We start from the raw sequence: 219,634 nt of genomic DNA on the forward strand, positions 1-219,634 counted from the left end.
ACGGGGGGGGGGGGGGGGGGGGGGGGGGGGGGGGGGGGGGGGGGGGGTGGGGGGGGGGGGGGGGGGGGGGGGGGGGGGGGGGGGGGGGGGGGGGCGGCCCCCCCCCCCCCCCCGACCTGTTTCCAGTCCTCGGTCCGGGGCAGTGCCGGCCGGCCACCCAGGGGAGGGGTGCACAGATCACCCCGCGCCGGGCCCGGGTCAGCCGATGCCGTCGACCGCGGCCCTGAGTGCGGCGATCGACGGATCCCAACTGAAGTTCAGCACGGGGAGGCCGGACGCGGCGGCGTTGCTGTCGCCGCCGAGGACCACGGCTCGCGGCTTTCCGGTGCCCTGGGGGACGATGAGATACCAGCTGCCCTTGACATTCGCGATGAACATGTCATCGACCTCCTGGTCCGGCGGGTTCGGGTGGGCGACGTCTCCGACGTGGTCCTCGAAATCCACCGTCGCGCGGAAATCGGTCGGGCTGCCGGTGTTGAGCCAGAGACTCGTGTGCACGTGCGGTCCGACACCGTAGTCACTGCCGTTCGCCGAGGAGCCGGAGTATGCGATCGTCTGGCCCCGCGACACGCGTTGACCGGTGGCGACGGCGATCGACGACAGGTGCAGGTGCCGGGTGTAGTTGCCATCGTCGTGGGCCATCCCCACGACGCGTCCGGTCGCGGTGGAGGTGTCGGTCTTCACGAGGCGGATGGTGCCGTTCGCCGCGGCCACGACGGGAGTGCCGGTGCCCACCGCATAGTCGGTGCCCGGCTCACCCGAGGGCGGCGTCCGGTTCCGGTGATCCTGCCAGGAGCTCGAGATCCGGACGGCTCCGCACGGCCGCTGATAGCTGCCGGCGGCCCGGGCGGAGGCGGGCAGCAGAGCGAAGGCGGCCGACGCCCCGGATGCCGCCAACGCGGCGCTGGTGAGGAACCCCCGTCGCGAGAGCCCTCGCAGATAGGCGATGCCACCGAGGTCCTCGGGCCGCGGCGTGCCGTGGCTGACCTTCCGAGGAGGGTCGGGGCGAGGCTCCCCACTCAGGATCATCAATGCAACCTAAGGCTGCTCTCGTTTTCGGGCAAGGGTTCGCTGCGATCACCTCCGGCAGTCGCGTGAGCCCTCGCCGCGAAGCGGCTGCTCAGCCCGGGCCGCGTCCGCATACCGAGATCAGCGGCGCGAGGGTGAGGTCGAGTTCGCCGCCGGCATCGACGGCGGTCGGGTGAGCGTCGACCACCGGGACCGACATCGTCGAGGCAGGCCAGCCGCTTCGTGGCGGGGCGTCCGATGCCGAGTGCCTGTCGTCGTTCGTCGAGCGACGCACGACCGAACTGCCACCGAGCCGCCCACCCGTCCGGCCGGCATGCGACGCTCAGGTTCCGCGACCCAGGGGCCACGTCCCGGGGCCCCGGGACCGACCGCAACAGCCGCACAATTCCTGGCATGACAGCGCAGGACCACCCGACCCGACATCCCTGATGCCCGGAGGAACGCAGACCATGGACCACGCATCTCAGCTCATCCAGGAGCGGAGTGCCCCGCCGGCCACGCTGGTGATCTTCGGCGCCTCCGGTGATCTGACCCGACGTAAGCTGCTGCCCGCAGTCGAGAGCCTGGCCCGGCACGAGCGGCTCCCGGACCAGTTCGCGCTGGTCGGGGTCGCGCGCACGCCGATGACCGACGAGCAGTTCGCCGAGAGCGCCCTCGGCGGGCGCACCCTCGCCAGCAAGCGCCAGCTCCGAGGCGGCGTACGGTACGTGGCCGGCGGCTACGACGACCCGGAGACCTACAAGCGGCTCGTGGAGACGCTCGACGAGCTGGACGCGCAGCGGGGCACGTCCGGCAACCGGCTGTTCTACCTGTCGACCCCGGCCGGCGCCTTCGAGCCGGTGATCAACGGGCTGGCCGGCGTCGGGCTCAACCAGCCGCGCGAGGGTTCCTTCTCCCGCCTGGTCATCGAGAAGCCGTACGGGCGCGACCTGGTCACGGCCCGCGAGCTCGACGGTGTCGTGCACAGCGCGTTCGACGAGCACCAGGTCTTCCGTATCGATCACTACCTGGGCAAGGACACCGTCCAGAACGTGCTGGCGCTGCGCTTCGCGAACTCGATCTTCCAGCCGATCTGGGACCGCTCCTGGGTCGACCACGTGCAGATCACCGTCGCGGAGACCCTCGGCGTCGGTACCCGCGGCGGCTTCTACGAGGACGCCGGCGCCATGCGGGACATCGTGCAGAACCACGTGCTCCAGGTCCTCGCGCTGGCCCTGATGGAGCCGCCGGCCTCGTTCGAGGCCGAGGGCCTGCGCAACGAGAAGGTGAAGCTGCTCCAGGCCATTCGGCTTCCCACCGACCGGGACATCGCCGAGGCCGCGGTCCGGGGGCAGTACACCCGGGGCGGCACCCGTGAGGAGCTGATGGCCGGCTACCGGGAGGAGGCCGGCGTCGACCCGCTGTCGCGGACCGAGACCTACGCCGCGATGCGGCTCAACGTGGACAACTGGCGGTGGGCCGGGGTGCCGTTCTACGTGCGCACCGGCAAGCGGCTGCCGGCCCGGCTCACCGAGGTGGCGTTGCAGTTCCAGCGGCCGCCGCACCTGCCGATCCCGACCGACCAGCTCACCGGCCTCGAGGCGGACGCGTTGATCCTGCGGATCCAGCCGAACGAGGGCATTTCGCTGCGCTTCGGCGCCAAGGTGCCGGGTCACTCCTTCCGGGTCCGCACCGCCACGATGGAGTTCTCGTACGACCAGACGTTCGTCGAGGAGTCGCCGGAGGCGTACGAGCGTCTGCTCCTGGACGCGCTGATCGGCGACGCGTCGCTCTTCATCCGGAGCGACGAGGTGCAGCAGTGCTGGCGGATCGTCGACCCGATCATCGAGAACTGGAAGAAGGACAACTCGCCGATCCCTACCTACGAGGCCGCCTCCTGGGGTCCGACCGACGCCGAGCGGCTCATCGGCCGGCACGGCCGCAAGTGGCGCAACTCCGCGTGACCCTGCCGTGAGGGGTGCGGCCGCGCGCCCCGTACCGGTTCGGAAGGACGCCCGAACCGGTACGGGGGCGGGTGGTCCGCGTCGGCGGCGTCAGCTCTCTCCGCGACGGCCCAGTCGATGACGGCAGCAGCGGCCACGGGCAGGACCACGAACCCGGCGGTGCGCAGGGCCTGTCGGCCGGGCTCAGGTCGTCTACCGCACGCGACGCGGCGCCCCACCCATCCCGCCGCCCACGCCTGACGCGGTGCGCGACGCCGGGCCCCGGCCCTGACCCGGGTGGGCCGGGCCCGCGCGAGCGAGCGCCCGGTCGGTCATGCGGCGAGCTGCCGCAGCACGGTGGGGTCGGTGATCGTGTCGTCGGCGGCGAGCATGATCGCCTTGGACAGGATCATCGACAGCATCGGGTCGTCCTCGAACGGCAGGTGCAGCCGCCCGGCGCCGCCGCGTGCGGGGACGATGCACAGGTAGGTGTCGTTGGGCTCCATCATGATGTTGCCCGAGCCGAGGTGGATCCGGTAGCCGCGCAGGTTGCCGCGGACGTGCAGGTATCGGTCCGCCAGGGCGACCCGGCCGGCGATGGCCATGCGGGGGAGCAGCCGGGACAGGGCGTCGCGGCGTACCTCCGCCGCCGGGGTCAGCGGCCCGACGACCGTGCGGTGCCAGTAGTCCCGGAACCGGTCCTCGCCGCGGTCGGCCCACTGCGGGTCGGAGGCGATCGAGGTGACGCCGACGAACAGGTCCACGTCCCGCATCGCCTCGGTGAACACCAGCGGCGGCACGTCCGCGACCGGTGCGGGCTGCCAGGTCGCGCCGTCCTGCCGGGCGAAGCGCACCTGGTCCGTGGAGCAGTACTGGACGTCGTAACGGTGTGGCTCCTCCGTGTCGACCAGCTCGTGGTGGAAGGACGCCCGCCACGCGCCACCGCCGAACACCTTCGTGGCCTCGCTGTCGTACCCGCCGTCCCACGTGCCGAGGTAGCCGGCCTGCCAACCGCGGGCGCGCATGAGCGCGTTGGCCTGGCGGTAGCGCAGGATGTGCGCGGCGAACCGGTTGGAGTAGGTGCTCGTCCGCTCCTCGGCCGGCGTGAGCAGGTAGACCTCCCGGAACGCCTGCTTGAACGGCTGCGTCAGGCCGGTGGCGAGCACCCGCGCACGCCAGGCGAGGGTCTCACCCACGCGAGCGCGGACGGGATGCCACAGCCGGACCCGGTCACCGCGCGCCGGCCGCCCGTCGGGACCGGCGACCACCCACCCGTCGCCGTCCTCGCGGGGCAGGCCCGCCGACCAGTCGCGCCCGTCGGCGCTGGTCTCCCAGATCAGCCGCCGCCCGTACGCCCCGGTGATCGGGTGGTCCAGGAAGCGGGACACCCAGTCCGGGTACGCCCAGGTGCGCTCCTCGGACAGCAGCGCCTCCACCCGCTGCCGTTCGGCGGTCAGCGTCGCGTTGATGCCCTTCACCAGGGCCCGTAGCTGCCTCAGCTCGTCGGCGTGCGTCTCCTTGACCGCGGCCGGGACGCCCTTGAGCCCGGTGCCGCCACGGGCGAAGGTCAGCCGCGCCTTCTCGCCCACGACCCGCACCGTCGCCTCGTACGGGCCGACCCTGGTCAGCCGGCTCCCGGTGGAGTCCAGCCCGTGGTCGTCGACGGCGAGTTCCATCACCTCGCTGAGTGACCACCCCCGCAGCGCGCCGAGGCGGGCCAGCGCGGACTGCACCCGACCGCGTACCGCCTTGTTCTTCACGGTCACCGCCAGCCGGGCCAGGGTTCGCACCGGCGCCTCACCGTCGCGCCCCGCGAGCAGGTGCACGGCCGCGATCGCGGTGCGCTGGGCATGGGGGAAACCGGACGCCTGCCGGGGCGCGGCCGAGGCGGCGTCGGTGACCCTCGCCAGCAGGTCCGTTGCCGCCTCGTCCGACTCCCGCGACAGCGCCCACACCAGGCCACGCAGGAGGCGGTCCGAGCCTTCGTGCACGGACCGCCGGTGGGCGGCGAACGCCGCCAGGACCGCGCGGACCGCCGTCCTCCCGTCGGTCGCGGTCCGGAGCTGCTCGTCGAGGACACGGAGCCATTTCGCCGGTGCCGCCGGCTTGTCCAGCGAGGCGCAGTGCACCAGCAGCTCGGGCACACCCGGCGCGGCGAGGACGTCGCCCAGGCCGGCGCGGACGAGCGGACCGAACTCGTCCCCGTGGTGCAGCAACCAGGACGGCACGCGGCGACCGGTGGCGCGGTCGAGCGCCTCCCCGATCAGCGTGACGACCCGCCGCCGAGGGCCGGCCGCGAGGAAGTGGTCCGCCGCGAGTTCGTCGAACAGGGCCGAGAGCGCCGGCACCAGGTCGGCCAGGTCCGCGGGGGACAGGCACCCGGCAATGGTCGCCGGCAACTCCAGGTGGGCGGCGTTCTGGTAGCCCCAGGCCCGTCCGGCGACGTCCAGGCACCACACCAGATCGGCCCGGGTCCAGTCGTGCCCGCCGTCGGCGAGACTCCGCACGACGTCGTTGAGCGCGGTCGGCACCGAACTGGTCGCCGCCGCCAGGTGCACGGCCAGCGCGGCACGGCGGCGAAGCTCCGCCGGCCAGGACCCGGTGGCGGCCCACTCCGGCGTGCCGGTCACCGCCGCCGCCCAGAAATAGGTGGTCGTCTCCTGGAACAGGGGCCGAACCCGGGCATCGGCTTCGGAGAGCCCGGCCTCCACCCGTTGACGCTCCGACGCGGTCAGCGCGGGCAGCAACGACGTCCAGTCGCCCACGTCAGCCACCCACCAGGGGGACGAGCCGCACGAAGGCCACCTCGGGGTCCGCGAGCAGGTCGATCTCCTCGTCCAGGTCTTCGACCTGGCGGTCACCGACCAGCAGCACGAAGCCGTTACGGGCGAAGGCGGCACAGGCCGCGTCCGCCTGACGCTCCCAGTCGAGCCGCCGGCCCCGACCGACCCGGTAGCCGTTCAACGTCGCCTCCGCGTCGGCCGGCCGCACCAGGCCCCGGAAGACCTCGGCCCGGTCGGCGTTGAACCGCGCGACCTCCTCGCGTACGCGCAACCGGACCAGCTCGCGTGCGGAGATGTGCTCCGGCAGCCCGGTCAACGGCCACTGATCGATCGCCCTGCCCGTCGCTGTCTCGTCCCGAACCGTCACCGTGGCCATCCGCCGTGCTCCCTGCCTTGAGGTGAGCAGCATCGTGGCACGACGGTCCGACGGAACCGCTCGGTCAGCGGGTGTCGCCGCCGCGGCGATCCACGCTCAGCCCGGGCGGCGTCCCCAGGCCGAGATCAGCGGCGCGAGGGTGAGGTCGAGTGCGCCGGCGTCGACGGCGGTCAGGTGGGCGTCGATCTCGACGTCGTCGGTCAGCCCGGCGGCGAGCAACTCGGCACGGACCATGCGCACCGTCGCCGTCTCCAGCCGGTCGCAGGCCGGCCCACCGATCGGGAAGTAGCCGGCCGCCGTCACCTCGACCAGGCCCGCCGCGCGCAACGCCTGCGGCAGCGTACGGCCGTAGCGCAGGTCGGCGCCGCGACGGGTCATCAACTCCCGGACGGCGCGTCGCAGCCGGTTGGCACGCTGCTGCGCCGGACCGACCTCGTCGAGGCAGGCCAGCGGCTGTAGCTCGGTGTCGGCATCCTCCAGCAACAACCAGCCGCCCGGTCGCAGCGCCGCCACCATCGTCGCCAACGCCCGGGCCCGGTCGGGTACGTGGACGAGGACGAGCCGCGCGTGCACCAGGTCGAACGTGCCGGGCTGCGGCGGTGGGTCCGCGACGATGTCGTGTCGGCGCACCTCGTACCCGCCGTGCGGGTCCAACCAGGCCGGATCGATGTCCGTGGCCAGCACGTGCCCGGTTGGTCCGACGGCCGTGGCGAGGGCCCCGGGAATGCCGGGGCCGCCGGCGCCGACCTCCCAGCAGCGCCAGCCCGGCCCCACCCCGAGCCGGTCGAAGTGTCCACGCGTGACACCGTCGAACAGCTCGGCCAGCCAGGTGAACCGCTCACCCGCCTCGACCCGGGCGTTGTCGAGCAGGTAGCGGTGATCCGGGGACGGCTCGGCGGAGCCCGGCGAACTCATGCCCCTATCCTCACGCCCGACCGGGTGCGCTGTCACCGCTACCCGGGCGGAGACCGGACGCGGTTGACGCCGAGCGCAGCTCCGGATCGATGCGGTCGGTGTTCAGCCGGGCGGGGGGACGGTCAGCACCGATCGGACCAGTTCGTCGAGCCCGGCCTCCCAGCGCTCGTCGGACCAGTCGCGCAGGTGCTCCACGAGGTCGCTGCGGACGGCCGCCAACAGGGCGTGTGCGAGGTACTCCGCCGAGCCCGGGCCCCGGGCGTCAACCACGAGCACGGTCAGCCGGGCGTGCCAGTCCTCGTACGACCCTGCGCGGTAGGGGCTGCCGTTGCCGGAGTTCTCCAGCGCCAGGGCGAGCACCCGGTTGTCCCGCTTGAACCGAACCAACTCGCGGAGCAGCATCGAGGCCTGGTCGGCCGGCGAACTGCCCGACCGGTCGGTGGCCAGTGTCGCCCGCAGTCGCTCGCTGCGTCTGTCGTACAGGGCCCGGACGAGTCCCACCCGATCGCCGAAGTGGCGGAACAGGGTGCCCTTTCCCACACCGGCAGCCGATGCGACGTCGTCCATCGAGATCTGGTCAGGGTCGGTAGCGGCCGCGAACAGCCGATCCGCCGCGGCCAGCACCGCTTCCCGGTTTCGTGCCGCGTCAGCGCGCACACCTGCTCCCCTCGCAAACGGACCGTCGGTCCGCTATGGTTAAGCGGACCGGCCGTCCGCTTATCGTAGATCACGGCGGAACGGCCATCCACGAAGAAGGGGCGACCCGTGCCAAACGCCGCAACCGACCTGTTCCACCAGGCCCTGGACCTGCTGCTCGCCAAGGACATGGCGGGATTCGTCGCGCTGTTCACCGACGACGGCGTGATGGAGTTCCCGTTCGCGCCACCGTGGCAGCCGGACCGGGTGACCGGCCGCGCCGCGCTGCACGACTATCTGATCGGCTACCCGGAGATGCTCGACATCCGCGAGATCGCTGAGGTCACCGTGCACGAGACGGCGGATCCGGCGGTGATCGTCACCGAGTTCACCGCCTCCGGCGTCGTCGTCGCCACCGGGAAGCCGTACCGGATGCGGTACATCGCCGTCCTGACCGTCCGCGACGGGCACCTGGCTCACTACCGCGACTACTGGAACCCGCAGGCCGCCCAGGAACTGCTCGGCGAAGGACTGGTGCGCTCATGATCCTCGTCATCGGCGGCACCGGAACGACCGGCCGGCTCGTCACCGCGAAACTCGCCGCCACCGCGCACCCGACCCGCGTCGCCAGCCGGCGGGCGGCCGCCGCGGACGTCCGTTTCGACTGGTACGACCGCGACACCCACGCCGCGGCGCTGGACGACGTGACGGGCCTGTACCTCATCCCACCGGTCGGTGACGCCGACCCGGCACCGATCATGCTGCCGTTCCTGGACCTGGCCCGGCGGGCCAGGGTCCGGCGGGCCGTCCTGCTCAGCTCCTCGGCGATCGCCCCCGGCAGCCCTGGCCTGGGCGAGGTGCAGGCCCAGCTCGGCGCGATGATCCCGGAGTGGGCGGTGCTGCGACCGTCCTGGTTCATGGAGAACTTCGTCGGAGACAGCCCGCACGCGACCAGCGCCCGGGAACGAGGCGAGATCATCAGCGCCACCGGCGACGCCCGGGTCGGGTTCGTCGACCCGGCCGACATCGCCGAGGTGGCGGTCCGCGCCCTCACCGACCCGACGTCCCACGACACCGACCACATCATCACCGGCCCCGAGCGGCTGAGCTACGCCGATGTCGCCGCCACCCTCACCGACATCGGCGGTCGCCCGGTCCGGCACCGTGCCGTCGACGAGGATGCGTTGGCGGCGTACCACGAGGGGCACGGCCTCGCGCCCGACTACGCCCGCTTCCTCGCCGGCCTCGACACGGTGGTCGCCGCTGGCGCGGAGGACCGGGTGACCACCACCGTCACCGACGTGACCGGCCGCCCGCCCCGGTCGTTCGCGGACTTCTGCCGCGCCCGGCTGCCCGTCGACCGCCCGGTCGCGGACGGCTGACCCCCGACCTGACCTGGACGGGATCCGTCACCGCGCCGGTGCCGGACCGGTGCCGCCCGCCCGGATCCTCGCCAGGCTCAGTCTGCGCGACCGGGTCCAGGCGGTGGTGGTCGCCTACGAGACGGGAGTGGTCAGTCCCGGTTCGACGGAGGAACGATCTCGAAGCGGGCCGGTCGACGGGCACGGCGGCACCGCCGGATCGGGAGAATGTCCGCATGGTGACCCTGTTGGACGGAATCCTGGCCGACCTGGGGCTGACGGGCCTTGCCGGGCCCCGGCTCGTCGGGGACCCGCAGCCGGCGGCACTGGCCTCGCCCCTTGCCGTCGCCGAGTGCGCGATCGCGTCCGTGGCCGCCTGTCTCACGGTGGCCGCTGATCTGGCGTCCGTACGCACCGGCCGGCGGCCTGACGTCGCCCTCGACACGGAACACGTGGCGGCCGCGATGCGTAGCGAGGTCTGGCTCCGCGATGCGGACGGGCGGGGGATCGACGGCTTCGCTCCACTGTCCCGACTGTGGCGGGCGGCGGACGGTTGGGTGCGCACCCATGCGAACTACCCGTGGCACCGGGCGGCTCTGCTGGCGTCCCTCGGTGTGGACGACGGCCGGGACGACGAGGTGCAGGCGCAGGTGGCTGACGTGATCGCCGTCCGCCCGGCGTCGGAGGTCGAGCGCGCGGCGTACGCCGCGGGCGGGCTGGCCGTGGCGGCGCGGACACGGGCCCACTGGGAGGCGGACAGCGGGTACGCCCCGGCGGGGACGTCGCCGCTCGTGCACCTGGCGCCGCTCAGCCGCGGCCCGCTACCGGCGCCGCTGGCCGAACCGGGCCGGCTGCCGGCGTCCGGCGTGAAGGTGCTCGACCTGACCCGGGTCATCGCCGGTCCGGTCGGCACCCGGATGCTGGGTGCGCTCGGCGCCGACGTGCTGCGCGTCGACGATCCGCATCGTCCGGAGCTGGCGCTGCACGCCGTTGACGGCGTGATCGGCAAGGCCAGTACGGCCCTGGATGCCGGCACGACGGACGGCCGTCGAGCGCTGCACCGACTGCTCGACCGCGCCGACGTTCTCGTGACCGGCTACCGGCCCGGGGCACTGCGCCGGCTCGGTCTGGACCCGGACCAGGTTGCGGACCGGCACCCCGGCACCATCGTCGTCACACTGTCGGCCTGGGGGACGGCCGGCGTCTGGGGCACCCGGCGCGGCTTCGACAGCCTGGTGCAGATCGCCACCGGTATCGGCTGGGCCACCAGCCCGGACGGTGCCCGACCGGGCGCGCTGCCCTGCCAACTGCTCGACCATGCCACCGGTTACCTCATCGCCGCCGGTGCGCTGGCCGCGCTGGGGCGACGGGCCCGCACCGGCGACGCCACCCACGTCTCGGTGTCCCTCGCCCGGACGGCACGGTGGCTGCTCGACCAGGGCGTCGCGCCGGTCGGGCAGAGCGCGGGCGAGAACGCGGACGCCCGGGGGGTGGACGCCTACCGGACCGCGTTGGGAAACGGGTGGAGCACGATCCGGCCACCGGGTCGTCTCGACGGCCGCTCGTTGGGCTGGCCGCACCTGCCGCCCGCCTACGCCGAGGCGCCGCCCGACTGGAGTTGACCGCCGCGCTCGCGCCCGGTCAGCCGCTGACGGAGAAGGAGTTGGTGGTGAACGTCCAGCCCCCGGACGACGAGGTGATCTCGTAGCCGAACTGCATGTCCCCGATGGTCACGTCACCGAACCGGCGCTGGCCGCGGATCCACCGGGCGACCGCCGCGACGTTCACCGTGCCCGAGCTGGTGTTGCCGGCGTCAAGAACGGGCCACCCGTCAGGGGCGGGGGAAGATCGGCACCGGCTGGTCCTCCGGGTCGAGGTCGAGCCCGGCCGGCCCGATGATGCGCGGGTCCGGCGTGCCGACCACGGACCGGTCCTTGTCGGCGTAGTCGAAGCGATCGAGCACGTGGCGCATCGCCTCCAGCCGGGCCCGCTTCTTGTCGTTGCTCTTCACCACCGTCCACGGCGCGTCCGCGGTGTCGGTCCAGAAGAACATCGCCTCCTTGGCCTCGGTGTAGTCGTCCCAGCGGTCGAGTGAGGCGAGGTCCATCGGCGAGAGCTTCCACTGGCGCACCGGATCGACCTTCCGGATGACGAATCGGGTGCGCTGCTCGTTGCGGGACACCGAGAACCAGAACTTGACCAGGCGGATGCCGGAGCGGACCAGCATCCGCTCCAGGTCCGGGACCTGCCGCAGGAACTCCAGGTACTCCTTGCGGGAACAGAAACCCATCACCCGCTCGACGCCGGCCCGGTTGTACCAGGACCGGTCGAACAGCACGATCTCACCGGCCGCCGGCAGATGCGCCAGCCAGCGCTGGAAGTACCACTGCCCGGCCTCGCGATCGTCCGGCTTCTCCAGCGCGACGACGCTCGCGCCGCGCGGGTTGAGATGCTCCATGAAGCGCTTGATCGTGCCGCCCTTGCCGGCGGCGTCGCGGCCCTCGAAGAGGATCACCAGCCGCTCGCCGGTGTCCTTGACCCAGTCCTGCAGCTTGAGCAGCTCGATCTGGAGCAACCGCTTCTGGTGGTCGTACTCCTCCCGGTCGAGACGCGCGTCGTACGGGTAGCCGTCGCGCCAGGTCTCCACCGGGCTGCCGTCGGGCAGCAGCAGCACCGGGTCGTCGTCGTATCCGTCACGTACCTGGTAGTCGGCGGCGAGATCCAGCAGCGCGGTGTCGGCCATACCGGGGGTACCTACCCCGTCCCGCCGCACTCGATGCGGCCGGACAGCAACTGCCAGGTGACGTTCAGGTTGCCGCAGGGGCCGGTGACCTGCGATGTTTCGGCCCCCGTGCGGGGGGCATCTTCCGGCCGCGACCGACCCCGGTCGCCGAGCCATCGGATGGGAGTGCGCGATGACTGTCGGCCGTCACCCGACGCGGGCGGGCAGGCCCTCTCCCGTGGCGGAACGCCGATGACGACCACGGGCGGCGAGCCCGCGGCTACCGCGTTCCGATCGGCCGTGCTCGGGGGGCGTCTCGACCTGCCGTTGCCCGGTGGCGGACGGACGGACGAGCGATTTCGGCGCCTCGTCGAACTCGGCCGCGCCGACCCGGTGTTGGCCCGGCTGGGGGAGGGGCACGCCGACGCGCTGGCGATCCTCGCCGAACTGGGGGTGGCGATCGATCCGGCGTGGCGCCGCGAGCCGTGGGGTGTCTGGGCCGCCGCGCCGGCCTCGGTCACCGCGACCCGGGACGGCGGCCGGTGGCGGCTGACCGGGGACCGGCCCTGGTGCTCCGGGGCCGGTCTGCTGTCCCGGGCCCTGGTGACCGCGACCGCTGACGACGGCGTACGACTGTTCTCGATCGAGGTCGGCGCGGCCGGGGTCACCCCGTTGGCCGACACCTGGCCCGCCGTCGGCATGGCCGCCAGTGACAGCCGCACCGTCCGCTTGGACGGTGTGACCGCCGACGGTGTGGGCGGACCCGGCTGCTACACCGCGCGACCGGGCTTCTGGCACGGCGGGGTGGGTGTGGCGGCATGCTGGTACGGCGGTGCGGTCGGGATCGCCGACGCCCTGCACGGGGCGGCGCGGCGTCGCCGCCTCGGCCCGCACGCCCTGGCGCACCTCGGGGCGGTCGACGCGGCCCTGACCGCCGCCCGCGCCGTCCTGTTCGCCGCCGCCGACGAGATCGACGCGAACCCCACCGGCGACGCGGACCGGCTGGCCCACCGGGTACGCGCCACCGTCGAGGCGAGCGCCACCACAGTCGTCGACCGGGTCGGCCGGGCGCTGGGGGCGGGCCCGTTGTGCCAGGACGCCGACCACGCCAGGCGGGTCGCCGACCTGACGGTGTACCTGCGCCAGAGCCACGCGGAGGCGGACCTGGCTCATCTGGGTGAGCTGGTGACGGCGGTCGGAGATCCCGGATGGTGAGGCCGATCGTCGGCGCCGGCACGGACGAGACGACGTGGCGTGCCTGGCCCGCACCGGCCGCGTGGCCCGTGCTGGCCCTGGACGGTCCGGCGCGCACCGCGCCACCGTTGGTGGTCGCTCCCCATCCCGACGACGAGGTGCTCGGCGTCGGCGGCCTGGTCGCCATGCTCGCCGGCGGTGCCGGAGCCGAGATCGCCGTCGTCACGGACGGCGAGGCGTCCCATCCCGGTTCGACGGTCCATTCCCCGGCGGAGCTGGCCGCGATCCGACGGGCCGAGACGGTCACCGCGTGCGGTCTGCTCGGGGTCGCCCCCGCCGCCATCGCGCATCTCGGGCATCCCGACGGCGCTGTCGACGAGACGGCGCTCACCGACGCGCTGACCGCCCGGCTGGCGCCCGGCCGCTGGTGCGTCACGACGTGGCGCGGCGACGGCCACCCGGACCACGAGGCGGTCGGACGCGCCGCTGCGGCCGCCTGCCTGCGCACCGGCGCGACGCTGCTGGAGTTCCCCGTCTGGACCTGGCACTGGGCCGAGCCGGACGATCCCGACGTGCCGTGGCACCGTGCGCGCCGGATCGACCTGACCGCGGCGGCCAGCTCGGCGAAGCAGCAGGCGATCGACGCCTTCGCCAGCCAGGTCCGGCCCCTCGGGCCCGCGCCCGCCGACGCCGCGATCCTTCCCTCGAACGTGCTGGCACGCTTCGCGCGTCCCTACGAAACGGTGTTCGTGCCATGAGCTCACGCGGTACCCCGGCCGAGTACTTCGACGAGATGTATGCCGGGGCCGAGGATCCGTGGAGTTTCGAGACCCGCTGGTACGACCGGCGTAAGCACGAGCTGACAGTGGCCAGTCTGCCTCGGCGGCGATACCGGTCGGCCTTCGAACCGGGGTGTTCGACCGGCCTGCTCACCCGTCGCCTCGCGCAGCGGTGCGACCGGCTGCTGGCGGTCGACATCGCCGCCGCGCCCGTGGCGACCGCCCGGCAGCGGCTCGCGGACCAGGCACACGTACGGGTGGAGCGGATGCGCGTGCCCGACGAGTGGCCGGCCGGGGCGGACGCGCGTTTCGACCTGGTCGTGCTCTCCGAGCTCGGCTACTACCTCGACGACGCCGGACTGGACCTGCTGGTCACCCGGACGGTGGACTCGCTCGAACCGGGCGGCACGCTGGTCGCCGTGCACTGGCGGCCGGCGGTGGCCGAGCACGCACGTGGCGGGGACGACGTGCACCGGCTGCTCGACGAGGTGGACGGGCTGACGCGGACGGCACGCCACGCGGAGGCGGACTTCCTCCTCGACGTCTTCCTCCGGGTGCCGCCGCCGGCCCGCTCCGTGGCGCAGGCCGAAGGTCTGTGGTGAACCGGATGGCGGTCGTGGTGCCCGCCCACGACGAGCAGGCGCTGTTACCCGGTTGCCTGACCTCGGTCCTCGGCGCGCTCCGTGGCCTGCCGGTGCCCTCGGAGGTGATCGTGGTGGCCGACGACTGCCGGGACGGGACGGTCGCCGTCGCCGAGCGCCTCGGCGCCGTCGTGCTGACGGTGCGGGCCCGCAACGTCGGCCGGGCCCGCGCCGCCGGCATGGCGCACGCGCTGCGGCACGGCCCGCAGGACCTGTGGCTCGCCACCACCGACGCGGACAGCCGCGTGCCCCGGCGGTGGGGCGGCTGGCAGCTGCACCATGCCCGCGCCGGCACCGACCTGCTGGTCGGCACCGTGCGGGTGGCCGACTGGGCATCCCGCTCGGAGCGGGTCCGGGAACGTTTCGAGACCCGGTATCGACGAGGTCTGACCGACGCCGGCCACCGGCACGTGCACGGCGCGAACCTGGGCTGCGCCGCCACCGCGTACGAGCGGCTCGGCGGATTCTCCGACCTGCCGCACGGCGAGGACCACGACCTCGTCGAGCGTGGTCGCCGGCGTGCCATGCGGGTCGTCGCGGACGCTGGCTGCGCGGTCCGGACCAGTGCCCGGCGACACGGCCGGGCCCCGCACGGCTTCGCCGGCTACCTCGACGCCCTCGACGACCGGCCGCCGACCCCGAGGGCCGAGCCGGAGCGAGCGTCGCCGGGCGGGTGAACCGTGGCGGTGGGGAATTGCCTTGCGCCGGCGTCGGGTGGCGGGCGATAGTCGTTCCATGATCTCGTATCGGAAGGGCGGCGACGCCCTGGCGCGGTGAGCGCCCCCACGCGGCACGACACCGCCGCGAACCCGCACGACCGGTGGCAGCAGGCAATCCGGATCCGCCAGGAATGGCTCGACCACGCCCTGTCCACGCAGCCCGCTGACCGGGCGACCGCCGAGCGGTGCCTGACCACCATCTACGCCCGGGCGTCCCGGCCGCGACCCCGGTTCGAGTGGGTCGACTCGCCGGAGGCGGCACGCCCCCTGATCACCGGCTGGCCCACCCTCGATCAGCTCCACGACCGGATCCGCGACCCCCGGCCTCGCGGCACACCGCCGCTGGCGAGCGATCTGGCCATGATCGCCTCCCGGCTGCGCGGCGCGCTGGGCGCGGGCGTCACCCACTCCGACCCCGAACTCTCCCCCGGCCGCACGGGCAAGACCAAACAGCCCTGGCCCGAACTGGCGCCGTCGCGTGCGCTCGACAGCGGCGTGCCCCTGGCCGTCGTGCTGCACCAGGGCATCCGTACGGCGTTGCACCGGAGCCTCGCGCACGGGTACTACCTACCCGTGCGTGCGGCGTTGGGCCGCGGCGCTCCGCTGCCCGTGTGCTGGTACGGGCAGCAGGACGCGTCCTGGATCGCCTACTACGACGTGCTGCGTCGACTCGGCCTCGCCAGCCACGCGCCGGACGAGGCCGAACACTTCGACGCCTGGGCCGACCTGGCCCGCTCCTGCGGCTGGTGGTGGCCCGGCGAGGACGTCTGCGTCGTGGTGGACCGCCCCCGGGAGGTACGAACCGAGCCGGTCGCCGGCACCGCGCACGACCAGATCCGACTGCAACCGCGCGGCGTGCGCTACCGCGACGGCTGGCAACCGCTCCTGAGCAGGTGAGGTGAGTCGATCGCCGGCCGGGCCGGGCACCGAGCGGCCCGGCCGGCGCGACCGTCGTCCGCACGCGGCACGGTTCGGCGGAGACCCCTGCGACGCAGGGGAGGGCCGGTGGCGGATGTGCGGTCGATAGGGGTCTCCCCCCGACGGATTTACCGGCATCATCGTGCCTGCGTCGACCGCCCGGTCCAGCGGCGGCTGCCGGAACCTCTCGCGCACCTTCTGGGGAAGGAACTGCCTTGTCCACTCGTCGTCAACTGCTGCGCCTCGGCGCGGCGTCGGGCATCGTCGGGGCGACCGGTGGCCTGGCCGGTCTGGCCGGACAGTGGGGTGCCGCGCCCGCCACCGCCCGGACCGCCGCACCCGTGGCCACGCCCGTGGCGCCGTTCACCGTCCCGCTGACCGTGCCGCAGACCCTGCGCCCGGTGCTGCGGACCGCCACCACCGACTACTACTCGGTGACCATGCACCGGCGGCGGCTGGAGATCGTGCCGGGCACCCGGACCGAGGTGTACACCTACAACGGCGACCTGCCCGGGCCGACGATCCGCGCCACCTCGGGCCGACGGGTGGTGGTCCGCCAGCGCAACCGGCTGGACATGCCCACGGCGGTGCACCTGCACGGCGGCGCGACCGCCCCGGGCGACGACGGCTCGGGCGACGCCACGATTCCGCCCGGCGGCGAGCGGGTCTACACCTACCCGAACCGGCAGCCGCACGCCACGCTCTGGATGCACGACCACACCCATCACATGGAGGCCGAGCACCTCTACCGTGGCCTGTCCAGCCTCTACCTGCTCACCGACCGCACCGAGGCGGCGTTGCCGCTGCCCCGGGGGCGGTTCGACGTCCCGCTGGTGCTGCGCGACGCGCACCTGGACGACAACGCGCAGTTGGTCTGGACCATGGACGACGCCGACAACCGCACCACCCTGCTGGTGAACGGGCGGCCGTGGCCGCGCTTCGAGGTGCAGGCCCGCCGCTATCGCCTGCGCCTGGTCAACGCCAGCAACCTGCGGTTCTATCTGCTGCGGCTCGCCGACGGCGGGGACATCACGGTGATCGGCTCCGACGGCGGCCTGCTGGAGGCGCCGGTCACCATGCCGTACGTGCTGCTCTCGCCGGGTGAGCGGCTCGACGTGGTGGTCGACTTCGCCCGCTACCAGCCGGGCACCTCGGTGGTGCTGCAGAACCTGATGGGGCCCGGCCCGGCCGAGCAGGTGGGCCAGGTGATGCGCTTCGACGTCGTGCCCGCGAGGGGACCGGACCGCACGTCGGTGCCGCAGCGGCTGCGGACGCTGCCGCCGCTGCCCACGCCGACCGTGCGCCGCAGCATCGAGCTGCGGATGGACGAGCCGGGCACCGGGGGCCACCAGGCGTTCATCGACGGGAAGGTCTTCGACCCGGCCCGGATCGACACCACCATCGCCTGGGGCAGCACCGAGGAGTGGACGGTGACCAACGCCAACGTCGTCATGCCGCACAACTTCCACATGCACCTGGTGCAGTTCCGGGTGCTCGACCGCAACGGCGGGCCGGCCGATCCCACCGAGTCCGGGCTGAAGGACACCGTGATCGTCTGGCCCGGGCAGAGCGTGCGGTTGCAGGCGACGTTCGACACCTGGCGCGGCGTCTACCCCTATCACTGCCACATGGTCGACCACAGCGCGATGGGCATGATGGCCAACCTCAAGATCGTCTGAGGCGGTCCGAGGTCAGGGCGCGTAGCCGGGGTCGGCGACCGTCTCGGCGATGCGGGTGAGCCAGTGCAGGTCGTTGGCGCGGGACTCCGCGCCGGCCCCGGGGTCGAGGATGCCGGCGAGGAACGCGGCGACGTCGTCGAGGTGCCGCTCGGCGCGGTAGTAGCTGAGCCGGGACCGGTCCGGTTCCCACGGCCCGTAGCCCCGACGGAACAGCGCCGCGCGGTGCGCGTCGACCGGGTGGTCGCCGAAGTCCCCGCTGAGGACGAACATCAGGTCCCGTTCGCGCGGCGCGAGGATCGGCGCGTCCCAGTCGACGACGTGCAGGGGCCCGTCGCCGTCGGCGATCAGGTTGCCGGGGTGGATGTCGGCGTGGCAGATGACGTGTCGAGCGGGCGTCACCCGGGCGGCCAGCTCGTCGACAGTCGCCGACAACCGGCGCAGCGCGTCGCCGTACCGGGCCCAGAACGCGCCGAGGGTCTCGCTCGCCGCCGCCTGCCGGCCCAGCGTGCGCAGCCGTTCGCCGGCGCTCGACCGGTAGCTCTCGACCGGCAGGACACCGGCGATCCCGGTGGTCGGCGGGACCGCGTGCAGGTGGCCCAGGAACTCGCCGTACTCGATCCACTGGCGGTCGGTGAGACCGCGGCCCCACCGGCTCCCGCCGTCGTGGAACGGGTAGAGCAGCAGGTGGTGATTCCCGAATTCCTGACCGGTGCCGCCGTCGGGCCTGTCGATCGGCGCGACCACCTGCCGGATGCCCCGGGCCCGGAGGAAGCCGGGCAGCAGGACGGCCGCCGGCGTGAACCCGCCGCGCCGGATCTTGAGGAACCAGCGCCCGCCGTCGGCGGTGTCCACCTGGTAGGCCCAGGCGTTCCCGTCCAGGCCGACCGGCAGGAACCCGAGAGCGGAGACGTCCAGCGCCCAGGCGGCGGCCACCTGCGCGGCCAGCGACCGCTCGTCGATGTCGGGCCGATCGATCACCGACGCAGCCTGGCAGGCCGCCGTCCGACTGGCAAGCGCATTCACCGGTACGGCGGCCGGCCCGGGGACCGGACGTCGGGTCACGTCCGGTCCCCGGGTACGTCGGAGCCCGACCGTCAGGCCGAGGGGCTACGCCGGGATGCCGGTCGCGGCCCGCGGCCGTGGCTCGCCGAACCAACGGGCGAGGTGTGCGTCCAGGTCCCGCTGGTCGTCGCCGATCCAGGCGACGTGACCGTCCGGGCGGAGCAGGACGCACGGTGCGTCCAGCGCCGCGGTGGGATCCGCGAGGTGGTCGACGCGGTCCGACCAGCCGTCGACGGTCAACCGTCCGGTGCGGTCCAGCAGCAGGCCGCGACCGTGGTGCAGCAGATCGTAGAGGCGGCCCCGGTGCACGTCGAGGTCGGGCAGGCGGCGGCCGAGCAGGTCGGGTCCCTCGCCGAGGTCGTAGCGGACGCCGATCGCGGTGATCTTCTCGACCAGGCGGCGGTTCACCTCGTCGATGTCCATCAGCTCGGTGAGCAGCCGGCGTACGGCCCGTGGGCCCGGCTCGGTGGACAGCAGTTCCGTCTGGGCCCGCGTGTTGTCCAGCACGTCCTCGGCGACCGGACGGCGTTCGGCCTGGTAGGTGTCGAGCAGGGTGTCCGGCGCCCAACCCCGGACCTGGGCGGCCAGCTTCCAGCCGAGGTTGACCACGTCCTGGATGCCCAGGTTGAGACCCTGCCCGCCGATGGGCGGGTGGATGTGGGCCGCGTCGCCGGCCAGCAGCACCCGGCCGACCCGGTAGCGTTCGGCCAGCCGGGTGGCGTCCCCGAAGCGGGACAGCCAACGCGGGGAGTGCACGCCGAAGTCGGTGCCGGCGACGACACGTAGCTGTCGTCGGAAGTCCTCCAGCGTGGGCGGCGTCGTGCGATCGGTGACGCCGGCGACGGGGACGATGACGCGGTGGACCCCGACGCCGACGGGCGCCACGAGGAACCGCTTGTCGGTCTCCCGGAGTTCGGCCACCCTGGCCGCGATCTCTTCCGGCGGCACGCCCACGGCCATCTCGCCCATCAGCGTCTCGGACCGCGCCGGCTCACCGGGGAAGCCGACGCCGAGCAGCTTGCGCACCGTGCTGCGCCCACCGTCGCAGCCGACGAGGTGGCGTGCGCGCAGCCGTTGCCCGTCGGCCAGCTCGACTGTCACCCCGTCGTCGTCCTGCGCGAGACCGGTCACCGCGCACCCGCGCCGGACCTGCGCGCCCCGGGCGATCGCGTGCTCTTCCAGCAGCCGGACGACGACCGGCTGCGGGATGCCCAGCAGATAGGCGTACGCGGAATCCAGGCCCGCGGGCGCGGGCTTGTCGATGGCGGCGAAGAAGCCGCGGACCGGACGCCGTCGCCCGTGTTCGAGCACCCGCGCCAGCAGCCCGCGCATGGCCAGCAGCTCGATGCTGCGGATGTGCAGACCGACGATGCGGGCGTACGACACGGGCTCGGTCTCCTTCTCCAGGACGAGAACCCGTACGTCGTGCAGCCGTAGCTCGGCGGCCAGCATCGCGCCGGCCGGCCCGCAGCCGGCGATGATCACATCGAATGAATGCATGGGTGTTGCCTTTCGGGAAGCGCCATGGTGGCGAGGCGCTCCCGGCGACACCTACGTCGATCGCCCGACCGGGACCGGAAGGGGAGCACCCACATCGATACGGTTCATGGGTCTCACCTCCTCGGGCCGCGTCACGGTCAGCCGCAAACTATCGGCCCGGGCAGCACCCCGTCCACTGCTTTCCGCCGGCCGGTCCCGGATGGCACCGCCGTACTAGAGTGGGTGGCCCTGGCGAGGAGCGGAGCGGACGTGACGTGGACGCCGGATGACTGCTGAACCGACGGCCCGGTTGGTGGCTGCCGCGCTCCGCGCGCTGCCCCGGGCCGACGAGAGTCCGGTGCCGGTCGGGGAGCTGTGCCGCGCGGCCGGTTTCGCCCCCGAGACCGCGACCGACGCGGCGCTCCTCCTGACGACCTTCCTCAGGCTGTTCGGCGTGGTGTCCGTCGACGACCGGCAGGCCGTCAAGGCCGCGTCACCCACGGCGTCGCTCCTCGTGCGGAGCCTCGCCCAGCACCTCGACGACGACCATGCCCTGCTCGACAACTGGTCGCGGGTGGCGATGACCGACGCTCCCTACGCGGAGCAGGACGTGCTCGCCGGGCCGTTGTTCCTCTACCTGCTGGAGCGCCGACGGCTCGCGCGGGACGACCACGCGGTCCCGCTCGGCCGCGCGTCCGTCGCGCAGGTCGTCATCAGCCGGCGCCGGCGTGGTGACACCCCGGCCTTCCTGCTGTTGTACGACGCCAAGGCGCGACGGTTCCAGCTACCCGGCGGCCACCTCCGGGCGGATGATCCGTCGTCCCGGGAAGCGGCGGTCCGGGAACTGGAGGAGGAGCTGCCGGATTTCCGGTTCGACCCGCGGCGGGACCGGCTCGAGGAGTTGGGGACGGTGACGGTGACCGAGGTGTCCCGCACCAACGGCGTCATCACCGCCTACGAGATGACGTTCTTCCACCTGCGGTCCGCCCGGACCAGCCTGGAGGGGGGCCCGCAGGCGCAGTGGGCGGCGGCGCGGCTCCTGCTGACCGCGGACGCGCAGGTGGCCGGTCGACGGCTGAACACCGCCGGGCTGCGGATGCTCGACCCGCTGCTGCCCGGCGGTCTGGTCGGGCTGCAACCCAGCTTCGTACCGGCGAAGGGCAGGTGGGTCACCGAGACGGCGATGACCAGGCCGCTGGAGTTCTGGGGTCTGGTCACCGGCGTGGTCGGCCTGGTCACCTCCGTCGTCTTCTTCCTGCTGTCCTGACTACGCCGGTGGCTCGTCCGGGCGTCGGATGAGGTGCTTGTCCGGCTCGGGTTCCGTGACCACCCAGCCGTACTCGGTGACCAGGATGCGCAGCGGTTTGGGCAGCTTCGTCTCGCGCCCCTCGGCCAGCAGCGCGGTCCGCAGCCGGTTGCCCACTGTCGTCAGGTACGACGGTCGCCCCGACTCGTCCAACTCCGCCACGATCCGCTCCAGCAGGACGCCGTAACCCGCCGGATCGGCCGGTGGGCGCGGCGCCGGTGGCGTCGGCGCGGCCGGAGCCGGGGTGGCGGCCGGCGGTGGGGTGGGCAGCGCCGGCGCGGACGTGCCGGTGGGGCTGAGCACGTGCACGCCCGGGCGCGCCTCGGTGACCGTCCACGTCGGCACCTTGCCGATCCGCGCCTTCAGCGACTTGCCCACCGCAGCCGTGTACGCGTCGCCGCCCAGCGCGGCGCGTAGCGCCGACGCCATGTGGTGCAGGGTCGGCTCCTCGCCGCGACCCACCACGTCCCGGTAGGCCGACGCCAGCATGTCCTCGAAGGACCGGGCGGCGGGTTCGACCCGCCAGTTGGTCACCTGCCAGTCGGGCATCTGCTGCAGACGGGACAGCAGCGAGTTGCCGACCACTGTGTCGTACCGGTCGCCGAGCTTGCGCTTCACCCCGGCCTGGACCTTCTTGACGGACGGCCATTTCCCGTTCGCCGCCCGCAGGGACTCGACCACCTCGGCGACGGCGGCGGCCAGCTCCGCGTGGAGGTTCTTCTTCGCCCGGCCCGGTGCGGGCGCGGTGGTGGGACGTTCGTCGCCGGCCGGCACCCGGCCGAACGCGACCGCCGAGCGGAGCCGCAGCCGTTGCTGGCCACCGGATCCGGAGCGCTGGAGCCAGGAGTATCGGCCCCACAGCTCGTCCAGTGACGACACACCGAGACGCCGGGCGAGGGGCGCCGCGCCGACGAACCGCGCCTCGGCCCAGTCGCGGAGCGTCTTGGTAGGCACGGCGTCCTGGTCGTCGGCCAGCAGCCGTTCCAGCTCGATGCGCAGATCCGACTCGAACCGCGCGGGCAGGTCCGCTACCTCGATCGTCTCGCCGCCGACCCAACTCGTCGTGTCGGGGAAGAGGGTGACGTCCCGGGCATCGGCACCGCGCGCGCCGAGCGTGAGGAAGAAGCGGACCACCTGGCCCCGACGCGGCGGCCCGTAGAGGTCCAGATTGACGACGCGGTCGAACGCGAAGCTCAACCGCAGGTCGTCGACCGCCTGGATGATGCCGGTGCGGTTCTGCTCGCTGACGTACAGGATGCGTCCGAGACGTTCGCCCTCGGCCCGGGTCAGTGCCGCCGGGCGGGCGCCCGAGGGACGGCCCGCGGCCAGCACGTACACGGTCGGGTCGTCGTCGTCGGTGACGGAGAACCGGTCCGCCTCGCGGATCACCGACGCGACGTCGGTGGTCTGGTCCTGGAACACCGCGCGCAACCGTTCCTCGAGGAAGGAGAGCGGTGTGTCACCGACCGACGCCCGGGCCTCCAGCAACGCCGCCGCGAACGCGACGATCCGGTCCCGGTGCAACTCGTCGGCGCGTTCGGCCTGCCGCTGCGGGGGCACCGCGCGGGACTGTCGCGGCGCCAGCGGGGTGCGCTCGACGTTCCGGTCGGCCTCGCGGGCGTGCCGGGCGTCGGGGGAGTGCCCGGGCTGCACGTCCCACGCCCGCAGGCCCTCCGGGCTGAAACCGAGGAAGAAGTTGACCTCGTCGTTCTCGTTGCTGTCGCGTTGGAAGCCACCGATGATCGGTACGAAGAACGCGGTGACCCCCTCGGCGAGTTCGATGCGGCCGGCCTGCGGCCCGTCGATGTAGTCGATGATCCCGTTCACCCGTTGCAGGGGCTCGGTGTTGCTCCAGAAGCCGGTGCGCCGGTTCCAGCTCCCGAGGTCGGTGTCGGCCACCAGGGGACACCACTGCGGGGAGCTGGCCAGCCAGAGGAAGGCCCGACGGGTCCGGCCGTGCATCGTGGTGTGGGCCCGTTGCTGCGGCACCAGGAACCGCTCCCGGTCGTGCATGCGCCCGTCGAACCACAGATAGAACAGCAGGCAGTACTGATAGTAGTGGGACCGCCAGGACGGGAACCGGTCCGACCAGCCCTGCAGCTTGCCCAGCACCTCGTCGAAGTCGAAGTCGGGAAGCAGCTTGTACGCCTCGAACCAGAGCCGGTAGTCCTCCTCCTTGCGGCTGCTCAACGACAGGTTGTGGTTGGCGAGCTGGACGATGCGGAGCAGCTCGGACTCGTCGAGCTCCCGCCAGCTCCGCTTGCCCCGGACGTAGTAGGCCTGCGCGAGCGCGCGACGCAGGGCCGGACTGCTGCGGGTGCCCGCGACGGCGACCTCCCAGAGCTCGACCACCGAGTCGAGGTCGTCGTAGAGGCGAAGGATGTCGCTCTGGCAGGTGACCAGGTAGTGGTCCGGCCGGTCCAGCGTGCCGTAGAGCTGCGCCGCGGCGTCCAGCAGCTCGTTGGCCACGGTGAGGTTCTCGCTGATCCACTCGCTGGCGTCGCTGTCGAGGTCGGCGACCGAGCGTACGCCCTGGGCGCTCTTGAGCGTCTTGGCGACGTCGATGATCGCCTGCACGTGGGTGATGTAGCCGTAGATGCTGTCCGGGCTCAGTTGCCGAGCCGTGGTGAAGCACTCGGCGGTGCGGGCGAACCACGCGTCGGTGGCGGTCAGCACCGCCGACAGCCCGTAGTGCCGGGCCCGGCGGATCTCCTGCCGCATCCGGCTGCGCCGGACCAGACCGAGCGTGTGGTGGTGCAGCGCGTCGTGCGGGGCCAGCTCGACGGCCCGGCTGACGTAGTCCTCCGCCTTGTCGAGCTCGCGGTCGATGATGTACATCTGGTGGCGACCGAGATGGTTCCAGAAGTGTGGCTCCTCGGGCACGTGCTCGGTGAGGCTGCGCAGCACCTGGTGGCCGAAGTCCTGGTTGATCTCGTCCAGGCGGGCGATCAGCGGCGCGAACTTCCCCCGGTCCTCCACGTCCTCCGACGTGCCCTGCCGGTCGACGAACATCTGCCGCAGCAGCACCCGCACCGGCTCCGACGCCGGGTCCGTGTGGTCCGCCAGGGCCCGGATGAAGTCGATCGACAGATCCTTGAGCTGCTGTTCCCACCGCTCGTCGTTGAGCAGTTCCACGAGCACCTGCTCGGCCAGCAACTGGTGCAGCAGCCGGAGCCGGCCGGCCCGGACCGTGACCAGCCGGGCCGCCTCGGCGCCGAGCAGGTCGGCCGTGGTCAGCTCCGCGGTGGGGACCGACACCCGCATCAGCTTCTGCACCAACTCGACCTGGAGACCCGAGTTGGAGAAGATCGTGGTCAACGCCAGGAACTCCAGGATCTCCCGGGCCTTGCCGCGAACCTGGCCGAGGTGCGTCCGGACGTACCCCTCGAGCTTGTTGAACTCCCGCTCGTAGGTGATCAGGCCGTAGAAGAACGGGGTGCGGTAGACCGCGTAGCCGGGGGTGCGCAGCAGGCCCAGCTCGCTGAGCCGGCGCGGGTCCCGGGTGAGTTCGGAGTAGCGGCGGTGGAACCACTCGCTCTCGGCGTCGTCCAGCGGCTCGGAGAGGCTCAGCGCGTTCGGGTTGATCGACGAGCCGACCATGCGCCGCACGTAGAGGATCGTCACTCGGGCGTTGCGGTTGTTGAGCTCCCGGTAGAGGAGTTCCCGGTAGGGCTCGGAGAGGTCACCGCCGTCGGCGACCAGCAGCACCGGGCGCTGGGTCAGCACGAAGATGCGCTGCAGCCGGTCGGCGATCAGGCTGACCCGGCTCGCGTCGATGGTCACCCCCATCCGCAGCACCGCGACCGGATGATCCAGGTGCAGGTCCCACGCGGCACGCATCGCGGTCGTCGTGCCGCCGGCGCCCGCGTGGTGCTCCAGCACCACCGTCCGGGTCCGGTGGCTCTCCAGGCTCTTGCTCAGCGTCGTCACCAGGGCGTCGTTGACGCTGCGCGGCACGTCCACCTCGGCGTCCAGGTCGGCCCAGGTGATCAGGCCGCCGCGCCAGAACGCCTCGTCGCCGCTGCGGGTCTCGGTCTTCTCGATGTCTCCGTGCAGGACCGTCATGTGTTCCTGGAGGATCCGCATGGTCTCGTTCGACACGTCGACGAGGAGGCCGTCCATCGCGGGCAGGCTGTGGGTGCGCTGCTGCGGAGTGGTGCTGACGGTCCGGGCGAGTCGGCTCAGGAACGCCGGCACGGCGAGCGGGACGTTGGTGATCGGCACCGAGGACCGCAGGTCGGTCATCCCCAGATGGACGAACGTGGCCGCGCCCTGGGTGACCTCGTCGATCGCGTCGACCACCCGCAGCAGCCGGTCCCGCCCGGAGTTCGCGACGTCCTGCGTGCCGCCTTCGAGCAGCAGCACGGTGATCGGAAGCTCGCCGGTGGCGGTGCGGAAGGACGCGATGAGCTGGCGGATCGTGTCCAGTCGGCGGTGCACCCAGGTGCGGAACTCCATCGGCGCCTCGCGGCGCAGGGTCGAGCCGGCCGCGAGCATCCACACCGTGCCGCGGTCGTAGGCCGCCTGCGGCCGGTCGGTGGTGAACAGGTGCACCGACCGCTGGGCGCGCACCAGCGGGGACGCCGCCGCGTACAGGCCGTCGTCGTCGGACGTCGGGTCCAGGTCGATGATCACCGACCAGGGCAGCTGCCCGATCGCCGCCAGCTCCTCGGTGCGAGGCAACTGCTCGGCGACCAGCACGTACCGGGCCGCTCGGGGCGAGAACCGGGACATGGCCTGCCAGCTCTGTTCCCAGAGCGAATCCTCCTGCGCCGGTGGGGGCGCCGTCACGGTCCTGACCTCCTGCTCGCCGAACATGCGCCGGTAGCGCAGCGTGTACCAGCCCGCGTAGGCCAGGCAGGTCCGTGCCTCGTCGGTGCCGGGAAAGCGGCGCGCCCACTGGACGGCCGCGACCACCCGGGCCAGCATCATCTGCTGGCGTAGCTGATCCGCGCGCCCGGGTTGGGTGGCGATCCAGTCCTCGACGCCCGCCCGGCCGCTCCGCAGGAAGTCGACCAGCCACTGGTGCCCGTCCGGCACCACCCGGACGGTCGGCGCCTCACCCGCGTCCAGGCAGGACGACAGGATCGGCAGCGAGATGTCCGGGTAGAAATTGATCAACACGCTGACTTCGAGGTACGCCAGGTCGATGCCGGCGACGGCCTCGCGCGCCTGGTCCACGTCGATGACCCAGAAGCTGTCGTCACCGGCGCCGTCGATCTCGGAACGCTCGACCAGCAGGTTGCCGATGTGCAGGTCGCCGTGGGCGAGCCCGGCCATCACCGGCAGGGTGCTCTCGCCGCGCGGATTCAGCAGCAGGTTCGGGTTGGCGAAGACCCGCCCGTCGTCCTCCCGCACGTCCTGCCCGTCGAAGAGCTCGACCGCTACCGACCGGCACTCCTGGGCCCTGGCCTCGCCGACCACCTCGGCCAGGACCTGGTACGGGGTCAGCAGCCGGACCGACGTCGGGTCGGACCACGCCGTCATCACCTCGCCGCTGAGCGCCCGCACGACGCGGAGCAGGCTCGTCGACTCCCGTGCCGGTGGCGCGAACCTCGCCAGGCTGTTGCCGGCCAGCTCGTGCAGCGAGGCGACCAGGCGGTCCGGTCCCTCACCGCGCTTGTAGACCTCCAACAGGCGGGGCAGGTGCCGCTCGGCGAACCCGTCGTCGCGCTGCCTGATCAGCCGGTGCGCGGCCCGCTCGTTCGGCTGGACGAGATTGTCCGACGCCGGGCCCACGCGGAGCACATAGGAGCCGGGCGTACGGTCGGCGGTGTCGCCGCTGATGTCGACGCGGACGAGTTCCACGCCGGACCGGCCGGGTGACATCGGCGCATAGAGAATCGTCGCCGCCGGAAACCACTCGCGTAGTGCGTCATCCGCCAGTTCCTGGTGTCGGGAATCGCGAAGGCGAAGATTCTCTTTCATGCAGTCTCTCCCGCGGACGACGCATTCAGCCCGTCATCGAGCCTACCGATCGGCCTGTCGTCGAGTTGGCCCCGGAAGGGAGAGCAAATCCTGGCCGTACAGGTGATCCCGATCAGTTGCGTCCGGAAGCGGCGCCACGCGTCAGCCACCATTCCGCGACGAGCAGATCCGGTGGGCGCTGGCACCACGTCGGGGCTACTGATCACCCCCGCGCACCGCGTGCCGGCGACGCCCGGACCAGCCGCTCACGGACCCGCTCGACGTCCGGGTGGCCGAGAGCGTCGAGGATGACCAGGGCCCGGCGCCAGGTGCGCAGGGCGCCGGCCCGATCACCGCAGGAGTGCCGGCAGTCACCGAGCCGGGTCAGCGTGTCCGCCTCGTCGTAGCGGTCGCCGATCCGCTGGTACAACGTCAGCGCCCGGCCGTAGCACCGGGCCGCCCGGCGATGGTGACCGAGCCGGTCGTGGATGAAACCGAGGCTGTCCCAGGTGTTCGCCTCGCCGTGCCGGTCGTCGGTCCGGCGCAGCAACACCAGCGCCTGCTCGCAGTGCCCGCGCGCGGTGGCGTACCGGCCGAGGCGGGCGTGCGCCCAACCCATCGCGTTGCGGGCGCTCGCCTGCCCCGCCGGGTGACCGGTGCGCTCGTAGAGCGCCAGCGCCCGCGTCGCCTGGTGCAGCGACTCCTCGTACCGGCCCAGCGCGTCCAGCATCGCGCCGAACGCCCGGTGGGTACGGGCCTGGCCGCTGTCGTCGCCCAGCTCCGCGAAGAGCGCCAGCGCACGGCGGTAGTGGCCGGCGGCCTCCTCCTTCCGGTCCAGCCGGACCAGCGCACGGGCGAGGTCGCGGTGGGCGTTCGCCTGCCCGGCGTGCTCGCCCACCCGCCGCGCGGCGGTCAGGGCGGCCCGCTGGGCGTCGGCCAGGTCCGACCAGCGTCCCTGGCGTTGCAGGAAGTCCACCAGGGTCCGGGCCAGCCGCCAGGCGTGACCGTCGCACCGGGTACGCCCGGCGTGCGCCACCGCCGCCAGCAGCACGCGGTGCTCGGCGGTGAACCACGCCAGCGCCGACCCCTGGTCGGTGATCTCCTCGGGCACCACGCCCGGCAGCGCGTCGGTCAGCGCGACCGGATCCCAGCCCGGCTGCAACAACACCGCGGCGGCGTGCGCGGAGTGCAGGTAGTGGTCGAGCCCTCGGCGGATCGCCGCCTGCCGCTCGTCGTCCGGGTCGAGCCGCTCGGTCAGCTCGGCCGCGTACGCGCGCAGCAGGTCGTGCGCGCCGAACCGGCCGGGGGCGTGCTCGGTGACCAGGTGCGCGTGGGCCAGCTCGGCCAGCAGCCGGGGCAACTGCTCCCGGGGCAGGCCGGCCAGGCTGGCGGCCGCCGGGATCCCGAACTCCGGGCCCGGATGGCAGCCGAGCAGCCGGAACAGCCGCGCCGCCGGCGGGGTCAGGCGCTGGTACGACCAGGAGAAGACCGCCTGCACGTCGGTGCCGGCGTCGCCGGTGTCGAACGCGTCCAGCAGCCGTGCCGTCTCGCGCAGTTCGGCGGCGAGCGTGGCCAGGGGAAAGGCCGGGTTCGCCGCGCCCCGGGCGGCGAGCACCGCCAACGCCAGCGGCAGCCGCGCGCATCGCTCCACCATCTCGTCCACGACCTGCGGCTCGACCGCCAGCCGGTCCGTGCCGAGGCGCCGGGCCAGCAACTGCCAGGACTCGGCGGTGCTGAGCAGCCCGACGGTGATCGACCGGGCGCCCTCGGCGGCGATCAGGCCGGCGAGCCGGTTGCGGCTGGTGACCAGCACCAGGCAGCCGGGGCTGCCGGGCAGCAGGGGCCGGACCTGCTCGACGTCGCGGGCGTTGTCCAGCAGCACCAGGATCCGGCGGTCGGCGAGCAGGCTGCGGTAGAGGCCGACCTGCGCGGACAGGTGGTGGGGCATCCGCTCCGGTGGCACCTCCAGCGCCTCCAGGAAGCCGCGCACCGCGTCCGCCGGTGTCACCACCGCGCCGGTGGCGTCGAAGCCCCGCAGGTCCACATAGAGCTGGCCGTCCGGGAACCGGTCCGCAGCGCGGTGCGCCCAGTGCACCGCCAGCGTCGTCTTGCCCACCCCGGCGGTACCGGACAGCACCACGATCGTCGAGGCGGGGTCGCCGGTCGCCGGCCCGCCGTGGCCACCCGCGTCGTCCAGCTGCGCCAACTGCGCGTGCCGGCCGACGAAGCCGGGCAGCGCCGGGGGAAGCTGACGCGGTACGGGCAGCCGGGCCGCCCGGGTACGGGCCCGCCCGCCACCGGGCCGGACGGTGGGTGTCTCGTCCGGGCCGGGCTGCCGTCGGGCCTCCTCCACCCGGTCCCGCGCGGTGGCCAGCGCGCCCTGCTCGACGACGGTGGCCCCGAGCAGCCGGATCAGGATGTCGAAGCGCTCCGTCGGCGGCAGGACGTTCCCCGCGAAGTACTCCCCGATCACGCCTCGCGACCAGCCGGTCTTCGCGGCGAGCTGCCGGTAGGTCAACGGCGTCTCGCCCTGCTGCCGGGCCTCCCGGCGGCGCAGCTGACGCAGCAGGCCGGCCAGCTCCGGCACGGTCCGGGCCGCGTCGGCGGCACGGATCAACGGGTGCGCGGAGCGGTCGGCCGTGACGCCCGGCACCGTTCTCCGGGCACCACGATGCTCCACCTGGTCGGACATCCGGCCTCCCCCTGGGCCCCGCCCCCGGCCGCCCAGGGGGAGGTTAGGGCCGCGCTCGCGGACGTTCATAGATCCGTGCTGATGTACGACAGTTCGCCTCCCGAGGAGCGGGATTCCGGCCGGCGGTTGGGGGTGGTGCGGGGCCGAGAGCGCCCGGCCCGGCCCGGCTATTCGCCCCAGACGAGCGTGTCGCTGCTGACCGGCGCGATCGGCGAGCTGGGAGTGAGCCCGGTGACGTCGACGGTGTAGGCGCCGTACACGCCCGCCCGGCCCGCCCGGACCCACGCGACGACCTGGTTCACCTCGGCCGTGCGACGTGGCGATCCTGCGCGTACCTGCCGACGCCTATGCCAACTAATCGGGCCACCCGGTTGACGCTCCTCTTCCGACACGCGTGACGAGTGCGCCCGACCGTACCCAGAAAAGGCTCGGACAACGTGACGGATTTTTGACATTCATGACCTCGGAAAACCGCCACGCTCCGCCGAGGAAACGACGCGGAAATGCTGCTCGAGTGGCGGCGTTCCGGGCCGGTACGCGAACCGCGTACCGGCCCGGATCCGTGGCCGTGACCTTATGCCTTGATCGCGGCGTCCAGTGCCTTGGCCAGATCGTCGTGACCGGTCAGGTTGGGGTGCGGGCACCCGCCGATCAGCGTCTTCTGGATCTTGTCGGAGGTGAGGGCCGGCGCCGGTTGGAAGCGGACGATCGGGTCGGCCGGCAGAATGCTCGCCCGGATGGCGTTGTTGATGTCCTTCGTCCAGGTCTGGACCTGTGTCTTCCACGCCTGGTGCGCCACCAGGTCCACCTCGACGGCGGGGATGTTCGGCAGCGCGCCCTTGACCGGGTCGGGCAGCTTCGTGTTCTGCACGTACGTCTGGGCGAACGCCCCGAGTGCCACCTTCGCCGGCGTGATGTCGTAGTAGCCCATCCAGACCACCTTGTCCGCCCCGGCACGGACCATCCGGGTCGTGATCGCGTTCGCGTCCGCGGTGATCTTCGCGTAGTTGGCGGGACCGTCGAAGGCGGGCACCGCGAACCGGAGCCGGTCGACGGTCACCTCCCTCTCGTTGCCGGCGTTGACGTTCTCCTGCAACACCACCTGGCAGGCCCCGCCCTTGATCACGTCGTCCCGGGCGATCTGCCTGCCCGTCGTGTCGTACCAGCGGATCACCGCGTTGAACGGCAGGTTGTTCCGGATGAAGTACCGGACCATCTCGGTGCGCATCAGCTCGGCCATGCCGCACATCGCGATGCCCTGGGCCACCTGGGTCCAGTTGGTGTTGTTGATCCCACCGGTGGTGACGAAGTATGCCTTGCGCCGGTCCTGTTTGGCCTTGGCCACGGCCGCCTCGGCCAGCGCTATCGGCGCCGCCGCGCGTGCCCAGAGGTTCTCGCAGGCGTCCGGGTAGGTCGCCGGTGCGCCGAGGATGTCACCCGTGCCCATGCCGGTACGCGCGAAGTTGTAGTACTCCACCACGTCGCGGTTCAGGTCGGTCACGTACTTGCCCGCGTAGCTCGACGTCATGTCGTTGCCGGGCAGTCCCCGCTGGTCCGCCTTGGTGTTCTGGTTGACGGCGCACTTCTTGGGCTCGTGGTGGTTCTTCACCTGGATGTGCGCCGAGGTGACGGAGTCGCCGGTCGCCACCAGCACGGCCGGCGCGGTGGGAGTCCGGTTGGGCGGGCAGAGCCGGTCCTTCTCCGCCTCGGTGAGCCGGCTGTCGGTCGGTGCGGTGGTCCCGGACGCCGCGCACCCGCCGGCGGGCGGTGACGGACTCCCCGACGGCGGCACCGTGGCGGTGGGCGGGACCGTGGCGGTGGGCGGGACGGTGGTGGGTGGAGCGGTGGTGGTGGGTGGAGCGGTGGTGGTGGGTGGAGCGGTGGTGGTGGGCGGAGCGGTGGTGGTGGGCGGCGCGGTGGTGGTGGGCGGCACCGTGGCGCTGGGCGACACCGTCGGGGTGGTGGGACTCGGCGTGACCGGGCACGGGTTCGGCGGCACCGAGGCGGACGGGCCGGCCGACCCGCTGGGACTCGCACTCGCGCTGCCGGTGGATGTCGGGACGACGGTCGGGGCGGCGGTGACCGTCGACGGCGCCGAGGGCGTCGCCGTCGCGGTCGCGACGACCGGGACCGGCGTCACCGAGGGCGACCCGGTCGGCCCGCACCGGGCCTGCCGGTCCTCCTCGATGCCGGTCAGCACGTCGGGTGGCAGCGGCTCGTCCGGTGCGACGCACGGATCGAAGAACCAGTCCACCCCCTCGATGTGGCGGATGCACGTGCCCGCGTCGGCGGTGTCGACGGGCGTGCGGTCCGAGGCCGGCCGGGCCGCGGCGGGCAGCAGACCCATGAACAGGGTGACCACCACGGTTGCGGCCGGCAGCAGGAGCCTCCGGTGTCTGCGCATGGAACCTCCGATCGTTCCCAGGCGCACCGCCTGGGACCACGCCTCTACCCACTTTCAAAGATCTAGATGCATGAATATTAGGGGCGGCTGCGGCATCCGGAAGCCGGTCAACCGCCCGGGCAGCGGGTGTCGCCCCCGCGGTGTTCCACGCAGTGTCCGGGCGGGTCGGCCGTGGCCGGCGCCGGGGTCGGATCGAGGTCCCGGCGACCGCCACCAGCACGAAGGTCAGCAGGGCCAGGGACGCCCGGCGGCGCAGGTCGGCGTACCCACCGGGGGCGTCGCCGTAGCTGGCCGACCACTGGTGCAGGCCGATGCCCACCCACCAGGTGGCCGTCGCGACCAGCCCGCAGACCCAGAGCACGACCAGCAGTCCGACGATCGGGTCGCCCCGGCGACCGGGGCCGGTGGTGTCAGGCGCCTTCTCGACCGGTCACCGGGGCTGGGCGAGGAAGCGCAGGTATTCCACCCGGTCGAACGGGTTGCCGTCGGTGCGGGGCCGACTCGGCGGGTCACCGGCCACCGGCCGGTCCCCGTCGGGCGCCGACGACCACAACCCCTCGCCGCGGGACAGGTCCGGCAGTCGCCGCTGCGCCTCCGTTTCCAGCCGGGTCGGCAGGAGGCCGCCGATCCGCCAGCCGGCCGCGATCTCGTCGGTGCTGTCGATCCGGGCACCGAGCCGGACCAGGTACGCCGTGACCGGGCCGAGCCGGTCGGCCGGCACCTCCGCCTCGAACCGGCGGCACGGCTCGAAGACGCGGGTGCCGGCCTCCGCGAGCGCTCGCATGAGGACGTACGGCGCGAGGTCCCGGAAGTGCCCGGCGGTGGTGATCGGCGACCAGTAGCCGCTGTGGGTGAGCGTGACCCGGATGTCGGTGACCGGCCAGCCGTGGCGTCCCTGGTCGAGCGCGGCGCGGGTGGCCTCCTCGATGGCCCGGTGGAACGCCAGCGGCAGCGCGCCCAGCTCGACGTCGAGCCGGTAGTCCACACCGGAACCGGGCTCGACCCGGAACCCGACCGTGCCGAAGAAGCCGTGCCCGATGATCTCCACCGCGGCGCCGGTGCCGACCGGCCGTTCGACGTGCATGAGTCGGCCCGGCTCGAAGTCCGCCTCGATCCCGTACGTCTCGGCCAGCGTGGCGGCCAGCACCTCGCGCTGCACCTCGCCGTAGAGCAGCACGCTCGTGCCGCCGTCCGGGGCCACCCTGGTCCGGATGAACGGGTCGGCGTCCGCGAGGTCCAGCAGCGCCGCGTGCAGCGCCAGTGCCCGGTCCGGATCGCGGGGGCGCACCACCGCCTCCAGGGTCGGTGCCGGGAAGTGCGCACGCCCGTCGAGGCCGGCCGGGCTGCCGAGCTGGTCGCCGAGGCGTACCCCGGTCAGGCCGGTGACCCGCGCGATGGACCCGGCGGTCAGCGGGGCCGGCTGCGGGCGGTCGGTGGCCGCGCCGACCACGTCGAGCCGGGTGATCCGGGCGCGGGTCGCGGTGATCCGGCCGTCCGGCTCCCGGCGGTACGCGGTGACCCGCTGCCGCGCGCGGAGCTGCCCGCCGTACGCCCGCAGGTATGCCACCCGCTCGCCGGCCGGGTCGCGTTCCAGGGCGAAGACGCGGGCCCGCGGCTCGGGCTCGGCCGGCGGCGACGCCGGGAGCAGGGTCGCGACGGCGTCCAGCAGTTCCGGAATGCCGGCCCCGGACATCGCCGAGCCGAACAGCAGTGGGTGGACCTGCCCGGCGGCGGTCTGCGCGCGCAGCGCCCGGTCGATCCGGTCCGGCTCGGGCGGCAGGTCGTCGACCAGCGCGGCCAGCAGGTCGTCGTCGTGCTCGGCGAGGACCTCGGCGAGCCGGTGGGCGGCGTCGCGGTCGTACCGTGGCCGGTGCGGCCGGAAGGTGGCCCCGGCGGTGCCGGGCGCGCGGACCGTGCCCAGCGGGGCGACGGCCGGGGTGAGCAGTCGACGCACGTCCGCGACCAGCTCGTCGACCCGGGCGCCCATCCGGTCGATCTTGTTGACGAAGATCAGGGTGGGCAGCCGCAGCGACCGGAGGATCCGCATGAGCCGCCGGCTGTGCGGCTGGACGCCCTCGACCGCGGACAGCACCAGGACGGCCGCGTCGAGCACCCCGAGCGCGCGTTCGACCTCGGCCACGAAGTCGCTGTGCCCGGGGGTGTCGAGCAGGTTGACCTGGCGGTCGCGGACGACGAACGCGGCGACGGCGCTGCGGATGGTGATGCCCCGCCGGCGCTCGATCTCGCCGCTGTCGGTGCGGGTGGTGCCCGCGTCGACGCTGCCGAGCCGGTCGATGACGCCGGTGGCGTGCAGCAGGCGTTCGGTCAGGCTGGTCTTACCGGCGTCGACGTGGGCGACGATGCCGAGGTTGACGGTCTGCATGGGTTGACGGGTCCTCGAAAGCTCGCGTCCGGATGGGCGGGAAGGTTTCGAGTCCTCGCATCGCCGTGCTCCCGTCGATCGGTTCGGCCCGTCTCCGGGTCAGGTTGGCACAACCGGCGCGGCCGGTCCACCCGAATAGCGCCCGTGGTCAGCGGTCGTGGGCCGGAGGGTCGTCCAGCAGCGCCTCGCCGGACCTCGCCGGCCGGGACGACGTCGGACGCCGCCTCCGGCACCAGCCTCGCCGCCTCCCGATCACCCCCGGCCCGCTCCGGGGCGGCCCTCCGGACCGGTCGGGCACTCGGTCTCCTGCACCAGATAGTGCGGCCGGCGCTTGGTCTCGTAGTAGATCCGGCCGATGTACTCCCCGATCACCCCGAGGAGCATCATCTGGATGCCGCCGAGCCCGATCACGCTGACGATGATGGTGGTGTAACCGGGGACGTCGATGCCCTTCTCGACGGCGTCCGCGACCACCCAGGCCATGTAGGCGACCGCGATCAGGGTGAGGAACAGTCCGCCGTAGATCGCCAGACGCAGTGGCCGGTTGTTGAACGACAGCAGCCCGTCGAACGCGTAGTTGAAGAGCTTGCCGAACGTCCACCGGCTCCGCCCCGCCTGGCGGGTCTCGTTGCGGTGGGCCACCACCGCGGTCCGGAAGCCGATCCAGGAGAACAGGCCCTTGGAGAACCGGTTGTACTCCGGCATGGTCAGGATCGCGTCCACCGCGAGCCGGGACAGCAGGCGGAAGTCGCCCGCCCCGTCCAGCAGGCGTACGTCGATCCACCGGTTGATGGCGCGGTAGAACGACCGGGAGGCGATGGTCCGTACGAAGCGGTCACCACGCCGGTCCCGGCGGGCGATCACCTGGTCGAAGCCCTGACGGTAGAGCGCCACCATCTCGGGCAGCAGCCGCGGCGGGTGTTGCAGGTCGGCGTCCATGATCACGACGGCGTCGCCGGTCGCCCGCCGCAGCCCGGCGAGCATCGCCGCCTCCTTGCCGAAGTTCCGGCTCAGCGACGTGTAGCGGACGTCGGCGTCGGCGGCGGCGAGCCGGCGCAGCGCCGCGAGGGTGCCGTCGGTGCTGCCGTCGTCGACGTAGACCACCTCGACGTCCACGTCGGCCAGCTCGGCGAGCGCGGCGCGCACGGTCTCGTGCAACCGCTCCACCGACGCTTCCTCGTTGAAGCAGGGCACCACCAGTGACAGCCGCACGCGTGTCACCTCGCCCCGCCCCGGTCAGAGGTGGTAGACCAGCGTGCCATCGAGATCCTCCCGGGTGATGCCGAGCCCGTCGACCGGCCGGGCCTCGATGCCCTCCCACGGCGTGCCGGCGGCACGGCTCGGGACGGCCACGACCGACCGCACGCCGATCCCGCGCAGGTAGGCCACGCTGCCCGGGTCGGGGAAGGACGCGACCGCGGCCTTGGTCTGCGCCTGGCTGACCGGCTCGAAGCCCGCCAGCCCGTTGGTCACCCGCGGGAAGCCGTCGGTCGTCCAGAGCATGTACGTCAGGTCGCCCACCCCGCCGGCCGGCAGCACCAGGATCGGATCCGGCGCCGCCCGCAGCGCCGCCGGTGGTCGGGGCACCTCCGGGTGGGGCGTGGTGTTGACGCCCTCCACGACGACCAGGGCGAGCGGCACCAGCAGGAGCAGCGGCATGAGGAGCCGCGTCCAACGTCGGTCGGTGGGTCGTCGCCCCGGCGACTCGGCCAACGCGGTCACCAGCCCGGCGGCCAGCAGCGCCAGCAGCAGACTGGTCCAGTGCATCATCCGGCCGGGCGTGCGCAACGCGTCCCAGCCCGGCAGGTGCGTGGACAACGTCAGGTAGCCGGGATCGCCGTCCCCGCCGAGCGTGGCGCCCAACCCCAGCAGCACCGTGCCGAGCACGCCCGCTCCCAGCGCGACCCGGCGCCGCAGCGGGTACGCCGAGACGATCAGCCCCGCCGCGGCCAGCCCGATCAGCGTCATGCCCGGCAGCAGCGCCATCTCCGGCGGCCAGCTGAGCTGCTCGCGTGCGGCGGCGTGGCGCTCGCCCCACAGCCACGAGTCCCCGGGCGCGGTGAGGAACCCCATCAGCGGTGGGGAGAACATCTTCGTCCAGTCCAACGTCCGTTGGGCCTGCGGGTTGAGGTCGACGACGCGCAGGAAGACCAGGCCGAGCAGCAGCGTCACCGCGCCGAACACGGCGCCGCCGGCCAGGTCCGCGAGCAGCAGCCGTCGGCCGAACGGTGGGCGTTCCCGCCGCCGCCACCAGGACCAGCCGTAGCAGCCGGCCGCCACCAGCACGGCGGCGAGCAGGAAGTAGACCAGTGGCAGCCCGATGCCGAAGCCGAGGCTGACCTGCCAGGCGGCGACGAGCCACCCGGCGAACGCCCAGCCGGGTCGTCGCCGCTCCGGCCGGTAGCCGTGGCGCAGCGACCACCCGTGACCTCGGGCCAGCATCGCCAGGGACAGCGCGATGCCGCCGCTGGAGAGGATGTTCAGGTGCCCGGAGTGCGCCAGCCGCCACGGCGCGAACGCCCAGGCGACCCCGGCGACCGCCCCGCCCCACCGGTTCGCGCCGAGCTGCCGGGCCAGCGCGTACGCCCCGAGGCAGGCCAGCGCGTGCAGCAGCACGTAGAGCACGTTGTAGCGGATCACGGCCGCCTCGAAACCGGTGCCGAGCATCCCCGCCGGGGCGTAGCCGAGCAGCGTGTCGCTGTAGGCGTACGTGTACCGCTCGGGGTAGAACGTGTTCGAGTGCCAGAGGTCGAGGGGGCTGTTCAGCAACGCGTGCCCCGACCAGGCCACCTGCCACGCCTGCAACGTCGGGTCGCCGAGGTCGCCGGGGATCGTGCTGGCCGGGTGTCGCAGCGTCGGCCAGGTGAGCGCCACCGACACCAGCAGGCTGGCCAGCGTCGCCAGGACCCATTCGGGACGGACGCGGCGCCAGCGGTCCCGCCCGCGCGGGGGCGGGTCGGTGGGGATCTCTTCGGGATCCGCGCTGTCGATGGTGTCCTGGGTGTCGGTGGGCGGGGCTTCCATGGGATAGATGATGTGCGATGTGGTGACCGCTGTCGATCAGCTGTCCGGACGGTGGGCCGCCACCGCTTGATTGAATAGGAATCTGTCAATAGATTGAGGGGTGGGCGCCGCCGAGGCCCCGGAGGACCGGGCCGTCGGCGGCTGACAGCTCCACCCCGAGCCGGGCACGTCGGCCGTACGCGCCGACCAGTCGCCGTGGCGCACCGTCGCGCCACACCCAGGGCACGTTGCCGCGCCGCGTCCGTCCGGGACGCGCGCCGCCGCGCCGCCTCCGCTCCGCTCGATGGCAGAAGGACCCCTCCATGACGATTCTCCGCGCCCGCCCCGCCCCGACCCTGGCGGCCGTCGCCGCGCTGGCCGCCGCCGTGGCCGCGACCGGGACGGCCGTGCTCGCCGGCCCGGCCGCCGCCGCCCAGGGCTGCCGGGTCGACTACACGCCCAACCAGTGGTCCGGCGGGTTCACCGCCGCGGTCAAGGTCTCTCCGGGCGACACCGCCGTCTCCGGTTGGACCGTCACCTGGACGTACGCCGGTGACCAGCGCGTCACGAACGGCTGGAACGCCACCGTCACCCAGTCCGGGTCGACGGTGACCGCCCGCAACGTGTCGTACAACGGCAGCATCCCGGCCGGCGGCTCCACCGAGTTCGGCGTGCAGGGCACGTTCGCCACCGGCGGCGGCGCGCCGACCGGGTTCAGCCTGAACGGCTTACCCTGCAACGGCGCCGGACCGACCGGCGTGCCCACCACGACGGTGCCGACCACCGCGCCGCCGACCTCGACGCCGCCCACCACCGCGCCGCCGCCCACCACCCCGCCGCCGGCCGGGTGCGCCGGGGCGGTGCTCTGCGACGGCTTCGAGAACCAGACCGGCTCCACGCCGTCCGGCGACTGGACCGTGGTGAACCCGGACTGCTCCGGCGCGGGCACGGCCACCATCGACACGACCACCACGCACAGCGGCGGCCGGGCGGTCCGGATCAACGGCGCCGCCGGCTACTGCAACCACGTGTTCATCCGGTCCACGAAGAACCTCGGCAGCCTGGGCAGCGTCCGGTACGGCCGGATCTGGGTGCGGCACACCACCGCCCAGCCCACCGACCACACCACGATGATGGCGATGACCGACGCCGCCGACGGCAACAAGGACCTGCGGATGGGCGGCCAGAACGGCGCCATGCAGTGGAACCGCGCCTCGGACGACGCCACGCTGCCCGAGCAGAGCCCGGCCGGGGTGGCGCAGAGCCTGCCGCTGCCCACCAACCGGTGGGCCTGCCTGGAGTTCATGGTGGACGGCTCCGCCGGTCAACTCCGTACCTGGCTGGACGGCACCGCCGTGGCCGGGCTGACGGCGGATGGCGTACCGACGCACGACATCGACGGTCAGTGGTACAACCGCACCTGGCGGCCGCAGCTCACCGACCTGAAGCTGGGCTGGGAGAGCTACGGCGGCGGGTCCGACACGCTCTGGTACGACGACGTCGCGGTCGGGTCCAGCCGGATCGGCTGCTGACCCGTCGAGAACGCGGACGGGTCCGGGGTGTGGTCCGGTCGAGCGACCACGCCCCGGACGGTCCGGCCGCCGTGCCAGGCGTGCGACGCCGGAAGGGTTAGCGGGCCGGACTGCCGTCGACGTCGGCACGGCTGTCGCCGAACCACCGGGCCAGCGCCCCGTCGAGCGTCCGCTGGTCGTCGCCGACCCATGCCACGTGCCCGTCCGGGCGGAGCAGGAGCGCCGGCACGTCCAGGTCGGCGTCGGCGTCGGCGACGTGGCCGACCCGGTCGGCCCAGCCGGCCACTGACAGCCGTCCCGTCCGGTCGAGCAGCAGCCCTCGGCCGGTGCGCATCACCTCGAACAGGCGCCCGGGCCGGAGCGGGACGTCGCGCAGCCGCCGCCCGAGCAGGTCGTGGCCCGGACCGAGGTCGTACCGGACGCCGATCGCGGTGATCTTCTCGATGAGGAACCGGTTGACGTCGTCGATGTCCATCAGCCGCGCCACCAGCCGCCGGACCGCCTGCGGCCCGGGCTCGGTGCTGGTCAGCTGCATCTGCGCGCGGGTGTTGTCCAGCACGTCGGCGGCCACCGGATGCCGTTCGGAGTGGTAGGTGTCCAGCAGGTCGTCCGGCGCCCGGCCGGTGACGGCCGCCGCCAGCTTCCAACCCAGGTTGAACGCGTCCTGGAGGCCGAGGTTGAGCCCCTGCCCACCCATCGGCGGGTGGACGTGCGCGGCGTCCCCGGCCAGGAACACCCGCCCGACCCGGTAGCGGTCGGCCTGGCGGGTCGCGTCGCCGAAGCGCGACAGCCAGCGGGGGGAGTGCACGCCGAAGTCGGTGTCGGCGTACCGGCGGAGCTGCTGGCGGAACTCCTCGATCGTCGGCGGCGTCGCCCGGTCCTCGGCCACGCCCGCCGCCGGCACGACCACCCGGAACACGCCCGGCCGGCCGGCCGGCCCCAGCCCGAACCGCTTCTCCGTCCGGCGGACCTCGGTCATCACCTCGGTGATGTGCTCCGGTGACGCGGTCACCTCCATCTCGCCCAGCAACGTGTCGACAGTCGAGGGCTCACCGGGGAACCCGACCCCGAGCAGTTTCCGGACCGTGCTGCGCCCGCCGTCGCAGCCGACGACGAACCGCGCCCGCAACGGCGTCGCGGTCGCACCGTCGAGGCCGACGGTCACGCCGTCGTCGTCCTGTTCCAGCGCGACCACTGTCGCGCCGCGCCGGATCTCGGCACCCGCCTCGGCCGCGTGGTCGGCGAGCAACCGGTCGGTGAGCGTCTGCGGAATGCCGAGCACATATCCGTGCGCGGTGTCCAACCCGGCGGGCGCGGGCTTCTCGATTCCCGCGAAGAATCCCCGGATCTCGCCGGGACGGATCGGATATGCCCTGCCGTGGTCGAGGAAACGCTCCAGCAGGCCCCGTTGGTCCAGGATCTCGATGCTGCGGACGTGCAGCCCGAGCGACCGCACGAACGGCGGCGGCTCGGTCTCCTTCTCCAGCACCAGCACGTCGACGCCGGACAGGCGCAGTTCGCCCGCCAGCATCATGCCGGTCGGGCCGCCGCCGACGATGATCACATCGAACATGAATTCCCCCATGGTGGGCCGATTTCTGCGCTCGGCGGACGATTGTGCGCCACGATCGGGGTCTTGCCGCAAGCCCGGGGGTGCGGTATACGTTAATAGTGGCAAGGAGTTCTGCTCCTTGCCTTTCGTTTTCCCGGGACGCTTTCGTTTTCCGGAACGGCGCGGCTCAGTCGCCGACGAGCGCGTCGAAGCGTTCACCTCGGCGGAGCCGATCGACGAGGTCGAGCACGGCGGCCCGCCCGCCGTGTGCCGCCACCCACCGGTGGACCCGGCAGGCGGCCCTGGCGTACACCTGCTCGTCCGCGCCGGCGGCGCGCAGCCAGGCATCCAGCGTCTCCGGCAGTGGCCCCGACGCGGCGTCCCGGCAGCGGTCCGGGGCGGTGGGCGGCGCGAGATACCGCCGGTCGTCCGAGACCAGGACGGCGAGCCCCTCGTCGAACCACTGGGGAACCTCGTCACGCCGGGAACCGAGGCGGGCGTGCAGTTCGACGTGCGAGAGTTCGTGTGCCGCGATCACCGCGGAGATGCCCCGGGGCGAGAGCATCAGCGCCCGGTCGCGGATCGCGATCCCCCGCTCGCCGCCGCCCCCGATCCGCCGGTAACAGCGAGACGTGAGGCAGGCGAGCACGGTGGGGTCGCTCTCGCGCCCCTGGTAGAAGTCGTCGACCCGCTGGCTCGCGTCGCGGTACACCTCGATCAGCCGCTGCCGGTCGGCGTCCGGCAGGTCGGGTTCGGCGTAGAGGCCGTCGCGCACCGGCGTCAGCCCGTAGCAGCGGGGGCAGGTGGTGGCGGCGACCGACGGGTACGCCAGGACCAGCGCGACCGTCGCGGTCACCGTCAGGACGACCACGCCGGCCACCACCAGGCGCCAGCGCCGCCACCGGCCCGGTCGAGCGGACATGCGAACTCCTCGCCCGGCCGGCTCAGCCGATCTGGCTGCTGTCCTTGAGCGCGCCCCACCCGTGCCAGCGGTCGATCTCGATCGACGCGCTGACCCGGCCGCGTTCCCGGCGCGGGTACGGCTGCCCGGTGTAGTGCCGGGCGAGCCGGTCGATGTCCGCCAGGCCCTCGTCGTCGCGCAGCTCCACGACGTGGCCGATGATGCTGACGTGGGTGTACCAGCCCTGTTCGTCCAGCACGGTGAGGGTGACCCGGGGGTCGTTGCGCAGGTGGCCCAGCCGGCGCCGCCCCTCGTCCATGTTCACCAGGATCCGGCCGTCGTCCCACAGGTACCAGGTGGCCGCGGAGACCGGCTGCCCGTCGGGGCGCAGGGTGGCGATCACGGCGGGGTTCGGCTTGCGCAGCATGGCGACGGCGGGCTCGGGCAGCGGCGGCTTCGACATGGTTCTCCTCTTCACGACGGCGCTTTCCCGCACTGTACGTACCGGCGGGGTCCGCCGCCGGTCGTACCGCTCGCTGCGGGGGGGGGGGGGGGGGGGGGGGGGGGGGGGGGGGGGGGGGGGGCGGGGGGGGGGCGGGGGGGGGGGGGGGGGGGGGGGGGGGGGGGCCGCCCCCCGCCCCCGCCGTTGCTCAGGGACTGGTGCAGGTGAGGTTGCCGGGCGAGGCGGTGCCGTCGCCGGTGGCGGTGAACCCGAAGGTGGTCGACGCGTTCGCGCCCAGCGTGCCGTTGTAGGGGGCGTTCCGGACGGTGACGGTGCCGGTGGTGCCCGTGTTGACGCCGCTCCAGAGGCTGCTGATGGCCTGGCCGCCGGCCAGGGTCAGGCGTACGGTCCAGCCGTTGAGCATGCCGGCGGTGCTGTTGGCCACGGTGACCTCACCCTGGAAGCCGCCGGGCCACGTGTTGACGGTGCGGTAGGTCGCCGCGCAGGCGCCCGTGCCGCCGGTCGGCGGAGGCGTCGTCGGCGGCGCGGTGGTGGGGGGCGTGCTGGTCGGCGGCGGCGTGGTGGTGGGCGGGGTGGTGGTCGGCGGGGTGGTGGACTGGAACTGGCTGAAGAACCGCCAGATCTCCCCCGAGGTCCAGGTCCGGGAGTCGTTCGGGCTGCCCGATCCGTCCACCGGGCTCGGCGTGTGGTCGCCGTCGAAGGCGGCCCACTGCACCGGGTAGCCGGCGCGGCAGCCGGAGTAGACGGTGGTGATGTGGCTGAAGCTGTTCAAAGCCGGTTCGCGCGGGGTCTGGGCGGTGCAGCCGTTGTTCCGCACGAACGTGTCGCGCAGCGACCGGCCCATGGAGATGTTCAGCACGCTGTCGTGGGTGCCGTGGATGCCGAAGTAGGGCACCGGCTGGGTGCCGCCGTTGCAGCCGCTGAGGTTCGCGCCGGACAGCACGGCGACCGCACGGATGACGCTGGATCGGGCGCAGGCCACCGCGTAGCTCATGGCCCCGCCGTAGCTCCAGCCGAGCGCGAAGCGTTGGGTGGTGTCGACGCAGAGGTCGTTCTCGACCTGCCGGGAGATGTCGTCGAAGAGCGTCAGGTCCCGGCCGTTGGTGTTGGCCCAGCCGTTGTCGATGCCCTGCGGCGCGACGAAGATCGTGCTGTTGTTCGACAGCGGGAGAAGACCGTAGTAGCCGGCCGAGGCGACGTTGTTCGCCGAGCCGTTCAGCCAGTGGAAGCCGAAGACGAGCCGGTAGGGGTGGTTCCGGTCGTACCCGTCCGGGATCCGCAGGATGTAGCTGCGGTTCTGGCCGCTGCTGGAGATGGTGCGGGTCCCGTTGGTGAGCGTGGGGGCCTTGCCGCAGCCGGCGGTCGCCGCCAGCGTGCCGGTCGTCGCGGCCTGCGCCGCGGGGCCGAGGCCGCCGCTCAGCACGCCGCCCGCGGCCGCCGCGAGGAACACGGCCGCCGCGGCGAGGGATGGGAGAAGCGGGGTACGTTTCACGATTGCTTGCCTCCGTGCCGTTGATGGTGGTGCCGGTGGGGTGCGCGTGGGTGCCCGGCGACCGCCGACGTGCCGCCGGAGCGCGAGCCGTGCCGGGGGCGCCTGCGAGGTGGCGTGGGGGAGCGGTGCGCCGGGCCGGAACGGTGTCCGGCAGCGACCTCCGGTCGGCTGGCGTCGGCGGAACGGCCCGGACCGGTCACCGGCCGGTCTGCCCTGTGGCGCCGCGCCGGTCGACGGGTGACGGGAACGTGCCCTGCGCTCCCAGGCCGAAAGATAGCAGGTTATCGATAACAGCTTCAACCGCAAGCGTTACGGAAAACTCGTCGGCAGGACTTTTCAGCGGCGGTTGCCGGCTCGTGCCCTGTCGGTCGAAGTCGCACCTGAAAGCCGTCTTCGCCTCATCGGAACTCTCGGTGTGCTCGCCGAAAAATTCGGACCCGACGGTCACGTGACGACTGTGAGCGATCACAACTCGTGCCCGCCGCCCGGCGTCCCCGCGGTGCGCGGTGCCGAACGATCGATCACGTTCGGCCGACGGTTGATCGCCTTGGGTGGCTGGTCCGTTAGGACTGGAGGAGGCGCGGGTGCGCCTGCCTCGAACGGAGGGTTCGCATGCTCAGTACGACTCGTTCCCGGGCCCGGGCGCTCTCGGCCGTCGGCGTGGCCGGTGTCCTGGCGGCGACCGGCGCGTCGACCCGCCCGGCGTCGGCCGCCGAGGCGCCGGCGCCGGCCGCCGTCGGCGCCCACCGGCTCCACGTCCCGCGCATCGCCCCGGCGATCCGGCCGCCGGCGGGATCCCGCCCGGTCGGCGCGTACGTGGTCACGAGCGGAACGCAGACCTACACGTGCGCCGGCGGCGTGTTCACCGGCGCGTCCGTGCCGGAGGCCGAGCTGATCGGCACGGGCGGCCGGGTCCACCACTTCAAGGGCCCGAGCTGGCAGTCGGAACGTGACGGCTCGCTGATCACGGCGAAGAAGACCGCGGAGAGCCCGCGCCCGGGGACGATCCCCGAGTTGCTGCTCACGGTCGACTCCCACGCCGGCGCCGGCATCCTCGACCATGTCGCGTACGTCAACCGGCTTCTGACGTCGGGCGGCGTCGCCCCGTCCGGCGCCTGCGCGTACGGTACGACGGCGGCCGTGCCGTACGGCGCGGTCTACGTCTTCTGGTCCGCGCCGCGGTAGCCGCCCCGCCCGCCGCGTCCGTCCCCGGCCTTCCGGTGAGTGCCGGGGACGGACGCGGCCACTAGGGTGCGAGGCGTGCACATCCGTTTCGACGTACCGGCCGATCCCGCCTACCCGGGCCGGGTGGCCGCCGCGCTCAGCGGGGTCCGGCTGCGCCCCTTCGGCCGCCTCGGCGCGGTGCTGGCGGCGGTCGGGGTGGTCGGTCTGGTCGCCTCGGGGGCGTTCGGGTGGGGCGATCGGGCCGCGCCGCTGTGGACGTCGATGCTCGTGGCCGGCCTGCTGTCGATGCTGTACTCACCGTGGGTCCGGTGGCGCGCCCGCCGCCGCTCCGGTGACTACGCGGTCGAGGGCGGCTACGACATCACCGACGACAACATCATGATGCGCAGCGGCGCGGAGTCCGGCGGCATCGCGTGGGACGGCGTCACCCGGGTGACGGACACCCCGGAGTTCTGGATCGTGTACGTCGGCCGGATGCCGGCCACCGTGATCCCGCGTTGGCTGATGTCCGCCGGGGACGCGGAGACGCTGCGCGCGTTCCTGGCCGGACGCGGCCTGCTCCGGTCCCGGTGAACCCGTCGGTGGCCGTCCCTAGACTGCGGCCGTGAGATACCAGGAATTCGAGGCGGCCGTCCGCCGGTTGGTCGCCGGTGCCCGCGAGGAGGCTCTCCGCGCCTTCGGCGCCGAGACGGTGGCCCGGGTCGTCCGGGACGAGGAACTGCCCGGGATCGCCGCCGCGGGCGAACTCGACGACGCCGCGTCGGCGGCGTTCGCCGTCGCCCGGGCGAACGCCGCGACGGCCGGCGCGGCCGACCTGCGCGCGCTGCTCACGCGCATCGACGACGGCGTTTTGAGCGACGGGGACATGGACCCGGAACTCCTCATCGCCGTCTCGGCGCTCGAACACTGGACGACCTATCTGGAGACGGGCCGGCGCGACGAGATCCACGAGCTGGCCGTCCGCGCGGTCGAGCAGGTCGACTACCGGGTCCCGGCCGACCTCGACGACTTCCTGGCCACCCCCGAGATGTCCGCCGAGTACGCGCGGATCGAGCGGCTGCTCACCGCGTGATCCGGTCGCGACGCCGAAGGGCCAGCGTGGCGCTGCACTAGGGTGTGGTCATGACGGCTCGCCTGGACGGGATCGCCTTCCCGCCCCGCCGCCCGGCGGAACGGTTGGGGGTGGCGGTGGTGAGTGAGCTGGTCGAGCTCATCGTCACCGGCCAACTCGGCGCGGGGCAGCTCCTTCCGCCGGAGGGGCCGCTCAGCGAGCACTTCGGCGTCAGCCGGACGGTGATCCGGGAGTCGGTGAAGCGGCTCGAGGAGAAGGGCCTGGTGGTGGTCTCGCAGGGCCGGGGCACCCAGGTGGCCCGGGTCGGCTCGTGGAACATGCTGGATCCGGTGGTGCTCTCCGCGCTCATCGACAACGACGAGTCGTTGGGCGTGCTGGACGAGCTGACGGTCGTCCGGGGCAGCCTGGAGGCGGCGATGGCGGGCACGCTGGCGAGCCGGCGTACGCCGGAGGAGCTGACCCGGGTCGAGCACGCGCTCGCCGCGATGCGCGAGATCCGGCACGAGACCGACTCGTTCCGCCAGGCGGACGTGGTCTTCCACTTCACCGTCATGGAGCTGTCCGGCAACCGTCTGGCGGAGAACATCTGCAAGCGCCTCTACCGGCGGGCGATGGAGAGCAACCGCTTCCACGGCATGGCGTACGAGAGCGCGTTCGAGTCGACGCTCGACGAGCACGCGCGGGTGGTCGACGCCATCTCCCGCCAGGACGTGGCCGCCGCCGAACGCGCGATGCGGGACCACATCGTCACCTCGTGGCAGCGGCGCCGGCTGGCGGGGCCGGGCGGCGGCGAGGCACGGTAGCTCAGGGGTCGGGGACGAGCCGCAGGCCGGCCCGGTCGGGCCGGACGTGCGGTCCGACGGCCGAGGCGGGCACCCGGGCGGTCGCGATGCGCTGCTCGTCGACCTGGATGCCCAGGCCGGGCCGGTCGCCGAGGACGATGCCGCCGTCCGTGACCTCCTGGTCCACGGTCAGCCCGATCGGCCAGCCGACGTCCTGGACCTCGCACGACAGGTGGTTGGGCACCGCGGCGGCGGCGGCCGCGAGTGGGTTGGCGTGGTAGGCCACCGGGCTCACCGGCAGGTCGCGCCCGTGCGCCACCGCGGCGGTCCGCAGGAAGTGGGTGATGCCCCAGACGCTGCCCACCTGGACGACGTCGACGGCGTCCGCGTCCAGCAGGGGGCGGAACTGTTCCAGGCCGGTGAGGTTCTCGCCGGTGGCGACCGCCGCCCGGACGCCGTGGCGCACCGACGCGAGGCCGGCCGCGTCCCACCGGCGCACCGGCTCCTCGACCCAGGTCAGGTCGACGGTACGCTCCAGCGCGGTGACGAACCGGACGGCCTGGGCGCGGTTCCACGCCTCGTTGGCGTCGAGCATCAGCGCCGGGCGGCTGGTGTTGCGGCCGAGGATCTCCCGGACCGCCTCCAGCCGGCGTCGGTCCCGCTCGACGTCGTGGCCGCCCTTGAGCTTGGCGGCGCGGAAGCCGCGGTCGGCGAATCGCTCGTACAGGCGCGCGAGCGCGTCGTCGTCGAGCGCGATGTCGAGCCCGGAGGCGTAGCCGGGGACGAACCGGTCGGCGGCGCCGACGGTGCGCCAGAGCGGTTCGTCGGCCGCCTTCGCCTTGAGGTCCCACAACGCCATGTCGAGCGCGCCGATGGTGCCGAACGTCGCGCCCGCGTGACCGGTCTTGAACACCTGGTTGAGCATCCGGTCGTAGAGCGCCGGGGCGGCGCGGGGATCGGCGCCCTCGACCGCGCGGAAGACCCGCTCGACGTCCCCGTGCGGGCCGAGACCGACGCCCTCCAGACCGGCGTCGGTCTCCAGGATCAGCACGGGCACGTCGGTACGGGTCTCCGGCATCACCCCGTTGGCGTCGCCGATCAGCCGCCCCCAGTCGTGCGCGGTGGTGAGGCTGCGGTAGCCGGTGACCTTCACGTCGTCTCCTCGCCACTGGCCCCGGTCAACCGCGCAGGCTCCACTGTTGGTTGGCGCCGCCGTTGCAGGCCCACAGGATCAGCTTGGTGCCGTTGGCGGTGCCGGCGGCGTTGGCGTCCAGGCAGAGCCCGGACTGCTGGCCGGTGATGGTGCCGTTGGCGTTGACGGTCCACTGCTGGTTGGGCTGGCCGTTGCAGTCCCAGATGATGACCGCGGTGCCGTTGCTGGTGCCCTGGCCGTTGGCGTCCAGGCACTTGGTGCCGTACACCTGGAGCTGTCGGCCGGCGGTGACGGTCCAGCGTTGCCCGGTGGCGCTGCCGCAGTCCCAGAGCTGCACCTGGGTGCCGTTCGTGGTGGACGAGTTGGGCACGTCCACGCAGCGGCCGGACTGCCCGCCGACGATCTGCTGGGCGGTGCCGGTCGGCGGCGGCGTGGTCGGGCCGCCGGAGCCCTGCGGGCCGGCGGCGTTCATCACGGTCTGCGCGCCGGTCGGCCAGTTGCCGTTGCTCACCGTCGTGTTGCCGGAGACCACGTTGCCCCGGTCGCCGTTGGTGACGTTGGTGCTGTTGTTGGTCGACCAGTTGTTGGTGAGCGTCCAGTTGCCCATGTTCTCGCCGCCCCAGTAGTTGGCGGTGGCCCAGGTGCCGGTGTTGGAGAAGACGTTGTTGGTGACGGTGTAGTACTTGGAGCCCTCGTCGAAGTAGACGCCGAAGTAGCCGTTGGTCCGCAGGCAGTAGTTCTCGCTGATCAGCGCGTTCGGGTCCCAGCCCAGGGTGTAGATGCACCCGCCGTCGTTCATCTGCTGCATCACGTCGTGGACGTAGTTGCCGATCACCCGGTTGTTCGACGCGGTGGTCGGGGTGCTGTAGCGGGGCTGGTAGTTGTACAGGCCACGACGGGCGTACTCGTTGTTGCCGCCGGCGTCGTTGGCCCCCCAGCCGTACCCGATCGTCAGGCCGGAGTACGGCAGGTTGTAGATCTCGTTGTGGCTGATCGTGGCGTTGGTGACGTACGTGGGCAGCACCGAGCTGATGCCGCGGTAGTCCAGGCCGAGGTCGTGGATCCGGTTGTTGCTGACGGTGATGTCCCGGTTGGTCATCCGGGCGTCGCTCGGGTGGTGGGCGTCGGCGCGTACGCCGCCGATGACGAAGCCGCCGGCGGCGTTGCGGGCGATCTCGGACCGGGTGACGGTGATGTTGCTGGCGCCCAGCCCGACGCCGGTGGTGTGCGCGTTGGCGTCGTTGCCGATGCCCACGGCCGTCTGGCCCAGGTTGACGAACTGGGAGTCGCTGAACGTGATGGTGTTGGCGGCCGAGATCTGCACCGCGGCGGGCATCTGGGACCAGCTCGGCCGGGCCGCCTCGAACTGCTGGCAGCCGGAGGTGCAGGAGCCCCACGCGGGCCAGGACCAGTTTCCGGCGATGTAGGACCCGGTCTGCTGGTCGACCCAGCCCTGGTTGCTGCTGGGGCCCAGCCAGCTGGTGCCGGTGAAGGTGAGGCCGGAGAACGCGATGTGGTGTGCCGGGCTGGCGTAGCTGCCGCCCACGGTGACCAGCGACTGCGTCATCGGGAACTCGACGTCCACGGTGGACATGTTCTGCCCGGAGCGCGGGATGTAGGAGAGCGTGCCGGTGCCGGTGTCGACGTACCACTCGCCGGGGGAGTCGAGGAACTCGTACGCGTTCACCAGGTAGAACGGGCCGGCCCGGAACGGGTTCATCAGGGTGTCGTAGCCGAAGTTGTTGTTGTTCCAGGCCGGCTGCGCCATGGTGAGCAGGCCGCCGTTGATGCTCTGCACCGGCGAGTACCGGTCGGTGAACGAGTTGATGCCCTCCACCTCGACCCGGTTGGCGTTGGCGAGGTTGTTCAGGTAGTTCAGGTTGCCGTTGGTGATCCGCAGGCCGGTGGCCGACGCGCTGAAGTCCGACCGGCTCACCGCCGTCCGGGCCCGGGTGGCCAGTTGCCCGTCGACGTAGAGCTGCCGGGTGTCCTGCCCGGCGCCGACGCTCGCCCGCCAGATGTTGCGGCCGGCGTCCGCGACGGACCAGCCGGTCACCTGTCTCGCGCCGCTGATCACCGGGTGCGCCCCGGTGGCGGCCTGCCAGCGCACGGTGTGGCCGTTCGTGCCGGAGTCGGCCGCGCCGAACGTCAGCGGCGACGTCACCCGGTAGACGCCGTCGGAGAGCTGCACCACGATGTCGTCAGTCATGCCGCCGGCCAGCGAGCGCACCGTGGCCTGGGCGGTGGACAGCGAGCAGGGCTGGGCGGCGGTGCAGCCGCTGCCGGTGCCGCCGGGGGACGCGTACAGCGTGGTGGCGGCGGCCGAGGCGGCCGGGGCGAAGGCCGCGACGGCGACGCCGGCGACCGCCGTGGCCAGCGCGAGGCCGGTCACGGCCGACCGTCGCAGGGCGGATGCGTTCACGGGACCTCCAGCGGCGTCTACAGGTATGACGTCTCATGTTAGACATTGGCCAATATCGAAGCAAGTCGATGATGCGCGGGACGCGTGCGTTGACACCCGTCACCGGCCCGACCTAGGGTCGTCCCACCAGGTGAACCGATTCGACGACCGTTGCCGGGAGCGGGATGAACATCGGTGAGATCGCTCGGCGGGCCGGGGTGTCCCGCAGCACGGTGTCGTACGTGCTGAGCGGCAAGCGGCCGGTCTCGGCGTCCACCCGGCAGCGGATCCAGGCCGTCATCGACGAGCTGGACTACCGCCCCAACGCCAGCGCGCGGGCCCTCAAGGAGGGCCGGACCCGGACCCTCGGCCTGGTCATCCCGCCCGCCAGCCGACGCCTCACCGACATGCAGCTCGGCTTCGTCGCCAGCGTGGTCGAGGCCGCCGCCCGGGCCGACCTCGACGTGCTGCTGTCGCCCTCCGGCGGAGACCACGACCGGTCGTTCGAACGGATCGTCACCGGCCGCCGCGTCGACGGGGTCGTCCTGATGGAGATCCGGCTCACCGACGAGCGGGTGACCCGGCTGGAGCAGACCGGCCTGCCGTTCGTGACCATCGGGCGCACCGCCCAACCGGCCGGGACGAGCTGGGTGGACGTGGACTACGGCGGCCTCATCGCCAGTTGCGTGCACCACCTGGCCGACCTGGGGCACCGGCACGTCGCCCTGGTCAACCGCTCGGCGGAACTCGTCGCCGCCGGCTACGGCCCCGGCTGCCGGGCGCTGACCGGCTTCGCCGCGGCCGTCGCCGAACGCGGCCTGACCGGCATCGACGTCTGCTGCGGCGACGACGTCGCCGCCGGCGAGGCGTGCGTCGAGGAACTGCTGGCGACCCGTCCCGAGGTCACGGCCGTGGCCACCGTCAACGAGGCGGCCCTGCCCGGCATGCAGCGGGCGCTGGAGTCCGCCGGGCTCGTGGTGCCGCGCGACTTCTCCCTCACCGGGGTCGCCGCGCGGCACTGGGCGGAGAACTTCCGTCCGCCGCTGACCGCGGCGGACGTGCCGATCGTCGACATGGGCGCCGAGGCGGTGTCGCTCCTGCTGGAGCGGATCGCCACGCCCGGGACCGCGCCACGGCACCGGCTCTACCGCCCGCCGATCTCGCTGCGGGCCAGCACCGGCCCGGCGCCGACGCGCCGGGCCGCGCCCTGACCGCGCCGAGGCCTTCCGCTCACCCCCGCCGCCGGCGGTCGTCGCCGGCGAGCAGCAGATAGCCGCTCGCGGTCCAGGTGTACGCGCGGTCCCGCAGGCCCGCGCCGGTCTTGGCGTCGAAGTTCTCGGCGAAGCCGGACCGTTCGCACAGGAGCCGGAACCGTCGGCTGATCTCGTCGGCGAGCGCGGTGTGTCCGGCCCGGCGCAGGCCGTCCTCGACCAGGACGGTGGCCGGGGCCCAGATCGGGCCGCGCCAGTAGCCGTCGGCCACGTGGTGCGGGGAGTCCAGGGGCTCGGTGGCCAGCCCGTGCTCGGTGAGGTGGGCCTCGATCCGGCGGGCGAGCGTGGCGGCGACGTCGGCCGGGAGCGTCTCGCCGAGCACGATCGGCATGAGGTCGAGCAAGCTGGTGCTGGACCTGGCCTGCCCGGTCCGCGCGCTCCGGACCGTGAACCGCTCCCCGGTCCACAGCTCGTTCAGCAGCGCCTCGCGGACCTCGCCGGCGACATCGGCCCACCGCGTCGCCGCCGCCGAGCGGTCGAGTTCGGTGGCCAGCTCCGCGAGGCAGTCCAGTTGCGTCACCAGCAGGGCGGCGAGGTCGGGGGCCTCGATCACCCGGTCGCCGTCGAAGGTCGTGGCGTTGTCCCAGCCGCTGTCGTTGCCGTGCTGGTAGTGCGGCAGCGGCCGGCCCGGCGCCCGCCGGTGGTCCAGCCAGAAGGTGGTCCACCGGGTCAGCCGCTCGTAGACCTCGACCAGTTCCGCGCGTGGTACCGCCCGACCGGACCGCCGCCGTAGCTGCCGCCACGCCCAGCCGTGGACGGGCGGCTTGACGAAGTTGTGCAGGACCTCCGAGTGCGTCACCGAGTCGGGCAGCGCGCCGGCGGGGTCCTGATGGTCGAACGGCAGGTGGAACTGGTGCCGGGCGAGTTCGGCGTGCCCGGGGGCGAGCGCGAGCGCGTTGAAGCAGTGGTCCCAGCTCCACACCTTGTTCATCCAGTGCTTCGACATCAGCGTGGCGGGCCGGGTGACGAAGCCGGCCGGTGCCACCGTGGCCGACCACAACACGTACCCGGCCAGCTCGGCGGCCGGGGTCTCCGGGCCGCGCCACGGGGCGACCGCCTCGACGAACGCGGTGAAGTCCGCGTGGGCGGCGGCGACCAGGTCGTCGAAGTCGGCGTCGGCCGCGTACGGTCGGCGGGCCGTCGCGTACTCCTCGATCGCGACCTCCCACGGCCGGTCGGCCGGCAGGACCACGCCGCGGGCCGCGGTGCCGAGCGCCTGTGCCCCGACCGCCTCGGCGGCGCCGGTGAGCACGGTGACCCGGTACCGGCGGCCGGTCTCGTACGAGGTGAACACGAACGCGGAGTCCACCGGGTCGTCGTAGAGGTAGGTCCCGCTGAACGGGGTGAGGGTGGTGGCGGCGGCGCTGATCCGCAGCCCGGCCCCGCGGCCACGGAGCCGGAGCGTGTCCGGGCCCGCGTAGGCCAACTCGACCCGGCCGGCCCGGTCGTGCCAGCTCAGCAGCGCCGGTCGGGCCGTCACCTCGGCGTCGGCCGGCGCGGTGAACCGGAGCACCGGATGCATGCCGTTGCGGTGCGAGACCAGGTGCAGGTCCTCGGCGTAGCTGTTCTCGGCGATCACCGGGGAGACGCTGAGCCAGGACCCGCGGTGGCTGAACGGGATCTCCCGGACGCAGAACGCCGGGCCGGAGGGGGCGACGGTCATCTGGGGTGGCTGCCTTTCTGAGGTGTCAGTCCTTGACGGCGCCGGCTGTCACGCCCGCGGCGACGTACCGCTGGGCCACGATCAGCAGGACGGTGGCCGGGACGGAGGCGATCACGGCGGTCGCCATGATGGCGTTCCACTGCTGGTTGTTGTTGCCGATGTAGCGGTAGATGCCGAGCGTGACCGGCCGGGCCGCGCCACCGGCGTCCAGCGTGGACGCGAACAGGAAGTCCGACCAGGCCCAGAGGAACGCGAACAGCGACACGGTGATGATCGAGCTTCGGCTCAGCGGCAGCACCACCGACCGGAACGTCCGCCACCGGCTCGCGCCGTCCACCGTGGCGGCCTGCAGCACCTCGCCCGGGATGCCGGACATGAACGCCGTGAAGATCAGCACGCCGAACGGCACGGCGATGGTGGAGTCGGCCAGCACCAGACCGGCCGCCGAGTTGAGCATGCCGAGCCGGAGATAGGCGGCGTAGAACCCCATCGCCATGATGATCCCGGGGATCATCTGCGCGATCAGCAGCACGAAGCGGAGCACGCCGCCGCCGACCGGACGCAGGACGGCCAGGGCGTACCCGGCGGGGGCGGCGAGGGCCACGGTCAGCGCCACGGTGCCGAGCCCGACGAGCAGGCTCGTTCCCAGGTACGGCAACTGGTCCCGCAGCGCCACCTGGTAGCCCTCGACGGTGCCGTGCGCGGGGAACAGGTGCGGCGGGTCGGCCCGCAGGTCGGTGTCCCGGGTGAGGGACACGTTGACCATCCAGTAGACGGGGAACAGCATCAGCGCGGTGAACACCACGCCCAGGCCGGTGCGCCACCAGCCACCACGGGCACGTCCGCCCGTCATCACCGCGGCCTCCGCTGGGCCCGGACGTAGCCCAACCCGAACCCGAGGGCGACGACGATCAGCAGGTTGCCGACCGCCGCGCCCGGCCCGAACTCGGGCAGCAGGCTGCCGAAGCCGAGCCGGTAGGACCAGGTGGCGAACGTCGTGGACGAGTCGGTCGGGCCGCCCCGCGTCATGATCCAGATGATGTCGAAGACCTTCAGCGTGTAGATCAGCCCGAGCAGCAGGGTGATCGCCGACACCGGCCGGAGCAGCGGGAACGTGATCCGCCAGAACCGTTGCGGTCCGCTCGCCCCGTCCAGCGCCGCGGCCTCGTACACGTCGGCCGGGATCGCCTGGAGGCCGCTGTGGAGGACCACCAGGTTGAACGGGATGCCGATCCAGATGTTCGCGATGATCACCGAGACCAGTGACCAGCGCGGCGACGTCAGCCAGTGGACCGGGTCCAGGCCCAGCGCGCCGAGCGCGGCGTTGACCACGCCGGCGTCGCTGTTCAGCATCCACGACCAGGTGGAGGCCGAGACGATCAGCGGCAGCAGCCAGGGTACGAGGAACAGCGCCCGCAGCGTCCGCGAGAGCGGGAAGTGCCGGTGGAAGAAGACCGCGAGCGCCAGCCCGATGGCGAACTGGAACAGCAGCGACACCGCCGTGAACACCGCCGTGTGCGCGAGCGCCGGCAGGAACGTCGGGTGGGTGACCACGTCGCGGTAGTTGTCCAGCCCGGCGAACGGGGCGCCGCCGGAGACGAACGACCGGACCGTGTAGCTCCGCAGGCTCAGCTCGATGTTGCGGTAGAGCGGGTAGGCGTAGAAGGCCAGCAGGTAGACCGTGACCGGGGCGAGGAACGCCCACGCCGTCCACCGGTCGGTGCGGTGTCCGCTCATCGAGCTACTTGGCGGCGGCCGCGCGCTGGGCGGCGGAGAGCGCGGCCTGCGGCGTCTTCGCGCCGCTGAGCGCGCCCTGCACGGCGGTCCAGAGCTGCTCGGAGATCTTCGGGTATCGCGTGCCCAGGTCGTCGCCGGTGCGGCCCTTGGCGGCGTTCACCGCGTCGACCCACACCTTCAGCGCGGGATCCGCCGCGACCTGCTTCTCCTGGACCGCCGCCACGGGCGCGACGTACGACAGCGTGGTGTCGGTGGTCAGCAGGTTGTCCGGGCTGGTCAGGCACGTCACCAGCCGGCGCGAGACGTCGTACCGGCCGGTGTCGTGCTGCACCGGGACGGAGACGAACTCACCGCCGGTCGGGGCCGGCGCGGTGCCGCCGGCGCTGGCCGGCACCGGGACGATCCCGTACGCGAAGCCGAGCTTCTCGGCGTTGGCGCGCTGCCAGGTGCCGTTCTCGGCGAACGCGTAGTCGCCGCCGGCGAACTCCTGCCAACTGGTGGTCTGGGTGTTGTTGATGACGGAGTTCGGCGCGTACCCCCGGGTCAGCCAGTCCTTCCACAGCGTCAGCGCGGACACCGCCGGCGGGGAGTCCAGCGCGGTGAGGCGGGCGCCGGAACCCCAGAACCAGGGCAGGAACTGGAAGCTGCCCTCCTCGGTGCCGATCGCCGAGAACGTGATGCCCTTCTTGCCGGCGCTCGTGACCTTCGCCAGCGCGGCGGTCAGCGAGGGCCAGTCCGTCACCGACGCGACGTCCACGCCGGCGCGACCCAGCAGGTCCTTGTTGTACCAGAGCGCGAGCGTGTTGGCGCCGATCGGGACGCCGTAGGTCTGGCCGTCGAGCCGGCCGGCGCCGAGCAGGTTGGGCGCGGACGCGGAGGTGTCCAGCCCGGTCTCGTCGGTCGAGGTCAGCGCGCCGGCCCGGGCCAGTGTCGAGATCACCGGATTGTCGATGACCAGCACGTCGGGCGAGTTGCTCTGCTGGGCCGCGAGCAGCGCCTTGTTGGTCAGGTCCGTGGTGTCGTAGCCGGTGCGGCGCACCGTCACGCCCGCCGCGCTGCCGCAGCTCTGGAGCAGCTTCTCCCAGTCGGACCCGGCGGCGAACTGCGGATACGGGTCCCAGACGGTGTAGGTGGACGCACCGGCGGTGCCGTCCGGACCGTCCGTCGCGGCGCAGGCGCTGCCGGCGAGGACGAGAGCGGTCAGGACGGCGCCGGCCACGCCCCGCCGCCACGCGGATGTCGTCATGCGGTGGCCCCCTCGGAAAGCGTTCGCGAATCGGTTCGACCGAACATAGGCCGCTCCGATCGGACGGTCAAGATGCTCGATGCCTGCTCACAAAACGACATCGTCATCGGCCGGTCATCACGTTGACATTTATGGTTGTCAACGCCTAGGCTGCCCGGCGAATCGATTCGCTAGGACGTCCTCCGCAGCATCCCCGCCCTGCCGAAGGAGTCACCAGTGAACATCCCCCGTCCCCGGGCACCACGGAGCCGCGGCCTCGCCGCCCGGATCGCGGCCGGCGCCGCCGCCGTCGCCTGCTCGCTCGCGGTCGCCGCGGCCCCGGCCCGGGCCGCCGACGAGTCGCTCACCGTCAATTTCTCCACCGCGCTGGGTACGCCGACCTACCGCGGATCGGGCTGGATCTACGGGATGACCGAGAACGGCCAGAACCCGCCGGACAACTTCTTCCGGGACGTCAAGTTCCGGGCGATGCGCGCCGGCGGCGCCCAACTGCCGGGCCAGGGCTGGGTCGGCGGTGGCTACGACCGCCGCTGGAACGCCACCGTGGCGCAGGCCCGACGCACCGCGGCCCTGGGCGGCACGTTCGTGCTGCTCGACCACGACCTGTGGGGCGCCGACGGCGCCGCGATCAGCCGCTTCCCCGGCGACAACGGGGACTGGAGCGACTACGACCGCTTCCTGGACCGGCTCTTCGCCGACGTGCGCGCGGCCGGCGTCACGGTGCAGTGGGACATCTGGAACGAGCCCAACATCACCCTGTTCTGGAACCGGCCCCAGTCGCAGTACTTCGAGCTGTGGCGGCGCACCTACCAGCGCATCCGAGCCGCGTTCCCGGGCATGCTGATCGTCGGCCCGAGCTGCGCCTGCGTGCCGGCCACGAGCGGTTGGTGGACGCAGTACCTGGACTACGTCAAGGCCAACAACGTGGTGCCGGACATCTTCAGCTGGCACTCGCTGCCGGGCGACCCGGTGGCCAACGTGGCCACCGCCAACCAGACGCTCGACTCCCGCGGCATCCCGCACCCGCGACCGCACCAGATCAACGAGTACGGCGCGTCCAACCAGCAGAACCCCGCCGGTGGCGCGTGGTACCTGGCCCGGCTGGAACGCGCCGGCGCGGACGGCCTGCGGGCCAACTGGGCCGGCGGCCAGAACCTGCACAACGACCTGGCCAGCCTGCTCACCCGTAACTCCAGCGGGCAGTACCAGCCCAAGGGCGAATGGTGGGCCTACCAGTACTACGGCTCGATGACCGGCCAGATCGCCTCGGTCACGCCGAGCGCCTCCTACGACGCGTTCGCCACCCGGGACGCCGGCTCGGCGAAGATCCTCATCGGCGGCAACTCGACCACCGGCAACGTGGCGGTCAACGTCCAGCGCCTGGACGCCACCAGCGGCATCGTGGTGAACAACCAGGTCCGGGTGGTGGTGCAGAACATCCCGTACCACAACGGCAGCGCCGTGTCCGGCCCGGTCACCGTGCGGGACAGCGTGGTGACGCTGTCCAACAACGGCACCACGATCAACGTCTCGCACGCGGCCGTCAACGACACGTCCACCGTCACCCTGCTGCCGCCCGGCGGCGGCGGGCCCACCGGCCAGAGCGGCCAGATCGTCGGCGGCCAGTCCGGCCGGTGCGTGGACGTGCCGGGCTCCACCACCACCAACGGCAGCCAGGTCCAGCTCTGGGACTGCCACGGCGGCGCCAACCAGCGCTTCAGCTACACCGCGGGCAAGCAACTGACGGTGTACGGCACCAAGTGCCTGGACGCGTCCGGCCAGGGCACCGCCAACGGCACCGCGGTGGTCATCTGGGACTGCAACGGCCAGGCCAACCAGCAGTGGAACCTCAACGCCGACGGTTCGATCACCGGCGTGCAGTCCGGCCTGTGCCTGGACGCCAGCGCGTTCGGCACGGCCAACGGCACCAGGGTCCAGCTCTGGCAGTGCCTCAACGGCGCCAACCAACGCTGGACCCTCCAAAGCTGAGATGCAAGGCGGGGCCCCTTCTTAACGCCTACGGCATAGGAAGGGGCCCCGCTTAACACGTCAGCGCCAGCTCCACTGCTGGTTGGCGCCGCCGTTGCAGGCCCAGAGGATGAGCCGCGTGCCGTTGGCGGTGCCGGCGGCGTTGGCGTCCAGGCACAGGCCGGACTGCGCGCCGGTGACGGTGCCGTTCGTGTTGACGTTCCACTGCTGGTTGGCCTGGCCGTTGCAGGTCCACACGATCACCGCGGTGCCGTTCGTGGTGCCGGCGCCGTTCGCGTCCAGGCAGAGGTTGCCGGCCACCTGCAGCTGCCGGCCGGAGGTGGCGGTCCAGAGCTGGCCGGACTGCCCGGCGCAGTCCTGCAACTGCACCTGCGTACCGGAGGTCTGGACGGGCGCGGTGACGCAGCGGCCGGACTGCCCGCCGACGAGCTGCCGGGCGGACGCCGGCGGTGGGGTGGTCGGCGGGTTCGTCGGCGTCGTGCCGTCGAACTGCGTGAAGAACCGCCACACCACCGCCTGGGTCCAGGACCGCTCGCCGGGCGCGAACGGGTCGGCGGTGCCGTCCACGGCGTTGGGGGCGTGCGGCCCGTCGAAGGCGGCCCAGGCGACCGGGTAGCCGGCCCGGCATCCCGAGTAGTACGTGACGACGTGCGTCAGGCTGCCCTGCGCCGGCTCGGGCGGGTTCTGCGGGGTGCAGCCGTTGTTGCGGACGAACTGGTCACGCAGCGACCGGCCCAGCGAGATCGGCAGGGTGCCGTCGCGCAGCCCGTGGATCCCCAGATAGGCGATGGGCTGGGTGCCGCCGTTGCACCCGCTGAGGTTCGCGCCGGAATAGACCGCGACCGCGCGGAACACGTTCGCTCGGGCACACGCGAGGGCGTAGCTCATGCCGCCGCCGTAGCTGAAGCCCATCGCGTACCGCTGCGTGGTGTCGACGCACAGGCCCGCCTCGAACGTGCGGACCATGTCGTCGACGAACGTCAGGTCCTGACCGTTTGGGTTGGCCCAGCCGTTGCCGTTGCCCTGCGGGGCGACGAAGATCGCGCTGTTGTTCGACAGCGCCCGGATGCCGTAGTAGGACCACAGGTAGCCGCTGGTCCCACCCGAGTCGACGTCGCCCGCGGTGCCGCCGTTCCAGTGGAAGCCGAAGATCAGCCGGTACGGGCGGTTGTTGTCGTAGTTGTCGGGCAGCCGCAGGATGTACGAGCGGTTCTGGCCGCCGCTGGAGATCGTGTGCGAGCCGCTGGTGAGCGCCGGCGCCTTGCCGCAGCCCGCGGTCGCCGCCAGCGGGCCGACGCCGACGGGCCGCGGCCCGTCGGCGAGCGCGGCGCCGCCCATGGCGAGTACGAGCCCCGCCACCCCCGCGACGACGCCGACGATGAGCCGATGTCTCGGCATGGCGTACTCCTTTCCTCATGGGTGAGAAGGGGCCCCTTCTATGCCGGAGGCGTTAAGAAGGGGCCCCGCCTTGCACGTCAGCTGCGGGTGGTCCAGAGCTGGTTGGAGCCGTTGTGGCAGTCCCACAGGTTGATCCGGGTGCCGTTGGCGGTGCCGTAGCCGGCCGCGTCCAGGCAGCGGCCGGACTGCACGCCGCTGATGGTGCCGTTGGCGTTCACGTTCCACTGCTGGTTGGCCTGGCCGTTGCAGTCCCAGACGATGACCGCGGTGCCGTTCGCGGTCCCGCGCCCGTTCGCGTCCAGGCACTTGTTGCCCAGCACCTGCAACTGCTTGCCCGCGGTGTACGTCCAGCGCTGCATGGTGCCGCCCCAGCAGTCGTACAACTGGACCTGGGTGCCGTTGGTGGTGCTGCCGTTCGGCACGTCCAGGCACCGGCCCGAGCCGGCGCCGACCAGTTGCACGTTCTGGTAGGTGCCGCCGCCGTTGCCCGGCGTGCCGATGCTGCCGGACACCGACTGCAACGCGGCGTACCAGACGGCGGCCATCTTGTCGTAGCCGGTGGCCGTCGGGTGGATGCCGTCGATCAGGTCGGCGGTGGTCAGCGCCGAGTGCTGGTCGACCAGGTGGACGCGCTTGCCGGCGTTCACCTTGGACTGCACGATCCCCGGGATGGCGGCGTTGAAGGTGCGCACCGCCGACTCCTGGCCGGCGTTGGCCAGCGGGATGATCTGCGCCACGAACACGTCGGCGGTGGGCGCCGTCGCGGTGATGTGGTCGATCAGCGTGGAGAGCCGGTTCGGCGCGGTGGAGACGTTGTAGTTCTGCAGGATGTCGTTGGTGCCGATGTGCAGCAGCACGGTGCGTGGCTGGTAGGTGTTCAGCCAGCCGGTGATGTTGGCGTCGATCTGGTCGATCCGCCAGCCCGGGTGGCCCTCGTGGTCGTGGTCGCCGAGGCTGCCCGGGCCGTTGAACTGGGAGCCGACGAAGTCGACCCGGTAGCCGCCGGCGGCGAGCCGCTGCCACAGCCCGATCCGGGAGCCACCCGGGACCTGGGTGCCCTCGGTGATCGAGTCACCGAGCGGCATCACCCGTACCCCGCCGTTGGACTCGGCCCCGGCCGGGCCGGCCGGGGTCAGCACCCCGGCGACCGACATGGCCAGCGCCGCGACCGCGGCGAGCCATCCTTTCCTGGTACGCATCAAGGCTCCTCTCAGGGGCTGGTGCAGGTGAGGGACGGGGTCGACGGTGAGCCGTTCGCCAGGAACCCGAACGTGGTCGAGCCGGCGGCCGGCACGGAGCCGTTGTAGGACACGTTGCGCACCGTGGCCGTGGAGCCGCTGGTGCTCAGCGTGCCGCCCCAGATCTGGCTGATGCTCTGGCCTCCGGCCAGGCTCCAGCCCACCGTCCAACCGTTGATCGCCGAGGCGCCGGCGGTGACGGTCACCTCGCCCTGGAAGCCGCCGGACCAGGTGCTGGTGGTGCGGTAGGTCGCGGCGCACGCGCCGCTGGTCGGGGGCGGGGTGGTGGGCGGGGGAGTGGTGGGCGGCGGGGTGGTCGGGGGCGGGGTGGTCGGCGGCGGGTCGGTCGGCGGGGTGCTGGTGCCGGAGCTGAACCGCCAGTGGTCGAGGTTGAACAGCGAGCCGCTGCCGCCGGTGAACCGCAGGTAGAGGTCGTGGGTGCCGGTGGCGCCGCTGACCGGGCAGGTGGTGTCGGCCCAGGTCTGCCAGCCACCGGTGCCGGACACCCGGCAGGTGCCGACCAGCGGGCCGCCGGTGCCGTCCAGGCGCAGCTCGATGGTGCCGCCGCTACCCGCCGACGCCACCCGCGCGGTGTACGAGGTCGCCCCGGTCCCGAACGCCACGCCCTTGACCTTGATGTAGTCCCCGTTGTCGATGAAGCCGACGTTCATCCCGCCGCCGCTGGCCGCCTCGGTCTCGACGCCCTGCCCCCAGGCGATCGTCTCGGCCTCCTGCCGGACGTACGGGTTCAGCGTCCCGACCTGCGGGGCGCCGGCGGTGGACATGGTGATCGTCGGGATCGAGCCGTCAGCGCCGTAGGAGAACTTCTCCACCGCCACCGACCTGGTGAAACCACCGCCGCCGGGCAGCGCCCCGTTGTGGTAGAAGAGGTAGGAGCCGCCCTTGTAGTCGACGATCCCGGGGTGGTTGGTGAAGCTGCTGCCCTGGGTGGGCATGACCGTCCCGCGGTAGGTCCACGGCCCGAGCGGGCCGGGTGCCGTCGAGTAGGCGAGGAACTCCGAGCAGCACTTGGCGGCGAACACGTTGTAGTAGAGGTTGTTGCGCTTGTAGACCCACGGCCCCTCCTCGTACAGGGTGGGCCGGTTCGCGTCCCCGGTCCGCGTGCCGAAGCCCGCGGTGGTCAGCGGGATCTGCGTCGGGCTGCCCGAGTACGAGATCATGTCCGCGTTGAGCTTGACGTACCACAGCTTCGGGTTGCCCCAGTAGAGGTACGCCTGGCCGTCGTCGTCGATGAACACCGTGGGGTCGATCTCACCGTTGCTCACCAGCGGGCGCCCGATGGCGTCCCGGAACGGGCCGGTCGGGCTGTCCGCGACCGCCACCCCGATGCCCATCTGGCCGGTCGCCCGCACGACCATGGGTACGTACCAGTAGAACTTGCCGTTGCGGTAGATCGCCTGGCCGGCCCACGCGTCCTGCTTGGCCCAGCTGAAGGTGGCGAGGCTGAGCGGGGAACCGTGGTCGGTCCAGTTGACCATGTCGTCGGACGAGTAGACCCGCCACTCCTTCATGGTGAACCAGGTGGAGTTGTCCTCGTCGTGGCCGGTGTAGAGGTAGACCCGGCCGTTGTAGACCAGCGGCGCCGGGTCGGCGGTGTAGATCGTCTGCACGATCGGGTTGTCCGCCCGGGCGATCGCCGGGAACAACCCGATCATCGCGAGCAGGCTGGCGATCAGCGCGAGCCTGCGCCGACCACGCCTCTTTGATAGCGCTAACACGGTTGTCCTTTCGGTGGGGGTGCGGGTGGTCTCAGCGGTAGCCGGCGGCCACGACGTCGGCCTGGACCGCGTTCTCGGTCGCGTCGGAGGGATAGCCCGCGACCATGGCGCCCTCGTAGAACGTGCCGGCGCTCAGGTTCGCGCCGCCGCCGGGCTTGCAGCAGTCGCCGCCGCTGCCCAGGATGATCGCGCCCTGCTTCTTCATCGGGCTGTAGCCGGGGGGCAGCGACCCGTCGTAGAGCGTGTAGAGGCCGCCGGACTGGGCGTTGCTGCCCTTGATGGCGAACCGTGAGGTGCCGTTGTTCTTCAGCGTGGCGGTGACGAACTTGCTGGTGAAGGCGCGTTGGTTGGGGTTCCACGAGGAGCTGCCGCCGGGGAACAGGCCCCATTCCAGGTCGGCCTGCACCCAGGGGCCGCTGCCGGAGCAGCCGCCGAACCAGCAGCTCGTGCTGAAGTTGATCGCGTCCATCGCGCCGGCGGCGTCCGCGCTGCGGGTGGTCTCGCTGTTGCCGTAGTCGAAGCAGCAGCCGCTGTTGACGTGCGTGCCGCTGGTGACCATGTACATGCCCTCGGGCGCGCTGCCGGTGGGGACGCCGGTCAGGTGACCGTCCCGCCAGTAGCTGTTGCCCGGGTTGATGTAGAGCGAGTAGGCCTTCGCGCCCCCGACGGTCAGCGCCTCGCTGGTCGCGGTGGCGGGTCGGCTGGAGGAGGAGCCGGGGACCTGCGCGGAGCCCTGGTACCACAGGTCGTTGCCGCGTCCCGACTGGTCGTAGACCACGGTGATCACGCAGGTCGTGCCGCCGCAGAACGCGTCCTGGCCGGCGGCGTCCGCGTAGCCCCCGGCGCCCAGCACGCCGATGGTGCGGGTGGCGCTGTCCGACGCGCGACGGACCTGGTAGAGGTTGCCACCGTACGCCGAGAACAGCGCCCGGGTGGTGCTGTGCGCCGCCACGCAGGGCGTGCCGCCGGCGGCGTAGATGTCACACGGCCGGCCACCGGGCGGGGGTGGTGAGGTGGGCGGCGGGGACGACGGGGTGGTGGACGTGGTCCACCGCTGGTTGGCCTGGCCGTTGCAGGTCCACAGGATCAGCTTCGTGCCGTTGGCGGTGCCGGCGGCGTTGGCGTCCAGGCACAGTCCGGACTGCTGGCCGGTGATGGTGCCGTCGGCGTTGACGGTCCACTGCTGGTTGGACTGGCCGTTGCAGTCCCAGATGATCACTGCGGTGCCCGGGCTGGTGCCCCGACCGTTCGCGTCCAGGCACTTGTCGCCGTAGACCGTGAACTGCCGAGCCGACGTGTAGGTCCAGGTCTGCGCCGCCGCGCCGGTGCAGTCGTACAGCTGGACCTGGGTGCCGTTGGTGGTGCTGCCGTTCGGTACGTCCATGCAGCGACCGGACTGCACGCCCACGACGGAGCCCGGCCCGGGGGCGGCGACCGCCATCCGGGTCTGGGTGGTCAGGGCGGTGCCGCCGGCGGCCAGGACGAGGGCCAGGGCGGCGAGCAGCAGGCGTGGTCGCCCTGATCGGGGAGATCGGGGACGGGGGATGGTCATGACGGCTCCTCGGATGCGCAGGACTCCGGGACCGTCCGTACCGCCACGGAGCCTCACGGGTGGTGGTGACCGTCGGTGCAGGCGACAACGTCCGCTGTGCGCACTCGGCCGCCCGTGCGGTGCGCGGGGTGTTCGGCCCGGCACGAGGCGGCGCTCCCGGAGGTGCCTCGGTGGTGGCATACCGGTCGCGGATGTTATCGCAAACATCGATGCAAATAATTAGAACACATCGATGTCGATGGCGGAGTGGTCAGCGGCCGGGCAGGCCGGCCCGGGTCGGTCGCGCGACGTCCCAGGAGGCATGGTGGACCGGTTCTTCGCGGCGGTCCGCCTCGGGTTCGGGGCGCTGTTCACCCGGCGCGCGCGGCGAGCCTCCGGGCCGAGCGCCAGCACGGCCGGTAGCCGCTCGGCCGGGAGCTGCTCACCGCCCGCGAGATGCGGGCGGAGGGGCCGGCGTTCGCCCTGCTCGGGGTCGGCAACCTGCGCGACGGCCGAGGGACGCTGCTGGTCCTGCCGGCGGTCGCCGTGCTCCTCCTCGGCGTACGGGTCATCACGTGCCCGGTCAGGGCACGTTCACGCCGGGCCGGGTGAGACCCTCAGCGAGCCTTCTTCGTCGCCCGCTTGCGGGGCGGGGTCAGCAGGTCGGCGATCGCGGCGATCGCGGACGGCACCACCCGGTAGTACGCCCAGACCCCGCGCTTCTCGCGTTCGAGCAGCCCGGCCTCGGTGAGGATGCGCAGGTGATGACTCACCGTCGGCTGGGACAGCCCGAGCGGGGCGGTCAGGTCGCTCACCGACGCCTCGCCCTGCGGGGCGGACTGGATCAGGCTGATCAGCCGTAGCCGAGCCGGATCGGCGAACGCCTTCAGGACGCCCGCGAGGCGCTCGGCGTCGGCACGCTTGATCGGCTCGCCGGTCAGCGGCGAGATGGACGGCATCGCTGTTTTCGCAGTTCCCACGCCCTCCATAGTTGCACCGACACCATCAATGGGACGGCAAAACCGCCGAGCATCACCGGCGGTGAATCTCCGTAGGCTCCGGCAGGCGCCCCCGGCGGGGCCACCTTCGAAGGTCACATGGCCTAGTCTCGGCCTCCATAACGGTCGATGAGCACACCACACGGGGAGTCCGGAAGATGCGATCGAAGGGACATGCGGCACGCTGGGGGGCGGCCCTCGCGGTCGCGATCGTCGGCGCGGGCATGCTGAGCGGCGCGTCCGCGCAGGCGGTCAGCGGGGCCACGCCCGTCGCGGACGGGACCTACGCGTTCACCGCCAAGGTGGAGAACGACCTGCGGGCCTGCACCGGGACGCTGGTGGATCCGCTGTGGGTGCTGACCGCCACCACGTGCCTGGCGGACGATCCGCAGACGGTCCCGGCGGGCGCACCGCCACGCCCCACCACCGTCACCGTCGGCCGGACGGACCTGTCGTCGACCGGCGGGCACCGGCTCGCCGTCATCAGCGTCGTGCCGCACCCGACGCGCAACGTCGTCCTGATGCGCCTGGAGAAGTCCGCCACCGGCGTGGCGCCGGTGGCGATCGGCGCCGCCCCGGTGGCCGACGAGCAGCTCACCGCCGCCGGATACGGCCGCACCGCCACCGAGTGGGTGCCGAACCGGCTGCACGCCGGCGACGTCACCGTACGGGGCGTTGGCGCCGGCACGGTGGAACTCGACGGGACCGCCTCCGGAGCCACGCTCTGTCGCGGCGACGCGGGCGGGCCGGCCCTGCGCACGGTCGCCGGGGTGGCGACCCTCGTCGGCGTGCACGACCGGTCATGGCAGGGCGGCTGCCTCGGCGAGACCGAGACCCGCCGTACGGCCACCGCCACACGGGTGGACGACCTGGGCGACTGGATCCTGGCCAGCAAGGCGACCATCCCGCTGGTGATCGGCCTCCGGGCCCGGGCCAACTCGCTGTACGTCACCATGGGCGGTCGCCTGACCACCCCGCTGATCGCCAGCCGCACCGAGATCGGTTCGTGGGAGAAGTTCGACCGGATCGACGTCGGCGGCGGGTACATCGCCCTCTACTCGCGGACCGTCAACCGGTACGTGACCGCGCCGATCAACGGCGGGGTGGCTCCGCTCATCGCCAACGCCTCCGCGCTCGGCGCGTGGGAGACGTTCAAGCTCGTCCGCAACAGCGACGGCACCACCAGCCTGCTGGCCAACGCCAACAACAAGTACGTCAGCGCCGACAACGGCGGGGCGAACCCGCTGATCGCCAACCGGGCCGAGGTCGGACCGTGGGAGAAGTTCGACGTGGTCGGGTCCGGTTACTGACGGACGCCCGACCGCGGTCAGGTGCGGCGCAGCACCAGCGTCGCGAAGCCCAGCAGGTTGCGGTAGCCGCGCAGCCACTGGCTCCGGTGCTCCCGGGCGGCCGTGAGCGCGTCGGCGGCGTCGGGATGGCCGGGGTTGTCGAGCGCCCACTCGGTGAGCGAGCCGACCCACGACCATTCGTAGTTGTCCCACTCGGCGGCGTCGCTGAGGTGCGCGTACACCGGGGTCCAGCCGGCCTCCTCGGCGGCGTCGACCAGGCCGGCGAGGTCGGTGTGGTCCTCCGGTTGCGCGTCCAGCGCGGCCAGGGCCTCCGGGGTCGGTGGCGCCTGCCAGAAGCCCTCGCCCACCAGCAGGATCCCGTCCGGGTGCACGTGCCGGCCGGCGGCCCGCAGCGTCGGGGCGAAGCCGCCGAAGACGTGCGTCGAACCGACGCACAGCACCAGGTCGTAGTCGCCGTCCGGCACGTACGCGCGGGCGTCGCGCTCGTGCAGCGTCAGCCGGTCGGCGAGGCCACGCATCTCGGCCGCCGCGGCGGCGTGTTCGAGCGCGTGGGGGCTGATGTCGACGCCGTCCGCATGGCCGTCCGGGTAGTGGGCGAGGGCCTGCATCGCCCAGGCCGCCCGCCCGCAGCCGAGGTCGAGGATGCGCGCCGCCGGCCGCCGGTCCGCCCGGCGCAGCAGTCGGTTGACGTTGACGCCGGAGACCGGCGCCGCGATCGGGTGGTGCGAGTGCGCGATGTCGCTGAGTCGTTGGCGATCCACGGTTGACAGTGAACACCACCGGACCGGTGCGTCGGATCATGCTCCGAGGTCCGGGCCGGATGTCAGGCGGTCGCGCCGGGATGCCGCCGGAACCGGTGGGCGTAGCGGCGGGCCGTGAGCGCGACCGCCCCGACGGCGGCGGCGGCGACGCATGCGCCGGCGGCGATGTCGCCGGGGTAGTGCACGCCGGTCCAGACCCGGGCGAATCCGATGATCACCGCGAGGATCGTGAGCACCGCCCCCCAGCGTCGCGACAGGAAGACGCCGACCGCGAGGGCCAGCGCGAACGCGGCGGTGGCATGGTCGCTGGGCAGCGACGGTCCGGCCGCGTGCGGGATCAACTGGTGCACGTGATGGGTCTGGAACGGCCGTACCTCGGTGCTGAGGGCGGCGGTCACCCGTCCCAGCGCGAACGCGAGGGCGAGCGAGGCGAGGACGCGCAGCGCGGCGCCGGCGGCCGGCCGGCCACCGCGGAGCACCGGCACCACCGCCAACGCCGCCAGGACGTAGATCAACCACACCGCCGCCCACTCGAAGGCGTCGTCGACGGCGTCGACCTTCCCCGCCCCGGCGTTGATCATCTGGAACAGGTGGTAGTTCACGACGCCATCGCCCCCTCCTCGGCTGTCCCGCCCGGCCCGGGTGGCTTCCACGCTCGCACGCGGGCGCTGCCGGAGGTCGGGGAAGCGGCGAATTCCCCACGCCGTCGTGGCGGCGCCGCGCCACCAAGCCGGCACCAAGTGAGCGCCAGGTGCGGCGATCGAGACTCGGCGCACAGACCGCACCGAGCGGGCCGCTGACCGCAGCGGCCGGAGGAGACCATGGGTACCACCGATTCCGCGACCGGACCGAACCTCGTCGGCTTCCGGATCAACCACCGCACGATGCGCGCCGACACCCGGCGGCTGGCCGACCTGTCGGACCGCCTGGCCACCGGCCGGATCACCTACGACCGTCGTCGGGCGCGAGCCCTGCGGACGTACGTGTGGCTGCTCTGCGCCGGCATCCACCACCACCATCGGATGGAGGACGAGGTCCTCTGGCCGGTGCTGGAGCGCTCGGCCGCCGCCGAGATCGACCTGCGCGAGCTGAGCGACGACCACGCCTCGCTGGACCCGATGCTGGACGAGGTGCGCGCGGCCGTGGACGACCTGGTCGCCGCGTTCGCCCCGGGCGAGCCGGCGGCGGGAGCGGCGCGGGCCGCCGCGACGCGTCTCGCCACGGGCCTCGCCCACCTGCGCGACGCCCTCGACGAGCACATCGAGGAGGAGGAGCGGCTGATCTTCCCGGTGATCCGGCGGTACGTCAGCGTGGCCGACTGGGACGCGGTGGAGCGGGCCGTCCGCAAGGGCGGCGCGCTGCGGTTCGAGCTGCCCCGCATCGAGCGTTACGCCGAGCCCGACGAGCTGGACGAGCTGAAGCGGATCGCCGGGCCGGTGCTGCGGCTGACGCTGGCGGCGGTGCGACCGGGCTTCCGTCGCCGGGAGGCGCGGGTCTTCGGCGGGTGAGCGACCGGCTCACGCCGCCACCGGCACGTACGCCGATTCGTCGCACCACGGCACGGCGCCGACCGCGCGGGCCAGCCGGAGCCCGGCCTCCCGATGCGCGGCGGCCGCCGCCGGCTCGCCGAGCGCCACGGCGAGTTCGGCGAGCGTCTGGTCCACCGGCCCGAGCGAGATCGACCCGCACTCCAACCCGGCGAAGCGTCCGGCCCACGGCAGCAGCTCCCGGTAGCAGCGTTGTGCGGCCGGGACGTCGCCGAGCCGGGCGGCGACCTGCCCACGCACCGTCATCCAGTACAGCCAGAGGTAGTCGGGACGGATCGGGGCCTGCGGTCGCCAGACGGCCCGGGCCCCGGCGCGGTCCCCGGCGGAGAGCAGCGCGTGGGCCAGCACGTCATGGGTGTCGTCCGGCACCCGCGCGTGCACCTGCCGGATCTCGCCGACCACCTCGTGCCCGCGCCCGGCGGCGGTCAGCACGGTGAACCGGCCCATCAGCCCCATCGCCGCCGCGTTCGGGCCACCGACCCGGCCCATCCGGTCGCTGATCTCCGCGTAGCGGCGCGACGCCTCGTCGAGGTCGCCCCGGAACAGTGCGCAGAGGCCGGTGAACCAGCCCATGACGGCCAGGATCAGGCCGAGCTGGCCGGTGGTGGCCTGCTCGACCGCCTGGTCGACGTGGTGTCGGGCCCGGTCGAAGTCGGCCTCGGCGAGCGCGGCCTGGTAGAGGATGTGGTGGGCCTCGCAGCGGTACGCGGTGAGGCCGGCGGCCTCGGCGACCGCCAGCAGTTCCCGGCCCACCTCGGGCAGCTCGGCACGGTGCGCGGGAGCGACGGTGACGAAGTAGCGGGCGTTGAGCGCGCGGCAGAGCACGGCCGGGTCGTCCTGCCGGCGGGCCAGCGCGAGCGCCTCCCGGGTGACCTCGTCGGCGCGCTCCTGGTCGGCGCCCTCGATCTCGAACGCCAGCACGCTCAGCAGCCGGGACCGCAGCGCCGGCCGGTCGTCGCCGACCCGGGACAGCTCCCGCTCCAGCAGCCGGACCAGGGGCTCGTCCACCAGGCGGTCGGGCCGGATGGTCCAGGTGACCGGCGCGTCGTAGCAGGTCAGCGCCGCGTGGACGGCCGCCGGATCGCCGGTGCCGGTGGCCAGCCGTACCGCCTCGGCGCGGGCGGCGCGGGCGGTGAGCACGTCACCGGCGAGTGCGCCGGCGGTGGCCAGGTGGCAATGCAGGTCGAGACGGGTCCGGACCGACGTGGCCGGCGCCAGGTCGACGGCGCGCAACGCGCCGGCCCAGAGCGTGGCGGCCTCCCGCGGGGCGCCCAGGTCACCGGCGCGGCGGGCGGCGGCGGCGAGGTGGCCGATCGCGTCGGCGGCGGAGGCCGGGGTGAGGGCCGCGAGCGCGTGCCGCCCCATCGCGGCCACGTCGTCGACGCGCTGCTCCCGCAGCACGGCGAGGACGCGGCTGTGGATCCGGGTACGTCGCAGCAGCGGGACGCTGTGATAGAGCGCGTCCCGCATCAGGGCGTGCGCGAACCGGACCCGACCCGGCGCGGGCTCGACCAGCAGGCCCGCGGTCACGCCGGCCTCCAGCCCGTCGAGGACCTGGTCCTCCGGGCCGCCGTCGACCGCGAGCAGCGTGTCGATGTCGGCCGTCTCCCCGAGGACCGCGGCCTGCCGCAGCACCGTGCGCGCGCCGGCCGGCAACCGCGCCAGCCGACGCGCCAGCACGTGACCCAGGCCGGCGGGGACGCCGTCCAGCGCCGCCGCCGGTCCTTCGGCCGCGATCAGCTTGGCCAGCTCGACGGTGAACAGCGGATTGCCCGCCGCGCGGTCCCGGACCGTCCGCAGCAGCTCGGCGTCGGTGCTGTCCACGCCGTGCCGGCGCAGCAGTTCGCCGACGGCGTCCGCGTCGAGGCCGCCCAGCTCACAGTCGACCGCCGGCACGCCGGCCAGCGCGGCCCGCGCCACCGTGAGGTCGTCGGTCACCTCGTCCGGCCGATACGTCGCCACGACGAGGACCGGCGCCCCGGCGAGCGCGGTGGCGAGATGGCGGAGGATCCGCAACGTCTCGCCGTCGGCGCGGTGCACGTCCTCGACCAGCAGGAGCAGGGGGCCGCGATCGGCCAACCGGGTCAGGTAGGCGGCCAGCGCCTGCCGGAGGTGGAACTCGTCGTACTCGCCCCGGGCGCCGGCCGGCGTGTCGGTCTCCAGCAGCAGGCGCAGGCCGTGGGCCTCCGCCTCGTCGAGCGGGAGATGCCGGCGGGCGGCGGTGACCACCTCGCGCCAGGCCCAGGCCGGGGGTGCGCCCTCCACCTGCGGGCAGGTCCCGGTCACCGGGCGCCAGCCGTCCACGGCGAGCGAGTCGGCGAGGTGGTGCGCCAGCGTCGACTTCCCCGCGCCGGCCTCGGCACCGACCCAGCAGATGCCGAGGCCGGCCTGGGCGGCGCGGGCCGCCGCGGCGCGCAGCCGGGCCACCTCGGCCGCCCGGCCCAGCGGCCGCTCCGGGTGCGCTCCGGCGGTCGGGGCGGGGACGGACGTCGTGGCCGCACCCGGCGGCCCGGCAACGGCCTCCGGCCGGGGGACGACGGCGGCGGGCGCCTCCAGGCGGGGACTCTGCCGCAGCAGGTCGGTCTCCAGGTCCCGCAGCTCCCGGCTGGGGTCGATGCCCAACTGCTCGGCCAGCACCGCGCGGACCGCGCGCAGCACGTCGAGCGCGTCCGCCTGCCGCCCGAGGCGGTAGAGCGCGACCGCCAACAGCATGGCGGCCCGTTCCCGCAGCGGGTGCTCGCGCACGTGCGGATCGAGGTCGAGCACCACCTCGCTCGGGCGGCCCAGGTCGAGCAGCAGCTTCGCCCGCTGTTCGACCGCGCCCAGTCGCAGCCGGGCCAGCCGCTCGCGCTCCTGGTCCGCCCACGGCTCGCCGGCGAACTCGGCGTACGGCGTGCCGCCGTCCCAGCAGGCGAGCGCCGCGTCCAGGCCGGCGACCGCCGCGGCGGGCCGGTCGCCGGCGTCCGGGACCGCCGCCCGAAGCTGCGCCTCGAAGCGCCAGGCGTCCACGTCGGTCACCGGCAGCCGCAGCGCGTAGCCGGGAGCGACGGTGACCAGGATCCGGGCCGGGGCGCGGGACGGGCGGTCCGGTTCCAGCGCCCGGCGCAGGTTCGACACGTACACCTGAAGCGCCGCCTGGGCCCGCGGGGGCGGGTCCGAGGACCAGAGATCGTCCACGAGCCGGTCGACCGACACCGGGTGGCCGCCCCCGGCGACGAGCCGGGCCAGCACCGCGCGCTGCCGGGGCGCGCCGAGGTCGATCGTGGCGCCGTCGTGGATGGCCCGCACCGGGCCGAGCACGCCGATCGTCGTCACGCCGTGACCCTATCTGGGCGGGTCCACCGTGGAGATCATCCATCCGACAGTCCCGGCCAGCGCGCCAAGCCGGCGTTAAGCACCCGCCAACTCCGGCCCGGCTCGATGGAGACCGCACTCGCCCCGCGACCGCGGGGCGTCGGGGAAGGGACATCCATGAGAACCAAGAAGGGCCACCCTCGCCGGTGGCTCGCCGCGGTGACCGGTGTCGGTCTGGTCGTCGGGCTGGCCGGGCCGGCGGTCGCCGCCGACCCGGTCACCTACGACGAGCAGGCCGTGCACCACGCCCTGTTCGCGGCCGTCGTCCAGGTCCGGGAGGGTGGCACCCGGGGTCTGACGGACGCCGTGCTCGCCGCCGAACTCACCGACTGGCGTGCCGCGCACCCGGCCGCCGACACCGCCGCCGTGCAGGCGCACCTGGACACCGTCACCGCCCTCGTCGGGCCGCTCGTGTCCGACGAGTCACCCGGGAAGTTGCACCTGCTGGGCGTGGCCATGGAGAAGCTCGCCGGCAGCGGCGACGCGCACCTCGGCGGCCCGGCGGTCAAGGGACTGCTGCGCAGCACGACCGGCGAGGAACTCGGCGGGATCGTGCCGCCGATCGAGCAGATCCGCAGCGGCACCCAGGACTACATGTGGGAGATGCTGTCCCGGGGCGCGTTCACCCAGGCGTGGGCCGGGCTGCACGCCCGCGCCGCCGCCGACCCCGTGGTCACCCAGGTGTGGAACGCGGCGGTCGGCGCCCGGCTCGGCGTACGCCTGGACACCCCGGCGGACGAGCTGGCGCAACTGCCCGACCTGAGCGGCCACCTCAACCTCGCGGCGATCACCGCGAAGCGGTACGACAAGGACGCCTACCGGGCGGAGATCCAGGCGCAGTTCGACGTGGCACTCGCCGAGCTGCGCGCGCGGACGGCGGCCGCGGTGACCGACGCGGTGGCCCAGTCCGACCGGTTCCCGGTCGGCGGGCCGGACAAGCCGACCAGCGCCGACGAGGCCGCGGCCCGCGCCAAGGCGGAGGCCGACCGCAAGCTCAACGAGAAGCTCGGTCAGGCCGTCACCGTGCTCGGCAAGCTCGCCGGGATGGTGGACAAGCAGTTCGGCCGGCAGATCGAGACCATCGCCAAGGCGGTGGTCGGTGCCATCTCGGCCATCACCACCTACACCGCGGCCATCTCGGCCGCCGGGATCACCACCGCGGCGCTGGCGATGTCCACGTTCACGCTGGTCGGCGGCCTGGTGGGGGCCGCGATGATCCTGCTTCCGCTGTTCACCTCCGGCGGTGGCGCCGACGACGGCACCGGCGTGCAGATCGCCGCGCTGCGGGACCAGATCAACCGGCTCGCGGCCGGGATGGACAAGCGGTTCGACCGGATCGAGAAGATGCTCGGCGCGATGTACGACGGGCTGAGCGCCCAACTGACCGCGCTCGCCCGGGATCTCGCCGAGGTGCGCGCCCAGATCACCATCATCGCCGGCCAGCTCATCGTGCTCGACCAGCGGGTGGACGGCCTCGCGCTGGCCAGCCAGGCGGCGTTCGAACAGATCGCCCAGCAGCCGTTGCGGACCAGCATCGACCGGTACGTGCACCGGGAGGCGCGTACCGGGTCGGCGATCGACTCCTTCGCGACCTACTTCGACCAGGGCGACTCACCGACGCGGACGTTCGCGGCCGATGCGGCGCGGCAGGCGCCCTACGTCGTCCCGACCGGCACGTCGCTGGCCGACCCGGTGTCGACGGTGAACCTCGCCCTGCCGTCCGGCGCGATCGACTACCTGGCCCAGTGGGCGGGCGCCCGGGGCATCGCGCTGACGCCCGCCCCCGGCGACGCGCCGGCCGGTGGGGTGGCGAACCCGTCGGCGTGGCTGCTGGGCGCGCGGGCGAACCTCATCCTGCAACTGCAGAACCCGCAGTACGCCGCCCAGGTCGGCGCCGCCGAGACGCAGAGCACGATCGCGGCCGGTGACGCGGTGAACCGACGGGTACGCCAGTTCAGCGCCCCGGCCGCGGACGGTGGCACCAACGCGTTGTTCCAGCGGCTCATGGCCGACTACCGGGCGGCCACGGGCCAGTGGAAGACGGCCCTCGAGGAGGTGGGTCGGGCGGTGCGCTGGGTGGAGACCGACCGCGACTACGACATGTGGGGCAGCGTCGACCAGGACATCCCGGCGGACGGCCGGATCGCCGACGTGGCCAGCATGCCGTCCTGTGGGCAGGGCCCCGGCGCCAGCACGCCGAGCCGGGTCAACCGGTCGGCGCTGCCGAACGTCTACCACCTCGCCAACTACGCGATGGCGCCCGCGCACCGGCCGGAACTCCGCTCCTGCCTGGACGCGGACTTCGTCGACGTGGAGGTGATCGAGGGTCCGCGCACCCAGCGGACCAACGCCGACCTGCAACTCGTGGTGCGGCAGCAGGCCAAGTGGCTGGGCGGTGACTGGCAGGACGTGCGGACGGTGACGTGGAAGACGCACCTGACCGACGTCTGCCTGTGGGACCAGCGGTCGAACCCGCCGACCGGTTACTGCCGGGAGCCCGACTACTACATCAGCCGGAAGTGGGACTCGACGTACCGGCCCGCGCTGGACAGCAGCGGGATCGTGGTGGACAACGCCGCCGCGCTGGCGCTGGCGCGTACCAAGGCGCGGGCCATGCTCACCGGCAAGCAGCGCTACTTCTACCGGGTGGCGGCGCTCGGCACCGGCGTCGACCGGCCGGCGGCCGGCACCTGGTCGGTCTCCCAGCAGCTCTGGGACGCCGGGAAGAAGGTCTCCGACACGGTACGGATGCTGCAGATCTTCTCCGAGCTGGGCTGGTCCTCGGCGCTGGAGCGGGACGACGTGCTGCACGGTCAGCTCTTCGGCGACCGGTCGCTGCCGGCGGACTACCGCCTGCCCCGCAGCCAGAACAGCTACAACACCGGGTCGCTGCACCTGTTCAACGCCTACCAGCGGGCGTTGGCGAACTACGCCACCTGCACCCAGACCCTCGACTGGGACCCCTGTCAGGGCGACGTCTCCGGGCTCGACCCGATGCGGGGGCAGGAGCGGTTCACCGCCGGCTGCCCGGCGGCCCCGGCCGCCGAGGCGCCCGACGACCCGCTCGGCTCCTGCGTCGTGCAGGCCGGGGCGACCGGCGCCGGCGTCCTCGCCGAGCGGTACGCCTACTGGTCCGGCCGGATCAAGACCGGCGGCCATCAGGAAGGCCTGGCGCCGCTGAAGACGGTCGTCGGCCTGCTGCGGGCGACGAACGTCAGCGTGCACGCGGCCTGACCGGGAGCCGGTCCGGGGGCCCACCGCCGTGGTGGGCCCCCGGACCGGTGGGTCGGACGGCGATGACGCGAGGAACCGTCGGCATGACGACAGCGGGGCGGGCCGTTCAGGGGCGCGGCCCGCAGACCCGTTACGGCACACTCGGCTGCACGTCGCCGACGCCGCCCGGGCGCGTGGGTCCGGCGGGCCTTCGACGGGCTGGTCCGACGACGGGGAACGGAGACACAGATGACCTACCCACCGCCGCGCTACCTCGGCTCCACCGGCGAGACCAGCGCGACCTACCGCCCGGCCGACGCCGCGCCCGACCTGCGCCACGCGAGCGGCGGCGGGGCGCACTACCTGGCCACCGGCGCGACCACCAACGGCCGGTTCGGGCTCTACCGGTGGGACATGGGTGCCACGCCCAGCGGCCCGGAGCCGCACTTCCACCGCAGCATCTCCGAGTCGTTCTTCGTGCTCAGCGGCACCGTCCGCATCTACGACGGGCGGCGCTGGATCGACACCGGGCCGGGCGACTTCGTGCACGTGCCGGAGGGCGGGGTCCACGCGTTCCGCAACGAGTCCGGCCGGCCCGCGTCGATGCTGCTGCACTTCGCGCCGGGCGCGCCCCGGGAGGGCTACTTCGAGGGGATACGCGAGCTGGCGGAGCTGAGCGAGGAGGAGCGGACGGAGTTCTTCCTCCGCCACGACACCTACTGGGTGTGACCGCGCCGGTCAGCTCATGTCGACGTCGTACGCCTCCTCGCGCACGTCCGAGTCGGGGTGCCGGCGCAGCGCGATCACCAGGCTCCGCCACGGTTCCGTCCACCCGGTGACCGCCCCGTGCCGGACCAGCGTCACCGCGAACAGCCCTCCGACGAGGTCGCCCCGGCCGGCCAGCCGCGCCACCACGTCGCGCAGCCCGGGCACGTCCGGCCATTCCGGGAGGCCGCGCAGCCGTGCGCCGGCCCGCTCGGCGGTGCGGACCGCGAGGACCGGCCGGTCCGCGCAGAGCGCGGCGACCTCGTCCAGGTTGTCCAACCGGCCCAGGTCGACCAGCAGGCCGGTGGCCGTGCCGACGAAGCCGGGCCGGTCGGCGAGCCACCGGGCGGCGTCGACCAGCGCGCTCCGGTCGGCGTCGGCCGGCCGGTGCGTGGACCGGACGGCGGCGCCGCGGGCGAGCACGTCGACCCGCCGCCGGGCGGGCCGGTCGTCGGCCGGGTCGCCCGGCCGGTCGTCGGCCGCGTCCAGGTCGACCAGCCGGGCCAGCGCGATGCCGAGCACCCCGTCGCCGCCGGCCCGCAGCAGGTCGGCCACCGCGATGCCGGTCAGCGTCTCGTCCAGGTCGGTGAGCCGATCGACGACCAGGTCGGTGACGTCGGCCAACCAGGGCGACCAGTCCCCGAGCTGATCGAACGCGGCGCGTCGGACCTCCCGGTCGGGGGCGCGACACGCCCCGACGACGAGCGCGGCGTAGCGGGGTCGGTGGCGTTCCGGGATCCAGTAGGGATAGGCGCCCAGGACGGCGCGTCGTTCCTCGCGGCTGCCGTCGACCGCGGCACCCAGCACCGCCCAGCTCTCCTCCGTGCTCAGCCGCTGCCGGGCCGCGGAGACGATCGCCGCCCGCAGGTCCCGGTGCGTGCCCGGCGCCGCGTACGCCTCCCGCAGCGTCACCATCGCCGACGGCGGCCCGTAGCGGGCCAGCAGCCGGGCCGCCTCCTTCCGGCTGGTGATCTTCGCGGTGCCGGTGCGCACCAGCGCGCCGAGCGGGTCGGCCAGCCGGGACGGTGGGACGTACCGGGCGGCGCGTCCGGCCGCGTACAGCGCGACCCGCGCCCGGTCGGAGTCGGCGTACCGGAGCAGCACCGGCAGCGCCTCGTCCGGCCGGTCGGTCCGGACCAGCGCGCCCAGCGCCGCCTCGGCGATCGGCACCTCGGACGCGTCGAGGTGGCGCCGGACCAGCGCGCGCCCGGCCGCGCCGACGCCGGCGGCGGCCTGGATCGCCGCCACCCGCTGCCACACGCCGTGGCCGGGGTCGGCGACGACCAGCTCCTGCAGCGCCACGAAGCGGGCCTGCTGGCGGGGCAGCCAGCGCGCGGCGCCCGGGGCGACGAGGGGCACCCACCGCGTCCCGGCCGTGACGAACCGGCCGCGCGGGTGACGGTCCAGCGCCCGGTCGAGCAGGTCGGTGCGGGCGGTGCCGACCGTCTCCCACACCGGGTGCAGCGTCACCGCCGACGCGTCGACGTCGAGCACCTCGGCCACCCGCTCGGCGCGGGTGCTCGGATCGGCGAGCCACAGCGCGATCGCCGTCCGCGCCACCGAGGGCAGCGTGTCCGGGGCGAGTGCGCGACGCAGCAGCTCCTGGAGCGCGGGCAGCCGCCAGGCCCGCTTGCCCAGCGCGTGGGTGAGCGCGAAGAGCGGACCGTAGCGGTCGCGCGTCATGCCGGCCTCGACCCAGCCCCGTAGCCGTTCGAAGACCATGGTCTCCTGCCCGCGCCGCAGCACCCGGTCGAAGCGGCGCAGCACCGGCACGGTCGCGCCGCTGCTCACCAGGTCGATGGTGAGCAGCGCCCACCCGCGCAGCGGCGCCACGTCGACGTGGTGCGCCAGGACGTCGACGGCGAGGCGGCTCAGCGCCGTCGTGGTGGCGGCGGAGGCGTCCCGCGCGTCGACCGCGTCCGTGGTCACCTGCGTGAGCCCGTCCGACGCGTCGGCGGTGAGCAGCGGCGCGACCCGGGGCAGCGCGGTGAGCGCGGCCGCGCGTACCGGATCCTGCTCGTTGCGCAGCCGGCCGAGCCGGACGACCAGCTCGGCCACCACGCGCGGGTCGCGGGAGCGGCGGGCGGCGGCCACCAGCAGCGCCCAGCCCGCGGCCCGCTCGTCCGCGTCGCCGGACCGCAGCGCCACGTCCAGCGCGGCGGACGCGTCCGGCCAGGGCAGGTACGCGCTCCACGCGCGCACGTCGGCCTCCCGTTCGCGGATCCGCGGCAGGCTCAGCACCCGGGTCGCCTCCCGGACCCGGACCGCTGCCGGCAGCACGTCCATGACCTCGGCGGCCGGCACCAGGAGCGTGGTGTCGGTGTCGGCCAGCGCCAGGTCGTACAGCTCGCCGCGCCGGCTCGGCGCGACGGCGGCGAGCAGCGCCGACAGGCTCCGGTCGTGGTCCCGGAACCGGGCGGCGAGCGGCGCCAGCTCGCCGGTGGGCAGCGCCGCGAGGCGCCGTAGCAGCGCCGGCGCCAGCCCGGTCCGCGCCAGCCAGGCCGCGCGTCCCGGCGTCGTGAGCAGGCGTACGACGCGGCCGGCGTCGTATTCGGCGAGCCGCCCGTACGCGACCGGTGCGCCGGGCAGCGACTGCTCGGGTGCGTACCGTTCGAGCAGGTCGAGTGCTTCCGCCGGATCGCATCGCAGCACCGCGCCGGCGGCCTCGCCCCAGATCCGGGCGCGCTGCTCGGGCGGGGCCGCGGCCAGCCGCTCGCGGGTCCGGGCCAGCAGCGTGCCGGCGTGCCGCCGGACCAGTCGCTCCAGGTCGAGCGCGTGTTCCAGCTCGGGCAGCAACTCCCGTACCGTGCCGGTGCCGCAGGCCGGCAGCAACGCCGCGGCCTCCTCGTCGCCGAACCGGTCGCGTACCTCGGTGATCAGCGCGTCGGCGACGGCCGGCGCGGGCCGGCGGCGCAACGTGCGGTAGATCCGCCGTCGTTCGACAGCGGGTCGGTCGGCGAGGTCGCCGGGCGGCGTGCCGGCGCGCAGCGCCACGGTGAGCGCGGTGGCCCGGATCGACGGCTGCGGGTCGTGGGCCGCGGCGGCGACGGCGTCGCCGTCGGCGACCACCATGGCGGCGATCAACGCGAGTCGCCGCGCGTAGGCGTCCTGGCCGCGCAGGTCGGCGCAGACCTGGGCACGGTCGGGCGCGGTACGTGCCCAGTCGGCGAGGCGGCGCATGCGGGCGCGGTGGGGGAGTGGGTCGAGCGACGTCAGCAGGGCGTGGGTGGCGGCGAGCACGACGCCCATTGTGCCGGGCGCCGACCACGCCCCGCAATTCCTATAGAAATTGCGGATTTTCAGCGTACTCCCAGGTTTTCTCCGATTGACATTAATGGGACCGTCGGGGATATTCCTAGCGGCGCATCGGGGCGCGGGGCGAGCGGTGGAGTCTGCGGATTCCGACTGCCCGACGTGCGCGTAAAAGTCGGTGTGCCCTGCTCCGCGGGGTGCGGATAGGTTTGGAAGAATGATCAATCGCGCCGTCGAATTCGCCAAGCACAATACGCCGAACTCCATGCGCGTCGCGGCCCGGCGGGCGCAGATGGAAACGCGCAACACCCGGATGCGGCTCACCGTTCCAGTCGTTTCCCGCAGCGAATTCGACAACGTCTTCCACTGCACCGTCCGCAAGACGGGCAGCCAGTGGATCAAGGCGTTGTTCAGCGACCCGGCCGTCTACCGGCACTCCGGGCTGCTGCCGTACGACCCGCGCTTCTACTCCGGCGGCGCGACCGCACCCGTCCCGCGCGGCCGGGTGGGCCTCGCGATCTTCCTGTCCCACAAGCGCTTCGAGGCGGTGCCGAAGGCCGGCACCTACCGCGCGTTCTTCGTGATCCGCGACCCGCGCGACGTGGTGGTGTCGAGCTACTTCTCGCTGCGGAACTCGCACGCCCCGATGGGCGACATCCCGCAGGCGCGCCGGGCCCTCCAGGAGAAGTCGAAGAAGGACGGGATGCTCTACGTCATCGACCGCCTCCGCGACAAGAAGCAGTTCGGGCAGATGCGTTCGTGGGCGGTGGCCCCGGCCGCCGAGACGTTCCGCCTGTTCCGCTACGAGGACCTGACCGGCGACCGGCAGGCGGAGGAGGTGGACCGGCTGATGCGGCACTGCGGCATCACGCTGCCGGCGTCCGACCTGGCCGCCCTCCTGGCCCGCTACAGCTTCACGAAGATGAAGAAGGACAAGGAGACGCCGGGCCGGATCTCCCACTACCGCAAGGGCGCGGCCGGCGACTGGCGCAACCACTTCGACGACGACATCTACGCCGCCTACACCGCAGCGGCCGGCGACCTGGCCGAGGTGCTGGGCTACCCGGCCCGCGACGCGGCCGTCTCCCGGCCCGACGAGCAGGAATCGGCGGCCCGGTAGCGCCCCGGTCGCCGTATCCTGCTGCCGTGGAGCTGCGGTTCACCACGCGCGCGTCCGACTCCGCATGGGTCGACGCGGTGTGGACCTGCACCAGCGCGCGGGTCACGGAGATGACGTCGGTGGCGACCGCGTGCTGGGGCCTGGTGTTCTGGGAGCGCGACGGGCAGCCGTACGCGAGCGTCTCGGGGCCCGAGACCGGCACGGGCGCCGCGCCGGTGCCGGAGGGCGCGACGTTCGTCGGCATCGAGTTCGCGGTGGGGACGTCGCTGCGCGTGCTCCCCGCACCGGCCCTGGTCGACCGGGGCGCGGCGCTGCCCGACGTCACCCGCCGGACGTTCCGGCTGGCCGGCGACCGGTGGGAGACGCCCGGCCCGGACGACGCCGAGGCGCTCGTCGACCGGCTGGTCCGGGCCGGCGCGGTGGGGCGCGACCCGTTCGTCGCCGAGCTTCGCCGCGGCCACCGCCCGTACGCGTCGCCGCGTACCGTCGAACGCCGGTTCCGGGCGGCGACCGGGCTGACCCAGGGCGCCGTACGGCAGATCGAACGCGCCCGGGAGGCCGCGACGCTGCTCGCCACCGGCGTTCCGGTGGCCGAGGCGGTCACCCGGCTCGGGTACGTCGACGAGCCGCACCTGGCCCGCGCGCTGCGCCGGTACGTCGGGCGGACGGCGGGGCAGTTGCGCGCGGGCGGCGGCGGCCCGATCGCGCTGGACCTGGGTCAGTGGACCACGTCGTAGATCAGCTTCAGCACGCCGTTCGGGTAGGCCGCGGACTCCCGCAGCCGCAGCATCTGCTTGTCCCGGTCGGCCGCGCTGAACAGGCTCTTCCCGGCGCCGAGCAGCACCGGGAAGACGAGCAGGTGGTAGCGGTCGAGCAGACCGGCGTCCGACAGGCGCCGGGCGAGTTCCGCGCTGCCGTGGATGAAGATGGCGCCGCCCTCGCCCCGCTTGAGGGCGGCGACGTCCTCGGTCGAGCGCAGGATCGTCGTCGGACCCCAGCCGTCCACCAGCGCGTCGTCGGTCAGGCCGGACGAGACCACGTACTTCGGCAGCTCCCGGTAGTCGGCGTGGTCGTCGGAGTCCCGCCATACCGGCGCGAACGCCTGGTAGCTGCGCCGGCCGAACATCAACGCCGTGGTGTCCGCGAGTTCCTCGCCCTTGAGTGCGAACGCCTCCGGCACGAACTCGAGGTCCTTCACCACCCAGCCGCCGCTGCGGTGCTCCTCGCCCGGCCCGCCGCCGGGGGAGTCCACCACGCCGTCGAGCGACAGGAAACCGGTGTACACAAGATCACGCATGGGGTGAGGCTAGGAATCCGGACGGCCCGCTGTCTTGTACGGAAACGACAATCCGCGAGGATCGGGGGCAACCGGGACGCCCGTCAGGAGACCGCGGCCCGTACCAGCTCCGTGAGCCGCTTCTCCACCGCCGGGCTCCACCGCAGCAGCGCGTACGACGCCGGCCACATGTCGCCGTCGTCGAGGTTCGCCGCGTCCTGGAAACCCACTGTCGAGTAGCGGTAGTTGAACTTCCCGGAGTCCTGGAAGAAGACCACGATCTTGCCGGCCGCGTTCGCGTACGCGGGCATGCCGTACCAGGTCTTCGGCGACAACTCCGGCGCGTTGGCGGTGATCGTCACGTGCACGCGCTCGGCCAGTTCGCGGTCGGCCGGCGCCATCTGCGCGATCCGGTCGAGGAGCGCCTGCAGCTCGTCGGCCTTCTTCGCGCCCTTCTTCCCCTCGGCGCGCAGCTCGGCGGCGCGCTCCTTCATGGCGGCGCGTTCCTCGGCGCTGAAACCCTCGGACATCTCGATCCCCCCTCGTCACGGCGGCCGGTGCCGCTCAGGAGGAACGCTATGGCTCGACGGGGCCGGGCCGCTTCTCGATTCCTGATCGGTTCGGGAGTAAGGCGGGGCCCCCGCTTAACGCCTCCGGTATAGAAGGGGCCCCTTCTCACACGTCAGGCGTACGGGGGGACAGCCGGCAGCGTCACGGCGGCCTATGATCCGGCGATGACTGAGCTGTCGGCCACCCCCACCGAGGCCGAGGCGTTGCTCTCGGTCCTGGAGCGCAACCGGCGGACCTTCGCCTGGAAGACGTCCGGGCTCGACGAGAAGGGACTGGGCGCGACCACGGCCGCCAGCGCGATGACGCTCGGCGGTCTGGTCAAGCACATGGCCCTGGTCGAGGCGGACTGGCTGGCCGTCAAGCTGGCCGGCCAGGAATACGGCCCCCCGTGGAACGGCGTCGACGTCGACGCCGACCCCGACTGGGAGTGGCGCACCGGCGCGACCGACGCTCCGGGCGAGGCGTACGCGTTGTGGCGCGCCGCGGTCGAGCGCTCCCGCACGCTGGTGGCGGCCGTGATCGAGGAGCGTGGCCTGTCCGGGCCGGCCGCCTTCACCTGGCCGGACGGGCGCACGCCCACGGTCCGCGCCATGATCCTCGACATGATCGAGGAGTACGCACGCCACACCGGGCACGCCGACCTCCTGCGCGAGGCGGTGGACGGGCGGGTCGGCGAGGGCGCGCCGCCGGGCTTCACGCTCTGAGGCGGGTAACCGGCGCGTGAGTCGATGAGTTTGGCATGCTGCGGCGGTCTACCCGCCGAACTCACCTGACCTGAAGGAGCACTGCGATGGCGAAGGTCATCTCCACGTTGTTCATCTCGGCCGACGGCGTCGCCGAGATCGACCCGGACTGGCACTTCCCCTACTTCGACGACAACATGGGTCGCGCCGTCACCGAGGACTACGACACCTCCGACGTGCTGCTGATCGCCCGTCCGACCTACGACAGCTTCGCCGGCGCGTGGCCGGAGCGGGAGGCCGCCGGCGGCGACGACGCGCCGTTCGCCAAGCAGCTCGGCGACATGCGCAAGGTGGTCGTCTCCCGCCAGCCGCTGGAGTTCACCTGGCGCAACTCGGAGCTGGTCCAGGGCGACCTCGTCGACGCCGTGACCGCGCTCAAGGCCGACGCCGGCATCAAGGGCATCCTCATCCCCGGGTCGATCTCGGTGGTGCAGCAGTTGCTCGCCGCTGGCCTGGTCGACGAGCTGCGGCTGCTGGTGCACCCGGTCGCGGCCCGCAAGGGACGCAAGCTGTTCGACGAGGGCGACAGCCCGTACCACCTGCGGGTGACCGCGACGGAGGCGTACCCGACGGGTGTCCTCCGGGTGATCTACGCGCCGGCCGGGGCGCCGGGCCAGGCCGGCTACGACGACGCGAAGGAGCAGTTGGCAGCCGGGAGCTGACGGCGGGGCAGCGGCGGGCCGGCACGCCGTGGCAAGATCCGCGGCGTGCGTCTTGGCCCGTTGCTCCTGAGTGGTGCGGCGGTGTGCGCCGTGCTGCACGCCGTCGGTGTCCTGGTGGCCCAGCCGGTGTGGCGCGGCGCCGAGGTGCTGAGTCTCGCGTTGCTCCTCGCGTACGCGGTGGCCCGAGGGCTGCCGGTGCCGCGCTGGTCGCTGCCGGCGGCGCTGGCGGTGCTGCTGGTGGACGCGGTGCGCACCATGCCGGCGGCGCCGGGCCCCCGGGAGTTCGGGTGGGTGGTCTACGGCGCGATCGAGCGCGTCGACGTCACGGCCGGCTTCGAGTCGGGGCTCGTCGCGTGCGGGGCGGCGCTGGTCGCGACGGTGCTGCTGCTGGTCGGGTGGCGCGGTCGCGTCACGCGGGGTCCGGTGGTGGTCGCCGCGCTGGTGGCGGCGGCGATCGTCGGCTACGCGACGGTCCGGGTCGTCGACCTCCGGCGCGACCTGCTCGCCGAGGACCGGTCGCGTCCGGGCGGCCCGGACACGGCGGACGCGGTGAGCGCGGTGGCCCTCGCGGTGCTGCCGGCGCTCGCCCTCGCGCTGACCGCGCTGGCGCTCGCCGCGCTGCTGGCCGGCCGGGGCCGGCGACTCGCCGCCGCCGGTGCCGCGCTGCTGGCGCTGGTCGCGTTGCCGCTGATCGACACCGGCATCGGCGCGGTGGCGCTGCCCTACCCGGTGTTCGTCCAGGCCGGGGTGCTGTACGCCGTCACGCCCACGACGGTCCTGCCCCAGCCGGTGCCGGCGCTCACCGTGGCGGTCGAGCTGACCGCGTACCTGCTGCTCGTCGTGGGCCTGACCGGGGCGGACCGCAGCGAACCGGCGGTGCCCGCGCCGGCCGCCGGATAGCCGCTCAGTCGAGCAGCGCCAGCAGCGCGTGCAGTGCCGGGTTGGTGCTCTCCACCGGCCAGGCCAGCCCGACGTCCACGGTGGGCGTCGGGGCGGCGAACCGGCGCAGCCGTACGCCGGGTAGCCGCAACGCCCGGGCCCGGCCGGCCGGCACGGCCGCGACCACCTCGCCCTCCGCCACCGCGCGCAGCAACTGCTCGTCGTCCGGCTCCTGCCGGACCAGCCGGAAGCCGCCGCGCGGCCACACCTGGGCGATGGTCCGGTCGAACATGCCCGGCCCGTTCTCCCGTGGCCACATCACCGCCGGTAGGTCGGCCACCTCGGCCCGGCCGATCCGGCGGCGGCCGGCGGCCAACGGGTGGCCCGCCGGCAACGCCAGCAGCAGCTCCTCGGTGTCGACCGTGCGGCAGGCCAACGCGGGCTCGTCCACGGGCGGCCGGACGAACGCCGCGTCCAACCGGCCGGCGAGCAGGCCGGCCACGTTCGGCGCGGTCCAGGCCGTCTCGGAGACCAGCTCGACGCCGGGGTGGGCGGCCCGGAACCGGGTGATCAGCGCGTCGACCCGGCCGCCGCGCGCCGACCGGGTGTACGCCAACCGCAGCCGACCACCCCGGCCGCGCGCCAGGTCGCGGATGCGGGCGGTGGCGGCGTCCACGTCGGCGAGCAGCCGGGCGGCCTCGTCGGCGACCCGGGCGCCGACCTCGGTCAGCGTGCAGCCCCGGCTGGTGCGGTGCAGCAGCGGCACGCCGAGCTGCCGTTCCAGTGCCCGGATCTGCTGGCTGAGCGCGGGCTGGGCGATGCGCAGCCGGGCCGCCGCACGGGTGAAGTGCAGCTCGTCGGCGAGCACCACGAACGAGCGCAGCCGGCGCAGGTCCGACCACGCGCCCGGGGCCTCGACCATGCCGCCCATCATAAGCGCCGCTTATCGCCGCCGGTCCGATCCGTCTTGGACGGCACCGCCGCCGGGCGGTCACCATCGGCAGCACATCGACGGTACGAGTGACGGGGGCGGACCCATGACGACAGCGGACGTGGTGGTGGTCGGCGGTGGGGTGATCGGGATGACGGCGGCGGTCACGCTCCAGCGACGCGGCGCGCGGGTCACCGTGCTGACCGCCGACGACCCGGCGGACATCGTGTCCACGGTGGCCGCCGCGGTCTGGTACCCGAGCCACACCGAGGCCGATCCGCGGGTGCTGCGCTGGGCCCGGGACACGCACGCCGAGCTGCGCCGCCAGGCCGCCGACGGCGTGCCCGGGGTGGTGGACCGGCCGACCCGGATGTGGTTGCGCCGCCCCTACGCCGGGCCGCCGTGGTGGGCCGACGCCTGCGGTGACCTGGTGGTCGAGCCGGCCCGGCCGCCGTACACCGCGTTGCTGCGGTTCACCGCGCCGACCGTGGAGATGAACCGCTACCTGACCTGGCTGCACCGCCAGGTGGAGGCCGGCGGCGGCCGGATCGTCCGGCGTGCGCTGGACACGCTCGCCGAGGCGTACGAGGTCGCGCCGACAGTGGTCAACGCGACCGGACTGGCCGCCGGCCGGCTCGCCGCCGACCCGGCCGTGCACCCGGCGCGTGGGCACATCGTGCTGGTGGCGAACCCCGGCCTGACCGTCTCGGTACGCGACGAGGACGACCCGGCCGGTGTCACGTACGTGCACCCGCGCCGGCACGACGTGGTGCTCGGCGGCACCTACCAGCTCGGGGTGGGGCACACCCGGCCGGACCCGGGGACGGCGGCGGCGATCCGGCGTCGCTGCGTCGCGTTGGTGCCGCAGTTGGCGGACGCGCCGGTGCTGGGGGAGCGGATCGGGTTGCGACCGGTCCGGCACGGCGGGCCCCGGGTCGAGCGGGATCCCGGCGGCGGGCGGCTGGTGCACGCGTACGGGCACGGCGGGGCGGGGGTGACGCTGTCCTGGGGCTGCGCGGCCGAGGTGGCGGACCTGGCCCTGGCCGGCTAGGAAGCGTCTCGCGCGCCGCTTGACGAGTCACTTGCATTTTGCAAGCATGGCTCCATGAGTCTCTTCATCACCTGCCCGGTCGAGAGCGTCGAGCGCGCAACCGCCTTCTACACCGCCCTCGGCTGGACCCTCAACGCCGAGATGTCCGACCACAACGTCTCGTGCTTCGCGATCGCCCCGGAGCAGTACGTCATGCTCGGCAGCCGCGAGATGTACGCGAGTGTCGGCGGAGTCGAAGAGCTGATCGGCGGACCTCATACGCCCTCGAAGGTCACGGTCTCGTTCGACCTGGGCAGCCGCGAGGCGGTCGACGAGCTCGTCGACCGCGCCGGCGCCGCCGGCGGGCGGATCGGTGACACGGACGACTATCCCTTCATGTACCAGCGCCAGTTCGACGACCCTGACGGATACCACTACTCACCGTTCTGGATGAAGGCGGACGTCGATCCGACCGCGTGAGCGACCTCGCCGCGGCCCTCGACATCGTCGGAGCACGGTGGGCCCTGCTCATCGTGGAACGGCTGCTCGACGGGCCACAACGCTACGGCGATCTGCAGCGCGACCTCGGCGTGCCGACGAACATGCTCGCGACACGCCTGCGCGAGCTCGAAGCGGCTGGCGTGCTGCTCCGCCTGCCCCTTCGACACAACACCCGGGCCTATGCGCTGACCGATCGCGGGTTCGCCCTGCGCGAGGCGATCGTCGCACTCGGCAACTGGGGCAAGAACGACACCTAGGAGGCGTTTGGCCTGATCAGCCCCCTCGGCGCCTGTCGACCGGAGAGCGTGGACGACTTAGTTCAGCTGCTCGGCCAGCGCGACGATGATGCCGCTCGGCCCGCGCAGGTAGCAGAGCAGGAAGCTGTCCTCGAAGCGCGTCACCTCGCCGACGAGTTCGGCGCCGTGTGGGCGGAGGCGGGCGAGGGTGTCCTCCAGGTCGTCGACGGCGAACATCACGCGGTGCAGACCCCGCGTGTTGGCCGGGGTGACCCTCGGCTCCGGCACGATGGCCGTCGGGGAGTGGTACGTCACCAGTTCGAGCCGGCCCGGCGCGTCCGGGATCCGCATCATCGCGATCTCGCTCCGCATGTCGTCGAGCCCGACGACCTTCCCCGCCCAGCTTCCCTCGATCGGCATCCGGCCCTCCAGCTCCATGCCGAGCGCGGTGAAGAAGGCGACGGCGGCGTCGAGGTCGTCGACCACGATACCGACGTTGTCCATGCGTTGAATCGTCATGACCCCGAGGGTAGGACGGGGGACCGACGGTTGGCGTTGTGCGCCGCGACCAGCCCCGGCAGTTCGTCCAGCGACCCGATCCGGAACAGGCACCGCTGCGCCACGGCCGGTAGGTCGAGGATGTGCCCCCACGGGCCACGCCGGATCAGGCAGGCCGGCATGCCGGCCGCCATCGCCGCGCCCGCGTCGTTGTCGGGCCGGTCGCCGACGTAGAGGATCGATGACGGGTCGACGCCGGCCGCGCGGACGAGCCGCGCGAAGAACGCCGGCGCCGGCTTCGCCACGCCCCAGCCGTGCGACGTGCCGATCACGTCCACCGGCAGGCCGAGCGCGTGCAGGCTCGCCTCGGCGTGCGCCGGCTGGTTGCCGGCCAGGCCGACGAGCAGTCCCTGTTCCTTCAGCGCGGTCAGGCACGCCCGCGCGTCCGGATAGAGGTCCTCCTCGCCGAACGACTCCGGTCGGCCGGCCGCGACCCGACGCGCCAACTCGGCCGCCAGGTCGAAGTCGGGCCGGAAGGTCCGGAACGCCGCCTGCCAGTCCTGCCCCCGGGCGATCACCGCGCCGAGGACGGCGGAGAACGTGTGCCGGGGCACGCCGAGCCAGTCCGCCCAGTCCGCGAACTCGCGCGACTCGTCGAGGATCGTCCCCCCGACGTCGAAGAAGACCGAGCGGATCATGGCGGCGGGTCGCGGCGGAACCGCGTGGGGATCTTACGCATGTCGACATGGTCGCACCGGGCGCCCCGAGGACGCGACGCATTACCGCCGTTCCCGCCCCGCCACCATGGACGGTGGCGGGGCGGGTGAGTCAACTTACTCGCCGGCGGCGCGTTCCCGGTCGGCCTCCGCGTCGGCGGCGCCGACCGGGGTGCCGTCGCTGTCCCGGGTGGCCCCGGACAGGTCCACGTCGGCGCCGGCCCGCGCGGCGTCGGCCGCCGCGTCGTCCGCGCCGACGACCTCACCACCGCCGGTCCCGCCGTCGTCCTCGACCAGCCGCCCGGCGGCGGCCAGCCCGATCGGTGCGTACCTGGGGTCGGTCATCTCGTCCTCCTCACCGGTGCTCCTGTCCCACCGGTACCCCACGAGCACGCCGACGAACCGACAGCAGCAGCCCGGCCGCGACCAGCACCGCCCCGACCGCTGCCGCGTACCCGGGCAGACTCGCCGGGATGCCCAGGTAGACGGTGATGCCGAGGATGCGGGACAGCCCCCACGGCAGCAACGCCATCTGGTCGTTCCACACCGTCAGCGCGCGCTCCGTGCCGATCCACGCGATCAGCCCGGCGAGCACCGCGAGCGGCACCCCGCCGGCGGTGAGCGTCAGCCCGGCGACCCGCCGGCGGGCCATGCCGTACCGGTCGCGCAGCACCACGGCGGTCGCCACGAACAGCCAGCAGAACGCCGCCACCGCGACGGTCAGGTAGACCGCCCGGCGGGCCGGCGCGGCCCAGAACACGAACCAGTAGCCGCCCGGCCCGCGCCCGGCCAGCACCGCCAGCAGCAGCACGCTGCGCAGCAGCGCCACGCCGCCGACGACCGCCCCCAGCGCGAACGGGTCGCGCCGCCCCACCGCCAGGCGCGCCACCAGCGCGAACAGCGCCCACCCGCCGAGCGTGACCAGCAGGTGCGCGGGCGCGGCGAACCAGGTGAACACCAGCCGGCTCGCCACCAGCACCACGGCCGGCACCAGCCAGACCAGCACCCGGTCCAGTCGGGACGTCGGCACCGGCAGCGCCGCCACCCGCCACGGCCGCAGCGCGCCGAGCAGCAGCGCCCGCGCCGCCGGGCCGCCCGGTCCGCGCCCGCGCAGCCCGAGCGCCACCACGGCCACCACCAGGACCAGCAGCGCCCGCGCCGCCCAGGCCATCGCCGGGTCGCGGTCCGCCCGCTCCGCGCCGAGGTCGGCCGCCGTGAAGCGGTACGCCGGCAGGTCGACGTCCCCGCCGTAGCGCTGCCGGTGCCGGTCCCGCGCCTCCCGGTAGTCGCCGGCGGCCGACCGCCAGTCGGCGTACGCGGTGCCGGAACCGGTGTCCAGCCACTGCGCGTGCCGCAGCACCATCGTCCGGTAGGCGGCCAGCGTCACGAACAGGTCCACCTGGTAGTCGAGCGTGTCGACGAACCGCGTGCGCAGCCCGGCGTCCCGCCACGTCGCCGGGTCGGTGCCGGCGACCAGCTCCCGCATCCGCCGGGCCGTGGCGACCGCCGCACCGCCCTCGGCGACCGCCGCGTCGACCCGGTCGCCGGTGACCGCGTAGATGCTGTCCAGCGCCGCGGAGTCACCGGTCGGGATGTCCCACTCGAAGATCCACATCATCGGCGGCGGTTCCAGCCCGAGCGCCCGCACCGACGTGGCCGCGTACGGGCCGATGTAGAGGCCCGTGGTGACCGCGGCCCGGGACAGCGCCATGGCCCGCCCGATCGCCGCGACAGTGGCCGGGTCGGCGGAGAACGTCCGGTACGCCCACTCTGCCGTCACCTGCGCCGGGTCGGCGTCCGGGTCCCAGGCCAGCCGCGCCACCGCGTACGTGTTCAGGTCGTAGAGCTGCCAGAACCCGGCGCGCAGGTAGAGCGACATCGGCCCGGCGCGCAGCGGGCCGCCGTCCTGGGTCCAGTTCCACACGCCCTCCACGTGCGGGTTCGCGGCGAGGAACGCGCGCAGCGCCGCCCGGTGCAGCGGGCCGAGGTCGTTGGGCAGCGCGCCGAACCCCTCGAACTCGCGCCGGGCCTGGAACTCCACGATCCGCCGGTGCGCGCCGCCGAACAGGGTGGTGTTGAACGGCAGGTGGCTGTAGAAGTCGCCGAGCGTGTACTTGGTGGAGACGATCAGGTGCGGGTCGTCGAACCCGCCCAGCACCTCGGCGTACGAGTCGGGGTTGGTGTGCAGGTCGCCGACCGCGCCCACGCCCACCGTCCAGGTGCGGAAGATGACCTCCCTGTCGGCCGCCCCGGCGGTGTCGAGCAGCGCCCGCAGCATCGCGCGGACGCCCTCGGCGGTGGTGACCGCCAGCTTCGAGCCGTAGTCCCAGCCGCTGCCCGCGTACACCTCGCCGCCCTCGCCGATGCGGACCATCAGGCCGGCGACGAACGGCATGCTCGCGAACAGCTCGGCGAGGCCGGCCCGGTAGACCGCCCAGAGCCGGGGGTCGGTGGCGTCCAGCCCGCCCACGGTGCGTTCCAGGTACGCCTCCAGCGGCGGTGACACCGCGAGCATGTCGGTGAGCAGGAAGACCTTCAGGCCCATCTCTGCGGCGTACCGGAAGACCGGCCCGAACGCCGCCACCATCGCGCGGGCCCGGTCGACGTGCGGGTCGCCGGCCGGATAGACCGCGTGCCCGTCGCCGACGCCGGCGAACGTCACGTACTCCAGGAAGCCGGGCACCACGACGCCGTTGTAGCCCTGCGCCACCGCGTGGTCCACGAACTGCCGGAACTGCGCGTCGATGCGCGCCACCGCCGCGGCGTCCACCCACGGCGCCCGGGGCAGCAGCGCCGAGGTCACCACGTCCGTGTTGAGGCGGTAGTCGTCGCCGGCCGCGAACGCCGCCCGGTCCGGCTCGCGCCCCACCGAGCCCGCGTCGGTCAGCCGCAGCCCCAACCGGGGCGTCACCGGCCGGCCCGCCTCCGCCGCCGGCAGCACCTCGGCGCCGGAACGGATCCGGTCGGCCAGCCGGTAGAGCCCGGCCGCGACCCCCGCCAGGTCGCCGGTGACGCTTAGCTCCGCCCGACGCACGTCGATCCGGTACGACTCCGGAGTTCCGCCGGCACGCAGCTCCGCCCGCAGTTCAGTCACCGTCGACATCCTCGCGGCGTCCTTGCCGGTTTCGTTCGAGCTGGTCGCGCTCGGGCCGGTTCCGCTCGGGCTGGCCGTGCCGGTGTTCGTGGGCGGGGTGGGTGCCGGCGGCGTGGTTCGGGGCGGCGTGGTTCGGGGCGGCCCGGTCCGGGGCGGCGTGGTCCGGGGCGGCGCGGTTCGGGGCGGCGCGGTTCGGGGCGGCCCGGTTCGGGGCGGCGCGGTCCGGATGACGGCGGGGCGGGGCCGGCCGCGAGTGGCGAGCGCGTCGGCCACGGCGGCTGCGGCCTTCGTCGTGCGGAGCTGGTCCGGCACCACGATCGAGGTCAGCGGCGGCACCGGGGCGGGTGCCCGGGTCGGCGCGGCGACGGCAATCTCGCGCGGCACGTCGGCCGGAGTGTGGCGCAGCCCCAACGTGTCGTCGACGCCCCAGGCCACACCCGCGCCGAGCAGCAGCACGACCACAGCGGCGGCGACCAGCCGGTACGGGCGTCCAACATGAGCCACGCCCGCATCCTAGTGGCGGTCGCGAGCCGCAGAGATCTTGGAAGGAATGTGCCCCTGGAGGGGCCATTTTTTACCAAGATCTCTGCGGTTCTCACGGGTGTCGCCGTCAGGGGCGGGGGAGGCGGCTGGTGCGGGTGGCCGCGACGAACCTCGTCCAGTTCGTTGGGTCGAAGCTCAACGCTGGGCCCTTTCGGTCCTTGGTGTCCCGCACGCCTACCGAGTCGGCGAACCCCGCCACCTCGACGCAGTTGCCCTCGCCACCGGACCGGGACGACTTTCGCCACACACCGTCACGTTCCATGGGCCATCTCCTTCCTGGAGCTGCCATCGCGCGTCCGCCTATGGCATTGGGTTGTCGATCATGGAGTTGTGGTGCCTGACAAATGGCGTGAGACCGGCATTCGGGGAGCCACAACTCCATGATCGATGGGATGGGTGTCGGTGGGTCAGGCGCGGGGGAGGCGGCTGGTGCGGGTGGCCGCGACGAACCGGGTCCAGCTCGCCGGGTCGAAGCTCAACGCCGGGCCCTGCCGATCCTTGGTGTCCCGCACGCCCACCGCGTCGGCGAACCCCGCCACCTCGACGCAGTCGCCGTTGCTGCCGGATCGGGACGACTTGCGCCACACCCCGTCACGCTCCATGGGTCATCTCCTTCGCAATCGCCGTGATCAGCTCACGGGACTCATCCTCATCGAACGCCCGCTCGACAAGTGAGCACCACGCGTCGTCGTAGATCTGGATCTCGTGTGGTTTGTCTAGGTAGACCGCACCACAGGGGCCATCCATGTAGATCGTTGTGGGCTCTGGTTCCCGGACCTCGGTCGGAAAGTCGAGCATCGTGAAGGTGCCGGTGGACGCCCAACGTGACAGTCCCGCGTCCAACGGGAGCACTCGAAGGCGGATGTTGTGTCGCCGCCCGTTCACCACGAGCGCCTCCATCTGCCGAGCCATGGCTGCTCGGTCACGCAGCGGCCGGCGTAGCACCGCCTCGCTGAGGATCAAGTCCAAGTAGGGCGCTCTCGGCACTGCACGGGCCAACAAGCGCTGTCGACGCAGCCGAACGTCAATCTTTGCCTGGCGCTCGACCTCGGATAGGCCAGGCTGGTCAATCTCGATCAGTTCGCGCATGTACTCGACCGTCTGCAAGAGCCCGGGAATCAGGTCGGCTTCGTACTTCCGGATCTTCGTCGCCGCGGCTTCCAGGCCCACGTAGAGCTTGAACCAATCCTCTACCGCCGCGCCGTAGCTGTGCCACCAGCCGTGGGCCTTGGTCTCCCGGGCCAGCGCCCGCATCGTCTCGATCGTCTCGCGGGACGCGCCGTACACCCGGCACATCGCCTCCACGTCGTTCGGGTGCATGGGGACCTGGCCCGTTTCGTAACGCCAGATCCGGGGCGTGGACCATTCCAGTTCCTTGGCCGCCGCGCTCACCGTGATGTGCGCGTCTTCGCGAATCTCTTTCAAATATCTGCCGAGTTGCCTACGCGGGACGGTGCTTCCCGAGTCGTCCACGTCATCTCCTTTGCTGTCGTCGCGTAAGGCACCTCATCCCTTGGTTCGCATTCTGCGGCAAAACATTGCCTCGAGCCAGCACCGAATTGACCATCGTGGGTGCCTGTCGCGACGCGGCAGCGCCCGTCCCCAGTCGACAGAGGGAAAGTGATGATCCACGTGACCGCGCAACGGCTGCTCCCGTACCACGTCCGCGCTGCCGTCTTCGACACGCGATGGCGTGGCCTGGACCCCGGACAGGTCCGTGACCACCTCGACCGGGTGGCGGACGAACTCGAACGCCTGAACCGCGAGCTGATCACCGCGCGGACCGAGGCCGACCGCATCCGGCAGGCGGTTCGGCAGTGGCAGTCCCAGCACCGGGGCTGCCGTCGCCACCCGGCCGGTCGATGACCGGCCAGGCCGGGCGGTTCTGGGCGGCGGTGGAGGATCGTTGTCCGGGCCTGGTACCGGAGCGCGACGCGCCGCTGCTGCACGCGTCCCTGTTGCGGCTGCTGGACGGCGGTGACGATCGGGCCGCGCGCCTGGCGCTGCTGCGGGTGCTGGGCTGCGCGTACCGAAGTTTGGGGTGGCGGTCCTGGCACGCGGCGGCGATCGGCGGCGCGCTGCTGGCTGTGCCGGGCATGCGGTGGTGGCGGGCGTGGCGGCTGGTCGAGCGGACCGCGGCCCGGGTGGGTGACGGGCCGGCGTGGTGGCCGGTCGAGGTGGTCGACCACGACCGCGCCGCCGAGGGCGTCGCGGCGCTGACGGTACGACCGTGGCGGCGGCTGCCGCACCGGCCCGGGCAGGCGGTGCCGGTGTGCACGCCGCACCATCCTGGGCGGTGGCGGTGGTTGTCGCCGGCCAACGCGCCCCGTGCGGACGGCACGGTCGAGTTCCACGTCCGTGCCGTCGGCTCCGTCTCGGGCAGCCTGGTCCGTGCGGTACGCGTCGGGGACCTGCTCCACCTCGGCGCGCCGGCCGATTGCGGGCTGGAGTTGGTCGACGGGGACGACGATCTGCTGCTGGTGGCCGGCGGCACCGGGTTGGCGCCGCTGCGCGCCCTGGTGGAGCAGGTCGCCGACGCGCCGGCCGGCCGGCGGGTGACGGTGATCGTCGGTGCGCGCACGTTCGGCGACGTGTACGACGCGATCGCGTTGGACAAGCTTCAGCAGGCGTACGACTGGTTGCGGATCGTGCCGGCGTTCTCCGACGACCCGGAGGCTCCACCCGCCGAGCAGGGCACCGCGATCGGCCTGGCGATCCACCACCACCGGCCCGGCCAGCACGTGTACGTGTGCGGGCCGCCCGCGATGCTCGCCGCCGCCCGCCGCTGGCTGCCCATTGCCGGGGTGCCCGCCGACCGCCTGCACCTGCCCACGCTCGGGGAGCGATGAGGGTGCCCGGCCCCGCAAGGTTCTCTTTTTCGCGGTATGACTATTTGTCATAATTATGACTGACAGTCATACCGCGAAAAAGAGAACCTTCTCCCCTCGACGAACTCGCCGTAGAGCCGACGAACCCGACCGGGCGTCAGCGGCCCTGGTCGAGGAAGGCGAGCGTGACGGCGGCGAACAGCGGGGAGTCGACGATGTCGTAGTGGCTCAGGCCGGGCAGGATGGCCAGCGCGTGCCCGCCCGCCGGCCGGCCCTCGCCGGTCCAGCCGCCGTCGCGCAGCCCGCCGTCGAGCAGTTTGAACACCTCGACGTAGTGGCTCGGCGGGGCCATGTCGGCGTCGGCGGCCATGATCAGCGTCGGCACCCGCAGGCCCCGGACCTGCTCGGTGAAGTCGAAGTCCTTCTGCATCGCCTCGCCGATCTTGTCGAGCAGCCGGGGGAAGTCCTCCGGGCGCGGTGCGACCCGCTGGTACAGCTCGTACATCGGGGTGTCCTTCATGAACTCGGCCGCCGCGCCGGTCATCTGGCCCTGCTGCGCGAGCATCTCCGGATAGATCGCGTCGCGGCGGATGTTGGCCGACGCGGAGACCAGCCGGCCCACCTTTTCCGGGTGCCGGAACGCCACGTGCATCGCCACCCCACCGCCGAGGGAGAAGCCGACCACGTCCGGCCGGTCCAACCCGAGGTGGTCGATGAGCGCGGCGACGTCGTCGGCCATCAACGCCATGTCGAGCGGACGGTCGACGTCGGCGGTGCGGCCGTGGCCCTGGAGGTCGACCAGGATCACCTGGTGCCCGGCGGCCAGCGCGGGCAGGATCGGCGTGAACATCTCGCCCGAGCCGAGCCCGCCGTGCAGCAGGATCATCGGCCGACCGGCGCCGTGCGTCTCGACGTAGAGGTGGACGCCGTTGACGTCGACGTACTGCCCGGGAGTGGTGGTCATGAGGTGCTCCTTCGGTGTTCCACGGTGACGAACGGTGGACCGGGCGGGCGGGGCGAACTCATCGGCACCCGCGACCCGCGTTTCCGGGGTGCTCGCGTTCCCGCAGCATGTCGGCTAGTTTCGAACAGGTGAGCGAAGTGGCGAGCGTCCCCGTCGAGACGCAACTCGAGACGTACCGGTCGGAGCTGACCGGCTACTGCTACCGGATGCTGGGCTCGGCGTTCGAGGCCGAGGACGCGGTGCAGGACACCTTCGTCCGGGCCTGGCGCAACTTCGACCGGTTCGAGGGGCGCTCCGCGCTGCGGACCTGGCTGTACCGGATCGCGACGAACGTCTGCCTGAACATGGCCGCCAGCGCGCAGCGCCGGATCCGGCCGATGGACCTCGGCCCCGCCGGCAGCGGCACCGCGACCCACCCCGGCGAGCCGCGCCCGGAGCAGATCTGGCTCGGCCCGGTGCCGGACGACCGGGTGCTCCCCGAGTCCGGCGACCCGGCCGAGGTCATCGCCGGGCGGGAGTCGGTCCGGCTGGCGTTCGTCGCGGCGTTGCAGCACCTGCCGCCGAAGCAGCGGGCCGTGCTCATCCTGCGTGAGGTGCTGGCCTGGTCGGCCCAGGAGGTCGCGGACCTGCTCGACACGTCCGTGGCGAGCGTCAACAGCGCGCTGCAACGGGCCCGGGCCACGCTCGCGTCGGCCGACACCGGCGCCGACGTGCGCCAGCCGCTGGACGAGGAGCAGCAGACGCTGCTGGCCCGCTACGTGCGGGCGTTCGAGGCGTACGACCTCACGGCACTCACCGAACTGCTGCACGAGGACGCGACGCTGTCGATGCCGCCGCTGCCGCTGTGGTTGCGCGGGCCCGACCACATCGTGGCGTGGATGACCGGTACGGGCAGTGGCTGCCGGGGATCCCGGCTGGTGCCGGTGGCGGCCAACGGCATGCCGGCGTTCGGGCAGTACCGGCGCGACCCCGACTCAGGGCACGTGCCCTGGTCGCTGATCGTGGTCGGGGTGTCCGGCGGCCGGATCACCGCGCTCCACCACTTCCTCGACACCGACCGCCTGTTCCCGCTCTTCGGCCTGCCGGACCGGCTCGATGAGGGCGTCGGCCAGCCCCAGCAGGTCGGCCAGATCGCGTAGCTCCGGGCCCGCCCCGCGGGTCTCCCAGCGCCAGCCGAACCGCCGGGCGGTCAGCCGGAGCCGGGCCAGGGCCTCGACCGTGACCAGGTCTGGCCGGGTCACCGCGGACAGGTCGCAGACCACCACGCCCGGGTCGCGCCCGCGCAGTGTCTCCGCCAGCTCGGCACAGCGGGCCGCGATGTCCGCGCGGGTCGGCGTCGCACCGGGCAGGCGGAGCACGAGGGTGGTCACGCCGGTCAGACCGGCGTACGGCCCGGTTCTCATCGCACCCGGGCGTGTCCACGGTGGCGACGTCGGTCATCTTGCCGCACGCAGTTACATCGACGTTAACTGCTATACCAATCATCGGTGGGCGGCTATATGATCCCCGGTAGCTCGCCCCGTAGCCTCACGAAACCGCAGCTCCAGCACGCTTCAGGCCGCGTTCCGCACCAGGTGCTCCGCAACGCACCACGCCCGGTGGCCGGCCCGATCCGCCGCGTCGGAAGTGGCGCGGCTCATTGCCGGGTGCTGCGCCCCAACCTGCCGGAAAGGTGGGAACGGATGACCGTGCTCCCGTCCTTGGTCATCGGCATCGCGTCCACGTCGGCCGAACGCCGACAGCTCGCCCAACTGCTCGGCGGCACCGAGACGTTCCTGATCGTCTCCAGCGCCCACCAGGCCCGCCGGTTCCTCGACCTGGTCCGTCGGCCGGCGGTCACGCGGTCGCCCGTCACCCCGACGACCTCCGACGGCGACCTGCCGGCCGACTCCCGGGCCGAGTCACCGTCCCGGCCGGTCGACCCGTCGTCCCGGTCGGTCGACCCGTCGTCCCGGTCGGTCGAGCCGCCCGTTGGTGCGCCGGCCGGGTCATCGGTCGAGCTGTCGGGCCGGTCGCCGGTCGAATCGTCCGGGCTGGAGCTGGCGGTGGACTCCGACCGGCGGGTGCTGCGCTGGCGGGAGCGGGAGGTCGGGTTGACGCCGCTGGAGCACGACCTGCTGGTCTGCCTCGCCGACACGCCCGGCCAGGTCTGGACGTACGCCAGGTTGCACCGCGCCGTCTGGGGCAACGACCATCTCGGTCGGGGTTCCGACATGCACTCGGTGGTGCGCCGCATCCGACACAAGCTGACCCGCCTGAACGCCCCCACCACGATCCACGCCGTCCGAGGCGTCGGCTTCCGCCTGATCCCCTCCTGACCCACCGCCAACACGCGGCGATCTTGCACTTGTGGCCCCCGGCTCGCACCTTTCGCGAGTTTTGTGGGGGCCGAGAGTGCAAGATCGCCGTGCAAGGTGGGTGGGGTGGGTGGGGGCGGGCCGGGTGGCCCGCCCCCGTCGGGTCAGCAGCGGGTGGGGGAGAGGGTGAAGTCCTCGACCGTGGGGGTGGTGGAACTGATCTTCGTCTGGCGGGTCTGGGGCTTCCAGCCGTCCTTCGCGACGATCAGCGTGAGCGGGTTGTTGCGCCGGTCCATCCAGTAGGCGTACCGGCCGTCGGCGTCGGTGGTGAAGGTGTAGGAGCTCGCCCAGGAGTCGACCTGCACGGTCGCGCCCGGCAGCGGGGCGGTGGCGCCCTGGCAGCTCTTGCCGGACACCGTGCCGGACAGCTTGCCCCAGGTGGTCGGCGGCTGCGCGACCATGGTGACCGCCACCGGCGCCACCGTGTACGGGGTGTTCTCCTTGATCACGACGGACGCCGAGTACGTGCCCGGCTGGTCGACGTTCGCGGTCATGCCGACCGTGACCGTGACCTTCGCGCCGGGCGCCAGCGTGACCTTCGACTTGTCGACGGTCAGCCAGCTCACGTCGGCCGCCACCTCGGCGCACTCGCCGAAGCCGGGCAGGACCTCGCTGTCCTTGGTGGCGGTGAAGCCGCCCGACGAGCCGCCGACCTTGTAGAACCCGCAGGCCGCGCCGCCCCGGTAGCGGGGGGCGTTGGCGTTGGGCAGGTTGGCCCAGGAACTGGTCGCCGGGTCGTACGCGAAGCCGGCGTTGGTGATGGCGCCACCCTGCGAACCGCCGACGACCAGCAGCTTGCCGTTCGCCACCGCGTACGAGGCGGCCCAGTTGTCGGCCGGCGCGTCGGCGATGGCGGTCCAGGCGTTGGCGCCCGGGTCGAACGCGTAGCCGGCCTTCTGCGAGTTCGTGCCGTCGTTGCCGCCGGTGCAGTAGACGGTGCCGTCGATCCCGCCGCAGGACAGGAACGCCACCGACTTCGGGTAGGCGGGCAGCGTCTCCCAGGTGTCGGCGCCCGGGTCGTACCGGACGACCGAGTTGGACATCGGCAGGCAGCTCGCCGTGGTGCAGCCACCGATCGCGTACAGCTTGCCGCCCGCGACCGCCTGGCCGGCGGCCGACCTCGGCGCCGGGTTGCTCGCCTTCGCGGTCCAGGTGTTCGCCGCCGGGTCGTACGACCAGGTGGCGCCGTCCGGGCCGGTGGCGCCCCAGCCGCCGCTGGCGACGATCTTGCCGTCGACCACGCCGACAGTCATCGCGGTACGGGCGCCGGGCAGGTCGGCGATGGCGGTCCAGGTCTGCGCGATCGGGTCGTACCGGTAGTTCTTCGCGCTGGACGTGGTGCCGTCGCCGCCACCGATGGAGTAGACCTTGCCGTCGACGGTGACGACCCGGTTGTCCATCACGTTCGCCGGGTAGCCCGGGACGGCGGTCCACGGGTCGGCCTGGGGCGCGGCCGGCGCGACCGACGTCGAGGACTTGCCGGACGAGCGGGCCGCGAACGAGGTCGCCGCGGTCAGTCGCTGCGCCGGCGCGCCGGTCGAGCCGAGCAGCGCCTGCTCGGAGAGCCGGGACCCGTCGGCGCGTTGCAGCACGAACCCGCCGTCACGCTCGCTGAACTCGACGTCGACCGGGGCGCCGCCGGTGTTGGTGACGGTGAACGTCCGGCTGACCTTGCCGCTGGGCATCCGGGCCGTGCCGGTCAGCGACGTCGGCTGCACCGACAGCCGGCCGGCGGCCAGTTGGAACGTGGCAGTGGTGGCCCAGTCCGTCTCGACGTTCACCTGCTTGGTCTGGCTCACGTAGTTGCCGGCGCTGGCGGTGAACGGGTGCGTGCCGGTCAGCGACGAGAACATCCAGTAGAAGCCGTCGGGCAGCTCGGTGTCGTCCGGGGTGGCGACCGTGGTGGCCTTCTCCGCCGGGCGGTCCTTGCTGGTCACGGTGGCGCCGTTGACGTAGCTGTTGTCGTTCTTGTCGCGCACGTGGCCGAGCACCAGGCCGCCGTCGACCGGCTTGCAGACGAGCTTGCTGCCGATCAGCACGTTGTCGACCTCCCACCACCACTCCCAACTCGCGTCGTAGTAGTGGAAGCGGACGCGCACCTGCGACTGGTTCGCCGCCTGCGGGATGGGCACCTCGGTCACCTTGCCGCGTACGTCGGCCGCCTGCCGGAGCACGTTGCTCCAGGTGGTGCCGCCGTCGAGGCTCAGGTCGACGTCCGCGCGGTCGCTGTTCAGCCAGTTGTAGTCCTGGTTGAACCGGATCACCGGCGTACTCACCCCGGTCAGGTCGACGACCGGGCTGACCAGCGAGGTGTCCTGCTTCCCGCCGTTGCCGTAGTTGTCGCTGTCGATGATGGCGAAGTGGCCGTCGCCGCCGGTCAGGTTGCCGCGCTCGCCGGCGTCGGTGAACTCCCAGACCTGGCCGCTGCCGGCGTTGTCCACCACCGACCAGCCGTCCGGCACGCCGGTGCCGTCGAACGTCTCGTACTCGCCGTCCGAGCTGACGGTGTAGCCGGGGGCGGTGGCGCACTTCTCCGGGTCCGCCGGCACCGCGACGTTCGTGGTCAGGTTGCCGGTGCCGACCGTGACCTCCTTGGTGACGGTGAGGTAGCCGGCGTACTGCGGCTCGATCGTGAGCCGGTAGGTCGACCCGGCCGGCAGCTTCAGGCTGTAGCGGCCGGTGGCCGGCGTGGTGTAGTCGGAGATCGGCGTGCCCGCCACGCTCACCTTCGCGTAGAGCGGCCAGCCGTGGCCGGAGCCGTCGGTGACCTGCCCGCTGACGGTGACGCTCGGCACCGCGGTGAGCGTGACGTCGAGCGTGGTGGTGGTGTTCTTGGTGACGGTCGCGGTCAGCGTGCGGCTCGCGTACCCGAAGGCCGAGACCACCACCTGGTAGTCACCGGCGGGCAGCAGCGAGGAGTACGTGCCGTCGGCGCCGGTGGTCAGCGTGCGGTCCGCCGCGCCGGTCAGGGTGACAGTGGCGCCGGCGACCGGGGCGCCGGCCGCGTCGGTGACCTTGCCGGCGAGCGTGCCGTTGTCGCCGATCGGGGCGGCGGCGAGCAGCGCGAGCGCGTCCAGGCGGCCCTCGCCGTAGACGTTGTTGTCGTCCGCGGTGCCGCCGCACTGCGTGTCGGCCTTGTCGACCGCCGTGTCGTTCAGCAGGGCGCGGGTCGCGGTGACGTCGCCGACCAGGGTGGGCGCCGCGGACCAGAGCAGCGCGATCGCGCCGGCCAGGTGCGGCGCCGCCATCGAGGTGCCGCTGATGCTGGCGTACGAGTCGTCCGGCACGCTGGAGCGCACGTTCACGCCCGGGGCCGAGATGTTCGGCTTGATCTCGCCGTTCTGCCCGGTGCCCCGGGACGAGAAGCTGGCGATGTTGTTGTTGACGTCGTACGCGCCGGTCGAGTAGTTGCTGGCCAGGCTGCCCGGCGAGCCGCTGGTCTGGCAGGCGGGGCCGTTGTTGCCGTTGGACCAGACGCCGAAGATGCCGGAGGCGGTCCACGCGTTGGTGACGTCCTCCATGAACGGCTCGTTGGACGGCGCCGTGGTGCCCCACGAGTTGTTGATGATGTTGGGCCGCTTGCTGGCGTCCGGGTTCTGCCCGGCGAGGTCGGTCGGCTCCAGCATCCACTGCCCGGAGGAGATCAGCGCGGCGTCGGTCGGGCAGCAGCCGTTCGCGGCGATCCACTTGACCTCGGGGGCGACGCCGATCTGGTTGGCGCCGTCCGAGCCGGCCATGGTGCCCATGGTGTGGGTGCCGTGCCCGTCGGAGTCGCACGGCCCGTCGCCGCACTCACCGGCCGCGTCGTACCAGTTGTAGTTGTGGTCGAACGTGCCGTCGCCGTTGTTGCCCCGGTAGGCGTTCACCAGCGCCGGGTGGTCGAACTGGACGCCGCTGTCGATGCTGGCCACGGTGATGCCGGCGCCCTTGACGCCGTACTGGGACCAGACGTCGTCGGCGTTGATGTTGGCGATGCCCCACTCCAGGGCGTTCGTCGACTTCTCGTCGGTGCCCGGGGTGGTCTCCGGCAGCTTGTAGTCGACCGGGGCGTAGATGCCGTCGACCTCGGAGTGGGCGGCGAAGTTCTGTGCCATGGTCAGCGAGCCGCCGGAGACCTTGATGGCGTTGGTGGCCCAGAACGTCTGGTACTTCGTGCCCGAGCGGTCCAGCTCGGCGCGGATCTTCGCCTGGCTCTCGGTGGCGGTCTTCTTCAGCGCCGCGGCGACCGCGGTGCCCCGCTGGTCCCAGTCCTTGACGGCGCCGGCCTTGCCCAGGTCGGCCCGGTCGCCGAAGTGGATCCAGAAGTCGCCCTCGCTCTTGCCCTGGAGCTGCCGGGTGAGCTCGGGGCGGATCTTGTCGCCGGCCGACGCGCCGGCGGCCTGCGCCGGAGCGCCGGTGGCGGCCAGCGCGGTCGCGGCGAGCAGCAGGGCGGTGCCCGCGCTCACCAGCCGACCGGCCAGGCCCCTTCGGTGTGGACGTCTCAGCATCGGTGCTGCCTCCTCGAGGATGACCCGCGGGTGGTCGAGCCATGACGGAAGGGTCAGGAGACTGCGCTCCCGACTGGTCACACCGGTTTGAGAAACCCCCCAGGCCCCCTAGGCGCCGTGCGGGTCTACGCCGGCCACCTGAGTGGACACTATGATCGACACCAACGGGCGATCAATGACCGTACGTAAGCAACATGTCACCAACAGGTCCCCGGATTGGTGGCCCGGTTGACAGTCACTGTCACGGTGGGGGGCGGCGTGACGACGGACGACCCGAACGCGACGCTTCCCGGCGCCGACCCGCCGGGGCACCACTTCTCGCTGGTCATCGGCGTGACACCGTCGCCCGCCGAGCGGCTCCGTCTCACCGAGCTGCTGGACGGCGTGGCGCCGCTGCTGCTGGTCGCCGACCTGGACGAGCTGCGCGAGCTGATCGCCCCCGAACGGGAGGCCGTGCCGGCGCCCCCGGCGACACGCGAGTCGCCGCCGGACGGCGCACTGGTGATCGACGCGGCCCGGTCCACCGCCCGCTGGGAGGGCCGGGAGGTCCCGCTCACCCGGCTGGAGCGCGACCTGCTGGCCTGCCTGACCGCCGAGCCGGTGCGGGTGTGGAGCTACGCGGAGCTGCACCGCACGGTCTGGCACGACGCGCCGACGCAGCGCCGCGCCGACGTGCAGTCCCTGGTCAAGCGGCTGCGCCGCAAGCTCGACGAGCTGGGCACCGGCGTCACCATCGTCGCGGTACGCGGCGTCGGGCTGCGGCTCACCGACCACCGCCGCCCCGGGGTCCGGGGCGGTTGACGCATTTTCCTCCACACAGGATTCCGTCCGGCGCGAAAGGGGCAATACCGGAACATGGCACGCTGGCGATGGCTCCTGGCGGACCAGCTCGGTCCCCACTTCCTCGACGACGACGCGCACCGCGTCCTGCTGGTGGAGAACCGCTCGGTGTTCGCCGCCCGGCCGATGCACCGACAGAAGGCGCACCTGATCCTGTCGGCGCTGCGGCACCGGGCCGCCGAACTCGGCGACCGGGCCCGGCTGGTGCGCGCCGACACGTTCCGGGCGGCGCTCACCGAGCTGGGCGAACCGGCCGAGGTGGTGCACCCGTCGTCGCGGGCGGCGCTCGCGTTCGCCCGTACCGTCGACGGGCTGGCCGTGCTGCCGCCGCGTGGCTTCGTCACCGACCGGGCCGAGTTCGCGGCCTGGGCCGACACCCGGCGGGGCCGGCTGCGGATGGCCGACTTCTACCGCTGGGCGCGGGACCGGCACGACGTGCTGCGGGACCTGCCGACACCCACCCGCCGGCCCCGCCCCCGGCTGGTCGACGTGCCGCCACCGCCGCCCGTCGTCGAGGACGACATCGACGCGCAGGTGCGCCGCGACCTCGACCGCTGGCAGGCCGAGGGGATCCGGTTCGTCGGCCGGGACGCACCGCGCCGCTATCCGGCCACGCACGCCGAGGCACAGGCCCGGCTCACCCACTTCCTCGACCACCGGCTGCCCGCGTACGCCGACACCGAGGGCGTGCTCAGCGACCGCGACGGGCTGCTCGCGCACAGCGTGCTCTCGTCCTCGTTCAACCTCGGCCTGCTCGACCCGGAACCGGCGATCCGGGCCGCCGAGCGCGCCGGCCGCGCCGGGACCGCGCCACCAGCGGCGGTGCACCGCTTCGTCCGCGGCCTGTTCGGCTGGCGCGAGTTCCTGTGGCAGCTCTACTGGTACTTCGACCCGCGCTTCCGGGGCGCCGGCTGGCTCCCCGCCACCCGCCCGCTGCCGGAGTGGTTCGACCGGCTCGACGCGGACGCGGTGGAGGCCCGCTGCCTCGCCGACGTGCTGGCCGGCGTGCGCGACACCGGCTGGGCGCACCAGACCGCGCGGCTGACCGTGCTCGCCAACTACGGCCTGCAACGCGGCTGGCGCGCCACCGAGCTGGCCGACTGGTTCGGGCGTAGCTTCGTCGACGGCACCGAATGGGTCATGAACGCCACAGTCATCGGCATGAGCCAGTACGCCGACCTGGCCCGCATCGACACCCAGCCGTGGGTGTTCGACGGCGGCCACCTGGACCGGATCGGCGACCACTGCGGCGGCTGCCGGTACGTGCCGAAGGAGACGCTCGGCGACGACGCGTGCCCGTACACCGGCGGGTTCGAGGCGTTCCTGCACCGCAATCGGGAACGCCTCGCCGGCGACCCGCGGCTCGCCGCCGAGCTGGCCGAGCGCACCGACCCGCAGCGCCGCGACGCGGTGCTGGCGCAGGAGGAGAAGCGCGGCGACGAGGCCCCCTGAGCCGTCAGGCCGACGCCCCGTCGAGCGCCGCCAGGAAGTCGGCCACCAGGTCGGCGGTGTCCTCGATGCCGGTGGAGACGCGCACCAGACCCTCGCCGATCCCGGCGGCGGCGAGCTGCTCGGCGTCCACGATCCCGGCCCACATCGAGCGTGGGTGCACCACCAGCGTGCTGACGCTGCCGAGGCTGGCCGCCCGCTTGGCCAGCCGCAGGCCGGCCAGCAGCGCCGCCGCGCCGGCCCGGCCGGCGGCCAGCTCGACGCCGAGCACCCCGCCGAAGCCGGTCATCTGCCGGCGGGCCAGCGCGTGCTGCGGATGCGAGGGCAGCCCCGGGTAGCGGACCCGGGCCACCGCCGGGTGACCCGCCAACGCCTCGGCCAGCGCGAGCGCGTTGGCGTTGTGCCGCTCCACCCGCAGCGGCAGCGTCCGCAGGCCGCGCAGCAGCAGCCAGGCGTCGACCGGGCCGAGCGTGGCGCCGGTGACGATCGCCGTGCGCCACACCCGCTCGATTAGCTCCGCGCCGCCGGCCACCACCCCGGCGGACACGTCGGAGTGTCCGCCGAGGAACTTCGTGCCGCTGTGCCAGACCAGGTCCGCGCCAGCGGCCAGCGGACGCTGGTTGACCGGCGTGGCGAACGTGTTGTCCACCACCACCAGCGCGCCGGCCGCGTGCGCGGACGCCACCACGGCGGCCAGGTCGGTCAGCTCCAGCAGCGGGTTGCTCGGCGTCTCCACCAGCACCAACCGGGTCTCCGGTCGTAGCGCCCGGGTGAACGCGTCCGCGTCGGTCTGATCCACCTGGGTGTACGCGACGCCGAAGCGGGGCAGCAGCCCGGTGGCCAGCGAGGTGGTGCCGCCGTACGTGCTGCGTTGCACCACCACGTGGTCGCCGGCGGCGAGCAGGGCCAACGCGACAGTGCTGATCGCGCCCATCCCGGACGCGGTGACCAGCCCGGTCTCCGCGCCCTCCAGCTCGGCCACCACGGCGGCCACCTGCGCGTGGTTCGGGTTGCCGTAGCGGGTGTAGAACGCGCTGCCCCGCGCCTCGGTGGCGATCTCGGTGAACCGCTCGTCGGACTCGGCGCTGAACGTGGCGCTCTGCACGATCGGTGGCGCGACCGCCCCGCCGGGGACCAGGCCGTCGTCGCCGTGCACCGCGGCGGTGCCGAACCCGGTCATCCGCGCGCCACCCGGTCCACCAGCGCCCGGTAGCTGCCCAGCGCGGTGAACTCCGGCAACGTCAGGTCGCTGCCGTGGCGTTGCCGCAGCAGCGTGACCAGCCGCAGCGCGCGCAGCGAGTCGCCGCCGGCGGCCAGGAAGCCGGTCGCCGGGTCGCGTGGCGCGGTGCCGAGCACCTCCTGCCAGGCCGCCGCCACCCGGTCCGCCCACTCCTGCCGGACGTCCCCGGTGACCGCGCCCCGTCCGGCCGCCGGCTCGCGTCCGGCCACCGGTGGCAGCGGCGCGTCCGGGTCGGCCGCCAGCAGCCGGCGGAAGCCGTCGGCCAACGCGTCCACCCAGTCGGCCGGGACGTGCCGGTGGTCGTACTGCACCATCAGCCCGAGCCGTCCGTCGGCCAGTTCGGCGTCGACGGCGAGGCTGAACGCCACGTCCACGGTGACGCCCCGGCTGTCCACGATGCGACTGCCGGTGCCCGCCGGCCGCGGCGGGAAGTGCGTCCAGTTGAAGAAGTGGTCGAACCGCGGGCCCGCGCCGCCGGCCCGGACGATCTCGGCGAGCGGGAAGCGATGGTGTCCCATCAGCTCCCGTTCGGCCCGCCACGCCTCGGCGGCCAGCTCCGCCACCGACCGGGTGCCCAGCGCGAGACGGACCGGCAGCGTGTTGAGGAACAGCCCGAGCGTGGCGGCGCTGCCCTCGCCCTCCGGCCGGCCGCCGACCACCAGGCCGCTGACCACGTCGTCCCGGCCGGCCAGCTCGCCGATCAGGCGCAGGTGCACGGCGAACAGCCAGGACTTCACCGGCACCCCGGCGTCCCGGGCGGCACCGGTGACCCGCTCGGTGGTGCCCGCGCGCAGCGGCACCCGCTGGGTGGTGGTGGTCCGTGGTTGCGCACCGCCGACCAGCAGCGGCGACGCGGCGCCCGCGCCGTCCAACCAGAACCGGCGCGTCGCCGGGTCGGCCAGGGCCGCCCGCTCGGCGGCCACGTACTCCCGGAACGGCAGCCCGGGATCGACCCCGGCCGGCGCGCCGGCCCGCTCCCGGTCGTACGCGTCGAGCAGGTCGGCCAGGAACAGGTGCAGGCTCCACCCGTCCAGGACGCTGTGGTGCTCGGCGACCAGCAGCGTGAACCCGTCGGCGTCGGTGCGGACCGCGTGCACCCGCAGCAGCGGCGGCCGGGCCCAGTCGAACGGGCGGCGACGCTCCTCGGCGACCAGCGCGTCGACCCGGGCCTGCCGGGCCGGCGCGTCCACCCCGGTCAGGTCCGTCACCGGCAGCTCGACCGGCACCCGCGCGTGCACGAGCTGCAACGGCTCCGCGTACGCGCCGAGCGCGAAGCCGGTCCGCAGCACCGGGTGGGCGTCCACCAGCACGGCCAGCGCGCGGCGCAGCGCCGCCACGTCCAGCGGCGCGGCGACCCGGTGCGCGGTGACGTTGTGGTAGACGGCCGGGTCACCGGTCAGCTCACCGTGGTAGACCATGCCGAGCTGGAGCGCGGTCATCGGGTACGCGTCGGCCAGCCCGTCCGGCAGCCGGTCCCGATCGGCGGCGGTGACCAGCGTGAACCGGCCGTCGTGGGCGGCCGGCTCGGGCGCGACACCGTCCAGCGTGATCCGGCCGCGCGTGACGAGGTCCCGGATCGTCTGGTGCGTGAAGATGTCGTTGAGCTGGAACGACAGCCCGCGCTTCTGCGCCGCCACCTGCATCTGGATGCTGCGGATGGAGTCGCCGCCGAGCGCGAAGAAGCTGTCCGTGACGCCGAACGACGCCACCCCGAGCACCTCGCGCCACGCCTCGACCAGGATCTCCTCGGCCCGGTTGGCCGGCGTCTCCGCCGGGTCGCCGGCCGGCCGGTCCAGCCGGGGCGCGGGCAGGGCGGCCCGGTCCAGCTTGCCGTTGCGGGTCAACGGCAGCTCGTCGAGGACCACCACCGCGGCCGGCACCAGGTGCGCCGGAAGCCGCTCCGCGAGCCACTCCAGAAGTGTTAGGCGGGGGCCCGCGTTATCGGATTCTGCTGTGGCGGGGGCCCCGCCAATCACCTCACCAGGCGCGGCGGCGTAGTCGGGGCGGACCGCGTGCAGGGTGTGCCGGTCGGTGCCGGTCAGCAGGTCGTCCTGCCGGGTGACCACGGTGAAGCCCCGCGCCTCCAGCAGCGCCACCAGCTCGGCCAGCCGGCCGGCGGTCGCCGTGCCCGGCGCGTCGTGCACCTCCATGGCGACCTGCGCGACAAGCGGCCAGTGCCGGTCGTCCAGCCCGGCCAGCACGTCCGCCTCGGCGCGCTGCACGTCGATCTTCAACAGGTCGATCCGGTCCGGCGCCAGCTCGTCCAGCACCGCCGAGAGCGGCCGGACCGGCACGGTCAGCTCCCGACCGGCGAACCGCTCGGCGAGCAGCTCGTCCGCGCGGTCGAGCAGCAGGTCCCGCTCACCCGCTCCGGCGTCGCGCTCGTTGGCCAGGTACCGCTTGATCACTCCGATCTCGGCGTCCGGGTCGGCGTACGCGGCGTGCCCGGACATCATCGAGTAGCCCGGGTAGTAGGTGAACGAGACCTCGCCGGCCGCCCGCGACAGCCCGTGCGCGTGCACGGTGGCCGGCACGCCGAACTCGGCGACGTTGCGGCGCAGCGCGTCGACCACGGCCGGCACCGGCTCGAACGCGTGGATCGTCGCGTCCGGGCAGACCTGGTGCACGAAGAGCGAGAACATGCCGATGTTGGCGCCCACGTCGAGCACCGTCGCGCCGGGGCGCAGCACGATCCCGTCCCGCAGGTAGACCCGCTGGGTGAAGATCTCGTCGTACAGGTAGCGGGTCTCGTGCGGGTTGATGCCGGCCACCCGGTCCAGGTCCAGCGCGGCACCGGCGCGCGGCCGGACGTAGGCGACCAGCCGGTCGCCGTACCCGTCGTCGTCGCGGGCGACCACGGCGGCGTCGGCCACCTCCGGGTGGCCCCGCAGCACGGCGGCGACCTCGCCCGGCTCCACCCGGAACCCGTGGATCTTCACCTGGTCGTCGAGGCGGCCCAGGTAGCGCAGCCGCCGGTCGGCGTCGAAGCGCACCCGGTCGCCGGTGCGGTAGACCCGCTCGACACCGCCGTCCGGCAGCGGCAGCTCCACGAACCGGCGGGCGGTCGCCGCCGGGTCGCCGAGGTAGCCGTCGGCGAGCTGCGGGCCGGCCACGCACAGCTCCCCGGCCACCCCCGGCGGCACCGGGCGCAGCCGCTCGTCCAGTACCCGCACCGCCACGCCGGGCAGCGGCCGGCCGATCGTCGACGGGTCCCCGGCGCGGATCTCCGCCGCCGTGGTGTCCACCGTGCACTCGGTCGGGCCGTACAGGTTGACCGCGCGTACGCCCGGCCGCGCCGCCACCGCGTGCCACAGGTCCTCGGGTACGGCCTCGCCGCCGACCAGCAGCAGGCCGGGCAGCCGGGTGTCGCCCGCGCCGGCGAGCAGGATGCGGAGCTGGGAGGGGGTCAGGTCGAGCACGTCCACCCGCTGCTCGGCCAGCCAGGCGGCGAGCGCCGCGCCGTCCCGGCGTACGTCGTCCGGCACCAGGCACAGGGCGCGGCCGTGGGCGAGCTGCACGAGCTGCTTCACCGAGGCGTCGAACGTCAGCGGCGCGTTGACCGCCACCCGCAGGCCCGGCGCGTGGTCCGCGTATGCGATCGCCTCCAGCGCGCCGGTCAGGTGCGCGGCGGCGGCGTGCGACACCCGGACCGGCCGGGGCGTGCCGGTGGAGCCGGAGGTGAAGATGACGTACGCCGGGTCGGTCGGGGCCGGCGCCGTCGCGGGCGGTGGGCCGCCGGCGGCGACCAGCTCGCCGACCGACACGGTCGCCGGGCCCCGGTCGCCGACCACGCAGTCCGCGCCGACGGCGCGGAGCTGGGCGGCGAGACGCGGCGCCGGGGCGTCCGGGTCGAGCGGCACGAACACCGCGCCGGCCCGCAGCACGCCGAGGAACGCCACCACGGTCTCCCGGGAGCGGGCGGCCAGCACGCCCACCGGCCGGCCGGCCAGGCCGCGCGCGGCCAGCGCCGCGGCCACCCGCGCGGCCCGCGCGGCCAGCTCACCGGCGGGGTACGCGCCGTCGGCCGCGACCACCGCCGGAGCGTCGGCGGCCATCCCGGCCAGACCGGCGTCGAGCAGGTCGACGACGGTACGCGTCGGCGTGGCCCCCGCCGTGCCACCGGCCTCGACCAGCCAGCCGGCCTCACCGGCGCCGAGCACGGCGAGCGGGGCGTCCCCGGCCAGCGCGGCCGGCAGGCTGCGCAGCACCGCCACCAGCGAGTCGAGCAGCCACTGCCCGCCGGTCACCCACAGCGTGACCTCGTCGTCGCCGGGAAGCACGGTGAGTCGCGGCCCGGCGGGCGGCGGCGGGATCGGCACCTCGGCGGTCGTACCCCCCAGGGCGGTGAGCGTGGCCGGCGCGACCGGCGGCTGGACCGCGAACCCGGCCACCGCGCCGGTGGCCTCGTCGACAGGGTCGACCAGGTGGAACGTCTCGTCGGCGGTGACCTCGGCGGCGCGTACGGCGGCCAGCAGCTCCGCCGGGTCGGCCGGCAGCGGCAGCGCCAGCCGCAGCGGGCCGTAGCCGCCCAGCGGGCCGACCACGCCGGCGGTGCCCTCGGCGTGCCGGCCGTCGTGCCAGCGGGCCAGCACCAGATCCGTCTCCTCGGCCCCGTCCGGCGCCTCGGCCCGGCGGGCCACCGCGAGCGCCCACGCGGCCAGCAGCACCGTGTCGGCGGCACAGCCGGCCAGCTCGGCGGCCCCGGCCAGCTCGGCGGCGGGCACCGTGGCGGTGACCGTCACGCCCGGGTCGTCGCCGTGCGGCTCGACCAGCCGCGCGGCCGGCGCGCCCGGCGCGGGCGCCGACGCCTGGTCGCGCTCCTCCACCTGCCACTCGGTGACGTCGAGGAACTGCAACGCCTCCTCCTCGACCGCCGGGAGGTCGCCGGCGTACGCGCGGGCCAGGTCGGCGAGGACCAGGCGCAGGCTGGCCGGGTCGGCGATCAGCGGGGTGGCGGCCAGCTCCAACGTGTCGTCGGTGAGCGTGACCGACAGTTCGCCCTGCGCGCCGACCGGGACCGTCCGGTCGTCGTCCACGTCCTGCAACGGCACCCGCAGGCCCGGGTGGTGCACCAGGGTCAGCCGCAGCGCCTCGTGCCGGGCCACCACCTCGTCCACGGCGGCCTGCACCCGGCCCCGGTCGAGCGGCCGGTCGAGCCGGACCCGGGCCCGCACCAGATCCTGCTTGCCGGACCAGGCCAGTCGCTGGACCGGGGAGAGACGGTATCCGTTCACCACACACTCCGGTTGACGTAGAGGTCGGACATGGCGACCAGGATCTGCCGGTCGCCGGTGAAGGGTTCCCGGCCGTGGGTGGCCAGGAAGTTGTCCACCACCAGCACGTCGCCGCGCCGCCACGGCACGGAGAGGGCGTGCTGCCGGTACAGCTCACGGATGCCGGTGACCACCTCGTCGGGGATCGGCTCACCGTCGCCGTGGTACGCGTTGCGCGGCAGCCCGTCCGGGCCGTACTCGCGTCTCAGCGCCGCCGCCACCTCGGGCGGCATGTTCGACGCGTGGAACAGGTGGGCGTGGTTGAACCACACCGTCTCCCCGGTCCGCGGGTGCGTGGCCGTCGCCTGCCGCCGCGCCACGGTCCGCAGCCCGTCGGCGCCCAGCCAGGTGAACTCCGTCGCCGAGGCGGCGCAGTACGCCTCCACCTCCGCCCGGTCGGTGGTCTGGAACGCCTCCTGCCACGGCAGGTCCAGGTGCGGGCCGTAGTTGCGCACGTAGCGCACGCCGTCGCGGCCGAACCGCTCCCGTACCTCCGCCGGGATCAGCGGGGTGATCACCCGCTCGGCGGCCAGCGGGGTCGCCCCGCCGTCGCCGGTGGCCGGCTGCGCGCAGTGGAAGAAGAGGTGCGTCGGCCAGTTGTGCGAGTACGACATCTCGTGGTGCAGCGGGATCCACTGGGCGGCGTTGAACTCCGTCGAGGTGAACACCCTGTCGGCCACCTCGTGCCGGGGCGCGGCCCGTTCCAGGTAGCCGAGCAGCTCCGGGCCGATCTCCCGGGCGGCCCGGCCGAAGTCGTCGGCGCTGCGCACGTCGAAGCCGCGGAAGAACACCGCCGCGTGCCGGTCCAGGTCGGCCAGCAGCTCGGCCCGCCGCCCGGCCAGCCAGCCGGCCAGGTCGAGGTCGGGCACGGCGGCCTCGACCAGCAGCACGAACCCGTCCGGGCCGAGCGTACGACGGGTCACCGGAGCGGCGACCGCGCTGCCGGCGGCGCGCCGACGCGGTCCCGGGGCGCTCATGCGGCACCGCCGGTGGAGGTCAGCTCGGGCGCGGCGACCGGGTCGGCCATCGCGGTGAGGATCCGCCGGGGCGGCGTGAACGGCTCCCGGGCGTGCGCGGCCAGCATGTTCTCCACCAGCAGCACGTCGCCCTCGCGCCAGTCGAACGAGCGGGTCTCCGCGGCGTACGCGGCGCGCAGCTCGGCCAGCACCTCGTCCGGGATGGGCGTGCCGTCCCCGTACGCGGTCTGGTAGGGCAGGTCCTCCTCGGCCAGCGCCGACCGCAGCCCGGCGCTCACGTCCGTCGGCAGCGAGGTGACGTGGAAGAACAACGCGTGGTTGAACCAGGTCGGTTCCCCGGTCACCGGGTGCCGTCGGACCGCCGGGCGCACCTGCCGGGTCCGCAACTGCGTCTCGCCCACCCACTCCACGTCGATCGACGCCCGCGCGCAGTACGCCTCGACCTCGGCGCGGGAGTCGGTCTGGAACGCGGTCTGCCAGGACAGGCTGATGCCGGGCAGGTAGTTGCGCCGGTAGAGCACGCCGCGCTCCTCGAACTCCGCTACCGTCTCCGGGCGCAGCCGGGCCAGCACCCGACGGCTGTCCGCCAGCGGCGTACGTCCACCGGCGGCCGGGGCGACCTCGCAGTGGAACACGATGCGCAGCGGCCAGGTGACCGTGTAGGACTGCTCGTTGTGCAACACGATCGGCTGGTCGGCCGGGTGCTCGGTGGAGGTGTAGACGCCCTCGGTGACGCGGCTGCGCGGCGAGGACCGCTCGCCGTAGGACAGCACGTCGCCGGAGAGCGCCGCCATCACGGTGCGGAAGTCGTCCGCGCCGGCCACCGCGAAGCCGCGGAACAGCACCGCGCCGGCGTGCCGGGCCAGCCCGTCCACCTCGTCGCGGTGCCCGGCCAGCCAGCCGGCCAGGTCGACGTCGGGTACGTTGGCCTGCACCAGCGCCGGCAGCGGGCCACCCGGCCAGTCCGGTCGTACGTCCACCAGGTTCCGTTCCCGGCCGCGGCGGGGGACGGGCCGCGCGACCCGGATCTGATCGGTCATCTCTCTCTCCCAGCGGTGTCGGCGCAGTCGGCCAGACTGCGCCGGGGGTCGGCGGCGGCGGTACGCAGCAGCGCGGTGAGGCGGCGGTGCCACGTCGTCATCCCGTCGTGGTCGAACAGGTCGGTGCGGTAGGTCCAGAGCGCCTCCAGCGCGTCCCGCCGGTCGTCCAGCCAGAGCGTCAGGTCGAGGCGGGCCGCGTCCGGGGTCAGCTCGACGCCGGTGAAGTCGCCGCCGCCGGCCACGCTGCGGTGCCGGGCCGGCGGCGCATTCTGCACCCCGAACGCGACCTGGACGAGCGGGTTTCGGCCCGGCCGGCGGGCCGGGTTGAGGCGCTCCACCAGCAGGTCGAACGGGACGTCCTGACGGGCGGCGGCGAACAGCGTGACCCGCCGGGCCTCGGCGAGCAGCTCGGCGAACGTCCGGTCGGGGGCCGGGCGCAGCCGCAGCGGCAGCGTGTTCACGTGGCAGCCGACGCTGCGCTCGGCGGCGACGCTGGTACGGCCGGCGAAGGCGACGCCGACCAGCAGGTCGTCCCGGCCGGTGGCGGCGCCGAGCAGCGCGGCGAACCCGGCCAGGCCGACCATGTGCAGGCTGGCCCGGTGCGCGCGGGCCAGTGCCCGCACCGCCGTGGCGGTCGCGGGGTCGACAGTGGTCCGCAGCGCGGCCCCGCGTCGAGTGTTAACCGGGGGCCCCGCCTCTACCGAATCCGTTAACCGGGGGCCCCGCCTTACCTCCAGCAGGTGGGGAGCGCCGTGCAGCTCGCGCAGCAGCTCGTCGGTGGCGCGTCGGCCGGCGGGGCCGGCCAGCCAGGTGCGCTGCGCGGCGGCGAACGCGGCCGGGCCGGGCGCCGGCTCGCCGGGGGGCGCGTCCGGGTCGTCGTAGGCTTCCGCGAGGTCCCGGACCAGCACCCCGAACGACCAGTCGTCGGCGACGGCGTGGTGCACGACCAGCAGCAGCGCCGCCGCGCGCCCGTCGCCGTCGGGCAGCAGGCAGGCGCGCAGCAGCGGCCCGTCGGCCAGGTCCATCGGGGTACGCGTCATCTCGGCGGCGAGCCGGGCCAGCCGGGCGTCGAGCGGGGCGCCCGGGTCGGCCGGCGCGACCACCGGGTCCGGTCGGGCGTCGGGGCGTACCACCTGCACCGGCCCGTCCGGCCCGGCGGGCAGGACGGTGCGCAGCGCCGGGTGCCGGTCGACCACCCGGTGCAGCGCCCGGGTCAACCGCGCCGGGTCCAGCGGCGCGGCGAACCGGACCGCGAACGCCAGCAGGTAGGACGTGTCGGTCGGGTCGAGCCGGTGCAGGAACCAGAACCGCCGCTGCGCCGCGGAGAGCGGCGCCGGCCCGCCGTCGTCCGGTACGCCGGTCGGGTCCGGGCCGGGTCCGGGTGCGGACGAGGCGTCGATCCACGCGGCCAGCGCGGCGACGGTCGGGTGGGCGAACAGGTCGCCGGCGTGGACCCGCCGGCCGGTGCTGGCGGTCAGCCGGGTGGCGCAGCGGACCGCCAGCAGCGAGTCGCCGCCGAGCGTCAGGAAGTCGTCGTCCGGGCCGGTGACCGGCACGCCGAGCAGCTCCCGCCAGGTCGCCGCGACCAGGTCGCCGGTCGGGCCGAGCGAGCCGGGGTCGGCGGGCGAGCCGGGGTCGGCGGCGGCGCCGAACGTCGGCGCGGGCAGGGCGGACCGGTCGACCTTGCCGTTGGGCAGCGTGGGCAGCCGGTCCAGCCAGACCACGGCCGCCGGCACCAGCGGCGCCGGCAGCACCTCGGCCAGCCGGGCCCGCACGTCGTCGCGTCGCTCGCCGGTCAGGTAGCCGACCAGCAGCGGGTCCCCGCTCGGGCCGGGCCGGACCGCGGCGGTCGCCTCGCGGACGCCGGGCAGGGCGGCGAGCCGGGCGGCCACCTCGCCCAGCTCGATCCGGTAGCCGCGCAGCTTCACCTGGTCGTCCAGCCGGCCCAGGTAGGCCAGTTGCCCGTCCGGGCGCAGCCGCACCCGGTCACCGGTGCGGTACATCCGCTCACCGGGGCGGAACGGGTCCGGCCGGAACCGGGCCCGCGTCTCCGCCGGCCGGTCCAGGTAGCCGCGGGCCAGCCCGGCGCCGGCCAGGTACAGCTCACCTGCCTCGCCGGGCGGCACCGGTCGCCCGTCCGGGTCGAGCACGTACGCCCGGGTGCCCGGCAGCGGCCGGCCGATCGGCGGGTCCCCGCCGTCCGGCGGCACCTCGGCCCAGGTCGAGTACGTGGTGTCCTCGGACGGGCCGTAGAGGTTGCACAGCCGGCGCACGTGCGGGCGGGCCCACACCCGGGCGGCCAGCGCGGCGGTGAGCGGCTCGCCGGCCAGGCAGACCGTGCGGACGCCCGGTGGCAGCGCCCCGGCGGTGAGCAGCTCGCCCATCGCCGCCGGCACGGTGTTGACCAGCGTGACCGGCAGCCGGTCCGCGCCGGGCGCGGCCAGCGCCAGCACGTCGTCGACCAGCAGCACCCGCCCGCCCCAGGCCAGCGGCCCGAAGATCTCGAACACGGACAGGTCGAAGCAGACCGAGGTGGCCGCCAGCATGCCGCCGAGTTCGGTGTCGTCGAACGTCGCCCGGACCCAGTGCAGCAGCACCGACGCCGAGCGGTGCTCGATCGCCACGCCCTTGGGCCGCCCGGTGGAGCCGGACGTGTAGATGACGTACGCCAGGTCGTCCGGCGTCACCGGCGTCGCCGGGTCGGTGCCGTCGCCGGCCGGGTCGAGCCGGTCGGTCAGCACGGTCGGGCCGGGAAACCGGCCGGCCAGGTCGGCGCGGGTCAGCACCAGCCGGGCCCCCGAGTCGGCGGCCATGAACGCCACCCGGGCCGCCGGGTACGCCGGGTCCAGCGGCACGTACGCGGCACCGGCCTTGAGCACGGCGAGCAGCGCGACCACCAGTTCCGGCGTACGCGGAAGGCAGACGCCGACCCGGTCGGCGCGCGCGACACCGGCGGCGAGCAGCACCCGCGCCAGCCGGTTCGCCGCCTCGTCGAGGTCGCGGTAGGAGAGCGTGGCGTCGCCGTGCCGGACCGCCTCCGCGTCCGGGGTGCGGGCGGCCTGCGCGGCGACCATCCGGTGCAGGCAGTCCACAGTGGCCGGGCCGCTCCCGGTACGCCGGGCGGCGGCGCGGCGGGTCGGGCCGGTCGGCCGGGCGGGCGCGCTCACCGGGCACCGCCTGAGATCGCCGCCGCGAGGCGACGGTCCGCCTCCTCCTGGAGACGGTCCTTGTCCGCGAGCACCACGCGGCCCGGGTCGTTGTCCGGCAGCTCGTCCTCCAGCCGACGGATCCGCCGGTACGCGATGCCACCCGCGGCCAGCGCCAGCGCGCAGAGCCCGGCCAGGATCGCGGCCAGCGCCATCCCGCGCCCCGGCCCGGTGCCGACCAGCCCGGCGAGCGGGCCGCCCGGCCGGGCCAGCGGGGCGAGCACGTGCTCGGCGAGCGGACCGGCGCTGAGGAAGCCGGCCGGCACCATCAGCCAGGACAGCATCTGCGCCATGGCCAGCACCCGGCCCTGCAACTCCAGGCCCACCTTGGCCTGCACGATGGCCAGCCAGTGCGTGTTCACCAGCGCGGTGGCCAGGCCCATGCCGAACAGGCCGAGCGCCGGGAACAGCGGGTCCGGCCGCAGCCCGACGGTGAGCAGCGAGACGCCGAGCAGCACGACGCTGGCCAGGATGCCGGTGGTGCGCCGGGCGGTGCCGCCCCAGACGCCCATCAGCACCGATCCGACCACCATGCCGACGCCGCTGGCGGCCAGCACCCGGCCGAGCACCGCCGGGTCGCCGAAGGAGAGCGTGAGCGGGGTGACCAGCACCTCCACCATGGCGAAGAAGTAGTTCAGCGACGCCACCAGCACGACCAGGGCGACCAGCCCGTGCCGGCGGGCGATGAACCGCCAGCCACCCAGCACCTCGCGCCGGAACGGCTCCTCCCGCCGCACGAACAGCGTGTCCGGGAAGCGGACCGACAGCGTGACGGTCACCGCCACCGCGAACGTCACCAGGTCGATCACCACGATGCCGCGCAGTCCGACGGCGAGCACCAGCGCGCCGCCGACCAGCGGGGCCAGCACGGTGCTGGTGGCGGTGCCGAGCGAGACGATGCCGTTGGCCCGCCCGTAGTAGCGCTTCGGCACGAGCTGGGTGACCGCCGCCTGGTAGGCGGGTTGCTGGAACGCGGTGGCCACGGCGGTGACGGTGATCGCGGTGAGGATGTGCCAGAGGTGGAGCTGGCCGAGCCAGAGCAGCAGCGCCAGGCTCACCGTGCCGGTGGCGGCCAGGCAGTCGGCGAGCACCATGATCCGCCGGCGGTCCCACCGGTCGGCCAGCGCGCCGGCGATCGGGGAGAGCACCACGGCCGGCAGCAGCGCCAGCACGGTGGCGGTGGCGAACAGCGACACCGACCCGGTGCGCTGGTAGACCCAGAGCCCCATGCCGAACGCGGTCAGCCCGCTGCCGATCAGCGAGACGAGCTGACCGATCGCGACCAGGTAGAACACCGCCAGGCTGGGCACCGCGCGCCGCGCCGGCCGGTCGGGTACGGGGACCGCCGCCCCGGTCGGCGCCGAGGCGGCCACCGGCGGCGCGACGGTGGCCGGCGGCGTGGCGGTGGGGGCGCAGTGCGCCAGGATGATCGCGGCCAGCTCGGCCGGCTGGTGCTTGGCGAAGTAGTGCCCGGCGCCGTCGATCACCGCCAACGACACCCGGTCGGCGAAGAACTCCCACTCCAGGTAGCGCTCCTGGTACAGCTCGGTGGCCCGGTCGCCGCCGCCCACCACGCAGACCAGCGGCGCGGACAGCTTCGCCGGCAGCCCGGCGGCGTAGACGTCGGTGTAGTAGTCCTCGCCCCGGGCCGAGTCCGCCAGGACCACCCGCATCACGAAGTCCTTCTCGGCCGCGTCGAAGACCTCGGTGAAGAAGCCCATCGCGCGCAGCGACTCCAGCGTCCGCCGCTTCGACGCCCAGCGCTCCACCGGGAACCACCGGCGCAGCCAGCCGAACACCCGGCCGGGCAGCCGGGGCGCGGGGAAGTGCGCGCCGATCGCCACGCCGGTCACCTCGACGCCGGCCGCCTCCAACCGGCGGGCCAGCTCCACCGCCTCGGCGCCGCCGACGCAGTGCCCGTACACCGCCACCGGGCCGGTGATCTGCGCGACCACCTCGGCCACGCAACGCTCCACCAGCTCGTCCAGGTCGAGCATCGGCTCGTCCGGGCGGTTCAGGTCGTGGCCGGGGCGTTCCAGCGCGTACAGCGACACGCCGGCCGGCAGGGCGTCCGCCAGCGGCTGGAACGTGATCGCGCTGCCGCCGCCGAACGGCACGCAGAGCAGCGTCAGCGTGGTCGGCGTGCCCGGCCGGGCCGGGGTCAGCTCGTGCAGCAGCCGGCCGGCCGAACCGCCGGTGGCGGCGAGGTGCTCGGTCAGCGCCCGGATGGTCGGGTGGCGGAACAGGTCGAGCACGCTGATCGCCGGGTCGCTGCCGGCCAGCGCCTTGATCGCCCGGAACGAGTCGCCGCCCAGGTCGAAGAAGTCGTCGTCGATGCCGACCCGGTCGTAGCCGAGCACCTCCGCCCAGCGTCGGGCCAGCGCGGCCCGCAGCGGCGTGTCCGGCTCCCCGGCGCCCGCCGCGGCCCGGTCGCGACGCGGCGCGGGCAGCGCCGCCCGGTCGACCTTGCCGTTGGCGTTGAGCGGCATCCGGTCCAGCGGCACGAACGCCGACGGCACCATGTAGTCCGGCAGCCAGGTCCGCGCGTACGCCCGCCACGGCGCCGGGTCGGCGGCGAAGTCGGCGGTCACCTCCCGCCCGGCGTCCGGCTCGGGCCCGCCGGTCAGCGTCAGGTACGCCACCACTGTCTTCTCGCCGGCGTCCTCGCGCACCACCACGGCGGCGTCCCGCACCGCGTCGTGCCGGCGCAGCACCGCCTCGATCTCGCCCAGCTCGATCCGGAACCCGCGCACCTTCACCTGCGAGTCGCCCCGGCCGAGGAACTCGATCCGGCCGTCGGCCAGCCGGCGGCCCAGGTCGCCGGTGCGGTACAACCGCCCGCCGCCGTCCGGGTCCGGCACGAAGCGCGCGGCGGTCAGCGCCGGATCGGCGTGGTAGTCCCGGGCCAGTCCCGGACCGCCCAGGAAGATCTCGCCCGGCACGCCGACCGGGGCCGGGTTCAGCCCCGGGTCGAGCACGTGGACCCGCATGTTGCCGATCGGGCGGCCGATCGTGGGCCGGGTCTCGTCCGGCGTGATCCGGTCCATGGTGGCCCAGACCGCGGCCTCGGTCGGGCCGTACAGGTTCCACAGCGCGTCCACCCGCTCGGCCAGTTGCCGGGCCAGCGGCGCGGGCACCGCCTCGCCGCCGCAGACCGCGGTCAGCCCCGGCGTGCCGGTCCACCCGGACTCGATCAGCAGCCGCCAGGTCGTCGGCGTGCCCTGGGCCAGCGTGACGCGCTCGGCGGCGAGCAGGCCGGCCAGCCGGCCCGCGTCGTAGGCGACGTCGCGGTCCACCAGCAGCATCCGCGCGCCGACCACCAGCGGCAGGAACAGCTCCGGCACCGACATGTCGAACGCGAAGCTCGCCATCGCCAGCATGGTGCCGTCGCGGGTCAGGCCGGGCCGCTCGCGCATCGCCGCCAGCGTGTTGACCACCGCGCGGTGGGTGACCCGGACGCCCTTGGGCCGGCCGGTCGAGCCGGACGTGTAGATCAGGTACGCCAGGTGCTCCGGCCCGGCCGACGACGGTACGGCGGTGTCCGGTTCCCCGGCCACGTCCGCACCGGTCACCACCGTGCCGGCAAAGTCCAGCCGGTCGGCCAGGGCCGCCTCGGTGACCAGCACCGTCGCACCGCTGTGCGTCAGCACGTACCGCTGCCGCTCCACCGGGTACTCCGGGTCCACCGGCACGTACGCGCCGCCGGCCCTGAGCACGCCGAGCAGCGCCACCGGCAGCTCGGCCGAGCGGGGCAGGCAGACCGCGACCGGCACGTCCGGCCCGACACCGGCCCGGCGCAGCCGGTGCGCGAGCCGGTTGGCGCGGGCGTCCAGCGTGGCGTAGTCGAGCGTGGTCCCGCCGAACGTCACGGCCGGCCGGTCGGGGTTCGCCGCCACCTGGTGCGCGACCAGGTCGACGAGCGTCGGCGCCCGGCCGGCCGGGGTGTCCCAGCCGGCCGGCGCGGCGGTGTCGTTCCACCCGGCGAACCGGGCGCGCTCGGCGGCGGTGAGCAGCGGCAGCGCCGCCAGCCGGGTGCCCGGGTCGGCGACCGCGGCGGCGAGCAGCGTCTCCAGGTGCCCGACCATCCGTTCGGCGGTCGCCGGGTCGAACAGCGCGGTGTTGTACTCCAGCCGGAACCGCAGCCCCTCGGCCACCTCGTACGCGTACAGCGCCAGGTCCTGCTGGGCGATGCCCGGCTCGACCGCGAACGGGGTCATCCGCACCCCGGCCGCCGCCACGTCCCGCTGCTCGGGCACGTTGAGCAGGTTGAACATCACCTGGAACAGCGGGTTGCGGCTCAGGTCGCGAGGCGCGTCGACCAGGTCCACCAGCCGCTCGAACGGCACCTCCTGGTGGTCGTACGCGCCCAGCGCGGTGCGGCGGACCTGCCCGAGCAGCTCGGCGAACGTCCAGTCGCCGTCGAGCACGGTCCGCATCGGCAGCATGTTGACGAAGAAGCCGACCATCGGCTCCAGCTCGGCCCGGACCCGGCCGGCCACCGGCGTGCCGACGCAGACGTCGCGCTGGCCGGTCCAGCGCCAGAGCAGCGTCTGCCACGCGGCCAGCAACGTCATCGCCAGCGTGACGCCGTGCCGCTGGCTGAACCGGCGCAGCGCGTCGGCGGTCGGCCGGGGCAGGACCAGCGTGCGGACCGCGCCGTCGAACGTCTGCACCGGCGGGCGCGGCCGGTCGGTGGGCAGGTCCAGCACGGTGGCCGCGCCGGCGAGCTGCTGCCGCCAGTACCGCAGGTCCGGGTGGTCCGGGTCGGCCAGCCGGCCGCGCTGCCAGCGCGCGTAGTCGCCGTACTGGACGGCCAACTCGGGCAGCGGGTCGTCGCCTCCGGCGCGGGCGGCGGCGTAGCGGGTGGCCACCTCGCGGGCCACCACGCCGAGCGACCAGCCGTCGGAGACGGCGTGGTGCATGGTCAGCGACAGCACGTGCCGGTCGTCGGCGACGCGCAGCAGCACGGCCCGGAACAGCGGCCCGGCGGCCAGGTCGAACGGGCGGCGTACGTCGGCGGCGAGGGCGGCGTGCACCCATCCCGGCACCGCCGCGGCCACCGCCGGCTCGACGATGCTCACCGGCACCGCCGGGTTCGGCGCGGCCCCGTCCGGGTCCGCCGGCGCGGTCAGGACCGGCAGGTCCACCGGCCCGGCCGGGAGCACCCGCTGCACCGGGTCACCGTCCGGCCCGAGCGGGAACACGGTCCGCAGCGCCTCGTGCCGGCGCACCAGCCCGGCCAGCGCGGTCCGCAACGCGTCCGGGTCGAGCGCGCCATCGAGCAGCAGCGTGGTGCCGACCGTGTAGGCGTTCTGCGCGTACGCCTGGTCCAGGAACCACAGCCGGTGCTGGCCGGAGGAGAGCGGCGCCGGGCCGGCGTCCGGCTCGGCCCGGGGAATGCGCTCCCCGGCGTCGGCCGGCTCGTCGGCCGGCTCGTTGACGGCGGCCGGCTCGTCGACGGCGGGGGTCGCGGCGTCGACCGGGTCGGCCACCGGCGGCGTCGCCGGCGCGGCGGCCACGGTCGCCGGCAGTGCCGCGGCGAGCGCCGCGACGGTCGGCCGGGCGAAGAGGGTCTCCAGCGGCACCGCCACGCCGAGGCGGGCGCGCAGCCGCACCACCACCTGGGTGGCGAGCAGCGAGTGCCCGCCCAGCTCGAAGAAGTCGTCGATCGCGCCGATCGGCGCGATGCCGAGCAGGTCGCTCCAGACCTCCGCCACCGCCTCCTGCACCGCCCCCACCGGCGCCACGTACGAGGTGCCCAACCCCGGCCGATTACCCCCCGCCCCCTCCTCCCCCTCCTCCTCCTCCTCCTCCTCCTCCGCGCGCTGATTCACGGAAAGAGTGGCCATTTCCCTCGGAATAGCCACTCTTTCCGAGAAAGCGGCCCCGGGGGTACGGGGCCCGGGGGTACGGGACGCGGGCGCGATCCAGTGGCGGTGCCGCTCGAAGGGGTAGCCGGGCAGCGGCAGCCGGCGGTCGCCGTCGCCGTGGAAGCGGTCCAGGTCGACCGGCACGCCGGCCAGCCACAGCCGTCCCACCGCGTCGAGCAGCGTGTCCACGTCGTCGGTCTCGGCGCGGGGGTGCCGCATCGCCGCGACCGCCCGGGCCGGCGGCAACCCGGCCAGCCGGGCCAGGCCGGTGAGCGCGTGCCCGGGGCCCACCTCGACCACTGCCGCTTCCTGCTCGGCGAGGAACGCGGCCGACTCGGCGAACCGGACCGGCTCGCGCAGGTGCCGCACCCAGTACGCCGGGTCGGTGACCAGCCCGGGGGTGACCGGCCCACCGGTCAGGTTGCTGAGGTAGGGGCGCTCCGGTTCGGCGTACGCGACCCGGGCGGCGTGCGCGGCGAACTCGTCCAGCACCGGGTCGAGCAGCGCCGAGTGGTAGCCGCGCGTCACCCGCAGCGGGCGGCAGTCCACGCCGTCCGCGGTCAGCCGCTCGCGCAGCCGCCCGACCGCCGCCGGGTCGCCGGAGACCACGCACAGCTCCGGGCCGTTCACCGCGGCCAGCGAGAGTCCCTCGTCGAGCAGCCCGGTCACCGTCGCCTCGGGCCGGCCCACCGCGAGCATCGCCCCGGCCGGCGTACGCGCCACCAGCTCGCCACGCACCCGCACCAGGCGCAGCGCGTCGGCGAGCGGGAAGACGCCGGCCAGGCAGGCGGCCACGTACTCGCCGAGGCTGTGGCCGACCATCAGGTCCGCGGTGACGCCCCGGGCCAGCAGCGTGCGGGCCAGCGCGTACTCCGTGACGAACAGCGCGGGCTGCACCAGCGCGGGGCGGGCGAGCAGCTCCTCGGCCGCCGCGTGCCCGCCCGACGCCGGGACGAGCACGGCGCGCAGGTCCCGGCCGAGGTCGTCGCCGAGCAGGTCGACGCACGCGTCCACCACGGCCCGGTAGGTCGGCTCGGCCCGGTAGAGCCCCGCGCCCATCGCCACGTGCTGCGCGCCGTGCCCGGGGAACGCGAACGCCAGCGTCCGGCGGCCGCCCGAATGGGTGCCGGTGAACCGGCGGGCTGGCGCGTCCAGGGCGGACACCGCGTCGGCCCGGTCCGCCGCCACCACGTACCGGCGGTGGGTCAGCGACGCCCGGCGGCCCAGCGCCGTCGCGACGTCCGCGAGCGCCACCTGAGGGTGGGCGTCGAGGTGGTCGCGGAGCTGCCGGGTGGCGGCCGCCAACGCGGCCGGGGTACGCGCGGACAGCGCCAGCAGGCGCGGCCCCGGCGCGGGCGGGGTCGCCGGGCGGGGCGGCGCCGGCGGCTCCTCCAGCACCACGTGCGCGTTCGTGCCGCCCATGCCGAACGAGCTGACCCCGGCCCGGCGCGGCCCGTCGGCGGTCCACGGTCGGGCGGCGCGCTCGAGGCGGAACGGGCCGGTCTCGACGTCGATCGCCGGGTGCGGCCGGTCCACGTTGACGGCCGGCGGCAGCGTCCGCGTCCACAGCGCCAGCACGGTCTTGATCAGACCGGCCACCCCGGCCGCCGCGTCGGTGTGCCCGATGTTGGCCTTGACCGAGCCGAGCGCGCAGAAGCCGCGCTGGTCGGTGCCGCGCCGGAACGCCTCGGTCAGCGCGGCCACCTCGATCGGGTCGCCGAGGCTGGTGCCGGTGCCGTGCGCCTCCACGTAGCCCACCGAGCGGGGGTGCACGCCGGCGTCGGCCAGCGCCCGGCTGATCACCTCGACCTGCCCGGCGACGCCCGGCGCGGTGTAGCCGGTGCGGCGGGCCCCGTCGTTGTTGATCGCCGAGCCGCGGATCACCGCGTAGACCGTGTCGCCGGCGGCGACGGCGTCGGCCAGCCGCTTGAGCACCACCACGCCCACGCCGCTGGACTCGATGCTGCCGCGCGCGTCGGCGCTGAACGGGCGGCAGTGCCCGTCGGGGGAGTAGATGCCGCCGTCGTGCCAGAGGTAGCCGCGCCGCTGGGCGGGGAAGACGCTCACGCCGCCGGCCAGCACCACGTCGGACTCCCCGGTCAGCAGGCTCTGCCGGCCCAGGTGCACGGCCACCAGCGACGTCGAGCAGGCGGTGGCCACGGTGACCGCCGGCCCGGTCAGGTCGAGCTGGTAGGCGACGCGGCTGAGCAGGAAGTCCTTGTCGTTGCCGAGGGAGAGTTGGTGCTCGCTGAGCCCGGCGGTCAGCTCGGGGTGGCCGCTGAGGTGGTCGAGCAGGTAGGAGCTGCGGCCGGAGCCGGCGAACAGGCCGACCCGGCCGGGGTGGCGGGACGGGTCGTGGCCGGCGTGCTCCAGCGCGTGCCAGGCGCACTCCAGCAGCAGCCGGTGCTGCGGGTCCAGCGTCTCCGCCTCCCGTGGCGTGACGCCGAAGAACGCCGCGTCGAACTCGTCGATGCCGGGCAGGAACGTGCCGGCCCGGACGTACGCCGGGTCGTCGATGCGGGCCGGGTCCGCGCCGTCGGCGAGCATCTCCTCGACGGTGAACTCCTGGACCGACTCCACCCCGTCGCGGATGTTCGCCCAGAACTCGTCGACGGTCCGGGCGCCCGGGAACCGGCCGGCCATGCCCACCACCGCGATCGGACCGTCCGCCGGGCCGGCGGACGCGGTCGCGTCGCGCACCGGCGGGGCCTCGCGCGTGGGCTGCGGCGCCGCGCCGGTCGTGGTGACCGTGACCAGGTACGCGGCCAGCGACTCCACGGTGGGGTGGCGGAACAGGTCGGTGGCGGTCAGCACGTCACCGAGCCGGGCGCGCAGCCGGTCCAGCACGGCCAGCAGCCGCATCGAGTGGCCGCCCAGGTCGAAGAAGCTGTCCCGGGTGCCGACCTGGTCCACGCCGAGCACCTCGCGCCACACCTCGGCGACCAGGCGTTCCAGGCGTACCCGGTCGGCGTCCCACCGGCCCGGCGTCCCCGCCGTCGTCGGGACGGCCGGCGCGGCGGGACCGGGGTCGGCCGGCGCGGTGGTGCGGCGGGCGGCCGGGTCGGGCGCGGGCAGCGCCTCGGCGTCCACCTTGCCGTTGCCGGTCAGTGGCAGCGCGTCCAGCCGCACGAACGCGGCGGGCACCAGCCAGGACGGCAGTTCGGCGGCGAGCGCGGCGCGCAGCTCCGCCGGGTCCGCCTCCTCGTCGCCGGCCAGGTACGCGACCAGCCGCGGGTCGGTCGGGTCGTCGTGGCGTAGCTGGACTGTCACGTCGGCCGCCGGCCGGTGCCGTCGGATCGCCGCCTCGATCTCGCCGCACTCCACCCGGTAGCCGCGCACCTTGACCTGCCGGTCGGTGCGGCCCAGGTAGTCCAGGACGCCGTCCGGGCGGCGGCGGGCCAGGTCGCCGGTGCGGTAGAGGCGCGCGCCGGGCACCCCGGAGAACGGGTCGGGCAGGAACCGCTCGGTGGTGCGGTCCGGCTGCCCCAGGTAGCCGCGGGCCACCCCGGCGCCGCCGACGTACAGCTCGCCGACCACGCCCACCGGCACCGGGTTGCCCCAGCCGTCGAGCAGGTGGAGCGCGGTGTTCGCGATCGGCCGGCCGATCGGCACCGAGCCGTCGGCCGGGGTGTCCGGGTCCACCTCGTACGCGGCGCAGCCCACCACGGTCTCGGTCGGTCCGTACTCGTTGACCAGTGCGGTCTCCGGCGCGTGCGTCCGCCACGGCGCGATCTGGTCGGCGCGCAGGTTCTCGCCGCCGATGACGAAGCATCGGGTGCGGCCGGCCAGTTCGTCCGGGCGGAGCTGGTGGGTGACCAGCTCCAACTGGGCCGGGGTGATCTTGACCAGCCCGAACGGCGTGGTGGTGTCGCGCAGCGCCTCGCCGAGCGCGGCCGGGCCGAGGTGCTCGCCGATCATCCGGACCGTGGCGCCGACGGCCAGCGGCACCAGCAGGCTGGTCACGGTCAGGTCGAACCCGACCGAGGAGTGCAGCGGGACCACGTCACCGGGGCGCAGCCGGTATGCCTGGCCGGCCCAGCGCACGTAGTTCGCCACCCCCCGGTGGGTGACCATCACGCCCTTCGGCCGGCCGGTCGAGCCGGAGGTGTGGATGACGTACGCCAGGTCGTCCAGGGTGGGCGCCGGTCGGCGACGCGGCCGTCGTCGGGGGCCGCCGCCGCGCGCCGTCGCGCTTGCGGGCACCGGGGCGTCCGGCACCAGCACCGCCGCGTCGCCGGGCACCAGGTGCGCCAGCTCGGCGCAGGTGAGCACCACCGGCGCGGCGGTGTCCTCGATCAGGTGGCGCAGCCGGGCGGGCGGGTTCGCCGGGTCCATCGGCACGTAGGCCGCGCCGGCCCGTAGCACCGCCAGCACCGCCACGGTGAATCCGACCGCGCGGGGCAGCAGCACGCCGACCAGGCCACCGACGCCGACGCCCCGCGCCCGCAGCGTCTCCGCCAGCGCCTCGGCCCGCGCGTGCAGTTCCCGGTAGCTCAGCGCGGCGTCGCCGTCGGTCACCGCCACCCCGTCGGGGGTACGCCGGGACTGCTCCTCGATCAACGCGTGGACCAGCTCGTCCGGCTCGACCGGCGTGGCGGTCCGGTTCCACTCGCCGACCAGCCGCCGGTGCTCGGCGGCGGTCAGCATCGCGGCCGAGCCGACCGGCGCGTCCGGGTCGGCCAGCAGGGCCGCCAGCAGCGTCTGGAAGTGGCCGGCGAGGCGGGCCATCAGGTCGGCGTCGAACAGGTCGGTGCGGTACTCCAGCACGGTCCGCAGACCTCGGTCGTTCTCCCGAACGGCCACCGTGAGGTCGAACTTGGCGGTGTCGACCGGCACCTCGACGGTGCTCACCTCGAGGCCGTCCAGGCGGGGCGGGGTGGTCTCCCGGCCGTACACGAACATCACCTGGAACAGGGGGCTGTAGCCGGTCCGGCGGGCCGGGCGCAGCGTCTCCAGCACGGTCGAGAAGGGGAGCTCCTCCCGGCTCAGGGCGTCGAGGACGGCCACGCGTACCCGTTCCAGCAGCGTGCTGAAGGACGGGTCGTCGTCCAGCCGGGCCCGGATCGCCACGGTGTTGAGCAGCAGGCCGACGAGCTGTCGCGTCTCCGGGCCGCGCCGGCCGGCCACCGGCGTGCCGACCACGACGTCCCGCTCGCCGGTCCACCGGGCCAGCAGCACGTGCAGCACCGCCAGCAGCACCATGTACGGCGACACCCGCGCCTGCCGGCAGAACGCCGCAAGCTCCTCGGCGGGTACGTCCAGCGGCACCGCCAGCGTGGCGCCGGCGCCGGACGGCACCGCCGGGCGGGGCCCGCGGGTGGGCAGGTCCAGCGCGGCGGGCGCGCCCGCGAGCTGCTCCCGCCAGTAGTCGAGCTGGGCGGACGCCTCCGCGCCGGCGAGCCATTCCCGCTGCCGTCGCGCGTGGTCGCGGCAGTCGCCCTCGACCGGGTCGAGCGCGGCCGGCCGCCCGGCGCGGTACGCCGCGTAGAGCCGTTCCCACTCCTCGTGCAGCAGGCCCAGTGACCACTCGTCGACGGCGACGTGGTGGAACGTCAGCAGGAGCACGTGCTCCTCCGGTGCACACCGCACCAGGTCGGCCCGGAGGACCGGCCCGCGTGCCGGGTCGAGCGGTTCCCGGGCGGCGGCGCGCAGCCGGGCGTCCACCTCCCGGTCCCGTTGCCAGCGGGGCAGTCCGCTGAGGTCGTGCACCCGCAGCAGCCCCGGGCAGGGGTCGTGGACCACCTGGACGAGATGGGTGTCCGCGCCGTCGCCGTCCGGCTCCGGGTAGCCGGGGCCCGGCGCGGGGTGGTCGCCGCCGTGGGGCGGCTCGGGGGCGAGCGTGGTGCGCAGCGCGGCGTGCCGGGCCACCAGCTCGTCCAGCGCGGCGGAGAGCGCCGCCACGTCGAGCGGGCCGTGCAGCCGGTAGGCCAGCGGCACCAGGTAGCCGGCCGAGCCCGGGTCGAGGCGGTCCAACTGCCACATCTGGCGCTGCGCGGCGGTGGCCGGCGCGGGGCGGTCGGAGTCGTGCCGCGCCGATGGGGCGGGCGCCGGTCGTCGGGTCCGCAGGACGTCGGTCATCGCCCTCCGCCTTCGTCGCCGCCGGCCACCGCGTCTGTCGGGTCCGGGCGCGGGCGATCGCCGCGCCGGACCGTCCGGCCGGCCGGGTGATGGAAAAGATCAGGATTCCTCGATGGGGAACCTCGCCCATCATGTCACCGACGATCTTTGTGCGCCGATCCCCGAATCGTGCCGCCGGTCGATGCTTTCGGTTACGGGTGATGCACGTTCGGCCAGTTACCCGAGGCCGGTAAGAAATGTGATTGCGAGGGGCTGACGCGCACTCCTGGTCGGCCTCCGGGGTGATGTCGCTCGTTTCGGTCATCGGGAGCTTCCGCCGCCTCGACACCACTGTGGAGGGATATGTCGGATGCGGCGATGAGGCGTCCTGTGTCGCATCGCCGGTCTGTCGTGGCTGCTCAGATCGGTCGCCTGTGGCGCCGTTGACAGGGTGATCTTCGATGGAATACCGTCCGGGTCAATCCCGCCCAGTTATGGCGACCCGTCGTCGGCGGCTGCGTTGCGGCGGAACCGCCGTGCCGATTCATCGCGATCGAGTCGGCAATTACTCCGACGGTCCGCTTCTGTCGGATATCCAGGCGTCCGCCGAAACGGTTGGCGTTCTCGGCGCCTGGTGTCGGCAATTCACCCCCCGGCAGTCGCCCACCTGTCACCCGCCTCGGCGTTGCCCGCACGGTCGCCTCTTCCCGCTGCGCGCTCGTCGAGTTGCGGCTTGATCGACACCACCTCGCCGAGGTGGGGTGATCCGGCGCGCGGGGATGCCGCCACGTCACCGAGCTGGTGTCGATCATGGCGCGGCCCGGGCGGCCCGGGCGAGCGGGACGGCCGGCTCGGGACGGGGCCGAAAGGCGGGGCGGGTGCCCGGGCGGTAGGCGCGGGGCCAGCCGATCGGTGGAGCAGGGTCGCCGTGTGGCCGGAATTGATGACGAGCGGTCGATTACCGGTGCGGCGGCGTATCGCGAGAAGTCCTTGCCTCCTACGGTGACCTCCGGCACGCGGACGGAGGGAAGTCGGGAGTCACCCGAGGGGCGCCGTCCGGGCGGACAGGGAGAGTTGTCTCGATGCGAGTTTGGAGTCGCGCGGTCGCGGTGCTCGCCGCCGGCGCGGTCGTGGTGGCGGGGGTGCCGGCGCTGGCCGCCGTCGTCACCGTCACCGACGCCGGAGTCACCGGGCGCACCGGCGCCCAGGCGACGGGGGGCAGCGCCGCGCTCGGCGCCGCCCGTACGGTCGCCACCAGGGCACAGGTCACGCCGGGGGACACCCGGCTGATGCCGACCACGCCCCGCACCGACACGCCGCGGATCACCAACGGCGAGATCACCGACATCGAGGTGATCGGCAACCGCGTCTTCATCGCCGGCACCTTCACTTCGATCGCGAACGTCGGCGGCACCGCGATCGCGCAGAAGTCGCTGGCCTCGTACAACCTGGACACCGGCAAGGTGGACACCGGCTTCAAGCCCACCATCGACGGCGCGGTGGCGGCCGTCGAGGCGTCGCCGGACGGGTCGTCGCTCTACATCGCGGGCTCGTTCAACACCATCAACGGCGTCGCCAAGCGCAAGATCGCCCGGCTCAACCCGACCACCGGCGCGCCGGTGGCCGCGTTCACCGCGACCGCCAACGCGCGGGCCACCGCGCTGGCCGTCAGCCCGACCGCCGTCTACGTCGGCGGCCAGTTCGCCACCGTCAACGGCGTCGCCCGCAGCGGCCTGGCCGCGCTCAACCCGACCACCGGCGCCGTCGACACCGCGTTCAACCTGCCGGTCACCGGTGGCATCGGCGTCGGCGGCATGCTCACCGTGCAGCAGCTCAAGCTCACCCACGACCGCAGCAAGCTGCTCGTCGTGCACACCGGCCGCCAGATCGCCGGGCAGGACCGCTACGGCGTGGCGCTGATCGGTACGGCCAGCAAGGCGCTGCTGCCCTGGCGTACCCGGCTGTGGGAGGACAACCTCTCCTTCGTCGGCGGCATCCAGCGCGTCTTCGCCGGCGACATCGCGCCGGACGACTCGTACTTCGTGGTCACCAGCGGATCGGGCGGCGACCGCCCGCCGATCAACGACACCGCCATCGCGTACCCGTTGACCGGAAACGACCACGTCGAGCCGCTCTGGATCTCGCGGCACTTCGACAGCATCTACTCGGTCGCGATCACCGCCACCGCCGTCTACGTCGGCGGTCACTTCAGCTGGCAGGAGTCGCCCACCTCGAACGTGCCGTGGCCCGGCCTGGACAACGTCGGCTACGGCACCGGCCAGGGCCTGAGCGGATACGGCCTCGGCGACCAGGTGGTCCGCCGCGACCACCTCGGCGCGCTCGATCCGCTCACCGGCACCGCGCTGGAGTGGAACCCCGGCTCCAACTCGTACGAGGGCGAGAAGGCGATGCTGGCCACCACGCGCGGCCTGCTCGTCGGCGGCGACGGCAACGTCAAGGGCAGCAAGACGACCGGCCGGGTCGCGTTCTTCGACCTGTCCAAGGAGCCGGCGCCGGCGGCGCTGGACACCACGATCACCACCCCGATCGAGGGTGCGGTGAAGCAGGCCGGCGAGTCGTTCGACCTGGGTGGCCAGGCGCTCGCCCCGGCCGGCGTGTCCAAGGTCCAGGTCGAGGTCATGGACCGCAACAGCGGCAAGTACCTCCAGGCCGACCTGACCACCTGGGGTGCGTTCAAGTCGCTCAACGCGACGGTCGCCGCGCCGAACGCCACGTCCACCACCTGGAAGCTCCCGGTGTCGCTGCCGGCCGGCGTCTACCAGATCCAGGCGAGGACGGTCGGCCGCGACGGGGCCGGCGACACCACCAAGGCGATCAAGAAGATCGAGGCGTTCCGCTTCGACGACCTGCCGCCGGCCACCCGGATCACCGCGCCGACCGCCGGCCTGATCGCCACGAAGAGCTTCGTCGCCACCGGCACCGCCACCGACGACAAGGGCGTCAGCTCGATGATCTACTCGTTCCGCACGCCGGACAACCGGTACCTGCAGGACGACGGCAGCGTCGCGGCGGTCTACAACACGTTCCGGGGCGAGCCGGACGTGCTCGGCGCGACGTCCGCCACCTGGCAGTACGAGGTGACGCTGCCGACCGAGGGGCAGTGGCGGATGACCGCCACCGCTGTCGACACGGCCGGGCAGAGCGACCTGCGCGGTGACACCCGGGACTGGACCGTCTCGGCGACCGGCGTCCCGCCGACCGTGGCGATCACCGCGCCGGTGGCGATGACCCCGCCGACCGCCGCCGCGCCGCTGACCGTGGCGCCGGGCGCCACGGTCACGTTCGCCGGCACCGCCGCGGACGAGGACGCGCTGAAGTCGGTCGAGATCTACCTGCGCAACAACACCACACGGGAGGCGCTGGCCGCGGACGGCACCTGGGGCGCCGACTCGGTCGCCGCGTACCACCGGATCTCCCCGACCAACCTCGACGCCGCGACGTTCGACTGGTCCTTCACCACGGTCCCGCTCACCCCCGGCGTCTACGACTTCCGGGTCCGCGCGACCGACAAGCTCGGCCTGACCACGTCAAACACCAACCTGGGCCGGCTCACCGTCACCGCGCAGGTGCCCGGCGACGCCTTCCCGAACGGGCTGCTCAGCTTCACCGGGACCGACCAGAACGTCGACCGGTTGCACCTCGACCTGGCCGGCACGGCGACCGACGACAAGGGCGTCAAGGCCGTCCGGGTGGCGCTGCGCGACCTGGACACCGGCCGGTACGTGCAGCCGAACGGCACGATGGCCGCCGCGTTCGCCACGATCGACGCGACGCTCGCCAACCCGAACGCCACGAGCACCGCGTTCACGCTCCCGATCGACCTGCCGACGAAGGGCACCTACAGCGTCGAGGCGTGGGCCGTGGACACGGCCGGCCAGCAGGACGGGTCGACCGCCGGCGCCACCGCCAAGTACCTGGTCTACCCCGGTGACCTCGATCCGACGCTGGAGCCGAGCATCACGCCGGTCGAGGGCGAGGTCTACTCCGGCGGCCGGATCGTGGTGACCGGCCGGGCGGTCGACGACGTCGGCATGCAGAAGGTGGAGTTGCAGATCACCAACGCCGCCGGGCAGGGGATGAACGCGGCCGGCACGTTCGGCCGGGCGGGCACCTGGATCGCGTCGTTCCTCACCAGCCCGGGCTCGCCGGGGTCGAACTTCGCGTACACGTCGCCGGTCGTGCCGGCCGGCACGTACACGGTGACGATCCGGGGTATGGACAACTACGGGCAGTACCAGCAGCCGGTCCGTACCGTCTCGGTGACCGTCACCGACTGATCACCCTCGGCCGCGGGCCGGTCCGCGTCGGGTCCTCCCGACGTCGGGCCGGCCCGTCGCCGTCAGGGGCGGACGAGCCGCATTCCGGCGGTGGCCGGCCGGTCCATCGTGGCCAGCGCGGCGGGTGCGTCGGCCAGCCCGATGACGCCGGTGACCAGCTCGCCGGGGCGCAGCACCCCGGCGGTGACCAGCCGCAGCAGCTCGGGATAGGCGTGGGCCGGCATCCCGTGGCTGCCCCGTAACTCCAGCTCGTGGGCGATCACCAGGTCCATCGGCAGGGCGGGCCGCCCCTGCGCGGCGGGGAGCAGGCCGACCTGCACGTGCCGGCCGCGCCGGCGCAGGCCCTCGATCGAGGCGACGCAGGTCGCGTGGCTGCCCAACGCGTCGAGCGAGAGGTGGGCGCCGCCGCCGGTCGCGTCGCGGACCGCGGCGGCCACCTCGCCGGGACCGCCGAGCGCGCTGCCGTCCAGGCAGACCGCGGCCCCGCTGCGTCGGGCCAGCTCCAGCGCGGCGGGCGCGACGTCCACGGCCACCACCCGGGCGCCGCTCGCCGCCGCGATCATCACGGCGGACAGGCCCACCCCGCCGCACCCGTGTACGGCCACCCACTCGCCCGCGGCCACCCGGCCCTGCGCGACCACGGCCCGGAACGCGGTGGCGAACCGGCAGCCGAGCGCGGCGGCGGTCCCGTCGTCCACCTCGTCCGGCAGCCGGACCAGGTTGACGTCGGCGTGCCGCACCGCCACGTACTCCGCGAACGAGCCCCAGCCGGTGAAACCCGGCTGGGTCTGCCGCTCGCAGACCTGCTGGTCGCCGGCGAGGCAGGAGGGGCACCGCCCACACGCGCAGACGAACGGCGCGGTGACGCGGTCGCCCGGCCGCCAGCCGCGGACGTCGGCGCCGACCGCCGCGACGACACCGGCGAACTCGTGTCCGGGCACGTGCGGGAGCCGGATGTCCGGGTCGTGGCCCTGCCAGCCGTGCCAGTCGCTGCGGCACAGCCCGGTCGCGCCGACCCGCACGACCACCCCGTCGCCCGCCGGCACCGGGTCGGCCACCTCCCGCACCCCCGGCCACGCGTTGAACTCCTCGAACACCACCGCCCGCATGCGCCCATTCTGCCTGCGGGCCGGGTGTGCGGAGGGCAAGGAGCAGGGCGCAAGTTGCGGGAAAGCGGCAGAAATAGATTGATGCCGGCAAATCTTGACGCGTGTTCGCCCGGTGGCGCACGGTAAGGAAAGCGGCCGGTAGTGCAGGAGGCGGTCATGCGGTTGAATCCGTTCGCGGGAGCGTATCTCACCGATCCGGCCGGCGTCTGGGCCCGCCTGCTGGCCGCCGACGGCGGCGTGCACCACGACGACGAACTCGGGTTGTGGCTCATCACCCGGCACGCCGACGTCCGGCGGGCGCTGGCCGACGCGCGGACGTTCGGCAACGCGCTCACGCTCGCCCCGGTGTACGACATCTGCCCGGAGGCGCTGGCCCTGGTCGCCCGGATCGACGCGCCGCCCACCACCGCCGCGGCCGACCCGCCGGTGCATCCCCGCACCCGGCGGGCGCTGCGGGTCACGTTCGCCAACACCCCGGAGCGGGTCGAGCAGCGCTACGGCCGGATCGTGCGCCGCCGGGTGGACGAGCTGGTGTCGCGGCTGGCCACCCGCGCCGGCGACGAGGTCGACCTGGTCCCGGCGTTCACCGCCGAGCTGCCGCTGCTGGTGCTGCTCGACATCCTCGGCGTGCCGGCGCGCGACGTGCCGCGGATCCGGGCCTGGGCGGACGGGCAGATCGCCCTGGTCTGGGGCAGCCCGGACCCGGCCGAGCAGGTCCGGCTGGCCGGCGGGCTGCTGGAGTTCTGGCACTACTGCCAGGACCTGGTGCGGGGCCGGCTGGACGGCGGCGGTGACGACTACGTCACCGAGCTGCTGGCGTACCGGGGCGGCGACGACGAGGTGCTGACCACCGCCGAGGTGTCGAGCATCGTGTTCAACCTGCTGGTCGCCGGGCACGAGACCACCGCCGGGCTGCTCGCCCACGCGGTGGACCGGGCGCTGTCCGAGCCGGGCCGGTGGCGGTCGCTCGCCGAGCGCCCGGAGCGGGTGCCGGCGTTCGTCACCGAGACGCTGCGGTTCGCGCCCGCCATCGACGGCTGGCTGCGGGTGACCAACCGCCCGGTCACGCTGGGCGGCGTGACGATCCCGGCCGGGGCGCGCTGCCTGTTGCTGATCGGCGCCGCGAACCGGGACCCGGCGGTGTTCGGCCACCCGGACCGGTTCGACCCGGGCCGGCCGGACGCGCACGACCACCTCTCCTTCGGTCACGGCCCGCACTTCTGCATCGGCGCGGCGCTGGCCCGGCTGGAGGCGGGCACCGCGCTCACCCGTCTCGCAGCGGCGCTGCCGGACCTGCGGCCGGCCCCCGGGCATCCCCGCGTCTTCCGGCCCAACCTGGCGTTCCGTGCGCACCGGGGGCTGCCGGTGATCGTCGCGCCGAAGGTGCCGACCGGCCACCGTCCGGTCGCGCGGCCGGCGGCGTGACCGGGCGACGCCGCGGTCGCCGGCGACGGACACGCAGCGCAGTCACGTCTTCACACCCGTACGCCGGTGGGTTAAGAATGACCCCCTGCGAACGCCCAGTCATCACCCGTCCTCGATCTGCTGCCGATGCCGGTCCGGCGTCGCGAAGGTGAGCACATGGATCGCACGCCCGCGTCGAGCGCCGCTCCCTCCGCCGCCAGCCGCCAGTTCCGTGCCGAGCTGCGCCGCTGGCGGACCCGGCGCGGCCTGACCCAGCGGACGCTGGCCGAGCGGGTGCGGTTCAGCCGGGAGACGGTTGCCGCGGTCGAGTCCGGCCGGCGGTTCGGCAGCCAGGAGTTCGCCGTCCGCTGCGACGAGGTGCTCGCCACCGACGGGCGGCTGGCCGAGTTGTGGCCGCAGGTCGCCGCCGAGCAGTTGGCGGCGGACGGCCGACGGGGACCCCGGCTCGGCGAGGTGGATCCGGCCGGCCCGCCGGCCGCGCGGCGCGATCCGCGCGATCCGCAGGCCGTGGTGGCGGCGATCGACGAGCTGCGGGAACTCATCGGTCAGGTGCTCGCGCAGCCCGAACCCGAGGGCCCGCCGCCGTCGGCGGCCGGCCGGCACTGACCGGGCCCGGGTACGCCGTCGGCATCGCCAACTCTGGGTACAGATGCTGGTACGGCCTGTTTGTACCACGGTCGGGTCTGGCCTCGGCGCGTGGCTTCCGGCGGAATGAGACGTGCAATCCGCAAGTGCAGATTGAACTTTGCCGATCAGTGCGGGAGTCAGCAGTGGCGTCGAGCACGAGGTCCCACGCGGCCCGACCCTACCCGACCCGCCGCCGTCGCTGGCGCATCGGCGGCCGGATGCGCCTCATCGTGGCGGCCCCGCTCGTCGCCGTGATGGGCTTCGCCGGGCTGGCGCTGACCGAGAGCGCCCGGCAGACCGCCCGCGCCAGCGACCTCGGCCAGCTCGCCCAGCTCGGCGCCGAGGCGGGCGGCCTGGCCCACCGGCTGCAACACGAGCGGATCGTGGCCGCCGACCTGCTCACCCGGGGCGCCCCCGCCCAGCAGGACGCGTTCGCGGACGCCACCACCGCCACCGACGCCGCGGTCGCCGGATACCGCCGGCAGCGGGCCCGGGTGCCCGCCGGCGCCGCCGCCGAACAGGCCGTCCTGCCGCGGATCGACACGGCGCTGGCCAACCTCGCCCCGCTGCGGGCGCAGGTCCGCACCGCCGAACGCGCCTCGGTCTCGGCGATGACGTTCAGCTACCGCATCGTCATCGCCGACCTGCTCGGCCTGCGGGAGAGCGTCACGCTCGGCGTGGTCGAGCCGCGGATCGCGGACGGCATCCGGGCCTCCGCCGCGCTGTCCAAGGTGGCCGAGGCGGTCGGCCAGCAGCAGGTGGCGGTGCTGCGCGCGGTCACCGCCGGCCAGGTGACGCCCGCGCTCCAGCAGGACATCACCGCCGCCCGGACCGGCTTCACCGAGGCGTCGCTGGCCTTCCTGGCGCTCGCCCGGCCGGCCTGGCAGGGCTGGTGGGAGCAGGCCGGCAGCGGCGAGAACGCGCTGCGGCTGCAACGGCTCCTCGACCAGGTGGCCCGGACGGCGGCCGGCGACCGTCTCGACCTGGACCTGGGCACCTGGCTCACCGCCACCCAGCAGTGGGCGGTCCGCCTGGCCGAGCTGCGCCTGCGCGTCGACGGGGCGGTGCTCGACGACATCCGGGCCGCCCACGCGGACCAGCGTCGCCGCACCGTGGTGGAGGCGGCCGCGGCCCTGCTGGCCCTGCTGCTGACCGCGCTGGTCACCTGGGCGGTGGCCCGCCAGATCACCCGGCGGCTGCGCCGGCTGCGGGACGCCGCGAACGCTGTCGCGTTCGAGCGGCTGCCCCAGGTGGTGGCCCGGCTGCAGCAGCCGGACAGCGCCTCGGTCGACCCGGACGAGCTGGCCCGTCGCCAGGCCGGCGACGCGCTGGAGGTCTCCGGCGACGACGAGATCGGCGAGGTCGGGCAGGCGTTCGACGCGGTGCACCGGGCCGCCGTGCGGACCGCCGCGGAGCAGGCCGTCATGCGGGCCAACACCGCGGAGATCTTCATCCACCTCAGCCGGCGCGAGCAGCGCCTGGTCGACGCCGTGCTGGCCCAGGTGGACCGCGTCGAGCGGGACGAGACCGACCCGGACCGGCTGCACCAGCTCTACGCGCTGGACAATCTCGCCACCCGGATGGGCCGGATCAACGCCAGCCTGCTCGTGCTGGGCGGGGTGGGCGTCGGGCGGGTCCGCCACCACGACGTGCCGCTGCCGCAGGTGCTCCAGGCCGCGCAGAGCCAGATCGAGCACTACGCCCGTATCCGTCTCGGCCTGGTCGACGGCGACGTCGCGGTGGCCGCCGAGTCGGTCGACGAGGTGGTGCACCTGCTGGCCGAGCTGATGGAGAACGCCACCGGCTACTCGCCGCCGGCGACCGAGGCGTGGGTGACCGGCCGGAGCCTCGGCGACCGGGTGATCGTGCAGATCAGCGACGAGGGCGTCGGCCTGCCCCCGCACCGGCGGCAGCAGCTCAACGACCTGCTCGCCAAGCCGCCCGCCATCGACGTGGCCACCGTGCGGGCGATGGGGCTGGTCGTGGTGGGTCAGCTCGCCACCCGGCTGGGCGCCGCCGTGCAGCTCCGGTCCGGGCCACGGCGCGGCACCATCGCCGAGGTGGCGCTGCCGGCCGCGCTGATCCGGCCGCTGCCGCCCGAGGAGTTCCTGCTCACCCCCGAGCGGCCGTCCCGACGGGCGGCCCGTGCCACTGTCGCATCGCCGGTCGGGCGGGCCGCCGTCGTGCCCGCCGGCGCGCGGCCCGCGGTGGCGCCCGCCGGCGCGCGGCCCGCCCCGCAGCCCTGGGCCGGTGGCCCGGCCGCCGACCGGGCGCTCCCGGTCGCCCCGGTGTTCCAGCCGGCCGACGCCCCCACCGAGGAGCTGATCATCTTCGACCAGGTCAACCACTGGTTCCAGGCCGACCGGCCGGGCGACGACGCGTCCTGGGCCGGCCCGGCGGACGACGCCTGGCGCACGGCGGCGCGCGCCGACGAGCCCCGCGTCGCCGGCACCACCACGTCCGGGCTGCCGCGCCGGCAGCCGCAGGAGCATCTGGTGCCCGGCGGTGTCCCGGCGCCCCGGCAGGCCACCGAGCACCGGGACCCGGCGCGGGTGGCCACCGCCATGGCGGCGTACGCCCGCGGGGTCGCCGGCCGCCGGACCAACCTGATCACCAACTGACCCGACAGGGAGTGCACGTGACCGACCACCAGGATCTCGGCTGGCTGCTGGACGCGTTCGCCGAGCGCGCCGCCGAGGTCACCCATGCGATCGCCATCTCCAGCGACGGCCTGATGGTGGCCGCCACCCGTGGCCTCCCGCCGGATCGGGCCGACCAGTTGGCGGCCACCGGCAGCGGGCTGGTCAGCCTGCTGCGCGGCGCGGCGGCGTTCTTCGACGCCGGCGCGGTGATCTCCAACGTCACCCAGTTGGAGGGCGGCTTCATGTTCTCCATGGCGTTCAACGACGGCGCCTCCCTGCTCGTGCTCGCCGACCCGCGCTGCGACGTCGGCAAGGTCTCCTACGAGATGGCCGAGCTGGCGAACCGCATCGGCGACGCGCTCACCCCCGCGGCCCGGGCGGCCCTGAGCCGCAGCCGCTGACCGCCGGCGTTCCGCCGGACCCGCACCCCTGACACCCAGGAGAGACACCATGTCCCTGACCCTGCCCCGGCGCAGCCGTGCCCGCACCGCGGCGCTGCTCGCACTCGTCCTGCTCGCGGCGCCCGCCTGCGCCGACGACGGACCGGCCGCCGGCCCCGGCGGCACCGTCAAGATCGGCCTGCTCGCGTCGCTCTCCGGCACCTACCAGTCGGTCGGCAAGGACATCCGCGACGGCTTCCAGCTCTACCTGTCCGGCCACGACGGCAAGCTCGGCGGGCGGACGGTCGAGCTGGTCGTCGCCGACGAGGGCAACGGCGCGGCCACCGCCGTGCCCGCCGCCACCAAGCTGCTCAAGCAGGACCGGGTGGTGGCGCTCACCGGCATCGTCGGCGGCGGCTCGGTGGCCGCGGTCCAACCGCTGCTCACCGAGACGAAGGTGCCGTTCGTCGGCTCCAACGGGCGGCCGGAACTCAAGGACGTGTCCCGGGTCTGGCACACCTCCTACCTCTCCGACGAGCCCGGCGAGGCGATCGCGGCGCACGTGCGCGAGGACGTCAAGGGCAGCGTCTACGCGATCGGCCCCGACTACCAGGGCGGCTGGGACGAGCTGCGCGGCTTCACCGAGGCGTACGCGAAGGCCGGCGGCAAGCTCGCCAACCCGGACGGCAAGACCACGTTCACGCCGTTCCCGGCGACCACCAACTTCACCCCGTACTTCGCCCGGATCAAGGCGTCCGGCGCGGACGCCGTCTACACGTTCTACGCCGGCAGCGCCGCCGTCGACTTCGTCAAGCAGTACGCCCAGTCGGAGATCAGGGACGTCCCGCTCTACGCCGCCGGTTTCCTGACCGAGGGCGGGGTGCTCGACGCGCAGGGCGACGCTGCCCGGGACATCTACTCGGTGCTGAACTACTCACCGGACCTCGACAACGCGGAGAACCGGGCCTTCGTGGCCGCCTGGAAGGCCGAGCACGACGGCTCCCCGACCACGTACGCGATGGCCTCCTACGACGCGGCGGCCGTGCTGGACCGGGCGATCGCGGCGGCCGGCGACGACGCCACCGCGGAGCGGATCAACGCGGCCATCGGCCAGCTCGGGCAGATCGCCAGCCCGCGCGGCACCTGGCAGTTCTCGCCGACCACCCACGCACCGGTGCAGAAGTGGTACCTGCGTCAGGTCCGCCCGGACGGCCGGGCCCTGTCCAACACCGTGGTGGGCGACCTCGCCACCGTGGGCGGCTGAGCCGTGCCGGTCGACCCGTACGTCGTGCCGGCCGTGGACGGCGTCGCCTACGGGCTGCTGGTGTTCGTCGCCGCGTCCGGGCTGGTGCTCTGCTTCGGCGTGGCCGGGCTCCTCAACCTGGCCCACGGCACGCTGTTCGCGATCGGCGGCTACACCGCCGCCGCGCTGCTGGACGGCAGCTGGGCCAGCCTGGTGCTCGCGCTGACGGCCGGCGTGGCCGCCGCGACCGCCGCCGGCGCACTGGTCGCGGTGCTGCTCACCCGGGTCGCGGCGGCCGGGCACCTCACCCAGGCGCTGGTCACCTTCGGCGTCGCGCTGGCCGGCGGCAGCCTGCTGGTGGCCGCGTTCGGCCCGGACGACCCGCCGGTCCGGGTGCCGGCCGCGCTGGACGGGTCGGTGCTGGTGGCGGGGCACCGCTACGCCGCGTACCGGCTGGTCTTCATCCTGGTGGCCGCGGTGTTGGCCGGCCTGCTGCACCTGGTGGTGCGCCGCACCCGGGCCGGCATGCTGGTGCGGGCCGCGGTCGACGACGCCGAGATGGTCGCCACGCTGGGGGTGAGCCCGGCCGTGGTGCGGGTCGGCGTGCTGGCCGCGGCCGGTGCGCTGGCCGGGGCCGCGGGTGTGCTCGGCGCGCCGATCATCGGTCCGGGGCCGGGCACCGCCGACGCGGTGCTGCTGCTCTCGCTGGTCGTGGTGGTGCTCGGTGGCCTCGGCTCGACGACCGGCACGCTGCTCGCGGCGCTGGCCGTCGGTCAGATCCAGACACTCGGGGTGGCGCTCGCCCCGTCGGCGGCCCCCTTCCTGCTCTTCGCCGCCATGGCGGTGGTGCTCGCGGTCCGGGCGCGCGGCCTGGCCACCGCCCGGAGGGCGACATGAGGGAGCGGGCCGTGCGGGTACTGCGGACGGCCGTCGCCGCGGCGGTGCTGGCCGGCCTGGTCGCCGCGCCCTGGGCGGTGGACGACTACACGGTGGCGTTGCTGGCCCGCACGCTGGCGCTGGGGCTGGTCGCGGTGAGCGTCGCGCTGCTGACCGGCGTCGCCGGGCTCCCCACGCTCGGCCAGACCGCGCCCTACGCCGCCGGCGCGTACGCCGGCGCGGTGGCCGGCGGCCAACTCTCCGACGTCGGGCCGGTGCACCTGCTGGTCGCGGCCGGGGCGGGCGCGGCGCTGGCCGTGGCGGCGCTGCCGCTGGTGCTCCCGGCGCGCGGGGTGGTGCTCCTGATGATCACGCTGGCGATCGGCGAGCTGGCGGTGATCCTCGCCGGCCGGTGGACCTCGGTGACCGGCGGCACGGACGGTCTCGCCGGCATCGCCCCGACCCGGCCCCTGTGGGGGTTGCCGGTGCTGGCCACCGACCGCGCCCGTTACCTCTACACGCTGGTGGTGGTGGCGGTGCTGGCCGGGCTGGTGCTGTTGGTGCTGCGGAGCCGGGTCGGGCTGCTGCTGCGGGCCGGCCGGGACGACGAGGCGCGGCTGCGGGCCAGCGGGCACCGGGTGCCGGCACAGGTGGCCGGCGTCCACGTCGCCGCCGGCGCGATCGCCGGCGCCGCCGGCTCGCTGCTGGTCACCGCGCAGCAGTACGTCTCGCCGGCCGACTTCGGGTTCGACACGTCCGCGCTGCTGCTGCTCGGCGTGGTCGTCGGCGGCACCGCCTCGGTCGGTGGCGCGCTGGTCGGCGCCGTGCTCGTGGTCGCCGCCCGGGACTGGCTGTTCGGCGCGTTGCCCGGCCAGGCGCCGCTGGTGCTGGGCGTGGCCTTCGTCGTCGCCGCGCACCTGCTGCCCACCGCCCGGCGTACCCGACGGGCCGGCCGGGGCGGGCCGCCGTCCGCCCCGGGCGACGCGCGCCCCGCCGACGCCCGCCGGCCCTCCGCCGTGACCGGGGTACGCGCATGACGCCGCTGCTCACCGCCGAGGCGGTCACCGTGCGCTACGGGTCGTTGGCCGCGCTGGACGGCGTCGACCTGCGGATCCCACTCGGCCAGCGGCACGCGTTGATCGGGCCGAACGGCGCGGGCAAGACCACGCTGCTCGACGTGGTGGCCGGCGCCACCCGGCCGACCGCCGGCCGGATCCGGCTGGGCGGGCACGACGTCACAGGGCTCGGGCCGGCCGCCCGGGCCCGGCGCGGCGTCGGCCGGATCCACCAGCGTCCCGCCGTCTGGGGCTCGCTCACCGCCCGGGAGAACGTGCTGGTCGCCGCGCTGCCCCGGGCCCGGCGTGCCGGCCGGTGGCACCCGTCGGCGCGGTGCCGGGCGGCCGGCCGCACCGCTGACGCGCTGCTGGACCGGGTGGGCCTCGGCGACCTCGCCGCGACGCCCGCCGGCCAGTTCGCCCACGGGCAGCGCCGGCAACTGGAGATCGCCGTGGCGCTGGCCGGGCGGCCCCGGCTGCTGCTGCTCGACGAGCCGGCCGCCGGACTGTCCGCGGTGGAGGTCGGCTGGCTGGCGGAGTTCCTGCGCGAGTTGCCCCGCGCGGTCGCGGTGCTGCTGGTCGAGCACCGGCTGGACCTGGTCTACGCGCTCTGCGACACGGTGACCGTGCTGCGCGACGGCCGGACGCTCGCCACCGGGTCGCCCGCCGAGGTCCGCGCGTCCGGCCCGGTCCGGGACGCGTACGCGGAGGGAGTGACGTGATGCTGCGCATCGACCGGCTCTGTGCCGGCTACGCCGGTGGCACCGTGCTGCACGAGGTGAGCCTCGACGTGCGGCCCGGCACGGTGCAGGTGGTGGTGGGGCGCAACGGCGCCGGCAAGAGCACGCTGGTGCACTGCGTGGCCGGCCTGGTCCGGCCGCACGCCGGGCGGATCGAGATCGGCGGCGTGCCGGTCGCCGGCCGGCAGCCGCACCGGATCGCCCGCGCCGGGGTGGGGCTGGTGCCGCAGGGCCGGCGGGTCTTCTCCCGGCTGACCGTCGCCGAGCACCTGGTCCTGGCCGCCGCGCCGTGGCGGGCGGCGACGCCGGGCGGCGAGGGCTGGACGGTCGCCCGGGTGCTGGAACTGCTGCCCCGGCTCGCCGACCGGCTGCGGCACCGCGGCGACCAGCTCTCCGGCGGGGAGCAGCAGATGCTGGCGATCGCCCGGGCGTTGCTCGGCCAGCCCCGGGTGTTGCTGCTCGACGAGCCGTGCGAGGGGCTCGCGCCCGAGCTGGCGCTGCGGGTGCGCGACCTGGTCCGGTCCCTGGCCGGCGCCGGGCTGACCGTGCTTCTGGTCGAGCAGCAGATCCGGCACGCGGTCGAGGTCGCCGACCGGATCGCGGTGCTGGAGTACGGCCGGGTGGTCTACGACCGGCCGGCCGACGAGGCCCGGGCCGACCCGGGCGCGGTGGCGGCGCTGCTCAGCGTCGCCGCGGTCGCGGAGCCGCCGGCTCCCCGCCCCGGGCCCGGGCTCCCGACGCCCTCGGGCCCGTGAACCGACCGACCCCACAGGAATGAGGAGCGATGCCGACCGACGTGTCCGAGACCGACCACCCCGTTACCGACTACGCCTTCGACACCGGCGCCGCCGACGCGGTGCCCCAACTGCACGCGCTCGAAGCCTTCCTCGACCCGATCACCACCGGCCGGCTCGCCGCGCCGCTGCTCGCCCCCGGCGCCCGGTGCTGGGAGGTCGGCGCCGGCGGCGGCTCGGTGGCCCGCGCGATGGCCGCCGCCGTCGGCCCGGCCGGCCGGGTGCTCGCCACCGACCTCGACCTGACGCATCTGCGGCCGGCCGGCAACCTCGACGTCCGCCGGCACGACGTGCGCCGGGAGCCGCCGCCGGGGGACGGGTTCGACGTGATCCACGCCCGGCTGGTGCTGCTCCACCTGCCCGAGCGGCGCCGGGTGCTGCGTACGCTGGCCGGCGCGCTGGCCCCGGGCGGCTGGCTGGTGGTCGAGGAGTTCGACTGCACCGCGCCGCTGCGGGTGCTGACCGCACCGAGCGACGACGCGGCGAAGCTGTTCGCCCAGGTCACCGACGCGATGCTGGGCATCCTGCAGAGCCACGGCGCGGACCTGGCCTGGGCGCAGGACGTGCACGCCGAGCTGGCCGCCGCCGGCCTGCGCGACGTCGACACGGTCACCCACGCGCAGAGCTGGGCGGGCGGCTCGCTCGGCATCTCGCTGTACGGCACGAACTCGCGCCAGCTCCAACCCGAACTGCTCGACGCCGGGCTGTCGCCGGGCCAGCTCGACGCGTTCCGCCGGCTGCTGCGCGACCCCGGGTTCGCGGCGATGTCGTACCAGTTCGTGTCGACCCGGGGTCGGCGTCCCGATCCGGGCCGGCGGTGAGGCCAGGGCGTCAGCGCAACGGGCCGTCGCCCGCACCGAACGGGTCGTCGACGACGTGCACCGCGGCCTCCTCGGCGCTGGCCGCACCGCCGTCGATGCCGACGTCCCAGGCGACCGAGTCGGCCTGCTCGTCCTCCCGGAAGCCCTCGTCGTCGGCGACCAGGCGGCCCGACCGCGCCTCCCGCTGGTAACCGCGGCGGGTCAGTTCGTCCTCGTCGTCGGCCGGCTCGGCGTACGGGTCGACGTCCGGCTCCTCCTGCGCGAGCAGGTGCGCGAGCGAGTCGCCGGCCCGCTCCTCGGCGGCCGTGGTGCCGAACCGGTTCGCCGCCGTCCAGTGGTCGGCGGCGGCGATCCCGGTGTCGAGCGGGTCACCACCGGAGTCGAGCGTGTCCGAGGCGTCCAGCACGCCGTCGTCCTCGGCCACGTTCCACTCGTCCGCGTTCTGCTCGGTCTGGCTCATGTCGTCCCCTTCTCCGGCCCTCCGGCCTGCTCCGCCGTCCCAGCCTAGAAGACCGGGTGGTGCGGGTGGGCAGGCGACAGTGCTTGGATGGGCGGCATGCCCAACCCCGCGATCCTCACCGTCGACGACGACCCGGCCGTCTCCCGGGCGGTCGCCCGGGACATCCGGCGCCGCTACGGCGACCGCTACCGGGTGGTGCGGGCCGACTCCGCCGAGGCGGCGCTGGACGCGCTGCGTGAGCTGAAGCTGCGTGGCGAGCAGGTGGCGGTGCTGCTCGCCGACTACCGGATGCCGCAGATGAACGGCATCGAGTTCCTCGAGGCGGCGATGGACCTGTTCCCCGCCGCGCGCCGGGTCCTGCTCACCGCGTACGCCGACACCGACGCCGCGATCAACGCGATCAACGTGGTCGACCTCGACCACTACCTGCTCAAGCCGTGGCACCCGCCGGAGGAGAAGCTCTACCCGGTGCTGGACCAGCTCCTGGCGGCGTGGACCGCCGAGGGCGCCACCGCCACGCCCGAGCTGCGGGTGGTCGGGCACCGCTGGTCGGCGCCGTCGTTCACGGCGCGCGACTTCCTGGCCCGCAACCTGGTGCCGTTCCGCTGGGTGCTCGCCGACGAGCCGGAGGGCGCCGGGCTGCTCAGCGCCGCGGGCGTGACCGCTGACGACGTACCCCTGGTGGTGACCGCGGACGGCACGTCGCTGGTGCGGCCGACGACGGCCGACCTGGCCGCGCAGGTGGGCCTCGCCACCACGCCGGCCGCCGAGTTCTACGACCTGGTGGTGGTCGGCGCCGGCCCGGCCGGGCTGGGCGCGGCGGTCTACGGCGCCTCGGAGGGGCTGCGGACCGTGCTGATCGAGCGGCGGGCGACCGGCGGGCAGGCCGGGCAGAGCAGCCGGATCGAGAACTACCTCGGGTTCCCGGACGGCGTCTCCGGCGCCCAGCTCACCGATCGGGCCCGCCGCCAGGCGCTGCGGTTCGGCGCGGAGCTGCTCAGCGCGCGCGAGGTGGTGTCGCTGGAGAACGCGGGCGGGGCGCGGGTGCTGCGGTTCAGCGACGGCAGCAGCGTCGCCGCGCACACCGTGGTGCTGGCCACCGGCGTCTCCTACCGGATGCTGCCGGCGCCCGGGCTGGCCGAGCTGACCGGTCGCGGCTGCTTCTACGGCTCGGTGGCGAGCGAGGCGCCGAGCTGCGCCGGGGAGGACGTCTACATCGTCGGCGGGGCGAACTCGGCCGGCCAGGCCGCGGTGCACTTCTCCCGGTACGCCAGCCGGGTGCACCTGTTGATCCGTGGCGACGACCTGACCCGGTCGATGTCCAGCTACCTGATCGACCAGATCGCCCGGATCGACGCCATCGAGGTGCACCCGTGCACCGAGGTGGTCGGCGGCGCCGGGGAGGAGCACCTGGAGCGGGTGACGCTGCGGGACATGCGCACCGGCCAGACGCGCGACGTCGACACCTCGTGGCTGTTCGTCTTCATCGGCGCCGAGCCGCACACCGACTGGCTCGACGGCGCGGTGGTCCGGGACCGCCGGGGCTTCGTGCTGACCGGGCCGGACCTGACCCGGGGCGGCCACCGGCCGGCCGGCTGGTCCCTGCCGCGCGACCCGTACCACCTGGAGTCCAGCATGCCGGGCGTGTTCGCCGCCGGGGACGTGCGGGCCGACTCGGTGAAGCGGGTCGCCTCGGCGGTGGGCGAGGGCGCGATGGCGGTCTCGCTGGTGCACCGATACCTGGAGGCGCAATGACCACGGACCGGCTCACGACCGACGAGCTGCGCGGGCTCTTCCTGTTCGAGTCGCTCACCCCGGAGCAGCTCGCCCACCTGGCCGAGCACGGCCGGGTGGAGCGGCGCCGCGCCGGCGAGGCGGTCTACGTCGAGGGCGAGCCGGCGAGCTGCTTCTACGTGCTGCTGGACGGCACCGTGGCGATGCACCAGCGGGTGCAGGGCGACGAGCTGGAGGTGAGCCGCACCAGCCAGCGCGGCGTCTACGGCGGCGCCATGCAGGCGTACATCGGTGACCCGGCCGAGCAGCGCTACCGCAACAGCCTGCGCGCGGTCACCGACTGCGCGGTGTTCGCGCTGCCCGCGGCGATCATCGCGGACGCCATGCGCGGCTGGTTCCCGATGGCCACCCACCTGCTGGAGGGGCTGTTCGTCGGGATGCGCAACACGCAGACCATCGTCGGTGAGCGGGAACGGCTGCTGGCGCTGGGCGCGCTCTCCGCCGGGCTCACCCACGAGCTGAACAATCCGGCGGCGGCGGCGGTGCGGGCCACCTCGGCGCTGCGCGGCCGGGTGGCGAAGATGCGGCACAAGCTCGCCATGATCGCCGACGGCCGACTCGACGGTCGGCGCCTGCACGACCTCGTCGCGTTGCAGGAGGAGGCCGTGAAGCGGGCCGCCGCCGCGCCCACGCTGTCGCCGCTGGCGGCCAGCGACGCCGAGGACGAGCTGGCCGACTGGCTCGACGAGCACGGCGTACGGGGGGCCTGGGAGCTGGCGCCGACGCTGGTGGCCGGCGGGCTCGACACCGGCTGGCTGGCCCAGGTCGACGCCGCGGTCGGCGGCGACGACCTGGAGTCGGCCGTGCACTGGATCACCTACACCATCGACACCGAGCTGCTCATGGGCGAGATCGACGACGCGGTCACCCGGGTCTCCGGGCTGGTCGGCGCCGCGAAGCAGTATTCCCAGTTGGACCGGACGCCCTACCAGACGGTGGACGTGCACGAGCTGCTCGACGCCACGCTGGTCATGCTCCAGGCGAAGATCCCGGCCGGCGTGCGAGTCGTCCGGGAGTACGACCGGAGCCTGCCGACGGTGTCGGCGTACGCGGCCGAACTCAACCAGGTCTGGACCAACCTGATCGACAACGCGCTGGGCGCGATGGCCGGCGACGGGACGCTGACCGTCCGCACCGGCTGCACCGACGACCGGTTGACAGTCGAGATCCGCGACACCGGTCCGGGCATCCCGCCGGCGGTCCGGCCACGCATCTTCGAGCCGTTCTTCACCACCAAGGCGGTCGGCGAGGGCACCGGGCTCGGGCTGGACATCTCGTACCGGATCGTGGTCAACAAGCACCACGGCGACATCCGGGTCCAGTCGGAGCCCGGCGACACCCGGTTCACCGTGCTGCTGCCGCTCACGCCGGCCTGAACCGCCGACATCGGCTTCGGGGGCGACGAAGGTGCGCCGCCCCACCCGCACCGTTGCTATATATATCGCGGTGCGATATATATAGTGCATGGATATCAGTGAGCAGACGTTCCTGATCCTCTCCGCCCTCGCCGACCAGCCCCGTCACGGCTACGCCTTGGTGACAGAGGTCGACGAGATGACCGACGGCCGGATCCGGTTACGTGCCGGCACCCTCTACGGGGCCCTCGACCGCCTCGTCACCCAAGGGCTCATCGCCCCCGATCACGACGAGGTGGAGAAGGGCCGGCTGCGCCGCTTCTACAAACTGACCGACGCGGGGGCAGACGCCATCCGTGCGGAGAGCCGGCGGATGGCCACCGCGGTCCGGCTCGCCGAGGAGCGCCTCAAAAAGCGGGCCGCCCGCAACACCCCGCGCCTCGGGACCAGCGGATGAAGCCGGGTATGAGCCCGCTGGAACGACGATATCGGTGGCTGCTGCGCCTACTGCCGGCCACGCACCGCCACGCCCGCGGCGAGGAACTGCTCGGACTGCTGCTGGACCTCGACCACGGCCGCCGACACCCGAGCTGGCACGAGACACTGAACATCGTCGCCCTGGCGATCCGGCTGCGACTCACGACACCCGTCACCACCGCGGCCCTCACCACCGGACTCAGTGCCCTGCTCGTCGCCGTCGGCACCCAGCCCGCCGGTCAGACCCTGGACCTGTTCACCGGCGCCGTCCTCGCCACCGACATGCCCGACATCATCGCCGGCTGGCCGCAGACAGTCGTTGTCGGCCTGTTGCCCCTCGCACCGCTGATCGCCTGGCTGTGCGGCGCGGCCCGGACCGCCCTCACCCTGCAGGCGATCTTCCTGGTGGTCAACGTCGGTCGGTTCGCCGTCGACGTGCTCAGCGGTGCCGGCATGGGAATCAACCCCGGCCAACAACTCCTCGCGTACGCCCCACCGGTCCTGATCTTCGTCCTGCTCGCGATCGCCTGCCGCGAGCGGTGGACCGTGCCCCGGCCGCGCCTGTTCTGGTGGGCCCTCGTCCCACTCGGGATCCTCGCCTGGAAAGGCACCGGAGAATGGGGACGGCACGGCGTCTACGTTCCCGGCGCCGTGCCGACGGTCCTCGGGATCCTCGCCGCCGCCGGCGCCGCTGTCGGAGCCGCCATCGCGGTCCGCCGCCACCGGCCCGCCGTCGTCCTCGGCGTCGGGCTCACCGGTTTCATCGCCGGATGGCTCATCCCCGACCCGCTGCTCGCCAATACGACGATGCGGCACTTCGACGGTCAGCCGCTACCACTGGCAATCCTCATCACGATGATCGCTGCCGCCATGACTGGCATCAGTCACGTCGCCCGTCGCCACAAGCCCGAGGGGCGGTCCCTACCACCAGATGAACCCGTGACGCCTTGAGCACCAGCGTCAGAACAGGGTCGCCGGGCCGACCGGTGCCGGCTCGGGCAGCGGCGCCAGCTCGGGCAGGCGGGCGCGGACCTGGTCGTGGAACCGGCGGGCCAGGTCGGGGGCGTCCGCGTTGTCCGGCGTGTGCACGAACACGGTCGGCGAGCGGCCCTCGCGCAGCCAGCCGGTGACCACGTCCAGCCACGGTTGCCAGCCCTCGACCGTCGCGGCCGGGTCGTCCCGGCCGAGGTAACGCACGACGGGACGGTCGGTCAGCGCCTCGGTACGCGACGGCAGGCGGGGCTTGCGCGTCCACGCCTCCCGTTCCGCGTCGCTGGTCGGCGGCGTCCGGAAGAACGCGGTGGTGTCGAACGGGACCCATTCCGCGTCGGCGCGACGCAGTGTGGCCTCCAATGCTCGGGCGGCGGCGTCCTCGGCGAAGAAGGCGGGGTGGCGGACCTCGACCGCGTACCGGTGGGTGGTGGGCAGGGTGCGCAGGAACCGGTCGAGGTCGGGCAGGTCGGTGGGGCCGAACGAGCCGGGCAGTTGCACCCAGAGCGTGCGCGCCCGGGGCCCGAGCGGTTCCATCGCGTCCAGGAACGCCCGCAGCTCGGCCTCTCCGCCGGTGAGCCGGCGCTCGTGCGTGACCGCCTTCGGCAACTTCGGCAGGAAGACGAAGTCCGGGTCGGTCTGCTCCGCCCAGGACACCACCGTCTCCCGGGTCGGGGTCGCGTAGAACGTGGTGTTGCCCTCGACCGCGTCGCACCAGCCGGCGTACGCCCGCAGCCGCTCGTGGGCCGGCAGGGACCGCCCCGGCCAGGCCCGGTGCGTCCACATGGCACACCCGACGTGCAGTCGCATCCGACCCCCCTTCCTGGCCGCGCCCACCGTATCCGACCCCGCTCCCACCGCCGTTCGTGGCCCGCTCGCCGATCTGTGCCGGGCCTGCGTCCCCACCGCTCGAGACCACCATGGATGCGTCCGGACGCCAGAGACCCATGGCGTTCCACCCGGGCCCCATCCTGCCCGTGGGTGGAACGGCATGGGTGTGTCAGTGCGCGGTAGACACCCATGGCGTTCCACCCGGCCGCCGTACGACCCGCTGCGCAGCCCTCACGAGGGCGGGTGATCAAGGAGTTCGCGTCACCGCGGAGATCGACTCCGACGCAAACTCCTTGATCGCGTCTGAGAGGACGCCGACGGGCGGACGAGGAGTGGCAGCAGGGGCGATCATGAAGTTGGCGCCATCAACGGAGATCAACGCCGCCGTCAACCTCATGATCACGGCAGCGGAGGTGGGGTACCTGACGCGAGCCGGGGGCGGGAGGCGGCTGCTGCGGGCCGCGTCGGCGACCGGGCTCACAGCGCGGCGAGCGCTTCGGCGATGTTCCGCTCGGCCAGGTTGAGCATCCACCGCCGGTCCGGGAAGTCACCCTCGGCGATCCGCAGCGGTCCGTCTATCAGCGACAGCACCTGCGCGTACCGGTAGAACTCCAGCCGATCCGCGTCCAGCGGGACCGGCCGCAGCGCCGGGTACGCCGCGCCGAAGCGCAGCCGGAGCCAGGCGTGCTCCCACTCGACGTCGAACCAGGTCAGACCCTCGAAATCGATCATCACCGGCTCACCGGCCGGCGTGACGAGGACGTGGTCCGGGCCGAGTTCGCCGTGCACCAGCGCGTACGCCCGGCGGGGCGTCACCCGGTCCCGCAGCCGCCGTAGGTGGGCGGCGATCCGGTCGCGGGCGGCGGCCGGCCGGGGATCACGGGCGGTGGCCCCGTCCAGGTGCCCGAGCGCGCGGTCCAGGATCACGTCCTCGGCGGCCCGCGCTCCGGTCGCGCCCGACCAGGCATCGGTGAGCTGGCCGTAACGGGGGCCGAACGTGGTGTGCATCCGCCGCAGCGCGTCGCCGAGTCGGGCCAGCGGCTCGGCGGCCCGGCCCGGATCCCGGTCCAGTAGGTCCTCGAGCGTCACCCCACCGGCATCCTCGACCAGCGCGAGGTCGTCGTCAAGGTGTCGGCCAGCGCGGTCCACCGCGAACAGATGCGGCACGCGTACCCCGGCGGCGGTGAGCGCGGCATGGTTGGTGACGAACAGGACCATGCCCGACGCGTCGGCGAAGGGATCGTCCGGAACCGACGCCGACACGGGCCAGTAGTTCTCCGTCGGTGACCAGACGTAGAGGATCACAGATGACCCGTCGTCGAGCCCGACCCGGTACACGCCCTTCTTCGTCCCGCCGGTGAGCCGGTCCAACGCGGTTACCCGTCGGTCGGTGCCCAGCCGGTCGCGCACCAGGTCGCGGACGTCGTCCGGCCGCAGGAACACCCGGGTCACGGCCGTTCCACCCGTACCGGGTCGCCGCGCACCAGGTCGTCGTGGATGCGCCAGCGGGCCGTCGCGCCCTCGCGCCGGGCGGCGTCGTCGTCCTCGGTGACCCGCCGGCGCAGCAGCTCGACCGCGATCCGGCGGTTGAGGTGCAGGTGCCGTTCGGTGTCCACCACCACGACGTGCCCGGACGGGCGGTGGGTGGCCCGGACTGCGGTGCTGGCCTTGTTCCGGTGCTGACCGCCGGGCCCGCCGGTGCGACAGGGCACGAACTCGACGTCCGCCTCGTGGAACGGGGTGACCACCACCTCGGCCCGGTGCGGGCGGGCGGTGACGTACCAGTTCTTGCGCCCGTGGCCCGGCCGGTAGGGGCTCGGCGCCTGCCAGCAGAGCGTGCCGGTCCAGCCGGCGGCGAACGCCTCCGCCCCGGCGCCGGAGATCCGCACCAGCACCGACCGCCAGGTGCCCGGCCGGTCACCCGGCACGGTCTCGACCCGGGCCGTGCCCAGACGGTGCCGGGCGGCGTCGGCCTCCAGGCGGGACAGCAGCCGGGCCAGCGCCCACGCGCACTCCTGCGGGCCGCGCCCGGCGGACAGCAGGAGGTCCGTCACCGTCGCCCCCGGCGGCGACCCGGCGCGACGTCCGGGGTCTTGTAGGTGACCAGCGGCACCGTGGTGGTGACCGGGGTGGCCAGGCCGTGCGCCACCAGGTCGCCGACGACCTGCTCGATCCGCTTGTAGGCGGTGGGTGCCTCCTCGAACAGCAACTGCCGGTCGCCGCACACCACGACCGAGCCGACCGGCGTACGGCGCAGCTCCTCGACGGTGTGCTTCGCCTTGCCCCGGCGCAGCGCGTCGGCGCGGGACATCTTCCGGCCGGCGCCGTGCGCCACCGAGTGGTTGGCGTCCGCGCCGGCGTGCGCGGCCACCAGGTAGGACGGGGTGCCCCGGGTGCCGGCGACCAGCACGTCCCGGCCGTCGCCCGGCGCCGCGCCCTTGCGGTGCAGGTAGTGCCCGTCGCGGCGTTCGACCAGGTTGTGGCACTGGTCGACGACCGGTTCGGTGGGCTCGGCGCCCAGCGCGTACGCGACCCGGGCGGCCAGCAGCCGCCGGTTGAGCGAGCCCCACCGGACGGCGTCGTCGTGCCGGGCCAGGTAGGCGTCCGGGTCGGGGGCGGGGCCGGCGCCGTGCACCTCGGTGTGGTCGCGCAGGATCCGTTCGCCCAGCCCGCGCGACCCGGAGTGCACCACCAGCACCAGGTCGCCGGTGGCCAGCCCGAGCCGCTCGGCGTGCTCCGGTGCGTCGAGCGCGCCGACGCGGGCCAGCTCGACGAAGTGGTTGCCGCGCCCGACCGTGCCGAGGCCGTCGAGGTGGCCGGCCGGCACGTCGCCGGTCAGCACCGACCAGGCCGGATCGTCGGCGTCGCGCTCCGGGTGCAGCGCGCGGTCCAGGTCGGGAAAGCGGGCGGCGAGCCGCTCGGGTACGGCCCGGCGCAGCGCGATCGGGAACACCGCGATGCCGCACCCGATGTCGGAGCCGACCAGGAACGGGTGGAGCACTGTCGAGGCCATGGCGGCGCCGATCGGGGCGCCCTTGCCGGGGTGCAGGTCGGGCATGGCGGCGACGTGTGTCATGCCGTCCAGCGCGGCGACCTGGTGGCACTGGTCGATCGCGGCGGACTCGATCCAACTGGTGGGGGAGGAGAAGACGGAGACGGTGGCGGGCACGAACGCTCACCCTCCCGGACCCCGCCACGCCCGGCAACCGACTTTCGTCGACACCGGGTCACCGGGTCCATAGACTCCGGTCGTTCTGGTACCACGAGTCCAGGGAGGACCCACGTGTCGAGCGAAACCCGACCGCACGCCGCCTCATCGCTGCTGGCCCGCTTCGCCGGGGTGACGGTGACCGCCGCCGCGCTGGTCGCCACCGCCGGTGTCGCCGCGACCGCCGCGCCGGCCGCCGACCCCGCACCGACCAAGGGGCCGTGCGCGTACACGCCGACGCCGGACGAGCCGGCGGCCCGGCCGGTGCCGCTGCCGCCGGACCCGCGCCGCACGCCGGACCGCGGCACGGTACGGGTCACGCTGCGCACCAACCAGGGGCCGATCGGGCTGACCCTCGACCGTGAGCAGGCGCCGTGCACCGTGCAGAGCTTCCTGCACCTGGCCCGGCACAAGTTCTACGACCGGACGCCCTGCCACCGGCTCACCGCGTACCCGACGCTGACGGTGCTCCAGTGCGGTGACCCGTCCGGCACCGGCGAGGGTGGCCCGGGCTACCGGTACCGCGACGAGCTCCCCACCGACCTGCCGCCCGCGCCGACCGACCCGACCGGCGTGCGCCGCCTCTACGCCCGCGGCACGCTGGCCATGGCCAACGCCGGCCCGGACACCAACGGCAGCCAGTTCTTCCTGGTCCAGGCCGACTCGGCGCTGCGCCCCAACTACACCGTCTTCGGCCGGGTCGACGCGGCCGGGCTGGCCACGCTGGACCGGATCGCGGCCGGCGGCATCGCCGCCACGCCGGAGGACCCGGCGCCGGTCGACGGCGCGCCGGCGCAGCCGGTGGAGATCTGCCGGGCCACCCGGGGTCGCTGACGGCGACGGCCCGGCGGGACGGCTGTCGAGGCCGCCCCGCCGGGCCGGTGCCGCGCGGGTCGGGCCCCGGGCCGGGCCGCTCCCGCGGGTGCTCAGGCCGGCAGCCGCCAGACCTGGTTGGCGCCGCCGAAGCAGTCCCAGATCTGCAACCGGGTGCCGTCGGCGGAGCTGTTGTCGGTGGCGTCCAGGCACCGGTTCGACACCGGGTTGCGCAGCGTGCCGTTGCTCTGCGCCTGCCAGACCTGCGCGCCGGTGCCGTTGCAGTCCCAGAGCTGGATCTTCGTGCCGTTCGCGGTGCCGGCGCTGGTCACGTCGAGGCACTTGCCCAGCGACCGCAGCGTGCCGTCGCCGGCCACGGTCCAGCTCTGCGCGGCGGTGCCGTTGCAGGTGTAGAGCTGGATCGCGGTGCCGTTGGCGGTGCCGGCGGCGGCGACGTCGACGCACTTGCCGCCGATGCCGGTGACCGGCCCGGTGCGCCCGGACGGCGGTGGGGTGGTGCCGCCGCCGGTGACCGTGTCGTAGATCGCGCTGACCAGCGACGTCGCGCCGGTGGTGTCCTGGGACAGCTCCCAGTTCATCATGCCGCCGGCGTTCGCCATGGCCCACTGCGTCTTGCGCTTGACCGTCGGAATGCCGTTGTAGCACTGCTGGACGCCGCCCGCCGTGGTGCAGTCCCGGTTGGCGTTGGCCGGGTCCATGCCGACCAGCGCGGCGTAGGTGTAGTAGCCGGGCCGGCTGTAGAACGGCACGCCGAGCACCGCCTTGGCGGCGGGCAGGCCGCGCGCCTTCCACCCGTTGACGCCGGCGATCGCCCAGTCGTAGTTGGCGTGCGGGCTGCCGCCGTCGTACGCCATGATGTTGAGCCAGTCGACCGCGCCGAAGACCGCGGTGGGTACGCCGTTGACGTAGTAGCCCTCGGCGACCACGGCGGCGGTGAGCAGCTTGCCGCGGCTGTGCAGGGCGCTGCCGAGCTGCTGCATCAGCAGCGTGTAGTTGCTGGCGGACGCGCCCGGGTCGGGGTATTCCCAGTCGATGTCGACCCCGTCGAGGTTGTACTGGTTGACGAAGGCGACCACGTTGTTCACGAACGCGCCGCGGGCGCCGGAGTTGGCGGCGAGCGCCTCGAACGCGGAGTCGTCGCCGTCGTTCCAGCCGCCGATGGCGATGGAGACCTTGACGTTGTTGGCGTGCCCGAGCGAGACCAGCGAGGAGAGCTTGCTCGGGTTCTCCACCGGGCGCAGGCTGCCGTCGCCGTTGGGCAGCGCGAAGGCGTAGTTGACGTGGGTGAGCTTGCCGTACTGGATGCTGGTGACGCTGCCGCTCCACGACGGCATGTAGCCGACGCTCTTGAAGCCGTTGGGCAGCACGACCGCCTCGGCGGCGGACGGGGTGAGGGCGAGCGTCGCGGCGGCGGTGGCCAGCGCGAGCGCACCGGCGGCGAGGCGACGCCGGAGGTGGGGTGTGGGCATCGAGGGCCTTCCCGGGGGGGCGGGGGCGGACAGGGGGTGTTCCTCGAGGTGGACCAAATATTAAAGACTATTAACTAAGACGTCAACGATGAACTTCGATGAGCTAGGCGGCGTACGCGGAGAGCTGCGCGAGCTGTCCGGCCGGCCAGCCGGTGTTGGCGGTGATCAGCACCCGCACGTACCGGACCGGGGTGACGGCGAACGTCAGCGTCGCCTGGTTGCCGGTGGCCGGGTCGAACCGGACGCCGGCCGGCCCGGCCAGCGTGGCGAACGTCGTGCCGTTCGCGCCGCCCTGCACCGAGAGCGTCTGGGTCCGGGCCTCCCAACCGGCCGGCAGCGCGAGCACCAGGCGGGCCACCGACCGGGTGGCGCCGAGATCGACCTGCCACCACTGCGGGAACGCGCCGTTGGCCGACTCCCAGTACGTGCCCCGGTCGCCGTCGACCGCGTTGCCGGCGCCGAACGGCCCGTTCTGCTGACTGCTCGCCGACGCCGGCCGACCGGCCGCCAGGTCGCCGCCGGGCGGCTGCCCGCCCCCGGTCACCGGCGGCGTGGGCCGCACCGCCGTGAGCGCCAACTGGCCCTTGAGCATCCGGCCACCGTCGGCGGTGAGCCGCAGGTAGTAGTCCGCCGAGCAGGCGGTGCCGTCCTCGTCGAGCGCCCGGATCCCGGTCCCGGCCGGGGTGGCCGCCGCCGTCTCGCTGGTCTTGGCGATCTGGTTGCCCTCGTTGAACTCGTCGAACATGGACACGTAGAGGCCCTGCGCGCCGAGCCGAACCATGTTGTAGAGGTGCCGCCAGTAGAACTCACCGTGCCGCCGGTGGCCGGCGGACAGGTCGCCCGGCATCACGCAGGGCTGGTAGTCGATGCCGTGCGCGGCGCAGTCGGCCAGGTCGGGCACGTTGACGTTGGCGTGGAACCAGTCCAGCCCGTCGAGCGTGCCGGTGCGCCCGACCATCCACGGCGAGAGCATGTCGAACGCGTGGTAGACGTCGGCGAAGCCGGGGCGGGAGTCGTTGATCCCCTGCCGCCAGTACGTCGGCACGCCACCGATGACGTAGCAGCCCTGGGCCTTGAGCCACCGCACCACGTCCAGGCAGGCGGCGGGCGTGAACGGCCGGCCGTCGTCGGCGAAGCCGAACCCCCACACGCAGACCACCGGCTTGCCGTTCTGCCGGGCGTACGCCGGTGAGGCGGTGTGCGCCGACATCTTCGTCGCCCAGTCCTCCTTGAGCTGCGACTGCATCGCCGTCCAGCCGGTCACGTCGTACATCACGTAGAACCTGCGGCCGAACCGCTCCGCCGCGGAGCGGACCTTCACCGCCATCGCGTCGCGGGTCGGCCCCTCGTCGCCGAACGGGTTGAACCGCTGCAACGCTGCGGTGTCGCAGCCGTACTCCTGCATCCAGCGGAAGTGGGTGTCCACGGTCTGCTGGTCGTAGGAGGAGAAGAGCGTGGCCGGCCGGCCGTCGCCGAGGTTCGGGTAGGCGGTGGGGTAGCCGCGTGCGTACTCCCGCATGTCCGGCCAGGACACGATCGTGGTGTTCGCCGGCGAGGGGGACTGGAACCGGTCCCGGCTCCAGTGCCACCAGCCGCCGATCGGGGCCCCGTCGCCCGGGCAACCGAACCAGCCCTGGTAGCCGACGGAGACCTTGCCGACCACGTCGCCCGGAGGACTGGCGGCGGCTGCGGGGGCGGGGGAGAGCGCGAGGTCGGGCAGCGCGGCGAGCGCGGACCCGGCCACCACGGACCGGATCAGGGTACGGCGGGTGGGCGCCATGCGGACCGCTCCTTCGGGGGAGGAGGAAATTGACGGTCATCATGGCGGCGCGCGACATGAAGCTGCAATACTTAGACAGGTCAATGAAACAAATGGCGTGAGGGGCGGCCCGCCGTGGCGGACCGCCCCTCGACCGTGCGTCGGTCAGGCGACCGAGGCCGGGAACCGCTCCCAGACCCGGTGCGCCGCCATCAGCCGCTGCACCGACTCCAGCACGTCGGCGCCGGAGTCACCGGTCACCACGCCTGGCGAACCGGCCACCCCGGTCTGCCGCAGCACCTCGGCGCCGGCACCCCACGCGCCGATCGCCTTGGCGTGCCGCCACGCCTCCTCGACCAGCAGCGACACCCGCGGATCGATGGTGGCCGAACCCGGCACGCCGGCCTTGGCGTCCCGCCCCGGCAACGCGTCCGGCGCCGGCGCCCCGGCTAGCAGCACCGCGTCGAACTCGACGGACCGGGCCGTGGCGAACGTGCGCTGCACCGGCAGCCCGCCCACCGTGCCGCCGTGCGCGGCGATCAGCAGCGGCACCATGCCGGCCGCGAACACCGCGCGCTGGACCTGCCCGACGTCGTCCAGGTCGCCGTTCGCGTCGACCACGATGCCCACCATCCGGCCGTCGGCCGGCCACTCCCGGCCGACCTGGGACAGCGCCGGGCTGGGCTGCACCTCGGCCAGCGGCACTGTCGGCTGCGGCACGGGCAGGCCCAGGCCGGCGGCGACCTGCTCGCAGAGCACCGGGTCGATGTTGGCCAGGCACTGGAGCTGCCGCTCCTTGATCGCCTGGTGGTAGCACTTGCCCAGCTCGAACGTGTACGCCCGGACGATGTGCTCCTGCTCCACCGGGGACATGCTCGCCCAGAAGAGCCGGACCTGGCTGTAGTGGTCGTCGAAGGAGGCCGGCGCGGCCCGGACCTTCGGCGCCTCCGCCACCGTCACCGGCACGTCGACGAACGCGTGTTCGCGGTCGCCGGCCGGGAACGGGTTGCCGCCGTCGAGCGAGTTCGGCCGGTAGGGCGCCACCCCGGCGTGCACCGCCTGCTGGTGGAAGCCGTCCCGGAGCATGTCGTTGACGTCGGCGTGCGGCCGGTTGATCGGGATCTGGGTGAAGTTCGGCCCGGCCAGCCGGGTGAGCTGCGTGTCCAGGTAGGAGAAGAGCCGGCCCTGCAACAGCGGGTCGTTGGTGACGTCGATGCCGGGCGGCAGGTGCCCGAGGTGGAACGCCACCTGCTCGGTCTCGGCGAAGAAGTTGCGCGGCGTCTGGTTGAGGGTGAGCGTGCCGATCGCCTGCACCGGCGCCAGTTCCTCCGGCACGATCTTCGTCGGGTCGAGCAGGTCGATCCCGGCGAACGTCTCCTCCGGCGTGTCCGGGAAGACCTGGATGCCCAGCTCCCACTGCGGGTACGCGCCGGCGGAGATGGCGTCGTAGAGGTCGCGGCGGTGGAAGTCCGGGTCGATGCCGTTGATCAGCTGCGCCTCCTCCCACTCCAGCGAGTGCACCCCGAGCTTCGGCTTCCAGTGGAACTTCACCAGCACCGTCGCGCCGGCGTCGTCGACCAGGCGGAAGGTGTGCACGCCGAAGCCCTCCATGGTCCGGTAGGACCGCGGGATGCCCCGGTCGGACATGTTCCAGATGGTGTGGTGCTGCGCCTCGGTGTGCAGCGAGACGAAGTCCCAGAACGTGTCGTGCGCGCTCTGCGCCTGCGGGATCTCCCGGTCCGGGTGCGGCTTGGCGGCGTGGATGATGTCCGGGAACTTGATGGCGTCCTGGATGAAGAAGACCGGCATGTTGTTGCCGACCAGGTCGAACGTGCCCTCGTCGGTGTAGAACTTGGTGGCGAAGCCCCGGGTGTCGCGGACCGTGTCCGCCGACCCGCGCGAGCCCAGCACCGTCGAGAAGCGGACGAAGACCGGTGTCTCGCGACCCTTCTTCAGGAAGCCGGCCCGGGTGACCTGCTCGGCGGCGCCGTTCGCGACGAAGACGCCGTGCGCCCCGGCGCCGCGGGCGTGCACCACGCGCTCCGGGATCCGCTCGTGGTCGAAGTGCATGATCTTCTCGCGCAGGTGGTGGTCCTGGAGCAGCACCGGGCCGCGCGGGCCGGCCTTGAGCGAGTGGTCGGTGTCGCGCAGCCGCGCGCCGTTGGCGGTGGTGAGGTACGCCCCCTGCTGCCCCTTGGCGATCTTCGGCACGCCGGTCTCCGCGCCGGTCGGGGTACGGGTGTCCGGCGCGCCCTGCTCGTCCTTCGGCGGCAGCGGACCGTGCGGTGCGGTCGGCTCCTCGAGCGATGGTGGCGCGCTGCCCGGCGCGCCCGGCACGTCCGGTGTCAGCGCCTCGCCGACCTTCTCGACAGCGGCCTCGACGACATCCTTGACGACCTGTGCGGGCTTGCTGGATTCCATCAGGCTCCTGTCCTCCCTGCGGCGATCTGACCTCAGCCTTCAAGGCCCTACCCTGGGCGAGGACGGACAAACAAGGATCACCCGGACGAGTTGTCAGGGGTGCGGCACCACCACCGCGGTCACCACCAGCCCGCCGGCGACCAGCCAGCGGCCGTCGAGCACGCGCAACGGCGGCCCGCCGTCGGCCCGCGTGCCGTCGACCAGCAGCCGGGCGGTGAACCGGCCCGCCGGGCCCACTGTCAGCTCCGCGTCCTCGAACCCGAGCCACCTGCCGGTCAACGGATACCACGCCTTGTAGACGGATTCCTTCGCGCTGAACAGCAGCCGGTCCCAGTGCACGCCCGCGTCGGCGGCGCGCAGCCCGGCCAGGTGCGCCGGCTCGCCGGCGGTGGTGACCGCGTCGGCCACCCCGTCGGGCAGCGGCCCGTGCGGCTCGGCGTCGACGCCGAGCCCGGCCAGCGCGGCGGCCGGGGCCACCACCGCCGCCCGGTAGCCGGCGCAGTGGGTGATGCTGCCCACCACCCCGGCCGGCCAGACCGGCTCGCGCCGGGGGCCGGGGCGGATCGGCGCCGGCGCGTACCCGAGCCGGGCCAGCGCCTCCCGCGCGCAGCGCCGGGCGGTGACGAACTCGCGGCGGCGGCTGGGCACCGCGCGGGCGACCAGGTCCTCCTCCCCGGGGTACGGCTCGTCGCCGGCCACGTCGGCGAACGCCTCGACGGCCACCGCCGCCGGCGGCAGCAACGCCTCGATCACTTGGCGCCGCCGAGGATCCGCCGCATCGGCCGGGGTTCGCCGCCCCGGCGGCCCCACTCGCGCGGGTAGCCGAGCGAGACCTCCTCGAACCGCACCCCGTCGTAGTGGGTGGTGCGGGGGATGTGCAGGTGACCGTAGACCGCGACGGCGGCCCGGTGCCGCACGTGCCAGTCGGCGCTGCGCTCGGTGCCGCACCACTGGGCGAACTCCGGATACCAGAGCACGTCGGTCGGCTGCCGGACCAGCGGCCAGTGGTTGACCAGCACGGTCGGCAACGCCGGATCGGTCGCCGCCAGCCGCCGCTCGGTCGCCGCCAGCCGCGCCCAGCACCACGACTCCCGGTCCGGGTACGGATCGGGGTGCAGCAGCATCTCGTCGGTGCACACCACCCCGGACTCGTACGCCACGCGCAGCGACTCCTCCTTGGTGGACGTGCCCGGGGCCCGGAACGAGTAGTCGTAGAGCAGGAACAGCGGGGCCACGGTGACCGGCCCGCCCGCGCCCCGCCACACCGGATAGTCGTCCTCCGGGGTGAGCACGCCCAGGTCCCGGCACATCGCGACGAGCGCCTGGTAGCGCGCCACCCCGCGCAGCGTCACCGGGTCGGTGGGATGGGTCCACAGCTCGTGGTTGCCGGGCGCCCAGAGCACCCGGGCGAACCGGTCGCGCAGCTGCGCCAGCGTCCGCTCGATGTCGGCGAACAACTCGCCGACGTCACCGGCCACGATCAGCCAGTCGTCCGCCGACTCCGGCCGCAGGCCGTCCACCACCGCCCGGTTCTCCGGGTACGACACGTGGAGATCACTGACCGCGTACAGCGAACCCGTCATCCGGCCGATCTTGCCAGCGACGCTCCCGAATGGCCAGGCGCGGGCTCCGGGCGCTCAGTCGATCAGGTCGGCGACCCGGTCGAGCGCGCCCAGCAGCTCCCGCGCGATGCCCGGCTCGGCCGCGGAGTGGCCGGCGTCGGGCACGATCCGCAGTTCCGCCTCCGGCCACCGACGGGCCAGGTCGTACGCGGACACCGGCGGGCAGCACAGGTCGTAGCGGCCGTTGACGATCACGGCCGGCAGGTGGCGGATCCGGTCCACGCCGTCGAGTAGCTGCCCCTCGGCGAGGAAGCCGCCGTGCACCGCGTAGTGCGACAGGATCCGGGCGATCGGCAACGCCTGCTCGTCGGCGGTGAAGTGGGCGAGCGCCGCCGGGTCGGGTCGCAGCGACGAGTTCACCGCCTCCCACCGCCCCCAGGAGCGCGCGCAGGACCGGGCCTCGTCCGCGTCCGGGCCGTGCAGCCGCCGGTGGTAGGCGGCCAGCACGTCGTCGCGTTCGGCCGGCGGGATCGGGGCGACGAACCGCGCCCACTCCTCGGGCTGGAGGTGCCGCAGGCCACCCTGGTAGAACCAGTCCCGTTCGCTGCGCCGCAGCAGCAGCACGCCGCGCAGCACCAGCCCGGTCACCCGGTCCGGGTGCGCCTGCGCGTACGCCAGGCCGAGCGTGACGCCCCACGAGCCGCCGAAGACCAGCCACCTGTCGATGCCGAGCCGCTCCCGGATCGTCTCCAGGTCGGCCACCAGGTGCCCGGTGGTGTTCGCGCGCAGCTCGCCGAACGGGGTGCTGCGGCCCGCGCCGCGCTGGTCGAACAGCACCGCGCGGTAGCGCCCGGGATCGAAGAACCGCCGCGCCGCCGGCACCAGACCACCGCCGGGCCCACCGTGCAGGAACACCACGGGTACGCCGTCCGGCCGGCCGACCTCCTCCACGTGCAGGACGTGGCCGTCACCGACCGGGATCCGACGGGTGGCGTACGGCTCGACGGGCGGGTGCAGGGGGACTCCGGTCATGCCCGGTGATTCTGCCCGCCCGACGGGCGTCGCGTGGCCCGCTCAGCAGGCGACGTTGCCGCCGAGGTTGTCGAGCAGCGCGTCGGCGACCCAGCCGGAGACGCCGGTGGTGGTGTCCCGCAGGTAGGTCCAGGTGTAGGTGGTGTGCCCGTTCGCGCTGACCCGGTCGCCGCTGGCGAAGCAGTGGAAGTCGACGTTGTGGCTGAGCTGGCCGTAGCCCAGGGAGCCGCAGGTGGTGTGCGGGCCGCTGCGGATGTTGACGTTGGTGGCGTTGAAGAGCTGGCCGAACTTGGTGTCCACGTTGGAGTGCGAGTGGCTGCAGCTCGCGCTGGCCGGTGCCGCCGCGCCCACCACCGCGACTCCCGCCGCGGCGACGGCCAGGAGCGCCGCGGTGCCGATCGAGGACGCCTTCCGCATGTCGAACCCCCGAAGTCGTGGCGGCAAATTGATCCACATATTTGCATATCGCAAAGGCGGGTGGCAAGGGTCACCGGGTTCGGCCCCGCGCCCGCGCCCGGGCCCGCCGCAGTCGCAGGTGTCGGCGTACCGCGTCCCGGCTCAGGCTCAGGCATGCGATCCGGTTGTCCAGGCGGGCCAGCTCGGCGGTGAAGAGCGCGACCATCTCGCCCTCGTCGTCGCCCGGCTCGCCCGCGGCCACCGGGCCGAACGGGTCGCGGAGCAACGGCGGGATCAGCCTGGTCGGCAGCCCCGACCTGATCAGGCTGCGGACCAGCATCGCCCGTTCGACGTCCGCCTCCGCGTAGCGCCGGTAGCCGCTCGGGGTGCGCTGCGGCGCCAGCAGCCCGCGCTCCTCGTAGTACCGCAGCATCCGGACCGGGATCCCGGTCCGCCGGGACAGCTCACCGATCCGCACGGTCACTCCTTGACTCTCACATCGATGTGAGACTTTACGGTGCTGGCCATGACCACTCAACCCTCCGGATCCACCGCCCCACCGGACACGCGGTCCACGCCGCCGCCCGTCCCCGACCTGATCCGCGCCGGCGTCGTCACCCGGTTCGGCGGACCCGAGGTGCTGCGCACGGTCCGGCTGCCACGCCCCGTCCGGGCACCCGGGCACGCCCTGGTCCGGGTCCACGCGGCGTCGGTCAACCAGGGTGAGACGAAGATCCGACGCGGACTCGTGCCCGAACTCGGGTCACCGCCGTTCGTCCTGGGCTCGGACCTGTCCGGCACCGTCGTCGAGGCCGAGCCGAACGGCCGGTTCCGGGTCGGTGACGAGGTATACGGGATCCACTTCATCGGCACGTACGCGGAGATCGTCTCGGTGCCGGAGGCGAGCCTGGCGGCCCGACCCGCCACCGTGGACCACCCGACGGCGGCCGCCCTGCCGGTCGCGGCGCGCACCGCGCTCATCGCCGTCGTCGAGTACGCGGACCTGCGCGCCGGCCAGCGGATCCTGATCCACGCCGCCGCCGGCGGGGTCGGGCACCTCGCGGTCCAGCTCGCCCGGCAGCGCGGCGCGTACGTGCTCGGCACGGCCCGCGCCGCGCACCACCGGTTCCTCCGCGACCTGGGGGTGCACGAACCCGTCGACTACACCCGCACCGACTTCCGCAGCGTCGCCCGCGACGTGGACGTCGTCCTCGACCTGGTCGGCGGCGACTACGGGCGACTGTCGCTCGACGCGCTCCGCCCGGACGGCCTCCTGCTCGGCGCCGCGCTGGACCCGGGCGTCACGGAACCGGAGGCGCACCGGCGGGGCCGGCGGTACCGCTGGCTCGGCGGGACGCGGCTGACCGCGCCGCTCGACACGATCCGCGAGCTCGTCGACGCGGGACAGCTCTCGGTCCACGTCGAGCGGACCTATCCACTGTCCGAGCTGGCGGCCGCCCACGCGCGCGCCGACACCGGCCGGGTCACCGGCAAGCTCGTCGTCACGATCGACGACGTCCCCGCGGCGGGCGGCGCCGCCTGACCGTCAGGCCGGGGCGCGGACGCCGGCGTCCGGCCCGGTGGTCTCCGCCTCGGACGCCCCACGGGGCGCCGGCGTCCGCACCGCGAACGCGTCGAAGCTCGGCCCGTCCAACCGCTCGATGAACGGCTCGGCGCGCGGCCGGTCGGCCTCGTCCCGGTCGGCGTCCGGCCGCCCGGCGCGCGGCCGGTCGGCCTCCTCGCGGTCGGCGTCCGCCCGCCCGGCGCGCGGCCGGTCGACCTCGTCCCGGTCGGCGTCGGTCCGCTCGACGGGCGCCGGCCCGGCCGCCGTCGGGCGCACCGCCACCTGCGGGTACTCGGCGGTCTCGCCACCGCCCGCGGCGGCCGCCATCACCGCCGCCGCGGCCAGGTCCGCCACCCGCTTGGCCTCCCGCTGCACCCGGGCCCGCGTCTCCTTGGCGTGCTGCTCGGCCAGCTCCGCCGCGCGCCGCGCCTCGTCCAGCCGCTTGGTCTCGGCGGCCAGGTCCCGGCGTACGACGATTAGCCGCTCCTCCAGCTCGGCGCCGGCCCGCTCGATCGTGGTGATCTCCCCACGGGTCTGTGCCAACTGCTGGCCGACGGTCTCCAGCTCACTCTTGAGCTGGCCCAGCGTCTCCTGCCGCTGCTGGATCTCCCGCTGCACGCCGGCGAGCTGCTCCTGGTGCGCCGCGGTCTCCTCGTCGGCCCGCTCGCGCACCTCGGTGGCGTACTGCTGGGCCTCGGCGACCAGCGCGGCGATGTCCCGCTCGGCCGCCGTCGCCCGGTCGGCCAACTCCTGCTCGGCCGCGGCCCGCCGCTCGTCCAGCTCCCGGGCCATGGTCGCCTGCCACTGGGCCAGCTCCTGCTGGGCCTTGCTCCGGTTGGCCTGCACCTCCTGCTGGATCTGGGTGCGGGCGGCCTTCACCAGCGCCTCGGACGCGGACCGGGCCTGCTCGACCTGCTGCGTGGTCTGCTCGCTGATCCGCTTCGCCTCCTGCTGGGCCCGGTCGTGCACCGCCTGACCCTCGGAACGCAGCTTCTCCGCCAACTCCCGGACGGCGGTCAGCTCCGCCTGCGCGGTGGCGCGGCGCTCCTCGTCCACCCGCTCCTGCTCGGCCCGGCGGGCGGACAGCTCCTCCTCCAGCTCGCGCCGCTGGAGGGCGGCCTGCTCCTGGGCCGCGGTCAGCACCCGCTCCGCCTGGGCCTGGAAGTCGTCGGCGCGCTTGGTGGCCATCTCGGTGATCTGACCGGCCTGCTTCTCGGCCAGGTCGAGAATCTGGTCGACCATCGGGCCGAGGTCCCGGAACGACGCCCGGTCCACCGCCGTCGGACGGTCCCGCAGCTCGACCGCCTCGGCCTGCGCCCGCTGCATCTGCGCGGTCAACTCACGCACCTGGGCGTACGCCCGGTCCCGGGCGGCGGTCAACGCGCCGAGCTCGCCGTCCATCTGCTCGACGTACCGGTCCACCTGCCGTTTGTCGTAGCCGCGCAGCGCCGGGTCGAACCGCGGTCGCGCGGACACGTCGTCGTGGGGTGCGAACGGTTCCTCACCGTTGGACATGCGCCATCCTCCGTCGGTTCGCCAGCGCCAGGCCGCGGGGCACGATGAGGCGCAACGGTACCGTGTTCGCACACGGCGCTCGCCCCGCCCCGCCCTTGGCCCGCCGGTCGGTCCGACGGTCAGACCGGGAAGTGCGGATTCCCCGCCGTCAGGCGGATGGTGAAACCGTCGGCGTCCCGGTGGTGCGTCACGTGGTCGCAACTCTGGTGGCTGATCCACAACCCCAGGCCGCCCTCGCTGCCGTCGCCCGCCGGCAACAGCCCGGCGTACGGGTCCTTGGGGCCGGGACCCCGATCGTGGACGGTCACCACGATCCGGTCCGTCCCGCACCACACCCGCATGCGCACCGGCGGCGTCCCGTGCCGCGCCGCGTTGCACACCACCTCGCTGACCGCCATCACCAGGTCGTCGACGCTGTCGGGCGGAAGGTGGCCGGCGTCGGCGGCGCGCACCGCCGCCCGGGCGTCGGCCGGCGTCGGGTCGGTCAGCTCGACCAGCGGCGCCGTGTGCTGCAGCGGGTCCGGCGGAGCCGGCCGGCACTCGGCCAGATAGGTCGCCGGTTCGGTGTAGACCCCGGTCGGCTCGTGGCTGCCGTCCGGCCGGGCGATCCGGGGATGGGTGCGGGCCACATCGGTCAGCACGTGCGGCGGCACGACGCGCCGGTCGTAGGCGCAGATGCCCCACAGCGGGAAGTCGTCGTAGGCGTGGTTGATCGCCGACTCGTAACGGGCCCACGCGTCCCAGGTCGCGCCGAGCAACGCCGGTGGCAGCTCGCCGACCATCCGGAGCTGCGCCGTGCCCACCGTGACCGAACCGAACCACTCCCGGTAGGCCCGGATCGCCGCGGCGGGCCGGGCGTAGACGTCCCCGCCGGGCAGGAAGGTGACCTCCGCGCCGGTGGGCAGCGCCCGGCGCACCAGCTCGGCGTGGTGCGCGTCGAGGCTCACCGCCACGCGTTCGCCGGCCTCGATACCGCCCAGCAGGAACGGCACCACCACGGTCAGCAACTCGTCGTCGGAGTCGTACAGGATCGCCTCGTGGAAGTAGCCCACGTGGCCGGCGGCCGCGCCGGTCCTCATCGGACCACCTCCGCCCGTACCTCGGTCAGGCCCAGCAGCTCGACCAGCCGGGCCGCGGCCGACCGGCGGGTGCGCAGCACCGCGACCGCGCCGTGGCGGCGGGCGTGGTCGCGCAGGTGCAGCAGGCTGCGGTGGTCGACGAAGGCCAGCCGGGTCGCGTCGAAGACCAGCCGCCCGGCGGTCGGGCGCGGGTCGGCCCGGTCCAGCGCGGCGGCGAAGAGCCGGTGGTTGGTCGGGTCCAGCTCGCCACCGAGCGTCACCGCCGCGTCACCGTCGCCGGCGTGCAGTCGGAACAGCACGTCGGTGTTGGTCTCCGGATGCATGCAGGCCAGCTCCGCGATCGCCGCGTCGCCCAGCACGCGGCGGTCGTAGGCGCAGACCGCGGACATCGGCCGGTGCCGCAGCCAGTGGTCGATGCGGTGCTCGTAGCGGGCGAAGGCGTCCCGCTGCGCGGCGGTGCGGACCAGGCCGGTCGCCTCGGCCAGCACCCGCAGGCCGGTGTGGCCGGCGGCCAGCGCCTCGGTGGTGGCCCGCACGTACGCCTGAACCTGCCGCTCCGGGTCGACGGCCTCGTCGTGACGGTAGGCGTGGCCGACCGGGAACAGCCGCACCGCGCCGCGTCGCCGGGCGGCGTCGAAGCCGGGCACCGACGCCAACCGTCGCGCCACGGTGTCGGCCTCGTCCGGGCCGATCAGCCAGACCTGCTCGCCCGCCGCGAGACCGATGGTGACCTGCTCGACCGCCTGGGCGTGCAGCGTCGCCGGGTCGTCGTAGGCGAGGCAGACATGGCCGTAGCCCGGGTGCGTCGTGCCCCCGTCGGTCACCGGCTCCGCCTCATCGGCTGATTCTATGCCGCGCCGAGCTGGAGGTCGCGCCAGGCGGTGGAGTCGAGCGGCGGGTCACCCAGCGCGAAGTCGGCCCCGTTGTTCCAGTACGCGACCGCGTCCACGTCGGCCTGCCGGCGCAGCCAGGTCACGTGGTCCCGTACCGCCCGCGCCCGGCCGGCGCCGGTGGGGTCGGCCGTGGTCCGGCTCAGCCCGTACTCGGGCACCAGCAGCCGGACGCCGGGACAGGCGGCGCGCACCTTGCCGAAGGAGACCCCGAACATCCGGGAGGCCGGCCAGTACCCGGCGGTGTCCCGTGAGAAGCAGTCCACGCCGTAGTGCGTCATGCCCGGATAGGCCCAGTCGGCCGGGTTGCCGCCGCCCTCGTCCAGCCAGTAGCGGGTGACGATCGGGCCGTGCCCGAGCACCCAACGCCGGTTGGGGTGCGCGGCCACGATCTGGGTCACCCGGCCGGCGGTGGCCCGGTACGTCGCCGGGGGCACGTCGCCCATCGGCTCGTGGTACCAGGTCAGGTAGACCGGCCGGCGGACGCCGTCGAGCCAGCCGGCCAGCTGCTCCACGTCGTCCTTCCAGGAGACGTGCATGACGGCCGACGGCGCGTCGACGAACTTGCCGGCGTCCAGCGGGGGCAGCTCCGGCAGCGCGTCCGCGTCCGGGCCGTCGGTGCCGTAGTCGCGCATGTAGCGGATGTCCGGATAGGCGACGACCACCTGCCGGGTCCGCGCCCCCTTCTCGGCGCTCATCCCGACCAGCAGCGGCACCGTCAGCGTAAGGACGGCGGTGCCGGTGCGGCCGGCGCCGTCCCGCGCCGTCGCGGTCACCGTGACCGGGCCCCGGCCGGCCAGGACGGTGACCGTGAAGCTGTCCGGGTCGGTCCCGCTCGGGGCGACCGTCACGCCGGGCGTGGTGCTGGCGAGCTGGACGGTCAGCGGCACGCCCAGATCCACCCGGACCGGAGCGTCCCAGGCGGCGCCGGTGGGGTCGCTGACCCGGCCGGCGACGGTGAGCAGCCGCGAGTCGGGGTGGTAGGCGTCGACCCGTACGGTGGTCGACTGCCCGGGCAGCAGGACGGTCCGGGTGGCGGTGACGGAACGGATCACGGGTGCGGCCATCGTGGTCTCCTTCGGCGTGCTCGTACGCGCTCCGGCCGCACGTCCTCGGGTGGCCAGAATGGCTCTGACCTGCGCTTTTATCAGCTTGCGCCGGCTCGGCCCGAAGCGCCACGGGTGGGCGCAGATGGCGCGAAAGGCGACCCGCTCAGGGGAGGGGATGGGCGATGTCGCGGGCGTGGTCGGTCACGGCGGCGCCGACCACGGTGGCGGTCAGCGGCAGCACCTCCAGGCAGCGGCGCACCGCGGCGGCCATCAGCGGGTTCGGCACCCGCATGGAGAGCGTGCAGTGCGGCACCCAGCGCCCCGGCCGGTAGTGCTCCACCACGCCGACGCCGGCGCGGGCCAGCCGCTCGTGCACGCCGGCGTGATGCGCGAGCAGCTCCGACGTGGGCGCCGGCCCGAGCCAGAGCACCCGCCCGACGAACTGGCCGGCGTGCTGGAACTCCAGTCGCAGCGGCGTGGCCACCACCATCCCGGCGAGCGCCGCGGCCACCTGCCCCGGGTCGAGGCGGGGCGCGACCGCCAGCGAGACGTGCGGTCGGTGCCGCTGCGCCAGCAGGGACCGCATGCTCGGCACCCCCTCGGACTCCAGCAGGTCCCACAGCACCCGGATCCGCCGGGTGGCGTCGGTGTCCAGATACAGCTCCAGCGCCGCGACCACCCGACCACCCTAGGCGGCGAGGTTTGCCGCCCACGCTGGGCGGTACTGCCTCGGGGACGGCACGAGACGCTGGGGGAGTGAGGCACACGTGGACGTGAACGACCTGTTGACCGAGGCGTACGGGCGACTGCCCGACCTGGTCGCCGCGGCGCTCGACGGGCTCGACCCGGAACAGCTGCGGCAGGCCCCGGCGGACGGGGCGAACCCGGTGGGCTGGCTCGTCTGGCACCTCACCCGGATCCAGGACCACCACGTCGCCGACCTGCTCGGCGAGCGGCAGCTCTGGGCCACCGGCGACTGGGCGGGCCGGTGCGGCCTGCGGCCCGATCCCGACGACACCGGCTACGGCCACGGCCCCGAGCAGATCGCCGCCGTGCGGCCGGAGAACGGTGGCGTGCTGCTCGACTACCACCGGGCGGTGGTGGAGCGCAGCGTGGCGTACCTGCGCGGGCTGCGCCCGGCCGACCTGGACCGGGTCGTGGACGAGAACTGGGACCCGCCGGTCACGCTCGGCGTCCGGCTGGTGAGCGTGCTCGACGACGACCTGCAGCACGCCGGGCAGGCCGCCTACGTGCGCGGGCTCATCCGGCGGCGCTGACCACCGCCCGGGCGCGACCCAGCGCGGCCTGCCCGAGCAGGAAGCACGCCTGCGCCTCGGGGGAGGTGCCGGGGCCGGTGAAGTCGGGCGCGCCGCTGACGCCGGTCACCCGCCCGTACCGGTCCACCCGCCGGGCGGCGGCGGCCAGCAGCTCCGCGCCGGTGCCGAACCACGACGGCGGCAGCCAGCCGTCGGCCACCCCGGTCAACGCCGCGTACCCGAGCAGTTGGGCGGTGTTGGCCTCTCCGAACGTGCCGGGGTCGTCGAGCACGTCGGGAAAGAGGCCGTCGTCGGTGCGGTGCCGGAGGCAGGCGGTCAGCACCTCCTCGGCGTGCCCGGCCAGCTCGGCGCGTGTCCCGGCCGGCCAGCCGGGTGCCAGGCGCAGCGCCCGGGCGATCCCGGCCACCACCCAGCCGTTGCCGGTGCCCCACGGCTGCGGCCGGTCCAGCTCGCCCCAATCTTCGTCCCAGCGGGCCGCGTAGAGGCCGGTACGCGCGTCGTGCAGCCGGCGTCGGTGCCCCGCCACCTGAGCGGCGGCCAGCTCCGTGCGGCCGGTGAGCGCGAGCAGCGGCACCACCATGTAGACCGTGTCGGCCCACACCTGGCGGCCGTCCAGCAGGTGGAACAGCGTGCCGTCGGCGGCCCGGGGAGCCCGGCGCACCAGCCAGTCGAGTTGGGCGTCCAGCGCGGCGGCGTACCTCGGATCGCCGGTGGTGACCGCGGCGTGCCGGACCACCTCGCCGCAGGCGGCGCCGTTCACCGCGCCCACCGCGCCGGCCAGCTCACCGAGCCGGCCGTCGGGCCGTTGCCGGGTCACCGCGGCGTCGGCGACGAGCGTCGCCGCCTCGGGTCGGCCCAGGTCGAGCAGCGCCTGCCCGGTGATGCCCTGCTCCCAGGACTCCCGCTGCATGGTCAGCAGCGCGAGCAGCACCCGGTCGGTGGCGGCGTCAGCGGTCGTCGACATGGCCGTCCGGTACCCGCCGCGCGGGCCGGTCTCACCCGGATCGGGTGAGTTGGTCTCACCCGGCCGGCGGGAACGCTGCGGCCACGGGCGGAGCCGCACGTCGGGCACGCGCGACGACGGACAAGGGAGGCAGCGATGAGCACCTCGGCCGCGGAGCACCTGGCCCGGGGAGCGGCCGGCCGGCACCCCGACCTGCCGGAGACCACCTCCGGCACGGTCCGCCTGGACCTGCGGGAGGGCGGCCGGACGGAACACTGGTATCTGACCATCGACCGGCAGGACGTCCGGGTCGCCCGCTCGGCCGAGGAGGCGGAACTGGTCGTCCACGCGGACCGGGAGGTGTTCGACCGGATCGCCGCGGGCCGCCTGCACCTGGCCGCGGCGATCCTGCGCAACGACATCACCGCGCAGGGCAACCTGAAGCTGCTGATGACGTTGCGCCGGATCTTCCCCGGCCCGCCGGGGGCCCGGCATCCCCGGGACCTGGCCGGCTCCGCCCCCCGGCCGGCGGCGCGATGAGGCAGGAACTGGTCTCCGTCCTGGCCGGCAACGCTTTCGCGATGGGCGACGCGCAGGGTGACATGGAGGCGCACCCGTGCGCCCCGATCGGCCTGTTCTCCTTCGACACCCGGTTCCTCTCCCGGTGGATCCTGACCGTCGACGGCGAGCGATTGCAGTCGCTCTCCCGGGACGACCTGACCTACTACGAGACCCGCTACGTGCTGGTGCCGGGCGCCGCCAGCCACTACGTCGACGCGGACGTCTCGGTGATCCGGCACCGTTCCGTCGGTGAGGCGTTCCACGAGCAGATCACGGTGCTGAACCACGCCGCGGAGCCCGCCGACTTCATCGTGCGGATGGAGATCGGCAGCGACTTCGCCGACACCGCCGAGATCCGCCACCCCGCGCCGCGCCGGACGGCGGCCACCGCCGACTCGGAGTGTCGGGAGCTGCGGATCCGCTACCAGCGGGGACGGTTCACCCGGGAGACCCGCGTCTCCAGCACCGCGCCGGTCGAGGTCGACCAGCGGGGGATGACGTTCCGGATCCGGGTCGACCCGAACGGCGCCTGGCAGACCGACCTGCACGTCCGGATGATCATCCAGGGCGCCGGCGAGCGGGACCTGCGGGCCGACATCGAGTCCCACCGCCAGCAGGTCCGGCGCAGCATGCGGGACGACCTGGCCCGCTGGTACGACGAGGCACCGCAACTGGTCGCCGAACGCCAACCGCTGGCGGCCGCCTACCGGCAGGCGCTGGCCGACCTGGCCGCGCTGCGGTACACCCCGCTGGCGTACGCCGATCGGGTGCCGGTCGGCGGGCTGCCCTGGGCGATGACGCTGTACGGGCGCGACGCGCTGATCACCTGCCTGGAGACGCTGCCGTTCACGCCCGAGCTGACGCCGCCGACGCTGCGGATGCTCGCGCTCGGGCAGGGCGGCCAACTCGACGACTACCACGACGAGGAGCCCGGCAAGATCCTCGGCGAGCTGCGGTACGGCGAGGCGGCGGCGTTCGACGAGCAGCCCACCGCGCTCTACTACGGCGCGGCCGACACCACCCCGCTCTTCGTCGTCCTGCTCGACGAGTACGAACGCTGGAGCGGCGACGCGGACCTGGTCCGGCAGCTACGTCACCCGGCCCGGATGGCGCTGGACTGGCTGACCGAGTACGGCGACCCGTACGGCGACGGCTACCTGCGCTACCAGTCGCGCAACACGGACAACGGGGTGGCCAACCAGAGCTGGCGCAACTCGCCGGAGGCGATCGTCGACCGGCACGGTGTCGAGCCGCCGTTCCCGCGGGCCACCGCCGAACTCCAGGGGTACGCGTACGACGCGCGGATCCGGGGCGCCCGGCTGGCCCGGGAGTTCTGGGGCGACCCGGAGTACGCCGAGCGGCTGGAGGCCGACGCGGCGCGGCTGCGGGAGCGGTTCAACAGCGACTTCTGGCTGCCGCACCGGGGCTACTACGCGCTGGCGATCACCCCGGACGGGGAGCCGGTCGACGCGCTCACCTCCGGGCTCGGGCACCTGCTCTGGAGCGGGATCGTCGAACCCGAGCGGGCCGACTCGCTCGCCGCCCACCTGTGCGGCCCGGACCTCTTCTCCGGTTGGGGCGTGCGCACGTACGCGGAGGGGCAGCGGCCGTACAACCCGGTCGGCGCGCACCTCGGCGCGGTCTGGCCGTCGGACAACGCGCTGGTCGCGGCCGGCCTGCGCCGGTACGGCTACGACGCGGAGGCCGCCCAGGTCGCCGCCGGGGTGCTCGGGGTGGCGGAGACGCTCGGCGGGTCGGTGCCGGAGGTGATCGCCGGCTACCCCCGTCGGGTCACCAAGTATCCGGTGCAGCTGCCGGCGGCCGGCCGGCCGCAGTCGTGGGCCTCCGGCGGCCTGCTGATGCTGGTGGCGACCATGCTGGGGCTGCGCCCGTGCGGGGACAACCTGCTGGTGGACCCCGCGATCCCCGCCGGCTACGGCCGGATCGAGCTGCTCGACGTGCCGGGCCGGTGGGGGCGGGCCGACTCGTACGGCCGGGAACGCGCCAGTCGCCGGCGGCTGCGGACCGGGACCCGCGACGTGGCCTGACCGCGCCCGTTCAGCCGGAGCCCCGCGCCGCCGGGGTCGTCGGCCCGGCCGTCGGTGACGGTGGCTCGGCCGCCCGGGCCACCGGCGGCGCACCGCCCCGGGCCGCCCGGGCGAGCAGCCGGTCGACGCCCACGAAGAGGAGGCCCAGCAGCCAGAACACGGCGGCGAACCCGACCGCGCTGAGCCCGACGCCGTCGTAGCCGAGCTGCCCGGCGTCGAGGAACGGGTACGGGTAGCGGTGCACGACGAGCCCGCGCACCAGCGCGAACCCGAGGTACGCCAGCGGGAACGCCAGCCACCAGGCGGCGTACCGGGGGCGCAGCCGGCCGCGCCTGTCGAACAACGCCCAGTCGGCGACCGCGAGCAGCGGCACCACGGTGTGCAGGAGCTGGTTGCCCCACCACTCGCCCGGGTCGCGGTGCGGCTGGGCCATCGCGAACGGGCTCGCCGGATTGGCCAGCACCAGGTGGTAGACCGTGCCGGTGATGGTGATGTAGAGCGTCACCGCGCCCTTGAGCGCGCTCGGCGGCTCCGGCCGGTCGCGCGACGCGCACCAGGCGGCGTAGCCGGCGAGCACGCCGACCGCCACGTTGCTCTGGATGGTGAAGTAGGGCAGCAGGCCGGTCACCGTGGCCGGGCCGAGCGCGGTGAGCACGATGCCGGCCACCACGCCGAGCACCACGGCCAGGCGGAGGAGGATCGCCGGTCGGCGACGCCGCGGGGTCACCGGGGCAAGTTACCAGCCGGTCGTCAGCCGGCGCGTCCGCCGGTCCCCGGTCCGGCCGGGTCGAGCGCGTCGTCGCCCGGCGTGCGGTCGGCGCCGGACCCGGGACCGGCCGGGGTGCGGGCGGCCTCGGTGGTGGGCTCGATGCCGGTCGGGCTGACCAGTGGCCCGGCGGTGGCGGTGGCGGTCGGTGGCCGGGCGGTGCCGGCCGGGGGCCCGGCCGGACCCGGGGTGGGCAGGACCCCGCCCGGTGGCCCGCCGGTCGGGTGCTCCGCCCGCTCGCTCGGGTCGCCCGGCGTGGGCGTGCCGGACCCGGCCGGCGCGGAACCGTCGAGCAGGGCGGCGCAGTAGCCGGGCACCCGGCCCGCGCTGCCCGCGGCGGTGACCAGGCCGGCGAAGGCCGGAGCGTTCAGCGCGCGGCGTCGTTCGATCTCCGGGACGGCCCGGTACGCGGCGCAGAGCCCGGCCGGTGAGGACGGATCGGGTGCGCCGGCGCGGGGACCGGTGGCCGGACGGCTCGGGCGGGCCGGGGGCGTGGGCGCGGCCGTGGGCCGGGCACCGGTGGTGATGCCGACCGGTGGCGCCTCGTCGCCGGTGGCGCCGGGCAGGTTGCCGGTCACGGCGGCCAGCGCGACGCCACCGGTGAGCGACGCGGCCAGCGTGGCGACGGCGAGTTTGGCCCCGAGCAACCCGGCGAACCGGCGGGCCGGACGGTCGCCCGCACCGCGGCGTCCGGCCACCGGCCCCCGACCGGCGGTGACGGCTGCCGGTCGTCGCTCAGTGGCATCGGCCACCGGCCCTCGACCGGCGGTGACGGCCGCCGGTCGCCGCTCAGAGGCGTCACGGGCGGCGGAGGTGGTCGCCCGGACCGCCCGGAACGCCGCCACGGCGGCGGCCTCGCCGTCGAGTTCCCCGGCGCCGGGCGCCGCCCGGACGACGTCGAGGAACTTCACGAGCGCGGCGGGGGCTGTCTGCGCGCCGCTGGAGGAACCGGCGAGCAGCCGCTCGACGGTTTCCTGGTCCAGGCGGGGTGCGTCCATCTCGTGACCCTCAGCGCCGCCACCTGTGGGAGCGTCACACGCCGGGCCCGGCGACGGACGTGAGACCGGTCACCCTCGCGGGCGCCGCGACCCGCCGGGTGCCCGACTCGGGACGGGAGTGGAGGTCAGCCCATGGTCTTCGCGCCGTCGATCGACTCGCGGACGATGTCGGCGTGGCCGGCGTGCTGGGCGATCTCGGCGATCAGGTGCAGCAGCACCCGGCGGACCGTCCAGGCCGCGCCCGGCTCGAACCACGGCTCGTCGGGCAGCGGGTGCGCGGCGTCCAGGTCGAGCGTGCCGACCAGCGCGTCCGTCTCGGCGGCCGCCCGGTCGAACGCGGCGAGCAGCCCGGCCAGGGTGTCGCCCTCGACCATCCGGAACTGGCCGGCCCAGTCGACCGGCTCGCTCCGCATCGCCTCGGCGCCGCCCACCGCGAAGCGCGCCCAGCTTCGTTCCGTGATCGCCACGTGCTTGACGATCCCGCCGAGGCACAGCTCGCTGGCCGTGCTGCGGCGCGCCGCCTGCGCGTCGTCCAGCCCGGCCACGGTCTGGCGCAGGAAGCCGCGGTGCCGGCGCAGGGCGACGAGCAGGTCGGCCCGCTCGCCGGTGGGAACCTGGTCGGTGACATCCATGCCGCTCGTCCTCTCGATCGACCCGGACTCACCGTACGACCCGGCACCGACAACTCCGGCGATCCACACCGGAGCCTCCGGTTGCCGGTCCGTCCGGTTCGCGGTGAACTGAACGACATGGGTGTCATCAAGGTGGGCACGTCCTCCTGGGCCGACCAGATGCTGGTCCGGTCCGGCTGGTATCCACGCGGGACCAACACGCCGGCCGGCCGGCTGCGCTGGTACGCCGAGCACTTCGGGCTGGTCGAGGTGGACACGTCGTACTACGCGGTGCCGGCGCCGGAGACCACGGCGGCGTGGGCGGACGCCACCCCGCCCGGCTTCACCTTCGACGTCAAGGCGTTCCGGCTCTTCACCGGTCACCACACGCCGGTCGAGGCGCTGCCGAAGGACCTGCGGCCGGCCGGTGGCCCGAGCCGGATCCGCTGGCGCGACCTGTCCGCCGGGGCGTACGACGAGCTGTGGGGCCGGTTCCACGCGGCGCTGGCGCCGCTCGCGGCGGCCGACCGGCTCGGCGCGGTGCTGTTGCAGTTCCCGCCGTGGCTGGCCCGCGGCGACGCGGCCCGGCGGCGGATCGTGGCCGCCGCGCAGCGGTGCCGACCCTTTCCGGTCACCGTCGAGCTGCGACACTCCTCCTGGTTCACCGAGGACGCCGTGGTCGACACCGTGACGTTCCTGCGCGAGCACGGGCTCGGGTACGGCTGCGTGGACATGCCGCAGGGGCACGTCTCCTCGGTGCCGCCGATCCTGGTCGCCACCACCGACCTGGCGGTGGTCCGGTTCCACGGCCACAGCGACGCCTGGTCCAGCGGCGACAAGCAGGAGCGGTTCCGCTACGCCTACGGCGAGTCGGAGCTGCGGCACTGGTCGGTGCTGCTGCGCGAGCTGGCCGACCAGTGCGCCGAGCTGCACGTGCTGACCAACAACTGCTGCGGCGACCAGGCCCAACGGGACGCCGCCCGCCTCGCCGAGCTGCTCGGTGTGGTGCCCGCCGCCGCGCGCGCCTGAGGTTTTCCGGGCCGTCGCACGGGTACCGGCCAGGGACGACAGCGAGGGGGGACACGTGGACGAACGGCGCGACGAGACGACCCCGGACGGCCGGGATCCCCGGGCGACCCGGGAGGCCGAGGAGGCGCACGGCGGCAGCATGGCCCCGGGCCTGGTGGACGACACCGGGCGACCGGTGACCGGTTCGCCGGTGCCGGACAACGAGCCGTCCGCGCCGGGCGCCCCGGGGGAGGACGGCACCGGCTCCTGAGACGGACACCGCGCGGCCGGTGACCCACCCCGATGTGGGTCGCCGGCCGCGCGGTGGTCTCAGCGGCCGGAACCGACCAGGTGACGCCCGGCCGCGCCCATGGCGGCCATCTTGCCGAGGTTCTTCGGCGCGACCATCAGGCCGCCGGCGCGGTCCAGCATGCCGCGGAACACCTGGCCGGGCTTCTGCTGCTCACTCATGTAGGCAGTCATCACGACCAGCGCGCCGGTCAGCGCCGGAATCGCCCACTGGAGCATCTTCATCTGCCGCTGGCTGGCGGCGACGTTCGCCGGGGTGTGGTGGTTGGGCTCGGTGGTCCCCTCGACCGGCGGCCCGCCCGCCCGCTCCAGGCGCATGCCGACCAGCTTGCTGTAACCGGTCACCGCCAGCGCGCCGACGGTCAGCGCGGTCTTCACCGCGCTCGCCTTCCCCACCCCGGACTGCCGGGCCATCCGTGGGGTCTCGGTGACCAGTTCGCCGACCGCGCCGGCCAGGTGGGCGCCGATCGCCGCCGCGTTCACCGGGGTCCACCGCGCCCAGCCGGCCGAGGCCACCGGCAGTCGCTGAGTCGTGTCGTCGATTCGTGCCGCCGCGCCGTTGACGCCGAGCGCCCCCATAAGTGAGCCCCCGAACCAGGCCGCCAGGCCCAGGTCGTGCATCGAGCGCAACGCGGTGTGCCGTTCGGACATCTGATCCCCCTCCGCCGTGTTCGGGCGGTGCGGCATACCCGTCCTCGGCCTGCTCACGCCCCCGAGATGCGGGTCGGCAGCGTGGCGGCGAACGTGGCCACCCGGGCGGCCACCGGCGCCGAGGCGCGGACCCAGGTGAAGTGGTCGAGCGGGGCGCCCGCCTCCGCGACGGTGTAGCGGTGCCGGGTCACCGGCGCGGCGGTCAGCTTGTCGCACAGGTGGTCCAGCGTCTCGTGCGGCGTGTACTGGTCGTCGTCGACGCTGACCGCGAGCACCGGCGTCCGGATCCGCCGCACGGCGGCCTCCGCGTCGACGCCGTCGAGCGCCGGGAACCGGCCGGTACGGGCGGTGTGCGCCCAGTCCCGGATCACCCCGCGCGCCTGCCGGCCGCCGAAGCCCCAGCCGGGCCAGACGCCGAGCAGCCGGGATGCCGCCGCGATGCCCTGGGTGTACGGCAGCACGCCCCAGCCGCGCCGCCCCGGATAGCGGCGCCACCACGGCAGGCCCACCGCCACCAGCGCCAGCCCGTCCACCCGGCCGGCGTCGTGCAGCGCCTGGTGCAGCACCGCCACCTGCCCGCCGAGCGAGTGCCCGAGCAGCACCCGGACGCGGCCGTCCAGCCGGGGCTTGAGCGCGTCCAGCACCGCCCCGACGTCGGTGGCCAGCTCGGCGTAGCCGTACCGGCAGGTGCGGGCCGGCGCGGGGGTGCTCTCCCCGGTGCCGCGCAGGTCCGCCACCACGACCGCGAGCCCGGCGTCGCGCAGCGCGGCGGCGAACGGGCGGTAGTAGCGTGCCCGGACGCCCATGGCCGGCCAGATCACCACCACCGGCGCGCCGGGCGGCCCGGCCGGCTCCGGGTAGACCTGGACGCCGATCCGGGCGCCGTCGACGTCCACGTACTCCTGCGCGTACTCGCCACTCACCGGCCCAGCTTAGCTACCGGCGGGTAGCAAACGGTGGGTGGACCCGCAGCGGCACGCGGTCAGCCGGGCAGCATGCCGGGGCCGAACACCTCGTAGGCGATCCGCTGCGCCGGCACGCCCCGGCGCAGCAGGTTGCCCCGGACCAGGTTCATGAACGCGATCGGGCCGCACAGGTGCGCCGCGGTCCCGGCGCCGACCGGGATCCGGTCCGGCTCGACCAGCCCGGGGCGTACCTCCGCCTTCAGCATGGGCGGCTCGGCGTCGGCGGCGTCCTCGTACCAGAGGTGGACCGCGAGGTTCGGCAGCCGTTCCTGCATCGCGGGCAGTTCGTGGCGCAACGCGTGCGCGGCGGCGGCCCGGTCGGCGTGCACCAGCGTCACCTCGCGGCGGGGGTCCCGGTCGGCCAGGTGCGCCAGCGCCGCCATCGCCGGGGTGAGGCCGATGCCGGCGCTGACCAGCAGCAGCGGCCCGCCGTCGCCGGTCGCGTCGACCTCGCCGAACGCCGGGCTCAGCCGGAGCGTGTCGCCGACCGCAACCCGGTCGTGCAGGTGCCCGGAGACCAGGCCGTCCGGCGCGCCGGCCTGACCGCGGACCCGCTTCACGGTGATCCGCCACTCGGCGGCGCCCGGCCGGCCGGAGAGGCTGTACTGCCGGATCTGCTGCCCCCGACCGTGGTCGAGGTCGACTGCGACCGAGACGTACCGGCCGGGAGTGAAGTCGGGGGCCGCGCCGCCGTCGGCCGGGGCGAGGGTGAACGAGACGACGTCGGCGGTCTCCCGGGCCCGTCCGGTCACCCGCCAGTCGCGCCACACCGGAGCGCCCTCCGGCACGCCGGCGCCGGCGTACAGCCGTGCCTCCCGGGCGATCAGCTCGCAGGCGAGCAGCCAGTAGACCTCGTCCCAGGCGGCGGCGACCGCCGGCGTGACGGCGTCGCCGAGCACCTCGGCGACCGCGGCGAGCAGGTGCCGGCCGACGATCGGGTACTGGGTGGCGGTGATGCCCAGCGAGGCGTGCTTGTGCGCGATCCGGTCCAGGACCGCCCCCACGGCAGGCCGGCGTCGTCGCCGGCCAGGTGTCCGGCGTACGCCACCACCGCCGCGGCGAGCGCGGCCTTCTGCTGGCCGGTCGCCTGGTTGCCCCGGTTGAAGAGGTCGAGCAGGTCCGGGTGGGCGTCGAACATCCGCCGGTAGAACCGGCCGGTGATCGCCTCGCGGTGTGCGCGCACGGCGGGCAGGGTCGCGGTCACCACGGCGGCGGAGGATTCCGAGAGCACGGCGGGTCTCCTTCTGGGCGTCGAACGGGTCGACCACCACAGAACAGGAATCTCAAATTCCTCTTCAGGGTCCAAGGTCCCGGAACGGGCGTGGCGCGGATCACCGGCGATCGGCCCGTGTCGCGTACGGCGCGCAATGGCTAGGGTCGAGCCGTGAGGCTCAACCGGTCGACCGACATGGCACTGCGGATCGCCATGCTGACCGCGGCGTCCCCGGTCCGCGCCACCGTCGACGAGCTGGCCACCCGGCTCGCCCTGCCGCGCAGCCACGTGGCGAAGGTGGTGCAGCGGTTGCAGCGGACCGGCGTCCTGGTCACCATCCGGGGCCGCTCCGGCGGGGTCGCCTTCGCCGAACACGCCGGCGACCTGACCGTCGGGCAGGTGGTCCGCGCCTTCGAGGGCGACGACGAGGTGGTCAACTGCGCCCAACCGGCCTGCCCGCTGGTCGGCGGCTGCCGGCTGCGCGGCGAGCTACGCCGGGCCCAGACCGCCTTCCTCGCCGTGCTCGACGGCGTACGCCTCGGCGACCTGGTCGACGGCGCCGCCGGCCCGCTCCTGCTCAGCCTCGGCGTCCCACCGGCCACCCGCTGATGGGCGTCTCGCACCCGGTCTTCGCCCGGCTCTTCGCCCGGGCCAGCGTCGCCATGGACGCCGCCGGCGCGGCCGCGCACCGGGGCCGCCTGGTGGCCGGGCTGCGGGGCCGGGTGGTCGAGGTCGGCGCCGGCAACGGACGCAACCTGGCGCACTACCCGCCAGCCGTGACCCGGGTGCTGGCCGTGGAGCCGGAACCCCGGCTGCGTGCCCTCGCCCGGGCCGCCGCGCCCGACGCCCGGGTCCCGGTGACCGTCGCCGCCGGCCTGGCCGAGGCGCTCCCGGTCGCCGACGGCGCCGCCGACGCGGTGGTGCTGTCGCTGGTGCTCTGCTCCGTGCCCGACCAGGCGGTGGCGCTGCGGGAGGCGCACCGGGTGCTCCGGCCCGGCGGCGAGCTGCGCTTCTACGAGCACGTGGTGGCGTCGACACCGGGCCTGCGCCGGGCCCAGCGGCTCGCCGACGCGACGCTCTGGCCGCTGCTCTGCGCCGGCTGCCACACCGCCCGCGACACCGTGGGCGCCATTCGGGCCGCCGGCTTCACCGTGACCCGGCTGGACCGGTTCCGGTTCCCCGAGCACGGCATCCCGGCACCCGCCTCGCCGCACGTGCTCGGCACGGCGACCCGCGCCTGACCGCCCGCGTGCCCACGCGCGGAGACGCCGGCCGGCGACTGCCGGCCGGCGTCCCGGCACACGCTGATCGGACGGCGTCAGCCCACGCTGATCGTGCCGTCCGGGGCGCGGACGCAGGACACGGCGCGTGCGCCGGTCACCGCCGCCCCGCTCAGGCAGCGGCCGAGCACCTGGTGGCCGGCGGCGCTCGGGTGCCACGACTCCTGGCAGGTCTGGAAGTAGGTGCCGCAGGCGTTCGCGATCCGCTGGATGTCCAGCTTGTCGTAACCGGAGAGGCTGGTGACGAAGGTGCCGCTCGGGCCGTCCATCAGCCGGATCGGGGTGGCCAGCACGTTGGCCGGGCTGCCCGCCGACTCACACAGCCGGGCGCCGTCGAAGGCCCGCTGCACGTTCAGGTAGACCAGGTCGTCGGCCGGGAACTCGGCGGCCAGCGTGCCGCGTACGGAGCTGACCAGCGTGCCGAGCCCCTGGGAGAAACGCTGTCCGGGCGCCAGGCTGGCCCGGTGGATCGGGCAACCGGCCGCGTACCGCTCGGCGCCCAGGGCCCGGAACTTGTCCCGGGTGTCGTCCCGGCTGTCCTCGCTCCAGTAGCTCTGGTCCAGCTCGTACGGCAGCGGGTTGGTGTAGTCCTGGAACACCACCCGGTGCTGGCCGTCGGCGTCGACCTCGTCCAGCGTGGTGAGCAGTTGCCGCAGCGCCGCAGTGGTCTCCGCGGTCGCGGCGGAGAACTGCGCGGCGGTGCCGAGGTCGGCGTCGGTGCACGGCTTCTGCTCCACCGGCCCGCCCAGGTACGCCCAGAACTCCCACCAGCCCGTCCACGCGTCCGCGATGAACCGGTTGGCGCACTTCTCCGCCACACTGCCGAACGTGAAGGAGCTGTTGTTCGAGCCGAGGCCGACCAGCACCAGGTCGATGTCGTGGGTCCGGGCCACCGACCGGAGCTGGTCGAGCTGGGCGGCCACCTGCCGGCCCTTGGCCCGGGTGGCCGAGGCGTTGGCGATGTCGTACGGCTGCCCGCCCGAGCAGGCCAGGTTGAACCGCGCGGCGATGCCCGGCAGGTCGGCCCGGAACAGCGAGGCGTTCGGTGAGCGGTGGCAGAAGTAGGCGTTGGCGTTCGCCGCCGACCACCCGGGGAAGCCCTGCGCGACGCCGTTGACGTCGACCACCGGGGCGTACCCGCCGGCGCCCTCGCCGCTGATGAAGCTGTCACCCAGCGCCACCGCGGCGGTGGGCAGCGCCGCGGCGGCGGGCGCGGCGGGCGCCACGGCGGCCGGCAGCGCCACCGTGGCGAGCGCCAGCGCCGCCGTGAGCACGGAACGACGGAACACGGACATGTCCCACCTCACCCTCACACATAGAAACGTGAAAGATCCTCTGAGGGGGCGATCAGATCACGGGGTTGTGACGGGCGTCAATGGCCGGACACGAGGTCACGACAGGTGTTGACAATCGGCCCGAGGGTGACCGGGAAGACGTCCGCAGGTCCGATCGTTGTCGTGCCCGGACGCCTCCCCGCCGCCGCCGTCCGGGCGACCCGCAGGCCGACCGGACAACGCACCGCACCGGGTGCATCGGACCTGTCGGAGCGCCGGGCTAGGCTCGCTGCGGCGCGCCGCGCCCGGCGATCGCCGTGGGGGCATCATCACGGTGAACGGCACCACACCGCCGAGACCTGGGAGTACGACCAGTTGACCGCACAGCCTGAGACGCTCTACGGGGCCGACGACCTGACCCACCTGGAGGGCCTCGACGCCGTCCGCAAGCGCCCCGGCATGTACATCGGCTCCACCGACAGCCGTGGCGTGGGTCACCTCGTCAACGAGATCCTCGACAACTCCACCGACGAGGGTGTCGCGGGTCACGCCACCACCGTCGACGTGATCCTGCACGCCGACGGCTCGGTCCAGGTCGACGACGACGGCCGCGGCATCCCCACCGACGTGCACGCCAAGTCCGGCATCTCCGGCGTCGAGCTGGTGCTCACCCGGCTGCACGCCGGCGGCAAGTTCGGCGGCTCGGGCTACAAGACCTCCGGCGGCCTGCACGGCGTCGGCGCCTCCGCCGTCAACGCGCTCTCCCGCCGCTTCGACGTCACGGTCCGCCGCGCCGGCAAGGTGCACGCCATGTCGTTCCGCCACGGCGTACCCGGGATCTTCGACGGCGACGGCCCCGACGCGCCGTTCACCCCCGGTCCCGGCCTCCAGGTCGTCGGCGCCATGAAGCGCGGCCAGCGCACCGGCACCTCGATCCGCTGGTGGCACGACCCCCGCTACTTCGAGACCGGCGCCGCGCTCGACACCGACGTGGTCCGGCTCAAGCTGCGCAACACCGCCTTCCTGGTGCCCGGCGTGGCCTACCGGCTGCGCGACGAGACCGGCGAGCAGGCCGTCGAGGAGCGCTTCCACTTCCCCGACGGCCTGACCGACATGGTGGAGTTCCTCGCCCCGGCCGGTGACCGTCCGGTCTCCGGCACGCTGCTGGTCACCGGCGAGGGCACCTACCGCGAGAACGCCGCCGACGCCAACGGCGTCATGCAGTCCAACGTGCAGCGCCGCGCCGAGGTCGAGATCGCGTTCCGCTGGGGCACCGGCTACGACCGCACCGTCGAGTGCTTCACCAACACCATCCGCAACGCCCACGGCGGCACCCACCGCAAGGGCTTCGAGCGGGCGCTGGCCCGCACCCTCGCCGACGCCGCCCGCACCGCCCGGGGCCTGCTCAAGCCCAAGGAGGACGCGCCCACCCTGGACGACGTCCTGGAGGGCATGACCGCGGTGGTGCACGTGCGGATCCCGGAGCCGCAGTTCACCTCGCAGACCAAGGACGAGCTCTCCACCGCCGGCATCACCAAGGTGCTCCAGGGTCTCGTCGAGGCGCACCTCAGGAGCTGGCTGGAGGACCGCCGCACCAAGGCTGAGGCCCGCACGGTGCTCCAGAAGATCGTCGACGCGGCCCGGGTCCGGCTCACCCAGAAGCAGCAGAAGGACGCCGCCCGCCGCAAGACCGCGCTGGAGGGCGCGGCCATGCCGGCCAAGCTGGTCGACTGCCGCGCCACCGGGGTGGAGCGCAGCGAGCTGTTCATCGTGGAGGGCGACAGCGCCCTCGGGTGCTTCACCGGGGACACGATGGTCGCACTCGCCTCGGGCGAGGCCCGCTCATTCGCCGACCTCGCCGCCGACTGGGCCGAGGGCGTCACCCACTTCGGCTACACGACCAACAAGGCCGGCCGGGTGGTGCTCGCACCGCTGGAGGAACCTCGGCTCACCAAGCGGAACGCCGCACTGGTCCGGGTGACCCTCGACAACGGCGAGTCGGTCCGATGCACGCCGGACCACCTCTTCCGGCTGCGTGACGGCTCCTACCGGCGGGCGGACGCCCTGACGCCCGGCGACTCGCTGATGCCGCTCTACCGACGCATCTCCAGCAAGGCCGAGGGGCACAACCTCAACGGTTACGAGCGGGTCTGGATGAACGACCGCGCGGAGTGGGTCTACACCCACTACCTCGCCGACGGTTGGAACCTCCGTCACGGCAGGGACAGCGCGGCCAACGGCAATGTCCGGCACCACGTCGACATCAACAAGCGCAACAACGATCCGCGCAATCTGCGGCGGATGACCTCAGCGGATCACTTCGCCCTGCATGCCGCGATGATGGGCGACCACGTTCATGCGGCGTGGCGGGAGTGGTTCGAGAACGGTGGACGCGAGTTCCGCTCGGCCATGCTGACCGCGCAGTGGCAGGATCCCGACTTCCGGGAGGCATGCCTGGCCCGGCTGTTCGCGCTCAACGAGTCGCCGACGTTCCGCGCCAGGATCGAGAAGCGGTTCCGGGAGTGGTATCACGCACTCAGCGACGAGGAGAAGTGCGCCTACGCCGAGCGCATGCGCGAGCGCCAGCACGAATACTGGTCCCATCCCGAGCACCGGGTGGCGGCTGCCGAGCGGGCGCGGCTGTTCTTCACCGACCCGGCTCGCCGCGAAGAGTGGCGTCGTCGTTCGGTACGCCAGTGGCAGGACCAGGATCTGCGCGCGTGGCGGAGCCGGAAGACCATCGAGCAGTTCGCCGATCCGGCCGAACGAGAGCGGCAGCGCAACGCCGTCCTGGCCTGGCAGGAGGACAATCCGGAGTTCCGCCGGGCCCATTCGCGTAGGATGACGGGCCGGATGACCGATCCGACCACCGGTCACCTCGCCAAGGTGCAGGCGGGGCGTGCCCGCTACGTGGCGAGTGTCCCGCGTGCCGAGCGGGCCGCCAAGCAGACCGAAGGGCGACGAGTAGCCGCCCTGCGACGCCTCGCGCCGCTGGTGTCCATGCCCGACGCGGAGATGGCGGCCGCCTATGAGGCCGAGCGGAAGCAGACCGCGCGGACCGGTCTGCGATTCGATCGACTTCTGGCGTTGCACGAGGGTGACTACGAGCGTCTACGGGAGGCAGCCGTGCTCGTCAACCACAGCGTGGCCTCCGTCGAGCACCTGAGTGAGACGGCTGACGTCTATGACCTGACCGTGGACGGCTACCACAACTTCGCGTTGGAAGCCGGGGTGTTCGTGCACAACAGCGCTCGGGTGGCACGGACGTCGGAGTACCAGGCTCTGCTGCCGATCCGGGGCAAGATCCTCAACGTGCAGAAGGCCAACCTCCAGCAGGTGCTGGACAATGCCGAGTGCGCGGCGATCGTGCAGGTGCTGGGCGCCGGCTCCGGGCGGACGTTCGACCTGTCCACGCTGCGCTACGGTCGCGTGCTGATCATGGCGGACGCGGACGTCGACGGCGCGCACATCCGGACGCTGCTGATCACGCTCTTCGCCCGCTACATGCGACCGCTGATCGAGGCCGGCCGGCTCTACGCCGCGATGCCGCCCCTGCACAAGATCACCACCAGGGGACGCAACCCGCAGACCGTCTACACCTACACCCAGGCCGAGATGGAGGCGACGGTCCGCAAGCTGGAGAAGGCCGGCAAGCAGATCGTCACCCCGATCCCGCGCTTCAAGGGTCTGGGCGAGATGGACGCCGACGAGCTGTGGGAGACCACCATGAACCCGGCCACCCGGGCGGTCCGCCGGATCACGCTCGACGACGTCGACGCCGCCGAGCGGATCCTCGAACTGCTCATGGGGGAGAAGGTCGAGCCCCGCCGCAACTGGCTCATCGACTCCGCCGACCGCGTCGACCGCGACGCCATCGACGCCTGACCACCGCGTTCGTTTCGGAAGGAAGCTGCACCATGGCACGCCGCAAGGACGACCGCGCCAAGGCGGATCTCTCCGCCTTCGACCAGGCCGGCGCCCGGGTCTTCGACAACCCGCTGGTCACCGAGGTCTCCGACTCCTACCTGGAGTACGCGTTCTCGGTCATCCACTCCCGCGCCCTGCCGGACGCCCGGGACGGGCTCAAGCCGGTGCACCGGCGCATCCTCTGGTCCATGCACGAGTCGGGGTTCCGGCCGGACCGGTCGCACGTCAAGTCGGCCCGCGTGGTCGGCGACGTGATGGGTCGCTACCACCCGCACGGCGACACCGCCATCTACGACGCGATGGTGCGGTTGGCGCAGGACTTCTCGCTCAACGTCCCCCTCATCGACGGGCATGGAAATTTTGGGAGCCCGGACGACGGACCGGCGGCGGCGCGCTACACGGAAGCCCGGATGTCGCGGGAGGCCATGCTGCTCGTCGGTGAGCTGGGCGAGGAGACCGTCGACGTCGAGCCCAACTACGACGGCTCGCTGACCCAGCCCACCGTGCTGCCGGCCGCCTTCCCCAACCTGCTGGTCAACGGCGCGTCCGGGATCGCGGTCGGGATGGCGACCAACATGATCCCGCACAACCTCGGCGAGGTGGTCCAGGCCGCCCGCTGGCTGATCAACCATCCGGACGCCACGCTCGACAAACTCATGGAGTTCGTGCCCGGCCCCGACCTGCCCACCGGTGGGCTGCTGCTCGGCCTGGACGAGGTGCGCCGGGCGTACGAGACCGGGCGCGGCGTGGTGCGGATGCGCGGCCGGGTGCAGATCGGCCCGCTGGAGGGCAGCCGGGGCCGGCAGGCCATCACCGTCACCGAGCTGCCGTACGGCGTCGGCGCCGAGAAGGTCATCGCGGCCATCACGAACGAGGTCAACAAGACCAAGCGGCTGACCGGCATCGCCGACGTCAAGGACCTCACCGACCGGGAGAACGGCACCCGCCTGGTGGTGGAGTGCAAGGTCGGGGTCAACCCGCAGGCGCTGCTGGCCGACCTCTACCGGCTCACCCCGCTGGAGCAGTCGTTCGGCGTGAACAACCTGGTGCTGGTGGACGGCCAGCCGCGCACGCTCGGGCTCAAGGAGCTGCTCGAGGTGTTCCTGTCCCACCGCTACGAGGTGGTGACCCGGCGCACCGCGTACCGCAAGCGCAAGCGGGAGGAGCGGCTGCACCTGGTCGACGGCCTGCTGATCGCGCTGCTCGACATCGACCGGGTGGTCCGGCTGATCCGCGCCAGCGAGGACGCCCAGGCCGCCAAGGACGGCCTGATGCAGCGGTTCAAGCTCTCCGAGATCCAGGCCAGCTACATCCTGGACACCCCGCTGCGCCGGCTGACGAAGTACGACCGGCTGGAGCTGGAGGCCGAGCAGGAGAAGCTGCGCGGTGAGATCGCCGAGTTGTCGACGATCCTCGACGACCCGAAGGTGCTGCGGAAGCTGGTCTCCGACGAACTGGCCGCGGTGGTGAAGCAGTTCGGCTCCGAGCGGCGCACCACGCTGGTCGACGGCGACCTGAAGGAGGTCCTCGCGGCGTCCGTGCCGGCCGGTCCGCTGGAGGTCGCCGACGACCCGTGCCAGGTGATCCTCTCGGCGACCGGGCTGGTCGCCCGCACCGCGGCCGAGTCGGAGGAGGCCGCCGAGGCGCGCCGGCGCAGCGGCCGGGTCAAGCACGACGCGGTACGCGCGGTGGTGCACTCCACCGCGCGGGGGCGGGTGCTGCTGGTCACCAGCGCCGGTCGGGCGTTCAAGATCGACGTGTTGCCGTTGCCGGTGCTGCCGGAGCAGTCCGGCACGGTGTCGCTGCGCGGTGGCATGTCGGCCGCCGAGCTGGTGCCGTTGGCGCCGGGGGAGACCGTGGTCGGGTTGGCGCCGCTGGGCCCGTCCGCCGAGGGGTCGCCCGGTCTGGCGCTGGGCACCCGGCAGGGCGTGGTGAAGGTGTGCGCGCCCGACTGGCCGGTCCGCTCGGACGAGTTCGAGGTGATCTCGTTGCGGGACGGGGACGAGGTGGTCGGCGCGTCCTGGCTGACCGACGGCGCCGAGGCGTTGGCGTTCGTCTCCTCGGAGGCGTCGTTGCTGCGCTTCGCGGCGTCCCTGGTGCGACCGCAGGGCGTCAAGGGCGGCGGGATGGCCGGCATCAACCTGCCGGCGGGGGCGCGGGTGGTCTTCTTCGGCGCGGTCCGCACCGACGACCCGCGGCACGGCGAGCCGATGGTGGTCACCTCGACCGGCGCCACGGTCAAGGTGACGCCGATGACGGCGTACCCGGCGAAGGGGCGGGCGACCGGCGGCGTGCGCGCACAGCGGCTGCTCAAGGGCGAGCTGGAGCTCTCCGTGGCCTGGATCGGCCCGCGTCCGGTGGGCGCGACGGCCAACGGTGACCCGGTGGACCTGCCCCCGGCCGACCCGCGCCGTGACGGTTCCGGCTTCGCCGTGATGCTGGGCCCCACCGTCATAGGCCACCACATCGACCGCGACTGACCCCGCCTTCCCCACCCCGCCCGGCGCGCGCTGATTCACGGAAAGAGTGGCTATTCCGCCCCGGATAGCCACTCTTTCCGTGAAAGAGGGCCCGGGGTGGGGGTTAGGGGGTGGTGCGGCGTAGGCGGGTGGTCAGGCGCATGCCGTGGTAGATGGCCAGGGCGGCGGCGGTGCCCAGGGCGATGCCGTTGAACGAGAGGTCGCCGGCGGTCAGCGTGTAGTTGGCGGCGCCGACGATCACCGCGACCGCGGCGGTGAACAGGTTGACCGGGTCGTGGAAGTCGACCCGGTTCTCGATCCAGATGCGGGCGCCGAGCACCGCGATCAGGCCGTACAACGCGGTGGTGGCGCCGCCGAGCACGCCGGCCGGCACGGTCAGGATGAGCGCGCCGAACTTCGGGCAGAGGCCGAGCAGGATCGCCGTGCCGCCGGCCACCCAGTACGCGGCCGTGGAGTAGACCCGGGTCGCGGCCATCACGCCGATGTTCTCCGCGTACGTGGTGGTGCCGGAGCCGCCGCCGGAGCCGGCCAGCACGGTGGCGAGGCCGTCGCCGAGGAACGCGCGGCCCATGTGCCGGTCGAGGTTCCGGCCGGTCATCGCCGCGACGGCCTTGACGTGCCCGGCGTTCTCCGCGATCAGCACCAGGATGACCGGGATGACCAGCACCACGGCGCGCAGGCTGAAGCTGGGCGTGTGGAACTCCGGCAACCCGACCCAGGCGGCCTGCCGCAGCCCGGTGACCGCCTGCTGGTCGAGTTGGCCGGTCAGCGCGGCGACCAGCCAGCCGACCACCACACCGAGCAGGATCGACAGCCGGGCCAGGAAGCCGCGGAACGCCACGGTGGTGACCAGGATCGCCAGCAGCGTGACCACGGCGATCAGCGGTTGTGCCTTGACACCGGTGCCGGCGCCGCCGCCGTCCCAGGCGACCGGGGCGAGGTTGAGCCCGATCAGCGCGACGATCGCGCCGGTGACCACCGGCGGCATCAGGGCGTCGATCCACCGGGCGCCGGCCACGTGCACCGCGACGCCGACCAGCGCCAGCGCGGCGCCGGCGACCACGATGCCGCCGAGGGCCGCGCCGATGCCGCCGTCGGTCTTGGCGGCGATCACCGGGGCGATGAACGCGAACGACGAGCCGAGGTACGACGGCAGCCGGTTGCCGGTGATCAGCAGGAACAGCAGCGTGCCCAGGCCGGAGAAGAAGAGTGTGGTGGCCGGCGGGAAGCCGGTGATCAGCGGCACGGTGAAGGTGGCGCCGAACATGGCGACCACGTGCTGCACGCCCACCCCGACGGTGCGCGGCCAGGAGAGCCGTTCGTCGGGGTGGACCACGTCGCCGGGGCGTACCGCACGGCCGTCGCCGTGAAGGCTCCACGGGGAGCGGCGGATCGTGGGGAACTGGGTCATCGCCTCGCCCTTCACCTCGGTGCGGGGGCGTGATCGACCCTGGGAGTTGTTTCTAGCACGGCCCCCGGGGCGAGGTCAGGCCACCCCGGCGGGGCGGAACTGGACGCTGACCCGGGGACCGACCGGGCGGGTGGTCTTCGGCACGGCGTGTTCCCAGGTGCGTTGGCAGGAGCCGCCCATCACCACCAGGTCGCCGTGGCCGAGCGGGAAGCGCAGGCCGGGGCCGCCCCCGCCGCGCGGGCGCAGCAGCAGTGGGCGGGGCGCGCCGAACGAGACGATCGCCACCATGGTGTCGGTGTGCGCGGAGCGGCCCTGGGTGTCGCCGTGCCAGGCGACGCTGTCCCGGCCGTCGCGGTAGAGGCACAGGCCGGCGGTGACGAACGGTTCCCCCAGCTCGGGCGCGTAGTGCCGGGTGAGCGCGTCGCGGGCGGCGGTGAGCACCGGGTGCGGCAGCGGCCGGCCGCCGGCGTACCAGCAGAGCAGGCGCGGCACGTCGACAGCGGTGTCGTACATGGTGCGGCGCTCGGCCCGCCACGGCACGTCGTGCCGGAGCGTGTCGAGCACCGCGTCGGAGCCCCGCACCCAGCCCGGCAGGTGGTCGACCCAGGCACCCCGGCTCAGCTCGTGCCGGCGCACTCGGCCGGCGAGCGGACCGAGGGTCGGCCCGTGCTCGGTCAGGTCGAGCATCGAGGGCTGGTACGCGACGTCGGACACGCCCGCCATCGTACCCCGACGCTCGAACAGGCGTACGACGGATCAGCGCCGCAGCATCCGGCGGACCGGGTCCGGGACGGCCTGCTTGATCCGCTCGCGCAGCCCCTGCGCGCGCAGTGCGCGGACGGTGTCGGCGAGCTTGCGGTTCTCGTCGCGGAGCCGCTCGATGCGGGTCAGCAGCTCGGCCGGCGGGGTGGCGGCGGCCGGGCGGACGGCCGGCGGGAACACCGTCTCCGCGACCCGCCTGTCGAACGCCGCGGCGCTGTCGCCGTCGGCGAACGAGGTGCCGAGGTCGTGCTTGGCGAGGAACGCGGTGATGGTGTCGAAGCGGGCCCGGTGGCCCTCGGTCAGCGTGGTGTAGTCGGCCTCCGCGTAGAGGTCGGCGGCGTCGACGTCGGCCGGCACGTCCCGCATGATCCGATGCGGGATGCCGAAGTAGCGGGCCAGCTCCAGGGTGCGCGAGTCGTGCGCGAAGAGGTAGCCGGGGGTGCCGGCGACCAGCGCCGTGATGGTGCCGTGGATGCGGGTGCCGAAGTTGAAGTCGAAGCCGGACAGGTGCGACATCCAGGTCCACGGGTCGACGAACATCCGCACCTTGTCCTCGACGAAGAGCGGGTGCGAGGTGTGCAGCGGCATCTCGCTGCTCTTGCCCCGGTGCTCGGGCGCGTCGCCGTAGAGCAGCGTGCCGAGCGTCCGCAGGTCCTGCGGCACGTAGCACAGGTTCGGGTAGCGCTCCCGGTGGTGGCGGACGACCGGGGCCATCGACGAGACGTACGGGGAGATGGTCAGCGCGATCCGGGCGTCGGTGGTCAGCTCCGGCCGGGTCTTCGCCAGCCGGAAGTCGGCGCCGTGCAGGAACATCGACGGGCAGCCGATCTGCTCCACCGCGGAGAAACCGAGCGTACGCAGGTAGCTCTCGGTGATCTCGCCGCGTACCCCGATGCTGTGCGACCGGTCGAGCACCGCCCGGCAGAACGCGCTCACCGGCTCGTCGATCTGGCGGAGGTACTCCCGGTCGCCGTCGACGTTCGTCTGCACGCCGACGCCGAGCACCACCACCGGGATCTTCAGCCGCTCGATCAGCCGGGTCATCGGTTCGAGGCGGTTGATGAAGCTGCGGCGGAACGCGTTGGCCAGCGGAACGACGAAGGCGTCGTACCGTTCGTTGATCTCGTCGGCGTCGCGCGGGTCGGCGAGCTTCCGGGTCGACGTGACCTCCGCCGTGGAGGTGGCCAGCAGCTTGTGGGCGGCGTGGCTGAAGACCAGGTTGCCGGTGTTGTCGCTGATCCAGTTGCCGGCGAAGGTCTCCTCGGGCGTCAGGACGTCGAACGGGCCCTTGCGGGCGCGGAGGAGGATCCGCTGGTGCATCCGGTTGCTCACCTTCCGTACGGGCGCGGTGGGCCGGGTGGGCCCCGCCGGGCAGGAACGGAAATCCTATCCGCCGTTCGCCGGGACCAGCCCACACGCCGCCGCGCCGGAGGCTGCCCCTTACCACCCGGTAAGGTGCCCGGGATGACCAGTGCCCCGACCACCACCCGTGCTCCGCGTCTGCCGTCGCTGACCGGGCTGCGGTGGATCGCGGCCCTGCTGGTCTTCGGCTTCCACGCGGGCACCATGCGGATCATCGCGGAGCCGCAGTGGAAGGCGGTGCTGGACAAGACGTTCAGCCTGGGGCTCTCCGGCGTCGAGTTCTTCTTCATCCTCAGTGGATTCGTGCTGGTCTGGTCGTACCGGGACGGCGAGTCGGGGCGGACGTTCCTGCGCCGCCGGGTCGCGAAGATCTACCCGAACCACGTGGTGACGTTCCTGGCGGCGCTGGCCGTGGCGGCCTGGTTCGCCGACCCGGTCCTGCCGTGGGCCGCGATCGGCAACCTCTTCCTGGTCCAGGCGTGGATCCCGCTCAACGGCTACTTCTACAGCGTCAACAACGTGAGCTGGTCGCTCTCCTGTGAGCTGGCCTTCTACCTGTGCCTGCCGCTGGTGGTGCCGTGGCTACGCCGGGCGCGTACCGGCGCGCTCCGGGCCCTGCTGGTCGCGGCGCCGCTGCTCATCCTGGCGCTCTGGCCCGGCCAGCACCTGGTGCCCGAGGAGCAGCGGTGGTGGTTCACCCAGATCTTCCCGGTCACCCGCTCGTTCGAGTTCTGGATGGGGGCGGCCGCCGCCGAGCTGATGCGCCGCCACCGCTGGCGGGGCCCCAACCTCACCGTGGCCAGCCTGCTCTTCGTCGCCACCTGGGTGGTCGCCGCGCTGTGGATCCGGGCCGAGTTCTGGGCCGCGCTGCTCGCCATCGCGTACCTGCTGGTCATCGCCGCGGCGGCGGACGCCGACGTGCGGGGCCGGCGGACCCCGTGGCGGTCCCGCCCGATGGTCTGGCTCGGTGAGGTCTCGTTCGCGTTCTACCTGGTCCACGTGCTGGTCATGGTGACCGTGCTGCGGCTCACCGGCGACTGGGGCACCGGCCTGCCCGGGTGGCGGGGCCCGCTCGCGGTGCTCGGCTTCCTGGTGCTCACCCTGGCCCTCGCCGCCGCGCTGCACCGCTGGGTGGAGGTGCCGATGATGCGCCGCCTCGGCCCGTCGCGCCGGGCCCGTCGCGGCGCGACCGCCGCCGCGCCGACACCGGGCGTGCCCGCACCGCGGCCGGCCGCCGACGACGCCGGCGCGGCGCCCGCCGGGGAGCCGGACCGTTCGATCGAGTACGCCGGGCGGCGCCGGCCGGACTGAGCGGTCCACCCTGGTCGACGGCGTCGCGACACGCCGGGCGACGATGCGCCGTGGCGGGATTGGCGGTAATTTGTCACTCGTGGCTCCGATCGCGCTCACCTGTCCCGTGTGGTGGGTGGCGCGCTGGGCCGCCCGGATGCTGGCCAGCCTGGCCGTGGTCGTCGCCTTCTCGCTGGGCGCCGCCACGCTGCCGGCCGGCGTGTCCGCGATCGCACCCGCGGCGGCCGGTCCGGTCGCCGGTCTGACGTCCGGCCCATCACCGGCTGGCCACTCCGTCGCCGATCCGCGCGCCGACATCGTTGCCGGCGTTCCCGTCGTCGGCCGGCAGACCGACGCCGTTGTCGGCGTATCCGTCGTCGGCGGGCCTGGCGACCCCGTCGTCGAGCGGCGGAGCGGCGCCGTCGTCGAGCGGCGGAGCGGCACCGTCGTCGAGCGGCAGAGCGGCGCCGTTGCCGAGCGCCAGAGCGGCGCCGTTGCCGAGCGGCAGAGCGTTCCCGTCGTCGGTCGGCAGGGGAGCCGCGTCGGCGTTCCCGAGCCGCAGCCGGCGGGCAATGCCGCGCCCCCGACCGGGCGGCACCCGTTCCCGGCCGGTCAACCGCCGGCGCCGGCCGGTCCGCGAGCCCCGCCCGCCCGCTGACCCGCCACGGGCCCCGGCCCGTGACCGCATCCACCGAACCTCACCCCGCACCCGCCCCTCGGCGGCCCGGCGGCGCCCGTACCCGGCCGCGCCCCGCTCCGACCGGCCGTGCGGAGTTCCCCGCCACTGTCTCCCGTGAGGTGCCGACCATGTCGCAGACCGTTCTCCTCAACTTCCTCACCGCCGTCCCCGAGGCCGCCGCCATCTGGTCGGCCCTGACCGTGCTCGCCCTCGTCCTGCTCGCCGTGTTGGTCGCGCGCCCGGAACGCGACGGCGCGGCGGAGCCGGCACCCGACCCGGTCGACGCGGAGGCGCTCCACCGCGCCGACCTCGCCCGGTACGCCGACGAGGTGGCGGTGGCCGCCGCCGGCGCCGCGCAGACCGCCCGCCGACGGCGCGAGCAGTGGCTGGCCGCCCAGGACGAGGCGGACCGGGCCTGGACGGCCTACGACGAGTCGGACGCCGCCGCCCGCCGCCTGGCCGGGGCCGGCGCGCTGCCCGCCCCGCGCACGCCCCGCACCCCCACCGAGTACGCGGCGCGTGAGCGCTGGCTGCACCACGCCGCCATGGCGGCGCACTGGCGAGGCGAGCTGACCGCCCGCCAGCTCGCCGACGTGCTGGCCCACCGCAACGGGTGGGACCCGCGCCGGCACCCGGCCGAGCAGGAGATCGTGCTGGCCCGGACCGTCCGCGACGGGCGACGGGCCGGCTGGGAGGCGGCCGCCGAGCGGGAACGCCAGGCCTGGCGGGACGCCGAACTGGCCGCCGAGGCGGCCCGGACGCTCGCCGCCGAGGCGTGGGCGGCCGCCACGGCGCGGTGGCCGGCGCCGGCGTCCCGTGTCCCGACGGCGACCCGTGTCCCGGTCCCGGCAGCCGTGCGGGGGGCCCGCTGGCGTCCGGCCCGCGTCGGCTGAGCGCGCGCGCCGGGAGACCCCACGGGCGAACGTCGACCGAATCGTTACCCGGAAGCGGTGAGGCTGCTCACCGGCGCTGCCCGTCGGCCACCGTCGGGATCGATGGCCCCTGCTGCGCCCGCTGCCCGTTTCTGCGCCCGCCGGATGCCCGTTTTCCGCCGGTCGGCGCCGACGCAGCCGCTTGTCCCATTGAGTGAAGTCAGTAACCGGCTGTTCCGAATCCGTAGTCGCCGAGCACGTTTACGCAGGTGGCAGCGCTTGGCAGGGCGTGTACCCACCGGTAGTGTCGGCGCGTCCGGTGCGGTTCTCGATCGCAATTGGCGACGCCGTGCCGACCCGCCTAATCGTGCATACGAACCGGGGACCCAAGCGCAACACCGGGGTGAATCCGCGAGCCACGGCCGCGGTAGGGCGTACTTCCCGCCCGAATCCGTCAGCTAACCCGGTCGGCGGACACGGAAGGAGTTCCATCCTCGTGCCCACCACCCCCCGAACGTCCCCCCGCCTCCACGGCCTCGGGGTGCCAGCGCTCGCCTGACCCGCGACGCGCGCCAACCCCTGTCCGCCCGGCATCCCGGGCGACGTCCCGTGGCCGTTCCGCCCGCCAGCGTGTGTGAGTTCCTCCGCGCGCGGGGCCGGTGCGTGCCGCCCACCCCCGTGGAGGAAACCCGTGAAGCACCACCTGAAGCGTCAACTGCGTCGCCTCGCGACCCAGCGCCCGTACCAGATCATCGCCGGTTCGGCCGCGGCCCTCGTGCTGGCCGGCGGCACCGGTGCCGCCCTGGCCGCCGCCGACGACGCGCCGGCCCGGCCGGAGAACACCGCCGCGGTGGCGGAACTCGGCTCCCGGCTGGGTGACACCGCCAGCCGCGGTGAGGCGCGGATCGCCGTCCCGTCACCGAGCACGTCACCCAGCGCCGCACCCAGTCGCGCGCCCAGCGCGTCGCCCACGGCCACGCCGTCGGCGAAGGCCGCCGACCCGGACACCGCGACCCGCAAGGCCACACCGAAGCCGCCGTCGAGCAGGGTGCTCGACTACGACTACCAGGCGCAGACCACCTACTACTACTGCGGCCCGGCCGCGGTGCGGAACGCGCTCAGCGCCACCGGTATCGAGCGCAGCCAGGACACGCTCGCCGCCGCGCTCGGCACCACCGAGATGGGCACCAACTCGGCCGAGGACACCACCCGGGTGCTCAACCAGCAGGTCAAGGGCGATCCGTACCGGACCCGCATGATCCCCGGTGTGGCCACCCGGGCCCAGATCGACCGGCTCCAGGCCGACGTGGTCAACGCGGTCGGCAACGGCCGGGCGGTGGTCTCGAACATCGTCGGGGACGCCACCGACACCGACGGCGGCTGGCACTCGTTCCCGGGCGGCCACTACATCGCCGTGGTCGGCTACAAGAACGACGGCCGCACCGTGCGGATCGCCGACTCGGCCGACCCGTCGCTGCCGTCGTACTGGGTCAGCACCATCGACCTGGCGAACTGGATGGCCACGCGCGGTTACTCCGCCTGACCGTACGCGTGAAGGCCGGCACCCTTCCGGGTGCCGGCCTTCGCGTTCCTTAGCTGTTCCAGTGGCCTGCTTCTCCCACTGCGCGTACGCGTCGGGGTAGGCCGACACCTGGACGGGCTGGGCGGCCTTGGTCAGCGGCATGTCCTGCCAGCCGTCGACCTGCTTCAGACCCTTCAGGAACAAACCCCAGGGGCACGGGCGTACAACGCCGCACCCCCGTCGGCGATTCCGCCGTCAGGATGCCGCCCACCACCGCCAAACCGGACAAATCATCCACTTGACCCCGATCGGCGGCACGCCACCGGCGTCCCAACAGCCTTGTGGGGCACCTCGGGGCCGCCCAGACACCCACACCGTTCCACCCGCCGCCCGCCACCATCATGAGTGGAACGCCATGGGTGTCTCAGGGCCGCGTAGACACCCATGGTGTTCCACCCAGGCACCCGGGGCGCGTTCGGTGGAACGCTATGGGTGTTTCAGGGCTCCTGGGTATCCAAGGTGTCCGAACCGGCGAGGAAAATCCGCCCGAACCCACCCGGCCCTCTAGCAGGCTTCACCTGGCCTCGCCGGGCGGGCGATCATGAAGTTGACAGTGGGTGGTGTCCGGTTTGTCAGGGGACAACCTCATGATCGACGCGGAGGTGGCGGGCTCGGGGAGGACGGTCTCGCGCCGGGTGTCCGCGCGGTGGCAGACTGCGGCGTATGGGCGATACGAGGGGGAACCGTCACCTGGTGCTCCTGCACGGCATGGGCGCCACCGGCGAGGTGTGGTTGCCCTGGGCGCCACTGCTGGAGCGCCGCTGGCCGGGGCGCTGGATCGCCCCCGATCTGGCCGGCCACGGCTGGTCGCCGCCGCTGCCCGGATATTCCTTCGCGGCCCTGGCCCGGCGCGTCATGGACGGGCTCGACGCGGTCCGGCTCAGCCCGGGGGACCGCCTGGTGCTGCTCGGGCACTCGCTCGGCGGCGTGGTGGCGCTGGCGCTGGCCGCGCGGCAGCGGCACCTGCCGGTCGACGCGGCGGTCGGGCTGGGCATCAAGGCGGTCTGGTCGCCGGCCGAGCTGGCCAAGGCGGACGAGTTGGCCGCCCGGCCGGTGACCTGGTTCGCCACCCGCGACGAGGCGGCCCGTCGCTACCTGCGGGTCGCCGGGCTCGCCGGCCTGTTCGCCCCCGACCACCCGGTGGTCGACGCGGGGCTGCGGCGGGAGGACGGCCGTGGACAACGCGGGCATCCCGGCGGCGGACACCGGGGCGACGGCGGTGGACAACGCGGGTATCCCGGTGGCGGACACCGGGGCGACGGCGGTGGACAACGCGGGCATCCCGGCGGCGAGCACCGGGGTGACGGCCGGTGGCGACTGGCCATGGATCCGGCCGCGTTCGCGGTGGGGGAGCCCGACCTGCCCGCCCTGCTGGCCGCCGTCGACGTGCCGGTGCTGCTGGCGCGCGGCGAGACGGATCCGATGGTGACCGACGCGCAGCTCGAGGCGTTGGGCGTGCCGGTGGCCACCCTCCCCGGGCTGGGCCACAACGCGCACGTGGAGGACCCGGCGGCGGTGCTCGCCCTGCTCGACCCCTACCTCTAGGCCGTACGCGGCGCCGGGACGGCCCGGTGCGGTTCCAGCTCGCGGCGGGCGGCGGCCAGGAACGCCTCGGCGTAGCCGTCGACGGGGAAGTCGCCCAGGTAGCGGGTCCGCGCCGTCCAGCGCTGCGCGGCCTTCGGGTCGGTGTCGAGCAGCGCGGCGAGCACGTCGTCCACGTTGGACATGTCCCGGCGCAGCACGTAGCCGGAGGCGGCGAGCGGGAACCGCTCGACGAAGTGCGCGCCGTCGGCGCCGGTGTCGGTGACCGCGTACGGCTTGCCGGAGTAGAGCCAGTCGGAGATCACCCCGGAGACGTCGGAGACCAGCGCGTCGGCGCGGTTGACGCACTCGGTGAGCGTCAGGTCACGAGCGGCTGCCGCGCCCCACAGGTGGGGTCGGCCGGTCTTCGCCTTGTCGGCGGCGAGCAGCTCGGTGAGGCGGGCGAGCTGCCGGGCCGAGGCCGGGTTCCGGTCGGTGTAGGGGTGGGCGCGCAGGATCACCACCGCGCCGCGGTCGATCAGCCGGCGGATCAGCGTCTCGGCCACCGGCAGCGAGCAGTAGTTGGCGTCGGCGTGGTGCCCGGTCCAGGTCGGGGTGTAGAGGACGGTCGGGTGCGCCGACGCGGGCGCCGGCTCCCGGCGTACCTCGATGGCCTCGACCTGGGGGCGGCCGACCACGACGAACTTCTCGGCGGGGATCTCCACGCCGGCCCGGGCGTACCTGTCGATCGCCGCCTGGCCGGCCACGAAGATCTTGTCGAAGATCGCCGACACCGGGTTGGCGCTGGGCGCCTTGTCGCTGTCGCCGTGGTGGAGCTGCACGTGGGTGAGCTGGTGGAAGCGGATGCAGTGGGCGTTCTTCGCGCCGTGGTTGACGTAGAACGCCGCCCGCAGGCTGGGCACCAGCGCCTCGTCGAGCGCCTTCAGGGTGGGGCAGAGGACCACCGGCGCGCGGGTGGCGGCGGCCACGGTGGACAGGAACTCCGGCTCGCGCACCACCACCAGGAACGGCCGGCCGATCCGCTCCAGGTAGGGCAGCCACATGGTGACCTGGTACTCCGAGCCGGGCGGGGCGGAGAAGTGCAGCACGAACTCCGGCTGGTGGCGGCGTAGCGCCCGGCCGACCGGGCCGCCCCCGGCCGGCGGCCGGAACCGGCGCCGGGCGAGGTCGACCGCGATCGCGGCGCAGCCGGCGCCGACCAGCAGCGTGGCGGCGAGCGGCAGCCACGCCGGCAGCGTCAGCGCGGCGGCGAGCGCCACCAGGGCGAGCAGCGCCAGCAGCGCGTCGCCGAGCCGGGCGGCGACCAGCGGCGTCCAGGAGCGGACCGGCAGGTTGGCCGCCCGGATCTCCAGCGCGCCGGCCTGCCGCAGCGGGCCGACCAGCAGCACCAGGCCGAGCAGGACCAGCGCGGTGGCGGCCAGCGCGGGGTCGAACCCGTCGTCGGCCCGGCGGGCGTAGCCGACCAGGATCCCGGCGGCCACCAGCACCGTCTCGACGAGCCCGTCGGCGCTGGGCCGGACCCGGCGCTCCCAGGCGGTGGCGGCCAGCGCGGCCACCGCCACGGCCAGGCCGACGCCGGTGGCGCCGGTGAGCGCCACGACGAGGAACGCCAGCACCGCCAGCCCGCTGGTCAGCACCCGGGCGAGCAGCTTCCGGACCAGGTCACCACGCATCTGCACGTCCCTCGGGTCAGGCGCGGGTGGACAGTTCGGACCGGTGCGCGCCGGGCTGCGCCGGCACGTCGGCCACCGGCTCGCCGGGCGCCCGCCGGACGTCGACCACCTGACCGGTCAGCTCGGAGATCAGCACGTCCAGGGACGCCTGGGCGACCGCCTCGGAGGCGAGCAGCGTGTGCTCCGGCTCCTCGCCGAACGCCTTGGTGCGCATCGGGGTGGCGGTGCGTTCCGGGTTGACGCAGTTGACCCGTACGCCGAACTCCGCCCACTCGTCGGCGAGCGCCTGGGTGAGGTTGACCAGCGCGGCCTTGGTGGCCGAGTAGAGCGCGTAGCGGGCCCGGCCCCGGGTGTAGGAGCTGGACGTGTAGAGCAGCAGCTGTCCCTTGGTCTGCTGGAGGTACGGCAGCGACTGGCGGGCGATGGTGACCGGCCCGACGAAGTTGACGTGCAGGAGACGGTCCATCGTCTCGTCGTCCATCTCGGCGAGCGCGCCCTTCTCCAGGATGCCGGCGGTGACCACCACGTGGTCGATCCGGCCGGTCGCCTCGAACGCGGTCTTCAGCGCGGCGGCCACGTCCTCGGCGCGTTCCACGTGGGTGCCGGTGCTGGACCGGCTGAACGGGAAGACCTGGGCGCCGTAGCGGCGGGCCAGCTCGGTGAGGTCGTGCCCGATGCCGTAGCTGCCGCCGAAGACGACGATGGTCCGGCCGGTCAGCTCCTCGGCGTAGCCACGGTGGGTCAGCCGGGGCGCCTGCGCGGCGGCGAGTTGGAACAGCTTGTCGGCCAGGTGCACGTCGACCGGGTGGGTGACCTTGATGTTCTCGTCCGAGCCGTCGATCACCTTGATCGGCGTGCCGGGCAGGTAGCGCAGCACCACGCCGCAGTCGTCGGTGGCGGCGAAGTCGCTGTCGCCCTCGGCCCGCCGGTACGCCTCCCGGATGGTGCCGGAGCGGAACGCCTGCGGGGTCTGGCCGCGGCGCAGGCGGGACCGGACCGGGATGTCGGTGATGCAGTCGTCCGCGTCGACCTGGACGATCGTGTCGGCGGAGGGGATGGCCACGTCGACCGCCGAGTAGCTCCAGAGCGCGTTCACGCACTCGCGCACGATCCGCGCGCTGACCAGCGGCCGGACCGCGTCGTGGAAGAGGATGTTGACGTCGCCCTCGCCGACCGCGTCGAGCGCGATCCGGGTGGTGTCGTTGCGCGTCTCGCCGCCCTCGATCACCTTGGTGACCTTGCGGAAGCCGGCGCCGGCGACGATCCGCTCGGCGTCCGGCACGTGGCCGGTGGCCATCAGCACGATGATCTCGTCGATCTCCGGCGCGGCCTCGAAGACGGCCAGCGTGTGCTCGATGATCGGCTTGCCGGCGATCTTCAGCAACTGCTTCGGGATGCCCAGGCCCAGGCGGGTCCCGGTGCCCCCGGCGAGGATCACGGCCACCGTACGCGTGGGGCGCCAGGGTGCCGGGTTCGCCGGCGCGGCGTCCGGTGCGGTGGTGTGGTCCTGCGTCATTGCCGTACCTCACTCTGGGTGAAGGGGATGGGTCCGGAAACCTTAACGCGTACGGCGGAGCGCACCGCCCGGACGGATCCCGGGTCGGTGCGCTCCGGCGGGTTACTTCTGGTTCTCGTAGGCGTCGCAGACCTCCTGGGTGGGGCCGTCCATCCGCAGGACGCCGCTCTCCAGCCAGATGGTCCGCTCGCAGGTGTCCCGGATCGAGCCGATCGAGTGGCTGACCAGGAAGACGGTGCCGGCGCTGTCGCGCAGCTCCCGGACCCGCTGTTCGCTGCGGGCCCGGAACTTGCGGTCGCCGGTGGCCAGCGCCTCGTCGATGAGCAGCACGTCGTGCTTCTTCGCCGACGAGATGGCGAAGCGCAGCCGGGCACCCATGCCGGAGGAGTAGGTGCGCATCGGCAGCGAGGCGAAGTCACCGCGCTCGTTGATCCCGGAGAACTCGATGATCTCCGGGGCGATGCGCTTGACCTCCTCCGGCGGCATGCCCATGGCCAGGCAGCCGAGCACCACGTTCCGCTCGCCGGAGAGGTCGTTGAGCAGCGCGGCGTTCACGCCGAGCAGGGACGGCTGGCCCTGGGTGTAGACCGCGCCCCGGGCCGGCGGGAGCAGGCCGGCGATGGCCCGCAGCAGTGTCGACTTGCCGGAGCCGTTGCTGCCGATCAGGCCGATGGCCTCACCCTCGTACGCGGTGAAGCTCACCCCCTTGACGGCGTGCACCTCGCGGATGTTCGGCGCCTTGGTGCGGGAGACGATCCGCTTGAGCGCGGAGACCGGGGTGGTGCCGCCGGCGGCGCCCTTGTGGATCCGGTAGATCACGTGCACGTCGTCCACCACCACGGTGGGGACGCGGCCCGAGTCGGTCACGGTGCCGGCGTTCACCGGCAGGGTCTGCTCAGCCACGGCCGTACTCCTTCTCTCCGCGCCAGAAGTAGACGAACCCGCCGACGCCCATGACGACCGCCCAGAACACGCCGAGCGCCCAGAGCTTCGGCGGGGAGCTCACCATGTTGGGCTGGTGGGAGTCGAGCAGCGCGTAGCGGGCCAGCTCGATGAAGACCAGCGGCGGGTTCCACTCCAGGATGCTGGCCGCCCACGACGGCAGGTGCTCGCGCAGCAGCGCCACCGGGTAGAGCACGCCGGAGGCGTACAGCCAGGTGCGCATCACGAACGGCATGATCTGCTTGAGGTCGGCGACCTTGGAGCCGAGGCGGGCCATGACCATGCTCAGCCCGACGTTGAAGATCGTCTGGAGCAGCAGCATCGGCGGCAGCAGCAGCCACCGGAAGGTGATCGGCTCGCCGGTGAACAGCACGATGGCGGCCAGCACGACCATCGACATGAGCAGCTGCTGGAGCTGCACCAGGGTGACCGTGATCGGCAGCGCGGCGCGCGGGAACTGCAACGCCCGGATCAGCCCCAGGTTGCCGGTGATGGCGCTGGTGCCGTTCGTCGCGGCGGTCTGGGTGAAGATGAAGATGAACACCCCGGTGCAGAGGTACGCGATGAAGTTGTTCACGTTCCGGTGCTGGGCCAGGATCAGGCCGAAGATCAGGAAGTAGACCGCCGCGTTGGTCAGCGGTGTCAGCACCTGCCAGAGCTGCCCGAGCTGGGTGTTGCTCAGCGAGGAGGCGACCTTCGCCCGCGAGTACGCGGTCATGAAGTGCCGGTACGCCCAGAGCCGGCGGGCGTACTCGCCCAGGGGTGGTCGTTCCCCGGCCACCCGCAACCCGTACCGCCCGGCCAGTTGGGCCCGGGTCAGTTCGGATTCGGGGTCGGCCACCGCGGTGTTGGCCATGATCAGGCGCTCCGATCTTTTCGTGCCGATGGGGAGCAGTGCGGTGAAGACATCCAGCGTGGCCGGGCGGGGAGGGGCCGCCTCGCTGCTGCATGGAAGGTAGTCCACCGAACGTCGGGACGCAACCGTACCGTCGTTGCGCTACATTGTCCCACGTGACGACCGAGAAGAGGCGTGCCCCGGCCGGCGCGGCGGTGCTGCGCGGCGAGATAACCAGCGCCATCCGCACCGCCGTGATGCAGGAGTTGGCCCAGGTCGGCTACGGTCGCCTCTCGATCGAGGCGGTGGCCCGCCGGGCCGGGGTGAGCAAGACCGCGATCTACCGACGCTGGCGTTCCAAGCTCGACCTGGTGCTGGACATGGTCTCCGCGGTGGCCGGGCGCAACATCCCGCTGCTGGACACCGGGAGCCTGCTGGGCGACCTGGAGATCCTGCTGCACGTGATGGCGCGTGCGCTGCGTCACCGGCTGGCCGCGCAGATCATCCCGGACCTGCTGGCCGAGGCGGCGCGCAACCCGCAGATCGCCGAGAAGTTGCAGACCGCGCTGGACGACTACCAGCAGGCCGTCGGCCGGATCCTGATCGGCCGGGCGGTGGAGCGTGGCGAGCTGTCCCCGGACACCGACCGGCGGGCCGCGGTCGACCTGATCGTCGGGCCGGTCTACTGGCGGATGGCGATCTCCCGGGCCCCGCTGGAGGCGGCGGAGGTGCCCCGGATGGCCGCCGCGATCGTCGCCGCGCTCCGGGTAGCATGCTTGGGGCCTGCCCGCGACGAGGTGGAAGTGTGAGTCATCCGTCGCATCGTGAACAGCGCGGAACATCCGGTCGGACACTGAGCGCGAACGCAGCGTTTTCCGTCCAGACCGCTACCATCCCCCCGAACGTCCCCCACAGTCACGCGTCGACAGGAGGAAGCCCCATGGCCGGGCCGCATCCAGAGTTCATTCCCCCAGCACGACCGATCATCGGCGAGGCCGAGATCGAGGCGGCTGTCCGGGTGCTGCGGAGCGGCCGGGTGGTGCAGGGCCCCGAGGTCGCCGCGTTCGAGGAGGAGTTCGGCGACCTGGTCGCCGGCCGGCACTGCGTCGCCGTCAACTCCGGCACGTCCGCCCTCCAGCTCACCCTGATGGCGCTCGGCTTCGGCCCGGGTGACGAGGTCATCGTGCCCTCGTTCTCGTTCGCCGCCAGCGGCAACGCGGTCCGGCTGGTCGGCGCCGAGCCGGTCTTCGTGGACATCGAGCCGGGCAGCTTCTGCGTCGACCCGGAGGCGGTCGCCGCGGCGATCACCCCGAAGACGGTCGGCATCATGCCGGTGCACCTCTACGGCCACCCCGCCGCGATGGACCGGATCATGGCGATCGCCCAGCAGCACGGCCTGGCCGTCGTCGAGGACGCCGCCCAGGCGCACGGCGCCGAGCTGAACGGCACCCCGGTCGGCGCGTTCGGCACCGCCGGCTGCTTCAGCTTCTACCCGACCAAGAACATGCACTCCCTCGAGGGCGGCATGATCACCACCGCCGACGCCGGGCTCGCCCGCACGCTGCGGCTGCTGCGCAACCAGGGCATGGAGCAGCGGTACGCCAACGAGATCGTCGGCGCCAACATGCGGATGACCGACGTGGCCGCCGCCATCGGCCGGGTGCAGCTCGGCCAGCTCGACGGGTGGACCGAGCAGCGCCGCGCCAACGCCAAGTTCCTCGACTCCGCGATCACCGGCATGGTCACCCCGCCGGTGGCCGACGGCGCGAAGCACGTCTACCACCAGTACACGGTGCGGGTGACCGGTGACCGCGACGCCGCCCAGGCCCGCCTCACCGAGCTGGGCATCGGCAACGCGGTCTACTACCCGACCCCGATCCACCGGCTCAAGCCCTACCTGAACGCCGACGGCCAGCCCGGCCCGTGGGAGCTGCCGGAGACCGAGCGGGCCGCCGCCGAGGTGGTCTCGCTGCCGGTGCACCCGTCGCTCAGCCAGGCCGAGCTGGAGCGGATCGCCGACGGCGCGAACCAGGCCGGGGGTGCCGCATGAGCGGGCGCAAGCTGCGCGCGGGGCTGATCGGCCTCGGCGCCATGGGGCGCAACCACGCCCGGGTCCTGTCCAACCTGGACGGCGTCGAGCTGGTCGGCATCGTCGACCCGGCCGGTGACACCACCGGCACGCTGCGCGCGCCGGTCATGGCCGAGCTGAGCGATCTGCTGGCGCTGGGCGTCGACTACGCGGTGGTCGCCTGCCCGACCGCGCTGCACGAGGCGATCGGCCTGGAACTGGCCGCCAACGGCGTCTGCGCGCTGATCGAGAAGCCGCTCGCGCAGTCCGTCGAGGCGGCCACCAAGCTGGTCGACGCGTTCGAGACGGCCGGCCTGGTCGCCGGCGTCGGTCACATCGAGCGCTACAACCCGGCGTTGCAGAGCCTGCGTACCCGGCTGGAGGCCGGTGAGCTGGGCGAGGTCTTCCAGGTGGTCACCCGCCGCCAGGGCCCGTTCCCGCACCGCATCGCCGACGTCGGCGTGGTGATGGACCTGGCCACCCACGACATCGACCTGACCGCCTGGGTGACCGGCCAGGAATACACCTCGGTCGCCGCCCGCACGGTCTCCCGCAGCGGCCGGCTGCACGAGGACATGGTCGCCGTGGTCGGCACGCTCGCCGACGGCACCATGGTCAACCACCTGGTCAACTGGCTGAGCCCGCTCAAGGAGCGGTCCACCGTGGTCACCGGCGACAAGGGCTGCTTCGTCGCCGACACGCTCACCGCGGACCTCACCTTCTACGCCAACGCCGCCATCGACACCGAGTGGGAGGCGCTGCGCGCGTTCCGCGGGGTGGCCGAGGGCGACATGGTCCGCTACGCCATCCCGAAGCGGGAGCCGCTGCTGGTCGAGCACGAGCGCTTCCGCGACGCGGTCGAGGGCAAGCAGAGCGACATCGTCACCCTGCGGCAGGGTCTGCGTACCGTGCAGGTGGCGGCGGCGCTGCTGGAGTCCGCGTCCGACGGCAAGGTCGTGTCGGTCGTGCCGAGCGGCAGCGACGCGGAGCCGGCGCTGCGATGAGCCCGGCGCCGGTGCGGCGGACGGTCTCGGCGGTACGGCGGCGGATTCCCCGGCGGTGGCGCATCGCGCTCCGCCGGGCCGCCGCCGGCACGCGGCCCTTCCAGACCCCTTCGGTACGCGAGCTGTGTGAGCTGCCCGCCAACACGCCGCTCCTGGTGCACGCCGGCGGCATCGCGGACGACCGGGCGCTGGACGGGGTGCTCCGCGCGCTGGCCCGGTTGCCCGAGTTCCACCTGGCACTCGTCTGCGACGAGGCCGAGCGGGCGGCGGCCCAGGAGCTGATCGGCCGGGCCGGCAAGGCCCGCCGCCGGGTCCACCAGGTGCCGCGCCCGCCCGCGGTGACCGCCGCGTTCCTCGCCTCGGCTGACGTCGCCGTGTTCGGGTTCGCGCCGGACGCCGGTCTGGCGCTGCTCGACACCTACCTCGCCGCCGGGCTGCGGATCGTCGCGGCGGACAGCCGGGTGGCCCGCGAGCACCTGGCCCGGCACCGGACCGGCGAGGTCTTCGCGCCCGGCTCGCTGCCCTCCTTCGCGAAGGCGGTGGAACGGGCCCGCAGCGGCGACGGGGCGGCCGCACCCGGTGAGCCCGCGGTCGCGCCGATCGAGGCCGGGACCCCGGGCCCCTGGCGGGCGCTCGGCGCCGGTCCGGTCCGGTTGGGGCTGGGCACCGCGAACTTCGCCGGGCAGCTCTCCGCCCTGGCGGTGGCGATCACCGCCGCGCGGGCGGACGTCGGCGTCGAGCTGGTGATGGCCAAGCCGCCGGAGACCTACCGCTACCCGGCCGACCGCTACCTCAACTATCCGGGCGAACACCGGCTCGACGTGCAGACGGAACAGGCCCGCCGGGTGCTCGGCTGGTACACGCACCTGATCGTGGACGCGTTCCGCCCGGTGCTCGGCCGGGCCAACGGCGACGACATCGCCGCCGACCTGCCCGCGTTGCGCCGGGCCCGGCTCAAGGTCGCGCTGCTGGCGCACGGCAGCGAGATCCGCCATCCGGGCGCGCACCTGGAACGACATGCCGAGTCCGCGTTCCGGGACGCGGACCCCGAGCTGCGCGAGCGGCTCACCACGGTGGCCGAGCGGAACCGGCGCACCGCCGAGGAGAGCGGCCTGCCGTTCTTCGTGACCACCCCCGACCTGCTCGACGACGTGCCGTTCGCCACCTGGGCGCCGCTGATCGTCGACGTCGACGGCTGGGCCTGCGACCGCCCGGTGCTGGAACGCGTCCGGCCGGTGGTGCTGCACGCGCCGTCGAAGCGCTGGACCAAGGGCACCGACCGGCTCCTGCCCCGGTTGCAGGCGCTGGACGACCGACGCGTCATCGACCTGCGCCTGGTGGAAGGGCTGCCGCACGACGAGATGCGCCGCCTGGTGCAGGACTGCGACATCGTGGTCGACCAGTTGGTGATGGGCAGTTACGGCACCTTCTCCTGCGAGGGGATGGCCGCCGGCAAGGTCGTCGTGGCGTACGTCAGCGAGGGCCCGCACCGGGCGGCCGGCGTCCAGCCGCCGATCGCCAACGCCACACCCGACACGCTGGTCAAGACGATCGAGTCGCTGCTCGACGACCGGCCCGCCGCGGTCGCCCTCGCCGCGGAGGGCGCGCGTTACGTGCGCGACCACCACGACGGGCGGCGGACCGCCGAGGTCTTCGACGCCTTCCTCCGGTAAGCCCGCCCCCCATCCGTGCCCCGTCAACGAGGAGAAGCGCCCGATGCAAGCTGGCTCGAACACCGATGCCCGACCGACCCGGGGACGGGTGGTGATGCTGGTCGACAACGGGGTCCACGGCGACTCCCGGGTGCAGAAGGCCGCCCGGTCCGCGGCGGACGCCGGCTGGGAGGTCGTCCTGCTCGGCATCCGCAACGCCCGCTCCGAGGTGGACACCTGGCGGATCGGCGACGCCGAGGTGCGGCTGCTGCGCGTGCCCAAGCCGCTGCACCGGCTGCCCCGCGAGTACCGCCGGTCGCTGCGCCGGCCGCTGGCGTACGCGTCGACCACCGAGGCCGCCTACCGGGTCCAGGAGATCAAGGCGTGGCAGGCCGACCTCTACGAGCGCCGGGTCCGCGCCCGCGCGCTCGGCGGTGGGCTGCCCGCCACCGTGGGTCGTGCGGCCCAGCTGCCGTCCCGTGCCGCCGCCACGGCGCTGGCCCGGTGGGTGCGGCTCCGCAACGGGGAGACCCACCGGCTGCGCAAGGCCCAGCGTGACCCGGAGGCGCCGCTCAGCCGGCTGCCCATCCGGTTCTGGCAGAGCCTGCTCGGCAACCGCGCCTGGCGTCGGCTGGACCCCGGCCTGTGGGACTTCGAGCTGGCGTTCCGGACCGCGCTCGACGAGCTGAAGCCGGACATCATCCACGCCAACGACTTCCGGATGCTCGGCATCGGGGCGCGGGCGACGCTGCGGGCCCGGGCCGCCGGCCGGCACACCAAGCTGGTCTGGGACGCCCACGAGTTCGTCGGGGGCATCACCGGCCGGGCCGACAACCCGCGCTGGCTGCCGGCCCAGATCGCCTACACGGCCGAGTACGCCGCCTACCCGGACGCGGTGGTGACCGTCTCCGACACGCTCGCCGACCTGCTCCAGGAGACCCATGGCCTGCCCGAGCGGCCGGCCGTGGTGCTCAACGCGCCGATGGCCCCGCCGGCCGAGGCCGACGGCGAGGTGCCGGGCCTGCGGGCGCTGTGCGGCGTGGACGACCGGACGCCGGTGCTCGTCTACTCCGGCGCGGTGAACCCGAGCCGGGGCTGCCAGATCATGGTGGAGGCGCTGCCGGAGCTGCCCGACGTGCACGTCGCGTTCGTGACGATGAACCCGAACGGCGACAACACGTTCTCCGAGCGGCTGCGGGAGCGGGCCGTCGAGCTGGGCGTCGCGGACCGCGTGCACCTGCTGCCGTACGTGCTGCACTGGCAGGTGGTGCCGTTCCTGTCCGGCGCGGACGCCGGGGTCATCCCGATCCACCACAAGCCCAACCACGAGCTGGCGCTGATCACGAAGTTCCTGGAATATTCGCACGCCCGCCTGCCGATCGTGGTCAGCGACGTGAAGACCATGGCGCAGACCGCCCGGGCCACCGGTCAGGGTGAGGTGTTCACGGCCGAGGACCTGGCCGACTACGCGCGTGCGGTGCGCGCCGTGCTCGCCGACCCGCAGCGCTACCGGGCCGCCTACGACAAGCCGGGCCTGCTGGACGGCTGGACGTGGGAGTCCCAGGCCCGGATCCTCGACGAGGTCTACACCTCGCTGCGGGGCGATTCCCGGGCCGGCGGGGCGCGCCCTCCGGCGGCCCGACGGCCCGAGGACGAGCAGGAGCTGGCGGGCAGCGCGCGCTGACCCCGGGCAGGACGAGTTCGGCCGGCTCCCCCGCGGGGGAGCCGGCCGAGTCCGTTCGGGCGCCGGTCAGTCCATGCTGGCCGGCGGCTCCAGCAGCAGCCGGTCGAAGTCCTTCTGCGTGACCGACCAGTCCCAGGTGCTCAACACGTGCGACGCCGCCGCCCGGCCCGCCTCGCGCCAGACCTCCTCCGACGCGGTGAGCGCCAGGATCCGCTCGGCGGCCTCCTCCGGGGTGCCCACCACCCAGTCGCTCGGGAAGAGCGTCCGGGCGCTGTGCGGGCGGCCGGCGAAGAACGGCCAGTCGCGGACCACCGGCACGGCGCCGCTGGCCGCGCCCTCGACGAGCGCGCAGTGGAAGCTCTCCCGCAGCGAGGTGCTGAGGATGACCCCGACGTCGGTGAGCGCGCCGGGCACGTCGTCGGTGCGACCGGCCCGCACCACCGCGCCGGCCGCCTCCAGCTCGGCCAGCTCGGCGTCGAGTTCCCGGACGTACGCCGCGACCGCGGGGCTGAGCTCCGGGTTGAGCGGGTCGCCGACCAGCTTGAGGCGGTACCGCTCGTCGCGCCGGCGCAGCTCCCGCAGCACGGCCAGGGCCCAGCGCGGATCCTTGGCCAGCGAACTCAACCCGACCAGCCCGAGCGTGAACCGGCTGTCGGCGGAGACCTTCGGCGCCACGTACCGGTGCAGGTCCATGGCGTTGAAGATCATGTGCGTCCGGGGCCCCTGCGGGGCACGCAGCCGCGGCACCGCGGCCAGCGCCAGGTCGCGGAGGTGCTCGGAGACGAAGACCACGTCGTCCACCCGGGACCAGTCGGTCACGTGCGGCCACCAGCTGAACGCCTCGAAGCTGTGCAACCGGACGACCACCCGGGTGGTGCCCGGGTCGATCATCGACAGCATCGCGGCGCCCAGGTTGCACCAGTCCACGAAGACCGTGTCGGCCCAGTCGAGGTGCGGACCCCACGCCTGGCGGACCTCGCCGGCCCGCTTGGAGGCGCCGGCGAGCATGTGGAGCGTCACGTTCGTGCGGCCGTTGCTGAGCACCGGGAGGATCGACTCCTCCATCAGGTTCAGCCGGCGGACCTCCACCCCGGGCATCGCCTCGTAGCGCTCGAGGATCGGCCCGAGGAAGTTGTCGTTCAACCCGGTGAAGAAGAGCATCCGGTGCGGCCGGTCGGCCGGCGGGAACGCCGCCGGCTGCTGCCGGCCGCGCGGGGTCGCCAGCGCCCGGCCGGCGTCGCTGTCGTGCAGCGGCGCGAGGAACTTCTCCGGGTCCGCGGCCAGCGGCGAGGTGGTGCCGTCGAACTGCACGATCCGGTGGAACAACAGGTTGAACGCGCGCAGCACGTGCGGCGCGGCCTTGCCCGGGTTGCGCTTCTTGAGGAAGCCGTCGGCCAGTTTGAGCTGGCCCCGCACCACGGTCATCAGGTGCTCGGGCACCCGGCCCTGGCTCAGCTCCGCGTCGACGATCGGGCCGAGGAGCTGCCCCCTGGTCGTCGGGCTCTTCAGGCGGCCCTGCGCCGCCAGCGCCACCCGCTTCGCGCTGGCGCCGTGCCCGGACTTGAGCATGGTGCCGGTGACCCGCCGGGCGATCGTGCCCCGATGCCGTTCCGGCAGGCCGGGCGCGGTCACGGCCCCCTGCCAGAACCACCGCACCGGGCTCAGCTTCATGGCCCGCTTCCCGGTGCTCAGCTCGAACACCCGCTTCGCCAGGTCGGCGGTCTGGCTGCGGGTGGCGCTGGCCAGCACCGACGGGGCGGGGCCGACGGTGTGCAGCCGGGGCCGGCGGTAGCGCGCCGGGTCGGCCGACCGCTTCTCCACCGCGCGCAGCGCCGGCGCGATGCCGTAGACCGCGTCCGCGCGCCGGTGCCGCTGGGCCAACTGCCAGACCGTGTGCAGCGCCTGCGCGTCCAGCGCGACCAGGACGTCGGCGCGCTTGGCGTGCCGACGGACCCACGGGTCGCGCTGGGCGCGCAGCCAGGGCCGCCGGGCCGGGCTGGCCCGCTTGACCATCCGGCCGAACCGCGGGCCCAGCTCCTTGGCGGTCGGCAGCAGGTGCAGCTCGGCCAGCTCGGCGGCCGCCGGGATGCGCTCCGCCGGGTCGAACGTGGTGGCCACCCGGACGGTCGCGCCCAGGGCGCGGAACTGCGCCAACGCGTCGGTGAGGACCGCCACCCGCCCGGGGACGGTGCCCATCACCATCAGGACCTCGATCATGACCTACCTTCTCGGGCCAGGACGCGCGCGCCGGCGGTGGACGCCTGCGGGGCGCCGGTCGACGCGCCGGTGCCGAGGACCAGCTCGGTGACCTCGCGGACGGCGGGAATGAGCTGCTCCTCGCGGGCGTACTGCCGGGCCTCGGCGCGGGCCTCCGCCCGCTCCTCCGGCCCGGCCGCGCGGGCCATCGCGGCGGCCCGCCGGAACGCGGCGGCCAGCTCGGCCGGCTCCAACCCGACCGCGCCGGTCCAGAGCGGGTACGTCGACAGCACGGTGGAGGCGTCGTGGTCCGCCTCGTGGGCGGAGACCACCGGCATGCCGGTGGCCATGTATTCGTAGACCTTGCCGGAGGTCATGAACCGGCCGCCGGTCACCATCAGCACCACGGCGTCCCACCGGGAGTAGAGGTCCACCACCTCGGCCTTGGGCACCGAGCCGCCGACCACCACCCCGTCGGCGGCGGCGGCCTTGAGCAGCTCGGCGTGGGCGTTGTCGCCGCGCGCCCAGGCGGCGCCGATGTGGCCGCGGACCTCGAAGCGGGCGTCGGCCAGCGCCGGGTCCTCCGCGCGCGCCGTCCGCCAGCCCTCCAGCACGGCGGCGAGCAGCGGCACCGGCAGGTTGAGCGCGCCGAGGTAGCCGAAGGTGAGCGGCCGGTCGGCGGGGGCGGGCAGCGTCTCGGCCGGGATGCTGGCCGCGTCGTAGCCGTTGCGCACCACCCGCATCTTGTGCGCCAGCTCCGGGTAGCGCTCCCGGTACCAGCGGGAGATCGGCTCGTTCACGTTCCAGATGGCGATGGCGTTGGTGAGCAGCTTGATCTCCCACTGCCCGGAGACCGACTCCCGGGTGAACGCCTCACCGTTGTTGATCACGTCGACCGACCAGCCGTCGCGGAAGTCCACCACGTACGGGACCCGGTGGGTCTCCCACAGCTTCCAGGTGGCGGACAGGTTCACGTACGGGGCGCAGGTGGTGACCAGCAGGTCCACCGGCCGCTCCCGGTGGATCTGGAGCAGCGCCTTCTCCAGCGCGGGGCGCCAGCCGCCGAAGACCGGCTCCGGGAAGATCTTCAGGTTCTGCTTGCGCAGCTCGGCCAGGTAGTCCAGGTGTGCCAGCGCGCGCTGCTCGGTGAACGACCGGATGTCGGTCTCCAGGTCGTCCCGGAACAGCGGCAGCTTCACCACCCGGACGTGGGGGTCCACCCCCTGGGAGAGCGTGTGGTCCAGCCCGTACTCGCGCTCCCACGCCTCGTCCGCGATGGTGACCGCGGTCACGTCCCAGCCCGCCGCGGCGAACTGGTTGGCGGTCTCCCGCATCCGGTAGGCGCAGCTCTTGGCGGCCGGCGGGAAGCCGATGGCGAGGTAGATCATGTGCGGCCGGGACCCGGACCGTCGCGGCCGGGGGAGCTTCAACGAGTCCCAGAGAGTTCGCCCGTTGTTCATCGATTCCGATCCTGGGAGGGTGGGGGAGAGCGGAACGGCCCTCGGACAGCGTGCGGACCCTACAATAACTCCCCTCCGCGCACCGGACCCGCCGCCGCCCGGCGGGTCCGCGTGCCCCGGGTCACCCGCCGGCCCGGTCGGTCGGACACGCCGCCGCGGCCGGTCCGTGACCGGGGCCACCGCTTTCGTAGACTCCAGGGCCATGACCACGCCCGCGCCCGACACCCGCGACCGTGAGCCCGTCCCCGCCGGGGGCGCCGAGGCGACGGGGAACGGCACGCCCGACCCGACGGCCGCCACCGGCGCCGGCCGCGTGGCCGGGCCGGCCGCGCCGCCGGACCGCCCGGTGACCGGGGACGCGACGCGCCCGGACGCGGAACCGGCTGCCGAGGGCGGTCGCCCGCGGCGGTGGCGTCGGGCCGACGCGCTGGTCGCGCTGGTCTACCTCGCCGGCGCCCTCTGGGTCACCGCCCGGGGCTGGCGGGACTTCGACGGGCGGCTGCTCGGCAGCCGCCCCAACGACCAGGGCTTCAACGAGTGGATGCTGGCGTACGCGGCGCACGCGGTCACCCACCTGGAGAACCCGTTCTTCACCACGCTGCAGAACGCCCCGGCCGGGGTGAACCTGATGACCAACGTCGGGATGCAGCTCCCCGGGCTGGTGCTCACCCCGGTCACCCTGCTGTTCGGCGCGTCCTTCTCGTACCTGCTGTTCATCACGCTGAACCTGGCCGGCACCGGGTACGCCTGGTACCACGTGCTCTCCCGGCACGTGGTCGACTCCCGGGCGGCCGCGTTCGTCGGCGGGCTGTTCTGCGCCTTCGCCCCGGCGCTGGTCTCGCACAGCAACGGGCACCCGCACATCACCGCGCAGTGGCTGGTGCCGTTCATCCTCTGGCGGGTGGTCGCGCTGTCCCGGGGCGGGCACGTGGTCCGCGACGGCCTGGTGCTCGGCGCGCTGGTGGTGGTCCAGTTCTTCGTCAGCCTGGAGATCCTGTTCCTGACGGCGCTCGGCTGCCTGATGATGGTGATCGGCTACCTGATCGCCCGGCCGCGTGCGGCGCTGCGCCGGGCCGCGCCGACGCTGGGCGGGCTGGCCGTGACCGGTGTGCTCGTCGGCGTCGCCGCCGCGTACCCGCTGTGGATGCAGTTCGCCGGCCCGCAGCACCGGGTCGGTCACCCCGGCGACCCGGACGCCTACGCGCTGACGCTCGGCTCGTTCGTGCGGTACGCCACCGAGTCCGTGGCCGGCAGCCCGACCAGCGCCCTGCGCTGGGGCCCGAACACCACCGAGCAGTCCAGCTTCTACGGCTGGCCGGTGGTGATCCTCGTGCTGGGCGTCGTCTGGTGGCTGCGCCGCGAGACAGTGGTCCGGGTGCTCGCCGTGGTCGCCGCCGTCTCGGCGGTGTTCTCGATCGGCACCACCTGGACCGTCGGCACCCGACGCACCGACGTGCCGGCACCGTTCGCCCTGGTGCACGGGCTCCCCGTGTTCGACTCGGTGGTGGTCTCCCGGTTCGCGCTGATCACCACGGCGGCGCTCGGCATCCTGTTCGCGGTCGCCGGTGACCGGGTGGCCCGGGTGGGCGAGCCCGGCCGGTCCCGGCTGGTTCCCCGCCTGGCCGCGGTCGCCCTGCTCGCCGCGTTGCTGCCGATCCTGCCGACCCCGCTGGAGGTGCGGGGGCGCACGCCGGTGCCGGACTTCGTCACCAGTGGCGCCTGGCGGGAGCACGTCGCCCCCGGCCGCACGCTGGTGCCGGTTCCGGTCGACGGCATGACCTCGATCTACTGGAGCTCGGCGGCACTGGCCGGATTCGCGGTTCCGGAGGGCTACTTCCTCGGCCCGGTCTCCACCACCGACGCCACCGGCCGATGGGGGGTCGAACCGCAACCGACCGCGAAGCTGCTCACCGCCGTGTCCAAGGGTGAGCGGGACACCGCGGTCGGCCCGGCGGAGATCGAGCAGGCCCGGGCCGACGTCCGGCACTGGAAGGCCGACGCCGTGGCGCTGCCGGAGCGGGCCCGCCGGCACGACGACCTCAGGGTGGTGCTCGACGCGCTGTACGGGCCGGGCCGGCGGGTGGCGGACGTCTGGCTGTGGGACGTACGCCCGCTCACCCGGTGAGCGTCACGGCGACCGGGTCCAGACGAGCAGCAGGTAGCCGCCGAAGTAGGTGGAGAAGGCGGTCAGCGCGACCAGCACGGTGACGGCCCGGGCCCGACCGGCTCGGGCCAGACCGGCGGCGGCCGGCAGGAGCAGCGCGAACGCCGGCAGCAGGAAACGCGCCTTGGAGTGGTAGTAGCCGGCCGCGCCCAGCGTGGTGACGAGCATCAGCGCGCTGAACAGCAGCAGTTGCCAGGGCTGGCGGTCGAGCAGGCTCAGCACGAACAGCGTCACCGCCAGCAGCAGCACCACGCTCACCACGAGAAGCTGCGGCGCGGCCGAGTGCGCCAGCACCTCCCGCCCCCGGCGGAACGTGTAGACGCCGAAGTCGAACTGGCTGTGCCAGCCGGCGGACTGGATGTGGAACCAGCCGTCCAGCCGTCCGGTCTGGGTGCCCACCCAGGCCAGGTAGCCGAGCCAGCCGGCCGGGGCGAGCAGCGCCGCGGCCCACGGTCGCCACCCGTCCCGGCGGCGGACGATCGCGATCAGCGCGGCCAGCCCGACCACCGGGATCAGCGACGAGGCGGTGGGCCGGGTCAGACCGGCGAACAGGCAGAGCACGCCCGCGGTGAGCCAGTGCCGCCGCAGCAACGCGTAGAGCGACCAGGCGGCGAGCGCGGTGAACAGCGTCTCGCTGTAGGCCATCGACTCCACGACGGCGTGCGGCAGCGCGGCCCAGAGCGCGGCGAGCACCACCCCGGTGCGCCGGTCGTGCAGGTACGTCCCGATCGCGTAGAGGGCCCAGGCGGCCGCCACGCCGGCGAGCGCGGCCACCACCAGCCCGGCGGCGCGCGGGCCGAGCGGGCTGACCCGGTCCACCGCGCCCACCAGCGTGGGATAGAGCGGGAAGAAGGCCATGTCGCTCTGCACCCGCGGGTAGCCGTCGTAGCCGCGCCGGGCGATGTCGAGGTAGTAGGTGGCGTCGGCGTCGGTCAGCTCGCGTACCGCCGAGACGCCCCGGGACCGCGCCCAGGCGTACACGGCCAGCAGGCCGACCAGCCGGACCAGGGCGTAGACCGCGAGCGCGGGCGCCGCGTCGCGGGCCGCCGCACGCAGCCGGCGGGCGAGGCCGGGCCGGTGCCGGTCGGCTGCCGGCGCGGGCGCCGCGAGCGGACTCGGGCCCTTGGTTGTCACCACGTCCATTGTCTGATCCCGTCCGCCCTGAACTGGGGCGATTCCACGGCACGCGGGGTGCGCCGGGCGGCTCGGCGGAGGCCCGGTGGACGACCGCGGCGGCCACAGGTCGTTGAACAGGATGGAGGGTAGCAATCGCGGCCCGCCAGGTCGCGGACCCGCCGACGGCGGCGGGCGTTCGGGCCGGAACCGTTGTCGTAGACTCGCTCGGGTCCGCGGGCGCGGTGCTGGCGACGACGAAACGGGCAGGAATGGGATCTGACGGCACGACCGCATCGGCGGACACCCGGGGACGGGTGGTCATGCTGGTGGACAACGGGGTCATCGGGGACTCCCGGGTGCAGAAGGCGGCGCGGTCCGCCGCCGACGCCGGCTGGGACGTCGTCCTGCTCGGGCGCGCGCCGGTGGGTCAGCCGCAGAGCTGGCGGCTCGGGGCCGCCGAGGTGCGGCTGCTCCCGATGGCCGAGCCGCTGTCCCGCCGCCGGCACGAGTTCCGCCGCGCCTGGCTGCGTCACCCGCTGGCGTACCCGCCGAGCGGCGTCGCCGCGCACCGCACCCAGACGGTCCGGGCCTGGCGCGCGGACCTGGCCGTCCGTCGGGCGGCGCTGACCACCGCGGCCCGTGAGTCCGGCGCGGGCCGGCCCGCCGGGCTGCCCTGGGCCGCGCTGCGCGCCGAGGAGAAGCTGGCCGGGCTGACCCGCAGGTGGGTCGGGTTCCGCAACCGCCAGCTCACCCGGGCCCGCAAGGGCCGCAAGCTGGACGGCCCCTGGGACCGCGCCTACACCGCGTTCTGGCGAAAGCTGCGCGGCGACGGCGCGTGGCGTCGGCTGGAGCCCGGCCTGTGGGACTACGAGCTGGCCTACGGCCCGGTCGTCGACGAGCTGGCGCCGGACCTGATCCACGCCAACGACTTCCGGATGCTCGGCGTCGGCGCCCGCGCGAAGGTCCGGGCCGCCGCCAGGGGCCGGCGGATCGCGCTGGTGTGGGACGCCCACGAATACCTGCCCGGTGTGCAGCCGTGGCGGGACAATGCCCGCTGGCTGCCCGGCAACGTGGCGCACGAGCGGGAGTACGTGCCGTACGCGGACGCCACCACCACCGTCTCCGGCGGCCTGGCCGACCTGCTGCGCGACGAGCACCGGCTGGCCGAGCGCCCGGCCGTCGTGCTCAACGCCCCGGCGGTCGACGAGTTGCCGGCCGACCCGACCGGGCCGGTGCCGGACATCCGCGCGCTGTGCGGGCTCGGGCCGGGCACCCCGCTGCTGGTCTACAGCGGCGTGGCCGCCGCCAAGCGGGGGCTGGGCGTGCTGGTCGAGGCGCTGCCCCGGCTGCCCGGCGCGCACGTCGCCCTGGTGGTCAACAAGCCCACCTCGGCGTACGTCAGGGGCCTGGTCACCCGCGCCGGCGAGCTGGGCGTGGCGGACCGGCTGCACGTGCTGCCGTACGTGCCGCACCACCAGGTGGTCCGGTTCCTGGCCGGCGCGCAGGTCGGCGTCATCCCGATCCAGCACTGGCCGAACCACGAGATCGCGCTGATCACCAAGTTCTTCGAGTATTCACACGCCCGCCTGCCGCTGGTCGTCTCCGACGTGCGCACCATGGCCGAGACTGTCCGGGAGACCGGTCAGGGCGAGGTGTTCCGCGCCGAGGACGTGACCGACTTCGTCCGGGCGGTCACCGCGGTGCTCGCCGATCCGGCGCGGTACCGCGCCGCGTACGACCAGCCGGGCCTGCTGGCCGGCTGGACCTGGGAGGCGCAGGCGCGGGTGCTCGACGACGTCTACGCCCGGCTGCTGCCCGACGCGCCACCGCGACCGGCCACGCCGGTCGCGGCGCCGGCGCCGGCGGCGGGGGGGGGGGGCGCGGGGGCCCCCCGGGGGGGGGGGGGGGGGTGGCCGTCGACAAAACCAAGCCCTACCGGACCGCCGGGCGGGAGTCGCGGGGCGGGGCGACCAACG

General features: G+C 73.9%; 165 protein-coding genes, 4 pseudogenes and 1 riboswitch (1 of these 170 running past the window's edge). Of the genes and pseudogenes, 77 read left to right on the plus strand and 92 right to left on the minus strand.

The window, feature by feature from the left end:
* Positions 1-198 precede the first annotated feature (198 nt).
* Positions 199-1,029 carry a M23 family metallopeptidase gene (locus tag ACH495_RS14120; RefSeq protein ID WP_396858130.1) on the minus strand — a complete coding sequence of 277 codons (831 nt, stop codon included), beginning with the start codon at positions 1,027-1,029 and terminating at the stop codon, positions 199-201.
* A 449-nt stretch (positions 1,030-1,478) separates the two neighbouring features.
* On the opposite strand from ACH495_RS14120, the gene zwf reads away from it, so the two are divergent.
* Positions 1,479-2,972, plus strand: coding sequence for a glucose-6-phosphate dehydrogenase (gene zwf, locus ACH495_RS14125; RefSeq protein ID WP_396858131.1), 1,494 nt, complete (start codon positions 1,479-1,481; stop codon positions 2,970-2,972).
* Positions 2,973-3,283: 311 nt separating this feature from the next.
* Here zwf and ACH495_RS14130 read toward each other — a convergent pair whose 3' ends face one another.
* The 4 genes from ACH495_RS14130 to ACH495_RS14145 form a co-directional block, all read right to left on the minus strand.
* Positions 3,284-5,716: a DUF4132 domain-containing protein gene (locus ACH495_RS14130; protein ID WP_396858132.1), complete on the minus strand. Its 2,433-nt coding sequence runs from the start codon at positions 5,714-5,716 to the stop codon at positions 3,284-3,286.
* A 1-nt stretch (position 5,717) separates the two neighbouring features.
* A complete protein-coding gene (locus ACH495_RS14135) occupies positions 5,718-6,110 on the minus strand; it encodes a hypothetical protein (RefSeq protein ID WP_396858133.1) in 393 nt (130 codons plus the stop codon).
* Between the two features lie 96 nt (positions 6,111-6,206).
* The gene (locus tag ACH495_RS14140) at positions 6,207-7,025 is read right to left on the minus strand and encodes a methyltransferase domain-containing protein (RefSeq protein WP_396858134.1); all 819 of its coding nucleotides are present in this window, start codon (positions 7,023-7,025) and stop codon (positions 6,207-6,209) included.
* 102 nt (positions 7,026-7,127) lie between these two features.
* Entirely contained in the window at positions 7,128-7,682 is a 555-nt protein-coding gene (locus ACH495_RS14145; RefSeq protein WP_396858135.1) for a TetR/AcrR family transcriptional regulator, read from the minus strand.
* A gap of 108 nt (positions 7,683-7,790) precedes the next feature.
* On the opposite strand from ACH495_RS14145, the gene ACH495_RS14150 reads away from it, so the two are divergent.
* The 4 genes and pseudogenes from ACH495_RS14150 to ACH495_RS14165 all read left to right on the plus strand — a co-directional run bounded on the left by ACH495_RS14150 (position 7,791) and on the right by ACH495_RS14165 (position 10,644).
* Positions 7,791-8,207, plus strand: a complete 417-nt coding sequence (locus ACH495_RS14150) for a nuclear transport factor 2 family protein (RefSeq protein WP_396858136.1) — start codon at positions 7,791-7,793, stop codon at positions 8,205-8,207.
* Positions 8,204-9,043, plus strand: coding sequence for an ergot alkaloid biosynthesis protein (locus tag ACH495_RS14155; RefSeq protein ID WP_396858137.1), 840 nt, complete (start codon positions 8,204-8,206; stop codon positions 9,041-9,043). The genes ACH495_RS14150 and ACH495_RS14155 overlap by 4 nt, the downstream gene beginning before the upstream one ends.
* A gap of 61 nt (positions 9,044-9,104) precedes the next feature.
* Positions 9,105-9,185, plus strand: a pseudogene (locus ACH495_RS14160) (DNA-binding response regulator); the annotation flags it as partial.
* Between the two features lie 73 nt (positions 9,186-9,258).
* Positions 9,259-10,644, plus strand: coding sequence for a CoA transferase (locus tag ACH495_RS14165; RefSeq protein WP_396858138.1), 1,386 nt, complete (start codon positions 9,259-9,261; stop codon positions 10,642-10,644).
* A gap of 19 nt (positions 10,645-10,663) precedes the next feature.
* Here the strand turns inward: ACH495_RS14165 and ACH495_RS14170 are convergent, their stop codons facing one another.
* Together ACH495_RS14170 and ppk2 are read right to left on the minus strand one after the other, a co-directional pair.
* A complete protein-coding gene (locus tag ACH495_RS14170; protein ID WP_396858139.1) occupies positions 10,664-10,810 on the minus strand; it encodes a hypothetical protein in 147 nt (48 codons plus the stop codon).
* Positions 10,811-10,853: 43 nt separating this feature from the next.
* Positions 10,854-11,765 (minus strand): polyphosphate kinase 2, encoded by a 912-nt coding sequence (gene ppk2 / locus ACH495_RS14175; RefSeq protein ID WP_396858140.1) that lies wholly within the window; start codon positions 11,763-11,765, stop codon positions 10,854-10,856.
* Positions 11,766-11,996: 231 nt separating this feature from the next.
* Between ppk2 and ACH495_RS14180 the strand changes: the two genes are divergently transcribed.
* From ACH495_RS14180 to ACH495_RS14205, 6 genes are all read left to right on the plus strand, one after another.
* Positions 11,997-12,959 carry an acyl-CoA dehydrogenase gene (locus ACH495_RS14180; protein ID WP_396858141.1) on the plus strand — a complete coding sequence of 321 codons (963 nt, stop codon included), beginning with the start codon at positions 11,997-11,999 and terminating at the stop codon, positions 12,957-12,959.
* Positions 12,953-13,696 (plus strand): PIG-L deacetylase family protein, encoded by a 744-nt coding sequence (locus ACH495_RS14185; protein WP_396858142.1) that lies wholly within the window; start codon positions 12,953-12,955, stop codon positions 13,694-13,696. The genes ACH495_RS14180 and ACH495_RS14185 overlap by 7 nt, the downstream gene beginning before the upstream one ends.
* Positions 13,693-14,319, plus strand: coding sequence for a class I SAM-dependent DNA methyltransferase (locus tag ACH495_RS14190; protein ID WP_396858143.1), 627 nt, complete (start codon positions 13,693-13,695; stop codon positions 14,317-14,319). Before ACH495_RS14185 ends, ACH495_RS14190 begins: the two co-directional genes overlap by 4 nt.
* 5 nt (positions 14,320-14,324) lie before the next feature.
* A complete protein-coding gene (locus ACH495_RS14195; RefSeq protein ID WP_396858144.1) occupies positions 14,325-15,035 on the plus strand; it encodes a glycosyltransferase in 711 nt (236 codons plus the stop codon).
* A gap of 96 nt (positions 15,036-15,131) precedes the next feature.
* The gene (locus ACH495_RS14200) at positions 15,132-15,974 is read left to right on the plus strand and encodes a DUF6745 domain-containing protein (protein WP_396858145.1); all 843 of its coding nucleotides are present in this window, start codon (positions 15,132-15,134) and stop codon (positions 15,972-15,974) included.
* Positions 15,975-16,210: 236 nt separating this feature from the next.
* Positions 16,211-17,674 carry a multicopper oxidase family protein gene (locus tag ACH495_RS14205; RefSeq protein WP_396858146.1) on the plus strand — a complete coding sequence of 488 codons (1,464 nt, stop codon included), beginning with the start codon at positions 16,211-16,213 and terminating at the stop codon, positions 17,672-17,674.
* Positions 17,675-17,686: 12 nt separating this feature from the next.
* Here ACH495_RS14205 and ACH495_RS14210 read toward each other — a convergent pair whose 3' ends face one another.
* Both ACH495_RS14210 and rox (ACH495_RS14215) read right to left on the minus strand, forming a co-directional pair.
* Positions 17,687-18,652 carry a phosphotransferase enzyme family protein gene (locus tag ACH495_RS14210; RefSeq protein WP_396858147.1) on the minus strand — a complete coding sequence of 322 codons (966 nt, stop codon included), beginning with the start codon at positions 18,650-18,652 and terminating at the stop codon, positions 17,687-17,689.
* 129 nt (positions 18,653-18,781) lie between these two features.
* Positions 18,782-20,236, minus strand: coding sequence for a rifampin monooxygenase (gene rox / locus ACH495_RS14215; RefSeq protein ID WP_396858148.1), 1,455 nt, complete (start codon positions 20,234-20,236; stop codon positions 18,782-18,784).
* Positions 20,237-20,501: 265 nt separating this feature from the next.
* On the opposite strand from rox (ACH495_RS14215), the gene ACH495_RS14220 reads away from it, so the two are divergent.
* Positions 20,502-21,482 (plus strand): NUDIX domain-containing protein, encoded by a 981-nt coding sequence (locus ACH495_RS14220; protein ID WP_396858149.1) that lies wholly within the window; start codon positions 20,502-20,504, stop codon positions 21,480-21,482.
* Here ACH495_RS14220 and ACH495_RS14225 read toward each other — a convergent pair whose 3' ends face one another.
* The 7 genes from ACH495_RS14225 to ACH495_RS14255 form a co-directional block, all read right to left on the minus strand.
* Positions 21,483-27,350, minus strand: coding sequence for a hypothetical protein (locus ACH495_RS14225; protein ID WP_396858150.1), 5,868 nt, complete (start codon positions 27,348-27,350; stop codon positions 21,483-21,485).
* Between the two features lie 301 nt (positions 27,351-27,651).
* The gene (locus ACH495_RS14230) at positions 27,652-30,120 is read right to left on the minus strand and encodes an ATP-binding protein (RefSeq protein WP_396858151.1); all 2,469 of its coding nucleotides are present in this window, start codon (positions 30,118-30,120) and stop codon (positions 27,652-27,654) included.
* Positions 30,121-30,287: 167 nt separating this feature from the next.
* Positions 30,288-30,422 (minus strand): hypothetical protein, encoded by a 135-nt coding sequence (locus ACH495_RS14235; RefSeq protein ID WP_396858152.1) that lies wholly within the window; start codon positions 30,420-30,422, stop codon positions 30,288-30,290.
* A gap of 272 nt (positions 30,423-30,694) precedes the next feature.
* Positions 30,695-32,524, minus strand: coding sequence for a hypothetical protein (locus ACH495_RS14240; RefSeq protein WP_396858153.1), 1,830 nt, complete (start codon positions 32,522-32,524; stop codon positions 30,695-30,697).
* 430 nt (positions 32,525-32,954) lie between these two features.
* Positions 32,955-34,907 carry a GTP-binding protein gene (locus tag ACH495_RS14245; protein ID WP_396858154.1) on the minus strand — a complete coding sequence of 651 codons (1,953 nt, stop codon included), beginning with the start codon at positions 34,905-34,907 and terminating at the stop codon, positions 32,955-32,957.
* A 252-nt stretch (positions 34,908-35,159) separates the two neighbouring features.
* Positions 35,160-36,128 (minus strand): glycosyltransferase family 2 protein, encoded by a 969-nt coding sequence (locus tag ACH495_RS14250; protein WP_396858155.1) that lies wholly within the window; start codon positions 36,126-36,128, stop codon positions 35,160-35,162.
* 15 nt (positions 36,129-36,143) lie between these two features.
* On the minus strand, positions 36,144-37,931 hold the full coding sequence (locus ACH495_RS14255; protein ID WP_396858156.1) for a hypothetical protein: 1,788 nt from the start codon (positions 37,929-37,931) through the stop codon (positions 36,144-36,146).
* A gap of 302 nt (positions 37,932-38,233) precedes the next feature.
* Here ACH495_RS14255 and ACH495_RS14260 point away from each other — a divergent pair, with 302 nt between their 5' ends.
* Positions 38,234-39,442 carry a cellulose-binding domain-containing protein gene (locus ACH495_RS14260; RefSeq protein WP_396858157.1) on the plus strand — a complete coding sequence of 403 codons (1,209 nt, stop codon included), beginning with the start codon at positions 38,234-38,236 and terminating at the stop codon, positions 39,440-39,442.
* 97 nt (positions 39,443-39,539) lie between these two features.
* On the opposite strand, the gene rox (ACH495_RS14265) is transcribed toward ACH495_RS14260, so the two are convergent.
* From rox (ACH495_RS14265) to ACH495_RS14285, 5 genes are all read right to left on the minus strand, one after another.
* Entirely contained in the window at positions 39,540-41,015 is a 1,476-nt protein-coding gene (gene rox, locus ACH495_RS14265) for a rifampin monooxygenase (RefSeq protein WP_396858158.1), read from the minus strand.
* Between the two features lie 166 nt (positions 41,016-41,181).
* Positions 41,182-41,916: a hypothetical protein gene (locus ACH495_RS14270; RefSeq protein WP_396858159.1), complete on the minus strand. Its 735-nt coding sequence runs from the start codon at positions 41,914-41,916 to the stop codon at positions 41,182-41,184.
* Positions 41,917-41,938: 22 nt separating this feature from the next.
* Positions 41,939-42,358, minus strand: a complete 420-nt coding sequence (locus ACH495_RS14275; RefSeq protein ID WP_396858160.1) for a PPOX class F420-dependent oxidoreductase — start codon at positions 42,356-42,358, stop codon at positions 41,939-41,941.
* Positions 42,359-42,545: 187 nt separating this feature from the next.
* Positions 42,546-43,853 (minus strand): cellulose binding domain-containing protein, encoded by a 1,308-nt coding sequence (locus tag ACH495_RS14280; protein WP_396858567.1) that lies wholly within the window; start codon positions 43,851-43,853, stop codon positions 42,546-42,548.
* A 193-nt stretch (positions 43,854-44,046) separates the two neighbouring features.
* The gene (locus ACH495_RS14285) at positions 44,047-44,298 is read right to left on the minus strand and encodes a hypothetical protein (RefSeq protein ID WP_396858586.1); all 252 of its coding nucleotides are present in this window, start codon (positions 44,296-44,298) and stop codon (positions 44,047-44,049) included.
* A gap of 164 nt (positions 44,299-44,462) precedes the next feature.
* Between ACH495_RS14285 and ACH495_RS14290 the strand changes: the two genes are divergently transcribed.
* The 4 genes from ACH495_RS14290 (at position 44,463) to ACH495_RS14305 (ending at position 46,910) form a co-directional block, all read left to right on the plus strand.
* Positions 44,463-45,035, plus strand: a complete 573-nt coding sequence (locus ACH495_RS14290) for a DUF3455 domain-containing protein (RefSeq protein WP_396858161.1) — start codon at positions 44,463-44,465, stop codon at positions 45,033-45,035.
* A 75-nt stretch (positions 45,036-45,110) separates the two neighbouring features.
* On the plus strand, positions 45,111-45,608 hold the full coding sequence (locus tag ACH495_RS14295; protein WP_396858162.1) for a YcxB family protein: 498 nt from the start codon (positions 45,111-45,113) through the stop codon (positions 45,606-45,608).
* A gap of 31 nt (positions 45,609-45,639) precedes the next feature.
* Positions 45,640-46,107: a hypothetical protein gene (locus tag ACH495_RS14300; protein WP_396858163.1), complete on the plus strand. Its 468-nt coding sequence runs from the start codon at positions 45,640-45,642 to the stop codon at positions 46,105-46,107.
* A 50-nt stretch (positions 46,108-46,157) separates the two neighbouring features.
* Entirely contained in the window at positions 46,158-46,910 is a 753-nt protein-coding gene (locus ACH495_RS14305; RefSeq protein WP_396858164.1) for a FadR/GntR family transcriptional regulator, read from the plus strand.
* 1 nt (position 46,911) lies between these two features.
* On the opposite strand, the gene ACH495_RS14310 is transcribed toward ACH495_RS14305, so the two are convergent.
* Both ACH495_RS14310 and ACH495_RS14315 read right to left on the minus strand, forming a co-directional pair.
* The gene (locus tag ACH495_RS14310; RefSeq protein ID WP_396858165.1) at positions 46,912-48,042 is read right to left on the minus strand and encodes a mandelate racemase/muconate lactonizing enzyme family protein; all 1,131 of its coding nucleotides are present in this window, start codon (positions 48,040-48,042) and stop codon (positions 46,912-46,914) included.
* A gap of 25 nt (positions 48,043-48,067) precedes the next feature.
* Complete coding sequence (locus ACH495_RS14315) at positions 48,068-50,464, minus strand: RICIN domain-containing protein (protein ID WP_396858166.1); 2,397 nt, start codon at positions 50,462-50,464, stop codon at positions 48,068-48,070.
* Between the two features lie 164 nt (positions 50,465-50,628).
* On the opposite strand from ACH495_RS14315, the gene ACH495_RS14320 reads away from it, so the two are divergent.
* Positions 50,629-51,654, plus strand: a complete 1,026-nt coding sequence (locus tag ACH495_RS14320) for a LacI family DNA-binding transcriptional regulator (RefSeq protein WP_396858167.1) — start codon at positions 50,629-50,631, stop codon at positions 51,652-51,654.
* Positions 51,655-51,673: 19 nt separating this feature from the next.
* Here ACH495_RS14320 and ACH495_RS14325 read toward each other — a convergent pair whose 3' ends face one another.
* Genes ACH495_RS14325 through ACH495_RS14340 form a run of 4 tightly spaced genes read right to left on the minus strand, consistent with a single transcriptional unit; the run spans position 51,674 to position 56,360 of the window.
* On the minus strand, positions 51,674-53,377 hold the full coding sequence (locus tag ACH495_RS14325) for an amylo-alpha-1,6-glucosidase (protein ID WP_396858168.1): 1,704 nt from the start codon (positions 53,375-53,377) through the stop codon (positions 51,674-51,676).
* Between the two features lie 25 nt (positions 53,378-53,402).
* Entirely contained in the window at positions 53,403-54,230 is an 828-nt protein-coding gene (locus tag ACH495_RS14330) for a carbohydrate ABC transporter permease (RefSeq protein ID WP_396858169.1), read from the minus strand.
* Entirely contained in the window at positions 54,230-55,114 is an 885-nt protein-coding gene (locus ACH495_RS14335; protein WP_396858170.1) for a carbohydrate ABC transporter permease, read from the minus strand. Before ACH495_RS14335 ends, ACH495_RS14330 begins: the two co-directional genes overlap by 1 nt.
* Before the next feature lie 4 nt (positions 55,115-55,118).
* Entirely contained in the window at positions 55,119-56,360 is a 1,242-nt protein-coding gene (locus ACH495_RS14340) for an extracellular solute-binding protein (protein WP_396858171.1), read from the minus strand.
* A gap of 216 nt (positions 56,361-56,576) precedes the next feature.
* Between ACH495_RS14340 and ACH495_RS14345 the strand changes: the two genes are divergently transcribed.
* On the plus strand, positions 56,577-58,349 hold the full coding sequence (locus tag ACH495_RS14345) for a ricin-type beta-trefoil lectin domain protein (protein WP_396858172.1): 1,773 nt from the start codon (positions 56,577-56,579) through the stop codon (positions 58,347-58,349).
* A gap of 60 nt (positions 58,350-58,409) precedes the next feature.
* On the opposite strand, the gene ACH495_RS14350 is transcribed toward ACH495_RS14345, so the two are convergent.
* From ACH495_RS14350 to ACH495_RS14365, 4 genes are all read right to left on the minus strand, one after another.
* Positions 58,410-59,747 (minus strand): ricin-type beta-trefoil lectin domain protein, encoded by a 1,338-nt coding sequence (locus tag ACH495_RS14350; protein WP_396858173.1) that lies wholly within the window; start codon positions 59,745-59,747, stop codon positions 58,410-58,412.
* Positions 59,748-59,824: 77 nt separating this feature from the next.
* On the minus strand, positions 59,825-60,946 hold the full coding sequence (locus tag ACH495_RS14355) for an RICIN domain-containing protein (protein ID WP_396858174.1): 1,122 nt from the start codon (positions 60,944-60,946) through the stop codon (positions 59,825-59,827).
* Positions 60,947-60,957: 11 nt separating this feature from the next.
* Positions 60,958-62,661, minus strand: a complete 1,704-nt coding sequence (locus tag ACH495_RS14360) for a family 43 glycosylhydrolase (RefSeq protein WP_396858175.1) — start codon at positions 62,659-62,661, stop codon at positions 60,958-60,960.
* A 94-nt stretch (positions 62,662-62,755) separates the two neighbouring features.
* On the minus strand, positions 62,756-64,276 hold the full coding sequence (locus tag ACH495_RS14365; RefSeq protein WP_396858176.1) for an arabinofuranosidase catalytic domain-containing protein: 1,521 nt from the start codon (positions 64,274-64,276) through the stop codon (positions 62,756-62,758).
* Positions 64,277-64,711: 435 nt separating this feature from the next.
* Here ACH495_RS14365 and ACH495_RS14370 point away from each other — a divergent pair, with 435 nt between their 5' ends.
* Positions 64,712-64,867 (plus strand): hypothetical protein, encoded by a 156-nt coding sequence (locus ACH495_RS14370; protein ID WP_396858177.1) that lies wholly within the window; start codon positions 64,712-64,714, stop codon positions 64,865-64,867.
* A gap of 5 nt (positions 64,868-64,872) precedes the next feature.
* Here ACH495_RS14370 and ACH495_RS14375 read toward each other — a convergent pair whose 3' ends face one another.
* Positions 64,873-65,244 carry a metalloregulator ArsR/SmtB family transcription factor gene (locus tag ACH495_RS14375; RefSeq protein WP_343442478.1) on the minus strand — a complete coding sequence of 124 codons (372 nt, stop codon included), beginning with the start codon at positions 65,242-65,244 and terminating at the stop codon, positions 64,873-64,875.
* A 167-nt stretch (positions 65,245-65,411) separates the two neighbouring features.
* On the opposite strand from ACH495_RS14375, the gene ACH495_RS14380 reads away from it, so the two are divergent.
* Positions 65,412-66,563, plus strand: coding sequence for a trypsin-like serine protease (locus ACH495_RS14380; protein WP_396858178.1), 1,152 nt, complete (start codon positions 65,412-65,414; stop codon positions 66,561-66,563).
* A 17-nt stretch (positions 66,564-66,580) separates the two neighbouring features.
* Here the strand turns inward: ACH495_RS14380 and ACH495_RS14385 are convergent, their stop codons facing one another.
* Together ACH495_RS14385 and ACH495_RS14390 are read right to left on the minus strand one after the other, a co-directional pair.
* Positions 66,581-67,324 (minus strand): SAM-dependent methyltransferase, encoded by a 744-nt coding sequence (locus ACH495_RS14385; RefSeq protein ID WP_396858179.1) that lies wholly within the window; start codon positions 67,322-67,324, stop codon positions 66,581-66,583.
* Between the two features lie 62 nt (positions 67,325-67,386).
* Positions 67,387-67,926 (minus strand): phosphatase PAP2 family protein, encoded by a 540-nt coding sequence (locus tag ACH495_RS14390; RefSeq protein ID WP_396858180.1) that lies wholly within the window; start codon positions 67,924-67,926, stop codon positions 67,387-67,389.
* A 219-nt stretch (positions 67,927-68,145) separates the two neighbouring features.
* Here ACH495_RS14390 and ACH495_RS14395 point away from each other — a divergent pair, with 219 nt between their 5' ends.
* Positions 68,146-68,832, plus strand: coding sequence for a hemerythrin domain-containing protein (locus tag ACH495_RS14395; protein ID WP_396858181.1), 687 nt, complete (start codon positions 68,146-68,148; stop codon positions 68,830-68,832).
* A 9-nt stretch (positions 68,833-68,841) separates the two neighbouring features.
* Here the strand turns inward: ACH495_RS14395 and ACH495_RS14400 are convergent, their stop codons facing one another.
* Positions 68,842-72,186 carry a BTAD domain-containing putative transcriptional regulator gene (locus tag ACH495_RS14400; protein WP_396858182.1) on the minus strand — a complete coding sequence of 1,115 codons (3,345 nt, stop codon included), beginning with the start codon at positions 72,184-72,186 and terminating at the stop codon, positions 68,842-68,844.
* 156 nt (positions 72,187-72,342) lie between these two features.
* Here ACH495_RS14400 and ACH495_RS14405 point away from each other — a divergent pair, with 156 nt between their 5' ends.
* A complete protein-coding gene (locus ACH495_RS14405; RefSeq protein ID WP_396858183.1) occupies positions 72,343-75,459 on the plus strand; it encodes a hypothetical protein in 3,117 nt (1,038 codons plus the stop codon).
* A gap of 228 nt (positions 75,460-75,687) precedes the next feature.
* Positions 75,688-76,167 carry a cupin domain-containing protein gene (locus ACH495_RS14410; RefSeq protein ID WP_396858184.1) on the plus strand — a complete coding sequence of 160 codons (480 nt, stop codon included), beginning with the start codon at positions 75,688-75,690 and terminating at the stop codon, positions 76,165-76,167.
* Between the two features lie 9 nt (positions 76,168-76,176).
* Here the strand turns inward: ACH495_RS14410 and ACH495_RS14415 are convergent, their stop codons facing one another.
* Positions 76,177-79,452 carry a hypothetical protein gene (locus tag ACH495_RS14415; protein WP_396858185.1) on the minus strand — a complete coding sequence of 1,092 codons (3,276 nt, stop codon included), beginning with the start codon at positions 79,450-79,452 and terminating at the stop codon, positions 76,177-76,179.
* A 220-nt stretch (positions 79,453-79,672) separates the two neighbouring features.
* Here ACH495_RS14415 and ACH495_RS14420 point away from each other — a divergent pair, with 220 nt between their 5' ends.
* Positions 79,673-80,575 (plus strand): sulfotransferase domain-containing protein, encoded by a 903-nt coding sequence (locus ACH495_RS14420; protein WP_396858186.1) that lies wholly within the window; start codon positions 79,673-79,675, stop codon positions 80,573-80,575.
* 26 nt (positions 80,576-80,601) lie between these two features.
* The gene (locus ACH495_RS14425) at positions 80,602-81,312 is read left to right on the plus strand and encodes a helix-turn-helix domain-containing protein (RefSeq protein ID WP_396858187.1); all 711 of its coding nucleotides are present in this window, start codon (positions 80,602-80,604) and stop codon (positions 81,310-81,312) included.
* Here the strand turns inward: ACH495_RS14425 and ACH495_RS14430 are convergent.
* Both ACH495_RS14430 and ACH495_RS14435 read right to left on the minus strand, forming a co-directional pair.
* Positions 81,294-81,872, minus strand: coding sequence for a dihydrofolate reductase family protein (locus ACH495_RS14430; RefSeq protein WP_396858188.1), 579 nt, complete (start codon positions 81,870-81,872; stop codon positions 81,294-81,296). The two genes, ACH495_RS14425 and ACH495_RS14430, sit on opposite strands and share 19 nt — an antisense overlap.
* A gap of 83 nt (positions 81,873-81,955) precedes the next feature.
* A complete protein-coding gene (locus tag ACH495_RS14435; protein WP_396858189.1) occupies positions 81,956-82,381 on the minus strand; it encodes an iron chaperone in 426 nt (141 codons plus the stop codon).
* Between the two features lie 204 nt (positions 82,382-82,585).
* On the opposite strand from ACH495_RS14435, the gene ACH495_RS14440 reads away from it, so the two are divergent.
* The 3 genes from ACH495_RS14440 (at position 82,586) to ACH495_RS14450 (ending at position 84,726) form a co-directional block, all read left to right on the plus strand.
* Complete coding sequence (locus ACH495_RS14440; protein ID WP_396858190.1) at positions 82,586-83,125, plus strand: DinB family protein; 540 nt, start codon at positions 82,586-82,588, stop codon at positions 83,123-83,125.
* Between the two features lie 86 nt (positions 83,126-83,211).
* Positions 83,212-83,826 carry a dihydrofolate reductase family protein gene (locus ACH495_RS14445; protein WP_396858191.1) on the plus strand — a complete coding sequence of 205 codons (615 nt, stop codon included), beginning with the start codon at positions 83,212-83,214 and terminating at the stop codon, positions 83,824-83,826.
* A gap of 45 nt (positions 83,827-83,871) precedes the next feature.
* Entirely contained in the window at positions 83,872-84,726 is an 855-nt protein-coding gene (locus ACH495_RS14450; protein ID WP_396858192.1) for a hypothetical protein, read from the plus strand.
* A 4-nt stretch (positions 84,727-84,730) separates the two neighbouring features.
* Here the strand turns inward: ACH495_RS14450 and ACH495_RS14455 are convergent, their stop codons facing one another.
* Positions 84,731-85,627: a LysR family transcriptional regulator gene (locus tag ACH495_RS14455; RefSeq protein ID WP_396858193.1), complete on the minus strand. Its 897-nt coding sequence runs from the start codon at positions 85,625-85,627 to the stop codon at positions 84,731-84,733.
* Between the two features lie 115 nt (positions 85,628-85,742).
* On the opposite strand from ACH495_RS14455, the gene ACH495_RS14460 reads away from it, so the two are divergent.
* From ACH495_RS14460 to ACH495_RS14470, 3 genes are read left to right on the plus strand one after another with little or no spacing between them, the layout of a single operon-like run.
* A complete protein-coding gene (locus tag ACH495_RS14460; protein ID WP_396858194.1) occupies positions 85,743-86,687 on the plus strand; it encodes an FAD-dependent oxidoreductase in 945 nt (314 codons plus the stop codon).
* A 54-nt stretch (positions 86,688-86,741) separates the two neighbouring features.
* Complete coding sequence (locus ACH495_RS14465) at positions 86,742-87,146, plus strand: VOC family protein (RefSeq protein WP_396858195.1); 405 nt, start codon at positions 86,742-86,744, stop codon at positions 87,144-87,146.
* Positions 87,143-87,424 carry a winged helix-turn-helix transcriptional regulator gene (locus tag ACH495_RS14470; RefSeq protein WP_396858196.1) on the plus strand — a complete coding sequence of 94 codons (282 nt, stop codon included), beginning with the start codon at positions 87,143-87,145 and terminating at the stop codon, positions 87,422-87,424. Before ACH495_RS14465 ends, ACH495_RS14470 begins: the two co-directional genes overlap by 4 nt.
* A 57-nt stretch (positions 87,425-87,481) precedes the next feature.
* On the opposite strand, the gene ACH495_RS14475 is transcribed toward ACH495_RS14470, so the two are convergent.
* The 7 genes from ACH495_RS14475 to ACH495_RS14505 form a co-directional block, all read right to left on the minus strand.
* Positions 87,482-87,922, minus strand: a complete 441-nt coding sequence (locus ACH495_RS14475) for a VOC family protein (RefSeq protein WP_396858197.1) — start codon at positions 87,920-87,922, stop codon at positions 87,482-87,484.
* A complete protein-coding gene (locus ACH495_RS14480; RefSeq protein ID WP_396858198.1) occupies positions 87,919-88,599 on the minus strand; it encodes an HAD family hydrolase in 681 nt (226 codons plus the stop codon). The genes ACH495_RS14475 and ACH495_RS14480 overlap by 4 nt, the downstream gene beginning before the upstream one ends.
* 135 nt (positions 88,600-88,734) lie before the next feature.
* Positions 88,735-88,962, minus strand: coding sequence for a hypothetical protein (locus ACH495_RS14485; protein WP_396858199.1), 228 nt, complete (start codon positions 88,960-88,962; stop codon positions 88,735-88,737).
* A gap of 10 nt (positions 88,963-88,972) precedes the next feature.
* Positions 88,973-92,215, minus strand: a complete 3,243-nt coding sequence (locus ACH495_RS14490) for a hypothetical protein (RefSeq protein WP_396858200.1) — start codon at positions 92,213-92,215, stop codon at positions 88,973-88,975.
* A gap of 106 nt (positions 92,216-92,321) precedes the next feature.
* Positions 92,322-92,501, minus strand: a complete 180-nt coding sequence (locus tag ACH495_RS14495; protein ID WP_396858568.1) for a DUF397 domain-containing protein — start codon at positions 92,499-92,501, stop codon at positions 92,322-92,324.
* 160 nt (positions 92,502-92,661) lie between these two features.
* A complete protein-coding gene (locus ACH495_RS14500) occupies positions 92,662-92,841 on the minus strand; it encodes a DUF397 domain-containing protein (protein ID WP_396858569.1) in 180 nt (59 codons plus the stop codon).
* Between the two features lie 4 nt (positions 92,842-92,845).
* Entirely contained in the window at positions 92,846-93,727 is an 882-nt protein-coding gene (locus tag ACH495_RS14505; RefSeq protein WP_396858201.1) for a helix-turn-helix domain-containing protein, read from the minus strand.
* A 150-nt stretch (positions 93,728-93,877) separates the two neighbouring features.
* On the opposite strand from ACH495_RS14505, the gene ACH495_RS14510 reads away from it, so the two are divergent.
* Positions 93,878-94,120, plus strand: coding sequence for a DivIVA domain-containing protein (locus ACH495_RS14510; protein ID WP_396858202.1), 243 nt, complete (start codon positions 93,878-93,880; stop codon positions 94,118-94,120).
* Complete coding sequence (locus ACH495_RS14515) at positions 94,117-95,103, plus strand: oxidoreductase (RefSeq protein ID WP_396858203.1); 987 nt, start codon at positions 94,117-94,119, stop codon at positions 95,101-95,103. The genes ACH495_RS14510 and ACH495_RS14515 overlap by 4 nt, the downstream gene beginning before the upstream one ends.
* A 136-nt stretch (positions 95,104-95,239) precedes the next feature.
* Here the strand turns inward: ACH495_RS14515 and ACH495_RS14520 are convergent, their stop codons facing one another.
* Positions 95,240-96,046: an alpha/beta fold hydrolase gene (locus ACH495_RS14520; RefSeq protein WP_396858204.1), complete on the minus strand. Its 807-nt coding sequence runs from the start codon at positions 96,044-96,046 to the stop codon at positions 95,240-95,242.
* Positions 96,047-96,153: 107 nt separating this feature from the next.
* Here ACH495_RS14520 and ACH495_RS14525 point away from each other — a divergent pair, with 107 nt between their 5' ends.
* Entirely contained in the window at positions 96,154-97,185 is a 1,032-nt protein-coding gene (locus tag ACH495_RS14525; protein ID WP_396858205.1) for a sigma-70 family RNA polymerase sigma factor, read from the plus strand.
* Positions 97,186-97,215: 30 nt separating this feature from the next.
* On the opposite strand, the pseudogene ACH495_RS14530 reads toward ACH495_RS14525, so the two are convergent.
* Positions 97,216-97,449 (minus strand): annotated as a pseudogene (locus ACH495_RS14530) (hypothetical protein); the annotation flags it as partial.
* A gap of 279 nt (positions 97,450-97,728) precedes the next feature.
* On the opposite strand from ACH495_RS14530, the gene ACH495_RS14535 reads away from it, so the two are divergent.
* Positions 97,729-98,364 carry a winged helix-turn-helix domain-containing protein gene (locus ACH495_RS14535; RefSeq protein ID WP_396858206.1) on the plus strand — a complete coding sequence of 212 codons (636 nt, stop codon included), beginning with the start codon at positions 97,729-97,731 and terminating at the stop codon, positions 98,362-98,364.
* A gap of 143 nt (positions 98,365-98,507) precedes the next feature.
* Here the strand turns inward: ACH495_RS14535 and ACH495_RS14540 are convergent, their stop codons facing one another.
* Positions 98,508-102,890, minus strand: coding sequence for a S8 family serine peptidase (locus tag ACH495_RS14540; protein ID WP_396858207.1), 4,383 nt, complete (start codon positions 102,888-102,890; stop codon positions 98,508-98,510).
* A 258-nt stretch (positions 102,891-103,148) separates the two neighbouring features.
* Here ACH495_RS14540 and ACH495_RS14545 point away from each other — a divergent pair, with 258 nt between their 5' ends.
* Both ACH495_RS14545 and ACH495_RS14550 read left to right on the plus strand, forming a co-directional pair.
* Positions 103,149-103,691, plus strand: a complete 543-nt coding sequence (locus ACH495_RS14545; protein ID WP_396858208.1) for a winged helix-turn-helix domain-containing protein — start codon at positions 103,149-103,151, stop codon at positions 103,689-103,691.
* Between the two features lie 54 nt (positions 103,692-103,745).
* Positions 103,746-105,182 carry a cryptochrome/photolyase family protein gene (locus tag ACH495_RS14550; protein WP_396858209.1) on the plus strand — a complete coding sequence of 479 codons (1,437 nt, stop codon included), beginning with the start codon at positions 103,746-103,748 and terminating at the stop codon, positions 105,180-105,182.
* Positions 105,183-105,186: 4 nt separating this feature from the next.
* Here ACH495_RS14550 and ACH495_RS14555 read toward each other — a convergent pair whose 3' ends face one another.
* The 6 genes from ACH495_RS14555 to ACH495_RS14580 are packed head-to-tail and all read right to left on the minus strand — an operon-like array spanning position 105,187 to position 128,863.
* Positions 105,187-106,359, minus strand: a complete 1,173-nt coding sequence (locus ACH495_RS14555; RefSeq protein WP_396858210.1) for a trans-sulfuration enzyme family protein — start codon at positions 106,357-106,359, stop codon at positions 105,187-105,189.
* Positions 106,356-111,653 carry an amino acid adenylation domain-containing protein gene (locus ACH495_RS14560; RefSeq protein WP_396858211.1) on the minus strand — a complete coding sequence of 1,766 codons (5,298 nt, stop codon included), beginning with the start codon at positions 111,651-111,653 and terminating at the stop codon, positions 106,356-106,358. Before ACH495_RS14560 ends, ACH495_RS14555 begins: the two co-directional genes overlap by 4 nt.
* The gene (locus ACH495_RS14565; protein WP_396858212.1) at positions 111,650-112,669 is read right to left on the minus strand and encodes a TauD/TfdA family dioxygenase; all 1,020 of its coding nucleotides are present in this window, start codon (positions 112,667-112,669) and stop codon (positions 111,650-111,652) included. The genes ACH495_RS14560 and ACH495_RS14565 overlap by 4 nt, the downstream gene beginning before the upstream one ends.
* Positions 112,666-113,709 carry a TauD/TfdA family dioxygenase gene (locus tag ACH495_RS14570; RefSeq protein WP_396858213.1) on the minus strand — a complete coding sequence of 348 codons (1,044 nt, stop codon included), beginning with the start codon at positions 113,707-113,709 and terminating at the stop codon, positions 112,666-112,668. Before ACH495_RS14570 ends, ACH495_RS14565 begins: the two co-directional genes overlap by 4 nt.
* Positions 113,706-116,876, minus strand: coding sequence for an amino acid adenylation domain-containing protein (locus ACH495_RS14575; RefSeq protein ID WP_396858214.1), 3,171 nt, complete (start codon positions 116,874-116,876; stop codon positions 113,706-113,708). Before ACH495_RS14575 ends, ACH495_RS14570 begins: the two co-directional genes overlap by 4 nt.
* Positions 116,873-128,863, minus strand: a complete 11,991-nt coding sequence (locus tag ACH495_RS14580) for an amino acid adenylation domain-containing protein (RefSeq protein WP_396858215.1) — start codon at positions 128,861-128,863, stop codon at positions 116,873-116,875. Before ACH495_RS14580 ends, ACH495_RS14575 begins: the two co-directional genes overlap by 4 nt.
* Before the next feature lie 1,061 nt (positions 128,864-129,924).
* Here ACH495_RS14580 and ACH495_RS14585 point away from each other — a divergent pair.
* Positions 129,925-133,140, plus strand: coding sequence for a hypothetical protein (locus tag ACH495_RS14585; RefSeq protein ID WP_396858216.1), 3,216 nt, complete (start codon positions 129,925-129,927; stop codon positions 133,138-133,140).
* Positions 133,141-133,202: 62 nt separating this feature from the next.
* Here ACH495_RS14585 and ACH495_RS14590 read toward each other — a convergent pair whose 3' ends face one another.
* On the minus strand, positions 133,203-134,249 hold the full coding sequence (locus tag ACH495_RS14590; RefSeq protein ID WP_396858217.1) for a zinc-dependent alcohol dehydrogenase family protein: 1,047 nt from the start codon (positions 134,247-134,249) through the stop codon (positions 133,203-133,205).
* A 156-nt stretch (positions 134,250-134,405) separates the two neighbouring features.
* Here ACH495_RS14590 and ACH495_RS14595 point away from each other — a divergent pair, with 156 nt between their 5' ends.
* The 10 genes from ACH495_RS14595 to ACH495_RS14640 all read left to right on the plus strand — a co-directional run bounded on the left by ACH495_RS14595 (position 134,406) and on the right by ACH495_RS14640 (position 144,852).
* A complete protein-coding gene (locus ACH495_RS14595; RefSeq protein ID WP_396858218.1) occupies positions 134,406-135,674 on the plus strand; it encodes a cytochrome P450 in 1,269 nt (422 codons plus the stop codon).
* 156 nt (positions 135,675-135,830) lie between these two features.
* Positions 135,831-136,280 carry a helix-turn-helix transcriptional regulator gene (locus ACH495_RS14600; protein WP_396858219.1) on the plus strand — a complete coding sequence of 150 codons (450 nt, stop codon included), beginning with the start codon at positions 135,831-135,833 and terminating at the stop codon, positions 136,278-136,280.
* A gap of 239 nt (positions 136,281-136,519) precedes the next feature.
* Positions 136,520-138,922 carry a nitrate- and nitrite sensing domain-containing protein gene (locus ACH495_RS14605; protein ID WP_396858220.1) on the plus strand — a complete coding sequence of 801 codons (2,403 nt, stop codon included), beginning with the start codon at positions 136,520-136,522 and terminating at the stop codon, positions 138,920-138,922.
* A 17-nt stretch (positions 138,923-138,939) separates the two neighbouring features.
* Entirely contained in the window at positions 138,940-139,344 is a 405-nt protein-coding gene (locus ACH495_RS14610; RefSeq protein WP_107156703.1) for a roadblock/LC7 domain-containing protein, read from the plus strand.
* A 49-nt stretch (positions 139,345-139,393) separates the two neighbouring features.
* The gene (locus tag ACH495_RS14615) at positions 139,394-140,587 is read left to right on the plus strand and encodes an ABC transporter substrate-binding protein (RefSeq protein WP_396858221.1); all 1,194 of its coding nucleotides are present in this window, start codon (positions 139,394-139,396) and stop codon (positions 140,585-140,587) included.
* A 3-nt stretch (positions 140,588-140,590) separates the two neighbouring features.
* Positions 140,591-141,463 (plus strand): branched-chain amino acid ABC transporter permease, encoded by an 873-nt coding sequence (locus ACH495_RS14620; RefSeq protein ID WP_396858222.1) that lies wholly within the window; start codon positions 140,591-140,593, stop codon positions 141,461-141,463.
* Between the two features lie 11 nt (positions 141,464-141,474).
* Positions 141,475-142,479: a branched-chain amino acid ABC transporter permease gene (locus ACH495_RS14625; protein WP_396858223.1), complete on the plus strand. Its 1,005-nt coding sequence runs from the start codon at positions 141,475-141,477 to the stop codon at positions 142,477-142,479.
* Positions 142,476-143,219, plus strand: coding sequence for an ABC transporter ATP-binding protein (locus ACH495_RS14630; RefSeq protein ID WP_396858224.1), 744 nt, complete (start codon positions 142,476-142,478; stop codon positions 143,217-143,219). The genes ACH495_RS14625 and ACH495_RS14630 overlap by 4 nt, the downstream gene beginning before the upstream one ends.
* Positions 143,219-143,992, plus strand: coding sequence for an ABC transporter ATP-binding protein (locus ACH495_RS14635; RefSeq protein WP_396858225.1), 774 nt, complete (start codon positions 143,219-143,221; stop codon positions 143,990-143,992). The genes ACH495_RS14630 and ACH495_RS14635 overlap by 1 nt, the downstream gene beginning before the upstream one ends.
* A gap of 29 nt (positions 143,993-144,021) precedes the next feature.
* On the plus strand, positions 144,022-144,852 hold the full coding sequence (locus ACH495_RS14640) for a class I SAM-dependent methyltransferase (RefSeq protein ID WP_396858226.1): 831 nt from the start codon (positions 144,022-144,024) through the stop codon (positions 144,850-144,852).
* 10 nt (positions 144,853-144,862) lie between these two features.
* Here the strand turns inward: ACH495_RS14640 and ACH495_RS14645 are convergent, their stop codons facing one another.
* Positions 144,863-145,312 carry a DUF5709 domain-containing protein gene (locus ACH495_RS14645; RefSeq protein WP_396858227.1) on the minus strand — a complete coding sequence of 150 codons (450 nt, stop codon included), beginning with the start codon at positions 145,310-145,312 and terminating at the stop codon, positions 144,863-144,865.
* 96 nt (positions 145,313-145,408) lie between these two features.
* On the opposite strand from ACH495_RS14645, the gene ACH495_RS14650 reads away from it, so the two are divergent.
* The 4 genes from ACH495_RS14650 to ACH495_RS14665 all read left to right on the plus strand — a co-directional run bounded on the left by ACH495_RS14650 (position 145,409) and on the right by ACH495_RS14665 (position 149,889).
* Entirely contained in the window at positions 145,409-147,067 is a 1,659-nt protein-coding gene (locus tag ACH495_RS14650) for an FAD-dependent oxidoreductase (RefSeq protein ID WP_396858228.1), read from the plus strand.
* On the plus strand, positions 147,064-148,482 hold the full coding sequence (locus ACH495_RS14655) for an ATP-binding protein (RefSeq protein ID WP_396858229.1): 1,419 nt from the start codon (positions 147,064-147,066) through the stop codon (positions 148,480-148,482). Before ACH495_RS14650 ends, ACH495_RS14655 begins: the two co-directional genes overlap by 4 nt.
* Before the next feature lie 88 nt (positions 148,483-148,570).
* On the plus strand, positions 148,571-148,918 hold the full coding sequence (locus ACH495_RS14660; protein WP_396858230.1) for a PadR family transcriptional regulator: 348 nt from the start codon (positions 148,571-148,573) through the stop codon (positions 148,916-148,918).
* Positions 148,915-149,889 carry a hypothetical protein gene (locus ACH495_RS14665; RefSeq protein WP_396858231.1) on the plus strand — a complete coding sequence of 325 codons (975 nt, stop codon included), beginning with the start codon at positions 148,915-148,917 and terminating at the stop codon, positions 149,887-149,889. The genes ACH495_RS14660 and ACH495_RS14665 overlap by 4 nt, the downstream gene beginning before the upstream one ends.
* A gap of 9 nt (positions 149,890-149,898) precedes the next feature.
* Here ACH495_RS14665 and ACH495_RS14670 read toward each other — a convergent pair whose 3' ends face one another.
* The 4 genes from ACH495_RS14670 to ACH495_RS14685 all read right to left on the minus strand — a co-directional run bounded on the left by ACH495_RS14670 (position 149,899) and on the right by ACH495_RS14685 (position 153,928).
* A complete protein-coding gene (locus tag ACH495_RS14670) occupies positions 149,899-150,714 on the minus strand; it encodes a DUF72 domain-containing protein (RefSeq protein ID WP_396858570.1) in 816 nt (271 codons plus the stop codon).
* 522 nt (positions 150,715-151,236) lie between these two features.
* Positions 151,237-152,211, minus strand: a complete 975-nt coding sequence (locus ACH495_RS14675) for a phosphotransferase family protein (RefSeq protein ID WP_396858232.1) — start codon at positions 152,209-152,211, stop codon at positions 151,237-151,239.
* Positions 152,208-152,813: a peptide chain release factor H gene (gene prfH / locus ACH495_RS14680; RefSeq protein WP_396858233.1), complete on the minus strand. Its 606-nt coding sequence runs from the start codon at positions 152,811-152,813 to the stop codon at positions 152,208-152,210. Before prfH ends, ACH495_RS14675 begins: the two co-directional genes overlap by 4 nt.
* On the minus strand, positions 152,810-153,928 hold the full coding sequence (locus ACH495_RS14685; protein ID WP_396858234.1) for an RNA ligase RtcB family protein: 1,119 nt from the start codon (positions 153,926-153,928) through the stop codon (positions 152,810-152,812). The genes prfH and ACH495_RS14685 overlap by 4 nt, the downstream gene beginning before the upstream one ends.
* Before the next feature lie 114 nt (positions 153,929-154,042).
* Here ACH495_RS14685 and ACH495_RS14690 point away from each other — a divergent pair, with 114 nt between their 5' ends.
* Complete coding sequence (locus ACH495_RS14690; protein WP_396858235.1) at positions 154,043-154,801, plus strand: peptidylprolyl isomerase; 759 nt, start codon at positions 154,043-154,045, stop codon at positions 154,799-154,801.
* Between the two features lie 92 nt (positions 154,802-154,893).
* Here ACH495_RS14690 and ACH495_RS14695 read toward each other — a convergent pair whose 3' ends face one another.
* The 8 genes from ACH495_RS14695 to ACH495_RS14730 all read right to left on the minus strand — a co-directional run bounded on the left by ACH495_RS14695 (position 154,894) and on the right by ACH495_RS14730 (position 163,918).
* Positions 154,894-156,270 carry a glycosyl hydrolase family 18 protein gene (locus tag ACH495_RS14695; RefSeq protein WP_396858236.1) on the minus strand — a complete coding sequence of 459 codons (1,377 nt, stop codon included), beginning with the start codon at positions 156,268-156,270 and terminating at the stop codon, positions 154,894-154,896.
* A 103-nt stretch (positions 156,271-156,373) separates the two neighbouring features.
* On the minus strand, positions 156,374-158,050 hold the full coding sequence (locus tag ACH495_RS14700) for a discoidin domain-containing protein (protein ID WP_396858237.1): 1,677 nt from the start codon (positions 158,048-158,050) through the stop codon (positions 156,374-156,376).
* A 144-nt stretch (positions 158,051-158,194) separates the two neighbouring features.
* Positions 158,195-160,450, minus strand: a complete 2,256-nt coding sequence (locus tag ACH495_RS14705) for a catalase (protein ID WP_396858238.1) — start codon at positions 160,448-160,450, stop codon at positions 158,195-158,197.
* 93 nt (positions 160,451-160,543) lie between these two features.
* Positions 160,544-161,203, minus strand: a complete 660-nt coding sequence (locus tag ACH495_RS14710; protein ID WP_396858239.1) for a 4'-phosphopantetheinyl transferase — start codon at positions 161,201-161,203, stop codon at positions 160,544-160,546.
* Positions 161,200-162,033 (minus strand): metallophosphoesterase family protein, encoded by an 834-nt coding sequence (locus ACH495_RS14715; protein ID WP_396858240.1) that lies wholly within the window; start codon positions 162,031-162,033, stop codon positions 161,200-161,202. Before ACH495_RS14715 ends, ACH495_RS14710 begins: the two co-directional genes overlap by 4 nt.
* A gap of 54 nt (positions 162,034-162,087) precedes the next feature.
* Positions 162,088-163,044 (minus strand): prolyl aminopeptidase, encoded by a 957-nt coding sequence (pip, locus tag ACH495_RS14720; RefSeq protein WP_396858241.1) that lies wholly within the window; start codon positions 163,042-163,044, stop codon positions 162,088-162,090.
* Positions 163,045-163,086: 42 nt separating this feature from the next.
* Positions 163,087-163,461, minus strand: coding sequence for a hypothetical protein (locus ACH495_RS14725; RefSeq protein WP_396858242.1), 375 nt, complete (start codon positions 163,459-163,461; stop codon positions 163,087-163,089).
* A 70-nt stretch (positions 163,462-163,531) separates the two neighbouring features.
* A complete protein-coding gene (locus tag ACH495_RS14730; RefSeq protein ID WP_396858243.1) occupies positions 163,532-163,918 on the minus strand; it encodes a MerR family transcriptional regulator in 387 nt (128 codons plus the stop codon).
* A 48-nt stretch (positions 163,919-163,966) separates the two neighbouring features.
* On the opposite strand from ACH495_RS14730, the gene ACH495_RS14735 reads away from it, so the two are divergent.
* Positions 163,967-164,983 carry an NADP-dependent oxidoreductase gene (locus ACH495_RS14735; RefSeq protein WP_396858244.1) on the plus strand — a complete coding sequence of 339 codons (1,017 nt, stop codon included), beginning with the start codon at positions 163,967-163,969 and terminating at the stop codon, positions 164,981-164,983.
* 3 nt (positions 164,984-164,986) lie between these two features.
* Here the strand turns inward: ACH495_RS14735 and ACH495_RS14740 are convergent, their stop codons facing one another.
* The 5 genes from ACH495_RS14740 to ACH495_RS14760 form a co-directional block, all read right to left on the minus strand.
* Positions 164,987-166,519, minus strand: a complete 1,533-nt coding sequence (locus ACH495_RS14740) for a hypothetical protein (protein ID WP_396858245.1) — start codon at positions 166,517-166,519, stop codon at positions 164,987-164,989.
* Between the two features lie 119 nt (positions 166,520-166,638).
* Positions 166,639-167,598, minus strand: a complete 960-nt coding sequence (locus ACH495_RS14745) for an anti-sigma factor RsbA family regulatory protein (protein ID WP_396858246.1) — start codon at positions 167,596-167,598, stop codon at positions 166,639-166,641.
* On the minus strand, positions 167,595-168,422 hold the full coding sequence (locus tag ACH495_RS14750) for an MEDS domain-containing protein (protein ID WP_396858247.1): 828 nt from the start codon (positions 168,420-168,422) through the stop codon (positions 167,595-167,597). The genes ACH495_RS14745 and ACH495_RS14750 overlap by 4 nt, the downstream gene beginning before the upstream one ends.
* A gap of 23 nt (positions 168,423-168,445) precedes the next feature.
* Positions 168,446-169,555 (minus strand): hypothetical protein, encoded by a 1,110-nt coding sequence (locus ACH495_RS14755; protein WP_396858248.1) that lies wholly within the window; start codon positions 169,553-169,555, stop codon positions 168,446-168,448.
* Positions 169,556-169,700: 145 nt separating this feature from the next.
* Positions 169,701-170,216, minus strand: coding sequence for a 2'-5' RNA ligase family protein (locus tag ACH495_RS14760; RefSeq protein ID WP_396858249.1), 516 nt, complete (start codon positions 170,214-170,216; stop codon positions 169,701-169,703).
* An 88-nt stretch (positions 170,217-170,304) separates the two neighbouring features.
* On the opposite strand from ACH495_RS14760, the gene ACH495_RS14765 reads away from it, so the two are divergent.
* Entirely contained in the window at positions 170,305-170,814 is a 510-nt protein-coding gene (locus tag ACH495_RS14765; RefSeq protein ID WP_396858250.1) for a DinB family protein, read from the plus strand.
* Here the strand turns inward: ACH495_RS14765 and ACH495_RS14770 are convergent.
* Positions 170,798-171,778 (minus strand): glycoside hydrolase family 88 protein, encoded by a 981-nt coding sequence (locus ACH495_RS14770; protein WP_396858251.1) that lies wholly within the window; start codon positions 171,776-171,778, stop codon positions 170,798-170,800. The two genes, ACH495_RS14765 and ACH495_RS14770, sit on opposite strands and share 17 nt — an antisense overlap.
* Before the next feature lie 135 nt (positions 171,779-171,913).
* Here ACH495_RS14770 and ACH495_RS14775 point away from each other — a divergent pair, with 135 nt between their 5' ends.
* Both ACH495_RS14775 and ACH495_RS14780 read left to right on the plus strand, forming a co-directional pair.
* On the plus strand, positions 171,914-172,297 hold the full coding sequence (locus tag ACH495_RS14775; protein WP_396858252.1) for an SCP2 sterol-binding domain-containing protein: 384 nt from the start codon (positions 171,914-171,916) through the stop codon (positions 172,295-172,297).
* Positions 172,294-174,366, plus strand: coding sequence for a glycogen debranching N-terminal domain-containing protein (locus tag ACH495_RS14780; protein ID WP_396858253.1), 2,073 nt, complete (start codon positions 172,294-172,296; stop codon positions 174,364-174,366). Before ACH495_RS14775 ends, ACH495_RS14780 begins: the two co-directional genes overlap by 4 nt.
* A gap of 10 nt (positions 174,367-174,376) precedes the next feature.
* Here ACH495_RS14780 and ACH495_RS14785 read toward each other — a convergent pair whose 3' ends face one another.
* From ACH495_RS14785 to ACH495_RS14795, 3 genes are all read right to left on the minus strand, one after another.
* Positions 174,377-175,093: a Pr6Pr family membrane protein gene (locus tag ACH495_RS14785; RefSeq protein ID WP_396858254.1), complete on the minus strand. Its 717-nt coding sequence runs from the start codon at positions 175,091-175,093 to the stop codon at positions 174,377-174,379.
* A 23-nt stretch (positions 175,094-175,116) separates the two neighbouring features.
* Positions 175,117-176,130, minus strand: a complete 1,014-nt coding sequence (locus ACH495_RS14790) for a hypothetical protein (protein ID WP_396858255.1) — start codon at positions 176,128-176,130, stop codon at positions 175,117-175,119.
* 125 nt (positions 176,131-176,255) lie between these two features.
* Entirely contained in the window at positions 176,256-176,762 is a 507-nt protein-coding gene (locus ACH495_RS14795; RefSeq protein ID WP_396858256.1) for a DinB family protein, read from the minus strand.
* A gap of 117 nt (positions 176,763-176,879) precedes the next feature.
* Here ACH495_RS14795 and ACH495_RS14800 point away from each other — a divergent pair, with 117 nt between their 5' ends.
* Both ACH495_RS14800 and ACH495_RS14805 read left to right on the plus strand, forming a co-directional pair.
* On the plus strand, positions 176,880-177,770 hold the full coding sequence (locus ACH495_RS14800) for a DUF72 domain-containing protein (protein WP_396858257.1): 891 nt from the start codon (positions 176,880-176,882) through the stop codon (positions 177,768-177,770).
* A gap of 55 nt (positions 177,771-177,825) precedes the next feature.
* On the plus strand, positions 177,826-178,020 hold the full coding sequence (locus tag ACH495_RS14805; protein ID WP_396858258.1) for a GTPase activator: 195 nt from the start codon (positions 177,826-177,828) through the stop codon (positions 178,018-178,020).
* A gap of 59 nt (positions 178,021-178,079) precedes the next feature.
* Here the strand turns inward: ACH495_RS14805 and ACH495_RS14810 are convergent, their stop codons facing one another.
* From ACH495_RS14810 to ACH495_RS14820, 3 genes and pseudogenes are all read right to left on the minus strand, one after another.
* Positions 178,080-178,709: a hypothetical protein gene (locus tag ACH495_RS14810; RefSeq protein WP_396858259.1), complete on the minus strand. Its 630-nt coding sequence runs from the start codon at positions 178,707-178,709 to the stop codon at positions 178,080-178,082.
* A 53-nt stretch (positions 178,710-178,762) separates the two neighbouring features.
* Positions 178,763-179,632: an alpha/beta fold hydrolase gene (locus ACH495_RS14815; protein WP_396858260.1), complete on the minus strand. Its 870-nt coding sequence runs from the start codon at positions 179,630-179,632 to the stop codon at positions 178,763-178,765.
* Positions 179,633-179,691: 59 nt separating this feature from the next.
* Positions 179,692-180,905, minus strand: a pseudogene (locus ACH495_RS14820) (globin domain-containing protein).
* Between the two features lie 153 nt (positions 180,906-181,058).
* Here ACH495_RS14820 and ACH495_RS14825 point away from each other — a divergent pair.
* Together ACH495_RS14825 and ACH495_RS14830 are read left to right on the plus strand one after the other, a co-directional pair.
* Positions 181,059-181,496 carry an RrF2 family transcriptional regulator gene (locus tag ACH495_RS14825; protein WP_396858261.1) on the plus strand — a complete coding sequence of 146 codons (438 nt, stop codon included), beginning with the start codon at positions 181,059-181,061 and terminating at the stop codon, positions 181,494-181,496.
* Positions 181,496-182,128: a class I SAM-dependent methyltransferase gene (locus ACH495_RS14830; RefSeq protein ID WP_396858262.1), complete on the plus strand. Its 633-nt coding sequence runs from the start codon at positions 181,496-181,498 to the stop codon at positions 182,126-182,128. Before ACH495_RS14825 ends, ACH495_RS14830 begins: the two co-directional genes overlap by 1 nt.
* 77 nt (positions 182,129-182,205) lie before the next feature.
* Here ACH495_RS14830 and ACH495_RS14835 read toward each other — a convergent pair whose 3' ends face one another.
* Complete coding sequence (locus tag ACH495_RS14835) at positions 182,206-183,462, minus strand: hypothetical protein (RefSeq protein WP_396858263.1); 1,257 nt, start codon at positions 183,460-183,462, stop codon at positions 182,206-182,208.
* A gap of 243 nt (positions 183,463-183,705) precedes the next feature.
* Here ACH495_RS14835 and ACH495_RS14840 point away from each other — a divergent pair.
* The 3 genes and pseudogenes from ACH495_RS14840 to ACH495_RS14850 form a co-directional block, all read left to right on the plus strand.
* Positions 183,706-185,235, plus strand: a pseudogene (locus tag ACH495_RS14840) (ATP-binding protein); the annotation flags it as partial.
* Positions 185,212-187,326: a toprim domain-containing protein gene (locus ACH495_RS14845; protein ID WP_396858571.1), complete on the plus strand. Its 2,115-nt coding sequence runs from the start codon at positions 185,212-185,214 to the stop codon at positions 187,324-187,326. The pseudogene ACH495_RS14840 and the gene ACH495_RS14845, both read left to right, overlap by 24 nt.
* 32 nt (positions 187,327-187,358) lie before the next feature.
* Entirely contained in the window at positions 187,359-189,848 is a 2,490-nt protein-coding gene (locus ACH495_RS14850; protein ID WP_396858264.1) for a DNA topoisomerase (ATP-hydrolyzing) subunit A, read from the plus strand.
* A gap of 103 nt (positions 189,849-189,951) precedes the next feature.
* Here ACH495_RS14850 and ACH495_RS14855 read toward each other — a convergent pair whose 3' ends face one another.
* The 3 genes from ACH495_RS14855 to ACH495_RS14865 all read right to left on the minus strand — a co-directional run bounded on the left by ACH495_RS14855 (position 189,952) and on the right by ACH495_RS14865 (position 193,341).
* Positions 189,952-191,259 carry a uracil-xanthine permease family protein gene (locus tag ACH495_RS14855; RefSeq protein ID WP_396858265.1) on the minus strand — a complete coding sequence of 436 codons (1,308 nt, stop codon included), beginning with the start codon at positions 191,257-191,259 and terminating at the stop codon, positions 189,952-189,954.
* A gap of 75 nt (positions 191,260-191,334) precedes the next feature.
* Positions 191,335-191,973, minus strand: a complete 639-nt coding sequence (locus ACH495_RS14860; protein ID WP_396858266.1) for an alpha-ketoglutarate-dependent dioxygenase AlkB — start codon at positions 191,971-191,973, stop codon at positions 191,335-191,337.
* Between the two features lie 42 nt (positions 191,974-192,015).
* Positions 192,016-193,341 carry a polysaccharide pyruvyl transferase family protein gene (locus ACH495_RS14865; RefSeq protein WP_396858267.1) on the minus strand — a complete coding sequence of 442 codons (1,326 nt, stop codon included), beginning with the start codon at positions 193,339-193,341 and terminating at the stop codon, positions 192,016-192,018.
* Positions 193,342-193,485: 144 nt separating this feature from the next.
* On the opposite strand from ACH495_RS14865, the gene ACH495_RS14870 reads away from it, so the two are divergent.
* The 5 genes from ACH495_RS14870 (at position 193,486) to ACH495_RS14890 (ending at position 199,351) form a co-directional block, all read left to right on the plus strand.
* Positions 193,486-194,694, plus strand: a complete 1,209-nt coding sequence (locus ACH495_RS14870; RefSeq protein WP_396858268.1) for an acyltransferase family protein — start codon at positions 193,486-193,488, stop codon at positions 194,692-194,694.
* A 79-nt stretch (positions 194,695-194,773) separates the two neighbouring features.
* Positions 194,774-195,331, plus strand: a complete 558-nt coding sequence (locus tag ACH495_RS14875; protein ID WP_396858269.1) for a hypothetical protein — start codon at positions 194,774-194,776, stop codon at positions 195,329-195,331.
* 149 nt (positions 195,332-195,480) lie between these two features.
* On the plus strand, positions 195,481-196,245 hold the full coding sequence (locus ACH495_RS14880) for a hypothetical protein (protein ID WP_396858270.1): 765 nt from the start codon (positions 195,481-195,483) through the stop codon (positions 196,243-196,245).
* A gap of 327 nt (positions 196,246-196,572) precedes the next feature.
* A riboswitch (cyclic di-AMP (ydaO/yuaA leader) is annotated at positions 196,573-196,712 on the plus strand.
* Positions 196,713-196,915: 203 nt separating this feature from the next.
* Positions 196,916-197,767, plus strand: a complete 852-nt coding sequence (locus ACH495_RS14885; protein WP_396858271.1) for a C39 family peptidase — start codon at positions 196,916-196,918, stop codon at positions 197,765-197,767.
* A 702-nt stretch (positions 197,768-198,469) separates the two neighbouring features.
* A complete protein-coding gene (locus ACH495_RS14890) occupies positions 198,470-199,351 on the plus strand; it encodes an alpha/beta fold hydrolase (protein WP_396858272.1) in 882 nt (293 codons plus the stop codon).
* Here the strand turns inward: ACH495_RS14890 and ACH495_RS14895 are convergent.
* The 4 genes from ACH495_RS14895 to ACH495_RS14910 form a co-directional block, all read right to left on the minus strand.
* Positions 199,348-201,021: a CDP-glycerol glycerophosphotransferase family protein gene (locus tag ACH495_RS14895; protein ID WP_396858273.1), complete on the minus strand. Its 1,674-nt coding sequence runs from the start codon at positions 201,019-201,021 to the stop codon at positions 199,348-199,350. The genes ACH495_RS14890 and ACH495_RS14895 overlap by 4 nt on opposite strands.
* Positions 201,022-201,037: 16 nt before the next feature.
* Positions 201,038-202,537, minus strand: coding sequence for a D-ribitol-5-phosphate cytidylyltransferase (locus ACH495_RS14900; RefSeq protein ID WP_396858274.1), 1,500 nt, complete (start codon positions 202,535-202,537; stop codon positions 201,038-201,040).
* Positions 202,538-202,639: 102 nt separating this feature from the next.
* Positions 202,640-203,440, minus strand: a complete 801-nt coding sequence (locus ACH495_RS14905; RefSeq protein WP_396858275.1) for an ABC transporter ATP-binding protein — start codon at positions 203,438-203,440, stop codon at positions 202,640-202,642.
* Complete coding sequence (locus tag ACH495_RS14910) at positions 203,433-204,335, minus strand: ABC transporter permease (RefSeq protein WP_396858276.1); 903 nt, start codon at positions 204,333-204,335, stop codon at positions 203,433-203,435. The genes ACH495_RS14905 and ACH495_RS14910 overlap by 8 nt, the downstream gene beginning before the upstream one ends.
* 155 nt (positions 204,336-204,490) lie before the next feature.
* Here ACH495_RS14910 and ACH495_RS14915 point away from each other — a divergent pair, with 155 nt between their 5' ends.
* From ACH495_RS14915 to ACH495_RS14935, 5 genes are all read left to right on the plus strand, one after another.
* Positions 204,491-205,123 carry a TetR/AcrR family transcriptional regulator gene (locus tag ACH495_RS14915; RefSeq protein ID WP_281934705.1) on the plus strand — a complete coding sequence of 211 codons (633 nt, stop codon included), beginning with the start codon at positions 204,491-204,493 and terminating at the stop codon, positions 205,121-205,123.
* Positions 205,124-205,254: 131 nt separating this feature from the next.
* Positions 205,255-206,364, plus strand: a complete 1,110-nt coding sequence (locus ACH495_RS14920) for a DegT/DnrJ/EryC1/StrS family aminotransferase (protein WP_396858277.1) — start codon at positions 205,255-205,257, stop codon at positions 206,362-206,364.
* Positions 206,361-207,386, plus strand: coding sequence for a Gfo/Idh/MocA family protein (locus tag ACH495_RS14925; RefSeq protein WP_396858278.1), 1,026 nt, complete (start codon positions 206,361-206,363; stop codon positions 207,384-207,386). Before ACH495_RS14920 ends, ACH495_RS14925 begins: the two co-directional genes overlap by 4 nt.
* Complete coding sequence (locus ACH495_RS14930; protein WP_396858279.1) at positions 207,383-209,059, plus strand: glycosyl transferase family 1; 1,677 nt, start codon at positions 207,383-207,385, stop codon at positions 209,057-209,059. Before ACH495_RS14925 ends, ACH495_RS14930 begins: the two co-directional genes overlap by 4 nt.
* Positions 209,060-209,102: 43 nt before the next feature.
* Complete coding sequence (locus tag ACH495_RS14935; protein ID WP_396858280.1) at positions 209,103-210,722, plus strand: glycosyltransferase family 4 protein; 1,620 nt, start codon at positions 209,103-209,105, stop codon at positions 210,720-210,722.
* Positions 210,723-210,788: 66 nt separating this feature from the next.
* Here ACH495_RS14935 and ACH495_RS14940 read toward each other — a convergent pair whose 3' ends face one another.
* Positions 210,789-212,939, minus strand: coding sequence for a glycosyltransferase family 1 protein (locus ACH495_RS14940; RefSeq protein WP_396858281.1), 2,151 nt, complete (start codon positions 212,937-212,939; stop codon positions 210,789-210,791).
* Positions 212,936-214,378 (minus strand): glycosyl transferase, encoded by a 1,443-nt coding sequence (locus ACH495_RS14945; protein WP_396858282.1) that lies wholly within the window; start codon positions 214,376-214,378, stop codon positions 212,936-212,938. Before ACH495_RS14945 ends, ACH495_RS14940 begins: the two co-directional genes overlap by 4 nt.
* Before the next feature lie 202 nt (positions 214,379-214,580).
* Here ACH495_RS14945 and ACH495_RS14950 point away from each other — a divergent pair, with 202 nt between their 5' ends.
* Positions 214,581-216,503, plus strand: a complete 1,923-nt coding sequence (locus ACH495_RS14950) for a hypothetical protein (RefSeq protein ID WP_396858283.1) — start codon at positions 214,581-214,583, stop codon at positions 216,501-216,503.
* Positions 216,504-216,506: 3 nt separating this feature from the next.
* Here the strand turns inward: ACH495_RS14950 and ACH495_RS14955 are convergent, their stop codons facing one another.
* Positions 216,507-217,685 carry a hypothetical protein gene (locus ACH495_RS14955; protein ID WP_396858284.1) on the minus strand — a complete coding sequence of 393 codons (1,179 nt, stop codon included), beginning with the start codon at positions 217,683-217,685 and terminating at the stop codon, positions 216,507-216,509.
* 293 nt (positions 217,686-217,978) lie between these two features.
* On the opposite strand from ACH495_RS14955, the gene ACH495_RS14960 reads away from it, so the two are divergent.
* Positions 217,979-219,634, plus strand: partial view of a glycosyltransferase family 4 protein gene (locus ACH495_RS14960; RefSeq protein ID WP_396858285.1) — the 5' portion only. It continues 138 nt past the right edge of the window; the window shows 1,656 of its 1,794 coding nt (coding positions 1-1,656); its start codon is at positions 217,979-217,981; its stop codon lies off the right edge, out of view.

The sequence above is a fragment of the Micromonospora sp. NPDC018662 genome, assembly GCF_044391475.1.
Classification (GTDB): domain Bacteria; phylum Actinomycetota; class Actinomycetes; order Mycobacteriales; family Micromonosporaceae; genus Micromonospora.

Excerpts from the sequence above, each read along its gene's own strand:
- ACH495_RS14120 (WP_396858130.1), bottom strand. The coding sequence starts at position 1,029 with ATGATCCTGAGTGGGGAGCCTCGCCCCGACCCTCCTCGGAAGGTCAGC.
- zwf (WP_396858131.1), top strand. The coding sequence starts at position 1,479 with ATGGACCACGCATCTCAGCTCATCCAGGAGCGGAGTGCCCCGCCGGCC.
- ACH495_RS14135 (WP_396858133.1), bottom strand. The coding sequence starts at position 6,110 with ATGGCCACGGTGACGGTTCGGGACGAGACAGCGACGGGCAGGGCGATC.
- ACH495_RS14140 (WP_396858134.1), bottom strand. The coding sequence starts at position 7,025 with ATGAGTTCGCCGGGCTCCGCCGAGCCGTCCCCGGATCACCGCTACCTG.
- ACH495_RS14155 (WP_396858137.1), top strand. The coding sequence starts at position 8,204 with ATGATCCTCGTCATCGGCGGCACCGGAACGACCGGCCGGCTCGTCACC.
- ACH495_RS14165 (WP_396858138.1), top strand. The coding sequence starts at position 9,259 with ATGGTGACCCTGTTGGACGGAATCCTGGCCGACCTGGGGCTGACGGGC.
- ppk2 (WP_396858140.1), bottom strand. The coding sequence starts at position 11,765 with ATGGCCGACACCGCGCTGCTGGATCTCGCCGCCGACTACCAGGTACGT.
- ACH495_RS14180 (WP_396858141.1), top strand. The coding sequence starts at position 11,997 with ATGACGACCACGGGCGGCGAGCCCGCGGCTACCGCGTTCCGATCGGCC.
- ACH495_RS14185 (WP_396858142.1), top strand. The coding sequence starts at position 12,953 with ATGGTGAGGCCGATCGTCGGCGCCGGCACGGACGAGACGACGTGGCGT.
- ACH495_RS14190 (WP_396858143.1), top strand. The coding sequence starts at position 13,693 with ATGAGCTCACGCGGTACCCCGGCCGAGTACTTCGACGAGATGTATGCC.
- ACH495_RS14195 (WP_396858144.1), top strand. The coding sequence starts at position 14,325 with ATGGCGGTCGTGGTGCCCGCCCACGACGAGCAGGCGCTGTTACCCGGT.
- rox (WP_396858148.1), bottom strand. The coding sequence starts at position 20,236 with ATGCATTCATTCGATGTGATCATCGCCGGCTGCGGGCCGGCCGGCGCG.
- ACH495_RS14220 (WP_396858149.1), top strand. The coding sequence starts at position 20,502 with ATGACTGCTGAACCGACGGCCCGGTTGGTGGCTGCCGCGCTCCGCGCG.
- ACH495_RS14225 (WP_396858150.1), bottom strand. The coding sequence starts at position 27,350 with ATGTCACCCGGCCGGTCCGGCGTGGAACTCGTCCGCGTCGACATCAGC.
- ACH495_RS14230 (WP_396858151.1), bottom strand. The coding sequence starts at position 30,120 with ATGTCCGACCAGGTGGAGCATCGTGGTGCCCGGAGAACGGTGCCGGGC.
- ACH495_RS14240 (WP_396858153.1), bottom strand. The coding sequence starts at position 32,524 with ATGCGCAGACACCGGAGGCTCCTGCTGCCGGCCGCAACCGTGGTGGTC.
- ACH495_RS14245 (WP_396858154.1), bottom strand. The coding sequence starts at position 34,907 with ATGCAGACCGTCAACCTCGGCATCGTCGCCCACGTCGACGCCGGTAAG.
- ACH495_RS14255 (WP_396858156.1), bottom strand. The coding sequence starts at position 37,931 with ATGGAAGCCCCGCCCACCGACACCCAGGACACCATCGACAGCGCGGAT.
- ACH495_RS14260 (WP_396858157.1), top strand. The coding sequence starts at position 38,234 with ATGACGATTCTCCGCGCCCGCCCCGCCCCGACCCTGGCGGCCGTCGCC.
- rox (WP_396858158.1), bottom strand. The coding sequence starts at position 41,015 with ATGTTCGATGTGATCATCGTCGGCGGCGGCCCGACCGGCATGATGCTG.
- ACH495_RS14270 (WP_396858159.1), bottom strand. The coding sequence starts at position 41,916 with ATGTCCGCTCGACCGGGCCGGTGGCGGCGCTGGCGCCTGGTGGTGGCC.
- ACH495_RS14275 (WP_396858160.1), bottom strand. The coding sequence starts at position 42,358 with ATGTCGAAGCCGCCGCTGCCCGAGCCCGCCGTCGCCATGCTGCGCAAG.
- ACH495_RS14290 (WP_396858161.1), top strand. The coding sequence starts at position 44,463 with ATGCTCAGTACGACTCGTTCCCGGGCCCGGGCGCTCTCGGCCGTCGGC.
- ACH495_RS14305 (WP_396858164.1), top strand. The coding sequence starts at position 46,158 with ATGACGGCTCGCCTGGACGGGATCGCCTTCCCGCCCCGCCGCCCGGCG.
- ACH495_RS14320 (WP_396858167.1), top strand. The coding sequence starts at position 50,629 with ATGAACATCGGTGAGATCGCTCGGCGGGCCGGGGTGTCCCGCAGCACG.
- ACH495_RS14325 (WP_396858168.1), bottom strand. The coding sequence starts at position 53,377 with ATGACCGTCGCCCCCTCCGGCCCGGCGTTCTGCGTCCGGGAGATCCCG.
- ACH495_RS14330 (WP_396858169.1), bottom strand. The coding sequence starts at position 54,230 with ATGACGGGCGGACGTGCCCGTGGTGGCTGGTGGCGCACCGGCCTGGGC.
- ACH495_RS14335 (WP_396858170.1), bottom strand. The coding sequence starts at position 55,114 with ATGAGCGGACACCGCACCGACCGGTGGACGGCGTGGGCGTTCCTCGCC.
- ACH495_RS14340 (WP_396858171.1), bottom strand. The coding sequence starts at position 56,360 with ATGACGACATCCGCGTGGCGGCGGGGCGTGGCCGGCGCCGTCCTGACC.
- ACH495_RS14350 (WP_396858173.1), bottom strand. The coding sequence starts at position 59,747 with ATGCCGAGACATCGGCTCATCGTCGGCGTCGTCGCGGGGGTGGCGGGG.
- ACH495_RS14355 (WP_396858174.1), bottom strand. The coding sequence starts at position 60,946 with ATGCGTACCAGGAAAGGATGGCTCGCCGCGGTCGCGGCGCTGGCCATG.
- ACH495_RS14360 (WP_396858175.1), bottom strand. The coding sequence starts at position 62,661 with ATGATCGGGTTGTTCCCGGCGATCGCCCGGGCGGACAACCCGATCGTG.
- ACH495_RS14365 (WP_396858176.1), bottom strand. The coding sequence starts at position 64,276 with ATGACCATCCCCCGTCCCCGATCTCCCCGATCAGGGCGACCACGCCTG.
- ACH495_RS14370 (WP_396858177.1), top strand. The coding sequence starts at position 64,712 with ATGCGGGCGGAGGGGCCGGCGTTCGCCCTGCTCGGGGTCGGCAACCTG.
- ACH495_RS14375 (WP_343442478.1), bottom strand. The coding sequence starts at position 65,244 with ATGGAGGGCGTGGGAACTGCGAAAACAGCGATGCCGTCCATCTCGCCG.
- ACH495_RS14380 (WP_396858178.1), top strand. The coding sequence starts at position 65,412 with ATGCGATCGAAGGGACATGCGGCACGCTGGGGGGCGGCCCTCGCGGTC.
- ACH495_RS14395 (WP_396858181.1), top strand. The coding sequence starts at position 68,146 with ATGGGTACCACCGATTCCGCGACCGGACCGAACCTCGTCGGCTTCCGG.
- ACH495_RS14405 (WP_396858183.1), top strand. The coding sequence starts at position 72,343 with ATGAGAACCAAGAAGGGCCACCCTCGCCGGTGGCTCGCCGCGGTGACC.
- ACH495_RS14410 (WP_396858184.1), top strand. The coding sequence starts at position 75,688 with ATGACCTACCCACCGCCGCGCTACCTCGGCTCCACCGGCGAGACCAGC.
- ACH495_RS14415 (WP_396858185.1), bottom strand. The coding sequence starts at position 79,452 with ATGGGCGTCGTGCTCGCCGCCACCCACGCCCTGCTGACGTCGCTCGAC.
- ACH495_RS14420 (WP_396858186.1), top strand. The coding sequence starts at position 79,673 with ATGATCAATCGCGCCGTCGAATTCGCCAAGCACAATACGCCGAACTCC.
- ACH495_RS14430 (WP_396858188.1), bottom strand. The coding sequence starts at position 81,872 with ATGCGTGATCTTGTGTACACCGGTTTCCTGTCGCTCGACGGCGTGGTG.
- ACH495_RS14435 (WP_396858189.1), bottom strand. The coding sequence starts at position 82,381 with ATGTCCGAGGGTTTCAGCGCCGAGGAACGCGCCGCCATGAAGGAGCGC.
- ACH495_RS14440 (WP_396858190.1), top strand. The coding sequence starts at position 82,586 with ATGACTGAGCTGTCGGCCACCCCCACCGAGGCCGAGGCGTTGCTCTCG.
- ACH495_RS14445 (WP_396858191.1), top strand. The coding sequence starts at position 83,212 with ATGGCGAAGGTCATCTCCACGTTGTTCATCTCGGCCGACGGCGTCGCC.
- ACH495_RS14455 (WP_396858193.1), bottom strand. The coding sequence starts at position 85,627 with ATGGTCGAGGCCCCGGGCGCGTGGTCGGACCTGCGCCGGCTGCGCTCG.
- ACH495_RS14460 (WP_396858194.1), top strand. The coding sequence starts at position 85,743 with ATGACGACAGCGGACGTGGTGGTGGTCGGCGGTGGGGTGATCGGGATG.
- ACH495_RS14465 (WP_396858195.1), top strand. The coding sequence starts at position 86,742 with ATGAGTCTCTTCATCACCTGCCCGGTCGAGAGCGTCGAGCGCGCAACC.
- ACH495_RS14475 (WP_396858197.1), bottom strand. The coding sequence starts at position 87,922 with ATGACGATTCAACGCATGGACAACGTCGGTATCGTGGTCGACGACCTC.
- ACH495_RS14480 (WP_396858198.1), bottom strand. The coding sequence starts at position 88,599 with ATGATCCGCTCGGTCTTCTTCGACGTCGGGGGGACGATCCTCGACGAG.
- ACH495_RS14485 (WP_396858199.1), bottom strand. The coding sequence starts at position 88,962 with ATGACCGACCCCAGGTACGCACCGATCGGGCTGGCCGCCGCCGGGCGG.
- ACH495_RS14510 (WP_396858202.1), top strand. The coding sequence starts at position 93,878 with ATGATCCACGTGACCGCGCAACGGCTGCTCCCGTACCACGTCCGCGCT.
- ACH495_RS14515 (WP_396858203.1), top strand. The coding sequence starts at position 94,117 with ATGACCGGCCAGGCCGGGCGGTTCTGGGCGGCGGTGGAGGATCGTTGT.
- ACH495_RS14520 (WP_396858204.1), bottom strand. The coding sequence starts at position 96,046 with ATGACCACCACTCCCGGGCAGTACGTCGACGTCAACGGCGTCCACCTC.
- ACH495_RS14525 (WP_396858205.1), top strand. The coding sequence starts at position 96,154 with ATGTCGGCTAGTTTCGAACAGGTGAGCGAAGTGGCGAGCGTCCCCGTC.
- ACH495_RS14535 (WP_396858206.1), top strand. The coding sequence starts at position 97,729 with ATGACCGTGCTCCCGTCCTTGGTCATCGGCATCGCGTCCACGTCGGCC.
- ACH495_RS14540 (WP_396858207.1), bottom strand. The coding sequence starts at position 102,890 with ATGCTGAGACGTCCACACCGAAGGGGCCTGGCCGGTCGGCTGGTGAGC.
- ACH495_RS14550 (WP_396858209.1), top strand. The coding sequence starts at position 103,746 with ATGGCACGCTGGCGATGGCTCCTGGCGGACCAGCTCGGTCCCCACTTC.
- ACH495_RS14555 (WP_396858210.1), bottom strand. The coding sequence starts at position 106,359 with ATGACCGGGTTCGGCACCGCCGCGGTGCACGGCGACGACGGCCTGGTC.
- ACH495_RS14565 (WP_396858212.1), bottom strand. The coding sequence starts at position 112,669 with ATGAGCGCCCCGGGACCGCGTCGGCGCGCCGCCGGCAGCGCGGTCGCC.
- ACH495_RS14570 (WP_396858213.1), bottom strand. The coding sequence starts at position 113,709 with ATGACCGATCAGATCCGGGTCGCGCGGCCCGTCCCCCGCCGCGGCCGG.
- ACH495_RS14580 (WP_396858215.1), bottom strand. The coding sequence starts at position 128,863 with ATGACCGACGTCCTGCGGACCCGACGACCGGCGCCCGCCCCATCGGCG.
- ACH495_RS14585 (WP_396858216.1), top strand. The coding sequence starts at position 129,925 with ATGCGAGTTTGGAGTCGCGCGGTCGCGGTGCTCGCCGCCGGCGCGGTC.
- ACH495_RS14590 (WP_396858217.1), bottom strand. The coding sequence starts at position 134,249 with ATGCGGGCGGTGGTGTTCGAGGAGTTCAACGCGTGGCCGGGGGTGCGG.
- ACH495_RS14595 (WP_396858218.1), top strand. The coding sequence starts at position 134,406 with ATGCGGTTGAATCCGTTCGCGGGAGCGTATCTCACCGATCCGGCCGGC.
- ACH495_RS14600 (WP_396858219.1), top strand. The coding sequence starts at position 135,831 with ATGGATCGCACGCCCGCGTCGAGCGCCGCTCCCTCCGCCGCCAGCCGC.
- ACH495_RS14605 (WP_396858220.1), top strand. The coding sequence starts at position 136,520 with ATGCGCCTCATCGTGGCGGCCCCGCTCGTCGCCGTGATGGGCTTCGCC.
- ACH495_RS14615 (WP_396858221.1), top strand. The coding sequence starts at position 139,394 with ATGTCCCTGACCCTGCCCCGGCGCAGCCGTGCCCGCACCGCGGCGCTG.
- ACH495_RS14630 (WP_396858224.1), top strand. The coding sequence starts at position 142,476 with ATGACGCCGCTGCTCACCGCCGAGGCGGTCACCGTGCGCTACGGGTCG.
- ACH495_RS14635 (WP_396858225.1), top strand. The coding sequence starts at position 143,219 with ATGCTGCGCATCGACCGGCTCTGTGCCGGCTACGCCGGTGGCACCGTG.
- ACH495_RS14640 (WP_396858226.1), top strand. The coding sequence starts at position 144,022 with ATGCCGACCGACGTGTCCGAGACCGACCACCCCGTTACCGACTACGCC.
- ACH495_RS14645 (WP_396858227.1), bottom strand. The coding sequence starts at position 145,312 with ATGAGCCAGACCGAGCAGAACGCGGACGAGTGGAACGTGGCCGAGGAC.
- ACH495_RS14650 (WP_396858228.1), top strand. The coding sequence starts at position 145,409 with ATGCCCAACCCCGCGATCCTCACCGTCGACGACGACCCGGCCGTCTCC.
- ACH495_RS14655 (WP_396858229.1), top strand. The coding sequence starts at position 147,064 with ATGACCACGGACCGGCTCACGACCGACGAGCTGCGCGGGCTCTTCCTG.
- ACH495_RS14660 (WP_396858230.1), top strand. The coding sequence starts at position 148,571 with ATGGATATCAGTGAGCAGACGTTCCTGATCCTCTCCGCCCTCGCCGAC.
- ACH495_RS14665 (WP_396858231.1), top strand. The coding sequence starts at position 148,915 with ATGAAGCCGGGTATGAGCCCGCTGGAACGACGATATCGGTGGCTGCTG.
- ACH495_RS14670 (WP_396858570.1), bottom strand. The coding sequence starts at position 150,714 with ATGTGGACGCACCGGGCCTGGCCGGGGCGGTCCCTGCCGGCCCACGAG.
- ACH495_RS14695 (WP_396858236.1), bottom strand. The coding sequence starts at position 156,270 with ATGCCCACACCCCACCTCCGGCGTCGCCTCGCCGCCGGTGCGCTCGCG.
- ACH495_RS14700 (WP_396858237.1), bottom strand. The coding sequence starts at position 158,050 with ATGGCGCCCACCCGCCGTACCCTGATCCGGTCCGTGGTGGCCGGGTCC.
- ACH495_RS14705 (WP_396858238.1), bottom strand. The coding sequence starts at position 160,450 with ATGGAATCCAGCAAGCCCGCACAGGTCGTCAAGGATGTCGTCGAGGCC.
- ACH495_RS14715 (WP_396858240.1), bottom strand. The coding sequence starts at position 162,033 with ATGACGGGTTCGCTGTACGCGGTCAGTGATCTCCACGTGTCGTACCCG.
- pip (WP_396858241.1), bottom strand. The coding sequence starts at position 163,044 with ATGACCGGAGTCCCCCTGCACCCGCCCGTCGAGCCGTACGCCACCCGT.
- ACH495_RS14725 (WP_396858242.1), bottom strand. The coding sequence starts at position 163,461 with ATGCGGAAGGCGTCCTCGATCGGCACCGCGGCGCTCCTGGCCGTCGCC.
- ACH495_RS14735 (WP_396858244.1), top strand. The coding sequence starts at position 163,967 with ATGACCACTCAACCCTCCGGATCCACCGCCCCACCGGACACGCGGTCC.
- ACH495_RS14740 (WP_396858245.1), bottom strand. The coding sequence starts at position 166,519 with ATGTCCAACGGTGAGGAACCGTTCGCACCCCACGACGACGTGTCCGCG.
- ACH495_RS14745 (WP_396858246.1), bottom strand. The coding sequence starts at position 167,598 with ATGAGGACCGGCGCGGCCGCCGGCCACGTGGGCTACTTCCACGAGGCG.
- ACH495_RS14755 (WP_396858248.1), bottom strand. The coding sequence starts at position 169,555 with ATGGCCGCACCCGTGATCCGTTCCGTCACCGCCACCCGGACCGTCCTG.
- ACH495_RS14770 (WP_396858251.1), bottom strand. The coding sequence starts at position 171,778 with ATGTCGACGACCGCTGACGCCGCCACCGACCGGGTGCTGCTCGCGCTG.
- ACH495_RS14775 (WP_396858252.1), top strand. The coding sequence starts at position 171,914 with ATGAGCACCTCGGCCGCGGAGCACCTGGCCCGGGGAGCGGCCGGCCGG.
- ACH495_RS14780 (WP_396858253.1), top strand. The coding sequence starts at position 172,294 with ATGAGGCAGGAACTGGTCTCCGTCCTGGCCGGCAACGCTTTCGCGATG.
- ACH495_RS14790 (WP_396858255.1), bottom strand. The coding sequence starts at position 176,130 with ATGGACGCACCCCGCCTGGACCAGGAAACCGTCGAGCGGCTGCTCGCC.
- ACH495_RS14795 (WP_396858256.1), bottom strand. The coding sequence starts at position 176,762 with ATGGATGTCACCGACCAGGTTCCCACCGGCGAGCGGGCCGACCTGCTC.
- ACH495_RS14800 (WP_396858257.1), top strand. The coding sequence starts at position 176,880 with ATGGGTGTCATCAAGGTGGGCACGTCCTCCTGGGCCGACCAGATGCTG.
- ACH495_RS14810 (WP_396858259.1), bottom strand. The coding sequence starts at position 178,709 with ATGTCCGAACGGCACACCGCGTTGCGCTCGATGCACGACCTGGGCCTG.
- ACH495_RS14830 (WP_396858262.1), top strand. The coding sequence starts at position 181,496 with ATGGGCGTCTCGCACCCGGTCTTCGCCCGGCTCTTCGCCCGGGCCAGC.
- ACH495_RS14835 (WP_396858263.1), bottom strand. The coding sequence starts at position 183,462 with ATGTCCGTGTTCCGTCGTTCCGTGCTCACGGCGGCGCTGGCGCTCGCC.
- ACH495_RS14850 (WP_396858264.1), top strand. The coding sequence starts at position 187,359 with ATGGCACGCCGCAAGGACGACCGCGCCAAGGCGGATCTCTCCGCCTTC.
- ACH495_RS14855 (WP_396858265.1), bottom strand. The coding sequence starts at position 191,259 with ATGACCCAGTTCCCCACGATCCGCCGCTCCCCGTGGAGCCTTCACGGC.
- ACH495_RS14865 (WP_396858267.1), bottom strand. The coding sequence starts at position 193,341 with ATGCACCAGCGGATCCTCCTCCGCGCCCGCAAGGGCCCGTTCGACGTC.
- ACH495_RS14870 (WP_396858268.1), top strand. The coding sequence starts at position 193,486 with ATGACCAGTGCCCCGACCACCACCCGTGCTCCGCGTCTGCCGTCGCTG.
- ACH495_RS14880 (WP_396858270.1), top strand. The coding sequence starts at position 195,481 with ATGTCGCAGACCGTTCTCCTCAACTTCCTCACCGCCGTCCCCGAGGCC.
- ACH495_RS14890 (WP_396858272.1), top strand. The coding sequence starts at position 198,470 with ATGGGCGATACGAGGGGGAACCGTCACCTGGTGCTCCTGCACGGCATG.
- ACH495_RS14895 (WP_396858273.1), bottom strand. The coding sequence starts at position 201,021 with ATGCGTGGTGACCTGGTCCGGAAGCTGCTCGCCCGGGTGCTGACCAGC.
- ACH495_RS14900 (WP_396858274.1), bottom strand. The coding sequence starts at position 202,537 with ATGACGCAGGACCACACCACCGCACCGGACGCCGCGCCGGCGAACCCG.
- ACH495_RS14910 (WP_396858276.1), bottom strand. The coding sequence starts at position 204,335 with ATGGCCAACACCGCGGTGGCCGACCCCGAATCCGAACTGACCCGGGCC.
- ACH495_RS14920 (WP_396858277.1), top strand. The coding sequence starts at position 205,255 with ATGGCCGGGCCGCATCCAGAGTTCATTCCCCCAGCACGACCGATCATC.
- ACH495_RS14925 (WP_396858278.1), top strand. The coding sequence starts at position 206,361 with ATGAGCGGGCGCAAGCTGCGCGCGGGGCTGATCGGCCTCGGCGCCATG.
- ACH495_RS14930 (WP_396858279.1), top strand. The coding sequence starts at position 207,383 with ATGAGCCCGGCGCCGGTGCGGCGGACGGTCTCGGCGGTACGGCGGCGG.
- ACH495_RS14935 (WP_396858280.1), top strand. The coding sequence starts at position 209,103 with ATGCAAGCTGGCTCGAACACCGATGCCCGACCGACCCGGGGACGGGTG.
- ACH495_RS14940 (WP_396858281.1), bottom strand. The coding sequence starts at position 212,939 with ATGATCGAGGTCCTGATGGTGATGGGCACCGTCCCCGGGCGGGTGGCG.
- ACH495_RS14945 (WP_396858282.1), bottom strand. The coding sequence starts at position 214,378 with ATGAACAACGGGCGAACTCTCTGGGACTCGTTGAAGCTCCCCCGGCCG.
- ACH495_RS14950 (WP_396858283.1), top strand. The coding sequence starts at position 214,581 with ATGACCACGCCCGCGCCCGACACCCGCGACCGTGAGCCCGTCCCCGCC.
- ACH495_RS14955 (WP_396858284.1), bottom strand. The coding sequence starts at position 217,685 with ATGGACGTGGTGACAACCAAGGGCCCGAGTCCGCTCGCGGCGCCCGCG.